Source organism: Microvirga pakistanensis (assembly GCF_004458765.1).
GTDB classification, from domain to species: Bacteria; Pseudomonadota; Alphaproteobacteria; order Rhizobiales; family Beijerinckiaceae; genus Microvirga; species Microvirga pakistanensis.
Map to the genome: position 1 here is coordinate 1 of NZ_SPJX01000108.1, position 212475 is coordinate 212475.

A 212475-nucleotide genomic window follows, 5' to 3' on the forward strand; every position below is an offset into this window, starting at 1 on the left:
GTTAAGCGCTTCTGCTTGTTCAGCGCCCGTCGAGCACAGCCTCACAACGCCGCCGGAGCGCCCTGCAGATGCGCATCGGGGCCGAAAGGCCTCGCCAAAACCGGCTTGCACAACACATCGGAACCGTCGGCACCCAGGCTCCAAATCCCTGCGCCGACACCCCACCTCAGGCCGATATCATAGCCGCTGTGATCAGCACGTATCGGGCCGAGCCATCGGGGCGCTTGACCGGGCTTATCCTCAAACCGCAGCAATCATGCTATGATCGATCGTTCGGCAAGCATGGAGAACTCCATGGATTCGGGCATTCTCCTCATTTGGCTTGGTGCTTTGCTCATCATCGGCGGTGTGCTCTACGGTGCTGCTCAGGCTCTTTGGGGAGGGCGGCTGAGCAGTCCGAAGCCAAGTGAGACCGTGGGGACAGGCGTGAGCCTCGAGCCGCGGCAGAGCACGAAATCCTTCAGCCTCAAGAAACATTGGCCGGCTTTCGCCCTGATCCTGCTCGGCAGTATCCTGATTGGCTCTGTTGCGTATTTTCGATGAGAAGCAGGGGAGGGGCTATTCCACAGGATGGGCCGCCTCCTGCCGAGCACGCCCATTCAATGGACCGGCCTATCCTGCATGCACCCAGTCAGCCGCACTCGGAAGGTTTGGGTTCCTGCTGCTCAATGGCCTGATGCAAAGAAGGTCATCCGCGACAGAAGGGTGTAGTTCGCCTCGAGAACCATGATGCCCATGAAAACCAGCACGGCGCTCATCGGCACCAGAATGGCATAGACGAGGGCCAGACGCTCCCACGCCATGTGCATGAACACGGCGATGATGAGACCTGCCTTCAGCAGCATGAACAGGAGAATGAGGCCGTATCTCAGGATACCCTGGAGCTGGAAGTAGTCGACCAAGTAGGAACCCGCGCTCAAGATGAACAGCCATGCCCAGACAACGAGATAGAGCTTGATGGGATGCTGCTGTCCCTGCGCATGGGAGGGGGTGTGTGCGGTTGCCTGTTTCATGACCGGCCCCTTACCAGAGATAGAAGAAGGCAAAGATGAAAACCCAGACCAGATCGACGAAGTGCCAGTAGAGCCCCATGATCTCCACGGCCTCGTAATTGCCCTTACGGCTGGTGAAGAACCCTTTGCGCTCCTGATCGAAATCGCCACGCCAGACCTTCCGCGCAATGATCAGAAGGAAGATCACGCCAAATGTGACATGAGTCCCGTGGAAGCCCGTGATCATGAAGAATGTCGAGCCGAACTGGGCGGCGCCCCAGGGATTCTCCCAAGGGCGCACGCCCTCGTGAATCAGCTTGGTCCATTCGAAAGCCTGCATGCCGACGAAAGTGGCGCCGAGGAGAGCCGTCAGAAGCATCAAAGCCGCGGTTTTCCTGCGGTCGCGGCGGTAGCCGTAATTCACCGCCATCGCCATCGTTCCACTGCTGCTGATCAGCACGAAGGTCATGATGGCGATCAGGATCAGCGGCAGCGTGGTGCCTGCGATGGTCAGGGCGAAGACCTCGCTGGCGTTCGGCCACGGGACCGTGGTGGACATCCTCGCGGTCATGTAGGCGATCAGGAAGCTGCCGAAGACGAAGGTGTCGCTGAGCAGAAAGATCCACATCATCACCTTGCCCCAGGGCACGTTCTTGAACGCCTGCCTGTCGGAGGAAAAGTCGGCCGCGACGCTGCGCAGGCCCGAGGTCTCATGGGAGGCGGCCTGGAGGTTGGAAAAGGCTTGCTCGGCCATGACAGGATGTCCTCTCAAGTCAGCAGCTGCCGGCAGATCTCGACAAAGCTCCCTGCCCAACCCGCCAGGATGCTCAAAAGGATCAGCCAAACCACGAGCAGAAAGTGCCAATAGATGGCGCACAGCTCCACGCTGAGCTTCAGCCGCTCGGACAGTCGCCCGCGCCAAGCCGCCGCGGTGGTTCTGCCCAGCACCGCCAAACCGCCCAGAACATGAAGCCCGTGGATCCCGGTCAGCACATAGAAGAATGCGTTGGCTGAATTGGACGTCAGGAGATATCCGTTCCCTGTCAGCTGTCGCCAAGCCAAAAGCTGGCCGGACACGAAGGCCAGGGCCGTCACGCCTGCAGCAAGCAGCCCTATCTTCAGCGCCATGGCATCCCCGTCACGCGCCGCGTTCCGCGCTCCCTGCAAGGCGATGCTGCTGAGCAGCAGCATCCCTGAATTCAGCCACAGGATGTTCGGGAGCGGGACATCGCGCCAGTCCGGCATCTGCATCCGCACCGCATAGGCACTGATGAAGAGGGCAAAGAGCGACCCGATGACAGCCAGGAAAACGCCGAGGCCCACTTTTGCCGCAGAGGTTGGTGGCGGTCCCGGCAGCCCTTCGACAACTCCTTGTTCCAGCCATGGCTTCGACATCACGCCCTGGCGCAGGAGCCACCACATCCCGATGGGCAAAAGCGCTGACAGGAAGAGGAGGATGCTACTCATTGGACGTTCCCTGCCGGGCCTGAGCATTCGGTTGGTTCTGCGGCAGGAAATCCTCCGCAGCACCCGGTACGCTGTAGTCGTAGGCCCAGCGGTGGACCACCGGCAGTTCCCGCCCCCAGTTGCCATGCGGAGGCGGGGTTTCCGGAGTCTGCCATTCGAGGGTTGTCGCCCGCCAGGGATTACCCCCGGACGGCCTTCCATGGCGCAGGCTCCAGAACAGGTTGAACACGAAGACCAACTGGATCGCGCCGACGATCAGAGCCACGATGGTGATGAAGGCATTCAGCATATGGGCCGACGGGGGAACGAAGCTCATCTCCCCGATCTCGTAGTAGCGGCGCGGAACGCCCATGAGGCCGAGATAATGCATTGGGAAGAAGATGGCGTAGGCACCGAGAAAGGTGATCCAGAAATGGAGTTTCCCGAGCGCATCGTTCAGCATCCGCCCTGTCACTTTCGGGTACCAGTGATAGATCGCTCCGAAGATCACGAGAATGGGCGCGACGCCCATGACCATGTGAAAGTGCGCGACCACGAACATAGTGTCGGAGAGCGGGACATCCACCACCACGTTGCCGAGGAACAGGCCCGTGAGCCCTCCGTTCAGGAAAGTGACGATGAAGGCGAGCGCAAACAGCATCGGGACGGTGAGATGGATGTCCCCACGCCAGAGGGTCAGAACCCAGTTATAGACCTTGATCGCCGTTGGAATGGCAATGATGAGCGTCGTCGTGGCGAAGAAGAATCCGAAATACGGATTCATGCCGCTCACATACATGTGGTGGGCCCAGACCACGAAGCTGAGGGCGCCGATTGCGAGAAGGGCCCAGACCATCATGCGGTACCCGAAGATGTTGCGGCGCGCGTGGGTGCTGATCAGGTCGGAAACGATGCCGAAGGCGGGCAGGGCGACGATGTAGACTTCTGGATGACCGAAGAACCAGAAGAGATGCTGAAAGAGCAGGGGGCTTCCGCCGCTGCGCTCCAGAGGCTGCCCCATCTCGGCGATCGCCGGCATGAAGAAGCTGGTGCCGAGAGCCCTGTCGAACAGCATCATCACCGCTCCGACGAACAGGGCCGGAAACGCCAGCAGCGCCATGAAGCTCGCGGTGAAGATCCCCCAGACGGTCAAGGGCATGCGCATCAAGGTCATGCCGCGTGCCCGCGCCTGCAGCACCGTCACCACGTAGTTCAAACCGCCCATGGTGAAGCCGATGATGAAGACCATGAGCGAGACGAGCATCAGGATGATGCCCCAGTCCTGCCCGCCCGGCGTGCCCGACATGATCGCCTGGGGCGGATACAGGGTCCAACCGGCCCCGGTGGGGCCGCCCGGCGTGAAGAAACTCGCAACTAGGATCAGAACCGCCAGGAGGTAAATCCAAAAGCTCAGCATGTTGACATAGGGAAAGACCATGTCGCGTGCGCCGACCATCAACGGGATCAGGTAGTTGCCGAAGCCGCCGAGGAAGAGCGCCGTCAGCACATAGACCACCATCATCATCCCATGCATGGTGATGAACTGGTAATATGCGTTCGCATCAATGAACGAGAAGACGCCTGGAAAACCGAGCTGCAGGCGCATCAGCCACGACAGCACGAGGGCGATCAGTCCAACCGAGAGAGCTGTGAGCGAGTATTGGATGGCGATGATCTTCGCATCCTGGCTGAAGACATACTTCGTCAGCCAGCTATGCGGGTGATAGAGTTCGACATCGTCGACGGCTGCGGCGGGCGCCGCTCCGATGGATCCGAGTGGGACATCAACCATCAGGCTGCACTCCCTGTCCGCTTGCTCTGCCCCCTTGCGCGCCGAAAGCCGGCAACTCGTTTATTGGGCCGCAGGTGCGAGGCGCGCGAAACTGCGCGACGCCTGATCCTGCAGCCATGCTTGGTAATCGCTCTGCTCTTGGACGACGACCGTTCCCCGCATCTGTGCATGACCGACGCCGCAGAGTTCCGCACAAAGGATCTCGAACGTTCCAGTTCGGGTCGGCGTGAACCAGATGTAGGAGACTTGACCCGGCACCAGGTCCATCTTGGCCCGCATCTCCGGCACGTAGAAATCGTGAATGACGTCGACGGAGCGCAGCAGCGCCTTGATGGGCTTGCCGATAGGCAGGCGCAGTTCGCCGCCTTCGACGATCACGTCATCCTGTCCCGCCGGATCCTCCCGGCTGACGCCGAGCGGATTGTCGGGGCTGATGAGACGCGTATCGGACACACCGAGTTTGCCGTCGGGACCGGGCAGTCTGAAGCTCCATTGCCATTGCTGACCGAGGATCTCGACGTCGGTCGCATCCTGGGGGACCGTAATGAACTGCCTCCACACGAACAGCCCCGGCGCCAGCATGGCTGCGACACCAACGCCGGTGACGACGGTCAGCCACAGTTCCAGCCGTCTGCTCTCCGGCTCATAATGAGCCTGCCGGCCAGGCTGATGGCGGAAGCGATAGACGCAATAGGCCATGAAGAGAACGACCGCGACGAAGACCGCGCCGGTGATCCAGAAGGTGATGATGATCGTCGAGTCGATATACGCCCAATTGGATGCAATGGGCGTCCACCACCAAGGGCTCAAGAGATGGAAGGCCACCGAGCCAACGGTGATCAGAACCAGTATGAGCGCTACAGCCATCCCCGCTCATCCTTCGCCTCGAGAGGCCGCTGGCATGAAACAGAAGGCACGCAAATCTCATCTAAAGCAGGGTTCCACGCGAAGTCGTAACACCGCTCTAGTCGACAGAGCGCGAGTCCGCGCAATGTCCAGCCTCCAGAAAAACCCTCATCCGGAAAGCGGACGAAGGTTATCTGCCAAGGTCTGCCTAAAATTATACCTGACGGCTGAGTTGGTCAATGAGAGGCCCGGCCGTGCCTCGGGACGCATCCGAAATGAGCCATGACAACCCTGCCGGCGCGGCGCGCCGGCAGGTCTTGATCTCTTGCGGACGAAACCTGGCGGCCCTGCGTTCAGGGCTGCGCCTGCTTCGGAATCAGATGTCTTCCTCGAAGCCGAGATCGCCGCCGCCGAAGTCCTCGGCCGCAGCTTGCTGGGGTTCGGCTTGGCCGGCATCGGCCGCCTTCGGCTCATCTCCGCCCGAGAAGGCATCGGCGATCATGTTGCCCAGCAGCACGCCGCCGGCCACGCCCATGGCGGTCTGTGCCGCACCGGCCAGGAAGCCCCCGCCTCCTCGGGGAGCCATGCCGCCCATCATACCAGGCGTCATGTGAGGCGGCATGCCGTGCATCGGCTGCTGATAGGGTTGATGCGACTGGTAGGACGGCTGTTGCTGCGGCCGCGACGATCCGCCGCCGAAGAGGCCGGCCAGGAAGCCGCCTCCGCCGGCCGGGCGGCTGGCGAGCTCCTGCTCGAGCTGCTGGATGCGGCCGTGGGCAGCGCTCAGCGCCTGCTCCTGCACCACGATGGTTTGCGCCATGTAGTACGGCGCATTCGGCTGCTGGTTGATCTGCGAGCGGATGAAATCCGCCGCCTGGGTGTCCGGAGGAGCGGACTGGCGCTCCACCTGAGCGATCTTGCCGAAGAGCTGCTCAATGGCCTGACGGTCCTGATGGTCCATGAAAATCGATCCTTTCTGGCAATGGACGGAGGTTACTCTTCCCGCTGCCCGGTGAGGCTCAGCAGCAGCTGGAACAGATTGATGAAGTTCAGGTAGAGCGAGAGAGCGCCGAACACGGCCATCTTGCTGTTGGTCTCGTGCCCGAAGCCTTCGGCGTACTGCTCCTTGATGGTCTGCGTGTCGTAGGCGGTCAGTCCCGTGAACACGAGCACGCCGATGATCGAGATCGCGAATTGCAGGGCGCTGGAGGCGAGGAAGATGTTCACCAGCGATGCGATGAGAATGCCGATCAGGCCCATGATCAGGAACGAGCCGAACTTCGAGAGGTCGCGCTTGGTGGTGTAGCCGTAGAGGCTGGTCGCGCCGAACATGGCCGCGGTGATGAAGAACGTGCGGGCGATGCTGGCGCCGGTGAAGACCAGAAACACGGAGGCCAGCGACAGGCCCATCACCGCCGAGAAGGCGAAGAAAGCGGTGCGTGCGGAGGCCGCCGTCATCCGCTCCATGCGAAACGAGAAGAAGAAGATGAAAGCCAGGGGCGCCAGCATCACCACCCATTTGAGCGGGGTCTGGAAGATCGGCACGTAGAGGGCCGGTGTCGAGGCGACGAAGAAGGCCACGAGGCCCGTCACCACAAGACCGACGCCCATGGTGTTGTAGACCCGCAGCATGTGCTGGCGCAGGCCCTCGTCGAAGAGGGCGCCGCTGGGACGGGCAGTGGCGGTCTGCCAGGCATAGGGTGTGTTCATCGGTTGTGTCTCCTGAGGGGGTTACTGAAGCATATGGGATAGCCGGAGGGCCGCCCGTTCGAGGGACTTGTCGCTGCCGTTTCCGGTCAGCGCGTAAGCGAGTTGGCCGGTCTGCCAGTACACGGCCTTCACCTTGTCGAAGCGGGCCAGGGTCGGGGCGGTCACGTCGAAGGCCGGAGCCTGCGCGGCGAAGAGGGATACCCGGCCGAGCTCACCGGCATCGATCGCGATTTCGACGCTGTGGCCGTAGCGCGACGGAAAGACCTGCGCATCCCGCACCTGCCAATCCTGAGGCAGGGACGGGAGCCGGATCCCGGTCACGGCCAGGATCTCGGAGGGATCATAGGCTTCGACTTCGGGCTGCGAGACCATGCGGGCGCGCAAGAGGCCTGTCTCGTGCGAGTGCAATGCATCCTCAACGAAGGCCGGGGGCTTGGGGGATGCCTCGCTGTCGGTGACGCCCAGGCCCACCTGGCCGTGGGCGAACCAACCGAACCCGACGAGCGCCACAACGGCCGCGATCCGGCGGAGCTTCAGCCCGAACTCCTGCCATGCGAGGGCGCGCTCGAGCCGGGCGGCCGACCGGAGCATGGTTTCCGAGGGACGAGCCAACGGCGCGGCGTGAAGCAGCCGCAGGGCATCCCGATTCTTTAAGTCGGCCATGACCCGAACGGCCGCTTCCGGATCGTGCGCAAGATATTCCTCGACCTCGATCCGCCGGGCCGGAGCGAGTTGGTCGTCCACATAGGCGAGAAGGTCCGCTTCGGTGATGGGGTCAGACATCGGATCCTCCGACAATGCGCAGGCCTGAACGCTTGTTTTGCAGCACTTCGCTTCCCGTCTCGAAGCCTCGCAAGGCGGCACGGGCGCGGCCCAGGCGGGACATGAGGGTGCCGACCGGGATCTTCAGGGCGTCGGCCGCCTCCTGGTAGGGGAGGCCCTCGATGGCCACGAGATGCAGGGCGGCACGCTGCTCGTCCGGCAGGCTCATGAAGGCGGCCTGGACCTGCTGGAGACGTACCCGGCTTTCCTGCTCGGCCGGAGCTTGCGTGTTGGCGAATGAGGCAGCCTGTTCCAGGCGGCGAAGCTCCGAAACCTGACGACGTCGATGATCGATGAAGGTGTTGTGCAGGATCGAGAGCAGCCAGCCGCGCAGGTTGCCGCCGGCGCGGAAGGAGCCACGCCGCTCATAGGCACGGACAAGCGTGTCTTGCACCAGATCCTCCGCATGGATCTCGTCGCGGGTGAGGGATCGGGCATAGCGCCGCAGAGGGCCGAGCAGCCCGATGACATCTGTGCCTTTGGCGTCGTTCATGCGAGGTATACGGAGTCGGTGGAGGGCTTAATCCGCACGCTTGCGAAGATCTTTGCGTCTGATGGGATCAGGCCAGCGCAACCTCCCAGCCATGGACTTCGCCGGGAGGCTCGAAAGAAGTGGAAGCCAAGACTGGATCCTCCAGTTGTTCGCGCTTGTGGGTGCAAAAGCAAGAGAAGGCGTCCGACATCGCGAGCGGCGACCCGCTCGCCAGAGGGGCCCGGACCCTAAGGCAGAGCTGAACTAGGCATGGTTGACTCTGCCCGCAAGAGGCTCATCAGCGGAGCACCTCTTGGCTGAATGATCACTGCGCCAGGGCAGTCAGGCCGCTGCCTGGCGCCAGCATGATGAAGGCCCAAACGAATCCAGAGGCAATGTTGGCCATCTGGAACAGCAGGATCGGCATTGCGAAGATGCCGGCCGTCAATGGAACAACAGCCCGCATTGGACCGATGAAGCGCCCCAGGAAGACGCTCCATGCACCCCATCGGGAGAAGAATCGCTCGCCTCGGTCGGCCAGCGTGGGATGACGAGAGAGCGGCCAAATTCCGAACACCGCGTGCTTGAATCTGTATCCGATCGCATAGGAGACCCAATCACCGAGGATCGCCCCGAGAGCTGCTCCCAGCCAGACAGGCCAGAAATCCAGTCCCATGGCCGCGATCAGAGCTCCTATGCCGAGAAGCAGGAAGGTGGATGGAACGAGGAACGACACGATGGCGAGAGACTCGGCGAAAGCCAGGGCGCCAACGATGAAGGGAGCCCAGCCCCGGTGTGCCCGGATGACGTCGGGCAGCAGGGTCGTCAATGCATCGAGATCCATCATAGCCTCCAGCCACGTAAAGATTCGTCCATCTGAGAAGCCTTGAGCCTTGCCGGGCGCAGTGGGATTACGATCTTGACAGGAATGTATCTTCTTCGGCCGGTCTGGACGGTTCCGTTATCCTACTGACGTATACGATGCGAAGCGGCCTTTTAATCCCATCTTCGTTTGGGACGTTGACGAACGCAGTCGAACGAAGAGATGGTGCGAGGTGGCCGGGACGCGCGCACCAGATGCAGTCGTTCTTCCATGGCTGTCCGGAGCGATTTGTCGGGGTCGCGGATCTGCGGGCCGATCATCATGCCTCCATTTGGCGACGCCCATCGGTCTCATGAGACGCTCAAAGCGGAACTTCAAAGGCGCGGGCTTCAGCCTCGACGGGTCGTCATCAGGAAGTGGGCCGACCCAGCTCCTGACCTCTAGGAGACAGCCTACCGGCGGATTTAGGAATAAGGTTTCATCCTGGCCTATCGTTAGGACTTTCTGCTGGCCAAGTCTTGTCGTCTATCCGACAGACAAGGATCCGCCGCCTGTCTACATTGCCTTTACCTAGGGTAACCCACAGGGGGTATGATGACTGCGCAGACGCTTGTGCATGGCTGCTCATCTCAGATCAACAAACGATCCAGCATTTCCTCTCCAACGATCCGAACAGCTCTGATATTTAATAGCGTTCTGGTTAGTTCAGGCCTCCAAGATCTCTTGGCGGGAACGCCGTTCGTTCTCACCGAGGCAGCTTCCGCTGCTGATCCGACCCGTTTTCCGCATTTGGCTCATGAGCCTGCGTTGGTGATCATCGAAGCCAATCAGAGCACCCCTCGCACGCTTCAGATTGCCAAGCAGGTCAATGAGCGGTTCCCAGCGGCCAGAATCGTTGCTCTCGCGGATTGGTTCGACCTCAACTTTGTGGTGATGGGACGCAGTGCGGGCATCGCGGGCTTCTGCCTTGCCGCAAGCGCTCCTGATGTCCTGATGGCGTCTCTTGAACTGGTCATGCTCGGCGAGGGCATGGTGCCTTCGGCAGTCCTCGCCTCCTATATGCAAGGCGCCACTCAAGATCGGAACATGCCGCTTCAGGGCAGCGACGCTGAAGAGGCAAGCGAAGCAAGACTGCCTGATCTGAAGGCTTACAAGCTATCGGCACGAGAAACAGAGATCCTGGGCCTCTTGAGAGAGGGAAACCCTAACAAGATCATCGCCCACAAGCTGAATATTACCGAATCCACCACCAAGGTTCACGTCAAGGCGATTCTGCGCAAGATCGGGGCAACTAATCGCACCCAAGCGGCGATATGGGCCTCACAGCGCCAGCCTCACCGAGACGGAGCATCTGCCGATGTCTGAGATGCCTTACGTGAAGATCGCAGTCGGTGATAGCGTTCGCATCCACTTTCACCCTCCCGTTCCGATGGAAAGCTTCGTCGAGGGCACCGTGAGCCGGCTCGACGAAACGGTTCTTCATGGTCCCCTGATCGTCGTGGATGTGTCCCGTCAGGTTATCCTCGACCGAACGTCTCCCATCAGGGCCGGGCACCGGGACTACATCTTGTACGAACATTGGAACGATTTTCCGGGGCAGATCGAGGTGCAGTCCACGACGGACGAACAGGCCGAAGGAGAGCTCACACGTGAGCCAATCCTCCAGGAATTGGATGAATCGGCTCAGGCTGTCGGGCGCGCGCTGGAGAATGCCCCTGAACCGCTTCATGTTCAGGTCGAGCGCCAGGACGCTGCTCGACGTGGCGGCTTGATTCACACGTTGTTCAGGCGCTGAAGGAATCCACGACTCTGTTGCGTACCGTTCCTTCCCGGTTGCTCGTGTGAACCGGGCCGCTGCAGAGGTAGCTCACATTCTATCCAAGACGATGACCGGCTTCGGACGTCGCGGGAATGTCCGCCATGTGGAGACGCGTGGTTGAGCCGTGCGATCCAGCTGCGCGCCACCTTTGCTCTTGGATCGGGCGATGACGGTCTTGTAGCACGCCGTTGGGTTCTGCCCTGTGGGCCGCATCAGAGGGCCGGTTCATGACCTGTGCGCGACTGCGACGAGAGCGGCTCGGCCTTGCCCGAGGCTTCCGCAGAGCGGCGCTCGATCCGGTTCATCAGCGTGTCGGCCATATGTTGGAGGCGTCGGCGATCCGATTCCGAGAACTCGCGCGGCTGGGTGTCGATGACGCACAGGGTGCCGATGACCAGTCCCGCTGACGTCCGTAGCGGAGCCCCGGCGTAGAAGCGGATGCCCTTCTCGAGCACGAGCGGGTCGTCGGCGAAACGGGGATCCTTGCTCACATCTTCGGACACCAGCATCTCGTTGGCTGCGATCACATGCGCGTCGAGCAATTGCTCATGGCGGGTCTGGTGGGTATCCTGAGGTTCCTGTGCTGGGCCCGTCGCATCGGATGGAGGGCGATGCACCTCATCGACGAAGGAAACGAGGGCGATCGGGGTCTCAAACGCCTGCGCGACCGTCTTGCACACCTCATCGAACTGACGGTCCTTAGCCGAATCCAGGCTGAGATTGTGCAGTTCCGTGAGCTGCGCCTGCTCGGTGTCGGAATGAACAAGGGGGACTGGGCCGCCCGACGTCGGGTGCTCGACCCATGCGGACACCTGCTCGACACAGGCTGCAAGGGAGGCGAACACGGCATCCGCCGCCATCTGCTTCCTGAGATCGTCCGTGTGCTCCGTCCCGGGCGCAAGATTCCAACAGCAGACGACGAGCTTCACATGAGGCGCCCGGCGGCGGAGGCGCCGGCAGATGTAGCGTGCATAGACCTGCGGCTGGGGGTGAAGATAGGACAGGCACACCACTTCGATGCCTTGGAGATCGAGCTGTCCCAGGGCGCCTTGGCTTACGGCGATGGGTGGGAGGACCCGGGCGACGACGTCCTGCTCCTGGAGTACCTGCGCCATCATCTCGACAGCGGCGCGATCGAGTTCCGTACGCCCTGCCAGACAGAGGACGGATGCAGGCTGCGTGTCGTGGGCAGGGAGGGGCCGATCTTCGTCCGCCTCGCCGGATCTGGCCTTTTCCCGGACGTGGTCTTCGACCTCCCGCACGACGCAGATCGCCGTGTCGGCAACGAGACGCCTGTGGTTCGTGGCGGCGGTGCTGCGCTGGCGATCGTTTTCGGCGAGACGAAGGGCCGGGATGGCGACGTTGTCGTAGAACTCGCGCGAGGAGTGCTCGTCGACGTAGTCCTCGGCCACCTCCACCGCCTCTTCCAGGTTGCCGGCCAGCAAACGCTGATAGAGACGCTCCTCCGGCGCGAGCACCGGATCGCTGCCCAGGAGAACGCCGAGAAATTCGAGCTGGGGCACGTAGCGACCGATCACGACGAGGCAGACCGTCAGAGGGGTCGCGAGGAACAGCCCGACGGGGCCCCACAGGCTGGTCCAGAAGATGGCCGCCATGATGATGGCCAGGGACGACAGCCCGGTGCTCGACCCGTACAGCCAGGGCTCAATGACGTTGTTGCTGATGAGCTCGGCGGCGAGGAACAGTCCGACCACCCAGAACAGCATCGTCCAGCCCGGATCAACCGCAACCGCCAGGGCGATGGGAAAAAGAGCGGCTAGGAAAGGGCCTAGATAGGGAACGAACCGCAGCACCGCCGCCAGCAAGCCCCACAGCAGAGCATTCGGCACGCCGATGAAGTAGAGGGCGATGCCGATCGGGATGCCGTAGGTCAGGTTCACCACGAGCTGCATCAGCAGATAGCGGCTGACCCTGGAGGCCGCGTCGTTGATGGCCTGTGTGCTCTTCTGGAGATCGCCAGCCCCAGCAAGTTTGATGAACCGATCGCGCAAGTCTTCCCGCTCGAGCAGCACGAAGATCACGAAGATGATCACCAATCCTGCCGTGGCGAGCGGCGCCAGAAGCGGGCCGACGACGGTTCGGATGATCTCAAGAGGCTTGGCCTGCGGAGCCTCGAGCCTCACGGTGACCGGCTCCTGCGCGGGAGCGCTTCCGAGCCTCGACCCGGGTGTCTGCGCTGTGGCGTTGTCAGCGGGCTTTTCTTCGCCGGAAATTTCCTTGCCCAGATCCTGGATCGTCGTCGTGACCTTGTCGACGATTCCTCCGCCCGGCGCGGAGGCCTGCAGCGAGCGGATCTTTTCGGTGATGGTGGTCTGATAGCTCGGGAGATTGCCGGCGAGCTGAACGAGCTGGCGCCCGACCACGAAGGCGATGCCCGCGATCAGTATGAAGGCAAGGGTCACGGCGACGAGAACCGCCGCAATCCGCGGCAGCCGCCGTCGCCTGAGCCAGTTGACCAGCGGCGTGAGGGCGAAGCTCAGGAGAATCGCGAGGGCGAAGGGTACGAAGATATCCCGGCCGAAATAGAGGCCTGCGATCGCCAGGACGATGCCGCCGGCGGTCAGGATCGGGGATCCTGAGGGCTGTAGGGCCGGCGGGGGTGGAGCCGGGTCGACCATCTCGCTACGCTTTCGGTTCAGGTTGGATCGAAGACAACTCGGCGTCGGTGCATTTGATCCGATCAATGGTGCGGCTGCGCTACCGTAGCCGCCCAGGTCGGCCAGTTGGCCTTGCTTCTTCTCCTCAAGCCCGCCGCCAGGTGCCCGTCTGCCGTTCAGCGCTTTGCGACGGTGATGGATGTGCCCCATGGATCATGCAGCGGCAGCCGGGTCGGACCGGCTTCGGTGGCTTGCTCGGGCGTCAGGCGGGAGCGCAAGGCCTCGAACATGCCCGTGTCGGCGACGATCTCGACGTCGGCCAAGCCGGTCGTCGGTCCCATGCGCACCGGAGCGCCGCGGCTGTTCCAGATGTTGGTGCCGATGTGATGGTGATATCCACCCGAGGACAGGAAGGTCGCGCCGGGATAGCGGCACACCACATCGAACCCGAGGAGACCGGCATAGAAGCGATCGGACGGCTCCAGACCCCCGACCTGAAGATGGACGTGGCCGATATACGATTCCGCGGGCAGCCCCGACCACTCGCGGGCCTGGGCTGCGGCCGCGAGGCCGTTAAGGTCGAGCGCCAGGGTGTCCATGGCCACCATGCCGTCGCGCCAGGCCCAGGTCTCGCTCGGCCGGTCCCAATAGACCTCGATGCCATTGCCCTCCGGATCGGCGAGATAGATCGCCTCGCTGACGAGGTGATCAGACGCGCCGTGCAAGGGCACGCCCAGTTCGGCGGCGTGCAACAGCCACTGCGCGAGGTCGGTGCGGGTCGGCAGCAGGAAGGCCGTGTGGAAGAGTCCCGCGGCCCGGCGGCTGGCGAGCGGAGCGGCCGGATCATGGCGCAGTTCCAGCAGCACCGTTCCGCCCACGCCCAGGCGCACGAGACCAGGGCCGCTCTCTACTGGAGCGAGACCGATGACCTCCTGGTAGAAACGGGTGACGGTGTCGAGGTCGCGCACGGTCAAGGCCACCGTGCCGATCCGCATGGGGGCGCTGGCCGACGTCACGCCAGGGGTGGTGCCGTGGGCTTGAGCGGGGCGGTTCGCAGAACCACCCGCCAGGAAGGCTCCGGATGCGGTCATGAGCGTGCGCCTCGTGAGCATGGGTGTGTCAGGTTCAACGCGCGAGCGCGGGGCGGGTGGCAGCCGGGGTCGGACGCAGCGCGTAAGCACCATCGCCGAGCAGGGCGACAGCGATCAGACCGACGATCCACAGCGCCAGGAATTCCCAGCCGCCCTTCGGGTTGCTGAAGAAGAACCCGGCCGAACCATGCACCGTGACGATGGCACCGAGCAGGATCGGCACAAGAGCCAGCGCCACGATGCGGCTGTAAACACCCGCAATCAGGGCGATGCCGCCCATCAGCTCGGCGAGGATCACCAGATAGGCGAGGGGGCCGGGCAGGCCGAGGCTGCCGAAGAACTGAGCCGTGCCGGCAGGCGTGAAGACGAAGAGCTTCAGGCCGGCATGGGCGAGGAAAAGGACGCCGAGCGCCACGCGGAGCACGGTGGCGGCATAAGGGGCGGTGCGGGTGTCGATCATGAGAGGTCTCCGGATGGAATGATCCCTGCGATATGCCTTCTGCGGCCGGGTTTGATAATCTGGTCGACCGAGTTAACACTTCACACTCGTGGAGTGAGATCAATGCTCGACCAGATCACCGGGATGCGGGTGTTCGCCCGGGTTGCCGCACTTGGAAGTCTCTCGGGCTCTGCCCGCGCCCTGGGGATGTCGCAGACCATGGCGACCAAGCATGTCGCTGCCCTCGAGGAGAAGCTCGGAGTCAAGCTCCTGCACCGCACGACGCGCAAGATCACTCTCACCGAGGCCGGACGGCGCTATCTCGAGAGCGTTGAGCGCATCCTCACCGAACTGGCGGAGGCGGAAGCCACAGCCGCAGCGGAGCGGATCGAAGTGACCGGGATCCTGCGGGTGAACGCTCCTGTGTCCTTCGGGGTGCGCGAAATCGCTCCCCTGATGGCCGAGTTCTCCCGCCTGCATCCGGCGCTTACCGTCGATATGGGCCTGAACGACCGCATGGTGAATCTGGTCGAGGAGGGCTGGGACGTGGCGGTCCGGATCGGGCGCATCCACGATCAGACCCTGATCGCCCGCAAGCTCGCCCCGTGCCGGCTTCTGGTCGCAGGCTCGCCCGCCTATCTAGCCGAGCGGGGCAAGCCACGCACCGTAGCCGATTTGTCCTCTCACAACTGCCTCGGCTATACCTTGTCGAGTACCCTCGGGCCTCATCGGTGGTCGTTCGGCGTCGATGGATCCGTCACCGTCCCGATCAGGGGAACTTTTCAGGCCAGCAATGGTGACGCGCTGGTGGCGGCCGCCCTGGCCGGCCAGGGCTTGGTCTATGAGCCGACTTTCCTGCTCGGCAACGACATCCGTGCGCGCCGCCTCGTGGCGCTGACCTTGGACCACCCGCCGTTGGAACTGCCGGGCGTGTTCGCCGTCTATGCCAGCAACCGGCATCCCCCGGCCAAGGTGCGGGCCTTCATCGATTTCCTGGTGCAACGGCTCGGTCCCGTCCCTCCCTGGGATCGCGCGCTCGACTAGAGCATCGGACCTAAAGTGGAATCCACTTTTCTGCATGATGCGCTAGCCGGTGCGCCCCCGCTCTGAATCGACAATGCTGTGCGCATTGTTGTAGAATTAATAGAATTCGCGTTGGCTCGTTAATCGCCTCCAGTCGGCTGCGTAAAGCAAATCAAGATCATTCAAGCCAGAGTCAAACTGGCGAATGCTTCCGTTCTCCCGCCCGCCGTTGCGTCTGCGTGTCTTGCACATCGCAGGAATGGGAGCCAGACATGAAGCATCTCCTGCTTCGTTCCTTGTGCCTCGGCATCATCGTCGCCCCTGGGTGTATTCTTGCCGTCGGACATGGTTCCGCGGCAGCGGCGGACGTGCTCACGCAGCAATACGGCAACACGCGAACAGGCGCCAATCTCAACGAGACCCAATTGACCACGGCGAACGTCGCCTCGGGACGCTTCGCGAAGCTCTGGACGCTCTACACGGACGGGCAGGTGACAGCCCAGCCTCTCTATGTCTCCAACTTGGCGATCGACACGGGCGACAACCCGAATGCCCCGGCTGTGCGGGGCACGTTCAACGCGGTCATCATCGCGACGATGCACAACACGGTCTATGTCTACGATGCCGACAAGGAGAACCGGGGGCCGGACGGGCGAACCGTGCCGCTCTGGGCGACCTGGCTGGGACAGCCGAGGCCGGGCACGAAAGACATCGACATGTGGAGCACCAACGATCCCGAGTGGGGAATCCTGAGCACCCCTGTCGTGAGCGAAGACAAGACGACCCTGTTCGTCGCGGCCTGGCACGACGAGGGACCGGCAGGCCTCGTCTTCCGCCTTCACGCGCTCGACCTGCGGAACGGTAAGCATCGCATGCCGGCGGTTGCCATCGGGCCGTCCTCGACCGATCCCTCCAACCCCTGCGCGACGCAGGGGACCGTCAATCCGTGCGAGCACAAGCAGCGCGCGGCGCTGCTGCTGACAGATGGCGTGATCTATGTCGGCTTCGGCGGTGACGGGAACCGGGGTGCTCTGTTCGCCTTCGATGCCCAGACCCTGGCCCAGAAGGCCTTCTGGCATCCGACGCCGTCCGGGAACGACGGCGGCATCTGGCAGTCTGGCCAAGGCCCGGCCGCGGATGGCCAGGGCAACATCTATCTCATGACCGGGAACGGCACCTTCGATGCGGACCGCAACGGAACCAACTTCGGCAGCAGCTTCGTCAAACTGAGGTTGGGAGGACAGAATCTTGAGGTGAAGGACTACTTCACGCCGTGCAATTTCAAGTTCCTCAACGATCTCGACCTGGACCTCGGCTCGGCGGGGCCCGTCCTGCTTCCCGGCACGCCGGAGCGGATCGTCAGCGGCGGCAAGGAGGGCGTGCTCTACCTGCTCTCGCGCAACGATATGGGTAAGTTCGCGTCGAGCGGATCCGGCAATGGCTGCCAGAATCCCAAGGCGGTCCAGCACTTCAAGGCGGCCGATGCGCAGGTTCATAACGGTCAGACCCATTGGGGCAACATCCATGGCTCGCCGGTCTTCTGGGACGGGCCGGATACCGGGCGGGTCTACGTCTGGGGCGAGAACAACCCTCTCAAGGCTTACCGTTTCCAGGGAGGGAGGCTGGAGAACGTCGACGATCCCCAGCGGAGCGCCTTCGTCCCGCCCTTGGGCATGCCCGGGGGGATGATCGCCCTGTCGGCGGACGGCAAGAAAGCCGGCACAGGCATCCTGTGGGCCGTGGTCCCGCTGGACGGGGACGCCAACCGGCAGCGCGGGGTCAAGGGCATCGTGCTCGCGCTCGACGCCCAGGACGTGACCCGTACCCTGTGGACGAGCGAGCAGGTGGCGCAGCGCGACCGCCTCGGCCTGTTCGCGAAGTTCACACCTCCGCTCGTGGCCGGCGGGAAGGTGTTCGTCGCCACCTACGGAGACGACGAGCCGCGCCGCACCTACAACCCACCGAACGAGCGGCCGACAACGTTCCCGCGGAACTACTCCGTTGCGGTCTATGGCGTGCAGCCTGCTCCCCCCATTCCGCGCGTCGTGGTCAATCAGGACCGGGACGACGTGACGGTGGTCCGCGCCGCGACGGCGCCGCTGCAGCTCGACACGGCCCGCTGCAGGCCGATCGATGCCGGGATGATCGACTGCACCGAGGAACTCGCGGCACGTTCCAACACGCCCGCCTTTCACCGGGTCCTGTTCAGCGCCGGACAGAATATCTCAGGCTGCGCCCTGCTGCGTGTCACCACGGCAGGCAAGGACGCAGGCCTCGCGAACGCAACCGGCATCGGCTTTTACAGCGCCCAGGCGGCGACCGGCAGCCAGGCCAATGACGATGTCGGATTGTTCGTCCCGAAGAGCCGCCTGAAGCCGATCGGAACAGCCGCATTCCTGAACGGCGAGACGGCAACGCTGCACGAGTTCGTGGGGGTGGCGAATTGCCAAGCGGGCGGATCGGGTGCGCTGTCCCGGCTCTTCAAGCCCTACATGGAATTCATCGGCGCGAATGACGGAAGGATGTTCCGCAACTGGGATCTCGCCGCGAATTACCGCGTCGGGGGAGACGTCACGCAGTTCGACCGAAGCGGCGATGTTCTGCGTCCCTGACGGGAGCCGGGAGACCAGTGGACAGAGGGAGGATGGCTTCATGGATCTGGGCTCTCTGATGGGACGGCGCCTCATCCTGGCGGTGGCCGCGCTCGGCCTCGTCCTGGCGCCGTCGGGATACGCACAAGCCAATCCCTGGAACGGCAAGGTGGTTTTCCAGGGGTTTTGGTGGAACGCCTGGAACAACCGCTATCCGACCGACTGGTATACCTACCTCGCCAAGCTGGCTCCGCGCCTGCGGGAGATGGGCTTCGACGGCATCTGGATCCCGCCGCCGGTCAAGACCGATGCGGGAACCAGCAGCATGGGCTACTTTCCGTTCGACCATTACGACCTCGGAGACAAAAACCAGAAGGGTTCGGTTCCGACGCGCTTCGGAACCAAGGACAGCCTGCTCCGGCTCGTGGCGGTGGCCCATGCCAACGGCCTGGAGGTCTATCCCGACATCGTGCTCAACCACGTGCAGGGCGGTGAGCTCGACCGGCGGGCTCCGGGCGGCAGCGACGCCGAGAAGCACAAGAAGTTCCGTTACGTCGGCTTCGGCGGTCCCGAGGCCGGCCGCTGGCCCAAGGATCACTGGAACTTCCACCCCAATCCGGACAACATGAGCACCTCCGGCGACTGGAACGACCCGATGTTCGGTCCGGACATCTGCTACGACACCCCAAGCAATCCCGGCGGCAATTGCCGCTACATGCGCGACCAGGCGCGTCAGTGGTTCGTCTGGTTCAAGAAGCAGACCGACGTTGACGGTTTCCGCTTCGACGCGGTCAAGCACTTCCCGCCCGCCGTGGTGGAGGACCTGCTCGCCAATGCCATGGGCCGGCCCGACGGGTATTTCGCCGTGGGCGAATTCATCGGCGGCAAGGACCAGATCGACGCCTGGTCGCGCCAGACCGCCGGACGGGCCGGGACGTTCGACATCGGGTTCCGGGACGCCTTGCTCCGGCTCGTGGACGGCGGTGGCTTCTTCGACATGGGCGGCTTGCCCAATGTCCAGCAGGACGAGCGGATCAGGACATCGCCGTTCGTCAACAGCCACGACACCTGGAAAGGCACCCATTGGGATTCGGAGGAAAACTCCGACGAGCACAACGACCGTTCCGGCGATTGGCGAAAGAACGACAACGAGGCGATGCCGACCCTCGACCCCGACAATCCTCGGGCCGACGTTGCCTACGCGGCCGCCATGGCCGTCGACGGCAGTCCCGTGGTCTTCTACGAGGATCTGTTCGTGAACAACGACCCGAACACCCGGTACGCCGCGGACCCGGAGAGGCATCCGGTCCGGCCCTACGTCGTCAACCTGGTCTGGGCGCACCAGAAGCTCAACTTCAAGGACGGTGCCTACAAGGTCCGTTTCCAGAACTCCCCCGACCTCCTTCTGATCGAACGCAGCGGCAGGGCGGTCATCGGCATGAACGACCATGGCAGCCAGTGGCTCTCGGCCAGGATCCCCACGGATTTTGGGCCGAACATCCGGCTGCACGATTACAGCGGCGCCAACCAAGGCGACATCTTCACCGACGGCGCCGGTCACGTGGAGATCTGGGTGCCGCCCATGGGATATGCCGTCTGGGGCCCGGCCGGGATCACGGGCGGGTTCGGGCCCGCGAAACGCCGGACGATGCAGGAGTTCCAGCTCGACGACGATCTCGGCGATGCCAATCCCGCGTCGCCGGGCTACGGCGGGAAGATCAGGCCTGGGACATTCTCGCTGGCGGGCGCGGTATGGGCCGCCGTCGGGACCAGGATAAGCCTCGAGGTTTATACCGAGGGCGGCCGGGACATCGAGCTGCGCGTCAGCCGACCGGACGCCGCGGGAGCGAAGAGCACGACAGAGGGGGAGCGGACACGCCAGGGGCGCAGCTCGGGCCAGGATCCCCTCCGTCTGGCGTTCGACGCAGACCGGGAAGGATACCACCTGGTTTCGGCCCGATCGACGAACCCGGCACAAGCTCCGACCAGGGCCTACGTGAAGGTCGAGTACGAAGCTCCTCGGGAATCGGGAAAATTCTGATCGTGGCCGATCGCTGGAGAAGAGCTCTGGAATGCCTGCGGTGCCCGCAGCGCCGCTCTGACGTCAAGAGAGCGGGAACGAGGAGGCGATCACCTCCGGGATTTCGTGGTTCTCAGTCATCGTTGCATCGAGGAAGGCGAACATGAATGAGACGATCACCAAACCGACCTGCTTCGTCGTCATGGGCTATGGTGAGAAGACGGACTTCCACCAAAACAAGACCTTCAATCTGGACAAGTCCTATCAATACATCATCAAGCCGGCGGTCACGGACGCAGGTTTCGAATGCGTCCGCGCCGATGAAATTCAACATGCGGGAAACATCAACGTCCCAATGTACGAGCAACTGCTCAATGCAGATCTCGTCATTGCCGATCTTTCAACCGCGAACCTCAATGCCTTCTTTGAACTGGGAGTTCGCTATGCCCTCAAGCCGCGGACGACCATCGTCATCGCCGAGAAGGGCTTCAAGATCCCATTCGACATGGGGCAGGTTGTCATCCGTCATTACGAGCATCTGGGAACAGGCATCGATTTCGGTGAAGTGACCCGCATGAGAGATGCGCTGTCGCAGGCGTGCAGGGAAATCTTCAGGACGCAGAACTACGACAGCCCCGTCTATACGTTCATCAGGAATCTGACGCCCCCCGCCCTGAAGGCAGAGGCTGCGGCCCTGGAGCGAGAATCCGAGAAGCGGACTCAGGACGCGCTCGTGGAGGCCACAAGCCAGCCTGAGAGGGAAGCGCTCACGAAGCCGTTGGCCGAGTTGATGAATGCGGCCCTGAGCGCGCGCGACCGGGAAGACTTCAAGACGGCGCGGACAATCCTGTCCGGCGTGTGCGCCGTGCAGACGTGCAATGCGGATCCATTCCTGATCCAGCAACTGGCGCTGGCGACGTACAAGTCGAAAGACCTCGATCCGAAGCAGCGCTTGCTGGACGCGATCCAGATCCTGGCGCCTCTCGAGCCTGAGACATCGAGCGATCCCGAGACCCTCGGCCTGTGGGGGGCAGTTCATAAGCGGTTGGCGGAGATCGATGCAGTACCGGCGGATGAAAGGCGCCAAGCGCTGGACAAGGCCATCTGGGCCTACGAGAAGGGCTTTTATCTGAAGAACGATCACTACAACGGCATCAACTATGCGTTCCTGCTGGATGTCCGCGCCGGAACGAGCGGAAGCGAAGAGGCCGTCGCGGATCGAGTTCTGGCCCGCCGTGTACGCCAGCGCGTTCTCGCCATTGGTGAGAGCTTGTTGAAGAACGGCATACAGGCCGAGAACGAGCAGAAGCGGGGTGAGCAAGAGTACTGGGTGCGTGCGACGATCGTCGAAGCTCTCTTTGGCTTGGGACGGCAGACGGAAGGTCAGGCGAAGTTCAACGAGGCCAAACGCATGAAGCCAGCTCCCCGGACCTGGATGATCGAATCGACAGAAGAGCAATTGAAGAAGCTTGGCGCTTTGATTCTTGCTCAATCTGGACAGGCTTTCTGAGCCAACGGATCGCAAGCATGGTTTCAAGGGACCGTCGGATTGAAGCGCATGGTCAAACCGTCAGAACCTCAGCGACCTCGAACCTGTGCTCTTCGGCAAGATCCGCGAATTGCTGCGTGGCGTCGTCCCCGCCGCGCGAGTGCCCGTCCCAGACGATCACGGCAAGCGTTGCCCGGGATGGTGGCGGATTGCCGGCGAGCGTCAGGGCTTCCTCGATGATCCTCATGTTGGCCGCCGCATAGGCTCGTGATCCGGTGCCGACCTTCTCAAGGAGGGTGAGGGTGCCAGCCTCGCGCGCCTTCTTGGTCATGCGGTCGTAGATGTCGCCCCAGTCACCCGGTCGGTCCGTCACCGACGTTTCTCGAAAGCGATCAACCTCGAACGGAAGAATGATGTGACGCCGGATTGCAAGTTGCTCCGCGACTTCCAAGGCCGTCAGATCGGCTCCGCAGGCGGCGGAGCACACGAGCGCGGATATTTCGTGCTCGAGGAAAAGGCTGCGCAGCCTCTCGCGAACGAGAGGAACCGACGCAAGGGGAAACCGCGCAGGCGCGGCATCGCCCGCGTCGATCCGGCGGCCTGCAAGGGCGGCGACTCGTGACATTGGGCCTCCTGCTAAACCGCTACTGCGGGGCTGCGCTCGCCATCGTGCGGGAAGCGCGAGAAATGATCCGGCTTCACCTTGATGGCAGCCGCCCGTCCCACGCGGCGCAGATCCGGGACACCCGCCACGGAGTCGAGCTTCTGCACAGTCTCAGGCGCAATGTCCTTAAGGCCAAGAGCGTCCAGGCCGGTGCGCGTGAGCTCCGCGTTGTAGCGCAGATAAGTGAAGAGCTTCTGATCCGGCGCGAGCGGACCACGCGAACCGATCATGTCGTCCACCTCGCGATCGAGCGGATCGCCTGCGAGACAATCCCCGAACACCCTGCAGAGAAAATCCTGTTCATTGAGAGCGGCGAACATGAGCGCTGACGGAATCGACGACGCGTTGAACAACAGGTTCATCTGATCGGGGGTGAGCTGCGCATTTGCATCCGGGCTCGTCCCGGTTCCGATGGAGACCACGAGCATGTTGTCGACGCCGGTGGGCCAGCCACGCCGTTCCTTGGGCGCCATGGGCCAGAAGCGATCGACGGTGGCCATCAGGAATAGCTGGAACGCGGGGTTATTGTACATCGTCATGCCGCCGTCGACAAAAATGAACGACTGCCCGCCGACATCGATCACCTCGGGCGGGAAGTAGGTCGGGGCGGCGGTGCTCGCGCGAACCAACTGCCAGAGCGGTAGAGCGCGGTTGTTGCCGAGGTGGTGCTGATCGTTGTACTTGGCGTAGGGGTTGTTTGAGACGGGCCACGGAGAGTCGGTCGTGGCGTTGCGGAGGATGAGCAGCAGCAGCGTTTGCAGCTGATCCGAGCCGAGCGTCGTGTCGGCTCCGAATACCTCCTTGAGCTTTCTCGCCAAAGGTTCATCCTCGAACTTGAAACGAAGACGTTTGAAAACGCTTGCCTTGTCGAACATCTGGGCTCCGGCCTGTTCGTAAAAGTCCAGGATCTCCGAAACCAACATGCCTCTCGAGAGACCGGCGGCGATGATCCCGCCGGTACTCGTTCCGGCGATGTAATCGAAATAATGCGCCAGACGGAACTCGGGCCGGCCCGCGCCGAGCATGCTTTCGATCCTGGCCAAGATCTCGAGCGCCAGCACGCCGCGAATGCCGCCTCCGTCGATCGCCAGAAGTTTCTTTTGGCCGGTTCCTGCAAGTTTGTCGTCGATGGTCATGGCCTCTCCTCCTGAAGAGCGGTTGGCAGGCGAGCAGAATCCTATCGCGACGGCTGCTCATGATTGTCCCGCGAGAATGCTCGGACCCGATCAGTCCCGTCCCTAGCCCTCCCGCGCGGAGACGATCCCGTTGGATTTCACCAATGGCAGGGTCTCGAAGCCGACTCTCATGGGTAACGGGGTGCCGGTCGGCCAACGGTACCCGACCGGCCGGGCCTTCGGAAATGGCTTGATGTTCACGGCATCCGCCTGGTTGCCGCCAATGCACATAAGATTGCCGTGCTGATCACGGCCGACCACGATGGCGATATGGCCACCGCCGCGCCGGACCATCGGCACGAAGGCGCCGACCGCAGGTCCTTCGAGCTTCTGGCCCCAGTTGACGAAGTCGAGAGCCCAGAGAGTTTCCGTGCCCCGGCAGCCGGTCTTGGTCAGAACCATATTCGCGTAGAGCGCGCACCATGGAATCGAATCTTGCCGATACGACGTGGCGATTGCGCCGCCTTCGTCACGTGCCCATTCGAGAATGTGGGGATTGTTGGCGCGCCCTTGGCCTTCGCGGACGTCGAGCCATCGAAGGGCTTCGATCAGCCACAGGGGGCGGTCATCCCGTGATAGAATTTCCGGCTGCCCCTTTGCGACACTTTCGGCCAGATCATGCTGAACCCGCGCTGCCACCTCGGCGTCGATGGCCTTCGCCGTTTCGGGCCCGATGACTCCGTCGATCTCGAGCCTGCGCGTCTCCTGGAAATGCGTGACGGCAATATCGGTCGCACCGCCGAAGTACCCTGTTCCCTTCAGCTGATAGCCGAGCTTCGCTAGCGCGAGCTGGGCCACCCTCACGGCATCGCTCCAGTCGCCGATCTGCAGCATTCGGTCGCCGAGTATTTCGGTGAGACGCGGCGCCGCGGCCTCGTCGCGAGTGGTCTCCCATACGGAGGGTTCACCCGATGCGGGAGTCTCGGCGCCAGAGACCTCGGGCACCGGCTGAGATCGCCCGGTCGCCGCATCGATCGCTCCGGCTGTTTCGGGACCGACGACACCGTCGATTTCGAGGTTGTGCTTCACCTGAAAGTCTCTGACGGCCGCCTCCGTCTTAGGCCCGAAGTAGCCCGTACCGTGAAGGGGATAGGCAAGTTCCCTCAATGCGAGTTGGACGGCACGCACCGTCTCGTCCTCGTCTCCGGCCCGCAACAGGCGTCTTCCGAGACGTGCGGCGACGCCGACGCTGCTGCCGGCATGCCGCTCCTGCACGCGCTCGGGCTCACTCGGCCGGCTGCCTGAGACCACATGAAACTCGACCTCATCGATCAGCGGCAATATCTCGGCAAGCCATCTCACACGATCCTGCAGGCCGTTCGGCGTTGCCCTGGATCGAGGGCTTCCAAGATTGATTGCGCGTGAAATGGCGAGAATGTCGTTGCAGTCGGCATAAGCGTTCAACTTGCCCGCGGACCAGACGCATAAGGCAGGTCTCAGGGCATGCTCGGGGGAGACGATCAGCTCCGGTGCCGCCTCGAAATCGACGCCGCACAGCTCGCTCATGCGGCGGTAATTGGCCCGACCTGTAGTTTGGAGCAGGCCACCGCCGCGATACCGGAAGCCATCGCCGTGATGGATATTGCCGAGTTCCCGCGCCTTGTTGGGGTTGCCGAGGCCATAGACCCGCTCACCGATAGCGGGTTCGTTGCGGGCGAGACTCTGGGCTTCCTGGGGGGTGATGCATGCGGAATGCCGTCTTCGGCCGAATACCTGGCACAAGCGCTCGGCACCGTAATTCAAACTCTCGCGCTCCCAGATCAGACCGCCGGTTTCATGCAATACCTGTGCAAGGAAATGCGCCAGACGATCCGGCGTGTCGATCGAATGCTTCCGGAGCAGCTCGTCCCCCTGCTCGAAAGCGGAGACATAGTTTTTCTTCGCACTCGGCGCAACTTTGCGGATGATATCGACGGCGCGTGTCATGTTCGCTTTCTCCGTTCCTCGAAACCGATCCCTTCGCCCTTCATCCTGAACTGGGGCCGCCGCTGTCGCTTCCCTGGCCGAAGACTGCATTCCTTGCGGCGCTGTTGCGGGTATCTGCACTCTCCGCTTCGCGAGCCAGGCCGCCGGGCAGAAGGATCAAAGGCCATGAGTCCTTCGCGGATATCTCGTCGGCCGGAGTCGAGACGACGAGCACTGCGTTCCACACTTGGCGCAGGCGCTGAACATGGAGGCTCCGGCTCATCGTGCCTACAAGCGCTCGGACAGCATCGCGGTCGTCGGGCGACACCCTCCTGTCCCCGAACAGGATGGCTCCGGCAAAGTCGCACAGCTTGTCCTGCCGGATTGTCTGTTCCAGGTCGAATACGGTCCGGATGCCCAGGTCCCGGAGATCTTTGGCCCTCCCGGGACCGACAGCCGCGATCAGCTGCGCCTGCGCCACCCAGTCGATGATCTGGAGGAGACCATAGGGAGTCTCGACGAAGAGTAGGATGGGGTTGGCAGTTGCAAGATTCTGAGCATCCTCAATCTCCATCTCGCCCAGCCTGAACTTGATAAATGAGTCCATTCCATCGATCATGTCGAGCGGCAGAGCGCGGCTCACCGCCTTCGCAGCGGGATCGTTGCGTTTGAGTTCAAGAGAGGGAAACCGTTCAACGATGTAGTTCAGCCCAAGCGTCGGAAAGAAGCCCATCAGAAAGGCCACACCGAGAAACATGCCTTCGCCGAGACCCGCGGCCGTGCCGAAGCCAGCGGCATGGACGACGTGGCGAACGACTGCGACAGACAGGCACGCGAGAAGGATTTGCGCGCACGCCCGCAGGAAGGAAAGCGGCGACAGATCGTAATTGGCGACACGTCGCAGGAGATAGGTCACCGACCAGACATATGCGCCGAGGAAGGCGAAGCATACGGCCGTTGCCGTCTGAAACTGGTATGCTCGCGCGGCGGACGAACCATCGTTCCAGTCATTGAGCCCGAGCAGGAAGAGACTCTGTCCGGACCAGAGGCCGGTATCGACAGCCAGCAAGAAGGTATAGGTGAAGCCGAGGGCGGAGAGGAGAACGTAGATCAGACAGGACATCGCATAGATGCCGACGTCATACAGCCAAGTCGGGCGCTCAGCTTCTCCAGGCTTCGTCAAATCATATTTGTAGCGTGCCATCTCGAAAGATGACACGAGCCGGAGATCCCTCGGCTTGGGACCGGGCACCTTATCGTAGGTTTCCTCGAGATTGATGAGAAGGCGCTGCCTGTACTTCTTTGTATTATGACGCCCGATCAGGACTGCAATGGGGATCAGCAGTGAGAAAAGAATAACGAGAGCCAGCGGCCAAAACTGATTTGGCATAGGCGGTCTCCCTTGGGCAATGAATACTCTTCTACATAGGCATCAATTGCACTTCGACTGTCAGATGAGCATATCCGAGCATGAATAGAAAGCTATCAAAAAGAGCTCCGGTCTCATCCGCCGTCGGACCTTTGTGCGTTCGGTTACGGGAGGAGCTGGTCTGTTTCCCAGGCTGACATTCGCCAAGACCGGATCCCCACTCAAGCGACCTCTTGTGGGAAGAGGAAAGTCATGCACGATCCGGGATGCGCGCTCAATGGGACTTCTGTCCTCTCCAAGAGCTGACTCCATCTGTCATGTCCGATGCTCCAGCATGCCCGTCTCTCCTTCTCCGCCGCTCGACGCCTTAGCGCAGTCCCCCGCGCACTTGGGTCAGGGTCAGTGCCAATCCGCGCAGTTTCGCGCCACTGGCGGCATTCTGGTCGATTCCCTCCCGTGTCATGATGGTGGCGAACTGGTCCGGCTCGAGTGTCGCGAGCTCTCCGACCGTCCTGACGTTGTTTTTCGCGAGTGCCGTCTTGACCTCCGGTGTCACGTTGGTGAGATCGCTGACCGGTACGGAACTGAAGTTGCGTGTGGGATCTACGCCGAGAACCGCCCCGATCGCGGCCGTTCCGCCCTCGGTCGTCCGGATCACGGCGGCATTGCGATCGGCCACTTCGGCCACGAGTTTGTCGAGCGACTCGAATTCCGTCTCATCGGACAGGACGTTCACGGTGTCGCGAACGGTCACGCCGTTGTCCATGACGACGTCACCGAATTTTTCCACGAGCTCCACCTTCTTGACCGGACCGGTGAAGTGTTCGCGGATCTCGGCACGTTCGGAGAAGAGTTTGCCGAGCTGGCCTGCCCCTTCGGCGAACTTGCCGACGAGATCCTGCTCTTTCACCGGGTTGATGTAGGGCAGCATCATCATCTCGCCTTTGGACGTCTTCCACAGGTTGACTTTCTTATCCATGAAGGTCGTCGTGCCCAGGAAGAGCCCATTGTCGATCAACCCGCCGAAGTTCGGCTTGAGATCCGGCGTGGTTTTCTCCGCTTGCTGAAGCCTCAGGATGTCGCTGTTGATCCGGTTGATCTCGGCACGCAGCTCCTCGAAGCGGTTGTACAGGCTTTCGCGCATGGCCTCCAGCTTCGCAACTTCCCCGGCAAAGAGAGTTCCGAGTCCCGCGAGGTCCCGCTCGATGTTGTCGAAGCGACGGTTGAACCCGTCATCGGTTGCGGATGGTTCGGCCTGGACGACATCCTCCCCGTCACGCCATGGCTTATGGTGAAATTGCTGATCGAACGTGCCGAGGGGCGCCGGATCATGCGCCTCGAAGTTCTGCGTGTAGCTGAACGTCCGCAGGGTATAGCCGAGATTCTCGTAGATCCATGCACTGACGAACAGGCCCGCGTCGTGGCGTGAGATTCCCTGCTTCAGCAGACTGGAATAGACATTGTCCGCAGACCGCCCTCCGAAGTTGATGTTGAGATCGCTCATAACGGATCCTTTCCTGGCCCGGGGTTGCTTGCCGCCGCATAGCGGCCGAGGCCGCGCCGATCGCGGAAGCGACGATAGCTCCGGCCCGCAGAGCCCCGCAGCGGCTCGACTGTTCCGTCTCCATCGGCGTCGACATGGTTCTTACGGATGAAGAACGTGTTGATCTCGACGCCGATCGGAAACGCATGTTCCAATGCGTTCATCAGGAATTCGTATTGGCCAAGCGACAGGACGGCACCGTCCGGCAGATCGAGCTGAACCTCGTAGGGATCCGTCTGGTCGGTCCGCACGTATCCAAGCACCACGACCCCCATGAGCCCCGGCTGGGTCGGCGTGAGTGTCACGCGGCTGCCCAACGCGGTGATCTGCCCGTTCCCCCCGAGTGGCACGACGTACCACCGGAAGCCGGTCAGGCGCCGTTCGTTCAGGTTGATCCCGGCCTCGGGAAGGCCGATAACGCTTGCTATGAGAAGGATGTCGTCGCTTCCAAGCACCAGCGGCAGGACTGCCGCGACGCCGGCCTGCCGCAGAACGCTCAGCAAACTCGACAGCTCTGCCGGAGCCTCGCCGGCGTTGGTCATGATCCGATTGGCGAGGCCAGGCTCCAGACGGATCGTCTCGACCAACTCGGTGGGCACTTGCTTGAGCGAGACCACGGTCCGTGCAGCGCTCTGCACCACCGGCAACCCCGCGGCAGCGAGGACGAGCGCGGCAGGCTCTCCGGGCTGCAGGTCGCGAGCCTGATCCCAAAGGGCGCCCGCCTGGTCGTCGGCGATCCGGTCCAGGGCAGGTGCCCCGGTAGCCTGCCATGCGGCGTCGGCCGTGGCCATCGCGGCGAGCAGCGCCGCGTTCGATCCGGGGTCGCCCGGTGCATGATAGTGGGCCTGATGCTCGATTGGTGCGCCCACATCTGCACTCCGGGCGGTTCCGGTCACGACGAGGCCCCGTGTCGGAAGGTGGGACAGGTAAAGGCGTTCGGCGTTGGCCCGATGGACCGTCTCAAGCCCTGCGGCATGCCACAGCCAAGCGGCGTTCTCATCGCCGTTGACCACCTCCGATCGGGCCGCGAGGATCAGGGCTTCCGCCTCGGCATCGGCGCCGACCTGACGGCCGGGATCATGCAACAGCGTTGTGAGCTCGACGACAACCGCCGGAGAGGGGGGCTCGATATCGACACCGAGTCCGAGTTCATAACGGCTGCCGCCGTCCGGGTCCTGAGCGCGCAGAACACGCCAGGTCTGACCCGACCCTAGGGCTTTGACGATCCGTGCCGCGCGCGCCAGGGCGTTCGCGAGACCCGGTGCGATGGCGGCGTCATCGGGCCATTGATAGCCGTCCTGCAAGTGAGCCCGCAGCGCGGCGATCCTCGCCCGCGAGGCAGAGGGGATTTCACGCTCCGCATGCACGAGGTCTGCCGCCACCGTCGGCGCCGGCCACACCAGCCGTACACGCCTCAGATAATCCAGGAAGTTGGTTCGCGTCTCGTCTCCAGCGGAACTGAAAAGACGCATCGCGACGGCGAACTTGTTTTCGCTCTCCCTTATCGCGAAGCGTGTTCGCAGCCCGATCTCTCCCATCAAGCCGTTGTTCTGCTCCGGAGAATCCGCCAAGCCGGTTCCGTTCAGCAACTCTGCGAGCCTTCGCCGGGTCGGAACGACGAAAGGCCTGTAGATCTTGAGCCTGCGGGCAAAATCAGCGTCGCTCTCCGCTATGGGCAGCGCGTCCGCTCCAATGAGCGGCCGGCTCACGATCTCTCCGGTGGAGCTGTCCCAGGTCAGCGCATCCGACAGTCGCGGCACGCCGAGATCCGCACCGTAACGATCGAGCGCGTCGAGACGGGCCTCCTCGAGCCGTCGCATGGCCCGGATGTCGCTGGACTGGCGTCGCAGGCGGTTCTTTTCTGCCGTGAGCAGGACAATGAGCTTTCCGAGATTGCCCTCGATCAGGGTGGCTTCGAAGAACCGGCCGAGATCGGCGGCCGGCACATCCGAGACCGCTCCCCTGCTCACGTGGCGCGCGGCGAGCTGGAGAGTGAAGGGAGCGGCCCGGTCGTCCTCGCCCAGAGCGGGCACGTAGGCGGGGAGTGCGGCGCCCGGATCGGTGTAAGGGGCGAATTCCAAGTGCGGCAAGGTGAAAGCGTCCGCTCCCTCAACGACGGCAAGGTCGAGTTCAAGGCGCTCGTCCGCGAGCGGAATGCGGCACGAGATCAGCACCAGGGGAAGTCTGGCGTTCCAGTCGACCTGGATGGTCCCGCCCGGGCTGATCGGGAGCGGAGAGGGCATCGCCCCGGCGGCCAATGGGCCCGTGAGGTTGAGCGTCAGATTGCGGATGCTCGCCGACATCACGGTGTCTACGGTTGCGGCTTGGCTCATCGCGCCACCTCTACACGATCTCGAGCAACGCAGGATCGTCGACGTCGGCGAACACGGCCTGCTCCTTGAACTGCAATTCGATGTTCCGTCCACCAGCGACCACCTCGGGCGTCGCGGCAACCGGGCTGTTGAAATTCAACGAGGTGAAGCTCGCCGGATAGCGGAGCAACTGCAGATCGCGCACGTCGACGATGCCGGGCTCGTCCATGAGGGCGTAGATGACCTCGGCGGCCCGCACCGGTTCGCCCAGATGAAGCTGGTCGATGTAGCGGCGAATGCGAGCCCGCAGCCGCGCCCTGAGCTCGCGGGCCGCGACGGACGCATTGATGGTCTGGCGGGTGCCGGTCGGGAGAGGCAATCCACGCACGACGAGCTTCGCCGCAACACCGATCCCGATCTCGGTCGTGACCTCGACCACCGGAAAGATCCCCATGGGGCGCAGGTCCTCGATCACCGATTCCACGGCGACCTTCAACCCGTCCGGGCCATCCCAGATCGCAGAGGGCGTCGGAGCGACGAGAACCGTGAAGTAATACGGGCTTCCGAGGTCGCGCTCGGCGCTGAAGACCCGCTCTATGAAGTTGAAGTTGCCGAAGATGGATTGATTGATGTCCAGTCCACCGCGTCCGTCGAACACTTGGACCTGAGACACGCCCGGCACCAGAGACACGGCCGTCTTGACGGATTCCACGGTCCAGAGGGAGCGCGGTGCGTTCAGCAAAAGATCGCGATATCGCGCATCCGGCCACTGCAGCTCGCCGCCCGTGAGTTTCTGCGTATGCTCGATCGTGATCAGACGCTCGCCAACGGCAGTCTCGGTGGCGTGTAACTCGTTGAGAGCTGGGTCGGCGTCGTTCCAGCGGTCGATTTTCTCCACCTTGGTGCCGCCCATGTCCACGTTGGGGTCGAGATTGTGGCTTGGTCCCGGATAGAACGCCTCGACCTGCACCTCGATGGCCTCGTTCTTCGTGCGGAACGAAACCGTCTCCGCGAGCGCGACGTGATGTCCGCCCGGCGTGGCGAGGCGTGCACCGCGCGGGATCGTCAGCCTTTGCTGCCCGGCCGGGAGATCGGCCCCCAGGGTCAGTTTGATCCGCCCACGCGCCTCGAGGTGGGGCCTCGGCAATCCGAGTTCCCGGCCATGCCGGCTCAAAGCGTCACCGGAGGCGCTCACGATGAAGAGACTGTCGTAGAGGGCCGCTTGATTGGCCCAGAGACGCGCATCCTCGAGAGCCGTCAGCTCCAGGATCTTGCGCAGCATCGAGCCGGACCCGAGATCGATGTCGCTGCCGAAGAGCATGCGGGCGAGGGCGATCTTTTCCGCGAGCAGACGGCCGAAGGGTTTCGGGACGAAGCCGGTGTCGGTGACACCGAAGGCTTCGGCGCCGGTGGAGCGCTGCACGCTTTCGTCGATCGCGAGAACCTCACCGAAGTCGATGATGGTGGCGTTGGACGTATTATCTGGCATTGAGTTTGACCTGGTTGACGGTGAGCTGCCCTCGATCGCCCGTGTGGGTCTCGAACTCGACGGTGACGTCCAGGATCCCACGGCCCGCCATACGTTCGGCTTGATCCTGTCCCCGGGACGTCGGCGACGGGTTGCGCAGGCCGTTGTCCAGCCTGACGTCGATGATGTTCTTGATCCGAGGATCCTTCTGGAGGAGCTGGATGATGCTGATCCGGATCCTCTCCCGCATGAGCACGGGGTCGGTCTCCTCCGCGATGGCATTCAGGCCGTCGAAGCCAAAGTCGGAGTTGAAGACATCGCTGCCGAGCGCCGTGGTCAGAGCCAGAGTCAAACCCTGCTCCAGATTGTCCATATCGGTGACCTGCGCGAAGTCTAGGCCGCGGGGTCCTCGCGATAGAACGAGGTCGATTCCCAAATCAAATCCCGGAGTGACGCCGCGCGTCTGCAAGCCCCGGCCGAGGAGGTTGCGGCGAAGCCGTTCGGCACGGGTGAAGCGGAGATCCGGCATCAGCTCGCCTCCAGTTTCGTCTGGGCAGGCGGCACCGGGATGAGGAGCTTGTTCGGCACGTGCGCCGGGGCGGTCAGCCCGCCGAGACTGTCCAGCAGAACGGCTTCGCCATCGACCTCCAGTTTCTCGGCCTTCCCGGCCGACACGCTCTGGACCGAGGTGCAGACCGGCTGATTGCTGCCCGCTCCCGCGCAGGCTGTCACCTCCGCGCCCACGATGCTGCCGACCACGAGGACGGGTTGGCTATTGACCTCCAGCCTCGCGGCGCCCTTGAACTGAACCTTGCCCTGAAAGCTGCAGGTAACCGTATCGGCCTTGCTCAAGACCTTGCTCATGAGCCTCTCCTAACCATGCACCTTCATCTTGTTCTTCACTTTGACGTCCACGTCGTCGGCGACAAGACTGATCGTCTTGCCTGAGAGTGTGATGTTGCCGTCCTTGTCGATGGTGATCCGGGCCTTGCTGCTCTTGTGCTCGAGGGTGATCCCCTCGCCAGCGGCGTCGCCCATCTTCGGCCGTTGGTCCGTTGCCCCGGCCCGAGGGAGACTGCCCTTTCCGACGCGCACCACGAAGCTCGCGGTCTCGACGATGCGCTGGCCCTCGGCGTCGATGAGATCATTCACGACCTTTCCGTCGTGGTGAGCAGGCGGCGGTTTCTTGTCGGTTCCGGGCGCCGTCTTGGCGTCGACCGGCAAGGTCAGCCACCAGTCCCCCGGCTTCGCATTCGGGCGCAATGATCCGCGCCAGATCCCGCCGAGATCGAGCACATCATTGAGCTTGCCGTGTCGATAGCCCAGCGCCACGGTCGCTCCCGGATAGCGTGGCACGACTTGGCCGCAATAGCCCCAGGCGAACGAGGTCAGATAGGCGACGCCGCGGACGCGCCTGAGGGGAGGACGCGGAAGATCGAGGGTCTCGATCGCCTGCGCCCGCCCATCGTCGGGCACCAGCCCCTCCGAGACTGTGCTTGAGAGCCCGACCGTCTTTTCGGCCGTATCCGGCTGGGCCTGGAAATCCCAGATCTCGCCGGCCTCGAGCAGCCTGAGGCTGGCGATGCGGCTGTCGACCATTTCGCGCCACATGACCGCAGCCGCGATGGCGGGATCGGCACTGCGGACGGTCGTTTTCTTTTGGGTGCCCTGAGGCTTGTTGGCCTCGGGCAACGACTGCCACGGCTTCTTGGGGTCGTCGTAGACCGTGCCCTTGGCGATTGTATAAAAGCCCGAGTTTCTGCTGTGGCGGTGCAGAACGCTGGCTACGTACAGCACGGTGTCGGGCTGCTCGGCCAAGCCGCCAAGCAGCGGTGCTGCGAAGCCGCCGGCCAAAGCCTCTCCCATGCCGATCCCCAAGGCGGAGGCTCCGGAATCGTCCGGTGCCTTGAAGGTCACGAGTTCACCCGGCCTCAAGTCCGGCCGGCCCTTCAGCGTGAGCGTGAATTGCTTCGGCTTTGGTTTCGGATTGTCCTCGGCTGCGAGCTCGCCCATGTCGACCGCCTCGCGGGAGACCTCGATGAGCCCCGTTTCGGCGTCGATCACGAGAGGCTTGGTGCCGGCCGCAGTATCGGTGCGATAGGGGACGTTCCGCTGCCCGATGATCATTCGCCCGTCGCGGATCAGGACCTGGGATGGACCGGCGACATTCTGCTCCAAGTCCTTGACGATCGAGTCGATCACCTTGCTGCAGCGTTCGTTGGTCGGTGCGGGCGCATCGTCGCTGGCCTTCTGGCTAGCTTTCTCTGATGTCGTCTTCGGCTCGATGAACTCGATCGTGATTCCGCTCGCGGCCTTGACCTTGTCGATCGTCTCCTTTTTCGTATCCGTCTCAACGGATTCGATGCGGGTCGATCTGAGATTGTAAAACACCTTTTCGGTCGCGGTGATTTCGGTCTCGTAGGTGCGAGCCCCCAGGCGCCGCTGAACCGAGGTCACGATGAGATCGGAGATCTTTCCGTCCGGTTCGGCACGGCCGACAGCACCGACGGCGTCCGTAAGACCTCCGAGATTGGCGAGATACCCGCCGATCCCGCCCATATCCTGCCAGTGAATGTAAAGCTTCGCGACGAGGCGCTTCACGCCACCGAAGTTCTTCACGAGCCATCCATGGTCCGCATCGGTGAGGCCCTCGATGACCATGTGGTAACGCCCGCCGCTGAGGCCCTCCTCGAGCGCCGCTTCGATCTCGGCGTGATAGCCGCGACTGGAGAGGGTCAATGTTTCGCCGGATCCGACTCCCAGCATCGCACCCACCGCCGCAAGGGGCGCGGGAACACCGATCCCACTGCCCGCGCCGCCAGCCGCGCGAGGCTTCGGGGGATCCTCGAGCAAAAAATCGAGCTGCCAGCCGGCGTAATTGCCGATCTTGGCTTTGTGCGTCTCGGTGAGGTTAGCGAGGCTCATGTCTCTGCCATGTTTTCAGGAGGTGGCCGCGATAGCGGATCGACAGCCGCCGTTGAATGAGGGACTCGATTCGAAGCTGCACGGGCCAGCGCCGGACGACGAACTCGTTGGTGGGCGGCGGACCGAATTCGGCGATCGCCTCGTCGGCCGCTTTCCATGCGAGGCGGATGAACGAGTCGCCGGACGCGCCTTGCATGACGCCGGCGCGCAATCGCCAGGCCATCACCCTCACCTCGATGGCGGCGGCCGTTTCTCCGGGCGGGAAGCGGCGCGGCGGCGCGAGGGCCAATGCTGTCGCCCCGATCACGATCCCATCCCGGATCAGCGTGATCCGCGGCGACTGGCCCATCGGGGCTTCGGGTGCGGCAGGATCGAACGGGTCCGATTGATCGCTGCTCGTCGAGATGATCACCTGGGGATCCGCGTCGAGCCATTGGCGTGCGAGCCCGGTCGGCAGGGTCAGCTTCAGGCGGTGGCGCGGATTGAGCTCGACATAGTGCGGCAGCCCCCCGGCGACCTGGGATTCGACGAGGGTAAAGCCCTCCGGCGCCGCGTCGCCGACGGCGGGAACAAGATAGCGGGAGAGAGGGAATGTCCACATCATGATCCCACGAAGTCCCGAAGGCCGACGACCAGGGTGCTGGCGTCGAGAATCTTTCCAAGAAGGCTCGGCTTGGGCATATGGTCCAGCGTGACCGAGACATCGATCGACTCGCGTCTCTGGCTGGTGACCGTGAAGCTCAGCGACTTCACGTGCATGTCAGTTCGGATGGTCAAAGCCGTCACCAGAATAAGGCCGGAGATCTTCCCCCCTGTTGCCGCCTGCATGAAGGATCCCCGCTTGGAGGATTCCGCGATGGTCTCGAGCGCGATCTTGTTCAGGAACCGGCTCTTGCCCACCAGCATGCCGGTGAGGGTGACGGAGTCGTCGTGAGTTGCGACGATCGCCTTGTGTCCGGTTGAGCCGATGGGAGGCAGGTGATAGCTCTCCTGAAGCGTCATCTGGGTCACGGCATAGAGCGGCACGATGACCGGGCCGTCGGCAATGAGGGCGGACGGGATCGTGACCGACGTCCCGAAAGCCTCATCGCTGCTGCCGAAGATCGTAAAGCTGGTCTGGGCCATGTGCCTGCACCTATGGGACCGGGGGCTTCCAAACGCCGACCTCGAGAAGCTTCAGCCGTTCGCTCACCTCCGACACGATGCCGATCGCGCTCGTGACTTTCAGCTTCACATTGTACTTCTTCAGAATCGCGTTGAACTCGGCGGTCTTGGCCGGATCGAAGATCTCGCCCTTCTTCCAGCCGGCCGTCTTTGCCTTCAGTTCCTCGCCGCATTTCCGGTAACGCTCGACTGCATCGCGCGCCATGGTGAGACGCTGCTTCTGCACGGGATCGGTCGGCTCAGGAAACTTCTTCCACTCGACGTTGATCTGGCGCTCGAAATCGGCGACATCGGCCAGGATGTCGTCCGCGAGTTCGTGCGTGAATGCCGGCACGTCCGAGGCGGACTTGGACGAGAACCACGCCTTGTCGTCAGCGACCCAAATCTCGCCGTTGTCCTTGAACCCGACGATGTCCGTGCCGCCCGACTTCGAGTAGCCTTTCGGCGGCTTGAGAATGTTCAGATCTTCATGCCGCCCGAGCTCCCAGGTGGCTGCGCGCTCCGAGACCATCGAACGGCCTTCGTTCACGAGGTAGTTCTCTCGCCAGAACCCTGCAAAGTCGCTGCGTTGCGACTTCGTGAGAGGCTGACCCTCGGGAATTTTCCGTTTTGTCTTGAAATTGGCCCAGGCCTCCTTGAGGCGGCTCGCGCCTCCCGCCGCATCCATGGCGAACGGGCGCACGCCGCCGAACTCGTCCTTTGCCGATGGCAACAGGATGAAGTCGCTCTCGGCGATCGCTTGGGCGAGGTCCTCGTCGTGGATCCGCTCTAAGACCTCGATCTTCATTCGTCCTTCGATCGTCTCCGGATTGTTGATCAACGCCTTTCGCCGGGCAGCCCCGAGCTCCTTGACGGCTTTCTCCAGATCCGCAACTTCCGCCAGCGAAGCTCCTTTGGCGTGCATCCGCGCCTTGGCGTCGGCAATGAGAGCCCCCTGTGTTTGCTCCTCGGCCGTCAACGCCTTCTGCAGGATCGCCGCCACCTCGGGATCCGCACGGGCTGTTTCGAAGGCTTTGTGCAGTGCCGGCTTCCTCCGCGCGAGATCGTTATAGGCCTCCTTCAGGACGCCCGGCGGCTCGTAGAATCGCCCACGGGTCAGATGCGGATCCGCCTCCTTGAGGTTTTTCGCGGTGCCTTCGAGGTCCTGCTTGAGCTTGGTCGAAAGCTCGTCGGCGATTTTTGGCAATTCGCGTTGCTGCAGGTCCTTCTGCAATCCTTCCATTTCCGACTTCACCTGAGCGAAGAGGCTCTGCAGGTTCTGCGCTCCCGCGTCGCCCATGGCCTTGCCGGACAGAATGTTGTCGAGCGCCTCGCCGACCTGGGCGCGCAACGCGTTCATCGTCCTGAATCGTGCGGTCAGGCGCCCCAGTGTGAGTTCGCCCATCCCGTCGAGGGCCGCTGCCCCGAGGGCCATCATGAATTCCTGCGCTTCGCTCTTGGGAATTCGGTACTTCGTCTCAAGCTCGCGCGACATTCTCACCATGGCCGCGTCGCCTTCGACGGCGGCACGGAGGACTCCGAGGTCGGCGCGAAGAGAAAGTCGGGGTGATTGTGGAAGGGTCATGAGTGGGCCTCCTGGCGTTCTCGGGCATGCCGGGCGATGACGCTGCGGATCATCGCCTGCGCCCCTTCCGGACCTCCGGTCGAATGCACCATTTCAAGCTGCTCCATCGCGTAGCCGGCGATCGGCGAAGCAAGTCGCTGAACGACTTCCTGAATCGCCATCGCCGTGACCATGTCGCGAATGAGCACCTCGAGAATGTCTCTCGCTAGAGCCTCGGCTATCTGTGTGGCGATCTTTTTCGCGACGAATTCTCCTGCGGCTTTGGCTCCGGCCCGGGCGCCTTCCTTGAACGCGGTTTTAACACCCTGACGAGCGGCGCCGATCACAGTGCCAGCCTCGGGAATCAAACTCAGGGCGAAGCCGATCCAGGCGATGTAGAGGTCGAGCTCGACTTCGGCCTGCGTCAAGACCTTCTCAGGGTTGATGAGCGACTGATAGAGGCGCTTTTGCCGGTAGGCCTTGTCGAGTTCGTTGACGGCGACACCGACCCCGAGTGCAACGCCCGCAGGAGGGCACAGGACCGAGAGAGCCACGATGCCGGCAAACTCCACGAAATGAATCAGGCCCTGCTTGCCGAGTTCGACATCGAACGCATAGTTGAGCCCCTCGGCATAGCAGGGCTGACCGAGAAAAAACTCGCCGATCTGCTTGTGCGCCTCAAGATGGATACCGCCGAGCCGGTACTTGCTGCGAGGCACTGTGGCATTGGGAATATCCTCGTTGATCTTCGATGCCCGGAAGGCATAGAGCCAGTCCATGCGGACGAGCATCTCCTGCTCTTGGTTGTTGCGCTCCATGTCCTTGAGGAGATCCCAAAGGGCTGTTCTGATCGAGGTCGGGTTCGCCTTGAACTTCTCCATGACGTCAGGGATGTCGAAGAGCTGCTTCACGAGCGGGTCGGCTCCCTCGCCGGTGCCGCGGGCCATGAGGAGCGCGATCTCGATCTGCTCGGCTGTCCAGAGAATCCCTTGGCTGTCCCGAACCCTCGGCTCGGGCCCGTCGAAAACGACCTCACCCTCGCTGCCGGCGTGATAGATCAGAGCTTGACCGCCGCTGAGGAGCTTGACGAGGCTGGCGGATGCGGCGAGCCACGGCGAGGCGCCCTGAGCTGCCATCCCGGCGGGCGAGTCGGCGACCTGCCCGGCGATCCGCAGCTGCGATGCGTGCTTCAGCCGGTCGCGCAGGAACTCCATCTCGCCCTGACGCTGGAAGGTGCTGGCCATCAGCAGCTCGAAATAAGGTGCGTAGCTGTTGAAGTGGTTGATCCGCTTGTCGATCTCCTCCCGGGAGCTCTTGAGCATCTGCAGCATCAGGACGCGGCAGGTCATGATGAACAGATTGGCGACCGCCTCGGCGACCTGTGGCTTGTACTCCTCCAGGAACCGCAACCGCCAGGGCACCGAGTGGGTCGCATACTCACCCTCGAACATCTCCGCCTTGGCGAATTGCGCCAGATCGAGAACCTCGTGGGCGAGCTGATCGATAAGGGCGGCGGTTCCGGCGGAGTAGCGCAGCATCCGCATGGCCGGTGAAATGGTCGGGACGAACCGGATCAGTCCGAGATTCCCCTGGCGGACCGGATCCGTGAAATAGGCGCCGGCGGAATCGCGGGCCGAGTGCTGACCGATAGCGACGACGCGGCCGCTCAGGGCTGACGCGGCGTTGAGGCAGAAGTTCGCCGCATAATCGCAGGTTTCGATGTTGAGGCTATAGGCGATGCTTTCCATCATGCGGCGAAGCCGGTCGGCTTTCCGCCCGATCTGGGTCATCGTCCGTTCGCCTCTGAAGGGCTCGCAAACCAGAGCGAATTGAAAAAGGGCCTTGAGGCCGGGATAGCGCGGCCTCGCGCCACCCTTGCCGTCGCCCTTGCTGCCCTTGTCGCCGCTGCCGTCCTGGCCTTCGGTGCCTTGATCTCCGTCCTTGCCCCCAGAGCTGCCGGTGCCGGCCTCGTCGGATCCGGCGCCTGGAGTCTTCTTGCCGCCGCCGAGCCCACCCTTGCCGTAGGTGATGGGCTTGGTGCGCGGAACGGCGCCCAGATTGGGGTAGAGATAGGCCTCGCCCTCCCACCGGATCGCACCGGCGTCCGCGGGCATCCCGAGCAGAAGTCTCTTATCCCCCACCTCGATGTCCAGGAACACAGCGCTGGTCTCGACCGTCTTCCAGAGCTCCAGCAGATGAAAGCCGACCGCGGTCTGCACGACCTCTTCCAGCTGCTCGTGCGTGAGCTCCGTGAGGTCCTTGGCGAAGCGGCGAATATCGGCTTCGAGCAAGCTGCCGAAGCGATCCTGCATCAGGGTCAGACCCTCCACCTCGGAGGCGGGCTTGTCCATCCAGCGCGCGAGGCCGTTGCCCGTGCGCGGTGCAACGAGCTTGCGGGCGACCTTGGCGTCCTTTCCGAATCCCTCGACCTGGTATTCGAAGAACCCTGCGAAGTAGATCTCGAACCATTCGGTTCCGTCCTTGGTGACGAACAAGTGCCAGCGGCTTTCGGGATCGAAGTTCGTCGTCGGAGTCAGGATCCCGTATGGTCTGCCCTGCGGCGGCTTGTTGTCCTCGTTGAATCCCGCAAGAGCCAGTGTCTTGTCCCGCCATTTCTTGAGGTCGGCGGCATCGGCAGCGGCGAGGTAGGCCCAGCCCGGCATCAGTTTCTCGCCGAAGTAGATCCGCTCGTCGTAGTTGACCTGAAGCCATTCCGCGCCGCCCTCGTAGCTCGGGACCTGGTAGAGCCTCAAAAGACCGGACAGTCGGTCCCGCCGGGCGCGCTCGCGGGGTGGCTCCGCCAATGGCGGCGGCACCTTCGCGGCGAGATCAGCCAGCCGGAACAGCCCTGCGTCGTCGGCGACATCGACCAGATCGGCGGCAAGGGCGTCCTCCAGCGCCGACCTCACCATGGCAGGAATGGTGGAGGCGGCTTCTCCGGACCAGCTCACGGACGGTCGATCCAGGGACACCCCGAGATATCCGCCGACCGGCAGCAGCACCTCCTGCCGGCTGTGCTCCAACACCCGACGCGTCGCCGCGCTGATGGCCGACAGCAGAGCCTCCGGGCGATGCACCAGGGTCGCTGCATCGGTCACAATCCGGATCGGTACCTCCACGTCGATCGTCATGTCAGTCCGTGTCCACGCTGTCGGCGGCGTGCATCAGCTTGGTGAGCACCAGGTCCGTGAGCCTGTCGAGGCTGACGCCGCCACCGCCTGTGACGACTTGAACCTCGACCGGGAAACGGTATCGAACCATGGTGCGGTCGCTGGCGATGACCTGTTCCGCCTGAGCCTCGCTGCCTGCAGCCGGCAGAACGAGTTCGCCTTCGTGCACCAGTGCCAAGCCGGTTCGCGTCACCCGTGCGGCATAGCCTCCACGTGCCAATCCAGGGGTGCTGGCCATTATGGAATTTCCGCTTCAGTCTGATCGGCCGGGAAGGCCTTGGGGTCGGCCTTTGCTCTGAGGCTGAAGCCCGAGAAGGTCGCCCCCGGTGCGCCTGAAATGCCAACACTGCTCGGCCCTGCGCTGGTGATGATGCAGTCGTGCATCAGGATGCTCTTGAACGACCAGTCATCGCCGTTCTGTTCGAGCAGCGTGACGTCGAAAGGCGTTCCGTCCATGGCGAGAGCCGTGAGCTGGCCAGCTACCTCGCCGATGGCTTTGACGGTCATCGAAAAGGTCATGCTTTGCGGCTGATAGATGACGCCGATATGGGTGTCCTCGATCGAGTGGATTGGCTCGGCGTTCAGCGAGAAGGTCGGAGTGAAGGAGTCGATCGGGGAGATCGTGACCGCATTCCCTCCCTTGCTCGACTTGAAGGTCACAGCCAGGCGAGTCTTCCATTCCATGGTTCAGTCTCCCTAGAACTTGGCAACCAGGTTGACCCTCAGGCGGTGGACCGCGGGGCCGTAGGTGATCGTGACGAACATGTCGACCGCACGGTTGGCGCGGGCTTCGGTCACGAGGTTCACGTCACCGGCGGAGCGGGCCGCCTCCGGGATGGACAGAATGTCGAGCAGTGGGATCTCAACAGCGTAGCTGTCGATCACAGCGCGCCGGCGGAGCGGGTCGAGGATGCCTTCGGTTTGCAACCTCAAGAGGGTAAGGCCGAATTTCGTGATCCGCGCGTCCCCGATCTGGCCAATGAGGCCTGCCCGAAGTCTAAACTCGATATCGTCGAGCACGCGCACGATGTCGATGAACAGGAGACGCGCATCGGAGGTGAACAGCCGCCCTTCGGCAAAATGGAGGCTCTCGCCGACGATCAGGTCGGGGTCGATGATCGGAAGGATGTTCTGTTCCGACAATCCCTTGATCTCGGCCGGGCTGAATTGGAGTTCCTTGGGGATGGTGATGCCCCGGATTGGCTTCAGAACCGTGGAAATGTGCGGCTCGAAGCCCGCGATGGCGGCCATGGCGGCGCTCGCGACATCCTTTGCGTCATCGGCATTGGGAGCGCGTGCTGCCACCACGATCATACGGGACACATCGCTGCGCAGGTTCGCCTCCGCGCCCGTGAGCGCTGCCACCGTATCGGCTACATATGTGCCGCTTTTCGGCCGCGTCGGATCGACCATGGCGACGCCGATGCGCCGGTTCCCTTGGGCCGACATCGCCTCACAATGCGCCTTCAGCGCCATCAGACCTGTCGGTCCGCCGGCGCCGTCATCGTCACCGAGGTCCCATTCCCGGGCGAGGGCAACGAATGTGACGTCTTCGACAGCCTCCAGCGAGGCAAGCCCCTCCGCATAATCGTCGCTCACCTTGACCCCGTAGATCTTGCTCGGCTTCGGATCCTGGAGCATGGCGAGTTCGAGAGAATTATAGAGGTCGTTGCGCACCAGAGTGCCGTCGGCAGCGGACGCAAACGCCTGCTTTGCGTCGTCGAGAGTCTCCACGCGCACCGGTACGTTCATGGCCGCAGTGCCGTTGTCCTGCGCGGGGACCTTGCCGACGATGGCGATGACGCCCGGGGACCGCTGCGCAACGGGCGCCGCGGGAGGTGTGATCTTCACTTCGATGAATGGATAGGCAGCTGCGACACTCGCCATGGGGACCTCACTGTCTCTCGAGGGTTGATGTTCATACCGCCACCAAGCCGATGCCCTCGGCGGCCAACCAGCGGCCCGCCGCCTTGCGCCGGGCCACGCGCGCTTGATCGTCCGGAAGGTTGTTCGCTGCTCCGGGCCAGGCGGCATCGTCGAAAAGCTCAGCCGGCACGATCCAGATCACCGTGATGGGCTGCCGCCGCGTGAAGCCGGGCACCGCAGGCATGTCGAGGCCGGAAGTCTCGAGCCGAGATCGGACATGGTGGGTGGTCACCATGAGTTCGCCGATGGAAACCGGCATGGGCCTGACGAGGATGGCCGCGGCAAGCGGCAGGATCTTGGGTGCCGGCGGGACGCCCTGCGCGAGCGGCGTAAAGGCGACCGTCACGCCGGCAACCGACCGGTCACCCCCCAGGAAGCGTATCATCTCGCCTGCCGATCTGGCGCCCTGACGGGTCAGCCAAGCGTCGAAGCGGGCATCGTCGACGAGTTCGGATTGGCCAACCAATCCCTGCAACTTTGCCTTGAGCCGGGTGCGACGTTCCGCTTCGAGCGCATCGGGGTCCGCCGGCAGGCCACCGAGCGCGGTTATGATCTCGTCATCAATGCTGCCGCTCACGCGTGCAGTCGAGACCTTGTCGATCGAAGCAAGATCAGTGACCGTCCGGGCAATGATCGCGCCGCGCCACACGGCCTCAGCATGGAGACCACCCCCGGCGAGGCCGTCGACCTGCAGACTGATGCGGGTCTGCTGCGGCATTCCGACTGGCGACCACATGCCTTCTACGGTGACGCTTGTGGGCAGGCCGTAGCCAAGTCGCAGTTCATCGAACCGGGATCCGAATGGCCCCTCGATGGGCTGGTTCGACAAGTCGAAGGCTGCCTGCAGCACCTGCTCAAGCGCGTCGTCGTCGAACAGATTCTCCCGCGTGGCCGGATCGGCGAGGCGGATCAGGATGCTATCGACAAATTCCATGAACGTCCTCCGCCGAACGGATGGCAGCCATTAAGCTAGCGGTGGAGAGCTCGCCGAGCGCTATGCAGTTGGGCCGCAACTCGTAGAGCAATCCCCGTCGGCCATTCTCCAGAATCCGCAGCACCTTCGCTGGTCTGACGGCGAACAACAACCGCACCGGATCGAGACCCGCAGTGCCATCACCGGGTCCGGTGATGATGATGTCCGGATCCGCCTCGTGCACGGCCTCCACCAACGCCGAGGCCTCGAACACACCTTTCACTCGCCCGACGATCAGCAGATCCGCGTCCGATGCGACGATGCCCGAGATGATGTCAGCCAGCATGTCAGGCAGGTTTGTGAGGAGGACTCGGATCTTAGCCATGTCTGTTCCACGTCGCCCCACCTTGCGCCGCTCAAGCGTTGGGGTAAATGAAGCCGAGGATCTAGACGTGGATCCAAACGAGGATGCAGATCGACATCCGCTGCCGAGTGGATGATTGCCTGATCCCACGAGACAGGACGCTCGGCGGCGCGATGGATATGTGGCACAGCGGCATGAACCATTGGATCTAGCGAGATCCATTCTTCCAATGGCCCCGTGGCATGCCTCCCGCTGGAGCGGGTCTCACGCGCGGCGGCTGCGCATCATGACGGCGTGGCGATCGACGTTACTCACGCAGGTCTGATGGATCTCCACCTCTGCTGAGAAAGCCCTATAGCCCGGGAGGAGCCTGCGTCGAGAAGATCGGTGAGGGCGTGATGCTCGGATCGCGCCGAATCCGGGCGGCGACTTCGCCTCGCCGCCGCAACTGCAGCTTCTCAAGGATGTTGTGGATGTGGTTCTTGACAGTCGCAACCCTGATCCGGAGCTGACAGGCGATCTCCTTGTTGGACAGACCGGTCTCTATGAGGGAGATGATTTCATGTTCCCGCTTAGTCAGCGGAGTTGCCGGACTGGGCGAGCCGAGGCCCGCCGAGAGTGTCGCCAGCCGGCCGATCAGGAGAGCCGCCAACCGGGGAGAACAGACGAACTCGCCTCGCATGGTCTGATGGATGGCCATGATGAGATCGCTGGTCGATGCCTCACGGGCTACGAACGCCGCTGCGCCGGCTTCCGCCCACGCGATGATGTCACGGTCCGCTTCCGAAATAGCCACCGCGATCACCTTCAGCTGCGGGTACTGCGTCATCAGACGCCGCGGCAGCCCAATACCCTCCTGAAGCGAAGTGTCGAGAAGAACCACGTCCGGAGAGAGGGTCCGGCATTCGTCCAGCGCGGTCTGCGGCGTTGCCGCACCCACGACATTCAGGCTCGCGTCACCCGAGAGAATGAGCGCCAAGCCCTCGCGGTAGAGGCGCACGTCGCTCATGATGATGACACGTGGCCGGGACAGGGCCAATGACATCGCAGGCTCCCGTTCGGAGCCCGTCATCCCGCACCATGGGTCGGATCGAGACATTCTGCAGACCTCACAACGGCGCCTCTGACCCGCCTCTGCTCGGCTGGTCATTGGGTTGCGGACGCAATCATTGCAACGTCGATCCTACGCGTTCGACCATCGTCACTTTGACTTGAGGACACCACTCAAACTGGGTCGAAAATGATCTATCGATGAAAGATAACCTATGATGGAACGCTTCGCTAGAGCATCGTGGCCTTGAACGCCGGGTGTTCGACTGGATCGCACCCGCCTCGAATGGATACCCAAGATCGGCGCGCTGCTACTCTGTTCCGTTAGTGCATGAGCGAAGCGCAGTTCTCAGGGAGCCGCCTGGACGTTGCCGGGCCGCACATCTTTGGTTCTGTCAGAACCCAAGAGGGGTAAGCAGATCGATGACGTGGGGCTGGTTCGGTTGGGCGCAGACGACCTGCTGACCTGCCGCTGGCATGTCCCGCTTCGCAAACAACGCAGCCAAACTATCACGCTCCGGCACCCAATTTCTTCTCTTGGAGCGCTCTGCGTCGATCTCCTCGATCGGATACGTGAAATGAAGCGTGAAAGGCCGGTTGCCGCAGACAGAGAACAGCATCTCCAAGGTTTCACGCTCCGGATTGCCGTGCTCCCCGTTCCCGGAAAAAACATAGTGATCCGCGGTAACACGCTCGAAGAAGCTCGGCTCCATGTTGTTGGCGCTGCCGTGATGCGGAACTTTCAGGATGTCGACATGCAAAGACCCACCTTGCGGAACCAAACCCGTCAGCTCCAGACCTTCCAGGATCTTGTCGCCACGGGCATCCCCGGTCAGCAGCATCCGCTTTCCTGCCAGTTCGGCGAGAGCGACAATGCTCGACAGATTCGGCACTGACTCGTCAGTGAACGCCGCGAGCGCTGCCTCGGGAGAGGAGCGCTTCAGGTCTCTCTTCTTCAGCCACTCGTCATGCTTCGTCTGGAGCGCCTCGAGCTCTGCCTGCATCGGACCAACGACTGTCAAGCTGAGATCCCGGCCGAGGTCGACCGGTTTCGCCCCGGTTCGCGCCATGATGAGCTTGCCCCCGAACTCACCGTTGATCGCGACATCGAGGCGGCGCAGATCGTCGCGCAGGCGATGCCCCTGGCCGAGGCTCGCCAACACCTTGATTGCATCCGCGTCAAGGCCCTCGATATTCTCTGGATCACCTCCGACCGCGGCGGCGCCGAACTGGGCCGTGATGGACGCCCGCATCTCCTCGGGCGTATTCCCAATGATGTCGTCGAAGGTATTGTGCCAGCAACCCAGGAGGTCGAGGAGGGCAGGCCGACGTTCGTCGCTCTGTGCGACCAGCTCGCCCGTGAGATCCAAGATACCGTGAATGTGGTCATCGTCCACATGGCTGACCATCAGGACGTCAACGGGAAGTGCCTGTGCCGAGCCGATTTGCCGCGCTGCTCGAATCTCGCCGAGCCGTGACCGCAGATGTTTGCGATAAACCTTCGCCGGGCCGCCATCGATGAGCATCAGGCCAGGATCGTCCTTGCATCCCCAATGGACCAGCAGGCAATCGCCTTTCCGGGCGGGCCTCACATCAAGACTGAAGATCATGCCAGCTCTCCCGTCAAATACTCTGGAGGGCGCGGAGGACGTCGAGCATTCCATGGCCCTGGAAAGTGCGTTCACGGTTAAGCCCAGTTGCGCTGTCGCAGATGATCTGTTTGATGCGTTTGGGCTGCCCGATGAGCTCCGAGTAGCGGGCCATCAGCATTGCCGCGGCGCCACTCACATGTGGCGCCGCCATACTGGTCCCGTCCTGCTGACCCCAGCCATTGTCCGGCAGCGGCCCGTGAATGCGTTCGCCCGGCGCCACGAGGTCAGGTTTCAGACGCCCGTCTCCGGTTGGACCGCGGCTGGAGAAAAAGCTCACTCCGTAAGTATGAGGCCAGTACCTGTGCGTCGAGCCGACGGTGATCACGCTGTCGGCGTTCCCAGGATCCGTGATGCTGAAAGCAGCATAACTCTCGAAGGATCCTTCACGTGTCTCGAAGCTGTGATAGCCGCGATTTCCGGCTGCCGCCACGACCACTACGCCGCTCTCGATGAGACGCTCGCATTCGTTGCAAACGGGCGTCCGGCCGCAGGCGAAGTTGCGGACGTCGTGCGGGATTGAAAGGCTGAGGTTGACGCCGTGCACGTTCATGAACCCGGCGCGCTCGTTGATGTGTCGGAGATACTGCAATGCGGCTATCACGGCGAACTCGGTGTCCGATGCCGATCGAGCCAGGACCCTAATGTCGAGAAGCTTGATGTCCGGGCACATGCCGTGGGCAAAATCGTTTTCTTCCTCCTTACCAGGCTCCTTATCTGGCTTGCGAGCGCCGATGATGCCAGCCACATGGGTCCCATGGCTGCCGTTGGGTGGTGTATCCGGTAAGATCTCAACGAATCTCTCCACGAGCTCCCATTGCATGGACCTGCCGCGCCGCGCGTCCTGCGCAAGGGTGGCAAGGTATTCCCGCGCCTTTGCCGGCTCCGGCGGATGGAGGAGAGGCCTCTTAAGGAGCATGTCCGCACGTACGTTGAGCGTTTCGGCGCGAAGATTGTCCAGGCTGATGATCTGTCTAATGGTGCTGAAGTCGAGGCTGCGCGTGACGCGACAGGATTTGCCGTTCCTGTCCTTGAAAACCGGGTGTTTGGCATCGATCCCAGAGTCGAGCACGGCCCAGGTGATGTCCTCGCAGTTAATGGAGAACAGCGTGCGGGCGGCATCAGCCTTTACGGCTGGAACCGAGCGCTCGAGCGCCGCGGTCGCGCGTCGGTTGAGCGAGACCTGCCAGACCAGGGATGTGCGCTCGGGTGTCTCCGGATCGATGCTCCCGAAGAGAGTGGTCAGACGTTCCGCTACCTCCCGACCCTTGATCCACTGAAGCAGTGCCGTGAGGTCTCGTGGCTGCGCGAGGCGCTTCGCGCCGGAAGGGCGAGTTGGACCAAGGGAAGCCCAATGAATGATCCCGGTCAGGGCCACGTAGCGGTCGAGCGGAGTGAGTTCGATTCCGGGCAATGGTTCTGCCCGAGGGGGCTGGCCGGAACTCCGCTCCCAGGCTTGTGCCGTCGTGATGAGTGTGTCGACGATTTTTTCGATACGGTCGCGCGAGTATGGGCTGAGCTTCGTCCTGACGTTACCGACCGACCACCAGTACGTCATCGGTACGAGGTGCCGAATGACGGCCTCGAATGTTAGCCGGGCCGCGACAATCCCTTGCACGTACGCGACGTTGCGATCCTCCTCGCCTTGTGCGGGAGGGCCGCTGTCGACGATTGCGGCGGCTACCCGGCCGGACGGCACCGTGCGGTATGGCTCGATGAGCAGGTCCTGCGGTTTATCCGGATCATTCGCGAAAGCGATCCAAACATCTGCAAGGATTGGCGATTCCTGCAACTGGCGGCGATCGTCCATAGGCCCGAGCAGGATGAACTCGACGAAGCGTCTCGGGATCGGGACAGCCATGCCTCAGACTCCGCCCGGACAAGGAAATTCGCCCCTCGGCAGGTCTGGTGTCACATGCTTCCGCAATGCGGCGTCACAGACGGCATATCCCCAATTGATAAGCCGCTCCTGATGGTGGGCGGACATGCGCTTCAGCCGTGTCGGGATCTCAGCGAGGGCCAGGGTACGTTCATGGGGGCAGGGCAGGGCGCTTGCGAGCCCATAATCGGCAATATTCGTGCGGATGCCCCAATAAGCCCCCTTCCGGGAGCCTGCCTTGTACGAGTCGATGACCTGCCTCTTGCGCAGCGAGCGGACCTGATTGTCCACTAGGTCCATGATCCTATAGGCATGCCGCGCCCAATCGGTCTTGGGCTCCTCCTCTGGCGCGAGCTTGCCGCCCCCGTCGCTGACGAGGATCGTCTTGTAGCGTTTCCAGGCTGTTTCAAGCCCGAGATTGTCATAGACACCCCCATCGGTAAGCATGACCTTCGAGGTGAAGGGTTCACGTTGGAGATCGTGACCGGAACCGGGAGTGAAGCCATCGGGGTCGAGCCTCAACTCGAAAGGTGAGAGGACAGGCGGAAAGGCCGACGAGGCAGCAACTGCGCGAGACAGTGGGATCGGCGGTCTACGATATTCGCCAACGCGATAATCACGCATATAGGGCTTCATGAAACGCCAGAGGGCACCCGATTGGACATTGGTCGCATTGATGACGAACCGTGGCGCGTCGGGCAGGTCCTGCAGGGTTGCGCCATGATAGAGATAGCGATCATAGGCGCCGGAGACCTGGTCGCTGATACGACCCGGCAGGGCGATGCCCCAGAAGATCGCGTCGGCATCGATTGTCTCTCCTGCCAGCGCACGGATCGGCTCGACTACCCGTGGGACAAAGTCGGTGAGCACGCGTACGGGGTCGAAGCTGAGATGGGGCCACGCCATAGCCAGCACGCCGGCCGTGATCGATCCGCCTGAAACGCTGGAGATGCGAGCGATGTCATTGAGCTGCCCGGCTTCGTAGAGCCGCCAGAGGGTTCCCACGTGAAACAGCATCGCTCGATAGCCCCCGCCGGACAGACAGAGGGCAACACCTTCTTCCGGCCCACGGGGGCTCTCTTCGCTCTCGATGGTCTGAACAGGATCCTCCGGCATGTGTTCCTCCGGTCATCCGAGTCGTTACCGGACCGGCTGCGATCACACGCCCTGCGCCTAGTCCTTGGAACACTATAGGGAGGCCTGTTCGACATCGGAACAGCTCAGTCACTCTTGGTGATGGCGCGAAAGGATATCGGGCCCGACCGGATTGCCTCGCAATCCCCGGGGTATCGTCACATTGCGCAAGGAAGAACGGCTACGGGCTTTTCCGGATCGAGGTAAACTGGACGGCGATCTTCCTGCTTTACCGCAAGTGTGATAACTATTTCGCACAGTGTGATGCGGAGAACGGGTGATCGGGCGGACGCGTCAGTCAATGCAGTTGTATGGCTCCGGTTCGAGCGTCAGGCGATGGTGAGTTGCTGTTCGTGCGCGCTTCTGGCCGACACGATCTGTCTTGTAGAATGCCGGCTGCGAGGCGCCACATGAGCCATTGGGAGATCTTTCGCTGGAAACCGATCCGTTGCCATGTGCCCGAGCGCACCGACAGGGTTCGTTTCATGGTTGATGGTGAGCCCGGCAACAGAATGCCTGTCATGATGAGGAGAGTGCTATGCCTGGATTGCCCTTCGCACCTCTTGCGTTCGGTGTTCTGATCTTGAGTTCGAGTCTAGCAATGGCTCAGTCCGCAAGGACGAGCCCAGGCGGCCCGGTTCAGTACTACGAGGGCGTGACGCCGCGCGGCATCGTCACCCAGCGGCCAGATCCGTCCTGTGGCCTTGTGCAAGTCGGCTCGCGTCGTCTCTGGGCCTGTCCCGTGCAAACAACCGGCTCGGTCAGAGCGCCGGGAGCCGGCATATTTGAGTCGGGTTATTACCGCAGCGGTGATAACAATCGTACGGGCGTAAGCGCCAGAGGCGGCAGTAACGCCGCCAGCAACAGCGGCAACACGACGAGCAGTACTACTGGCAGTACCACTGGCAGTACCACCGGTAAGAGTGGTGGCACCATGAGCGGCAGCACCGGCAACTCCGGCACCATGAGTGGTACGACTGGTAAGAGCGGCAATGGCACGATGAGCGGCAGCAATGGCAATACCACCGGTAAGAGTGGTGGCACCATGAGCGGCAGCTCCGGCAATACGAGCGGCAGCAGTGGTAGTCGCGGCGGCAGCAGCGGCGGTGGCAGCGGTGGCGGTGGCAGCGGTGGCGGTGGCGGCTCGCGTGGCGGGATGTGACGATTGACGCCCATCCGTCGCACGAGCATCCTTCGGCCCAATGATCGCCAGCCAGGGACGTTGCCGATTGCTCTGCCCCTAGCTGGCACCTTGAGGCTGTTGCCTCCATCCGTCAGGCCAAGGTTCGGTCAGCCATCCACGGACGGTCAAGTCACTCGCATCCTGGTGGTGCAGCTCACTGGTCGTCCATCATTCATCCGGCAACTCGCATACGATTCTTAAGCCTACGCGGCCCTGCCATCCTGCCGTATCCCAGATCATAACATCGCGGTAAGCGGACCGACAGATCGCTGGATGATGTGACCATGAGCCACCGCGCAGAACACGTAAATCCTGTCGGCCGTCCAAATAGGCCCTTCCGTCGGCCAGAACATCCCCGTAGTGCTCACGCCACGTATCGAGGCAATGCTCCCAGACATTGCCATGCATATCGTAAAGCCCGAAGCTGTTGGGCGGAAAGGAACCTACGGGCGTGGTCGTGTTGCGGAATACTCCGATCGGTCCTTCCGCATACGAGCCTGCTTCATAGGTTGTGTCGTCATACTGGATGCTGGAGATGTCTTGGCCGCTATTCATCCCACGGACGGCGCCACCGGTCCCGCAGTAATTCGCCAACTCTCCGGTAATGGTTGGGCCAAAATGAAAAGGGGACATCGTGCCAGCACGGCAGGCATATTCCCATTCGGCTTCCGTCGGCAGTCGGTAACGAAGACCAGTCAATTTCGAAAGCCGATCGCAAAACTCCACCGCCTGCAACCAGCTGATCGACTCCACGGGTAAGGTCACACCTTGAAAAAATGATGGAGCATACGGCAGGTCGCGTTTGATTTTTTCCGGAGCGCTCCGAAGCAGAGCCGCCCATTGGGCTTGTGTTATAGAGGTGCGGCTCATCGCAAACCGCGGCACCGTCACCAGGTGCTGTGGCCCCTCATTTGGGCGCCGCTTAGGTTCGTCGAAGGGCGAGCCCATAATGAAGTCCCCAGCTGGGATTAGCGCCATTTGCAGAGAAGAATCGGCTCCAATCGGCTGAATGAAGAACTCGATAGTTTGCTGATCCGGTTTATTGCGCTTGCCCAGGCTGTTTACCGTAATCAGCTCTATCGCCGTTCGCTGCCGGGTGGGCATGCGCGGCCGGTAAATCGGCGCTACGGCTGCCACAATGCCTGCGGACGCAAGACCGATGCCGCCAAGCCCAGCCCAAAGGATTGTTCGACGGGAAAGCCATGTCGGATTCTCGGCTGTTGAACTTGCTTGGACCTGTGCCGATCCTCTCTGTGCCGGCGCTTCGCTCGAGAAAATTCCAGACGGAGGCTCTTTCTTGTTTTGGCTCTGGCCGGGAAAGGCGGAAGCCACATTGCCTCCCAGGCTCGCAGTTGCGCTGGTCCCGCATAGATCATTGAGGTCTCGGATCAGGCGATCCATATGAGGGTGGAAGTCGCGGCCGCTGTCCACCGGTGCAGCATTGCGGAACGCAAGAGGCCGCAACGACTCGGGGAGATTTTCCGGCTCTGGCATCGCTGTTTCATCGACCAGGATCGGTATGACCGGAATATTCCGCTGAAGAGCCGTTTCGATCTCGATCCGAACGAGGTCCGTTTCAGCATTGATCCGCGCGTGCTTGCGGTCCCCTGCCCAGTGTGGTCCGATGATGGCGAGAAGAACGTCGCATTTGTCCAGTTCTTTTCGGATGTGCTCACGAAAGTCGACGCCGAACGGAATGCTGTCGATATCCATGAAGACATTCGTTTCACCGTAATGCTTGGCCAACTTGTCGAAAATTCGACCTGCGATGGCTCCCGCATCCAAGCGGCGATAGGAAAGAACAATTCTCATCTGGAGAGCACGTTCTTCTCGAATTCCCTTGATAATAGCATGATTCAACCGACTAGACTGCGGCGATGCAAGAGAATTTCTTGGCACTGCCGAGCAACAGAGCGCCTCTGCAAAGTGACGGAATGCGGCTTGTCAGGTTATCGATCGGAGCTCCCAGCACCAGAAATTCAGCTCCACCACCGCGCCCAACCAGCATGAATAGAAACTCTTACTCCGGAAGCCCTGCCTTGATCAAACCTTCCAGGTAGCGATCAGCCCCAGGTGACGGCCGGTATAGGTTCCTGATCTTTTCTATGTGATAGTCGGGATCATGGAACAACAACTGCTCTACTGCTCGATGAGCCTCATCAATGCGCCCGAGCTGAGCGAGACTTGCTATGAGAGGTCTGTAGCTTGCAGTCCAAGTATCCTGTTCACTGATGGCCCGCTGAGCCCACTTGATGCTCTCGTCATACTGGCCTTCCATGCAAAGCGCGACGGCGAGGCCAGACAGCATCGCGACCATGGTTCGATCGAAGGGGCTCAGTCGCATTGCACAGTGAAAGTGAGGAATCGCTTCCTGCTGCAGGCCTGCCCAACAGCGGACCCACCCGCTCATCGTATAGGCGGGAGCACAACTCGGGTTGAGAACAAGCGCTCGGTCAAGAAGAAACATGGCCATATCGAGGTTGTGACCAAGATACCCGATCGCCTGCGCCGACATCCAAAGAACGGTCGGATCATCCCGCTCCCGGTCTATTGCCAGCCGGGCGGCTGCAATGCCTTCCTGGCTATCCTTGGCGGTATTCCGGCTCCAGCCCTGCGCAATGTAGTAGACGTAACACCAAGCCTTCAACGCATGAGGCTGCGCATAGCCGGGATCGTTGATCGTAATTTCTTCTAGAAGGCGTAAGGCCTCCTCGACGCCGTCTCGTGTGCCCTCATAGAATTTTCCAAGAGCGCGAAGAAACTGATCATAGGAGCTTAGATTTTCAGGAGGCGTGCGTCGGACTCGTTCGATCTCGGCACGGCGAAGATGAGGTTCGATGGCCGCGGCAACACTGTCCGTAATCCTATCCTGGAGTTCGAAGACATCCTCCACATCGCCATCGTAGCGGCCAGCCCAGATCTGTGTCTCAGTTTCCGCTTCAAGCAAGCGCCCCGTCATGCGCATACGATGTCCCGAGCGTCTCACGCTGCCATCAAGAAGGTAGCGCACACCAAGATCGGCTCCTATGCGCTTCGGGCTGGCCGCTCCTCCCTTGTAGATGAAAGTAGAGTCTCGAGCGCTGACGAAAAGCCACCTCAATCGACCGAGCGCCGTCAGGATATCCTCAACAATGCCGTCTGCCAGATAATCGGTTTCCCGGTCATCGCTTAGATTTCTGAACGGCAAAACGGCAATGGACGGCTTCTTGGGCATTGTCAGGAGCGGGAAGGGGCGGCTCCCATGGGACGAGGCACGCGCTGCGACAGCTGTGCCTCGTGAGGCGTAGACCTGGATCGGACGAGTGATGTTCTTCAGGACCTGCTCACCACGTTGCTCAAATCTGAGGTTCAACCTGCCGTGCAATTCGTCGTAGACCTTGGCCGAGATGCATATGCTCCCCGGTTCGGCGATCTCCTGCAGGCGGACGGCGACATTCACGCCATCGCCGTACAAGTCCCCATCGGGCCCACAGATGATGTCACCCAGATTGATTCCGATCCGCAGGGAAATTTGCCTCTCGACGGCCTCGGAGCTGGCCCGATCCGCCAGCTGGCGCTGAACCTCGAACGCGCAGATGACAGCTTCTACAGGGCTGCCGAATTCAATGATCGCGCCGTCACCCGTCGTTTTGATAAACCGCCCGTGATGTTTCTTGACCGCGGGTTCTGCAACTTCCGTCATGACTTTCTGCATGGCGGCAAGTGTGCCGACCTCATCCCGTTCCATCATCGCGGTCGAACCGACAACGTCAGCGACCAAAATCGCCGCGAGGTGGCGTGGTCCTGTTGCAGTGCTGACCACGGGAGACTTTACCCGGCTTTCCAACATAGCTGTACCATCACACTCGTCCGTTATGCAGGCGAAGAACAAGGTCAGTAACACTCCCCTACTATTAGGGGCTACTCAGTTGTAAAGATGCTCGTTCATTGGTGACAATACAGCATCGCTCAAGCATTCTTACTCTCAGTATATCAGGTTTATGCTTCCCAGGTTAGATGAACATTTTCTCCTCACCCCCAGCTTTTCGGGAGGGAGCATGCGTAACAAAGTTTTGTCGAGAGCTGCATCTGTATTGACGATATTGCTCAGCATCGGCGCCGGATGGGCCCGGCCAAGCTCGGCGGAGCCTTTTACCCAGCCGGCTTTTCTGGATCAAGGCTGGAGCGAGGACGACAGGACGTGGTTCTACACTGCTTCCCAGGGCTCGCAGTTGATGCCTTATAGCTGGTTCATCGCCTTGGAGAGGCCAGACAGCGAAGCGATGTTCCTGGATGATAAGCTCGCCCGCTTTGGATACATCCCTCCTTATCGATCAAAGCTGTTGAACGACCGCAATCCGGATGGATTGCCGATTGGTTTCGTCCGAGACGATGACGAGAAGCGTGGGGCCTGGATCGGTATGACATGCGCCGCTTGTCACACGAACCAAGTGGAGTTCAAGCGGAAGCGGTTGCAGATCGACGGCGGCCCAGCCAACGCCGATATGTTCGCGTTCATTGAGAGCCTGGCGGCAGCACTTGAGAGCACTGCGGCAAGCGATGAGAAGTTCAAGCGATTTTCTGCGCGCCTCCAGGCTTTGAAACCGCCCGTCACGGATGAGCAGAGCGTCCGGTCATACCTTCGTGAACTCCGCCAGAAAGTAGGATCGCGCCTGCAGGTCAGAGATCTGATTGCCCCGGCCGGAACCACCCCGGTAAACGAAGAGCAACTTCGCCGTAACCTCGTAGAGTTCTCAGAACAGTTCAAGCGCTTCGTCAGTCATAGTCGATCAGACGTCGCCTGGGGCCCCGCTCGCCTGGATGCCTTCGGGATGATCTTCAATCGCTCTACCGCGATCAATCTCAATCAACCCGAAAACAATCATCCGCCGAATGCTCCGGTCAGCTATCCCTTCCTTTGGGACACATCTCACCACGACCGTGTGCAATGGAATGGATCCGCGCCCAACGTGCTTGCTTTCGAGCGCTTGGCTCGGAATGTCGGGGAGGTGCTCGGGGTTTTCGGCCGTGTGGAGATACCGGCGGAAAGATTGGTGGTGCCGCCGCTTTTTTACGAGAGCAGTGTGGATCGGCTCAATCTGATGCTCATCGAACAACGATTGCGGAAGCTGACTTCGCCCGTCTGGCCGCGGGATCTGGAGCCAATTGATGCCCGGATGGCCTCCGCAGGCAAGCGTCTCTACGACCGCTATTGTGTGAGTTGCCATGCCATTGCGAAACGAACAGGCCCTGACCGTTTCACCAAAGTTGTCATGACGCCTCTCGCGGCGATCAAGACCGATCCGGTCATGGCCACGAACGCACGAGAACTGAGGTCGAAAAGTGGTGTCCTTGAAGGTGTTCGGATGCCGCCACTTCCTCCATTGGAAGGTGATCCCCTCGAGCCTGAGTCCGCCAGCATCGACATCGTGCGCAATCTTGTCATCGGAACGATCTTGGCGCCGCCCGACTGGATAACGCCGCCGCAATCGTTGGATGAAGCCAATCGAAGTTTGGTTCGAGGAATCACGGCGAAGCGAACCCTCAGGACCGACGTGGTGGAAGATTTGGGCGTCGCCGTGGAAAACCAGGTAAACCTGCTTGCACGTGCCAAGCAGTTGGCAGATGAGAGAAGAAAAGGCCTGAGGCTCGAATACAAGGCTCGACCGCTCAACGGAATATGGGCAACGGGGCCCTATCTTCATAACGGCTCAGTACCGAATCTCTATCAGCTTCTTCTGCCATCCGATCAGCGAGCTGCGAGCTTCATGGTGGGGAGCCGAGAATTCGACCCTAAACATGTCGGCTTCCGTTCAGATGTCGGATCGTTTCAGTTCGATACATCGCGGCTCGGAAACTCGAACAAGGGTCACGAAGGCAGACCTTACGGCACGGACAGCCTGACGGAAGAAGAGCGCTGGCAGCTCGTCGAGTACCTGAAAACCCTTTGATCTCGGGAAAGCTCGATCTGGAGCGGACGGGTCGTACAGCTCCAAGACCTGACCCTTGTATTATGCCGGTACCAGCATCGTTCTGGCCTCCTGCACGACGGTACGAGTCATACGGCCCAGCACAGGTGCCACGATGCGACTCTGCTGCCAGAACAACGGGACATCCAGAGGCTGATCCGGCCTCAGCGCAACCAGCCGTCCGGCGCGAAGGTGTTCCATCACGAGCGGCTCCGGGTTCATGCCCCAGCCGATCCCGGCCAGAGCCGCATCCACGAAGGCCTGGGACGAAGGGAGCCAGTGAAGCGGGGGCTGCAGGTCGGTTCCGAAGGCCTGCCGTAGCCAATCTGCCTGAAGCCGATCCTTCTGATTGAAGATGAGGCACGGAGCACGTGCCGCCGCAGACTTGCCGAAGCCGTCGGCAAACCACTGGGCGCAATATTCCGGGCTTGCTGTTGCGACATAGCGCAGGGCGCCAAGGGCGTGGCAGTCGCAGCCCTGAATCGGCGTGGCGTGCGCCGTCACGGCTGCCACCACCTCGCCGCGCCGGAGCCATTCCGCGCTGTGGTCCTGATCATCCAGCACAAGATCGAACAGGTATCCTTCCGTCCTTGCCATGGCTTTGATGAACCAGGTCGCGAGACTGTCGGCATTCACGGCGATCCGCAGCGTCACGGGTTGATTTCCAGCCTGAAGCCCCGGAAGGTCCTCGTGCAGGGAGCTTTCGAGCAGCGCCACCTGCTCGACGTGCTGGCACAGGCGCTGACCCACCTGGGTCGCCGTGCAGGGCTGACCTCGGACCACAAGCACCACCCCGAGCCGTTCCTCCAGCAGTTTGATCCTCTGTGAAACGGCTGAAGGCGTGATGTTGAGGTGCTGAGCAGCCCGTTCGAAGCTGCCGGTTCGGATCACAGCCGTAAGTGCGGACAGGTGGGCATAGTCGAGCATGGATTAGAAATTCTAACGTGGCTTCAGGTAATTTAACTATCCTAATTTGGGAGCTCGGGCTAGCTCAATCGACCCTTGATTTTCGCGGAGTCGATATGACGATCCCTTTCTTCGCAGGCTTCATGCTTGGCTTGAGCCTGATCCTCGTCATCGGAGCACAGAACGCGTTTGTCCTACGCCTTGGCCTGAAGGGCGAGCACGTCCTGCCGGTCGTCTTGACCTGCGCTCTCTCCGATGCTGCGCTGATCCTGGTCGGCGTTATAGGGTTTGCGCAGGTGAGCACCGTCATGCCCTGGGTGGAGCCCGTCATGCGGTATGCAGGCGCGGCCTTTCTTGTCGCGTACGGGGCTCGCAGCTTCCGATCGGCTTTCTCAAACGCGGCCAGTCTCCAAGTATCCGGGACAGCCAAGACCACACTGCAGGGTGCCTTGCTCACCTGCTTGGCGCTCACCTGGCTCAATCCTCACGTGTACCTTGATACTGTCGTGCTGATCGGGTCGATCTCGACCCAATTCGACGAAGGGCGAGGAATGTTCGCACTCGGAGCCATGCTTGCTTCGTTCACCTTTTTCTTTTCGTTGGGCTATGGCGCCCGCCTGCTGCGCCCCTTCTTCGCCCGCCCGAGAACGTGGCGGATTCTCGATAGCGGCGTCGGTCTGGTCATGTGGGTCACGGCCGCACGAGTGCTGCTCGCTTCCGGGCCTGCGTAAGACGCCAAGCCGAGACTGCCGCCCGTACTGGTCGGCTCGATCCTGTCTTCGACGTGACCGGCTCCAAGGAAGCGGCTCAGGGGCAAGGCTGAGGGAAAAGAACGTCGCACCCAGTCGGCGGAAAATATCGCCGACGATTTGGGCTTGAGCGATGAACCGAGGGGCAGCATTTCCGTTCTCGAAGGATATGGACTGACCGCGGAAATCCCCATGGCAGGAACAAGGCCGCTCAGCAGGGCTGCAGACTTCCGGAATGCGAGCGTCACCGGCATCCGCTGGATTGCGCGCGATGATCCTTTTCAGCTTTAATGTGAGGCGTTGATGGCAAACTTCCTGCGTGTTCTCCTTGCGCTCCTTTTGCCGCCTGTTGGCGTGTTTCTTACCGTCGGCATCGGTGGGCAATTCTGGCTCAATATTCTCCTGACGATTTTTGGCTACATTCCCGGCATCGTTCACGCGGTATGGGTCATCGCACGGCGCTCTCAGTAAATCCTAGCGCGGTCATCTGGCCGGGTCGCTTCGGCATGATCAGCGGATCACCGATGGCATAATGTTCGGCGCTGCTCGGGCATTTATGCGGTTCTCTCGCACGGACCTGGTGCTCCAGCGCCGGGTTTCCTGCGCCGTTACCATGGCAGTATGCCGCGAATGCCGCGCTTTAGGCAAAAATTCAGGCCCGACATGAAACAATGACCGGAGTGTGCCGGCGAACACATCAAGCCCGAGCCTGGCGCCGTATTCTTGCGACAGGTTTTGATCAGATGCCTCGAGTCCTTGGCAGCAACAAGGACACGCGAGGCGAGGGGGTGCCATGATCGCAGGCAACAACTCATCGGTGTCGGGATCGGGCAGGCTGAAAGCATCCGAGTGGGCTGCCATTGTCAGCTGTCTGGCCTTTCTCACGTTTTGGCTCGGTATGTCATTCGTCTAATACGCTTATGGCGTGGCGGAGAATACTCCGCCTGAAACCTCAGTCTCGGCGTAGCTTTTGCCCATGATCCGGCCTGTGGCCTCAATCTTGGGCGGCCTCGGTCCAAAATTGCAAGCTGCGGGCATTGGCCGGAGCTCCGCCCGCCTCGTGCAGGCTCAGGATGGCCCGGTGGAAGCGTTGCGCCGCGTCCGGTCCCACGAGGAGCTTCAGGCTGCGGATGATGCGGGTAATCCGTAAATGGTTGTGGTCGTGTCCGGTGAGCCACCCATTCGTCTGACGATAAAACCGCAGCATCCGCTCCTCCGCCTGCTTGAGTGTCGCCGCCGCTCGCGGATCGGCCCTGATCGCGTCGATCTCGGCCTCCGTGAGGACAGGCGCGTCCGGCTGAGCGGCGCTGCGGGCGGGCAAGGGAAACAGCCATTGGATATAGTCATGGATCTGTTCCAGCTGCTCATCCGGCAGGAGGAGCACATCACCCGCAAGACGCCCACGGTTGTCGCCTCCAAGGCCAGCCAAGTAGGCATGAAGAGGACCTGAAGCCGAGACCGACATACGTTCCTCCCTTCTCTCATCTTCTTGGATAAGGAGCCGGTGTAAGAGGTGTTCCCGTTGAAACGGCAAGCGATCGAGGTGCAGGAGCATTGAATACCAAGCCGACCCACACAATGGCTCACGAGCCGAACTCAGTACGGTTTCGAGTTCGAGCTCTCATCGGGCCCAGAGCAAGCGATGGAGAAGAGGTGCACCCGGCCACTGCAATCCTCTCGAAGGCTGCTCTATGCAACATTGTTAACTGAATGTAGCCGCCTTCATCAGGCGCTTGCGCAGGCGAGTACGTGATCTTCCACACGCCGCCCTCGTCCCCTGCATGGTACTCAGTTCCGTGTGTTCCTGACTAGGCTCCCATCCTGATGGAGAAATGGGCCATGATAGCCTCAATGAACATATCCGTAGAGACGGATCAGTTTAAACCACGGACCACTCTCCTGAGGAGCCCCACATCCTCGAAACCGAACCGATCGGCGACTGTTCAGAATGCCCTGGTCCAAACGGCTGGCGTTGACGATCACCTCCATGAGCCACACTGGTACCTGCCATTGATCGGCGTCGATCCTGCCCGGCAGCGGAAGGGCTATGGCTCGATGCTGTTAGCTCATGCCCTGAGAGCCTGCGGCGCGACCGGAACTCCCGCCTATCTTGAATCGTCCAACCCGGAAAACATCCCGCTCTACCAACGACATGGCTTCAAGGTGCTTGAGACCATCCAGGTGGGGACCTCTCCTCCGGTGATTCCCATGCTCCGCCACCCTCATGGAAAAGTGGCCAGGAAACATCGCTCTTGAAGGCAGCGTCATCGCGCTTCACGAGCCAGCATAGGTCAGACCCAGGAGAGATAGGATGCAAGTCGCCTCCAACCGTGTGCGCGCTGCGGCGGACAGCTTCGAGCCGATCCGGCAGTTTTATTTTCAGTCCCGGTACGCCGACAGGCGGGGCGATCCCGGCATCTGTGATTTCACCTTCGGCAATCCCCATGAAATGCCCCTGCCGGGGCTGGTCGAGGCCATCCGGCACCATGCCGTGCCGTGCAATAAGGACTGGTTCGCCTATAAGACCAGTGAGTCAGGACCCCAGGCGCTCCTGGCCGAGCGCCTGGGGCAGGAGCTGTCGTTGCCCTTTGAGCCTGCCGATATTGCGCTGACGAATGGGGCCATGGCAGCCATCGCGGTGGCGTTCCGTCTGCTGCTCGATGCGGGTAGCGAGGCAATCTTCTCGACGCCGGCATGGTTCTGTTACGAGCCAATGCTCCTGGCGGCGGATGCCGTGCCCCGGAAGGTCCGGCTCCAAGGTGAGCGGTTTGACCTGGATCTCTCCGCCATCAATGCGGTGATCTCGTCGCGAACACGTGTGGTGATTATCAACACGCCGCATAACCCGACAGGGCGCATCTACAGCCGCGACCAGCTAACCGCGTTGGCGGAGCTGCTGAACCGCGCCTCTGAGCGGATTGGAAGACGCATCTTCATTCTTTCCGACGAGCCTTACCGCCGCATCCGCTTTGACGGGCACGATTTCATCAGCCCAGCGGCGGTCTATCCATGGACGCTGATCTCCTACAGCTACGGCAAAGTTCTGTTGGCTCCAGGGCAGCGGCTGGGCTACCTGGCTCTGTCGCCGTTGATGCCAAGCGAGGATAAGCAGGCGATCCAGGATAGCTTGTTTGCCGCCCAAATGGCCTTGGGATGGTGCTTCCCCAACGCGGTGATGCAGTATGCCGTGCCGGACCTGGAAGGCCTCAGCATCGACATGCACGCTCTCACGGCCAAGCGGGCCCGCATGACTGCGGCTTTGGAGCAGGCAGGCTACGACGTGCTGGAGCCTGAAGGTACCTTCTATTTGTTCTGCAAGTATCCCGGTGGAAGCGGGGAGCAGTGCTGGGACGCCCTGGCGAAACGTGATGTGTTCGTCATGCCGGGTCGCGTCATGGACGTCCCTGATTACTTTCGCATCAGCCTCACGGCCTCGCAGCCGATGATCGAGCGCAGCCTTCCGGTCTTTGCAGAGGTTGCGAACGCCATCCGGAGTGAACGCCAGGCGGCCGAGTGAGACGGCACCACCGGATCCGGACGAGCCCGGCCTGCGACAAGCTGGCGTAGGCGAAGAAAAGTGCATGTTGTGTCGTCTTCCAGACAGACCCGACAGGCGCGAATCAGTAGTTACCAACACATAAACAAAACAGACGCCTGGGGCACACACGCAACTAACGAGAATGGTCGAGCCTGCGCACAGAGCATGGCAACGGCTGTCTTCGTGAACTTGGGGGCCCCAATGAATGGCAAAAAGCGCAAACCCGTGCCTTCTGTGCGTCGGTACGCCCGCCAGCTTGAGCGACAGCTTAGAGCCGTAGAAGCGCAAATTGCGTGCTTGGAGCAAGCCCGCAGCCTCGAACTGGCACAGCAGGATCACTTCGTCCTATGGAGGCGGCCGAGCCTTTTCGCTCCATGGCCCATGTGCCTGCAATAGCTGACCAGCCAGCCTGTTAGATTGTACCTTCCCGTATCTGGACACCACTCATGAACAGCCACACTTTCAGTTCTCCCGTCTATATCAGGCTCGAAACCGCACTTGGTCAGAGGCAGCGATATCCGATCAACAGCCCTTCGAAGGCCGTTGCCGCAATGCAGTGGTACAAGCTGGATCCACTCAAGGACGTGCTTTCCGTTCATCCTGGAATCTGGTTGGTTGCGAGCTCGGCCTTGGCACAGGCGCAAAACTATCCGGCTCCTGAGACCGTCGAGCACGCCCGAGCAATGTTTGAAGTGCTCGCACGGAGAGCTGGCATTCTCGCAAGCGCCTGAAGTGCGAAGCGCAACCGCGTTCGGTAGCGTGAGGTGTTCTGCATGCGCGATAGCACATCAACCATATAAGCCATGATCGTGCAGCAGAGATCCTTTCATGGAGAAACGTCCGCATCTTGCACGCACGCTTGCTCGTCTCTGGTCTGAAATCATGTTCTCCTCAGCATCCAATTGGGAAGGTCACCCTATCCGATCCAAACTGACATCGGCCTGTCCTTCTACAGCCTGATCCGGGACTGCGCGGCCACGACCTGGGTTAAAGGACGCTAGAGTTTTCCGGGAACGATCACCTTTTCGGCGAAAGATTAACTTGGTTAATGGCACAGCGTCGGTAAAGCCCGCAGGATGGATGGGTTCCGCTATGCCACACTCCTTCTTTCACCATTTCATCGACAACCGGATGATTTGGGATCGACCGGGCTGTGAGCTGCCGGTTCGGTGGTTGGTGCCTGACCCGAGCGGCGCGAGAGCCCTTTGGACGGACATTCTTTCCGACCGGGTTTTGCCAGACCGGATCACAATCATCACTGACGAGCTCGGTAAGGTGCTGTTCACGACGATGAGATGATCCTTCGCCGTCCCTGACAGGAGAGCCGCGATGCTGAAGTTCCCGGTTTTCGGGTTTTCACGCCGGGTTGAAGATACGGTAGCCCGGGCCATGGCCATTCTCAAAACACGACCGGACTATACGGCAGGACCGCGACTGACCCAGGCACCCACGCAAGGGGCCGGCGCCCGAAAAGCACGAGCTTAGGGCAGGGGTTATTGGAACCCGCCCCTCTCGGGGCGTGACATGAATCCAACAGATCCCCTTTCTCTCGCTTGAGGCGGAACGATCCTGCTTGTTTCAATCCGGCCCTCCTGTCAGCTTGGCTGAAAGCAAAGGCCAAGCGGGTGGGATATGACACATTGGGTATCTCGGGATTTCTGTGCCCGGTGGTCAGGTGCGTTCACAAGAGGCATGCAGGCCGTCGTTCTGGCCATGGCCACCGTGCTCTTCATGGTGGGGGCTGAGCCTGCGCTTGCAGGATCTCCATCGATCACGGCGGCCATCCGTGAGGCTCTTCATCCCATGGATCGGGCGGGACCGACCCGGGCTTGGATCGAGTTCTGCGAACAACTGCCCCAAGAATGCGAGGTGGATACGTCAGAACCAGAGTTCATCCCGCTGTCTCACGACACCTGGGCCATCCTCAGAGATGTCAACGAGCAGGTGAACCACACGATCTTGGCAGTGACGGATAAGGATCATTGGGGGGTCGCGGATCGTTGGGACTATCCAGACGATGGCCTCGGCGACTGCGAGGACATCCAACTTCTCAAACGCAAGTTACTGATCGAGATAGGGTTGCCTCGCCGAGCCCTGCGGATGACGGTGGCCATTGATGAGGACGGCGCTGGACATGCTGTGCTCATGGTGCGCACGGATCACGGCGATTTTATCCTCGACAACAAGCGGGATGACGTTCTCTCGTGGCAGGAAACAGGCTACCAATATGTGAAGCGTGAGGGCGCGCACAGCCTGGAATGGGTCTGGCTCGGAAACCGTGGTGCGCCCGTCATGACAGCCAATCGGTAATTGCCCTGGGGCGTACGAGACTTATAGGCAATTGGTCTCGGACGGGCTGCTCTCATCCGCCGTTAGCGAAGAGGGGCTGAATTGGGCTCCTCTGGGATGTGCTCTGCAAAGCCATCGATTGCCGATGGCAGGGTCTCGCGAATAATCCCGAACACAAATTCAGGCGTTACATTGTCTCGGGTAGAGGAGAAAGGCGTATCGCTGGACTGATGGAGCCGATCAACAACAACCGCTGCTGATTGCATCAGATCATTACCCATGATCTCTGCTTGACTTTCCGGTTCTTCCTAGCCCGCGGATGATCGAGGAAATGTTACTCGACCGCGGCACCGCCGCATCTCGCGAGCCACTCCGGTGCTAGGCACCGAATCCGGAGTGGAGTACGCTCGGCACATGACGTGCAAGAGCCCGAACCGCCACAGGAGAATAAGCTCCAGGGACGTTCTTGTCTTCGTGCGGTATGATCTAAGAATCGAGGCCTCTCGCGGCAGAGCATCGTGGGGCGCTGGAGGATTGAACCATGGCACATCGCGAACAGCATGGGAACCGGGAAGCGAAGAAGCCGAAGAAAGAAAAACCTAAGGGCGGCGCGACAGCCCAGCCTCGCAAGTGGGCTGTCAGTGAGATCGTGGAGGCGCGCGCCGATTCCAAGCACTAGGCATCGGTCAAGCCTCGGTTCCGCTCACCGTCTGAGTTGGAGCGGGTTACGGCAAAACGAGGGATCGCCGCTGCCGACCCGTCAACCGGAACCATTTTGCTTGAGGCTCCATTGCCCTGAGCAGGAAATGGAGGTTCCTATGCCTGACGAGAAGATCGACCAGAAGCGCCCGATCGATGCGGATCATGAGCCCAAACCTCTTCAGCAGCGGCATGTGGACGACACCGTCGACGACAGCTTCCCGGCCAGTGACCCGCCCGCCTGGACCACGTCCGCATCGAAGAGCGTGGCCGCAGAATGCGAACCGGATGCGCTGAACGAGGCCCCCACGCCTCCGGGCCAGGGGCTAGAGGGCAAATCTGCCAACACCGGCCTGCCCGGAACCGAACAGGTCTATGGTCTTGCCCGCGACCTTTACGAGCGCGGGCAGAGCTACCTGGAAGAGGGCAGACGGTATCTGCCCGAGGCCACCCGGTACTATCGGCAGGGGAAAGAGGTTGTGAGCCGACCCATGCAGGAGCACCCGCTCGCTACCGTGCTCGCTATTGGAGCGCTGGGCTGCGCTCTGGGGTGGATGCTGGGCCGCCGGACGACGAGCTCCACCCCAACACGGCAGTGGTATCCGGAATTCGATCCGCACTCCACACGGCCGCAACACTGGCGGCCGTCAGCTCGGCCGCCACTTCGCAGAGACCATCTGCCTTCAAGCTATGAGGCCGAGGCGGCAAGCCACACGAATAACAGCTTCTGATCAACTCATCACTGATCTGCGTCGCGGACCCCTCGGGCCACACCAGAGTAGCCCGAGCGGTTGCGTGAACGATACGCCGCCTGACAGGGTGGCATCGGATAGATCTCAAGAGTGGATCCCACTTCTTCACGCCCGCAATCATAGCAGATGCTGCCAGTGCAGATGGCAGCGCGTCTGTGGTATCCTACTGATGGCCGCAGTCGCGCTGCTTCAGAGATTCATGACTGCATACCAACCCGTAGACTTCACAAGTTGCTGCGGCGGTGGCGCAACTGTTAAGCTGCCGTGAAAGAAGTGATTCCGCGTTATGATGTCACCTTAAAGCTGGAGCGCCCTCCATGACTGAACCTCTGCCGCGCCGAGATGGTCCCTTCGAGGCGGGTAGAACTGCGCTCCTTCTGGTCGACATGCAACGCATCTGGCTCGAGCCCGGGCTTGATCCGGACCATGCGGACTGGACGGAAGACCATTACTTTTATCGTGAGCTCAGAGAGCGCGTTATTCCAAATCAGAAGCGACTCCTGCGAAGCGCGAGAGCTGCCGGAGTAGAGGTTCTGCATACGATCATTCAGAGCCTGACTGAGGATGGCCGCGACCGTTCCCTCGATCACAAGCTGACCCCAATCCACATACCTCCGAGCTTGAAAGAGGGGTTGCCTCCGCCGGAGCTTGCGCCGGTCGGAGACGAAATCCTGCTGCCGAAGACGTCGTCCGGCGTTTTCAATTCGACTAATATCGACTACCTGCTCAAGAATCTTGGGATCCGCCATCTGGTTGTGGCCGGTATCCTGACCGACCAATGCGTGGACATGACCGTTCGCGATGGGGCTGACCGGGGATATCTTGTCGCCTGCGTATCCGATGCCTGCGCAGCGCCTACGCCGGAAAGACATGAACACGCTCTGAAGGCATTCGGCGGCTATTGCTGGGTATCGAACACAGACACCATCGTGTCCCGCTTCGACGCTCTGTCACAAAGCTAGGGGGCAGGCAATGAATGCAGGCTCAATCACGCCGCTCGTCAGCGTTGTCACGACCGATCTCGCCGCCATCACGCGGGGGCGCCCTATCCCGGTCGAGCATCTTGATAAGGCGACTACCGGCGTCGGCTGGGTCCCGGCCAATCTGTGTCTAACGGCCTTCAATACCATTTCCGACCCGAATCCCTGGGGCTCGGCAGGCGACCTTCGCATTCTGCCCGATCGAAGCGCCCGCTACACGACCGCGAAGACCGGCGCCGCGACTCCTTTCGACATGGTAATGGGGGACATCGTTGAGCTCGACGGGACGCCTTGGCAGGGGTGCCCGCGAACCTACCTGAAGGCCGCTCTTGCTGCGTTGAAAGAGGTGAGTGGGCTGACGCTGCTCGTCGCTTTCGAGCAGGAGTTCCAGCTGGTGAGCGACGCACCGGCCGCGCACGCCTTCTCGTACGAAGCGCTGCGGCGAGCAGACCCATTCGCACCCATGCTCTACGCCGCTTTGGACGAAGCTGGCGTCGAACCCGAGATGGTTCTCGCGGAGTATGGTGCGCACCAGTTCGAAGTCACCCACGCGCCTGCAGAGGCGATGACCGCCGCAGACCGTGCAGTCGCAATCCGCGAGATCACCCGGGAGGTTGCGCGGATGCTCGGCTCCCGGGCCAGCTTCGCCCCAAAACCGGATCCGAACGGCGTTGGAAATGGCGTTCATATCCATTTCAGCTTCATCGACGCCGAGGGGCGTCCCGTCACTTATGCACCCGATGGGCCTGGCGGTCTCTCCCCTGTCGCAAGCGCCTTCTGCGCCGGTATCCTGCGCCATCTTCCGGCCATGACGGTTCTCACGGCTGCAAGTGTGCCGTCGTATCTGCGCTTGAAGCCGCACAGCTGGAGTTCGTCTTATACATGGCTCGCCGAGCAGGATCGTGAGGCGACGCTGCGCATCTGTCCAGTCGTGTCCATGGGCGGGCGCGACCGTGCAAAGCAGTTCAACCTCGAATTCCGCGCCGTGGACGCTACGGCCAATCCCTATCTGGCACTTGCGGCGATCGTGCGCGCCGGACTCAGCGGCATAGAGAGCAATCTTCCGGCTCCGCCGCTTATCACCGGGGACCCATCTACAATGAGCGAGAGTGAACGAGCCGAGAAAGGACTCGTCCGACTGCCGGAGACGCTCGAGGCTGCGCTCGATGCCTTCACGGCCAACCCGGCTGTGCAGAGCTGGTTCGCACCCGCATTTGTCGAGAGTTATATCGGTGTACGGCAATCCGAAATGGCGTTTCTGGCCGGTCGCGACATGGCCGAAGTCTGTGCCATTTATAGAACGCTCTACTGATGAATGGACGTCGATCGGGCCTATCCAGGTCGGCCTCGGAAGACTGGCCGCCGCCGGTTGAGATCCTTAACGAAGCCGGAGCCTCGGAGATCGTGTTGGTCTGCGAGCATGCCTCCAATCACATACCCTCAGAGTACAACAATCTTGGTGTATCACCGGAGGATCTGACACGGCACATCGCTTGGGACATTGGTGCGGCAGAGGTCACACGAGGCTTGGCCGAGGCTCTGGATGCGCCGGCCTTCCTTGGTACGTACTCGCGCCTGCTTGTCGATTTGAACCGGCCATTCGGCTGCCAATCGAGCATGCCCGTGCGCTCAGAAGCGACGGATATTCCGGGCAATATTGGTCTTGGCACTGAGGAGTGCGAGCGCCGCAGGCAGGCCATTTTCGATCCCTTTCACGCTGTCATTGCGGCGCATCTCGACCGTCGGACAACACAGGGGCGCCACACCCGACTTGTGACGATCCACAGCTTCACGCCTGTCTTTCTCGGCGTTACGCGTCCTTGGCACGGAGGAATTCTGTTCGATCGCTCGCGGCGTTTCGCCGAGGCAGTGATCTCAGGGCTGTCGCATGATTCGATGCTCAACATCGCAGCGAACCAGCCTTATGGCATTCACAGAGACGAAGATTATGCGGTGCCGATCTATGGCACTGACCGCGGACTGCCTGCAATTCTGGTCGAGATTCGGAATGACCTGATTTCCAATGTCCGAGGTGTAGAGCAGTGGGTGGTGCGGCTCGCGGATGTGCTTCGAGCACTCCCGCCACTCGATGAGGCAGGCTTTGTCTCGGAATGATGGAACGTTTCGTGCGCAGCGGCGAGATAACTGCTCATGGCGACACAACATCAGGATTGCGCAGTTTCTGAAAAAATCCTTTGATAGATATGCCGTTTTTCGACAACGCGTTCGCTCAATCAAGGAGCCAACATTCTCCTGAGCGGCCGCGTTGGCGATGATGATCGATATTGGATCCGCGTTGCCAAGTGATCCAATGGCGCAGACAAGAAGAGGGAACTAGAATGAACACTCACCTGACGAGATTGATTGGGACAGCCGCGGCGGCGGTTCTCCTGACGACGGCCGCCGCACAGGCAGCCGACAAGATCGTGATCGGCGGCGCCCTGTCGCTGACCGGGGTACAGGCGCCTCTCGACACGCCCGGCTTCAAAGGAGCGCAGGTTGCGGTCAAGTACCTCAATGACAATGGCGGCGTGCTTGGCAAGCAGATCGAGTTCGTGAACATCGACGGCAAGTCGGATCCGGTCACGGTCGGCAATGTGGCGGTCGAACTCATCGACAAGGGGGCTGAGATGATCCTCGCTCCTTGCGACTTCGATTTCGGCAGTCCGGCGGGGCGAGAGGCCCAACAGGCGAACGTCGTTGGCCTATCGACCTGTGCGTCGGATCCTCTCTACAGCGCGTGGACGCTCGGCGACAAGCAGTTCACACTCTCGATGTGGAACACCACGATGGGTGCGGTTGCGGCCGATCTCGCCAAGGAAAAAGGCTGGAAGACGGCCTATGTAGTCACGGACCAGTTCATCGCCTACACCAAGTCTCTGTCCAAGTATTTCGTTGCTCAATTCAAGGCCAATGGCGGCGAGATCCTCCTCGAGGATACTTACACCAACGGCGACAACAATTTCTCCGCCCAGCTCGCGCGCCTGAAGGCGCTCGGCAAGAAGCCGGATGTTATTTTCGTCTCGTCTTACGGAACAGATATCGGGATGATCATCCGTGCGCTCCGTGAGGTCGGTTACGATGCACCGGTTCTGGGCGGAGATGCCTATGACGACCCGGCCCTACATACGGCTCTGGGCGAGAAGATGGGCAACAACGTCTTCTTCGTCACGCATACCTGGATGGGGCCGGAGGCGCATCCGGACATGCCGAAATTCATCGGGCTTTATAAGGAAATGTTCAAGGAAGATCCTGACACGTCCTTCGTGGCAACAGGCTGGGACTCGATCATGCTGCTTGCTGAAGCCGTCAAGGCGGCAGGATCCACAGACGGTGATGCGGTTGCGAAGGCTCTCGAGGATGGCAGCTTCAAGCTCCTCACCGGAGAGCTCGACTATGGAACGGCAGCGGAAGGACATGTACCGAACAAGGCCGCGGTGGTTCTCGAGCTCAAGGGCGGCAAGCCCCAGTTTGTCGGCTGGCGCCGCCCCGAGCGCGTTCCCGCACCCTGATCTCCACGTTTCCCCCGGAGACAGCTCCGGGGGAAACAGCTAAGGCCCAGCTTTTGCGAGGCTCTTTTTCCGGAAAGTTTATGCCGAATCCCTCCCTTAAAGTTGTCGACGTCGCAGTCGAGTTCTCCGGTCTGCGCGCACTGAACGGTGTATCCCTGACCCTATCACCAGGCGAGATCGTCGGATTGATTGGCCCGAATGGGTCGGGCAAGACCACCATGATCAACGCGATGACCGGCCAGGTGCCGCTCGCAGGCGGGCAGGTCATGTTGGGCGACAAACAGATTTCTGGTCTCACGCCACGGAAAATCGCACTTGAGGGCCTTTCGCGATCATTCCAGATCGTTCGTTTGTTCAACAACATGACAGTGCTCGACAATGTCGAGTCCGCAGCGCTCGCGCATGGCTGCAGCCTGCGCGTCGCACGCGAGAAGGCGCAGACGCTGCTCGGCGAGTTTGGCCTTTCTCCTCGTGCGGATGATCTTGGGGCGAGCCTCAGTTACGGCGACAAGCGGCGCGTCGAGATCGCGCGCGCTCTGGCCGCCGATCCTGCCTTTCTGTTGCTGGACGAGCCTGCCGCAGGCATGAACGAGGCAGAGACGGAAGCTCTTCTTCACATCCTCGCGGGGCTCCCGAAAAGCCGCGGCCTTGGATTGCTCATCATCGATCATGACATGAGTCTGATCATGCGGCTCTGCGACCGGCTTCATGTTCTTGCATTCGGCAAGACGATCGCGGAAGGGAAAGCCGACGAAGTGCGTCGAAACCCGGCGGTGATCGAAGCCTATCTCGGATCGGAGGCTGCACGTGCTTGAAGTCGCCGATCTCGAAGTACGCTATGGCGCAATCAGGGCTGTGCGCGGCATTTCCCTGGCGGCGAAGCGCGGGGAGCTGATAACGTTGCTCGGCGCCAATGGCGCCGGGAAATCTACGACCATGATGTGCATCGCCGGAGCGCTCAAGGCATCGGCAGGCTCCATTCGGCTGGCGGGCGAAGACGTGACGTCGGCGGGCCCCGAGACGATGGTGCGAAAAGGGCTTGCGACCGTCACCGAAACGCGGGACGTATTTCCGGACCTCACCGTGTCGGAGAACCTGATGCTCGGCAGCTATATCCGGCGCCATGACCGGGTAGGGGTGGCTGAGGATCGGGAAAGGATGCTGGCCCTCTTTCCGCGCCTTGCCGAGCGCTCGGCCCAGCCGGCCGGAACCCTGTCGGGAGGCGAGCAGCAGATGCTCGTGATCGCAAGAGCGATGATGTCCCGTCCGAAGGTTCTGTTGCTCGATGAGCCGTCACTTGGTCTTGCGCCAGCCATTGTCGACCAGATCTTCGAGATGATCGGTGTTCTCAAGCGGTCGGGTCTCACCATCGTGCTGGTCGAGCAGAACATTGCCAAGGCGCTCGACGTCGCCGACCGAGCCTATGTGATGCGCCTCGGACGGATTGCGGCCTCCGGAACGGCGGACGAAATCAGTGCGGCCACTGATTTCAATGCGGTCTATCTCGGGGGGTGAAGACGTGACGTTTGCTCTGCAATTCCTGATCGACGTATTAAGTCTTGGCGGCGCATACGCGCTGATGGCGCTCGGCCTCGTCATCGTCTACGGCATTTTGAAGCTCGTGAACTTCGCCTATGGCGAGCTTATCATGGTGGCGGGCTACACGCTGTTTCTGGTGGGTGGATCCGGCTTGCCTTGGCTGGTGATGGCAGCGGTCGCAGTGCTGATGGCGATCGTCACCGGCATTTTCACCGACTATGTCGCGTTTCGCCCCGTGCGTGCCAAATCAGTCACAGCCGTGCTGATCACCTCCTTCGCGTTCTCGACCCTCCTTCAGAATGCGGCGCTCCTCTTCATTTCGCCGCGGCCTCGCAATGTTCCTTTGCCGGCGGCCTTCTCCCAGACTGTCGAGATTGCGGGCGTGATCACGCCTGTGCGAAACCTGATCACGATCGCGGCAGCCGTCGTGCTGCTCGGCGTGTTCGCCTTTCTGATGCGCCGCACAGTGCTCGGCATCGCCATGCGGGCGGCGGCAACAAATTTCACCATGGCGCGAATGCTGGGAGTGCCCGCCAACTTGATCATCTCGTCGGCCTTCGCGATCAGTGGCCTCCTGGCCGGGATCGTCGGCATTCTTTGGATCGGCAGGATCGGAACCGTCGTGCCGGGGATCGGCAACGAGCCTCTCCTCGTCGCATTCATCGCTACCGTGATCGGCGGCATGCGGAGCCTGGGCGGCGCGGTGCTCGGCGGGTTCCTGCTCGCGTTCATCGATACGACACTCAATTACACGCTGAGTCAGGAACTCCTGAAGTTCCGGGACGCATTCACCTTCAGCCTTGTCATCCTGATCCTGTTGTGGCGACCCGAGGGCCTTCTCAAAGGTCCGGCGACCGGTCAACGCACCTGAGGCCGCTATGTCCCGTCATCTGCTTACCATCGCAATCCTCGCTGGCCTGGTTCTCCTGCTCGTCGCAGGTGTAGAGGCCCTCGGCATTCGTGTCTTCAATCGTATTGCAACAAACCTTTGCATTTCTCTGGTCCTTGTTCTCGGACTGCAGATCTTCATGGGAAACTCGGGGATTCTGTCGTTCGCACATATCGGTTTCATGGGCGTCGGTGCGTATACCTCCGCTGTCCTCACGATCCCGGCGCAAATGAAGGGAATGGCCCTTCCGGACCTTTATGGCGTGCTGCAGGGCATCCAATTGTCGCCTTATATTGCAATAATTATCGGCGGTCTCGTGGCGGCGGCGGTCGCGGCGGTGCTGTCCTATCCGTTGATGAGGCTCTCCGATGCCGCAGCCGTCATCACGTCCTTCGCGCTTCTGGTCGTGCTGCATACGGTCATGACGAACTGGAGCAACGTCACCAACGGACCACGGACATTGTTCGGCGTGCCCCGCGCGACGGATCTCCCGCTCGCAGCCGCCGTTGCGGTCCTGGCAGTCGTCGCGGCGCTCGCATTCAAGGAATCACGCACAGGACGATTGCTCCGGGCAAGCCGCGACGACGAGGTCGCGGCAGGTGCGTTGGGCGTCCACATTTCCCACCTGCGGTGGCGGGCCTTTGTGCTTGCAGCTTTCGTCGCTGGAATCGGTGGCGCCCTCTGGGGTCACTTCATCACGTCGTTTTCGCCGAATGCCTTTTATCTGCGTGAAACCTTCGTGATCCTTGGAATGCTTGTCATCGGCGGCGCCAATACGGTGACCGGCGCCGTGATCGGCACGTTTCTCGTGACGGGTGCCTTCGAAAGCCTCAGAGCGATCGAGGGGGCTCTCAACAGCGCGAGGATCTTCAGAGAGCAGGTGATCGGCGTCACGGAAGTTGTTCTTGCTCTCGCAATGATCGCCATTCTTATTTTCAGGCCGGGCGGCTTGTTCCCGACCCGTGAGATCGGTGCTCTCCTGGCCCGCAAGTTTACAAAACGGAAACACGCGTCATGAACTGGAAAACTGCTTACCGCTCCTTCTATTACGCCAACGCCGAGGAGCCCGCTGATATCCGTCTCAACCCGTTGACCACGGCTCTCCTGGTCATCGACATTCAGAACACATATCTCGAGGACAAGGATACCCCGGAGGAGACGGAGCGCTGGCGCCCCTTCTACGAGCGGATGCGGAATACCGTGATCCCGAATACCGCGCGGCTGATCGAAGAGTGCCGTCAACGGGGCGTCGAGGTCATCTTCGCGCGTATCGCCTGCCTCAAGCCGGATGGCCGTGACCGTTCGCTCAGTCAGAAAAAGCCCGGTTTCAACTATCTCCTACTCCCGAAGGACCGCCCTGACGCACAGGTCGTGCCGGAACTGGAGCCGCGGGCCGACGAGATCGTGGTCCTGAAGACGACGGACAGCGCCCTGACGGGTACGAACCTGCGGTTGGTTCTGCACAATATGGGCATCAAGGACGTGATCGTCACAGGCATCTTCACCGATCAATGCGTATCGTCGACAGTCAGAAGCCTCGCGGACGAAAGCTATGGCGTCGTCGTTGTCGATGATTGCTGTGCAGCCGCCACGATGGAACTGCACCATCGCGAACTGGAGATCATTAACATGATCTACTGTCATGTCGTGCAGTATGACGAACTGCTCGGGTTCTTCGAGTAAATCCTGTCTACGGGAAGGACGGCTTGCGATGAGCCTTTATGAGCGCGATCAACAAGCCCTTTCGAGCATGTCGTTCCTGCGCTTCTTCCCTCAGGCAGCCGTCGGCGGCGAGGGCGCGTATCTCATCGACGATCAGGACAGAAGGCTTCTCGACCTCTCGGCGTCCTGGGGCGCAGCCAGCCTCGGGCACTCCCATCCTGCGGTGCGCGCAGCAGTGGATCGAGCCCTCGCGAGCCAGGCAGGCGCGAGCCATCTATCCGGGGCGAACCTCCCGGCAGTCGCATTGGCTGAGCGTTTGCTGTCGATCGTTCCCCAACGGGCTGCCGGACGAGTCTGGCTTGGCCATTCCGGGTCTGATGCCAACGAGACTGTGGCCCGGGCGGTCGTGGCGGCCACGGGCCGGGCCAGGATCATCGCGTTCCAGGGCGCCTATCACGGCGGCACCGTAGGGTCCATGGCCGTTTCCGGCCATCCGACGCAAGCCAGTGCCCAGAGATCGGCCGGCCTGACATTGATCCCCTATCCGAATCCCTACCGCGATGGAGGAGAGAATCACGCGATGGCTGCTGCGCTCAGCGATCTTGAGGATCTGCTGGCAGGGCCGGTACCGCCGGGAGAGGTTGCGGCGCTTTTCCTGGAGCCGATCCAGTCCGACGGCGGGATGGTGGTTCCGCCCCAGGAATTCTTTAGGCAGGTCGAAGCCCTATGCCGCCACCACGGCATCCTTATCGTAGCCGACGAGGTCAAGGTCGGGCTCGGGCGGACGGGCCGCCTGCATGCCTTCCAGCATTTCGGCATCGAACCCGATATCATTGTGTTCGGGAAGGGACTGGGCGGCGGCCTTCCGATTTCAGCCGCAGTCGGGCCGACCCCGATCATGAACCACAGCGCTGCGTTCTCGTTTCAGACTGTCCACGGCAATCCGGTCTGTGCATCTGCCGCCTTGGCTGTGCTCGATACGATTGAAGAGCAAGGACTCGCATTGCACGCCGCCGATGTCGGGGAGCATCTGAAGAACCTGCTCACCGGTCTTCAAAACCGGCACTCTCTCATTGGAGATGTGAGAGGAAAAGGATTGGCACTCGGGGTCGAACTGGTCAGCGACCGGGAGACGAAGTCACCTGCCAAGCAGCAGGCGGCGAAGGTGGCATACCGCGCCTTCGAACTTGGGCTCGTTCTCTACTATGTCGGGATCAATTCCAATGTGCTTGAAATGACGCCATCGCTCCTCCTCACCCATGAAGAAGCGACCAGGGCCGTGGAGATCCTGGACCACGCTCTCATGGATGTTGCCGAAGGCAGAGTTGACGACGCGTTAGTAGCCCGCTTCGCCGGCTGGTAGGATGAAGTGCTCATCCGCATCCGAGCCAAGGTGGCGGTGGCAACACGGGTCGTGATCCTCAAGAGCAGGCCGCAAGGTTGCCGAGGAGCTCACGGGTGGCCTCGATGCGACATGCTGGCCCATATGGTGATGACAGGGCGAAAGCCATAGAGCATTTTCGGCGAAGTGGCTCCGGTTCGCCGTCAAAAATGCGGCACATCCCAGAAGAGATATGACTCCACGCAACTGGAAACAGCGCTAACCGGCGTAAAGATCGGCCGCACCGGGCGAGCGAGACTCACGATGCTTGCAACCAGGAACGCGGGCTGGCTTGACCCGACGGCGCGCCGGACAATGTCCGGCAGAGGTCCTCCATCGAGGCCAAGTTGTGAATGGGCCGGAACTCGTCGACATGGGGCAGCATCGCGCGGATGCCCGAAGCACGGGCCTCGAACGCGTCGAACCGGAGGAGCGGGTTAAGCCATATGAGGCGGCGGCTGGAGCGCTTGAGCCGATCCATCTCGAAAGTCAGTTCTCCAGTCACCTCCCGCTCGAGGCCATCGGTAAACAGCAGCACGACGGCGCCTTGCCCGAGCACCCGACGAGACCAATGGCGGTTGAAGGCATGCAGCGCATGAGCGATCCGCGTTCCGCCCTCCCAGTCCTGCACGCGTCGCGATGCGCGCGCGAGGGCCTCGTCGGGATCTCGGCTCGTCAGCTCACGGCTGATATTGGTCAGGCGGGTAGCGAAGACGAAGGAGTGAACACGCCGCCTCTTCTCGGCTACGGCATGCAGAAAATGCAGGAAGAGCCGGGAATACTCCGCCATCGATCCGGAGATGTCCATGAGCGCCACGACAGGGGCATGCCGAACGGTGGGAGAACAATAGGCCAGATCGATTCCGGCGCCTCCTCCGCGCAATGACCGCCGGAGAGTTCTGCGCAGATCAATCCGTCGTCCTCTCGGGTCCAACCGGAAGCGGCGGGTGGTCATCTCGTCGTCCGGCAGAGACATCTCGGCAATGAGACGCTTGGCCTGCGCAATTTCGGCAGCCGACATCTGCGCGAAATCCTTCGCATTCAGGACCTCCCGCTCTGAGACCGTGAGACGGGCGGAGAATTCGGTTCTCTCGACCGTCTCCGACTTCTCCTGCCGGGGTGTAGCCAGCGCCTCGGCAATACGCAGGGCGCCCGCCTGGGGCTTCTTCTCCTCCTGTCCTCCGGGGGCAATCGGCGACATCTGGGCCATGAGCTTCTCGATCAGCGCGCGCCGTCTCCAGAAGATCCTGAACGCCTGGTCGAAAAGGATGCTGTGCTCATGCCGTTTCACGAAGACGGCATGAAGCGTCCAGTAGAAGTCCTCGCGTGTTCCGATCCGGGCGGCTTCGACCGCTGCGATCGCATCGAGAACCGCGCCAGGGCCTACAGGCACGCCGGCATTGCGCAAAGCCCGCCCGAAATAAACGATATTGTCCGCAAGGCGCCCCTCGCCACGTGCAGCCGAGGGGCCGCTCACGCCGAAGTCCTCAGCGCGTCTTGAATGCGGTCGAGCATTTCCTTCGCCCGGCTGCCCTGCATCCTCTGGATATCGTCCTGGTACTTCAGGAGCACGCCGAGCGTGTCCGAGACGAGCGCCGGATCGAGCGCCACCGCGTCAAGTTCCACGAGGGCCGAGGCCCAGTCGAGCGTTTCCGCCACGCCCGGCGCCTTGAACAGGTCCTCCTTGCGGATCGCCTGCACGAACCCGACGATCTCCCGCGACAGCCGCTCCGGCACCTCCGGAACCCGGCTCCGCAGGATGGCGAGCTCCCGCTCCGCATCCGGATAATCGACCCAGTGGTACAGGCAGCGGCGCTTCAGCGCATCGTGGATTTCCCGCGTGCGATTCGATGTGATGATCACGATGGGCGGATATTCCGCCTTGATGGTGCCGAGCTCCGGAATCGTGACCTGGAAATCGGACAGCACCTCAAGCAGAAAGGCCTCGAAGGCCTCGTCGGTGCGGTCGAGTTCGTCGATGAGCAGAACCGGTGCCCCGGCGCTCTGAGGCTCGAGAGCTTGCAGGAGCGGCCGCTTCACCAGGTACCGTTCCGAGAACAGGTCGCTCTCGAGCACATCGCGGTCGACCGTTCCTCCGGCTTCGGCAAGCCGAATCGCCATCATCTGCCCGGCATAGTTCCACTCGTAGACGGCCGAGGCGACGTCGAGGCCTTCGTAGCATTGTAGGCGGATGAGATGCCGTCCGAGACCTCGTGACAGCACCTTCGCGATCTCCGTCTTGCCGACACCTGCTTCCCCTTCGAGGAAGAGTGGGCGTCCGAGCCTCAATGCCAGAAAGAGAACTGTCGCGAGGGGACGGCCGGCGACATAGCCTTCGTTTTCCAGCAGGATCAATGTGTCGTCGATGGAACCGGGGTGGTCGGCCACGGGCTTTGCTGCTCCTCATGGGCATGATGCCCGGGCAGCGCCCGGGCATCGGCTTCGATGTGGCTCGGATCGGGTGCGCCTAAGATCGCGCGGCAGCCGCCTGTACCGCCCGGCGCGCCATGACTCCGACGAGGTGAGCCCGGTAGGCGGCATCCGCATGGATGTCGCTGTTCATTTCGTCCTCCGGCACGGCGATGCCGTCGAGGGCCTCGGCGGCGAAGTTCCGGCTCAAGGCCTCTTCCATCTCCGGGAGCCGGAACACGCCGTTGGACCCGGCTCCGGTCACGGCGACCCGCACGCCATCGGCGTGCCGGGCCACGAAGACGCCAACCAGGGCATAGCGGGAGGCCGGGTTGCGGAACTTGGCATAGGCAGCCTGCGCGGGAACGGGGAACGAGATCCGGGTGATGATCTCGCCTTCGTCCAAGGCCGTCGTGAAGATGCCCTGGAAGAAGTCGTCAGCCGTGATCTTCCGCTTGTCCGTGACGATCGTGGCGTTCAAGGCGAGGCACGCTGCCGGGTAATCCGCAGAAGGATCGTTGTTGGCAATCGAGCCCCCGATGGTGCCACGGTTGCGCACATGAGGATCGCCGATGAGTTCGGCCAGTTCGGCGAGAGCCGGAATGGCTGCACGAACATCGGCCGAACTTGCCACCTCGGCATGCTTCATCATGGCGCCGATCGTGATCGCATCGCCGGATCGCTGGATACCGCGAAGTTCCGCGATCTGGCCGAGATCGATCAGGTTGGCTGGCGCTGCGAGCCGCAGCTTCATAGTCGGCAGAAGCGTGTGCCCACCAGCCAGGAACTTGGCGTCCTCGGACCGGGTCGCGAGGTCCGCAGCCTGCTCGACGCTCGTGGGGTGGTGGTATTCGAACGCGTACATGCCTGTCCTCCCTTATTCCGCCGCCACGGGCATGCGGGCTTTCTGAGCCGCCCGCCAAACAGCCTGGGGCGTTGCCGGCATTGCGATGTCCTCATGGCCGAGGGCATCCGTGATGGCGTTGATGACCGCGGGCGGGGCCGCGATGGCGCCGGCCTCGCCGCAGCCCTTGATCCCAAGCGGGTTCGAGGGGCAGGGTGTCACGGTCATGCCGACCTGGAAGGACGGCAGGTCGATGGCGCGCGGCATGCAATAATCGTTGAAGCTGGCGGTCACGAGCTGGCCGCTCTGGTCATACACGGCCCCTTCGAGAAGCGCCTGCCCGACCCCCTGCGCGATGCCGCCATGGACCTGGCCTTCGACGATCATCGGGTTGATGATCACCCCGAAATCGTCAACCGCCGTCCAGCGCTCGATCTTGGTTACGCCCGTGTCGGGATCGATCTCCAGCTCGCAGATATGAACGCCCGCCGGAAACGTGAAATTGGTGGGGTCGTAGAATGCCCCCTCCTTCAAGCCGGGCTCCAGATCCTGGCCGGAGAACTTGTGGGCGATGTAAGCCTGGAGGGCGACCTCGCCGAAGCCGAGCGCCCGATCCGTGCCGGCAACGCCGAACTTGCCGTCCTTGAACTCGATGTCCCCCTCGGAGGCCTCGAGAACATGGGCCGCGACTTTCCTGCCCTTGGCGATGACCTTGTCGAGAGCCTTCGCGATGGCCGACATGCCCACAGCACCGGACCGCGATCCGTAGGTTCCCATGCCGAACTGCACTTTGTCGGTGTCGCCATGCACGATGCTGACCTGATCGATGGGAATTCCGAGCCGGTCCGAAACGAGCTGGGCGAAGGTGGTCTCATGACCCTGGCCGTGGCTGTGAGAACCTGTGAGCACCTCGACGGATCCCGTCGGATTCACGCGCACTTCGGCGGATTCCCACAATCCCACACCGGCACCCAGCGAACCGACCGCCTGGGAGGGAGCGATGCCGCAGGCCTCGATATAGCTCGAGAACCCAATGCCCCGCAGCTTGCCGCGGCGGGCGCTCTCCTGCTTGCGCTGCTGAAAGTTCTTGTAGTCGGCAATCTCCAGCGCCTTGTCGAGCGAGGCGGCGTAATCGCCCGTGTCGTAGGTCATGATGACCGGTGTCGCATGCGGGAACTGTGTGATGTAGTTCTTGCGGCGGAACTCGGCCGGATCCTGACCGAGCTCGCGGGCGGTCTTCTCGACGAGCCGCTCGACCACGTAGGTGGCTTCAGGCCGCCCCGCGCCGCGATAGGCATCGACCGGCGCGGTGTTCGTATAGACCGCATCCACCTCGCAATAAATGGCTGGAATATCGTACTGGCCCGACAGGAGCGGCGCATAAAGATAGGTCGGCACCGAGGACGAGAAGGTGGAGAGATAGGCGCCGAGATTGGCGGTGGTGTGAACCCGAAGACCCAGGATCTTGCCGTTTTCGTCGGTCGCCATCTCCGCATGGGTCACGTGATCGCGGCCATGGGCGTCGGACAGGAAGGCCTCCGTGCGGTCGGAGGTCCATTTCACCGGCCGTTTCACCTTCTTCGCCGCCCAGACGCAGACCGTCTCCTCGGCATAGATGAAGATCTTCGACCCGAACCCGCCGCCCACATCCGGAGCGATGACGCGCAGCTTGTGTTCGGGCGCAACCCCGATGAAAGCCGACAGAACGAGGCGCGCCACGTGGGGGTTCTGGCTCGTCGTGTAGAGAGTGTAATTGTCGGTGCCGGGATCGTACTCGCCAACGGCCGCACGGGGTTCGATGGGATTCGGCACGAGCCGGTTGTTGACGAGGTCGATCTTCGTCACGTGCTTGGCTCGCGCGAAGGCCGCTTCGGTCTCGTCCTTATTGCCGAGATGCCAGTTGAACACCGTGTTGTCGGGCGAGACGTCGTGCACCTGGACCGGCGCCTTCGCGGCCTCGGCGGTGTCGACGACGGCTGGCAGCACCTCGTAATCGACCACGATGGCTTCTGCGGCATCCTTGGCCTGAGCGAGGGTTTCGGCAATCACCACCGCCACATGGTCGCCCACGTAGCGCACCTTGCCCTGTGCGAGCGCCGGGTGCGGTCCCGCCTTCATCGGCGAACCGTCCTTGGAATGAATCATCCAGCCGCAGATGAGGCCTCCGATCTTGTCGGCCGCGAGATCGTCGCCAGTGAAGACGGCGACGACACCCGGCATGATCGTGGCAGGACCCGTGTCGATCGAGCGGATCCTCGCGTGAGCATACGGCGAGCGGAGGAAATACGCGTAGGCCTGGCCAGGTCGGTTGAAGTCGTCGACGTAGCGTCCCTGGCCGGTGACGAAACGCTGATCCTCTTTCCGGCGTACGGGAGCGCCGATGCCTGTTGCGGTCATGAAATCCTCCCTTGTCTTCGTTGACTCTCAGGTAGGCGGGGAGTGAAGCGGCACCTCGGACAACGCCTTGGAGAAAGGCGCCCGTCCAGAGGCTCGCCTGCACCGTGCGCCTGCTCGTGAGAGCGCCCTGCCTTGTACGAGCGTATCGCGCAGCCTTACTCGGCTGCCTGCCGAAGAGGCGCCTGAGCCATCGCCTGCGCTCCGGCGGCAACGGCCTTGACGATGTTGTGATAACCCGTGCACCGGCACAGATTGCCTTCCAGTTCGGCCCGGATGGTCTGCTCGTCGAGACCGTTTCCCTTGCGGGCGACGATGTCGATGGCCGACATGATCATGCCCGGCGTGCAGTACCCGCATTGAAGGCCGTGATGCTCACGGAAGGCCGCCTGCATCGGGTGCAGTTCGCCGCCCTGGGCGATCCCCTCGATGGTGGTGACGACGCTTGCGTTCGCCTGGACGACAAGAGTCGTGCAGGCCTTCACGGCCTGGCCGTTCAAGTGGACGACGCAGGCGCCGCACTGGCTGGTGTCGCAGCCCACATGGGTTCCGGTGAGCCGTAGATTGTCGCGGAGAAACTGAACGAGCAGGGTGCGGGGATCGACGTCTGCGGTGACGGATTGACCGTTCACCGTCAGTGAGACGGTGGTCATGCGTGATTTCCTCCTCAGGAGCCGGCAACCCGGCCAACCTTAAGGTGGTCTCAGGCACCGACAGGCATTTTTGTTGGACGACCGCACGGATGCGTTCCGTCGGTATCGAGTGTGTACCGCCCTCTTCGAGCGGTCAAGTATATCGGAGACAGGTGCCGAATGAATCGGACCCGACTAGGCCGGCGTCTCCGCCGGAGACAGGATCCTGGCGAAATTGGCGAAGAATTCGTCGGCGTATTTCTTGGCGACGCCGTTGATCAGACGCCCGCCGAGCTGAGCGATCTTGCCGCCCACATTCGCCTCCACGTCGTAGACCAGCCTGGTCCCGCCGTCGACATCTTCGAGACGTACCTTCGCGCCGCCCTTGGCCCATCCGGCGACGCCGCCCTGGCCTTCGCCGCTGATGGTATACCCGTTCGGGGGGTCGAGATCGCCGAGGGTGACGCCGCCCTTGAACGTCGCCTTCACGGGTCCGACCGAGACCTTGGCCGTCGCCTGGAATTCCGTATCGCTGATCTTCTCCAGCTCCTGGCAGCCGGGAATGGCGGCCTTCAGAACCTCGGGATCGTTGAGGGCCGCCCACACCGTCGCCCGATCGGCGGGAAGCGTGACTTCGCCCTGCATCGTCATGGCCATGCTGATTCCTCCTTCGGTCAGCCCCGGTGCCAGAGTAAGGGCAAATCCGGCGGCTCGTCACCTGCCAAGCATTGCTGCCATGCCTGATGAACGGGGTAGCGCTGACGGATTACGGATCGCTGGCCGCGCCGCTGGTCTCGGCAGACTCCGCCTTGGCGAGCGCTTCGGCAACGGCGTCGAAGGTGAGAAGGATCGAGGCGTGACGGGCCTTGAGATCCCGTGCCGGCTCCAGGAGGGCGAGATCCGCCCATTTGCCGGACGGTGGCGTCCCGCCGGCCTTCAACATCCGGTGCATCTCCTCTCGAACGGCCTTGAGATCCTCGACCGTGGAGCCGATCACATGGCGTGCCATGATCGACGAGGAGGCTTGGCCGAGGGCACAGGCCTTCACCTCGTGAGCGAAGGCGCTGACGACGTCCCGGTCGAGTTTCACATAGACCGTGACGGTCGATCCGCACAGTTTCGAATGCGCCTTCGCGCTGGCATCCGCATCCGACAGGGTTCCCAGAAGCGGGATGTCGGCCGCGAATTCCAAGATGCGCCGGCTGTAGATATCGTTCAGCATCCTGCCCGCGAGCCATCCGACGGTGGTGCTTGTTCGACGTGGATCAGACGCCTCATCGCAGCGCCTGTCAATGCTCGGGTCGTTGTCCGTATGCATGAGCCGTCGCATGCCGGTTGCGCTTCGCGGGCCGGTGGTGGCAGTATCGATCACCGAGCATTGCTCGCAGGCTCCTCATCCCGCGTGGAAATCTTATGCTTTCGACCGAAACGGATATCCTGAAGACGGCAGAAGCCTGGAGGCGCGAGGGCCGGGGGGTCGCGATCGCGACCGTGGTCGAGACCTGGGGATCGGCGCCTCGCCCGGTCGGGAGCCATCTGGTGATCGACGAAGACACGAGCTTCCTCGGTTCCGTATCCGGGGGCTGCGTCGAGGGCGCGGTCATCACCGAGGCGCTGGATGTCATCGCCGATGGAAAGCCGCGGATGCTCGAGTTCGGAGTCGCCGACGAGACCGCCTGGCAGGTCGGACTGTCCTGCGGAGGGCGGATCAAGGTGTATGTGGAGCGGGTGGATTAGGATGTTCGGCTGTTCTCAATGCTGCCGTACATCGCCGCTTCGTCGCAGAGGCGAGGGCACGGCATGCGCCTGAGCCTCCTGTCCGACCTCAATGCCGAGCGCGCGGCGCGACGTGCCGCCGTCCTCGTGACCGAGCTCATCTCCGGCGAGCAGCGCCTCGTTCGGGAGGCCGAGATCGGAAGCGACCCGCTGGCCGAGGCATTGCGGGAAAGGCTGCGCCAAGGCAAGAGCGGTCTCGTCGATCAGGGCGGCCGCCAGTTCTTCCTGACCGTGCAGGCCCCGCCCGTGAGAGTGATCGTGATCGGCGCCGTGCATATCAGTCAGGCGCTGGCGCCCATGGCCAGGGGCGTGGATTTCGACGTCACCATCATCGATCCCCGCACGGCCTTCGCGACTCCCGAGCGCTTTCCGGATGTGCCGGTGCTGGCCGAATGGCCCGACGCCGTGCTGCCGGAGATGCGCATCGACCGTTATACGGCCGTGGTGGCGCTGACCCATGATCCGAAGATCGACGATCCCGCGCTCCTCGCGGCCCTCCGCTCGGAATGCTTCTATATCGGCGCGCTCGGCTCGCGCAAAACCCATGCGCGCCGCGTTCAGCGCCTGACCGATGCCGGCTTTGCCGAAGCGGACCTCGCCCGCATCCATGCTCCGATCGGCCTCGATATCGGGGCCGTTTCTCCTGCGGAGATCGCCGTCTCGGTGCTGGCCGAGATCGTCGCGACCCTGCGCCAAGATCGGAGGCGCCCGGCGTGAAGTTCGGCCCTGTTCCGGTGGAGGAGGCCGTCGGCGCCCTTGCAGCTCATGGGGTGCGTGCCGGCGAAACGGTGGTGAAGAAGGGAACCCTCGTCTCGCCCGACATCGCGCAACGGCTGAAGCAGGCCGGTGTCGAGACGATCATCGCAGCCCGGTTCGAACCCGGTGACGTCCCCGAGAACGAGGCGGCCGTCCGGCTCGCCCGCGCTCTTGCCGGGGATAACGTCATGGTCGAAGCACCCTTCACGGGGCGCTCCAATCTCCATGCCGAGACTGCGGGCGTTCTCCTGATCGACGTCGCAGCCATCGGCGGGCTCAATTCCGTCGACGAGGCCATGACGGCCGCCACCTTGCAGGCCTACAAGCCGGTCGTCGCGGGCGAGATGATCGGCACCGTCAAGATCATCCCCTATGCGGTTCCGGAGGTTCTGCTGCAGAAGGGGATTGCCCAGGCGGGCAAGAGCGCCTTGCGTGTCGCGCCCTATCTGCGCCGTTCGGTCGGCGTTGTTTCAACACTTCTTCCGGGGCTCAAGCCGAGCATGGTCGACAAGACCCTCACCGTGCTGTCGAGACGGCTGGAGCCGGCACAGGCAACGATCGTGCTCGATCGTCGCGTGCCTCACGAGGCGGCCGCCTTGGCGCAGGAGCTCGCCGACCAAGCGCGCGGCGAACCGCAGCTCATCGTCATCTTCGGCGCTTCGGCCATCGCGGACCGCCGTGACGTCATCCCATCCGCCATCGAGATGGCCGGCGGGCGGGTGGAGCATTTCGGCATGCCGGTCGACCCCGGAAACCTGCTCCTCATCGGATTCATCGCCGGCAAGCCCGTCATCGGCGCCCCGGGTTGTGCCCGGTCTCCGAAGGAAAACGGGTTCGATTGGATTCTGCACCGCCTTCTGGCGGACGTGCCCGTGACGCGTGCCGACATCATGTCCCTTGGCGTCGGAGGGCTTCTCATGGAGATCGTCTCGCGTCCACAACCGCGCGAGGGTGGCGAAAGCGAGGGTGAGGAATGAGCCGGACAACGGGCGATGTGGCGGCCATTCTTCTGGCGGCTGGCCGCGGCACGCGCTTCGGCGACGAGCCGAAGCTGCTGGCGCAGATCGACGGCAAGGCCCTGGTTCGCCATGCGGCCGAGGCCGCAATCCGCTCCACGGCCGATCCGGTCATCGTGGTGACCGGCCATCGCGGCGAGGATGTCCGGGCGGCGCTCGCCGAGCTTCCGGTTCGGATCGCCCACAACGGCCTGTTCGCTCAAGGACTCTCCACATCCCTGAAGGCCGGGTTCTCCGCGCTCCCGCGGTCGGCCCGCGCGGCCGTGATCCTCCTTGCAGACATGCCGTTCGTGAAAACCGATCTCATCGACGGTCTCGTGGCCGGCTGGCACGAGAAACGAGAGCCGGCAGCTCTGGTCCCGACATGGAACGGCCGGCGTGGGAACCCCGTCTTGATCTCGCGCGAGCTCGAAGTTCTGATCCAGGGCCTTTCCGGAGATGTCGGGGCAGGTCCGATCCTGCGTGGAAGGACGGATGTCGTGGAATGGCCGACCACGGATCCGGCGGTCGTTCAGGACATCGACACGAGGGAGGAACTCGCCAGACATCGGTTCTGACCCGCCGGGAATGCGAATGGGATGACCTCCGCCGACCCCACGATTCTAAGATCAGACACCCCAAGGCACCGTCAAGTTGACCCGCAGGTGGCCGGATCCGGGCATCCGTGAGGGATGATGCCGCTTCGCCATTCCCGCTATGGTCGCTACCGCTTCCCGGCTGACGTGATCAGCTACGCCGTCTGGTTGTACTTCCGGTTTCCACTGAGCCTGCGCATGGTGGCGGAGATGCTGGCCGCCCGAGGGATCCTGGTCAGTCATGAGACGGTGCGGCAGCGGGCGCTGAAGTTTGGCCAGGGCTTTGCCAATCAGATCCGCCTCCGTCTGCCCGCATCCGGAAACAAATGGCACCTGGATGAGGTTGCCATGAACAATCATCAGCCGACCCGGCGACGCGAGCGGATCATGAAGCGCTTCAGGTCAGCCGGGCACGCACAACGCTTCCTTTCAGTCCACGATCAAGTGGCCAGCCTCTTCCGCCGCTCCGCCAAAAGCAACGCCTCTGATCGGCGCCAGTCCCGCGCCCGAGCCTTCACGGTTTGGGCCGAGGTGACAAACATTGCGGCGGGCTTCTGATCTGCCAATCCAGGGAGGCGCGTTGCCCCCAGCTCGTTAAATCGGCGGTGCCTGGCGCCGCGCCAACGCGCAGCAATGTCCTGAGGCATGAAGCGGGCTCGCTCTGTGCAAGCTATGGGTTCGCGATCCTCAGCTCGTCCAAGTGCACGACCTGTCGGCGCACGGGCTCACCATTCCCGCTCCGCAAGGAGAGGGTGACCGTTCGTTCCCACCAATCCACATCGATTGTGCCGAAGTTCGGGGCGCCATAGATCGCGCCGAGCCGGTTCGGACCCTCCTCCCTGTTGCCGGGGAAGACCTGGTTGATACCGCTAGAGGTGATCTCGATGAGAGAATAGGGCGTCGCCGTGGTCTCGCGGTACAGGCCGCCGACGTGGCGATCGCCCGATAGCAGGATCACACCACTTGCGGCGGTTGAGCGAATGAGGTCGTAGAGGCGCTGACGCTCGCGCGGGAGGTTACCCCAGCGCTCCCAGCCATGCCCCTCGGCCACCACCTGAATCGACGACACGATGAGGCGCACATCGGCGGGCTCGCGAAGGCGCTCGGCCAGCCACGACCACTGTGCCTCACCCAGCATCGTCTTGGCCGGGTCCTCGTCCGGCAGATAGCGCTCGCGACCGGCGGCATTGCGCTGGTCCGTGGGCTTGAGGGAGGAGCGGAAGAAGCGGGTGTCGAGCAGAATCACCTGCACCCGCTGCCCGTCGGGCCCAAAGGTCTGGCTGTGGTAGATCCCCTCCCGCTGGTGGCGCACATCCGACGGCGGCACGTTCCAGAACTGCAGGAAGAGCCGCTGGGCGTCGTGGCGGCCGGCGAACTCGGCGCCCGCATCATTCTTGCCATAGTCATGATCATCCCACGTGGCGAGATGCGGGATGGCGCTCCTAAGCCGCGCCATTCCTGATATCTGAGCCGCCTGGGCATACGACTCTTGCAGGCTCTGGATCAGCTCCCCATCCGGCACAACACGCTCTTGACGAACGTCGCCATAGACGTTGTCGCCGACGAACAGGAACAGTTGGGGCTGGTAAGCCAGGACCGCATCCCAGATTGGCTGAGGCTTCTCCTCGTCGGCGCAGGAGCCGAAGGCGATCCGCGTGAGAGGGGAGGGCACATCCTGAGCATGAAGAGGGTCAGGCAGCAACCATACGAACAGGATCGCGAGAATGAGAAGCGGCATATCGGCTCCCTCCGCAGGAGAGTTTCTCCGGGTTGCATGGCCAGTTTGTGACAGGCGACCATCTGTTGAGCTGGATGTTGACATCACTCTTGATGACCTCACGACCCCTTGGGCTGCCACTTGACCGACACGGATCCCGCTGACGGGGCTCCAGCGCCCTGGACCAGGAGGCACAGGATCGGGTCCGAAGCCCGAGCCAAGTGCCCCTGGCGCCGCATCCGACACCGGATTAGCATCCCACTCATGCCCCTTCAGGAGCAGCCACCCTGCGGTAAGCTCGTTCTTGCAAGACTCCTCAGAAAGCGAGGCCCATGACGATTTCACCCGCTGTTGCGCTTACCCAGGCACTGATCCGCCAGAACACCATCAATCCTCCTGGCAACGAGGCTCGATGCGCAGTCCTCGTGGCCAAGCGGCTGGAGGAGAATGGCTTTACTGTCACGGCAGTCCCGTTCGGAAAGGAGCGTACGAATCTGATCGCACGCATCGGTGGCCGGGATGCCCTGCCGCTTGCCTTTACCGGCCACCTGGACACGGTGCCTCTTGGCTCGCAGCCGTGGTCGGTCGACCCGTTCGGTGGCGACGTCGAGGGCGACCGAGTGTATGGCCGCGGCTCCAGCGACATGAAGGGCGGCGTTGCTGCTTTTGTCGAAGCCTGCATCGCCCACCGGACTACGCTGGAAAGGGGTCCTGGCACCGTGCTGATCATCACCGCCGGTGAGGAGACTGGTTCAGAAGGGGCCTATCATCTGTGCCAGCAGGAAGGGCTTCTGGGCGCCGCCGGTGCCCTGATTGTCGCCGAGCCTACATCCAATACACCGCTTGTCGGTCACAAGGGAGCCTTGTGGCTGAAGGCAGTCGCACGGGGCGTGACCGCGCACGGCTCTATGCCGGAGAAAGGGGAGAACGCGGTCGTCAAAGCAGCGCATGCGGTCATGAAGCTGACTGACTTTGACTTCAACGTGCAGCGACACGGGGTGTTGGGCGGTCCGACGCTGAACATCGGTACCTTCCACGGCGGATTGAACACCAACTCGGTTCCCGACTATGCCGAAGTGAGCCTCGATATCCGCACTGTGCCGGGCCAGGCGCATGTTTCCGTGCGCGAGATGGTCGGGAGCTTTCTGGGCGATGCGATGGAAATATCGCCGATCATCGACGTGCCGGCCGTGTGGACCGATCCCGGCGACCCGTGGATCCGGCGGGTCTTCGAGATCATGGCCCCGCTCTTGGGAGCGATGCCCGCGCCGCAGGGTGCAACCTACTTCACGGACGCGTCGGCGCTAACCCCGGCCATGGGCAGGCCGCCAACCGTCATTCTCGGCCCTGGGGAGGCGGCCATGGCGCACCAGACGGATGAGTACTGCCTCATCTCGCGCATCGATCAGGCCGTGGAGGCCTATGGCCGGTTGATTGAGGATTGGTCCAAATGACTGGGCTTCCGACCGCCCCTGAAGCCGCGCAACGGATCGCTGGTGGCAACCTCACCAGCGAGGCTCTGGTCCGCGCCTGCCCGGACCGCATTGGTGAGCGCGAGCCTCGGGTGCAGGCATGGCGGATAGCTGAGGATGAAGAAGTTCGCGTCTGCGGCCGGACTGGGTATTCTATGCCCCTGGCTGGGAGGGCCAACATCTCACGAGGTTGCGCGATGCCAAAGTTGACCGTGAGCTGGGACGAGGACGGACCTCTGCTGCAGACGGCCGAGGTCGAGAACCCGATGTCTGACCGACGCTGGAGTGCTCCAGTTGGACAATTGACGAACGACGAGCGGCAGGAGCTGCTCTCCGCCGCGCAAGCACTGGCGCAGCTGATTGCGGATCTGGCGGCCGAGGACACCTTCTTCAGCAATCCCCGCTAGGTCCTAGCCTCCGATGAAAGCGGCGCGTTGGTGGGATCCTTCGGCTACCAAGAGAGGCTCTGACTTTCAATCGGAGGGTCCTGGGTTCGAGTCCCAGCGCGCTCACCACTTCAAACCCTTATCCGGCGAGGGTTTAGTGACATTTCTGTCCCTGCAGATCAGCGCCTCGTTTCTTTTCGGGTAACGCCGCGGGTAACAGCGGACGAACTTCGATCGGCCCTAGAGTGGATCGACTCACTTTGCGTGGGGCAGGCGAATGTCTGCAACTACGCGATGAGCGGACCTTCATACGGCCACGCTTAAAGGTGGCTCCTGACCCGGGGCAGACGTTTCCTGGCGCGCTCGCCTGCCCACGCAGCGGGGTCGTCCACACAGGCTATGTACCGTGATTTCCGTCATCGAGGGTTGATCAGGCGCATTCGCGGGGGAACGGACGTGCCTTTAACCAGAGAAACAGCGGGACACGCGCCCATTGCTCGAGATGCTCTTGGCGCCCGCTGTGATCTGGGATCGGCTCGCGGAGGGAGGTGATTGCAAACCCAGCCTCTTCCAGGGCCGCCGCGTAGGCCTCCAAAGGTTGAGACCACGCGATCTGGCTGTATCACTGCTTCAGCCTGAGCCTGCGTGACGTTGAGCTGATTTTCGCAGCGCGAGGAGTTGTGGTCAGCTACGAGACTATTCGTGAGTGGAGCCTGTGCTTCGGGCGGGTGTATGCCAAGACGCTCAAGCGGCGGCCGCAGCCCGGCGGCAAATGGTTTCTGGATGAGGTCTTCGTTCGCATCCGAGGCAACCTGCACTACCTCTGGCGAGCGGTTGATCAGCACGGGAACGTGCTCGATGTGCTGGTGCAGAGCCGCCGCAACACGAGGGCGGCCAAGCGCTTCTTTCGCAAGCTGCTCAAGAGCTTGTGCTATGTGCCCAGGGTGATCGTAACCGATGAACTCGGATCCTACGGTGCCGCGAAGCGCGAGATTGTCGGCGTCCTCAGTTCACTCTGGCCGACCACACCCCGATGAACGGCAAAACGGCTTCGGCAGCCATCGGCCTTCCAAAGAAGTATCCCTGGCCTAGATCGCACCCGTGGTCCCGCAGAAAGGCAGCTTGTGCCGACGTCTCGATGCCCTCGGCAACCACCGTGATGTCCAGGCTCTGGCCAAGATCCACGACGGCTTTGACAATCGCCGCATTGCTGGATTCCTCCTCAAGGCTGCCAACGAATGACTGATCGAGTTTCAGGACGTCGACAGGAAACTTCTTCAGGTGCGTCAGAGACGCATAGCCCGTGCCAAAATCGTCAAGAGCGATCTTGATTCCCGCAGCACTCAAGGTCTGCAAGGCGTGCTCCACGTTTGCCGCCTCGCGCCCAACAAACACCGTCTCGGTTACCTCGATCTCAAGGCGACTTGCCGGCAACCCGGCCGACCGAAGTTGATTGAGCACCCGCTCGGCATAGTCGCCACTGAGGAACTCACTGGCTGAGGCGTTGATGGCGATCGTTCCGACATCGAGACCGGCGTCGAGCCAAGAGCGCAAGTCCTTCAGGACAGAGGCAAGCATCCGCTCACCGATGGCGACGCCAAGCTTCGGATCATCGAACGCAGAGGCAAGCGCGCTGGGAGGCTGCGGCCCCAGGCGGGGGTGGCGCCATCGCAACAACGCTTCGAAGCCCGCGATAGCACCGGTGCCGAGCGTGACTTTCGGTTGGTAGAACGGAACGATCCAGTCGAGTTCGATCGCCTTTTGGGCCAGCCGCAGAGCCGAAGCGGCTTGCTGGATTCTTTCCCGGATGGCGGGTTCGAACATCCTGAACAGGCCCGGTCCGGCAGCCTTGCCGCTATAAAGCGCGAGATCCGCCTGTTTCAGAAGCTCATCAGGCTCCGCGCCGGGTCCGGCGGTGATGGCCCCGCCGACACTCGCGCGGTAGTCCCGTCCGATATTGCTTCCGCTCAACGGCTTGCGGACTTGGGCAATGACGTCGCTCGCAACGCGGGCGACGTCCGCCTCATTCGTCACATCAGGCAGTATAATGGCAAACTCGTCCCCGCCGAGGCGGGCTACATCGTCGGGATCTGACGCTGTGGTCTGGAGCCGCTGGGCAAACGCCCTTAGGACAGCGTCCCCCGCATCGTGGCCGAACCGGTCATTGATCTGCTTGAAGTCGTCCAGATCGACGATCAGCAAGCCGACCCTTCGGTGCGATGCAGCAGCCCGGTCGAGCGCTTGCCGGAGCCGCTCCTGGAAAAGTCTCCGGTTGGGCAGACCGGTCAGTGGATCATGATACGCAGCCCAACGGAGGTGCTCCTCCGCAAGCTTCCTGTCATGGATGTCCTCCTCCGTCCCGTACCATCGAACGATAGCGCCGGTCTCGTCACGTCGGGCTGTCGCCCGTGCGCGAAACCAGCGATAGCTCCCGTCAGCCGCGCGCAGGCGGAACTCATCATCAAGCGGCTCGCCCGTGGCGACGGAATGGGCCCACTTCCGCGTTGCCGATTCCAGATCATCGGGATGCACGGCTTTGGCCCAGCCGCCCTCAGCGAGCACCTCCTCGCGGGACAGTCCTGTCAGGGCGAGCCAGCGGGAGCTGATCTCAATGGTTCGCCCGTCTGGGTCCGCAATCCACGGGATCTGCGGGTTCAACTCCACCAGGTAGCGGAAGTTCTCCTGGCTTTCTCGGGACTGCTCTTCGGCCCGTTTCCGTTCTTCGATATCCTGCGCCACGGTGATGGTGGAGATCAGCTTGCCGCTTTCATCGTAAACAAACGAGACATGAACCGTACACCAGGTCGCTGTACCATCCGGCCGGACATATCGTTTCTCGATCTGAAACGGCGTGCCATGCTTCCGGTGTTCCTCCCACACGGCCAGGTTCCGCGGGAAGTCCTCCGGATGAGTAAAATCCTTCATTGGGAGACCATCGAGCTCTTCCCGGGTACGCCCGACAAGATCGCAGAAGCGCTGGTTGACCATCAGCACCTCATTGTTCAAACCCCGATGCAGGATGCCGACCACGGTCTGGCCGAACACGGTCGCAAGTTGGCGTTCCCGCTCCCGAAGCGCTTGCGTGGCCAGCCTGCTCTCGTGGATGTCCTCCAGCGTGCCGTACCAGCGAAGGATGGTGCCATCTTCGCTGTGCCGTGCTGTGGCGCGAGCCCGGAACCAACGGTAGCTACCGTTGGATAGACGCAGTCGGTACTCTGTATCGAACGGATTGCCCGTCGCAACCGACTGCAGCCAGTTCTGCTGCGTCGGCGGTAGATCGTCCGGGTGCAGGGCGGCGATCCACCCGCGGCCGAGCCCTTCCTCCACGGGCATCCCCGTGAGCTCGTGCCAGCGGGACGAGGCACTGATGATGTTCCCGTGCGGATCGGCGATCCAGGGAATCTGGGGATTCAGCTCGACGGAGTGGCGATAGTGCTCTTCGCTTTCGCGCAGCACCGCTTCGGACCGCCGGAGCTCCGTAATGTCGGAAATGACCGCGACGATGAAGAGTTCCTCCCCAGCCGTCCCCGGGAGAGCAACGAGACGCTTGTGGGTGCTAAGGATACGGATGGTACCATCTGCCGCGGTGATGTGCTCTTCAACCTGGCGGTCCTCACCGGTCGAAAATACCTCGTCGTCAAGCGCCCAAAAGGTGTCAGCTTGCTCCTTTGGGACGAAGTCGTGATCCACGCGACCGATCAGTTCCTCAGGGGAGCGTCCGATTAGGACGCATGCCGCGTCGTTCAGAAATACAAAACGATGGGCACGGTCCTTGACGATGACCGGTTGCACAATGCCGTTTAGGATAGCTTCCAAAGTTCCCGCCGCGCTACGGGATTGGATAGAGGCGGGGCTAGTCTTCAACTGCATCTTGTAAAACCTAGATCCGCCGCGGGGCATCACTTCTCCACCGCATCGGTTCAGATCCTTTTCGTCCATTTACCCATTGCTGTAGAGTATACATCTGGAGGCTTGCGGAACAGTTTAATGGTCGACAGACAGCTTGCTAGTGCGCCTGAGGTAAGGTAAGTCGAGTGCTTCGATATAATATTGTTGATCGAATTGCTTCACTATGAATGCAGCAGGTTCGCCAGGACGTTAGCAACTTTTATCCTAGCGCTCTAGGTTAGGGACCCGCCAACGTGAACACTGCTGGATGTGGCTCAACGGTGATCGCCATCAGGTTGCGAAGGTCCGCCGAGAGCCGATACCCATTGAGCAGCGGGATCCTGAAAGTTGACCCGAAGCTCCAACGCGACGGTGGCGGCGCGAATATCTGCGTCGGGTGCGGGAAGGTCGTTCGGTACCTGGACATAGTTCAGAACACCGCCTTCGCCAAATGCCTCACACATCGAATTGAGAAATTTGATGTCACTTGAAGCGACATCAATTGACAGCGGTCGATTTTGATGACACTAACAGTGTCGCGAAATTTTGAGCGAGCCGTATGTCCAGCGTCCGTGCCTACAACAGCCCACTGCGCGAGGAAAAAGCGCATGAGACGCGCGAGGCGATCCTCGCCGCGTTGTTCGAGCTGATGGACTCGGCGAGCACCCCGGACGAAATCAGCACCGAAGCCATCGCCCGGAAAGCCGGGGTACAGCGGCGGACCCTATTCCGCCACTTCGCGACCAAGGACGATCTGCTGGCCGCATTCTGGCCTTGGCTGAACGCCCGGATCGGCGTCTCCGCGACGCCGGAGAGCCTGAATGACGTCGTCGACGGCCCGCGACAGGCCTTCCCGCAGTTCGATAGGCACGAAGCGGCGATCCGCGCCTCCCTGCATTCGCGGACCGGCCGCGAGATGCGGATGGGCATGGTGGCGAACCGGCGCGCCAATTTCGCTCGTGCACTCGCTCCCGCCATCGCTTCCCTCCCGCCCGCCGAGGCCGAGAAGATCGAGGCGCTGGCGCATCTGCTCTACTCGGCCTCGGCATGGGAGGTACTGAAGGACTACGGCGGTCTTACCGGCGCCCAGGCCGGCGAGACCGCGTCCTGGGCGCTCGAGTTGATCCTGTCCGCGATCACCTTGGGCAACTCTCCCGCGGACGCCGCATCGCATATGAAGGAGACCGGCGATGAAGATTGACGTCACCACCCCCGGAGACGGCGAGACCCTCTGGGTTGTCGCCGACCGCATCCGCTTCCTGGGCGGCCTTGCGGGCTCGAACCTCGAACTTATTGAGGTCGAGGTTCCACCAGGCTCCGGTACTCCGCCGCACAGCCATGCTTCGCCCGAACTCATTTACGTGATCGAGGGTGAGCTCACTGTTCGCCATTTTGCCACGGGCGTCCCGCCCGAGGTGACGGTTGCGGGCCCCGGCACCTCAGTGCGCGTCGACCCGAGGGCGCCGCACAACTACTCGAACGACGGCGTCGACCCGGTGCGGATGCTCGTGCTCATTGAGCCTTCCATGATCGCATTCTTCCGCGACATCGGCACGGCCGAGCCGCCGGCGCAGCCCGACTTCGCCCGAATTGGCGCGGCCATGCAGCGTCATGGTATCAAAACGCCGACGATGCCGATCTGAGCTACAGCGCAGCTTCGAGGATTTCAGCAGCTTGAGCGTCGCTGCATTCAGAGACGAGTGGCTCGCAATCATTGGCTGACTGCGGGACCAAGTTCCGTATCCACGCTTCGGCAATGGGGATGCTAGCTCAAGCGCGTCGGGTCAAGTCACATCAAGGCCTCAACGCGACTGTCGAGCGTGACCTAGCGGATTGGGAGAGCGGCCACTGCTTTGGACGATTCAATTGTCTGCGAAGGGTCGACAGTGGACGAGCCATGGAGCAAACCTAAATGGCTGCTCCTGGCGCGCGCCGGTCGTTTGTCCTGTGGCTGCTTAAGCCTCAGGTCCAGACCTTCCCCATAGCAGGCAGTAGCCTCTGAGCGGTCAGATCTCAACCTGCTCCGTAGTCAGGAGGGCATCGTCCGCGTCGATGCCGAGATACCGCACGGTACTCTCGATCTTGGTGTGGCCCTCAATGGACGGGCCGGCCGGTCTTCCTCGGCATGATTGTGGCGCGGGAGCGCACCCGCCCATTGAGGGCCACATCGTCGACCCGGAGCCTGACCAGGTCACAGGCGCGCAGCTTGCTGTCGAGCGCCAGGTTGAACAAGGCCAAGTCCCGGATGCGATGAGAGACTTGGAGCCTGACCCGAATGGACCAGATCTCCTTCGCCTTGAGAGGCGGCTTGGGTCCAATCAGCTTGCCCCGGTTCGAGGGCGAGCTGCGGCGCGCTCAGGGCGCTACGCCGGACGAGGTCGAGGCATATCTGCAAGCCGCGCTCAACATTGCACGTAGCCAGGGGCGAAGTCCTTCGAACTGCGTGCTGCTGTGAATCGGGCGCGGCTTTGGCGAGACCACGGCAAGATGGCCGAAGCGCGATGTCTTCTCGCCCCCATGTACGGGTGGTTTACGGAGGGTCGCGACATGCTGGACCTCTGCGCCGCCAAGGCACTTATGAAAGAGTTGGCTGAGCCTTAGTGTTCATCGTCCTTCATACTTCGTCCTGACTTGCTTGCCTGCAAGATCCGGATCTAGAGCTGGCGCTATGGTCCGCTTCTGGCACGGGGTGAAACTTATCCGGATTTCCGCTTTAGCAGCGTGTGCGAACCTTCATAGGCGACGGCTCAATGGCTTGGGTCGACCTTCTTGAGATTCTCGCAGGCTGGAAGATGCTGACATTGTACTGACTGATGAAATCCGGTGCTGACATCGCCATCAGATCGTCTTCATCCGAATTGCTGCCGCGCGGCGGTGGCCTTCCAAGCCCTCGCTCTGACTTTGCCTGGTCGCCGGTGGCGCAACGGCTGCAACTCCACGCTCGTCCAGCCACTGGTGGGTGCAGATCTTGACATAGGATCCGACCCAGAGCCCGCCCGTATATCGACCCGCTCCCATGGTCGGTAGCGTGTGATTGGTCCCGCAGCACTTGTCGGAGTACACGACACTGGCGAGGGGGCCGATGAAGAGTGAGCCGTAGTTCCGCAGTTTCCGAGCGGTTTCATGAGGATCGGCTGTGTGAACCTGAAGATGCTCGGCGGCAATGAAGTCTGAATAGGCCATCATCGCTTCCTCGTCCTCGCAGAGCACCACCTCGCCGTGATCGCGCCATGCCGGACCGGCGACAGGAGCCGTAGGCAGATCCTGCAATTGCCGCTCGATCTCTGCAAGGGTCGTCTCCGCCAATTTCCGGCTCGTGGTGATGAGGCCCACCCGTGTCCTCACATCGTGCTCGGCCTGCGCGAGAAGATCCACGGCGATCAGCTCTGGATCTCCGGTCTCGTCGGCGACTACGAAGATCTCACTCGGTCCTGCAAGCTGATCGATGCCGACACGCCCGAAGACCTGCCGCTTGGCCTCGTTCACATAGGCATTGCCGGGGCCGACGATCTTATCGACCGCAGGAATGCTATCCGTTCCGAAGGCCATGGCAGCAATCGCCTGCGCGCCGCCCACGCGGAAGATGCGATCAGCGCCGGACAGGTGACAACCGGCGATCATGGCCGGATGCGCCTTTGGGGGCAGGCAGGCGATGACCTCTTCGCATCCGGCGACTTTCGCGGGCACGAGCGTCATGATGGGAGCCGATAGGAGAGGGTAGCGCCCGCCCGGAACATAGGCTCCGATGGTCCGGATAGGAATGACCCGGTGACCCAGATGGAGACCGGGCAGGGCCTCGATGTCGAGAGGAAGGATCGTGCCCAGTTGAGCCTGCGCGAAGGCGCGGACGCGCTCGATAGCGAATTCGGTGTCATGGCGCGTTTGCGGGTCGAGGTTCTCGACAGCCGCGACCCGCTCCTTGTCGCTCACCTCGAAGACCGTGACGTCAGCTTGATCGAACGCCATCGAGTAATCGCGGAGGGCTGCATCCCCCCTGTCGCGGACGGCCGCGAGGATGTCCCTGACGGTTGACTCGATCTCTCCGGTGTCGATTGCGGCATCACGCTTCGGGGCTTTGAGAAAAGTGATTTTGGCGCGGATGCTCGCGGACAGGTTCGACATCGCTTCCTCCCATTGCGTTGGGTCCAGGTTCCTGGATCACGGCATCGGTCTCAAGACAGCTTGGCCGGGTTGTTCAGGATTCTCACCAGGGATAGGATCTGCCAAGGGGCTAGGGCGGGTTCCCCGCAATGGCGAGCAGGACAACTTCATTACGCAGGATTGCTATGCCGAAGATTGGAACACAGTTGCGGGAATTGCGTCGCCGACGCGGACTGGGAGTGCGGGAACTCGCGTTGCGGTCGGGCATCTCGCACTCGTCAATTTCGCTGATCGAGCGTGATCGCATGAGTCCGTCCGTCGACACCTTGAGTGCCATTCTGGACGCGCTGGGAACGACGCTGACGGGGTTCTTCGCCGAGATGAGCGCGGCCGTTCCGTATTCGCCGTTCTACCCGGCTGGTGAGTGGGTGGAGATCGGAAAGGCCCAGACGATCTCCTATCGTGTGCTCGGGATGAACCACCCCAATCGCCAGATCCTGATGCTGCACGAGACCTATGCGACCGGCGCGGATTCCGGCGCCCCCTATGCCCACTCGGCCGAGGAGGCCGGGATCGTCGTCCGTGGCGCGGTCGAGGTGACGGTCGGGGATCAGAGCAGAGTCCTGGGGGAGGGCGACGGCTACTACTTCGATAGCAGATTACCCCATCGTTTCCGTAATGTTTCGGGTGGGCCCAGCACAATCATCAGCGCGGTCACTCCACCCACCTACTGAAGCGTCTCATATGAACGCCGCGGTTTCACAGAATAATAATGGTGACAATTCTCACCAAGGATCGGCCTTGGCAGTCGTCAAATCGCCACGTTATGCTCGGCTTCCCCAGAGGAAAATAACCAACAGAGGGATAGACCATGAATACCGCGAAGATGCTTTCTGTCGCCGGCTGTGTATCCGCCTTGCTCATCGGTTGGAGCGTGCAAGCCGTTCAGGCCCGTGATCTCACGGTGGTTTCCTGGGGCGGAAACTACCAGGATGCCCAGCGCAAAATTTACTTCGAACCTTTCTCGAGAAAAGCGGGCAAGCCTGTACTTGAGGAGAGTTGGGATGGCGGCATCGGCGTACTGGCTGCCAAGGTTAAAGCCGGCACGCCCAATTGGGATGTGGTCCAGGTCGAGGCAGAGGAGCTGGCACTTGGTTGCGCTGACGGCTTCTACGAGAAGATCGACTGGAGCAAGCTGGGTGGCAAGGACAAGTTCCTCCCGGCTGCCGTGGACGACTGCGGAGTCGGTGCCATCGTGTGGTCCACGGCGCTGAGTTACGACGCCAACCGCCTCAAGGAGGCGCCGAAGTCATGGGCGGATTTCTGGGACGTCAACAAGTTCCCGGGCAAGCGCGGCTTTCGGCGTGGACCCAAATATGCCCTCGAGTTCGCCCTGATGGCCGACGGCGTCCCACCCGCCGACGTCTACAAGATGCTGGCAACGCCGGAAGGCATTGATCGCGCATTCAAGAAGCTCGATCAGCTGAAGCCGCACATCGTCTGGTGGGAATCCGGCGCCCAGCCTCTGCAGCTCCTCGCCTCCGGCGAGGTGGTGATGACGACGGCGTATAACGGGCGTATCTCGGGCATCAACAAGACCGAGGGCAAGAACTTCAAAGTCGTCTGGCCTGGCAGCTTGTATGCCATCGACAGCTGGGTGATTCTCAAGGACAGCCCCAACAAGGAGCAGGCGATGGATTTCATCGCCTTCGTGAGCCAGCCTGAGAACCAGGTGAAGCTGCCAGAGTATATTGCCTACGGCCTGCCGAACAAGGATGCCGCGGCGAAGGTGCCGGCCGATCTGCAGAAGGACCTGCCGACAGCGCCGGAAAACCTCTCGGGTGCCGTTGCGCTCGATGCCGATTTCTGGATCGACAACATCGAGGAGCTGAACAAGCGCTTCAATGCTTGGCTGGCTCAGTAACGGCAGCGTGATCTCTTGAAACGGAGACAGCGGTGTGGGCCTCCTCGCGCTGTCTCCAGACCGGAAGCGTTCAAACCGTACCGGCTTCGACCCAATGAGGCGTGCCACGCGGCGGCCTTGCCTGGAACAGCCGGAGCCGGAGAGAGCAGAGAGATATGCAGCCGTTCATTCAGTTCGAGTCCGTTTCGAAGAGCTTCGGCTCGATGACCGTGATCGACTCACTCGATCTGACCATTCACAAAGGCGAGTTCCTCAGCCTTCTGGGTCCCTCCGGCTCGGGCAAGACGACGATCCTGATGATGCTCGCAGGTTTCGAGCGGCCGACCCGGGGAACGATCACGCTCGACGGCATGCGTATTGACCAGCTGCCGCCCCACCGCCGCGAGATGGGCGTGGTGTTTCAGAACTATGCCCTTTTCCCTCACATGACTGTGGCCGAGAACGTCGCTTTTCCCCTGGAGATGAAGAGACTGCCCCGGCATGAGATCGCACGGAAGGTCGCGCGTGCCCTCGACATGGTTCGTCTGGGCTCTCTGAAGAACCGCCGGCCCTCTCAGCTATCGGGCGGGCAGCAACAGCGTGTCGCGCTGACGAGGGCCCTCGTGTTCGAGCCTAGGGTGATCCTGATGGACGAGCCCCTTGGTGCGCTCGACAAGCAACTGCGGGAGCATATGCAGCTGGAAATCCGTGAACTCCATAAGCGACTTGGCCTGACAATCGTGTTCGTGACCCACGATCAGTCCGAGGCCCTGACCATGTCCGACCGGATCGCCGTATTCAACGCGGGCAAGATCGAGCAAATCGACAGCCCCCATGCGATTTACGATACACCCCGCACGCGTTTCGTCGCGCAATTCATCGGCGAGACCAATCTGATCGAAGCCGATGTCGTGAACGTCCAGAACGGGCACGCAACCATCGCCCTGGGCGCAGACCTCGCCGCCAAGGTGCGAAGCGGACCTGAACTGCAGGCGGGGCAGAAGGCCCTGTTTTCATTGCGCCCGGAGCGGATGCGGCTCGGAGCAGAGCCCGCCGGTGACAATTCGCTCGGCATGACGATTACCGATTGTATTTACCATGGCGATCACATGCGGGTGCAGTTGGCGAGGGGAAACTTCACCTTCACGGCACGATGTGAGCGTCTTGCGGGCGATTGGACCGTTGGAACCCAGGTGGTCGTGTCGTTCGACCCTCGGGATTGTACGGTGCTTACCTCATGAGCAGAGCATCCGCACGCGAGCGAATGGGCGCATTGCTGCTGATCGTGCCGCTTCTGGCTTTCCTTGCGGTGTTTTTCCTCTGGCCTCTCTGGACGATGGTGAGGGCTTCTGTCGTCGACAACACGGTCAGCCGGGTCCTGCCGCGTACGGCTGCGGCCATCGTCTCCTGGGACGGGCAAGGGCTCCCTCCCGCGCAGGTCCACAAGGCGTTGATTGAGGACCTCCGACAAGCCGAGGACCAGCAGGCATTGGGGGAGACGGTCCGGCGGCTCAACAGCGCCGTATCGGGCTTTCGAACCCTTCTGACCCGCACGACGAACGCCGTCCGGGATGAGACGAACTCAGGAGCAATCGATCTGGGGGATCTCGATCGACGCTGGAAGGAGCCCCGCTTCTGGCTGGCGCTCAGGGAGGCGGTCCCTCCTTATACGGACCGCAATCTCCTTGCCGCCGTCGACATGAAGCGAGATGCGGGCGGGGCCATCGTCAGCGAGGATCCCGGTGCATCGGCCAACCGCCTGATCATGTTCCGCACGTTCCTGGTGGCTGCGATCGTGACTCTGGCATGCGCGACGATCGGATTGCCGTATGCAATGCTGGCTGCCGCTGTTACCGGCTGGAAGCGCACGGTGCTCCTGCTGGCAGTCCTCGTCCCGTTATGGACATCGTTGCTGGTGCGTACCACAGCCTGGTTCGTCCTCCTGCAGAACGAAGGGCTGATCAATGGAGCCTTGCAGGTCTTGGGAATCACCGACGGACCATTGCCGCTGATCTTCAACCGGGTCGGCGTCGTGATCGCCATGACGCATGTGCTGCTGCCGTTCATGGTGCTGCCGATCTACAGCGTCCTCCTGTCCGTTCCGCGCAACCTGATGCAGGCGGCGGCATCAATGGGGGCAGGGCCTTTGCGGGCCTTCTGGCGCGTGCTGCTTCCACTCAGCCTACCCGGCCTGATGTCGGGCTCGCTCCTGGTCTACATGGTGGCCATCGGTTACTACATCACGCCGGCCCTCGTGGGCGGGGCCAACGACCAAATGATTAGTTCCGTCATTGCGTTCTACGCCCTGGGGACGGCCAATTGGGGACTCGCCGGAGCGCTGGGGGTGATCCTGCTCCTGGTGACGATGATCCTCTACTTCATCTATGGGCGGCTCTCGAAGTCTCCCCAATTGCTGGGGGCATGAGCCAATGTTCCGGACAGCTCAAACCTTTTTCGGCCTCCTGGTTGTCACGTTTCTGCTCATGCCAATCGTCGCGATCCTGCCACTGGCCTTCACGTCCAGTGTCTTTCTCACATATCCCATCGAGGAATATTCCCTCCGGTGGTTCGTGGAGCTGACGACAGCGGATGCGTGGCGCTTGTCGATCATGAACAGCCTCATCATCGGCCTGGGAGCGACGCTCCTCTCGACGGTCCTGGGAACGTTGGCTGCATTGGGCCTGCGGACGAAGGCTCTGCCTTTCGCGAACCTGCTGAGAACGATGTTCCTCCTTCCCATGGTTGTGCCCGCTGTGGTGCTGGGCGTGGGCATGCAGATGCTCTTCGTGAATCTTGGTGTTGCCAGCACCTATCCGGGCGTCATCATCGCCCATGCGGTTCTGTGCGTTCCCTTCGTGATCGTGAGCGTCTCCGCATCGCTTCAGGGGATCGACCCCTCGGTCGAGAAGGCGGCCAGCAGCCTCGGCGCCTCGCCCGTCAAGGTCTTTCGCCGGGTGACGCTTCCGCTGGCGCTCCCAGGCATTATCTCCGGTGCCGTCTTTGCGTTTGCGACCTCGCTTGACGAAGTCGTCATCACCCTCTTCGTGGCTGGCCCCAATCAGAGAACCCTGGCCCGGCAGATGTTTTCGAGCATTCGGGAGAACATCAGTCCGACCGTCGTCGCGGCGGCCTTGCTGCTCATCATAGGAACGCTTTGTCTCGGAGGGCTGGCCGCTCTGCTGCGGTGGCGCCAGGAGCGGATTGCCCTCCGGGCCGCCCCATGAGCTACTTCCCGAATGCCGCGACACCTCTTGCATGACAGGAAAGCCAGTCCAAACCCTCTCAGACCAACACGATCTCAGAACATTAGAAGGATAGAGAAGATCATGCGTGGATATCCGAACTCGATCTCCGCCCGCGATATGGAGTACGTGCTCCATCCCGTCACCAATGCCCGCAAGCACGAGGAGATCGGGCCGATCGTGATCGATCGCGGTGAAGGAGTTTACGTCTACGACGACCAAGGCAACCGGTATATCGAGGCACTGGCTGGACTGTGGAGCGTGGCGGTCGGCTTTGGAGAAAGGCGTCTTGTCGAGGCTGCCAGCCGTCAGATGGCGAAGCTGCCCTATTACCACACCTTCTCCCACAAGACGAATGAGCCTTCCGTTCTGCTGGCCGAGAGGCTGGTGAAGATGACGCCAGACCGTCTCAAACGTGCCTTCTTTACGAACTCGGGCTCCGAAGCGAATGACAGCGTCATCAAGATGGTGTGGTACTACAACAACGCACGAGGGCTGCGGCAGAAGAAAAAATTCATCGCCCGCACCAATGCCTATCATGGAATTACACTTGCCTCAGGCAGTCTGACGGGGCTGCCGGCGAACCAGCGCGATTTCGACCTTCCGTTCGTGCCGGTGCGGCATGTCACATGCCCGCACTACTATCGGTATGCGGAGCCGGATGAGAGCGAGGAGGCCTTCGCCAGCCGTCTCGCAGCGGAACTCGAGGCGGCAATCCTGGAGGAGGGGCCTGATACGGTGGCGGCGTTCATCGGCGAGCCGCTGATGGGGGCCGGCGGGGTCCTGCCGCCGCCTGCGACTTACTGGGAGAAAATCCAGGAGGTTTGCCGGCGGTATGACGTCTTGATCGTCGCTGACGAGGTAATCAATGGCTTCGGCCGCCTGGGGACGATGTTCGCCTGCGACTACTACGGAATCGATCCGGACATTCTGGTGCTCTCAAAGCAGATCACTTCGTCCTACCAGCCCCTTGCGGCGGTGATGATCAGCCAGGAGCTTTACGACGGCATCGCTGACAACTCCGCCAGAATCGGCACGTTCGGCCATGGCTTCACCACGTCCGGCCATCCGGTGCCGGCGGCGGTGGCGCTCGAAAACCTCGACATCATCGAGGAGAAGAACCTCGTCGAGAATGCGCGGCGTGTTGGAGAGGTGATGCAGGCGGAGCTCCGCACTCTGGCGGATCACCCGCTGGTGGGCGAAGTTCGCGGTGTCGGGCTGATCGCAGCCGTGGAGTTGGTCGCCGACAAGGAAACAAAGGCGAAGTTCGACCCTGTCGGAAAAGTTGGAGCCCAGGTATTCTCGCGTGCTCATGAAAACGGATTGATCATCCGGGCCATCGGCGATGTTATCGCATTCTGCCCGCCTCTGATCATCACAGCAGACCAAGTCCGCGATATGGTGCAGCGCTTTAAGGCCACTCTTGACGATACGGCTGTATTGCTCCGGGAGGAGGATGTGACTGCCTTGTGATCACAAGACGAGCCATTCGCTGCGCTGCCAGTTCCCGGATGATGGAGGAGAAACGTACTTCTCCTCCATTTCTGCGCTCTGGTCGATCATAGGAATTCGGATATTGCCGTTTTTCACATCCATGACCGGCAGCGCTCGCTTTGCTTTGATTGTGACGCCATATCCATTGTCGACACGGAACTGAAGTCGAGAGAACTTCAGGAATTCGGCAGTGAGCAGACCTACATAACCCTTAGCTCAGTGGCTAAGGTTGACCCGAGGCGGCCATCCGACCATAGGCATGCGGTGGATCCGCCTATAGCGCGCCATCTCCGCGCGTCCTCTCGCCCTTGTCCCCGGTGCGGAGGGGCTTGGGACCTGCTATAGTCAAACCCAATGCCCCGCGGAGGCTGCTATGGATGCGGCTGCGCGTATCGAGCGCCGATCCCACAGCGGCCTCCTTCGCCGACGGCATGACCGATGAGATTACCTCCAAGCTGACCCGCTTTCGCAATCTCCACGTGATCGCGCGCAAGACGATGTCTCGCTACAAGGACAAGCCTGTGGATGCCCGTGACCTGGCGGGCGACCTCGGCCTTACTTACGTGCTCGAGGGAACGGTGCGGCTGTCACCGGATGCGGTGAGGATTACGGTGGAGCTGGTGAACGCCAAGGGCGCCCGCCAGATCTGGTCCGACAGCTATGACCGACCACTGACGGCAGAGGCTGTCATCGCGGTCCAGGACGACGTCGCTGCCAGGATCGTCAGTGCCATTGGCACGACCCATGGCGGAGCAATCATCCAGGAGCAGTGGAAAGCGTCGCTGGGCAAGCCACCGAAGGAGCTCTCATCCTAGCAATGCGTCGTCGCGGCGCATGCGTTCTTCAACAGCGACCAGGGTTATGAATTGGCGCGCACCTGCTTGCGCGGGGCCACACAACGGGAGCCGGATTATGCGGAGGCCTGGGCCTTGCTGGCGCAGATCTATATCGAACAATGGTATGGGTACGCGGAGCCGTACCCGAACGAAGCCTATGATCCTCTGGAGCGCGCATCGGAGGCGGCACGGCGAGCGGTGAGCTTGTCACCGGACAACCCGCGCGCGCGCCTTAGCATCGCCAAGGTCTACCTCATGTCGGCCGATCTGGAAAACGTCTATGCCGAAGCCCAGCAAGCCCTCCGCCTCAATCCCAATGATCCCGATTACCTGTGCAGGCTCGGAAGCTGGATCGCCTATCCTGGACGCTGGGATGAGGGCCTCGCCCTGATCCAGAAGGCGCGCAAGCTCCATCCCGCAACCGCAACCCGCTGTTGGGACTTTGCCACGGCGATCAATCACTATCGTGTGGGCGAGTATGACAAGGCGCTCACCGTCTTCAACACCTCGTTCACCGGCTGGTAGGTGAACTACATGCACCGGGCCTATACCTACGGCATGCGCGGTGATCGGGAGAACGCCGCGCGCGCGGTTGCCAAGCTCAACGAGCTTGTGCCCGGCTTCACCATGGCGCATGCCATCGAGTTTCATCGGAAATACCAGTTCGAGCCCGCCCTTCTCGACAAGATTGTCGAAGGGCTGCGCCGAGCCGGTGTTTCGGAACCCGTAGTATCTCCGATTCGGCGGTCAGAGCTGACGAGCGACGCGCTGCAACACCGGAGGACCGAGATCTTGAAGTCTGCGGAGTAAAAACGTCCGCTCGTGGCACATCTGAGATCTAAGCTCGAAGGCAGCAATCCTCATCGAAGCGGACGTTCCCAAAGCAAAGAGGATCTCGGTTCCTGACCCAGAAGAGACGTTCCCAATAAGGCCCAAGACTGTCGGTTATAGACGCTGGTCCCCATAAAACCGGCAATCTTGGGCCTTGGGAAAGGATGATAATGCTTCTGCTCCGGACTCTGATGGCCGCTGACTAGCTTCTTGTCCCGAGTGCTGGTCGCGCAAACGGCGGCGGGCTCTCTGATGACCAGAAGACAAATAGGGCGCAGCGAGGATTTCTTGCTGCGCCCTATTTGTCGCTTTGGTGGAGCGTTTCAGTCTTAGCGGCTCCAGCGCAGCACGACCGGATCGACGCGGCGGGCGAACTCGATGAGACCCTTGCTTGACGTTTTCCCAGACCGACTTGCCGTTGGCGGTGGGCGCATCCTTGTGCAGCAGCCCGCGCTTGTCCAGGGTTCGCAGCACCACCGGCAGGCCACCGGCATATTAGAAGTCCTCCATGAGGAAGCGGCCGGACGGCATGAGATCGACGAGGCAGTGGATCCCGCGGCCGAGCTGGCCGAAAGATTCTGTCGCAAATCTGGATTAGAGACGAGAGGGGATCCGGTGCTTGTGGACAGCTCATGCGGCGATCAGATCGAATTGCCCTGCGAGTGACAGCTGCAGATTGTAGGCATCCTTCGCCAGTCCTTTGCGCATCATGTGAACCAGTTCAATCCCGCCCAGGATCGCACGAGCGCTGTTCGAAGTCTTGAACCCGCGCATCGGCCGGATCCGCCGCTTGATCGCCCGACGATTCCGGAGATGCCTCGCTCAATCATCATTTCCTCGAGATCCCGCAGGCTCAGGCTGTGAGCGAGATACCATGGGACGCACAGCAGGATCACTGAGCGCTCGAAATGGCGGCCTTTGAACATCATGCACCTCCAGAGATGCGGGAGACCTATGCCGAACTGAGTTACCAGGTGGTTTGCAACGCACCCCCTGAAGAGTGGACCTGTTTCAAGTATTCAAATTCACGATGCCCCGTAAGCGATGATTAGACTTAGGAATCGATGGCGCTTGTAGCTGAGAGGCCGAGACATTCTCCACCTCCTAGGCTATTAGCAGCTGACCGAAAGTCTCCATGACATCCCCATCTCAGGAACCCTACTTCATTGGGGCTGCTGGATGCCGGGTAGAGGCTCCGTGGTGACTTCATCGACACGCACAGACGGTATGGGCTCACAGTAGGTGATGAGTCTTAGGGTTGCGCCAGTTGGCTGAGTTCCAACTCAGAGCTGAAGCTTGGCATGCGCTCACCCGGCTCGCCGTTCAGCCCCTTACCGTTCAAGGTAGAGGGCAAGCCTGGCGGCCGCGTTCCGAAGATGTGTTTCCGCTGCTGCGCGCGCGGCGGCCGCATCCTTCCGGACGATGGCATCGAAGATGGCCTGGTGCTCTGCCTGGACGGAATGGGTCATGCCGCCCATGCGAGCTGTGTTGGCGCGGGCAGCACGGATGAAATTGCGTACGCGTCGGTCGAGGAAGTCTGATAAGTCCCGAAAGAAGGGATTGCCCATGGCCTCGACGATAGCCCTGTGAAAGGCAAGGTCTTCCTCAACACCGGGCTCCCCGCGGTCGACCGCAGCTTGCATGGCGTTAAGGTGGGCTTGGATCTTCTTCAAGTCTTTATTGGAACGTCGTGTGGCGGCGTGCTCAGTGGCAGTTGCTTCAACAGCCATGAGAAGCTCGACGATGTTCCTGATCTCCTCTTTGTTCGAAAAGTCGGCGACGTCGAGGCGGAAGACCGAGACGGCGCCCGGATCCGCGACGAATGCGCCTGCGCCTTGGCGCGTAACGACAAGACCGTCATGCTTCAGCCGCCCTATTGCTTCCCGCACGGTTGGACGGCTCACCCCATAGGTTTCGGAAATCTGCTGCTCAGTTGCAAGCTTCTCACCGGGGAGCAGATGACCTGAAACAATTTCTTCTTTCAGGCGCAGGGCCAGAGTGTCGGCAAGTGAGGGGCCGCGCCCAATGATATCCCGCATTGCGGAGGCTGAGCGACGGTCCGTGGGTTTGGCTACTCTGCTCATCGACCTAGCTTCCTATGTAAAGTCCGCCATTGACGTGTACGGACTCTCCGGTGATGAAGCTCGCCCAATCCGAACAGAGGAAGGCGACAAGGCGCGCAACCTCCGCAGGTTGACCGAGGCGTTTGAGAGGAGTTTGCTCAATCAGTTGCGGTCCACGCAGTCGCAGAAGGGGCTGCACCATCGGGCCATCGATGAGCCCTGGGGAAACTGCGTTGACCCGCACGCGTGGTGCAAGCTCCAAGGCTAGCGACCGCGAGAATGTCAACACGCCTCCCTTGGCAGCGGCATAATGCGAATGCATGTAGCTGCCCTTGTGACCTGCCATGGAGGCGATGTTCACGATAGAGGCCCCATCGCTCAGATAGGGAATGGCAGCCCGACAGGTGTAGAACACGCCTGAGAGATTGATGTCGAGCGATTGCTGCCACTGCTGGTCCGTCATGTCATGGACCATCTGATCCCGGTACAGGCCTGCACTCGTGACAACGAAGTCTATGGTTTCGAATCTCCCCTTGGCGGCCGCAAGGGCGCGATCCGCATCTGCCGAACTGGCAGCATCCTGGCTGAGGACCAGTGTGCGCTCAGCCTGGGGGTCGAGTTCACGTGCAAAGGCCTGCAAAGCAGCTTCATCAATGTCCGTGAGAGCGCAGGATGCGCCGAGATCGAAGAAGAGCTTTGCGATCGCACGGCTGATGCTACCGTTGGCGCCTGTCAGGAGCAAGGTCTTGCCAGCAAAGTTGAACATGGGATGGGCCATTGTCAGGTCATCAGCCAGCCGCCGGCCACGTCACAGACCTGTCCTGTTACGAAAGCAGCGCTGTCCGATGTGAGGAATAGGCAGGTGTTCGCTACGTCCTCGGGGCTGCCGAGGCGGCGCAGCGGCGTAGCGAGACGCGCAGCCTCATTCGCTTCAGGCGCAGTTCCCCGGACTAGGGGAGTGTCGATCCGCCCAGGAGCCACGGCGTTGACCGTGATTCCGTAAGGGCCAAGCTCTCCTGCGAGATGCTTGGTGAAGCCGATGATGGCTGCCTTCGACGCTGCGTAATGAACGCCGACGATATCGCAATAGGTCTTGCCTGCCACCGACGAGAGGCTGACGATCCGGCCTCTCCCAATATCACGCATTCCGGGCACAACCGCGCGCATGCCGTTGAACGCGCCAGTCAGATTGACATCGAGAACGCGGCGCCATTCGTCGGGGCTCATCTCCCAGGCGAGCGAACGCTTTCCATCGGCTCCGGTCTTCGGAGAAATGCCAGCGTTATTAACAAGAATGTCGATCGTTCCCAGAGTGTGGGCAACGTGACGGCACGCTTCAGTGACGGCCGTGTCGTCTGCAACGTCGGCAGAAAGGGCAATCGCCTCATAGCCCCGCTTGCGGGCGGCGGAGGCAGCTTCCTCCGCGAGGGCGAGGTCGTAATCGAGATATGCGACGCGGGCTCCTGCAGCCGCATGGGCATCCGCAATGGCGCGCCCGATCCCGCGCCCGGCGCCTGTGATCAATGCGACGCGACCGGAATGGGAACTCATCGACGGATCTCCAACATGATCTTGCCCGAGTGTGCGCTCGATTCCATCAATTCATGGGCCTCGCGGGCTTGCTCAAGCGGGAAGGTAGCATGCACGACAGGCCTGACAGCTCCCTTTTCGAGGAGTGGCCATACGTTCTGACGCAGGGCATCGGCAATCTTGGCCTTGAGAGCGACCGAACGTGGGCGGAGAGTCGATCCCGTAATCGACAGGCGGCGAAGCATGACGGGCATTAGGTCAATGTCGACCTTGCTTGATTGAAGGAAAGCGATCTGAACAAGACGCCCTTCCATGGCGAGAAGCGAGATGTTGCGCGCGATGTACGGACCGCCGACCATGTCCAGAATGACGTCCACGCCTTTGCCCTCAGTAAGGCGCTTCACTTCCTCGTCGAAGCTTTGCGAGCGGTAATCAATTGCCGCATCGGCGCCGAGCGATCGGCAGAAGTCGCATTTTTCAGGTGAGCCGGCTGTGGCGTAAACAATTGCCCCGGCGTGCTTGGCGAGTTGGATCGCCGTGGAACCGATGCCGCTCGAGCCCCCATGCACCAGGAGCGTTTCTCCCGCGACGAGGCCCCCTCGTGTGAAGATATTATCGTAGACAGTGAAATAGTTCTCGGGGAGACCACCTGCCTCCAACAACGATAAAGGCCCAGGAACGGGAAGGCAGAGGGCCGAATCGGCCACGCAGTACTCGGCATAGCCGCCGCTCGCCACCAGGGCGCAGACCTCGTCGCCTACACTGAGTTCACTCACGCCATCTCCGAGAGCCACGATGCGGCCGGAAACCTCAAGGCCAGGGATCGCGGTTGCGCCAGGGGGAGGGGGATACCCGCCCGCGCGCTGAAGGCAATCCGGACGGTTCACCCCAGCGGCCACAACCTCAATCAGAACCTGTCCAGAGCCAGGCTGCGGTACAGCCGCGGTTTCAAGTTTTATGACTTCCGGCCCACCTGCGCCGTCGAAGCGGACCTGTCGCATTGTATCGGGAAGAGGCATCTCTAAGCGTTTCCTCATGTTCTAGTGAGTGTGTTGTGACCGGTTGAACCCGCTTCTTGCTACACGACCTAAGGATTAGCAATTTCCTACTTGTCAGGCAACTTGGTTATCTGCACTATTCGCGCGTCGGCTGAACATGCCGGACGGATGCGTCGTATGGCGCTGCTCGGAAAGAGGTCGCTGGACCCGGAGGCCTCACGGAGGAAACGATGAAGGTAGTAATTAAGGCGGCGCTTGCTGCCGGTTTGGTGCTGGGCGCGTCTCAAGCGTTCGCTCAGGAAGCTGTCAGGATTGGCGCGCTTTATCCGTTCTCTGGAGGCCTCGCCCTTCTCGGAGACGAGAGCTTCCGCGGCTTGGAAATCGCCGTTGAGGAGCGCAACGCTGCGGGCGGCCTGAATGGGAAGAAGATCGATCTAATTAAGGGCGACGCCGTCGACCCCAACCAAGCTGTCGGCGAGGCGCGTCGCCTCACGTCTGTAGACAGGGTTTCGGTGATCTTCGGAACGTATTCATCCTCGCTTGCCCTTGCCGCAACGCAGGTTGCTCAACTTGCCGGCATTCCATATTTCGAGTTGGGCGCGATCTCTGATCCCATCACAGAGCGCGGCCTGAAATACGTCTTCCGCACAAACCCGACCTCGAAGAACTTCGCCAATCGCATGGTCGATTCAGTGGCTGAGGCCGTGGCTCCTGCCCTCAACGTCGATCCGAAGAGCCTAAAGATCGGGATCATCCATGAGGATTCCCTCTATGGTCAGACGGTCTCCAGTTTCCAGGTGGCGCGTGCCAAGGAGAAGGGTCTGAACGTCGTCGAGACGCTGCCTTACTCTGCAAAGTCGGTCGATCTGACGCCGGTGATCTTGCGCCTGAAGTCGGCAGGCGTCGATGTGGTTCTGCAGACCTCCTATCAGAACGATACGGTTCTGTTCTTCCGTCAGATGAAGGACCAGGGCTTCAAGCCGAAGGCTGTCATCGGCGCCGGCGGCGGCTACTCGACTCGTGATACGGCTCAGGCCGTCGGCAACGAAAACATCGAGGGTGCTCTCAACGTCGATTTCCCCCAGTACCGCACCAACCCGCAGGCTGCTCCAGGCATTGACGAGTTCGTGAAGAAGTACCAGGCGAAGTATGGCATCCCTCCGCGTTCTGGTCACAGCCTCACCAACTACATGGGCGCCAACGTCTTCCTCGACGCCATGGCCTCTTCCAAGGACCTGAAGGCCGAGTCGATCCGCGAGACCCTCTTGAAGGTCGATATTCCGGAAGGAAAGACGCCGACCGGCTGGGGTGTGAAGTTCGACGAAAAAGGCCAGAATACCCGTGTCAGCCCGTTTCTCATGCAGTGGCAGGGCGGCGAACTCGTGACCGTGTTCCCGCCTGAAGCCGCCGTGACCAAGATGAAGGCCGGGGTCGGTACGAACTGATCCTGTCAATATCGTCAATCTCCGGGGGCGGCACCTCCGGAGATTGTCTGTCTCATGTCCCATTTTCCTGCTTGCGTCCCGGAGTGCCTGGATGGACGTTCTTGTACAGTTACTACTCAATGGCATTCTGCTCGGCAGCATGTATGCCATCATCAGCGTCGGCCTTACCCTGATCTTCGGGATCGTGAGAGTCGTCAATTTCGCCCATGGCGAGTTCCTGATGGTCGGCATGTACGCCACTTACCTGTTGGGAGCTCATCTGGGCCTGAACCCATATGTTTCAGCCGTTCCCGTCATCGTGCTGCTCTTTGTGCTGGGCGCTATGGTGCAGCGCTTCATCATTCAGCCCCTTCTCGGGGCGGATGAACACATCCAGATTTTCGCCACAGTTGGCTTGTCGACGGCGCTGATCAATCTGGCTCTGCTGGTTTTCGGGGCAGACCTCTACTCCCTGACTGTGCCGAGCGCGCGTCAGGCTGTCTCAGCAGGTGGCTACACCATGCTTGTTGGGCAGCTTGTCATGCTTGCATGCGCGATCGCTCTCGTTGGCGGTCTGCACTTCTTCATGCAAACGACGGCCCTCGGACGCGCAATCCGGGCAACCGCACAGAACCGCAATGCAGCTCTTCTCATGGGTGTCAAGGTCGACCGGGTCTATGTGATCACTTTCGGTCTGGGCGCAGCCTGCGTAGGCTTGGCGAGCGCGCTCGTGATCCCGCTCTATCCCGTTACACCCACTATCGGTACCTACTTCGTTTTGACCGCCTTCGTCGTCGTGGTGCTGGGCGGTATGCGCAGCATCTATGGTGCATTCGTGGGCGCGATGATCATCGGAATCGTGGATTCCCTCTCTGGCTACTACATTGCCCCTGACCTCAAAGAGGTGGTCTATTTCGCGATCTTCATTCTCATCCTTATCTTCAAGCCGACGGGCCTCTTCGGGTTCGGCCGCGGTACGGAGTGATTTCATGACCGCAAAAACCATCGTGCCTGCGGTGCCGAACCAGCGCCATGCCGGCTTCCTGGCACGCCTGACCAACCCTCGGGTCTACTGTTCCCTGATTGCACTTTCACTGATCCTCATCGTGCCGGGGGTTATTGACTCGCCCTTCGTCATGCACGTCTTTGTGACAATCTGCATCTTTGCCGCCTTGTCTACGGCATGGAACATCGTCGGAGGATATGCAGGCCAGCTCTCACTGGGGCACATGGTATTCTACGGGGTAGGAGGATATACGACCGCTCTCCTGATCCAGCACTTCAGCCTGAGCCCTTGGATCGGCATGTGGGGTGGTGTCGCGCTCTCCGTGATCCTCAGCGTCGCCATCGGCTACCCGTGCTTCCGATTGCGCGGTCCATTCTTCTCGCTTGCGACGATCGCGTTTCTCGAGGTCGTACGCCTTCTGTCCATCCACTTCACCGGCGTGACCGGCGGAGCTGCGGGTCTCATCGTTCCGCTCAACCTCGGCTGGGCATGGATGATCTTCGAGAATAAGTTCAACTACCTGTATATCGCCTTCGGATTGCTCTTGCTGACGCTGCTAGTCTCCTGGGGCATCCGCAACTCGCGGCTCGGCTACTACCTGACGGCAGTGCGCGAGCGCGAGGATGCTGCCTTGGCGGCTGGCGTCAACAACACCGGGGTGAAGCTCAAGGCGGTCGTGATCTCGGCGGCATTGACGTCGCTCGTCGGCTCCTTCCACGCTATGTACATGACCTTCCTTGAGCCCGCGACGATGTTCTCGCTCGCAACCTCCATTGAGATCGCCATGTTCGCCCTGATCGGCGGATTGGGAACAGTGATGGGACCGTTGCTCGGCACTGTACTTGTCGTGCCTCTTGCGGAGTTGGCGCGAGGCTGGTTGGGCGCCTCCGCTAACGGCCTGCATGGGTTTGTCTACGGCACCGTCCTGGTCATCATCACGTTGACGTTGCCGGGTGGGCTTGTGGGAACCTTCGGTCCTCGCTTCACGAAGTGGATCGACCGTCTTCCCGGCGGTGGACGCCTTCATGATACGGGTCAGGCTCCGGCACAGCGCGCGATTGTCGGCGAAGTTGGCAAACCGATCCTCGAAGCGAAGAACTTGGTGATGAAGTTTGGTGGCTTGACCGCAACCGACAACGTGTCGATCACGCTGAACCGTGGCGAGATCCTGGGCATCATCGGCCCCAACGGAGCTGGTAAGACAACCCTGTTCAGCCAGATTTCGGGTTTCCTTACGCCGACATCTGGCACTGTCGGTCTCGTAGGGCCCGATGGCGCTATGACAAGCCCGAGTTCTGCCGACGAGTTTGCGCGGCTTGGTGTCGGACGCACGTTCCAGATCGTGCAGCCCTTCGGTAAGCTCACCGTGCTCGAGAACATCATGATCGGTGCTTTTATGCGCCATCCGAAGGTCGAAGACGCCCGCGCTGCTGCCTTGCGCGCCGCTCGGCTGGTCGATCTCGAGGACATCAAGGATGTGGAGGCCCGCAACCTTCCCATCGGTGGTCTCAAGCGCTTGGAGGTAGCACGGACCCTTGCCACTGAGCCCTCGATCCTTCTCCTTGACGAAGTGATGGCGGGGCAGAGCCAGTCCGATACCCAGCGGATGGTCAATCTCATCCGGGCAATTCGCGACACGGGCGTCACCATCATCGCAATCGAACACAACATGCAGGCGATCATGAGCCTTTCGGACAGGATCGTGGTGATCGACTCCGGGCGGGTGATCGCTGAAGGAAACCCGCAAGAGGTCGTCAAGAGCCGGCGGGTGATCGAGGCCTACTTGGGAGAGGATTTCGTCGATGCTCAAGGTCTCTAACGTTACTGCGGGCTACGGCCGCACCGTTATCCTGCAGGACCTCTCGATTGAGGTTGGGCGGGGAGAGGTCGTCACCATCATCGGCTCGAACGGTGCAGGCAAGACGACGCTGCTGCGCACGATTTCGGGTCTTGTGAAGCCCTCCAGCGGCGAGATCACGTTCGATGGGGAGCGGATTGACAGGCGTGATCCTTCCGACATCGTCGGGCGTGGTCTCATCATGGTTCCGGAGGCACGCCAGCTCTTCCCGGTTATGACTGTGCGCGACAATGTTATGATGGGTTGCTACCATCCCAATGTCCGCGAAGGCGCGGCCCGCCGGTTTGACGAAGTTCTCGATATTTTTCCAAGGGTCAGGGAACGTCTCGATCAGCTCGCCGGCTCACTGTCTGGCGGCGAGCAACAGATGGTGGCCATTGCGCGCGGTCTCATGGCCTCTCCCAGGCTCCTGATGCTGGACGAGCCCTCCCTGGGGCTTGCGCCTCTCATCGTTCAGCAGATGTTCGATGTGGTTGACCGCATCTGTCAGATGGGAACGACCGTGCTCCTCGTGGAGCAGAAGGCCTTCCATGCGCTCAAGATCGCCGGTCGAGCCTATGTCATCGAAAATGGCCGCATCGCCATGGAAAACACCGGAGCCGGTCTCTTGGCCGATCCGCACATTAAGACTGCCTATCTCGGAATTTGATGGATAGATCGGACATGCTGCACCGGAACTACATTGGCGGGGAGTGGATCGAAGGCGTCACTGCAAACCGCAACATCAATCCATCCAATCTGGATGATGTTGTCGGCGAATATGCTTCTGCGGACGCCGCACAGACCGAGGCGGCCATCGCCGCCGCCCAAACCGCATTCCCGGCCTGGGCGGCGGCGAGTCCGGAGGTGCGCTCCGACATTCTCGACCGCGTCGGCACCGAGCTTCTCGCCCGCAAGGACGAACTTGGGTATCTGCTCTCGCGGGAAGAGGGCAAAACTCTGCCGGAAGGCATCGGCGAGGTCGTGCGAGCAGGCCGTGTGTTCAAGTTCTTCGCTGGCGAAGCCCTGCGGCTGACTGGCGACCGCATGGCATCGGTTCGGGCTGGGGTGGATGTGGAGATCGTCCGCGAGCCCGAGGGTGTGGTTGGCCTCATCACTCCCTGGAACTTCCCGATCGCCATTCCCGCCTGGAAGATTGCTCCGGCGCTCGCCTTCGGCAACTGCGTGGTCTTCAAGCCTGCGGATCTCGTTCCGGGTTCGGCATGGGCGCTCTCGGAAATCATCTCGCGGGCAGGCGTGCCTGCCGGTGTGTTCAATCTGGTGATGGGGCCAGGCTCGCAAGTCGGCAATGCCATTGTGAAGTCCCCGCTGGTGCGTGCCGTGAGCTTCACAGGCTCGGTGCCGGTCGGACGTCGTCTCGCGGGCGATCTGGTGGCGCGCGGGGCCAAGATCCAGCTTGAAATGGGCGGGAAGAATCCTCTTATCGTGCTCGACGACGCAGACTTGAAGGTCGCCGTCGAGTGCGCCGTCAACGGAGCCTTCTTCTCCAGCGGACAACGTTGTACGGCCTCGTCCCGCCTGATCGTGCAGGAAGGCATCCACGACCGATTCGTGGCAGCCCTTGCTGACCGGATGGCAGGGCTGAAGGTGGACGACGCCCTGAAGGCAGGCACCGATATCGGCCCTGTCGTCAGCCGCTCGCAGTTGGAGCAGGATCTCGGCTACGTGGATATCGGCCGCAAGGAAGGCGCGAACGTGGTCATCGGCGGCGAGAGCCTTACCCGGGACACGCCGGGCTATTACATGTCTCCGGCCCTACTGACCGAGACCGCCAACGATATGCGGGTGAACCGTGAGGAGATCTTCGGCCCCATCGCGACTGTCATTCGGGTGCGCGATTACGAGGAAGCGGTGGCTGTCGCAAACGACACGGAATTCGGCCTGTCGTCCGGCATCTGCACTACGTCGCTCAAGCATGCGAGCGATTTCAAGAAGCGTTCCACCTCCGGGATGGTGATGGTGAACCTGCCCACGGCGGGTGTCGACTACCACACCCCGTTCGGCGGCCGGAAGGGCTCCTCCTATGGTCCGCGCGAGCAGGGTGCCTATGCGCGCGAATTCTACACGGCGGTGAAGATCGCCTACACGCTCGGGTGATGCGATGACGGAGATTACGGGAAACACGAAGGTCTGGGCCATCCTGGCTGACCCCATCCACCACGTTAAGACACCTCAGGCTCTTAACGCGCTCATGCGCGGGCGGAATGTCGATGGGGTTCTTATTCCAGCCCACGTCGGCGCGGAAGACCTTCCCGGTTTTGTGGCCGGCCTCAAGTCCATGCGCAATCTCGGAGGCTTCATCGTCACGGTCCCGCACAAGACTGCCATCGTCGATCTCTGCGACGAGGTCAGCGAGCAGGCAAGGGCGATCGGCGCCGTTAACACCGTGCGCCGGAAGGCGGACGGTCGCCTCGTGGGCGAGATGCTCGACGGGGCAGGCTTCGTCGCAGGGCTGCGGCAGGGCAGCATCGAGCCGCGCGGAAAGACGGTCTATCTCGCAGGAGCGGGCGGAGCGGCCAATGCCATCGCGTTTGCCCTCGCAGAGGCCGGCGTGTCGCGCCTCACTGTCGCGAACCGAACCCGCAGCAAGGGTGAGGATCTCAAGCAGCGCCTCGAGCGGCATCACCCGTCGGTTCCTGTCGAGATCGGAACTCCTGATCCATCAGGACACGAGATCGTCGTGAACGCCACGTCCCTGGGTCTCCGCGAAGACGATCCCCTGCCGCTCGACGCAGCCCGCCTTTCACCCGATCAGATTGTGGCCGAAATCATCATGCAGCCGGAAATGACTGCGCTTCTGGCCGCCGCCAGGGAACGCGGTTGCCGAACCCATCCAGGCCGGCCCATGCTCTCCTGTCAGCTTGAGCTCATGGCCGACTTCATGGGGATGCGCCCGTGACGGAGCCTCGGTCCCTGAACAGCCTTGAGGGACGCTGCGCCCTGATCACAGGAGGAGCCTCGGGAATCGGACTTGAGATGACACGGACCTTCGCCTCCCGCGGGGCAAGCGTTTTGGTGTTTGATCTCAACCCAGAGGCTGCCGAGGCTGTCCAGGAGCTTGAGCAATGTGCGGTCTTTACCGGCAGCGTTGCAGAAGCCACCGATGTGAATGCTGCCTTTAGTGCAGCGGAGAAGTATTTCGGCCCCGTCGATATCGTAGTGGCGAACGCGGGCGTCTCCCAGAATTGCCCGACGCTCGATCTCGACCTTGAAGGATGGCGCAGGGTGATGAGCGTGAACCTCGACGGAGCCTTCCTGACGGCTCAGGAGGCAGGTCGCCGCATGATCCCGCGCAAGCAGGGGCGCATCATTTTCACGTCGTCGATCTACGGTGTCGTCGCTGCACCCGAGCGGCTGGGCTATGTAGTTTCGAAGAGCGGCGTGTCTGCTATGACCAAGGCGCTGGCGGTGGAGTGGGCGCATCATGGCATCCGTGTGAACGCCATCGCTCCTGGCTATGTCCGTACGCCATTCGTCGATGATCTTCAGGCGAGGGGGCGGCTGGATATTGGGGCGCTGGAGAAGCGCACGCCCATCGGGCGTCTTATCGAGACGAGCGAAGTAGCCGAGGTCGCTGCCTTCTTGGCCTCCGACGCATCCGGCCCCATGACCGGACAGATCGTCGGCGTGGACGGCGGCTGGACCGCTTACGGGTACGTTTAGGAGAGTGTCGTGCCGGAACGGATGAGGCTTACCGCTGCAGCTCCCTGGATCGAGCTGCGCACAACTCAGGCGGACTGGGATGCCGCCGACCCCGTGTTGCTCGGAGAGATACTGACGCAGCTGCATCTAATCCGGGCTTTCGAGGAAACCGTTCTGAACCTTGCAGGCGAGGGGTTGGTGCATGGTCCCGCTCACTCCTCCGTCGGTCAGGAGGGGGGCGCGGTTGGGTCAATCGTCGGTCTTCGCGTAAGCGATCAGATCAACGGCTCGCATCGCGGGCATCACCAATTTCTGGCGAAGGCCCTGGCATATGTTGCGCCGCGGCTCGATCCCAAGGCGGAATTTTCTGAGCAGGTCGAGCAGGTTCTGCACCAGTCTCTTGCCGAGATTCTAGGCCTTGAGCCTGGCTTCGGGCACGGACGCGGCGGTTCCATGCATTTGCGCTGGGCCGAAGCGGGAGCGCTTGGCACCAATGCCATCGTCGGGGGCGGCGTGCCCCTCGCAGCGGGCGCAGCCATGGCCCACAAGATGGCGGGCACAGGCGACGTGGCCGTTACCTATTTCGGAGATGGAGCCATCAATATTGGGTCGACCTTGGAAACCATGAACCTTGCGGCAGCCTGGTCGCTGCCCATGCTGTTCTTCGTCGAGAACAATCTTTATGCGGTGGCGACCAAGATCGACGAGGTCACGCGCGAGGCGCGCCTCTCCGGACGCGGGGGCGGCTTCGGCATTCAGTCATGGCGAGTTGACGGCATGGATCCCCTGGCGGTCCATCTTGCCACCCAGGAAGCTCTTGCGCTGTGCCGCGAAGGCAGGGGGCCTGCGCTGATCGAAGCCGAGGTTTATCGCTTCTTCCATCAGAATGGGCCGCTGCCCGGCTCCGCCTTCGGCTATCGCAGCAAGGAGGAGGAGGCCGCGTGGCGCGCCCGTGATCCGCTGACCCTAACGGGTGCCGAGATGGTGCGGCGCAATCTTCTCGACGAGGCGGATGTGTCCGATCTGCGCGAGCGGTGCAGGTCTATCATGGCTGAGGTGGCTGGGCGGCTTGTGGAGCCGCATGGCAACTCACGCCGCATCCGCCCCGAGCTGTGGCCCGATACGGCCTTCGTGGACGTAGGCATCAGGGGCGAGCTTCCGGATTGGCAGTCTGCTAGGATCCTGGAGGCGAGCGCTTACCAAGGCGAGACCCGCGAGCGGAAGTTCGTCGATACGATAGCCGATGTCCTGTACCGGCGCTTCGAGACCGATCCGTCCCTCGTGGTCATGGGCGAGGATATTCACCGATTGAAGGGAGGCACGAACGGCGCCACCCGCGGCCTTGCCGATGCTTTTCCGGGGCGGGTGCTTGGAACGCCGATCAGCGAGGCGGCCTTCACGGGACTGGCGGGCGGCTTGGCGATGGACGGCCGTTACCGGCCCATCATCGAATTCATGTATCCGGACTTCATGTGGGTGGCTGCGGACCAGGTCTTCAACCAGATCGGAAAAGCCCGCCACATGTTCGGAGGCGACACGGATGTACCGCTCGTGCTTCGCACGAAGATCGCGATTGGCACAGGCTACGGCTCACAGCACTCGCTCGATCCCACCGGGGTCTTCGCGACCTCGCCCGGTTGGCGCATCGTGGCTCCTTCAACCCCGCACGACTATGTCGGCCTCATGAACGCAGCCCTTCGCTGCCGTGATCCGATTCTGGTGATCGAGCATGTCGATCTCTACCAGACCACGGGCAGCATTCCCGCAGATGACCTCGACTATATCATTCCTCTGGGCAAGGCCTGCATCGTCCGGCCCGGCCGGGAACTGACGGTGCTGACCTATTCGGCCATGGTGGCGCGAAGCATTGAAGCGGTTGAGCAGCTCGGGGTCGATGCCGAGGTTATCGACCTGCGCACCCTGGATCGCGCGTCCCTCGACTGGGAAACCATCGGGGACAGTATCTGCCGCACCAACAATGTCGTCATCGTCGAGCAGGGATCTCTCGGCACCTCCTACGGTGCGATGCTCGCTGACGAGATCCAGCGACGATATCTGGACTGGCTTGATCAGCCGGTGCAGCGGGTTCATGGGCGTGAGGCCTCTCCAACGATCTCGAAGGTTCTGGAGCGTGCAGCCTTTGCAGGAAGCAACGAGGTCGCGCACGGTTTAGCCGTCGCCATGGCGGGCAAGGGCACGCCGATCGATGGCGCACGGTTTAATGAGACGTTCAGATGAACAATACGACCGATCTTCTGGAGCACCTGGCCAATCTTCTCGGACGGAACGGCGTTATCACCGACGCCCCGGATATTGAGCCGTATGCCGTCGATTGGCGCAAGCTCTTCCCCGGTCGGCCCGTCTGCGTCGTGCGCCCATCCTCGAGTGCGCAGGTTGCTCAGGTCGTGCAGGCGTGTCGAGATGCAGGTGTTCCTCTTGTGCCGCAGGGCGGCAATACGGGTTTGGCGGGAGGCGCGGTTCCCGATGTCTCCGGGACTCAGGTTGTCCTGTCGCTCAACCGCATGGCGGCCGTTAGAAATGTCGACGCGGTCGGCATGACGATCGAGGCGGAGGCCGGCTGTATTCTCAAGGTGGCGCAGGATGCGGCTGCGGCAGCGGGACGGCTGCTGCCGATCAGTCTCGCGGCTGAAGGCTCAGCCACTATCGGCGGGGTGGTGGCTGCCAATGCCGGTGGCGTGAACGTGCTGCGCTACGGCATGACGCGAAGCCTCGTGCTCGGCCTTGAGGTAGTTCTGCCGGATGGGACGATTGCCAACGGTCTGCGCAAGCTGCGCAAGGACAACGCGGGATATGACTGGAAGCAGCTGTTCATCGGCAGCGAAGGCACCCTCGGGGTTGTGACGGCGGCGGTTTTGCGGCTCCTGCCGCGGCCCAAGCACTCCGTGACAGCCTTGTTGTCGGTCACCGACCCCGATGCCGCGCTCCAGCTCCTGGAACTGGCTCAGGATGAATTGGGCGATCAAATCTCGGCTTTCGAGCTAATCTCGCGAACCTCCCTGCAGCTGGTCGAAAAGCATGCAGCCCTGAAGCCGCCGATAGCCGAGGGTGAATGGTTTGTGCTGATTGAAGCGGCCTCCAGCCTTGCCGGGATGCGCGAGGCTGCCGAGGCCATGCTCGGCTCCGCATTCGAGCGCGAGATCGCTCTTGACGGAGTGATCGCTGAATCAGGAGCGCAAGCCGCTCAACTCTGGGCTCTGCGCGAGCATGTCACGGAATCCGAGGCTCGCGAGGGCAAGAGCGTCAAGCATGACGTCTCCGTCCCGCTGACCGCAATTCCAAGATTTCTCGTCGAGGCTGGACAAGCGCTGGCTGCGGGAGCGCCCGGAACGCTGGTGAACGTCTTTGGCCATCTGGGTGACGGCAATCTTCATTACAACGTGCTTGTCGGGGCCCGTCACGACGCGGACGCCATCAATCGCATCGTGCACGATGTGGTGGCCGCCTATGGGGGCAGCATTTCCGCGGAGCACGGTATCGGCCAGTACCGTGTTGGCGAACTGGCTCGGTACCGCTCACCGGTCGAGATGGAGATGGCCCGCAGGATCAAGCGGGCCTTGGACCCTCACGGCTTGCTCAATCCCGGCAAAGTGCTCCTGCCCTGACAAGCTGGCGCGAACATTGCGGGCACATTTCTCTGAGAGAATGACGTTATGGATAGTTTCGATTATGTGATTGTCGGCGGAGGCACAGCGGGCTGCGTGCTGGCGAACCGTCTAACGGCTTCCTCCGAGAGCAAGGTTCTCGTACTGGAGGCAGGTGGACCGGACAGAGGTTTCTGGATTCCCATTCCAGCCGGCTTCAGCAAACTGCTGACGAATGCCAAGTACAACTGGCGCTTCCAGACGGAGCCGGAGGAAAACGTCCACAACCGCACCATCGTGGTGCCGCGCGGCAAGGGCTTAGGCGGATCCACGCTGATCAACGGCATGATCTTCGTGCGCGGCCAACCTCAGGATTACGACACCTGGGCTCAACTCGGAGCCAAGGGTTGGAGCTTCGAGGACGTTCTTCCATACTTCAAGAAGCTCGAAAGTTTCGAGGATGGCGAGAGCACCTATCGGGGAGGGAGCGGGCCTCTCAATGTGGTGCGTGTCTCAGAGCGCCCGGAAATCTCCGAAGCCTTTATTGCAGCAGCACAGCAGGCCGGTTTTCCTCTCAATCCCGACTACAACGGAGCCGACCAGGAGGGCTTTGGCTATTATCAGGTCAACCAGCGCAATGGCCGGCGCTGGAGTGCGGCGGACGCTTATCTGCGCCCTGCCATGTCGCGCCCAAATCTCAAAGTGCAGACTAATGCTCATGTCACCCGCATCGATTTCGAGGGGCGACGGGCTGTTGGCGTGACGTACCGGGTCGGAAACGAAGAGAGGCAGGTGAGGGCGCGGGCCGAAGTTATCCTTACGGCAGGATCAATCCAGACCCCGCATCTTTTGGAGCTGTCGGGCGTTGGCGATCCGCAGACACTCTCCTCCGTTGGGATTCCCGTCCTCCACGCTTTGCCCGGAGTTGGCAGCAACTACATCGATCACTTCGCGACACGCATGAACTGGCGGGTGAAACTACCGGTCACGCTCAACGAATTGACGCGAGGGTGGCGTCTTGGCGCTGCGGTCGCTCAGTACTTCCTGACCCGAAAAGGCATCCTAACTTTCGGAACTGGCCTCGCACATGGTTTTGTCAAAACGCGGCCCGAACTCGAAACTCCGGACGTGCAGTACTTCTTCATGCACGCAAGCTATGCGAATGCTGGCGAGCGCAAGCTCGATCGTGAGCCCGGCATGACCATCGGCGTTACCCAGCTGCGTCCGGAGTCGAGGGGAACAATCCATATCAAGTCTCCCGATCCCCTGGTCCCGCCTGCGATCCGCCCGAACTTCCTGTCAACCCGGACCGACCAGGAAGCCATGATCGAGGGGATGCGTATTGCCCGGCGCGTCATCGAGCAGCCGGCTATGGATCGATACCGGGCCTATGAGATGAACCCGGGTCCGAATGTGAACACCGACGATGAATGGCTCGATTTCGCTCGGCAAAACGGCCAAACGATCTATCACGCCATTGGCACCTGCAGCATGGGGCAGGGACCCCGCGCGGTCGTCGATGAGCGCCTCAGGGTCTATGGTTTTGAGGGCCTGCGCATCGTTGATGCGTCGATCATGCCGTCCATGGTCTCAGCCAACACGGCGGCTGCGGTCATGATGATCGCCGAGAAGGGAGCCGACCTCATCAAAGCCGATGCCCGTAAGAGTGTCTGAATCTGGCATGGCATGCTCATGAGTTGACCCCGGCTCACGATAAAGCGGCCCAGGCATAAGGGCATCAAAGGGAGGATATGGACATGGCAAACTTCACTTTTCAAAGCACGCCGCGCCTGATCTGTGAGATTGGCGGGCTGAACCGGATCGGCGAGCTGATGACCGGTCTTGGCGTCAGCCGGGCCATTGTCGTCTGCGACCCCGGCATTGCCGCCTGCGGTTTCGCGGAGCGGGCCATTGCCATCCTGAAAGCAGCAGGCATATCCGCGACGGCATTCGACCAGGTTCAGGCAGATCCGCCGGCAAGGGTAGTGCGCGCGGCCGTAGAAGCCGCTCGGGCCTTCGACGCTGATGGGGTTGTCGGGCTTGGCGGCGGCAGTTCGCTAGACACAGCAAAGCTTGTTGCCCTGCTGGAACGCTCCGATCAGGAACTGCAGGATTTGTATGGAGTCGATCTGGCGCGTGGTGGTCGTCTGCCACTGATTCAGGTGCCGACGACGGCAGGCACAGGCTCGGAAGTGACTTGGGTTTCGGTTGTTACAAGTGAGGCCAACGAAAAGAAGGCTATCTACTCGCCCCAACTTCTGCCGGATGTGGCGCTACTGGATGCTGAGCTCACCTTAGGGATGCCGTCACGTGTCTCCGCTGCAACGGCGCTCGACGCCATGGTTCATGCTATTGAGGCTTACACCAGCCGCACCCGCAAGAATGTCGTCTCGGATGCTTTGGCCGTGAAGGGGCTGGAGCTACTGGGGGCCAATATCCGCCGGGTCGTGGACGACGGCTCCGACGTCGAGGCTCGTTCTGCCATGCTGCAAGGTTCCATGCTGGCAGGCATGGCCTTCGTCAACGCAACAGTCGCTGCCGTACATGCCTTGTCCTACCCCTTGGGAGCGCGGTTCCATGTTCCGCATGGACACAGCAACGCCCTGGTGATGGGGCCTGTATTTCGCTTCAACATGCCCGTCGCGCAAAAAGCCTATGCAGAACTGGCCACACACCTGCTGCCGGGACGCACCTTTGCGAGCGATGCCGAGGCCGCCGAAGCTTTCGTTTCCGAGCTGGAGAACTTGGTCGCCTCAGTGGGCTTGGAAACCCGCCTTAGCCAATTGGGTGTAACGGAAGGGGATCTCCATGGCATGGCGGAGGAGGTTACGGTCGGAATTCAGAGGCTTTTGGCCAACAATCCCCGCGATATGAGCTTCGATGACGTCGTAGACATCTACCGCACCGTATTGTAGCGCCACCGCAGGGAACGAATCCCGTCCCATGGATCACTCAGGCTGCAAGGCTAAAGAGGCGGTTCACCGGACCGATTTCACTTGCTGGATCAGGTTGTTGTAAGATGCAGGGGCGACGATGGATCATCTTCATAACATCGAAGCCTTCAATGGTAGCGGAGGCTGTATCGTCAGTTTAAGGTTTTGAGATAGATCCACTCCTGCAGAAGCCTCTAGCGACATCCGAAGTTCCGTTGCAACCCCTAACGTAGGTCAAGCGAAGGCCAGACGAGCGCTCGGGTTAGGCAGCAACACGGAAGAGGGCCGCGATGACATCACTCTGAGCCTTCATGTCTTTCGCTGATGCGATCGCCACCTGGCCCTTGCCGATCATCGCCATGATCTCGTAGCCCACCATCGTCCGTGAGGCCGTCGTGAAGCTCTTGAAGCCCAGCCCAGGACAGACCAGCCGTTTGATGCGCCGGTGATCCTGCTCGACGATGTTATTCAGAAATTTCACCTGCCGAAGTTTGGCAAACCACCAGAGCCCTCCTGCACGTTTCATAGCCTCCGTCGCAGCCGGATAGGCGGCGTTCTTGTCGACCGTGATGGTCCGCGGATTGACCGTGTGTGGCTGCCCTAAAGCCTTGCGGAAGAACCGCCGAGCGGCAGCCGCATTCCGCTTGGGTGAGAGCAGAAAGTCGATTGTTTGCCCGGTCGCGTCGACAGCGCGGTAGAGATAGACCCATTCATCCTTCACCCGAATGTATGTTTCATCCACTCGCCAAGAGCCGTTGGTCATGCGCAGATGCGGACGACTGCGCTTGTCCAGTTCGGGAGCGTAAGCCTGGATCCACCGAAAGAGGGTCGTAGGGTCCATCTGAATGCCTCGGTCCGCAAACATCCGCTCGAGATCACGATAGCTGATGGGGAACTGCAGGTATCAGCGCACCGCCCATAGGATGATCTCCGCCGTGAACTGCCGACCCTTAAACGGGTTCTTCTTACCTGCTGTCACCATGAGCCCCTCTCACCTCGATCCCGTCATAACCTGAGTGGTGGGATGCTTCAAAGCTGCAACAGAGCCGCAAGAAGCCAGATCCGGAGGATGAGGAAGCTTACCCGCCCTATGCCAATGATCCTGATCCATGGAAGGCGCACCTTGCCGAGATCGATGCCCTGCTCGAGCGCACCAGCAAGGCACTCGCCGGCGAGACCCCGCTGCCCAGGAGCCGCTCGCACCTGGTCTACGATCCCGATCAGGATGGGCTGAGGACCTGTGGCTCGATGTGGTCCAGCGCACCAGCGGCTGGCCGCCATCGCCGCGGCAATGGCAGCCTGGACCGCGTGGCTGGATCTCAACCTCTACACCCGCCTGCCCTGGCTCGGGCTAATCATGGCAGCCTCCATCCTGCGGGCGAGGGGGCTCACCCACCATCTCCTGCCGCTGGCCGCCGGCTTCAAGCAATCCAAGTTCCGGCCGCAGGGCCGGGAAGGGGCGGCCGAGAAGCTGGAGGGCCTTTGCCAGGTGCTCGAGGAGGCGCTAGCGATCGCCGACAAGGATCTCGACCGGCTCATCCTCGCCCGTGAGCTGATGAGCCGGGTGACAGCCCGGACCCGCTCCAACTCCAAGCTGCCGAAGCTCGTCAATCTGTTTCTCGCCCGCCCGCGCGTGACCGTGCCGCTCGGGGCCAAGCTCCTGAAGGTGACACCTAAGGCCGTCGACCTGATGCTGGCCCAGCTCGGAGGCGCCCTGCCGCGCGAACTCACCGGCCGAACCCGCTACCGCGCCTGGGGCATCGTCTGAGGCGCTGGCAAATTTAGAGGGCCCGGGTCACTGACCAGTCTCTCTCATCGCCGGTGAGCACTCCATGAAACACCAAGTCGATATGAGCCGCGAGGAAATCTTCGCTGCTGATCGATGCATGGCGATCAAACGTCATGCGCCAGATCGCAGCCATGAGAGCGGGGGCGATAAGCACGAGAGGGAGGCGGGCCGCTGCGCCCTCCCGTATCTCGCCACGAGCAATTCCCCGCTCCACAACCCGCTCCAGGAGTGCGCGGCCCTTTGAGATCGTCTCGGCGTAGTAGAGCTCGGTCAGAGCCGGAAAGCGTTCGCCTTCCGCAATGATGATCCGGATCAGCACCCGCAGGTCCGAGTTCACAAGCTGCCGGTGAACGGTCTCGATGATCAGCTTCAACAGATCGCGCGTTGTGCCTGGATAAGTATCGATGAAGCCGGTGATCTGGCTGAGCACCGGCGCAACCTCCAGGCGCACCGCTGCCAGGAAGAGCGCCTCCTTGTCTGTAAAGTATCGATAGATCGTTCCCTTCACCACACCGGCCCGGCGGGCCACGTCCTCCAGACGCGTGCCTGCAAACCCGTGCAAGGCAAATTCCTCAAGTCCAGCCCTAATCAGTTCGGCTGGTCGGGCCTCCTTGCGCCGGCGCCGGGGCGGCCGCCCTGACGCAGTGCTCACCTCGTCCATAAAAATTCTGCCTCCTGTAAATGACCAATGAGTCATTATCGATTGCTTGCGAGCGAATGGGTGCTATAATGACCATTAAGTCATTAACCGTCCAGCGCCGTGACAGCAGAATGGGCAGGCCCATGCTCACCGCCCCCCGTGATCAACTCCATGCCGCTAGCGTGGCTGATGCAGCTATTGGCCCGTCCAATGGTGAGCGACTGCCCCTCCTGGCTGTTGAGCGAGCGCTAGATGGCACACCCGCGCCGTCGCGTTTGCGAAGGTGGGTACGCTTTGCCGGGGTCATTCCGCTCATCCTGGGGCTGGTGGGGCTTGGCGGCTTTGTCGGTCTCTACTTCCAGCCACCAGGGCTTCAGAAGCTCATGGCGGTGCTTGACCTGCAACCTGGCGCCGGCACCTCCTCACCGATCGCTGTCCCGGTGGCGCAGCGGGATCCTGGTCAATCTGGAGCGGCGGCCCTCAAGGCTGCTCGGCCCGCGGTTGTCGGCCTTGGCCGACTGCTGCCTGAGGGTGAGGTGGTGACCGTTGCCCCACCTTTCGGTGCCGGTGATGCACGTGTCGCGAGCTTGAAGGCCGACGAGGGGAACCAGGTGGAGCAGGGAGATGTCTTGGCGGTCCTGGATAGTGAACCCACCCTGCTCGCGGCTGTTACGACCGCACGGGCCCAGCTTTCCGCACGTGAAGCGACGCTTGCTCAGGTCAAAGCCTCCGTACAGGCCAGTCGCGACGAAGCACTTGCCACACTCGCTCGAGCCGAGACCACCTTCCAGAATGCCATCCGTGAGTTCGAGCGCGTGGAAACCTTACGCCAGCGCGGCTTTGCGGCCGAGCAAAACTACGACCAGCGCCGTGCCGCACGTGACGAGGCGGCGCATGAGGTGCAGAGGGCTCGAGCCCAGCTCTCCCGCTATGGCTCCGGCCGTCTCGAAGACCAAGTGGATGTGCTCGTCGCCGAGCGCAACGTCGACACAGCTAAAGCCGATCTGGCGCGGGCCCTGGCCGACCTCGACAAAGCCTATGTCCGCGCGCCCGTCACCGGAACGGTGCTCACCGTCCATGTCAGACCTGGGGAGAAGGCAGGCACCCAGGGGCTGATGAATCTGGGCAACCTCGAGCAGATGACTGTCGAGGTAGAGGTCTACCAGACCCAGATCGGCCGCGTTGCCCTGGGCAACCCCGTCGAGGTCATGGCTGAAGCCCTGCCGCAGCCGCTCAAGGGCCGGGTAACACGCATCGGGCTCGAGGTTGGCCGTCAGACCGCTGTCGATGCTGATCCGGCGGCCAATACCGATGCTCGGGTGGTGAGGGTCACAGCCGCTCTTGAGCCTGAGGCGTCCCGGCTGGCCCGGCGATTGACCAATCTGCAGGTCACGGCCCGGATCAGTACAGGAGATGGATCATGACCGCCCTTCTGGGCCATCTTCTCGGACGGTTGCCTATCGGGTGGCTGCAGCTGGTCCACAACAAGACCCGGCTTGCCGCCGCCCTTGCCGGTGTCGCCTTCGCGAGCGTTCTTGTTCTCATGCAGCTGGGCTTCCTCGGAGCGCTCGTTGCCAGCATCAGGCTTCCCTACGACCAGATGAACGCCGACCTTCTGATCTCGGCCTCCGACATGAACACGCTGGCCGACGGCAGCCCGCTTCCACGTCAGCGCATGTTCGAGGCTCTCACTGTCGAGGGCGTCCAGAACGCCACCCCCCTGTACTACGGCAAGATCGAGTGGAAGCAGCCGGATGGCACCATCCGCAACCTGGATGTGTTTGGCATTGATCCCTCAGTGGAATCCCTCCGCAACCCAGCCATCAACGCACGGCTGAGCGATATCAGCCTCTCGGACGTGGCGCTGATCGATGCCAAGGTCAGAAACGTGCCGAAGGGCCTGTTTGCTGCAATCACAGCCGGAGAACCATACCGCTTCGAAGTGAAGGGCCGCACCCTCACGGTGGTGGGCACCTTCGAGATCGGCGGCGGCTTCTCGGCCGACGGCTATCTCGTGGTCTCTGACCAGACCTTTCTGCGGCTGTTCCCAAACCGAGTGGCAGGGGCGCCGAACCACATTCTCGTGACGCTTGCACCCGGTGCTGATGCAGCGCTGACCTTAGACCGCCTGCGTGCAACCCTGCCTGCTGACGACAGCATCGTGAGGACAGTGGAGGAGGCCTTTGACAGGGACCAAGCTTTCCAGACGACGCAGCGCCCGGTTGGGCTTGTCTTCGGCTTCGGGGTGGTGATCGGAATTCTGGTCGGCATCATCATCGTCTACCAGGTGCTCTCCACCGATGTTGCCGAGCACCTCAAGGAATACGCCACCTTCAAAGCCATTGGCTACTCGCAGCGGTTCTTCCTGGGCATCGTGTTCGAGGAGGCCCTGATCCTCGCGATCCTGGGCTTCGTTCCAGGCTTTCTGGTGTCCCTACTGCTCTACACTGTCGTCGTCGCCGTGACAGGGCTACCCCTTGCCATGACTGGGGCACGCGCGGTGTTCGTCCTGGTGGGGACACTCGGCATGTGCGCACTCTCTGGAGCGATTGCCACCCGCAAGCTCGCCCGCGCTAATCCGGCGGACCTGTTCTGAGGGGGCTGCCATGGATCTGACAGCTCGGCGTGAGCGCTATACGGACGGCGACCTGAACCGACCGGACGCACCAGTGGTGGTGCGGGGGCTCAATCATTGGTTTGGAGAAGGCGAAGCGCGAAAGCAGGCATTGTTCGACGTGAACCTCGCGCTTGAGCGCGGCAAGCTCACGGTCCTGCTCGGGGCCTCAGGGTCGGGAAAGACAACCCTGTTAACGCTCATGGGATGTCTCCGCCGCGTTCAGGACGGCAGCCTGACCCTTTTGGGCACGGAACTGGCTGGTGCGGATGAGCAGGTGCTCGTTCGATGCCGCCGTCGGCTCGGGTTCATCTTCCAGGCCCACAACCTTCATGAGAGCCTCACCGCGATGGAGAACGTGCGCATGGGGCTGGAGGTGCATGGCAAAGCCGCCATGGCAGGTTGGGAGAGAGCCTCCGCCCATCTGCTCGAGATGCTCGGGCTTGGTGAGCGCTTGCACTACCTGCCGGGTAACCTGTCCGGCGGGCAGAAGCAGAGGGTTGCGGTGGCACGGGCCCTCGTGGGCAACCCGGACATTGTCTTTGCCGACGAGCCCACTGCTGCTCTGGACAAGAACAGTGCACTCAACACGGTCACCCTCCTGAAGCGCCTCGGCACCGAGCGCGGCACGACGACACTTATGGTGACGCACGATACGAAGATCATGAGCTTGGCTGATCGTATCATCACCCTGGAGGATGGGCGAATTGTTGAGGACAGCGGCACAACCTGAGGACTTATCGCACTGGGCTATGGCGGCACCTTCGTGACCTTCACGTTCCTGGCCTCGATCCTGGTCCTCTACGGTGCAGCCATCGCGGTTGGCAATCTGGCAGGCGGGCGCATCGCCGACCGGAACCCGGTCCGGGCGCTGATCGGCCTCTTCGCGCTCCAAGCCTTGATCCTCTTCATCTTCACCTTCACTGTGGCATCTCCCGTCTGGACGCTCATCACCCTGGCGGCGCTCGGGTTCCTCTCCTTTGCCAACGTGCCCGGGTTGCAGATCTACGTCGTCGAATTCGCCAAGCAGCATCGTCCAGGCGCGGTCGACGTCGCCTCGGCCCTCAACATCGCAGCCTTCAATCTTGGGATCGCCTTTGGCGCATGGGTCGGTGGCCTGGTGGTTTCGTCGCCGCTCGGACTTGGGGCCACCCCCTGGGTCGGCGCCGTCCTGGTCGCCGTCGCACTCGTGCTGACGATCTGGAGCGGCACCCTCGACCGTCGCCCGGAGCCGGTCGGCCAGCATGCATGACCGCTCGAAGTCGCCCGCGAGCTTCAACCCTATCAACCATGAGAATCGGCCGGGCGATGAGTGCCAGGCCCAGCACACAGGAGAATGCGATGAAGACTGTCACAGCCAATGGAACGGCCTAGGGTCACCGCCCATCCATTGCCTCCCTGCATGACGCTCACGAGCGACACGACGGACGCTCGCGGGAAGTGAGCCTGCGGATAGGATCGCCTCGGATTCCAGCGCCTTGCGAGCATCCTCCACAGTATGAAACCCCAACATGGTGATCGCGTTGGGGCTCCCTCCGTCAGATGTGCGATAGGCATGAAGGACAACGCACCCGACCAGCGTCAGGCCCTCGGGCTTGGTCACGCCCACCGGCGCATGATTCAGGATGGTATGGAAGCGTCGCGCCTGGTTGAACTCACTGCGGCGGTGAACCGGTGGCAGCGGCCGAGACAGCGGATGATCCGATGGATGGGCCAGATAAGCCCGGATGGGCGCATCAAGGTTTTTCACGAGCTGCGTCCCAAGGTCGTCGAAGGCCAGCGGCAGCACCCTGGACACGTAGTCATACGCCGTTCCTGGGAGGCAGACCCATCCCGGCTGTGCCAGCTTCTCCATGCGGGCGGCAATGTTCACCCGATCACCAAACATGTCGCAGTTTCGAACTATGACTTCTCCAACATGGACACCGATCCTAAATGTCACCCGGCGTCCCTTTGGGGTTTCCTCATTGGCCGCAGCAATCCTTTCCTGAATGCCAACCGCACATTGGACAGCATCAACGACGCTCGGGAACTCGGCGAGAATACTGTCGCCTGCGGTGTTGGCCGTGCGACCGCCATACTGGGTAATTTGCCGATCCATGATCTCCCGACGGAAGTAGAGCAGGGCTAGAGTTCCAGCCTCATCCGCATTCGTTAGGCGCACGTAGCCTGCCAGGTCCGCGTAGAGGATCGCGGCGAGGCGGCGGTGCATGACTGAGGCGCGCTTGTTCATGGTTGGATACCGCCCTTGATGGGCCAACCTAGACCCATGTCGCGTCGGTAGAGCCTCGCGGTCTACAGGATAATTGGCCAGTGCTGATTCTCGTTCCTAACCGACCGGCAACGCCAGCGAGATTGCAAGGACTCACGTTCCAGCTCAGGGTTCTCTCACGAAGGTCAGCTCATGGCACTTCCTGGGCCTAACAGGCTGGTCGGCTTTAGCAGGAAGGAGCTGACGTTCATTGAGAACTCGGAAGGTGAAGGTTTGACCCGCTCCGGATCTTTACAACAGGATCGACCTGGCCTCTGTGCTGCCGCAGCATCAAGGATGCTCTCGACGGTGAACGCGAGCGTGGCACCGCAGCCCGGGGGTCCGGACCTGAAGCCGCGAGAGCGATCTGCCTCTCACGTTGGCTTTTCTAGCGGCTTCGGAAGAGTGAGGCCCTCCAGATGGCCGCGTATGTACTGTTGATCGTGTTTCTGTTCCAGAAGGGCTCGGCCGAGTTCAAGAGCTTAATGCAGGCCGCCGCGGTCAACCTGACATAGACAGCGTAACTCAGCCTTCGATGCTTCAGTAGGACAGAACAGCTGTGCAAAGCGCGAAGCCTAGCTCGGGCAAAGTCATGGCCGCCCCTGCCGTTCGCATGCTTCTGGAGACGCAAGCCGTTGCGGAAGGCAAGAAAGTGCGGCATTCGGCAGCAAATGCCACCAAACTTGATCCAGCCCGTCAGGGTGTGATTGAAGTGTTTCCTCGCTATCCGGCTGCGCCCCAAGGCGGAAGAAGGGATGGCGGGTTCTTCGTAACCTGGATCAACCTCTCCGCCCCACGTCCCGGCACCCGATACGGTCCCACCATCATGAATCCCTCTGAACACATCAACCAGATGATTGCGGACCTTCCCGACTGGCGCGGGCCCATGCTCGCTGACCTGCGTCAGACCATCCTTGCCACGGACCCTGGCATCATCGAGGAATGGAAGTGGATGGGCAGCCCAACCTGGTCGCTCGATGGGCTCATTGCGGTCGGCAATCCCCACAAGAACAAGGTCAAACTGACCTTCGCCTACGGTGCCGCACTGCCTGATCCGGACAACCTCTTCAATGGAAACGATAAGGGCAACACACGGCGCTCCATTGATATCTTCGAGGGAAGACCAGTGGACAAGTGTGCCCTTCAGGACCTTGTTCGGGCCGCCGTAGCCTACAACCGGACCCATCTGAAGAAGAACGCCCCGGCCGCCAAGCGCGCCAAAGCCTGCAAGACCTGACTTGTGCCGCATGGGAAGTGCCTAGGATCAAGCCACGTTCGGAGCCAGAAATGGCTCGCCGGGAGTGAACGCATCACGGAGTGGGATGCACAAGCCGGGGCAGTTCCGAGTGAGACCCCCGTTACCCCAGGGACATATGAAATCGTTCCAGGCAAAGCCATTTGCGTTCGGTGAGCTACTGGCCATTGGTGGTCTTTGCTACCGAATGCCGAGAAAGAGCATGGCAAGCAACTTGGCGGGGCCGTTTACAGGCCGCTGATCCCTGGGGAGGCAAAGCCACTCAGATTGAGAAGATAGGCCTGCGTCTGCTGGTAGGTACCGGAGCGGTTCAGTATAATGACGCGTGTGGGCTCTGCTACATCCGTGGGCCTGAAGGGCTTCTCATCCGCCTCGCTCAGGAACCCAATTAAGCGCGATAACGGCAAAGAGCGAAAACTGACCAATGTCGGCGATCGCGCCCTAAGCAATCTTGTCGCGAGCAGGCGCGGCAAACAAAAGCCTCCGCCGATAGACGAAGAACTCTCAGCCAGGGCCGGCTCCAAGCCTTGGATGTCATGGAGATTGTTCGGGCAGATACGCAACGCGCCCGGTACCTGCATATTCCAACGGTCACGTTTACCAGTTGAGGCACGGGCCAGGTGTCTGGCCCGTGCCTTGGCATATCAGGAGAGATGCTGAGCGAAGTGCTTGTTCATCTCGAACATGCTGACCTTGTCCTTACCACCAAATATGGCCCGCAGCTTGTCGTCCGCCACGATCTCGCGCTTGTTGGCTGGGTTCTGCAGATTGTTGGCCTTGATGTACTCCCAGACCTTGCTCACCACCTCTGTCCGCGGGAGCGGCGCCGATCCGACTACGGCCGCCAGTTCGTTCGACGGCTGCAGCGGCTTGGCTAGGGCAGAGTTTGGCTTCTTGGCTGCTTTGGCTTCGGTCATTGTAAAATTCCTCAACTTCGCCTCACTGCCATCCGCATGGGCAGAGGGGGCGGGACCATGGCAAGCAAGGGCTGAACAGTTCCTTAATCACGCTCAGATCGTCTAAATGTCAGTAGAAATATTGTTTCTATCAGGCCTAAGTCATCACCAACCACGGCGTTTCGTCTGTGGCTTGGACATCATCTGCCGCATCGCTTCCTCAGCGCGAGCTCTGGCCTCTTCATCGTTGCTGAGGTTTCGGACATCCGACGGCTCCTTCTGTTGATCAATGCCATTCTTCCGGGCCCGCCACTGTTTTGCCTGCACAGCCGTGGCAGCCGCGTTGGCCAGCCTTTCCAATCGATCCAATTGAGGCGTGCTGGTTTTCCCATTGGTTTCAGGTTGATCGTCCTCTCGCGCGGGGTGCTCTGTCATCAACTGACTTCCTTAAGTTCGGTAACGATAGTTATGCTACGCAGTTACGCGCTTCATTTCGTGGGGAATAAGTTAACTCAGTTTTAACTATAAAGGTCCGACGTAACCAGATGCGAAAGATCCATCACGGCTTCATAGCAATCGTCGTTCTCGCGGGCCCCGCCAGTCTCATTCTCGTCCATGAGAAGCTGACCCGAACACCGGCCCAGGAAGTGTTTGAATTGTTCAACCCTCCGCCGATCTTACGGCAGGCATACACGCAATGCGCTGAGGCTCCGAAGCAGCAGCGGTCTACCCAATGTGACCAGTATGTTAGTTTCTTCGAAGATTGCGCCACTCGTAAGAACGAGTGTGGCCCACAATCGGTCTATGAGGTGCTCACCAGGCTCATCCTCTCAGCGCCGCCGAAGAGGCCGAAGGCAGACAAGATAGTTACACCTACTGACGTCTAACTTGGCACAGAGCCAGGACGAAGTCGCAATGCTCTCTGCCCGCGCACAAGGCTCCGCCTGTTGAGCACACGATGCCTTCATTTGGTGAAAGCGGCGTCGATATAGATTCTTCTGGAACTCCTTGCATCGCATTATGAAAGCGACAGAGATTGCTCGACCTTGATGGTCCGATGAATTGGCCATGCAAGGTTCAGCCCCGTGAAGAATGCCAGTCAGTCGCAGCTGAACCTTCCGCTGCTCGATACCGTCGAAGAGAGGTGAGCCCTCACATTCTGCGCGACCGAGGTGTCGATTGCAGCTGACCTGACTGATACTCTGGCTGCAAGTTGGGTGAAGGATCCCGTTGGGGATGTCACATTCACGGAGTATAGTCATTGAGCTGTCCGATAAGGTCAGTTTTTGCACAGCTCAAGCCGTTGATTTCGCTTAGCGAGAAATTCCTCCTTGACGAGTACAGGCTAGTATTCGCCGTTAATGTGACATCCCCGCAGGATGAACAGGCAGAGGAGCGCCAGAGCATCGGCAGACTGCTAGGGGGGCGGATTGCCCCTATGGTGGAAGCATTCCTTGATGGCACTGCTACTTTTGGCCGCCATATCGGCTGCCGTTTACATGGCCAGACCCGTCGCCCGGATGCCAATTCTCCTGAGGCGCACGGTATGAGCTCGGAGATTGGGCTTTGTCTCGACGACGGCCCGAGCTTCGTATGTCCGAGAGCGAGCCAATACTCCTCGGCTCGCCCCCACGATCACTGCGTCTGAGATCTAAAGCCCTACAAGGGCCGCAAGGCCGCGGACATCCGGAATTTCCGCGTATTCATAGAACGGGTTGGCCGGCTCGTGCCCACGATTGACCCAAGCCTTGGCCTTGATGCCAAGATCATAAGCCGTCATCAAATCATAGCGGAACGAGGACGACACATGCAGAATATCATCGGGGCCGCAGCCGAGTGTATCCAGCATGTATTCGAAGGCACGGTATCGAGGCTTGTAGGCTTGAGCATCCTGAGCCGTCAGAACAGCGTGGAATGGAACGCCATGCGCCGCTACATTGTGATGGATCTGGTCGTTGGACGCATTCGATAGGATCACCAGCGGAATTTTGTTCGCGATCTTCGCCAGCCCCTCATGGACGTCAGGGTGCGACTTCCAGCCCGGAACCATCTGATAAATGCGCTGGCCGTCTGCGAGATCGAACGGCACGCCATGCTTCTTGCAGCTGCGCTCAACGGCATTGCAAATCACGTCCTCGAAAGGCTTCCAGGCGCCAAGTACCTCGTCCAAGCGGTAACCGCGAAAGCTCTCGACAAACGCATCCATCGTAGCCGGGTCAAGCCGGGAGCCATAAACCTCTCGAGCGCCTTCGGCCATCTGGAAGTTCGTGAGCGTGCCATAGCAGTCGAATGTGATATACTTGGGCGAGAAGCGCGGCATAAATGTATCCCCTTACAGCGTGAAGCTGCACATCAAACTATCAGTTGCGAAGCCCATAGGGTGCGGACAGGTAGACCGATGGCAAAATATCGTTTCGAATTCACAGGGTAATTCAGCAGCCTGCTGTGCGCGTGCCACAGGCGAGACACTGAGCGCACCCGACCGTAGCATCGAGAGCCATTGCTCGAAGAGGATTGTCGCGAAAACGATCGCATGCGTGGCTGCACATTCTGACCCGATCGACAGGGACATGTTGGTACAGCTGCAGCAGAACGGCCACGGCACTCACGTACAGCTTGCCGATACTTCGTTCGACAGCAAGGCAGGGCGTTCTCAAAGGAATTCGCGGATGCACTGCAGGAAGGGCCGGAAGAAGCGGGATACGGGCCGCGCACTATTGGTTGAAATCGCCACGTTCATCATAACGGCGGGGGAAAAGGGGCGGGCCACCAGTCCCTGGAAGCCGCTCCATCTCACGAGTCCGTCGACGAGCGCGATCCCAAGGCCGCCGCTGACCAGTGGAACCGCCCCAACCGAGGACGAAATCTCGATGGACACGTCCCTCACCAATCCGAAGCGATCAAATGCCTCATCGAGCATCGGGCTCACGTCGGCACGATTGCCATAGGAAATCAATGGCCTCCCGACGAGGTCATGCGGAGTGACCTCGGCCTTATCAGCCAGTGGGTCCGTGTCGCGCATCACCGCCATGACTCGGACGCCCGCCAACACCTCGCTGCGAACTGTCGGCGCTTGGATCGTTGAGAGCGTCACCGTGAGATCGATGTCCCCGATCAGCAGTTGCTCGGTGATCTCTTTCTTGGGCAGTGCATGAAGATGCACCTTCACCGTCGGGTGAGCTTGGCGGAACTTCAGCAGAGCCTGGGGCAGGACCGAATAAGTGATCGGCGGGCTTGCCCCGATCCGCAAGAGGCCAATCTTACGCTCGCCGATCGTACGGGCGAGGTTCTTCAGCACTTCGATCTCGCGGAAGACCCGATCGGCATCCTCATAAAGCAGATGCGCTTCCATGGTTGGCACCAGGCGACCGCCGATCCGCTCGAAGAGCTTGTAGCCAAGCTGGCTTTCCAGGTGGTGAAGCACCTTGCTCACTGCAGGCTGCGACACGGCGAGCGAATTGGCAGCGGCCGTTACAGAGCCGTCGCGCATGATGGCGCGGAAGATTTCCAGTTGGCGAGCATTCATAACGACTACGAGCAATTGGCCGAAGTGAGGGCACTGTTCCATAACCCCAGGTTAACATCAAGGCATCATTTGCGATTGGTGTTTTACCGCAGCCGCTGAGATCTTCGCGCTAGGCGGCCCTTCCCGCCGAGTAGGAGGATCCAGCTCCATGCAGGCCAGATTCGTGCGGCTCGCTGAACAGGAGCGAAGGCCGATCGTGCTGTCGGTCGACGGAGTGGCTGTCGACGCAATGGAAGGCGACGTTCTGCTGACCGTGTTGATGTTGCATCGAGGCTTCGCCCGCATCTCGGAGTTCGGAGACGGACCGCGCGCGGGTTTCTGCATGATGGGCGCCTGTCAGGACTGTTGGGTCTGGACGGGCAGCGGCGATCGCCTGCGCGCCTGCTCCACCGCGGCTGCCGAGGGCATGGATATTCACACGAGCGCGCCGGAGGGGTTATGGCCGATCCCCGCATAGTCATCGTGGGAGCAGGGCCTGCCGGTACACGGGCAGCCGAACTCCTCGTCGCGGCCGGCCTGCGTCCGGTCGTCATCGACGAGTCCCCGCGCAGCGGTGGGCAGATTTACCGTCGACCTCCGCCGAACTTCACCCGCAGCCATGAGCAGCTCTACGGAACCGAGGCAGGCAGGGCACGTGCAATCCATGCGACCTTCGACGCCTTCGCCAACAAAGTCGATTATCGTGCCGAAACCCTCGCGTGGGCGGTTAAGGACGACCGGGTTTTCGTCCAGAAGGCTATGACAGTCGAACAGATTCCCTACGACGCGCTTCTGCTGGCTCCTGGGGCGACGGACCGTCTGATACCTCTGGAAGGCTGGACGCGGCCGGGCTGCTACTCGCTCGGCGCTGCGCAAATCACCCTGAAGGCGCAGGGCTGCGCTATCGGACAGGAGGTGGTCTTCGTCGGGACGGGCCCCCTCCTTTACCTCGTGGCTTATCAATACATGAAGGCGGGAATCGCTCCGGTGGCGGTGCTCGATACGTCCTCGCTCGCGCAGCAACTGCGGGGATTGCCATTGATGGTTGCGCGGCCAGAGCAGTTGATCAAAGGCGCGCAGATTGTCTCCGCGCTCAGGCAGGGTGGCGTACGGGTCCTGCGCGGCGTAAGGCCCCTCGAGGTCCTGGGAGACGACAGGAGCGTGACCGGCATGCGCTTCTGTGACGCGGCAGGTCACGAGCAGGAGCTACGATGCACCGCAGTCGGCATGGGCTACCATCTGCGCGCCGAAAGCCAGCTGGCTGATCTGGCCGGCTGCTCCTTCGAATTCCATCCAACCGTGCGCCAATGGCTGCCGGTCATCGATGAGATGGGGCGCAGCTCCATCAGGAACGTCTATTTGGCAGGCGACGGCGTGCGCATCCTTGGAGCCGACGGCGCAGAAGTTGCGGGCAGGCTTGCCGCGATCGCTCTCCTGTCCGATCTGGGTTGGCCCATTGACCAGGCGAAGGTGCGGTCTCTTCAAGCCGAGATGCGGCGCCATGTGCGCTTTGCCAGCGGCATCGCGAAAGCGTTCCCCTGGCCGCATGAGCAGGTTGCTGCAATCCCCGACAGAACCTTGATCTGTCGCTGCGAGGCGATAACGGCCGGGGAGCTGCGTGCTTCGGTCAAGGATCTGTTCTCGCCCGAGGTAAACCGTGCCAAGGCGTTCTCCCGCGTCGGCATGGGACGCTGCCAGGGCCGATTCTGCGGTCCCGCAAGCCAAGAGGTCGTGGCGGCCGCCAATGGCGCGCCGATCCAGAGTGCCGGCCGGATACGTGGGCAAGCCCCTGTGAAACCGCTACCGATCGGCATAACTGAGGAGACGAGCCGTGGTTGAAGCGTCGGGCCAAGCCGATGTGATCATCGTAGGAGGGGGGATCGTGGGTGCCTCCACCGCCTTTTTCTTGCGCGGACGGGGAGTGAAGGTAATTCTGCTGGAGCGCTTCCTTATCGGTCAGCAGGCCAGTGGCACCAATTTCGGTAATGTGCGCCGGCAGGGTCGCTATCTCCGCCAGCTGCCGCTAGCCAATCGTTCGCGGGATATCTGGGGAAGAATCCATGAGCTGACTGGTTCAAATGTCGAATTCATGCCGGTTGGTCACATCCGTTTCCTTTGGAAGGAGGAGCAACTCGCGGTTGTCGAGAAATATCAGCGCGATGCCGCCGAATACGGGCTTGAGCTGCACATCCTTGGGAAGGAGGCAATCCGCGAGAGGTTTCCCTTCATCGGCCCCGAGGCCGTGGCCGGATCTTGGTCGCCGCACGATGGCCACGCGAACCCGCGTCTGGTCGCGCCGGCCTTCGCACAAGCTGCGATGCGCAATGGAGCGACGATCATTGAGAACTGCGAGGTCCTATCAATCGAGAAGAGCGGCGAGGACTTCACCGTAGAGACACCCAGAGGCAACTACCGCGCTCCTGTCGTGGTGATCTCCAGCGGTGCTTGGGGTGCGGATCACGCCGCCGCGATGGGAGAGGCGGTGCCACTGGTCGTCGACGGTCCGCAAATGGGTGTGACTGAACCGTTGCCCTATTTCGTGCATCCGGTGGTCGGAGTCTCGACACAGGTTCCCGGCGAGGTGGCCTATTTGCGCCAGATCCCACGCGGCAACATTATCTTCGGCGGCGTCCGGCGACGTCCGGCCGCATTGGACGAACGCCGTGCGAAATACGATCCCGCCGGGCTGATGGAACAATTGCGGCAGATCCAGCGGTTGGCTCCCGCCCTGCGGCATGCGCGCGTGATCCGCACATGGTCGGGAGTCGAAGGGTATCTGGCCGACGATATCCCGGTGATGGGCGACAGTGACAAGATCGCCGGGCTGTTCTACGCGTTCGGATTTTGCGGCCACGGCTTTCAGATCGGCCCCGGCGTCGGAGACGTGATGGCCGAATTGATCGCCACTGGCACCACAACGACTCCGATCGACGACTTCCACATCCGACGCTTCAAGGATCCGGCGCGCTGGCAGAGGACCGCTGCCCATTGAGAACCATCTGAACGAAGCCGGTAGGCGATCACCCGGAACCGACGTCTGATCCAGCCTTTTCTCAAGATGGTGCAGGCCTTGCGGACTGAATCAAGTCCTCATCTGAGGACGTGTCGGGAGAGTCCTTCGGTCTGACGGCGTGATATCTGAATTGCCAGCGCGGCGTGTTTTCCGACCGGCGCGGGTCCGGGTCGCCGCATAAAGGCTGCAGAGAATAAGGTATGCTGGTTCCGTTCGACGGCTCCTACCCTAGAGCATCTCTCGGCGAAGTGGATCCGGGCAGCGTCCAAAGGCGCGGCACATCCACGAAGAGAGCTGATTCCACCTAAGTGGAAACAGCTCTCATCCTTTGCGAGAGGAGGGTGGGATCAGTTGGGGCGGCACAGGTTTTTTATCATAGCGAATAGGCAGTTCGTATATCGGCAAAAATCGTGGCCATCTGATCCGCCATTGGGATGGTTTGATCCAGGGCGGCCACTGCATCGAAGATCTTATGCTTGAGGAAAAATCTCCACCTTACAGGAACGGTTGCCAAGAATTCGGTCAGCAGGGTGTAGCGTTCGACGGTCCAGACCAACTCGAAAGCGGTACGCTCCGAACCGTACGTGAAGATGGATGCAACATGCGCGCGCACGGGACGCGCAGCACGCAGCCGTGACGTTGCCTCTTCGTCCAACCTCCCATCCATGATGACGACGCCGTAATCGCGCGCCGCGCTGTCGCTCGAAACATAGCCCTGCCGCACATCGCGCTCGACGAGAGCTGGGTTGCGTTCGAAAGGATTTCCCCAGCCGCCGGCTCCAGGGCCGACCACGCGGATCACGTCGCCCGGCCCGCAATGGACCAGATCCGTGTTGCGCAATTGAGTCTCGCCTGGGCCGGGGTTCAAAACGAATTGCGAGACAACTCCCGCTTTGGCACCTCTGACACCCCATCCCGGCATTATCGAGCGGTTGCGGTTTCTTGCCGTCACAATGGTCTCCGGAGCCGAGATGCGGAATTCCATGACGGCCGAAAGGCCACCGCGGAACTTCCCTGGGGCACCCGTATCAGGCTCAAGGCCATAACGCAGGAACCGGATTGGGACCTCGGCTTCCGTGATCTCGATAGGTGTGTTGCGGAGAAAGCCCGTCGCGCCGCCTGCGCCGTCGCAGCCGTCACCATAGGGCGTTCCGCCACCGCCGCCACCGACGGGCCCGATCGAAGCCATGATCGGTTTGCCATTCCGCGAACTTGTTTTCACGTTCATGATGGCGTTTCCGCCGGGCGAGGCGGCCGGCATCAGGTCCGGCAATGCTTGGCAGAAGGCTCCGACAGTGACGATCTGCGTCATCGCGCAGGTCAAAGAGCGCATTCCAACCGCCGCCGACGGCTGACAATTGACGATGGTGCCTTCGGGCAGGATTGCCCGTGCAGGACGCAGGGTGCCTGCGTTGAGAAATAACCCATTGTCCAGGGTGTAAAGCACATAGGTCAGCCCCACCATGACCAACGGGTGCCGTTCGCGTCCACCTGTCGGCATGTTCAGGGAGGAGCCGAGCTGAGGGTCGGATCCCGTATAGTCGAGTTCGACTTCGTCTCCCTTGATCCGGAGCGTTAGCGCGATCCGGCAGGGCTTCCCGCCAACGGAATCCTCGTCAGCATAATCGGCGAAGAAATATTCGCCATCCGGTACCTTCCGCAGGATCGCGCGAGCTTGCGCTTCTGCATAGTCGAGGATCTGTTCCACCCCCTCCATGAAGGCATCGAAGCCGAAACGGCGAATGATCTCGTGCATCTTTCGCTCGCCCACGTTGATCGACGCGAGTTGAGCGTTGAGATCGCCCCAGTTCTGATCGGGCAAGCGGACATTGGTACGCAGAACACGGGCGACAAACTCATTCATCTCTCCGTCTTCGACGAGCTTGACTGGAGGAATCCGGATGCCCTCTTGCTCGATCTCAGTGAGACTTCGTGAGAGCGAGGCCGGCACGGCGCCTCCCACATCGGTATTATGGATATGGCCGACAACGAAGCAGGCGATCTTCCCGTCGTGGAACACCGGTTTCCAGATGTGGATGTCGGGCGAATGGGTGGCAACGTAGCCCGAATAGGGATCATTGGTGATGCAGACATCGCCCTCGCGGTAGTGGTCGAACATCCGCAGGAGCGGGCCGTAGTCGATGCCGGAATACCAAGGAGCGCCGAATTGCCGGGGACTGGCGAAAGCCAAGCCATCCTTGGTGACGATCTGGCAGGAGAAATCCTCGGTTTCCTTAACAAAGGCCGAATGCGCAGTCCGCATCAGGGTGAACGCCATGGCATCGGCGGCAGCGGAGCAGAAATTGGCAAGGACAGACAGATTACGCTGGTCGATGGCCATGGCTCAGGCCTCCGGCTGAGAGGTGATGACAAGGTTGCCGAAGCGGTCGACGGTAATCACATAGCCTGGTGGCACGACAGTGGTCGTATCATCCTGTCCGATGATCGCAGGGCCTTCAATCCGATGTCCTGCGCGAAGGTCAGCGCGGGCGTAGACGGATACCTGATACGGGGCGCCGTCAAAGAAGGCGGCTGCGGTTGTCGCCGGCCCTGCCGGTGCAAGGGCGGGTTCGAGCTCGCGAATGCGCGGCTTTGGCGTTGCACCCGAAACGACAAGGCGCAGGTTCACCAGCTGCACCGACGCCGATTCGTCGGCATGACCATAGATCCGGGCATGTTCCTTATGAAAGGCGGCGGCAATGGCACTCGGCGTCAGCGCTTCCGGGTCAAGTGACGTTTCGATCTCATAGGACTGACCGAGATAGCGCATATCTGCTGAAAGGCTGAGCTTTGCCTCGCCTTCGTAGCCTTGTTTGGCGTAGAGCCAATCCAGCGCGGCGGACTTGAGCTCAGCGGCCACGGACTCCAACCCGGCAATACCCTCATCGGTCACGTCGATGTAGAGGGTGCGAATGAAATCATTCTTCAGATCCGCAATCAGCCCGCCAAGTGCCGAGACGACGCCCGGCGTCAAGGGCACGACGACACCCTTCATGTTGAGTTCGCGCGCGAGAAAGCAGGCCAGCATCGCCCCTGCTCCGCCGAATGCGAAGAGATGAAACTCGCGCGGGTCAATGCCGTACCGCGAGGTCAGACCTGAAACCTCAGCGTACATCGACGAGACCGAAATCTCGATGATATTGGCTGCTGTCTCCTCAATGCTGATACCGAGCCGTTTCGCCAGCGGCTCAATGGAGGCGCGCGCGGCGGCGTGGTCGACTTTGACAGCACCATAGCCGAGCGGAGTATGGCCGATGAGGTTCGAGGCGGCGACCGCGTCGGTGATGGTAGGGCGTCGTCCGCCCCGGCCATAGCAAACAGGACCAGGAGTCGATCCGGCGCTGTCCGGTCCGACCTTCAGCACACCCAGGTCGTCTACCCAGGCGATCGAGCCGCCTCCTTGTCCCACCGACGAAACCGAGACCGAAGGCACATGGATCTGGAAGTCGCCGATAAGCTCGCCCACGCCGTACTGCGCTTGTCCGTCAATAATCACGGCCACATCCGCCGAGGTGCCGCCGATATCGAGGCTAAGGATTTTCGGGAAGCCGCACTCCTTGGCAAGGTAGCCCGCTCCGATCACGCCTGAAGCGGTTCCCGACAGGATCATCTGCACGCATTCTGCTTTCGCCTGGTCGATGCTCATGACACCGCCGTTGGTCTTCGTGATATGCAGCGCACATTGAACGCCCTTTTCGCGCAGGATCGCCTCAAACCTGTCGAGATAATGCGCGACCTTGGGTTGCACATAGCCCGAGATAACAGCTGTGATCGTGCGCTCATACTCGCGAATAATGGGCCACGTCTCTGCCGAGGAAAACACCGGCAGATCAGGAGCGATGGTCGCGATCATCGCCTTGACCGTCTTTTCGTTCGCGGGGTTGCGGTAGGAGTGCAGAAAGGACAATACGATGCCTGCGCAGCCCGCCGCACGTGCTGCAGCAACCGCGGCTGCCACATCCTCGAGTCGCGGCTCAGCCACAACTGTGCCTGTCGCATCCATCCGTTCGTCGATGCCGAAGACACGGTCGCGTGGGATCAGAGGGGCAGGGCGCGCTGAATAGAGATTATGGATCTGCGGGATCTTGAGGCGTGCGACCTGGAGTACATCCTCGAAGTTCTTGGTCGTGAATAGCGCAATATCGTGACCGTTGCGTTGGATGACAGTGTTCACGCCGACGGTCGTGCCATGCGTAAAGTAAATCACCTCTTCTGCAGCTATGCCGTATCGCTTCCGCAACGCGTCAAGGCCTGTGACGATCTCGGCACCGGGCGCATCAGGGCGCGACAGCACCTTCAACGTGGATATCATTGCATCCGCTTCGTTCAACACTGCGAAATCGGTGAAGGATCCACCCACGTCGACGCCAACCCGGTAGCCCATAAGGTCCCTCCTTGTGCCCGTTTAGGATTGGCAGCGCCCTGTTCAGTGAGCCAATTCCTTATGGAGCGTAGGATAGAACGTAAGGTTATGACCACGGAGAGGGATTATTTTGAATGCAAATGAATGATCGGTGGAGAGGCTAACCGGATTATTCCCTGGGGATTGTCATGTACCATTCCGGATGCGGAGCTCTCCGGAAACCTGCGCGCTCGTATACCCCGTGGGCGTCGCGTGTAGCGAGCATCCAGGTGGTGACGTCGGTCAATTCCGGATGTTCGCGGATGACCGTCGCGATCCATGTGGCAAGCCCTCTTCCCCTATGCTCGGGCAAAACGAAGACGTCGCGCAGATAGGCGAAGACTGCATAATCGGTGACCACGCGACCGAAGCCCGCCAGTGAACCACTCGGTGCGTAGACTCCGATCGGGATCGAATTCTCGATCGCTCGAGATAGTCGGGGAAGTGTCATCGACTTGCCCCAGTAGCTCTCCGTATTGAGAAAGCGCAGGATCGCTTCCAGGTCGAGCTGGGATGGATCTGTCGATATCGTGTAACCGTCGCGACGCCATTGTTGGGGAGCACACTTCATCGGCCGAACTTCTCTTTGACTTTGTAGTAGACGTCGACCAGCGGCAGGAACCAAGGCGTGCCGAAATGCCCTGGGATCGGCGGCCAGCTCAACGTACGATAGGGGTTCGCTTCCTTCTCGCCGTCGATCATGCGTGCGAGGATCGTTCCCATGTGAGTCGCCTCCTGCACACCGCTGCCGCTGTACCCGAGCGAGAAATACATTCCCTTGTATTCGCCGGCACGGGCGAAGCGATCGCGGGTGACCTCGATCATTCCTCCCCAGCAATAGTCAATCTTCACGTCGCGCAGCTGCGGGTGGATCTCGCGCATCGATCTTAAGAGAATGGCGCCGCCCTTCACGTCTACCTTAGGCGAGGAGACGGCGAACTGCGCACGCCCGCCGAAGATGATCCGATTGTCAGGCGAGATGCGGTAGTAATGGCCGAGCCCGCGCGCGACGCTCACCGTGCGGTGCTTGGGGATGACGCTGTCGACTGTCGCCTGATCGAGGCGTCCGGTCGCGATCACGAAGCTGCCGACCGGCACGATCCTGCGGCGGAAATAGGCGAATGGGCCCTTGGCAGAGATCCCCGTGGCGATCACGACCTGATTGGCCTCGACGCTACCCTTCTGGGTTTCGACCCTGTAACGGCGAGCGTCCAACCGGGTTAATCCTACGACTGGGGTGTGCTCATGGATCCGCGCTCCGTAACGCGCCGCAGCTTCAGCCATACCTACAGTGAAACGGCCGACATGCAACATCGCGCTTTTGGGATATATCATGCCACCGTGGAAGAGGTCAGAGCCGATCTCCTCATGGATCTGCGAACCTGGAACCGTGTAAACATCGGGATCAACCTCACGGTTGATCAACTCAGCGGATGACTTGAACTTCTCGAATGCGGCGGGCGAGACAGCGAGCTTCAGCTTGCCCACCCGGCGAAACGAGCAGTCGATTCCCTCTTCACGAACGATGCGCTCTACGGTGTCAACAGCATCATTATAGCTTTGGTAGATTTGACGTGCAGCGTCGCGGCCCAGACGCTTCATGGCGTGCGCATAGTCATGAAAGAACCCGGTGTTGCACTGACCGCCATTACGGCCCGAGGCAGCGCCGCCGACGACATCAGCTTCGAGCAGCACGACATCGCCACCCTTTTTCGCTACAGCGAGTGCACAGGACAGCCCTGTGAAGCCACCGCCGATCACGACGACATCGGCCTTGCCCGCTATGGGCTCCTTCGCGCCCGACGTGAAGGCTGGTCGCGTGTCCAGCCAGTAAGGGACAGTCTTCATGCTGGGTGAACCTTTCCTTTCGGGTCATGCTGGCCGGGCCAGCACGGGAGAGTATACGGGCTTGGCTGTGAAAACCTTGCGGATCTCCATTCCGGATGCGCAGGGAATTCCATAATGAAGGCGGAATTCGAAACACTCTGCGACAACGGACGGTTAGCCCGACCAATCATGCCGTACGTGGCTTCAGATGGAACCCAGAGCCCGGTTCACTCCAGCCGCTTTGCGGGACCGAACGCCCGTTCATCGGTGAGCTGCTGCACCGAGGCTGAACTGTTATGGCGCGCCGGGGTAACTGCCATCACCTGCGACTCCGGGGCGAGTGCCCGATTTGGCGTATGATATCGTTGCATGGAGCTTCACCAGGCATGTGTGTGTGTTGAGGCAGTCAGTACCAACGTTCGTCATGGCGGCGTCCTGCTGATCCTTTCGGATCATGAAACGACATGCCATGCCTCTGCGCAAAGGTTGCATGCTAGAGCATTTGTGGCTGCTCTTGCGGTACTACGAAGCGGAAGCGGTTCGGATGATAGTGGCCGAGAGCTTGATCAAGCCTCACTTTATAATATTCAGTTAACCTGACGGACTGAATTGGCATCAGGAGTGATGATTCCTTAGGCAAATTGCGAAACCGAGGGAACGTTCAGAACCCGAAGTTATAAGGCGCTGAGTTTTTTTTATTGGCGCGCCATCCTGTGCGGCGGCAGTCTTTACCGGATAAACAACAAAAGAGGGATCCAACATGAGAACGCTAACCAGAGCGGTTTCGGTTATGAGCATTGCTCTCGCCGCGACTCTGTCAACCGCAGCTCTTGCTCAAGAGGCTGTCACGTATGCGACAGATGGGGGCGCCATCCTCGATGCCATGTCTCCTGCGCTGATCAAGCCCGCCGAAAAAAGCCTTGGCATTCGGGTCATTACGGATACGAACGCTGATCGCTACCCACCGCTGAAGGCTCAGGTCGCTTCCGGCAAGCCGATTTGGGATGTTGTTGATTTCTCGGCAGGATACTGCGCTCGCGGTGTAAGCGAGGGCTTGCTCGAGCCGCTCGACTACAGCAAGATCCCGAACGCTGCCAGCGTCCCGGCGGCGTTCAAGGATACGCACTCCGTTGGATTGTCCGCTTACGCCACCGTGCTTGCCTACAACACAGAAACCTTTGGCGACAATGGCCCGAAATCCTGGGCTGACTTCTGGGATGTCAAAAAGTTCCCTGGACGCCGTGCATTACGCAACTATGCTCGCCCGATGCTGGAGATTGCGCTGCTCGCCGATGGAGTTGCACCGGCCAATCTTTACCCGCTGGACGTCGACCGCGCCTATGCCAAACTGAAGGAGATCAAGCCTCACATTGCAGTCTGGTGGACATCAGGCGCTGAAACCACCCAGCTTTTGGTCGATGGCGAAGTCGACATGCTTCCGCTTTGGGACGGTCGCGTCTCTGCCGCTCTGAGAGAAGGTGCCCCCGCGAAGTTCACCCGCAACCAGGCGATCATGGAAAACACCTGCTTGGCAGTGCCGAAAGGTACTCAGCACAAGGACAGTGCGTTGAAGCTGATCAACAGTCTGCTTGATCCGAAGGGCCAAGCTGCATGGGTCAAGGAGTACACCACTGGCCCCTTGAATACCGAATTCGCCAAATACGTGGACCCCAACCGCCTGAAGGACCTCACGACGTCCCCTGAAAACCTGGCCATGCAGGTTCCGCTGAGTGCCACTTGGTGGGCGTCGCCCGCAGGCGCCGATGCCGAAAAGCGCTGGCTCGGATTCATGCAAAACTGAGATCTCGAAGTCCCGGGCCGTAATGCCGCAGGGGCTCTGCCATAGGCTTCAACGGGGGTACTCGAGAAACGGCGTACCACCCGTTGCTGCGTCTTTTCGAAGCCCGAACAGATCTTCACGAATGTAAGGCACCGCAACGATGTCGGACCTTCCCCTCGAACAGCAAATTGCCTCAACCCCTTCCATGGAGGAGGCCATAGCCAGGGCCGAGCGGGCCGAGCAGAGGATGTATTTGCTCCTCTTCGCCCCCGCCTTGCTGCTGGTGCTGCTGTTCCTTGGCATTCCGCTGGCCATCCTCGCCTTCCAGTCGTTTCGCGAGGGCGACAGCTTTACGCTGATGCACTACGCCCGAATCTTCCAAGAGCCGATCTATTGGCGCACATATTATGATACGCTGGAAATCAGCGTGATTGTGACATTGCTCTCCGTCATTCTGGGCTTTCCTCTCGCATATGCCGCTGCGGTCGCATCGCGACGCTGGTCGGCCCTGATTCTGGCGCTGGTGATGCTGCCCTTCTGGACCAGTGTCCTGGTCCGAACCTACGCATGGCTGGTCGTCTTGCAGCGGAGGGGCATCATCAACACCACGCTGCTGAACCTTGGGATCATTGACCAACCTCTGTCTTTGTCTCACAATTTTGTCGCGGTTCTCATTGGCATGCTGCACGTCATGCTGCCCTTCATGGTCTTCCCGCTTTACGCCGCGATCTCGAAAATCCCAGCTGAGTTGCTGCAGGCAGGCCATAGCCTTGGCGGGAGCCCCGCTTATGTCTTTCGACGGGTAATACTACCTCTGTCCGCTCCGGGGATCATCGCAGGATCGATCCTTGTCTTCATCCTGAGTCTCGGCTTCTACCTCACCCCAGAGCTCCTCGGAGGCGGCAAGACGATCATGGTATCCTCGTTGGTGCAGCGGAATGTGGAACTCTATTTGCAGTTCGGCGCAGCAAGCGCTGTTGCCATGATTCTTCTCGTGACAGTGTGCATCATCTTCTGGGCGGTGGATCGCGTGCTGCCGGTCGAGAAAATCGTCGGAATGAGGTGAGGAGATGGCAATGAACTCATGGCCTCGTCTGCTTCTCTGGATCACCACCACCATCGTGCTGATCTTCATGGTCCTGCCGATCGTGATCGTCGTGATCATGTCCTTCTCGAACTCGCGGTTCCTGACGTTTCCGCCGCCTGCCGTCTCACTGCGCTGGTACGAGGCATATTTTGGTAGCCCGGACTGGATGGATGCAACCTGGAACAGCTTTCTCCTCGCCGTGATTGCTACTGTGGTGACCGTGCCGATCGGAACGGCTGCCGCCTACGCGGCCAACATCTCGCAATCGAAGATGGTACGCCGGCTTCAGCTGCTTTTGCTGACCCCGGTGATGGTGCCTGTCATCATCCTCGCAGCAGGGATCTACATGGTTTACGCCCAAGTCGGCTTAGTTGCGACCAAGACAGGACTTGTTTGCGCCTATGCCATGATGAACCTGCCGTATGTATTCATCTCGGTACTCGCGGGGCTGCGTTCGTTCGACATGAACCAAGAGGACGTCGCGCGGAGTCTCGGCGTCAACCGGTTTACAGCCTTTATGAAGGTTACATTACCGCAGATTCGTCCCTCCGTTATCACCGGTGCATTGTTCGCCTTCATCGGAGCACTGGACGAGACCGTGGTTTCGCTGTTCATTGCGGGGGGCGAGAACCAGACCTTGCCCCGTCGCATGTTCATGAGCTTACGGAACGAGATCGACCCGACCATTGCATCGATCAGTTCAGTCCTCATCACGATTTCCTTCGCGCTGATGATTATGTCGAGTCTGCGCGGAAAGAGGGCTCATGCCGTCTAGTCCGGCGAAGTTCCCTACCCGAACAAACTGGAGCCTTTCCATGCCCTCGACCAACTTTGTCTCCGTGCGAGTCCAGAACCTCGTCAAGAGCTATGCCAGCTTCCGAGCGTTGAGCGATGTATCGTTGAACATTCGCGCAGGCGAGTTCGTATCGATCCTGGGGCCCTCAGGTTCCGGTAAGACAACTCTTCTGCAGATCATCGGAGGCTTTGTTCGCCCGACGTCAGGTCATGTGTTCTTCGGCGAGAACGACGTAACGCTGCTGCCTCCGCAAAAGCGCGACATCGGCGTGGTGTTTCAGAACTACGCACTTTTCCCTCACTTGACGGTTGCCGAGAACATCGCGTTCCCCTTAAGGGCCCGCAAGGTTTCGATGGCTGACTGCCAGAAGCGGGTGGAGAGAGCGCTGGAAATCGTCGAGCTCAAGGGATATGGCGATCGTGCAATATCCAAACTGTCAGGCGGGCAAAAACAGCGTGTCGCTCTGGCCCGCGCCATCGTCTTCGAACCTCGGCTCATCTTGATGGACGAGCCATTGTCGGCCCTTGATAAGAACCTGCGCGAGACGATGCAGCTGGAACTGCGCAACCTTCACGCACAGTTGGGAGCGACGATCATTTACGTCACCCATGACCAGCGCGAGGCACTAACCATGTCCGACCGCGTGGCTGTTATGAACGCTGGAAGGATCGTCCAGATCGACACCCCACGCAAGCTATATACCGCACCAGCGGATCATTTCGTTGCCGGCTTCGTTGGAGAGTCGACCTTGGTACCGGTCAAGCGATCGGATCCCCGTCACGTCAGCATGGGAGACATCAAACTTCGGACTCCTCGTGACGTCGTGGATGGAGAGCTGTTCATCGCACTCCAAGCAGATTCGATCTTGCTCTGCGATGGATCCGAGACCGAGTCGGACAGCAATTATCTGGAGGGGAAGGTCCGTGACGTGGTCTTCCAAGGTGAAAGCCTGAAGGTTCCCGTGATCCTGCCAGAAGGAACGGAGATCGGGTTCCGAATTCCGAGCCACCACTACAGCAATCGCACGCTGCCAAAGCCGGGCGAGACGGTTCGTCTCAAGCTGCATGTCGAAGACACCGTCGTCGTGGCGCGGAATCCAAGCGCAGCCTGATCGACCTGACTTCGGACCTGCCTGCGGGAGATGAACCTACGGGTTGACCCGGAGCGACATTCGTCACGGGACACTGCACTGCCCGAGAAGCGAGCCTCAACTCCTTCGTCGGTGCTCCGATGGCCGAGTACCTCGGGCGTCGTGCGGTCCCGAACGGCCACGTCAGTGACTCGAAGGGCGGAATCGGTGAAAGGTGCACCAGGTTTTCGCTTGCGCGGACCTCCGATTCCACGTCGAACGATCCGCCCTCGCAAGAGTGGAGCGGCGAAGTGGATTCCAAAAGCGGACCCACTTCTGGATGCGATTCTCTAGGCATCGCGTCGGCAGATCAGCTAAGCTCTCGTGGCGTCGCGCGTCTGGCTGAGGCGTCTTTCGGCGGCGCTCGAAAAAGGCGCGTGCCGTAGCAGCCGGCCGAGGTGGGCCGATGTTCTCTCGACGGAGGCCGGCTGGATCAGGAGCAGCCTCAAGCGCGGCATCACCGGAGAGCGTCCGTCCGTAGAGGCCGCCCACGGCGCCGGCGGAGCACGTCCTTCAAGGAACGTTGAGAATAAGCAGCGTCCGCTCGAAGTGCGATTCTTGGGACGCGACAGGGGCGGCATTCTGCCGCCCCACTTTGGTTGAAGTACCGTTGCTTAAACGCGGCGGAGTTGCGGATAGTTCAGCTGGAGACGCTCGAAGATTTCGTGAATCGACGCAGCGGTGCCGCGCTTGGCCGGAGCTAGGGCTTCAACCGCCCGGAACACTTCGTGCTTGATGAAGAAGCGCCACTCGACCGGGAGCGAGAACAGAATGTCCATCAGAGCGCTGTATGCTGCCTTGGTCCAGGTCGCTTCATATGCGTCGCGTTGGGTGCCATAGTCAAAAAAGCCAGCCTGCTTCGCATCGGCCATGCGCCTCTCGCGCTCCCGATCGGTTGCGACCACGTCGACTGCACCGTTTTTCAGGACGACGCCATAGTCGGACAATGCAAGAGCCTCTGAGACGAAGCCTTTCTGAACATCGCGCAGGACCCGTACGGGCTCACGTTCAAGTGGATTCCCGCGACCACCGCCACCCGGCGACCAGATGCGGAACACGTCGCCCGGACCAGCCACGACAAAGTCCTGATTGCCGAGCGAAACCTCCTTCTCCGTGTCGGGATTGAGAACCGACCCAGATGCCACACCAGCCTTGCCCCCGAGGGTTCCCCAAGCTGAGAAGCGTGATCGATCACGGTTTCTAATGGTGATCCGGGTGTTAGGCGAGAACACCTTGAACTCCAGAACCGTCCCGAGACCGCCACGCCAGCGCCCGGCTCCTCCCGAATTCGGTGCAAGCGAGTACCGCAGAATCTCGACGGGCACTTCGGCCTCGTTGATCTCCACCGGGGTGTTTTTCAGGTAAGCTCCGTCGGCGCCGGAGCCGTCGGTGCCGTCGCGCATCGGCATGCCGCCGCCGCCGCCAACGATCGGATCGATCGCCGCGATTACGCGGCGCCCATTCTTCGGGTCGGTTGTCATGACGTTGACGATCGAGGACGATCCTGCGGGCGCTGCGGGCATGCGCTCAGGAACGGCTTGGGCGAAGGCCCCAAAGATCAGAGAGCGCAAGCGGCCGCAGGTCAGCGACCGCATTCCCACGGCCGCTGGGAACTGCGGATTTACGACGGACCCTTCAGGCAGGATGCACGTGAACGGGCGAGTCATACCCAAGTTCACCATAATATCGGGGTTCAGCGTGTATAGCACATAATAGATGCCGACCAGCATCAGCGTGTGGCGCGGGTTGCCTCCAGTCGGCACGTTGAGAGAGGAGGTAAGCTGCGGATCGGTTCCGGTGAAGTCCAGGATTGCGTCGCTGCCCCTGATCGTCAGGGTCAGGTTTAGACGCACCGGATAGCCTCCGGCGCTGTCCTCGTCGCAGTAGTCGGTGAAGTGATAGGTGCCATCTGGCATCGAAGAGAGCAAAGCTCGCGCCTGGGTCTCGGAGTAGTCCATCACGTCATACATTGCGCGCTTGACAGTATCGACGCCGAGCTTCGCGATCATTTCGTGGATTTTTCGAGCGCCGGTATTCAGCGCACCCGTGAAGGCCTTCAGGTCGCCCCAGTTCATATCCGGCTGGCGGACATTGATCATCATCGTCCTCAGGAGCTCTTCATTGAGGACTCCAGCTTTAAATAGCTTGGACGGCGCGAAGCGAATGCCTTCCTGGTGCACTTCGGTGTTGGCACGCGAGAGCGATGCGGGCACGGCCCCGCCCATGTCGGTGTTGTGAATGTGACCGACTGTGAAGCAAATCAGCTCGCCCTCATGGAACACGGGACGCCACATGTGGATGTCTGGAGTGTGGGTGCAGAGAAAGCCGCTATATGGATCATTGGTGAAGCAGATGTCACCGTCCTCATAATGGTCGAGCATGTCGATGGCAGGACCGTAATCGAGCCCGGGGTACCATGTTGCGCCGTAATCCATCGGCACCGAGAACGTCTTCCCCTCAGGGGTGACGATCCCGATCGTGAAGTCTTCAGTCTCTTTCACGAAGGTCGATTGGGCCGTGCGGTACAGGGTATATGCCATGCTTTCCGAGGCCGCGCGAAAGTGGTTGGCGACGATTTGCAGCGTGGCGATGTCTGCCGATTGGGTCGAGTTGCGCATCTCAGGCCTCCGTAGCAGTCAGCTGAATGTTGCCCCAAGCATCGACCTGTGCCTTGAACCCGGCGGGAATGCATGAGGTGGTATCCGATTGAAGAACAATGGCCGGCCCAACGAAGGTTTGGCCGGGCTTCAGATCGTCACGCAGATAGAGACCGGCAGTCGTTGGCGTACCGTCGAACACCACCGCCGCTTCGCGAGTGGGCTGAGCACTGCCTTCAACCAGAGGGGCGATGGCCAATTCCGGCTTCGGGCCGGAGGCAGTGACGACGGTGCGGAGGTTCACAATGTGAACCTCGGCCTCAATGTCGCGATAGGCGTAGAGCCGTTCGTGCGCTGCGTGGAAAGCATCGCGGATAGCCTCCACATTGTTGTTTGCGATCCACTCAGAGTCCAGCGGCACTTCGATCTCGAACGACTGGCCGGCATAACGCATGTCGGCCGAGAGCAGGTAGTTGGCGGGGCCTTCAAACTTCTGCTCGTTGCGTAACCAGGTGTTGGCGTCTTGCTGGAGAGTCGCAAAGCCTTCGGCCATCTTGGGTAGCGTTTCCTCTGTGAGGGGGAGATAGAGGCTGGCGATGAAGTCGTTGCGGATATCTGCCACGAGGCCGCCAAGAGCCGACACGACGCCCGGGCTCAGCGGGATCATCACCCGCGGGATCCCAAGTTCACGAGCAAGCATCGGCGCCAGCATCGGGCCCGCACCGCCGAAGGCTAGCAGCGTGAAGTCGCGAATGTCGATACCGTGACGTGCAACGAGCTTGTTGATCTCGAGGTACATCCCAGACAATGCGACATCGATGATCGTCTTCGCCGTTAGCTCCACGGTCCAGCCGAGCTTATCAGCGATCTCACTTACTGCCTTTCGTGCCAGTTCGGGATTGATCGAGATTGCGCCATAGGCGATGCTTTCCTGACCAATGAGCCCGCAGACCGCGAAGGCATCCGTGATCGTCGCGCGCGTGCCGCCGCGTCCGTAGCATGCAGGACCGGGCGTGGAGCCCGCGCTTTCAGGGCCGACCTTCAGCACACCGAAATCATCAACCCACGCGATCGATCCTCCGCCTTCGCCGATCGAGCTGACCGCAACTGCTGGAACGTGCAGTGTATGCTGACCCACCTTCTCGCCGGTTGCATAATGGGGCTCACCGTGATTGATCACGGCCACGTCGGCGGACGTGCCGCCGATATCGATGGTAAGGACATGGTCTATCCCGGCGTTGCGGGCTAGAAAGGCTGCGCCCATCACGCCTGAAGCAGTGCCCGATAGGAGCATTGAGACGCAGTTCGCCTTGCCGAGCTCGGCGGTCATGACCCCGCCATTCGACTTCGTAATCAGCGGCTCACCTAGAACGCCGAGCTTTTTCAGAGCACCTTGAAGACGGGTGATGTAGTGCTCGACCTTGGGATGGACATAACCATTGATCGCAGCGGTGGTGGTGCGTTCGTATTCCCGAATCACCGGCCAGATCTCGGTTGACGTGAAGACGAACAGGTCGGGTGCAAGCTCCTGCACGATGCGCTTGACTTCGCGTTCATGTTCCGGATTGCGGTAGCTGTTGATCAGCGAGATGATAATTCCGGCAACGTCCTTCTCCCTGGCGCCCCGCACAGCCGCCTGCACGCTTGCACGATCCAGGGGACGCGCAATGCTGCCGTCCGAGCGAATGCGCTCGGAGATCGGAAAGACCGCGTCGCGACCAACCAGCGGGTCTGCGCGAAACGACATCAGGCTGTAGGTCTCCGGCATTCGAAGGCGAGCCAATTCCAGCACATCCTCGAAAGCTGCGGTGGTGAACAGCGCGAGCTTCGCTCCATTCCCCATGATGACGGTGTTCACGCCGACGGTCGTGCCGTGAATGAAGTGGGAGATGGTCTCTGGCGCGATTTCCATCCGCTCATGGGCAAGTTTCAATCCGGTCATCACCTCGGATCCGGGGTTGTCCGGCGTGGTCAGAACCTTCAGCGTCGACAGTTCTTTCGTCTTTTCGTTGAAAAAACAGAAATCGATGAAAGTCCCGCCGATATCGACACCGACACGAAAGGTCATTGCTGCTCTCCTGGCAAGGACATGGCGGGTTGCAACCGTGACGGCGGATCCGTAGGACCCACCTGAATCACGGACGACCTGCCGACATTATTCCTGGGAAGGAAGTGGATGAGCGGTGGAGAGGTGCATCAGATCCTCTGGCCTTGCGCCAGCCTGTCGCATGCCGTCTCCCTTTGTGCCCTGCCACGCCCGAACCCCGCATCCACTGCCCAACTCCATGGACCTACCTTGAGAAAACATCGGAATGGTTGCGGAGCTCAAATAGCTAGGTGTGGGTGGTCAATAACCTTTAGCTATGTAGGATGGGTGGACATGCCGGGCGTGTGATCACAACTGCTTCAAAAGCGAGGAAAGCGAAACCGGGCAGAAGAGAGCGCCTGACTCGTTCCCGCTGAGCTTGGGGCCGGGAGCAGGTGCTGTTCCGGCCCAGCTTTGGCCTCCCTGTACAAGGTGCTCGGCCAGTGCTGGCGGGCTCATTCCTCTACTGGCACGCCAGAACGATCTCGGATATCCGCTGAACAGGGCCGGCCGGGATGAGAGCACCGGCGACAGTGATGCGAAGCCCTTTCCGGCCGTCATCCCGGACTACAAAGCCAGCCTGCGTGTCGGCGCTGGGTGACCGTGGTCACTCGATCTTGAGGCTCACCACGCCACCGCTGCGAAGCCCATGAGCCGGGCCGCTCCAAGAGTCGGTATAGGTGCCGCGATATGGCGCAGAGCGGGGATCCTGAGCGAGATCGATTCCAACCTCCGGACCGAAGATCGTACCGGCCGAGCGCATGCTCGAGGTCGACAATGTCACGGTCTGGCGATGGGGCACCCTCTGCCCGCCGAGCTTCCGGAACGTCTCGACCGGCGAAAGCGGCCCATCACCGGCAGGCTATATATCGGTGGAACCTATAACAAGGATGCCCGCGACCCTTCATCTCGCGAAGAGCAGCGTGAGATCCTTGCCGCCTAGACGTCGTACGCAGTTTGGCCGCTGTCTTGGCCCTCGGCGGGATTTGCGGCGGAAGCCGGTGATCTGGCTAGCTGAGTGCGTGCGACGCCAAACCGAAAATCGATGGTTCGCCTGACGTCGCCTTGAGGAACCGGCGGCCCTTCGACATCGTCGTGACCGTGTCGAAAATCCGCAATCCGCTGTCTTGCAGGACGAGCGGGAAAGCACCTTCCCTTTGGCGTGTATCGACACGGGCAAATTGCCCAGGTATCTCCGACAGATGCTGCGAGACGAGTGCGATCCCGTCTTCATCGTTGCTCGCCACGATGGGGCCTACGACCTGTCCTCGCCCGAAGCTGCGGCGGAAGGCGTAGGCCACCAGAACTCCGTCGCGCCAGATGCCATAGCCCTTGGCGTCGCGTGCGAGAATATGCAAAAGCCTCTTCCGGTTCGTGCCGAACGCGCGCGCATCGAGCGCGGAAACGGGATCGAGGTCGGCCTCCGCGACCTCCTTGAGTTCACCTTTCACGGGTTCGAAGCTGCGCAGCCTCGGTGCGACTTCACCCTGGCATTGATAGACGGTCTCCTCCGGTACGAAACCGAGCGAAACGTAAAGATTGTATGCCGGACGCGTTGCATTGAGGAGAAGGTTGCGAGGGCCGCAACGTTCGAGAACCTGCTCCATCAGCCAGCGCCCATTGCCATGCGCCTGGAAGCGATGCGAGGTGATCACCATGCCGATTGTCGCGAAATCCGTCCCATGGGCAAACCACATGGCCGTGCCGAAAACGCGACCGATTCCATCGATCGCAGCAAGGCCCTGACCCGTGAGGCGAAGCATATCCCAGTCCTCGGGACGATGCGGCCAGCCTACGCCAAGGGACAGAGCGTGCAGCATCTTGACGTCGACAGAGGCGATATCGCTCAAGCTGAGATCGAATGAGTCTAGGCGTAAATGGTCTTGCATCGGTGCTTTGCCGCCTTTCTTGTGCCGGGTCATACCGCTGATGCTCGGTCTTGCTGGAACTCCCGCCATCGTGGCGCTCTCGGCGTTAGCGCTAAGCCGTTAACGTTTGGCCACAGCATGGCATGCGGCCGACGGTAGTTTCAGCTCGAAATGACCGGCCATTCGAAATCTTTATGCGTGGTCGACCACAATCCGGCAGGAAAAGTTTCGGTCGGGGGTCTACCGTCGTCCAAATGGCGCATGCGTGCGCAGATTTGCTGGTGCCCCCTAATGGTAGAAGACCTTTTGGCAAGACTGGTTGCCTTCCCGTCTGTCGTGGGCTCGCCCAACGGTGCGATCGTAGACTGGATCGCCAAGTATTGTAGAGCGCACGGCGCGTCGGTCACTGTTCTGCCGGGGCCCGAAGGAGATCGATGCAACCTGTTCGCGACCATCGGTCCGCGGGACAAGCCCGGCTACATTCTGTCCGGTCACATGGACGTGGTGCCGGCCGGTGAAGCGGAATGGAGTTCAGATCCTTTCACAATGCGGGCGGAGGGCGACAGGCGCTACGGTCGCGGTACGACGGACATGAAAGGTTTTCTAGCGTGTGCGCTGGCGGCTCTTCCCGGGCTTGCTGCCAGCAACCTGAGCCAGCCTGTTCATCTTGCCTTCTCGTATGACGAAGAAGCGGGATGCCGCGGAGTTCCGCATCTCATCGAGGCGCTTCCCGGTCTGTGCGAGAGGCCTCTCGGGGCTATCATAGGGGAGCCCAGTCGGATGCAGGCCGTGCGTGCGCACAAAGGCAAGGCAGCCGTGCGCCTCGAGGTGATCGGGAGATCCGGGCACTCCTCCCAGCCCCACCTCGGCCTGAATGCCGTTCACGCCATGGCGGGCGTCATCACCAAGGCTATAGCCTATGGCAGGCTCCTTGCCGAAGGCCCGTTCGACCCGAATTTCGATCCGCCGTACTCGTCGCTGCAAGTTGGTGTCATTGCGGGCGGGCAGGCGGTCAACATCATCCCGGACCGTTGCACGGCCGAGATCGAGGTGCGTGCCGTGTCCGGCACGGCACCCTTGTCGCTGCTGGAGCCCGTGAAGCAGCAGTTCGAAGCGCTGCGGTCTGAGAATTTCAAGACCGTTTGGCACGAACTCTCGGCGTATCCGGCTCTTTCCCTCGCTGTTGATAGTCCCCTTGCGGGTCTGATGACGGAGCTCACGGGCAAGGAGACCCTGTCAGCGGTCAGCTACGGCACCGAGGCCGGCCTCTACCAGCAGGCGGGCATCGAGGCGATCATCTGCGGCCCAGGCGACATCGGCCGCGCCCACCGTCCCAACGAGTACATTACCTTGAGTGAATTGCATGCCTGCCGGCAGATGATCGACGCCCTGGGCGCCCGGCTCTCCGGGTGACCTCCAAGCAACAGGCGGACGAGATGGTGTTTCTCTTCAATTCAGATGCTGAACGTGGCGCCGTGTTCCGGGCAGCCTTCGCGCGCGAGCTGCCCGATTTGGAGTTCGTCGAGGCGGGTGACGCCGTCCCGCCGGAAAGGGTGCGCTACCTTCTGACGTGGACGGCACCGGAGAATATCGACCGCTACCGCAACCTCGAGGTGCTGTTTTCCATCGGCGCAGGAGTCGACCAGTTCCGGCCCGGCAGCGTGCCAGAGCGTGTTAAGCTCGTGCGGATGGTAGAAGAGGGCATCGTTCGCATGATGCAGGAATATGTCGCGCTAGGCGTTCTTTCCCTGCATCGCGACATGGCTGCCTACCGCGAACAGCAGAAGGCACGGGTGTGGAGGGCTCGCTCCATACGCCAAGCGAACGAACGGCGGGTCGGCTTTCTTGGCCTCGGCATGCTGGCTCAGGCAGCGATCGAGAGGCTGGCGCCATTCCAGTTCCCCTTGGCAGGCTGGAGCCGGAGCGCACGCAACCTGCCGGGAGTGCGGTGCTTTCATGGCACGGAGCAGTTACGGGAATTTTTGGCGCAGACGGACATTCTCGTTTGCCTGCTGCCACTGACCGATGAAACGCGCGGGATCCTCGACGCCCGCCTGTTCGAGCAGCTGCCGCATGGTGCTGGGCTCGTGCATGTCGGTCGTGGCCCGCAACTCGACCAGCAGGCGCTCGTCGCCGCGCTCGACGCAGGAAAGCTCTCCGGGGCAGTGCTCGATGTGACCGATCCCGAACCGCTGCCGCAGAGCGACCCGCTCTGGAGCCATCCGAAGGTGATGCTGACTCCGCATATCGCCAGCGTGACCCAGCCTCACACGGCGGCCCGATCGGTCATTGAGAACATCCGGCGCCACCGCGCCGGTCAGGAGCTGATCGGCCTCGTCGATCGGACACGCGGTTACTGAAACCAAGGAGAAAAGTATGTCGCTGCTCGTCACCATTGATACCAATCCGGACTTCCCGCCCAAGGAAGGCCGACCGACGCCGGAACGACTGATTTCCGGCGACCCTTCGTTCAAGACCTGGGCGCAGGACGCCTCGCGTCAGGACAAAGTGCTGACCGGCGTTTGGGAGGCGACCCCTGGCGAAACGCACTCGATCAAGGGCACCACATACGAGTTCTGTCACCTGATCTCGGGACTTGTCGAGATCGAGGAAAAGGGCGGCGAGACCAAAACCTACCGTGCCGGAGACAGTTTCGTCATGAAGCCCGGTTTCGTTGGTATCTGGCGCACCATCGAGACGGTCCGCAAGATCTATGTCTGCGTCTACGAATGATCTCAGAAGCGGGCGGGCTATGGCGCTGCCCGCTCTCCAAACAATTCGCCGCAAGGCTGCCTTGCTGCACGATTCTGCGCCGAGCAGGGTGCAGACGTCAACGTAAAATGCGGCACGCCTGGCGCTAGCCTCTCATCGAACAGCATAGCGAGGTGCCTCATGACGTTGAGCTTCGATCCGGAAACGCTCGCGTTTCCCTTCTATCATATCATCGACGGCGAGCCGGTCGCGGCGGGTACCAGCGAGGGCCTCATCATGCACCGGCCGTCCGATGGCCGCGCCTATGGCGAATGTCCTGTGGCGGACGCAGACCTTGTCGACCGGGCGGTGCAGAGCGCCAAGAGGGCGCTGAAGACCAGCGGCTGGAGCGACGTGCGGCCGCGCGAGCGGGTCAAGGCAATGCAGCGCTGGGCGGATCTGCTGGAGCAGGAGGCGGTCACGCTCGCGCGCCTGGAGGCGGCATCTTCAACACGGCCGATCGCCCACCTGATCGAAGGCGACATCGCCATCACAGCTGAGCAGATCCGCTTCTTTGCTGAATTTGCCGATAAAGAGGGCAGCGACGTTGTCCCCACCTCGGGCTCCGCTTTCGGCATGACGCTGACCGAACCCTACGGTGTCATTGGCGCGATTACGCCCTGGAACTTCCCGATTTCGATGGCTGGCTGGAAACTCGGCCCCGCGCTTGCCGCAGGGAACGCCGTGGTGTTGAAGCCATCCGAGATGACGCCCTTCTCGACCCTCGCCATGGCGGAGTTGGCCGTGCGGGCCGGTATCCCCGCCGGTCTCATCAACATCGTTCTCGGTGACGGTCCGACGACCGGCAATGCCATCACCGGGCACCCCGACGTTTCGAAGGTCAGCTTCACCGGGTCTACGATGGCGGGCGCCGCCATCATGCAGAACATCGCCCGCACGGGCGTCAAGCCGATGACGCTCGAGCTGGGGGGCAAAAGCCCGCAAGTGGTGTTTGCCGACGCGGACTTGGACCTTGCCGCGTCGGCGGTGACCCGTGGGATTCTCGCCAATGCGGGGCAGGCCTGCGTAGCCGGTTCGCGCCTGCTCGTCTCGGAAGAGATTGCCGAGCCGCTCAGCCGGGCAATTGCCCGTCACATGGCCGACATCAGGCCGGGCGTGACCTGGGACGAACAAACGCAATACTCCCCGATCATCTCGCGGCGTCAGCTCGAACGCATCGACACGATCGTGCGCAGAAGTGTGCAGGAGGGCGCTGAATGCGTCGTCGGGGGGCGGATCATGGAGCGATCCGGCTATTTCTACGAGCCGACGCTGCTGCTCGGCGTCGAACCGTCGTCGCCGGCCGTAACTGAGGAGATCTTCGGTCCGGTTCTGACCATGCAGACGTTTCGCACCGAGGAGGAAGCGCTCGTGCTCGCTGATCATCCGACCTATGGGCTCGCAGCTGGCCTGTTCACGCGTGATCTCTCCCGCGCGCTGCGCGTCACCAGGGCTCTGCAGGCCGGAACCATCTGGGTCAATCGCTACGGCCGTTCGCGCGACCACATCCTGCCGACCGGCGGGTACAAGCGCTCGGGCATCGGCAAGGATCTCGGGCGCGAGGCCTATCTCGCCAATCGCAAATCAAAAAGCGTGCTCATCGACCTCTGAGAGGGCAATTTATGAAGACCTACTCCATAGCGCTCATCCCGGGCGACGGCATCGGCCAGGATGTCACCCAATCCGCCTGGTCCGTGCTGCAACGCGCGGCGCGCAAGCACAACTTCGGGCTCGACGAAACGACCTTTCCTTGGTCCTGCGCGTACTACAAGCAAACCGGCGCGATGATGCCGGAGGACGGGATCGAGACGCTGCGCGCATTCGACGCGATCTATCTCGGCGCCGTGGGCTGGCCGGCCGAGGTGCCTGATTCGGTTTCGCTGCACGGTCTCCTCCTGCCGATCCGCAAGGCCTTCGTCCAATACGCCAATATCCGTCCGCACCGGCTCCTGCCGGGGGTCACCGGCCCTCTGCGTGCGAAGGGCTTCGATATCCTGTGCATTCGCGAGAACACCGAGGGTGAATACTCCGGAGCTGGCGGACGGGTGCATACGAATTCCCAGGACGAGGTGGCCGTCGAAACGGCGATCTTTACGCGCAAGGGCGTGGAGCGCATCATCCGCTTCGGCTTCGAGCAGGCGAGGGCGAGGCGCGCCAAACTGGCATCGGTGACCAAATCGAACGCACAGAAATACTCGATGGTGTTCTGGGACGAGGTGACCCGCGACGTGGCGCGCGAATATCCGGACGTCGAGGTTTCCCACTATCATATCGACGCCATGGCGGCTCGAATGGTGATGGCGCCAGAGTCGCTGGATGTCGTGGTTGCGTCAAACCTCTTCGGCGACATCCTGACGGATCTCGGTGCCGCCATCCAAGGCGGCCTGGGCTTCGCCGCCTCGGCCAACATCAACCCGGACCGCACCGCGCCTTCGATGTTCGAGCCGGTGCATGGGTCTGCCCCCGACATCGCTCATCTCGGCATCGCCAATCCAATTGCTGCCATCTGGTCCGGTGCGATGATGCTCGAGCATCTGGGACAACCCGAAGCGGCAAAGGATGTGATGAACGCGATCGAAGCGTGCACGTCCAAGGGGGTCGGCACCGTACCGGGCAAGGACAGGACGGACGCCATCACAGAGGCCGTCCTGGCCGGAATTGTTTGAGAGAAGAGGAAGGCTGATATGCAGTTGAAGGATGCGGATCTGTTTCGCCAGCGCGGCCTGATCGGAGAAACGTGGCAGGATGCCAGGTCCGGCAAGACCGTTGAGGTGACCAACCCGGCCACGCAGTCGGTCCTCGGGACAATCCCCGATATGGGCGCTGCGGAAACGCGCGACGCCATCGAGGCTGCGTCACGGGCGTTCAAGAGCTGGAAGAAGAAGACGAATGCCGAGCGAGCGGCGCTGCTTGAGACATGGCACGCGCTCATGCTCGAACATGAGGAGGATCTCGCGCGCATCCTTACGCTGGAGCAGGGCAAGCCCCTGGCCGAGTCGCGCGGCGAGATCCGCTACGGTGCATCTTTCGTCAAATGGTTCGCAGAGGAGGCGCGGCGCATCGGCGGGAGCACCATTCCGTCGCCGACGCCGGACCGGCGTATCCTGGTTCTGAAGGAGGCGGTCGGCGTGTGTGGCATCATCACGCCCTGGAACTTCCCGAACGCGATGATCACACGCAAGGTGGCGCCTGCTCTCGCGGCCGGCTGTACGGTGGTGATCAAGCCGTCCGAGTTTACGCCCTACTCGGCGCTTGCACTCGGCGTGCTGGCCGAGCGGGCTGGAATTCCGGCTGGCGTGATCAACATCGTCACGGGCATGCCTGCCGAGATCGGCGGCGAACTGCTCGGAAACGAAACTGTCCGGAAGATTTCCTTCACGGGCTCGACCCGCGTCGGCGCGCTTCTGATGCGCGGCGCGGCCGACGGCATCAAGCGGCTGAGCCTCGAGCTGGGCGGGAACGCGCCCTTCATCGTGTTCGACGACGCTGATCTCGATCTCGCGGTGGATGGCGCGATCGCTTCGAAATTCCGTAACGGCGGCCAGACCTGCGTGTGCGCCAACCGCATCCTCGTCCACTCCGGCATCTACGATGCTTTTGCCGGCAGACTGGCCGAGCGCGTCGCGCAAATGAAAGTCGGTGCCGGCACCGAGGATGGCGTGGTGATCGGCCCAATGATCAACGCGGCCGCCATCGACAAGATCGAGCGGCACGTCGAGGACGCCCTGTCGAAGGGCGCGCGAGTCCTCGCGCAGAGCCACCTCGTCCCGGACGGCCGCCAATTTGCGAGGCCTCTCGTGCTGGGTGGTGCAACCACCGGGATGCTCCTTGCGTCGGAAGAGACCTTCGGACCGGTCGCCCCGCTTTTCCGCTTCGAAGCGGAAGAGGAGGCAATCGCGATCGCCAACGGCACGCCGTTCGGACTCGCGGCCTACTTCTACACGCAGGATCTGAGCCGGGCATGGCGCGTCGCCGAGGCACTGGAGTTCGGAATGGTCGGCCTGAACACCGGCGCGATCTCAACAGAGGTGGCGCCGTTCGGCGGCGTCAAGCAATCCGGCCTCGGGCGTGAGGGCTCGCAGCTCGGGATCGAAGAATATCTCGAGGTCAAAACCCTGCATGTAGGCGGGTTGAATTAGATTGGCGCTGGCCCGTCGCCGGTATCGGCGGCGGGAACGTCATCACGGGACGCACGCGAGAAAGGCGGCACAGGCCGCCTTTTCTTATTGGATCTTGTCGAGCATTTTGTAGTAGAGGCCAACCATCGGGAGGAACCATGGTTTTCCTGAGTACCCGGCGATGGTCGGCCATTCCAGACCATTGACCGGATTGCGATCGCCTCTGCCCATAATCGCGTCGGCAAGAAGGATGCCCATCTGTGTTGACATCTGAGCGCCGTGGCCGGAATAGCCCATCGCGAACCACACCCCGTCGGCGAAACCCGCGCGCGGGAAACGATCCTGTGTCATGTCAACGAGGCCGCCCCAGCAGTAATCGATCTCCACCCGGGCGAGATGCGGGAAGAGCCTCGCAAGACTGGCACGCAGGATCTCGCCGCTCTTCGCGTCGGATCTCTGGTCGGAATTGGCAGAAAAGCGCGCGCGTCCCCCGAAGATCATGCGCCGATCGGGTGCCAGGCGGAAATAGTTGCCGATGTTCATCGACGTGACGTAGGTGCGGTTCCCCGGCATGGTTGCGGCGATCTCGCTCTCGCTCAATGGCCTCGTCGCGATGATGAAGCTGCCGACGGGGATGATCCGTCGGCGAAAATACGCGAACTCTTTTGTTGTATAGGCGCCAGTCGCCAAGAGGACAGTATCGGCCGTGACGGTTCCGCGCAGAGTCTCGAGTTCGGTGCGGCCGGCGCTTCGATGGCGCTGCGTCACCAGCGCGTTCTCATGAATGGTGGCCCCATGGCGGGCAGCAGCCGCGGCAAGTCCCGTGACGTAGCGGCCCATATGCATCATGGCGCTCTTCCGCGAGAGCATGGCGCCATGAAACGCATCCGATCCAACCTCAGCGGCAAGATCCTTGCGGCTCAGCAGTGCCGTGTCCGGATCTACCTCCCGATGAAGGGCCTCGAAATTGCGGGCCAGAGCCTCCATGTGGGCAGGCTTCGAGGCCAGTTTAAGCTTGCCGGAGCGACGGAAGGCGCAATCGATCTTCTCTTCCGCGACGATGCGTTCGATCGAATCGATCGACGCGTCGAAGGCGCGATAGAGCGCCTTCGCACGGTCAGCCCCAAGATGCGCTTTGGCGGCCAGGAAGCTGTGCGCGATGCCATTGTTGACGTGGCCACCGTTTCGCCCTGACGCGCCGGAGCCTACCGTTCCGCCCTCCAGGACGACAACGCGCACACCGGCCTTGGAGAGGTGCAGAGCCGCGGAAAGACCCGTGAAGCCTGCGCCGATGACAGCGACGTCATAGTGTCCCTCCACAGGCCCCTGCGCGGCCATATTGAAAGGTGGCGTGGTATCGTGCCAGTAGGGTTTGAACTGCACTTCTGCCTCCTGCGCTCAGAGGCCGACGACGCCGGGAAGGCCGGAGATGTCCCTGATCTCGGTATAGCCGTAATAGGGGTTTGCGGGCTCATGACCGCGATTGACCCAGACCTTGTTCTTGATGCCGAGATCGTGCGCAGACATCAGGTCGTAGCGGAACGATGAGGAGACGTGGAGGATGTCCTCCGGATTGGCATTCAGCTGGTCGAGCATGTATTCGAATGCCTCGAAGCGGGGCTTGTAGGCCTGTGCCTGCTGCGCCGTGTAGACCGCATAGAACGGCGCTCCGAGCTTCCCGACATTGGACATGATCTGCTCGTTCATGGCGTTCGACAGGATGACGAGCGGGATTTCCTTGGCCACTTTGGCAAGCCCGGCCGGTACGTCCGGATGTGGGCCCCAGCTCGGCACCTGTTCGTAGATCCAACGCGCGTCTTCTTCGCGGAAGACCACGCCGTTCTTCTTGCAGGTGAGCTCGACGGCGTTGTGAATGACTTCGTCGTAGGGCTTCCAGGCACCCAGGATCTCATTGAGACGGTACGCGGCAAAGTTCTTGATGAACTGCTGCATGCGATCTTCGCTCAGTTGTTCTCCATAAAGCTCCCGTGCAGCCTCGGCCATCTGGAAATTCGTTAGCGTGCCATAGCAGTCAAAGGTGATGTATTTCGGCCGGAACTTGCTCATGAGGACAATCCTTGCGTTGTTGCCGGCACTCTTGCCGACCCGCTACGCATCATAAGGCCCGCTCATTGGACTAATCACCGCATTCGATCCGGCGAAAAGCAGAATCTTCCGTATCAGACCACAGGTGCGGCAGAGAGTTTCCCCAGAAGGCAGCCGCCGACGCGCAGGGAGCACGTTACCGGCCCGTACGATCAGCTGAACGGCATAAGATGCGGAAGTCGGTGCGCCACAAAGCGCAAAAACATTGGTGGGAGCGTGGAGTCGGGAGGAGCTGCTTTCGGGCCTGCACTATCAATAGAACGACGCGAAACCCCATGCGGAAACTGGAATGACTGCAGACCTGATCTCGCTGGAGCCTATGAAGGCGGAACATCTGGATGGTGCTGTCCTGCTATCGCGCGAGGCGGGATGGCCGCATCGCCGCGAGGATTGGGAGCTGGTGCTGTCGGTCAGCGAGGGCCTTGTGGCGCTTCAGGATGGCCGCGTCGTCGCGACGACCCTGATGACGCCATTCGGGTCCGATGCAGCCACCATCAACATGGTGATCGTTGAGGCGGCCCTGCGGGGGCGCGGCGTTGGACGGAAACTGATGGATGCTGCGCTGGAAAAGGCGGGTGCGCGCAGCTGTCGGCTCGTGGCGACCAAAGAGGGCTTGCCGCTCTATGAGAAGCTCGGCTTCGTTGCGGTCGGCGAGATCGCCCAGCACCAAGGGCAAGCGGTGAGGGCCGAGGCCCCGGCGAACGTGTTCTGGGCGCGAGACGATGAGCATGAGATGATTTCTGCCCTCGACCGCGCCGCCAGTGACTTGGATCGCAGCGCGCTCATGATAATTCTTCGTCGAACGTCCAAGTTCGCGGTAATTCGGGAAGGAGACGAGGTCGTGGCGTTTGCCGGAGTGCGCGCCTTCGGTCGCGGTCTCGTCGTCGGGCCAGTCGTAGCAAGAAGCAACGAGCAGGCCAAGGATCTCATTCTGTTCATGTTCGCGCATCATCGAGGAGCGTTCGTCCGCGTCGACACCGACCTGTCGACCGGGCTTGGACCCTGGCTCGCCGAGAATGGCCTTGCCCATGTTGGCGGCGGCGTTTCGATGCGCCGCGGCCCCAAGGCAGAGCAGGCGGAAACATCATACCACAGATTTGCGCTCATCAATCAGGCGCTCGGTTGAACTGGAGGACAATATGCTTAGTAATTCCCTGATCGAACTCGATCGCGCCCATCTCGTTCACCCCGTCGCGTCCTATCGCGGGCACGAGAAAGCGGGTGTGCGCGTGCTGAAATCTGCAAAGGGCGCGCTGGTCACGGATGCGACCGGGCATACGATGGTGGATGGCTTCGCGGGCCTCTGGTGCGTCAATGCAGGATATGGTCAAGACAGTATCGTGGAAGCTGCGACGCGCCAGCTTCGCGAGCTGCCTTACGCGACCGGCTATTTCGGGCTGGGTTCGGAACCAGCCATCCGCTTGGCGGCTGAACTTGCAGACCGTGCGCCGGGCGATCTCAACCACGTCTACTTCACGCTTGGCGGCTCCGACGCCGTCGACAGCACGATCCGGTTCATCCACTATTACTATCACGCCAAGGGCACGCCCCAGAGGGACCAGTTCATCTCGGTCGAGCAGGGCTACCATGGATCTTCGACCGCCGGCTCCGGCCTGACGGCCCTGCCAGCCTTCCATGCGGGGTTCGGGGTGCCGTATGACTGGCAACACAAAATTCCATCGCACTACGCTTATCGAAATCCGGTAGGCACGGATCCTCAGGCGATCATCGACGCCTCCGTGGCGGCCCTGCGCACGAAGGTGGAAGCGCTCGGGGCCGAGCGCGTCGCGGCCTTCTACGTTGAGCCTATCCAAGGGTCAGGCGGCGTCTTGGTGCCGCCAAAGGGCTGGATGAAGGCAATGCGAGACGTTTGCCATGAGCTCGATATTCTGTTTGTGGCGGACGAGGTGATTACCGGCTTCGGACGCACCGGTCCTCTGTTCGCATGCCTCGAAGATGACGTCGTGCCTGATTTCATAACCACCGCCAAAGGCCTGACCTCGGGCTACGTGCCGATGGGTGCCGTCTTCATGTCCGACAGGGTCTACAACACCATCGCTGACGGCGCCGGCATGGCGGCGATCGGCCATGGCTACACCTACTCGGCACACCCTGTGAGCGCAGCAGTCGGGCTGGAGTGCCTGCGCCTCTACGAAAACGGGTTGCTGGAGAATGGAATTCGGGCCGGCAAGCGCCTGATGGCCGGGCTGCAGTCCCTCGCCGATCACCCTCTGGTGGGGGACGTCCGCGGGCGCGGCATGCTGGCAGCGGTCGAGCTTGTGACCGACAAGGAGCGCAAGACGCCGCTGCCAGCCGCGGCGGAGCCCGCGCGCCGGATATTCGACAGGGCGTGGGACAACGGGCTCGTCATCCGCGCCTTCGCCAACGGCGTGCTCGGTTACGCACCGCCGCTCTGCTGCACCGATGAGGACATCGACAGAATTATCGACTGCACGCGCAAAACGCTCGATCAGACCCTGGAAGATGCGGATGTCCGTTCTGCCATGGCCAAATGAGCGGGTTCTGGCCCGCTAAGCCCGTCTCGAAAATGTCGCTCAGGCGTCATATTCGCAATTTTGTGCCGTGCGCCATCAATAAATCAGCGGAATTCGCGAGGCAGGGCCGCCAGACTAATCCTGTCGGCACTGAGACGATCGAAAGCGGAGCGAACAGACGGGCCAAAGCAGTTACCGCACCACAGGATCCACACAAAGCATACACGTTTCAGAGGAGCATCGCGCGTGGTGAAAAAGCTGGGCGATTTCAAGTACCTGACATTCGACGTAGTGGGGACGCTGATCGACTTCGAGGGCGGCCTCAAGGCGTCCCTCGCCGAGATCGGCAAGTCGGCTGGCGTCGAGGTCGACGGGGAGGAGGCGCTGGCCCTCTACCGGCAGGCGCGCTACTCGGCCGACGCCGATCTGTTCCCGGACGATCTGGTGCGAGTCTACCTTGTCATCGCGCCGAAGCTCGGATTGCCTGCGCTGCGCGCCCACGGCGAGAAGCTCCGCGATGATGCCCGGCACTGGAAGGCCTTTGCCGACAGCGCCGCGGCCCTTGCCACCCTCGGCAAGCACTACAGGCTCATCGCCATGACGAATGCCCGCCGCTGGGCCTTCAACCATTTCGCTCAAGAACTCGGCAATCCGTTCTATGCCGGCTTCACCGCAGACGATACCGGGACGGAGAAGCCTGATCCGGCGTTCTTTCACAAGGTCTTCGCCTTCGTGGAGAGCGAGGGTGGCAGCAAGGACGAAATCCTGCATGTCGCGCAGAGTCAGTACCACGATATCGGCGTCTCGCGCCGTCTTGGTTTGACCAATTGCTGGATCGAGCGCCGACATGCCCAGAAGGGCTATGGCGGCACGATCGAGCCTAGCGAGTTCACCCAGCCGGATTACCATTTCACCTCGATGGCCGCCTTGTCGGACGCTGTTCAGGGAGCCGTAGCCGCCTGAAATCTGCGATCGCACGCGGAAAACCGCGAACGCGAGACACCTCACCGTCAGCCACTCAATAAAAAAGGGAACTGCAATGAGCGACAAGATTACTAATTGGACCTCCTCCGACGATGCAATGGTCGAGATCGCCATTCGCCGCGGAGCAAGTCGCCGGGAACTTCTCCAAATGATGTTGATGGGCGGTGTCGCTGCGGCGGCCGGATCCACCATCATCGGGCGTGCTGCCGCAGCCGTTGCGGGCCAGCCGGTGAAGGGCGGGTTCGTTAAGGCCGCCGGCTTCTCTGCCTCGACCGCCGATACCCTCGATCCGGCGAAGGCGTCGAACGCAACCGACTATGTTCGCTGTTGCAACTTCTACAATCGCCTCACCTTCATCAACGGTGCCGGCGAAACGACGATGGAACTGGCGGAGAGCGTCGAAAGCAAGGATGCGAAGGTCTGGACTGTCAGATTGCGCAAGGGCGTAACATTCCATGACGGGAAGAGCCTGACGTCGGCAGACGTCGTGTATTCGATCAAGCGCCATCTGGATCCGGCTGTCGGCTCGAAAGTCAACGCGATTGCCAAGCAGATCGTTAACGTGAAGGCTATCGACCCTCAAACGGCCGAGATCACGCTCGTGGCGCCGAACGCCGATCTTCCGACAATCCTCGCGCTGCATCATTTCATGATCGTCGCCGACGGCACGACCGATTTCTCGAAGGGCAACGGCACCGGACCGTTCATCCTGAAGGAGTTCCAGCCGGGAGTGCGCTCGGTTGCGGTGCGCAACGAGAACTACTGGAAAGAACAGGGACCCTATCTCGACTCGTTCGAATTCTTTGCAATTTCGGATGAGTCTGCGCGCATGAACGCCGTTCTCTCTGGCGACATCCAACTTGGCGCCAACCTTAGCCCCCGTTCCCTGCGCGTGCTCGAGAGCAACCCGGCAGCACGTCCGTTTATCTCGAAACTCGGCACCTATACCAACCTCAACATCCGTCTCGACATGCATCCCGGGGACAAGCAAGGGATTGCTGAAGGCTTCAAGTATCTAGTCAACCGTGAGGTGATCCAGAAGTCGGTGCTGCGCGGACTGGCCGATATCGCCAACGATCATCCGGTTCCGAGCACGAGCAAGTACCATAATAGCGAACTGAAGCAGCGTGCGTACGACCCCGAACGAGCCAAGTCCCTCTTCCAGAAGGCTGGCGTGCTCGGTCAGGAAATTCGGATCACGGCAGCCGAGGCGGCATCCTCCGCGCTCGATTACGCAATGGTTGTGCAGCAGGCTGCATCAAAGATCGGGCTCAACGTCGCGATCAATCGGGTTCCATCCGACGGATACTGGTCCAATCACTGGATCAAGGATGCCGTGCACTTCGGGAACATCAACGCGCGCCCGACGCCCGACATTCTCTTCTCGCTACTCTACAAGTCCGATGCAGCCTGGAACGAGAGCGGCTTCAGATCGGAGAAGTTCGATGCCATGCTCCTCGAAGCGCGCGGATCACTGGAGGAAGCCAAACGCAAGGAGATCTACGGCGAAATGCAGGCGATGATATCCAACGGGGCCGGTACCGTCATTCCTGTGTTCATGTCAAATGTTGACGCAGTCTCTCCCAAGTTGAAGGGGCTCGTCCCGAACCCGCTTGGCGGCATGATGGGCTACACTTTCGCTGAATATGCTTGGCTTGAGGCCTGAAGCGCGACCGGCTCGCCATAGACGCGGAGGGCTCTATCCTCCGCGTCCGGGCAATCCATTGCCATGCATCGGTAAAAGGGCGCTCTATGAACTCCCCCATACTCAACCTCGTCGCCGAACGTATCGTGGTCGCTGTCGTTACGCTGCTCTTCGTCGCGTTCACGATTTTCTTCGCGACCGAGATGCTGCCGGGGGACGTTGCGGAAATTCTCCTCGGGCAGGCCGCTACACCCGAAGCCGTGGCGGGATTACGCGCCGCCATGAATCTTGATCAGCCGGCATTCCTGCGCTTTATCTATTGGATCGGCAATCTGTTCACCGGCGATCTCGGCGTTTCCTACGTCAACAAGATGCCGATCAGCGATCTCATCGGCGGACGGCTCGTCAACTCCCTGAAACTCGCGAGCGTGACGGCAGCGATTTCGGTACCCATTGCGCTCACCCTGGGCATCACGGCTGCCATCCTGCGGGGAACGTTCTACGACCGGATCGTGTCGATCTTTACGATCGCTGTGATCTCCGTGCCGGAGTTCATGGTCGCAACCCTCTCCGTCATCGTCTTTGCGGTCTATCTCGGCTGGCTTCCCGCTCTTTCCATGGCCAATGAGGTGACGTCGATCGGCGGATTGCTGAAGGTCTTCGCCATGCCGGTGATCACGTTGAGCTTCGTCATTTCTGCGCAGATGATCCGGATGACCCGCGCCGCCGTGCTCGAAACCCTCAGCACGGCTTACGTCGAAATGGCTCTTCTGAAGGGTGCGTCGCGCCGGCGCATGGTCCTCCGTCATGCTCTTCCGAATGCCCTCGGCCCCATCGTCAATGCCGTGGCTCTGTCGCTCTCTTACTTGCTGGGTGGCGTGATCATCGTCGAGACGATCTTCAATTATCCTGGCATTGCGAAGCTCATGCTCGACGCTGTTTCGACGCGGGACCTCCCGCTCATCCAGAGTTGCGCGATGATCTTCTGCCTGGGTTACCTGCTTCTCATCACGATCGCCGACCTCGTTGCCATTGTCTCCAATCCGAGGCTTCAATGACTACGTCCCTGTCCCTGTCCAACACGCAGAAGGCGCGACCGCGCCGCTTCGGGTACCGGATCAGTGTGGTTGGAGCGGTATCGTTTCTCATCATCGCTGCCTGGGCTCTGGTTGCCGTCTTCGCGCCTTACATCGCCCCGCATCCGGTGGGCGATATCGTCGACTTCGACTTTTTCGGCCCGATGAGCGCGCAGTTCCCTCTGGGAACCGATTATCTTGGCCGCGACATGCTTTCGCGCATCCTGCTGGGTGCGCGCTATACGGTCGGCATCTCGCTTGCGGCAGTTTGTCTTGCCTGTTTCTGCGGGGTCACGCTTGGCATGGCTGCCGCCGTTATCGGCGGGTGGTTCGATAGGGTACTGAGCCGAATGCTCGACGCCCTGACATCGATTCCCAGCAAGATCCTGGCGCTCGTCATCGTAGCCGCTGTCGGCACGTCGATTCCGATCCTCATCGTGACTTTGGCCGTCATCTACACCCCGGGCTGCTACCGCTTCGCGCGGGCCCTGGCCGTGAACATCAACACGATGGATTATGTCACGGTCGCCCGGGCCCGGGGAGAGGGGCTCGGCTATCTGATCCGGTCGGAAATCCTACCGGGGATCATCGGACCGGTGCTGGCCGATTTCGGATTGCGGTTCGTGTTCATCGTGCTGTTGCTTTCAAGCATGTCCTTTTTGGGCCTCGGCGTGCAGCCGCCCTTTGCGGATTGGGGCGCCTTGGTCAAGGAGAATATCGGCGGGCTGTCCTTCGCGGCGCCGGCCGTGGTCTTTCCATCGATCGCCATCGCGACCCTTACCATTAGCGTGAATCTACTGATCGACAATCTGCCCCAGAAGATTCGGGACCGGAGCGAACAATGAGCAACGTCGTCGAAGTTCGCAATCTGCGGGTCGATGCGAAGTCGGATTCGGGTCGAACGGTCGAGATCATCCGGGACGTTTCCTTCGATATCGCGGAAGGAGAGATCGTTGCTCTCATCGGTGAAAGCGGTTCGGGCAAGACGACGATCGCGCTCACGTTGATGGGGTACACGAGGCCGGGATGCCGGATCGTGGGGGGCAACGTTACCCTGACCGGGCAGGAGATTTCCAACCTTCCGGAGCGCAAGCGTGCGCGCAAGCGCGGTACCGAGGTCTCCTATGTGCCGCAGAGTGCTGCCGCATCGTTCAATCCAGCGCACAAGATCATGGATCAGGTCATCGAAGTAACGAAGATCCACCGTCTGATGCCGATCGACGAGGCCCGCAGGAAGGCGGTTGAACTTTTTAAGGCGCTCGCCTTGCCTGAGCCTGATACGATCGGTGACCGCTACCCGCACCAGGTTTCCGGGGGACAATTGCAACGCCTTTCGGCCGCGATGGCCCTGATCGGCGATCCGAAGCTCGTGATCTTCGATGAGCCGACAACCGCTCTCGACGTGACCACGCAGATCGAGGTTCTTCGGGCGTTCAAGTCCGTGATGAAAAAAGGCGCGATCGCCGGCGTCTATGTCTCGCACGACCTGGCGGTTGTTGCGCAGATCGCGGATCGCATCATCGTCTTGAGGAATGGGGAAATTCAGGAAGTCGGCCGAACCCAGGATATCCTGCAGCGCCCGCAGCATCCCTATACGCGGGAGTTGCTCGAGGCCTTCGAGCCGGCTCCGCATGCTCGCGTGGCCGATCGTCGCGACGAGCCCGAAATGCCGCTTCTTGCCGTCAAAGACATCGTGGCCGGATACGGCAAGGTGGATGAAGGCGGGAATCCGAGTGTGAAGGTGATCAACAAGGTCAGCTTCGAGCTACATCGCGGAAAGAATCTCGGCATCATCGGCGAATCCGGTTGCGGAAAGTCAACCCTGGCACGGGTGATCGCCGGCATCCTGCCCGCCGCTCAGGGCGAGGTCCTTCTCGAAGGCAAGCCGTTGGATCGGGACCTGCGGAAGCGCAGCCGCAACGATTTGCGCGCTCTGCAGATCGTTTTTCAGTCCGCCGACACCGCTCTCAATCCGGCCAAATCGATCGCCGACATTCTGGCCCGCCCGTTGACCTTCTATCATGGGATGAGCGGCCAGCGCCGGGAGGCAAGGATTGACCAGCTCCTCGACATGGTTCACCTGCCGCGCTCCTTACGTCACCGGCGGCCGACAGAGCTTTCAGGTGGGCAGAAGCAACGCATCAACCTTGCGCGCGCACTGGCGGCCGACGCCAAGCTCATTCTGTGCGATGAGATCACCTCTGCGCTGGACACCGTGGTCGCGGCAGCGATCCTTGAGCTTCTCAAGGAGCTTCAGCGTGAACTTTCCCTGTCCTATCTCTTCATCAGCCACGACCTATCGACCGTCAAGGCGATCTGCGACGAAGTCGCGGTGATGTATGCCGGCGAGAAGATCGAGCAGTTGAGCCCCGACATCATGGGCAGCGAGGCCGGTCACCCTTACTCCCGCCTTCTGTTTTCCTCCGTCCCGAAGCTCGATACGGGCTGGCTCGACAGCCTCGAGCAGGACCCTCGCGTTCTGCAAGCGTATTCGCGGCGCTGAGTAGGGCCGACGGTGCCATTTCAGGCTGCGAATATCTTGTCGAGCGGAAGATGCTTCTTGACGATCGGGGACTTCAGCACCACGAAGCTGAAGTATTTGTCGATGCCGACATCCATGTCGATCAGCCGTTCCATGATCGTTTGATACTCTGCGATTCCGGACGTGACAAATTTCATCAGATAATCGTAGCCTCCGGAAACGAGATGGCACTCCATGACCTCATCGATCTTATCGACTGTTGCGAGGAAACGCGCAAAGTCGATCTGCCGATGGTTCTTGAGCGTGATCTCGGTAAAGACGGTAAGGGTCTGACCAAGTTTGGAAACATCGATTTGAGCCGAATAGCTGGTGATATAACCTTCGGATTGAAGTTTCTTGACCCGCATCAAACAGGGGCTAGGTGAGAGATTGACGAGTTCTGCGAGTTCGACATTGGTGATGCGTCCGTTCTTCTGCAGTTCCGAGAGTATCTTCAGATCGATCCGATCGAGCTTCATTGACATCCGTACCTTTTGAAACCCCTTGCGATTATGCCGGTTTTGCGTGTGCCTGCAAACGCACCAGCGTCGATGGTTCGTTGGTTGGAGCGGACGCACGGCGACATGAACAACGCTGGTCGGCTGATCGGCGCCTGCCCCCAGACCTCTCGTTGGTCAAGGCTAAGTACTATAGGATTTCCTACACAACAATCGCCTGGCAAGCCTCGCCTGAACGGCATGAAATTCCGTCGGCTTCGGTTGTTGCGGAGGCCTGGTCTGCGGCCCTTCGCATATGATCCCACCAAAATGCGGGAGACATGCCATGCCGGCCCCACTGATCAAAATCCAAACAACGCCCCATCTTCCGCATGAGGCGGACGTCGTCGTCATCGGGGCTGGCGTCGTTGGTGTCTTCACAGCGTATTATCTGGCCCGTCGTGGTGTGAAGGTCGCGCTGATTGAGAAGGGTCTAGTCGGTGCGGAGCAGTCCAGCCGCAACTGGGGCTGGTGCCGCCAGCAGAACCGTGACGCACGCGAACTGCCCATAGCAACGAAGAGCCTCGATCTATGGGAGAAGCTGGCCGAAGAAACGGGCGAGGATACGGGCTTTCGGCGTTGCGGGCTTCTATACCTGTCCCAGGACGAGAAAGAATTGGCCGGTTGGGCGAAATGGCGCGACTTCGCCAGGACCGTCGGTGTCACAACCCATATGCTGAGCCAGCAGGAGGCGACGGAGCATGGCCGCGCCACCGGCCGGGTCTGGAAAGGCGGCGTCTTTTCTCCCAGCGACGGCACGGCCGACCCGTCCCGAGCCGTTCCCGTCATGGCACGCGCGGTCATGTCGGCCGGTGGGACCGTCCACCAGAATTGTGCGGCACGAGGCATCGAAGTAAGTGCCGGGCGCGTGAGCGCGGTCGTCACGGAAAAGGGCACCATCCGCACACGGGTGGCTGTAATGGCAGGCGGTGTCTGGGCGTCGTCCTTCTGTCACCAACTCGGTCTGCGCTTTCCACAGGCATCGGTGCGTGCCTCGATTCTGGCCATCGCACCGGGCGTGAACGATGTGCTCGATGCCCTCCATACGGCCAGGATTTCCATGACCCGGCGCGGCAATGGCGGCTACACCCTTGCGATCAGTGGCCGCGCACGCGTCGATCCGACTCCGCAGCAACTTCGTTTCAGCCGCGAGTTCCTACCGATGTTCGCGCGGCGCTGGCGCAGCCTTGCCCCGGGAGGGTTGGAAGGGTGGCGCCAAGGGCATGAGACCCTGAGGCGCTGGAGGCTGGACGCCGTGACGCCGATGGAGAAGACCCGCATCCTCGACCCGAAGCCCGATATGAAACAGATCCGTCTCACACATTCGAGAGCTTGCGATCTGATTCCGAGTTTGCGGCAGATGCCCATATCTGACGTATGGGCGGGATACATTGACAGCACGCCGGATGGAGTGCCTGCCATCGGCGAGATCGAAAACCTGCCTGGCTTCATTCTTGCTGCTGGCTTCAGTGGTCATGGTTTCGGGATCGGACCCGGAGCGGGCCATCTCATCGCCGATCTAATCACGGGCAAACCACCGATTGTGGATCCTCGCCCCTACAGGCCTGAACGCCTAAGTACCTCTTCATGGGGTAAGGTCGCGGAATTTTAAGGCCCTCCACCACCTAGGGAGAGGGCTGTTTTCGCTTGATGCGGGGCTGCTAAGCCAATGGCTCCACGGTGTTGGGGTGTATAGCGGTTTCGCTAAGTAGGCAGGTCGAGAGTATGTTCGCAGGAATATCGCAAAGAGCTCCGGTCAGAATAATCGGTTCCGACCAACACGTCGATGCTCTCGCACCAGTTGCCAGCACGATCAGCTACGAACTGCTCACCAGCTTAGCTGCCCGCTACCACCGTTTGTACATCCATTCTTGAGGGTCACACACCATGCGCGTTCTCGTCCTCGGCAGCGGAGTCGTTGGCGTCACCTCGGCCTACTATCTTGCCAAGCAGGGTCATGAAGTGACGGTAGTGGACCGCCAGCCCGCCGCCGGCATGGAGACGAGCTTCGCCAATGCGGGACAGGTCTCGCCCGGCTACTCCGCTCCGTGGGCCGCTCCCGGCATTCCGATCAAGGCGATGAAGTGGCTGATGATGAAGCACCGGCCGCTGGTGCTCTGGCCCCGTGCCGAGCTGCGCCTCTGGGGCTGGCTTGCCCACATGCTCGCCAACTGCACCGAGGAGGCGTACCGGCGCAACAAGAGCCGGATGGTCGCTCTCGCCGAATACAGCCGGGACTGCCTGCGCGACCTGCGGCAGGAGACCGGCATCACCTACGACCACCGGGAGCAGGGACTGCTCCAGCTGTTCCGCACCCAAAAGCAGCTCGACGGGATCGGCGAGGACACGGCTGTTCTCGATGCCTATGGCGTTCCCTACGAGATCCTGGATCCCGCAGGATGCGTCGCCGTCGAACCGGCGCTTGGCCTCGTCAGGGGCAAGGTTGCCGGCGGCTTGCGTCTTCTCGGCGACGAGACCGGCGATGCCCACCTGTTTACGCAGCGGCTTGCTGCCATGGCCGAGCAGCTGGGCGTCCGCTTCCGGTACAGCACCTCCGTCCAAAAGTTGCTCACCGAAGGGGAGCGGATCTCCGGCGTGCAGATCAACGGCGGCGAGGTGCTCACGGCGGATGCCTATGTGGCAGCGATGGGCAGCTATACGCCCCATCTGGTGAAGCCGCTGGGCATTCACCTGCCGGTGTATCCGGTGAAAGGCTATTCCCTGACCATGCCGGTCGCCGATGTGGATGCGGCACCGGTCTCGACAGTGATGGACGAGACCTACAAGGTCGGGATCACGCGCTTAGGCAATCGGATCCGGGTCGGCGGCACGGCGGAACTGGCGGGCTTCAGCCAGCGTCTGCGGGCGCCCCGGCGGGCGACGCTCGAGCACTCGGTCACCGACCTGTTCCCGCAAGGCGGCGACGTCAGACAGGCGAGCTTCTGGACCGGATTGCGGCCGATGACGCCTGACGGCACACCGGTGGTGGGTCCGACCCGGTTCAGGAACCTGTACACGAACACCGGCCATGGCACCCTCGGATGGACCATGGCCTGCGGCTCCGGGCGTGTCCTCGCCGATCTCATCACCGGTCGAGCGCCGGCGATTTCTCACAAGGATCTCGCCGCCGATCGTTACAGGGACGAGTGGCGCTTCCAGGCCGCATGAGCTCTGGCAAGACTGATGCCGTAGAAAGCCAGCACTTGTTGCCGGCTGCTCCGAGGCCATATCATCGGGCTATCAAGCGCAGAGTGTGGCCGATGCTCGGGTTCAAGTCGATGGTGTCTGCGCGAGTGATCCTGGGTGGGATCGAGATGATCCACATGATGCGCAAACAGCAGGCGAAGTATGCCTGCAATCGGCAGCGATCCCTCGCCGAGCAATTCGACAGACTGACTGCATGAGGGCTGCGGGCGGAATAGCAGCTTTCTGGCGACATCGAAAATTCGCGACAGAACCGATCTCTTTCGCCTTGAGGGCGGCTCCGGTCCTATCAGCTTGCCGCGGTTCCACGGCGCGGTAGTTCGGCAGGGTTGGTCGGCAATCCTGTTTTGCATTGCAGTGCTCCTGAAACGAAGCCCCAGCAATGAACCTTGGCCATCTCTGCCGATAACAAACCCGGCGGATCGCTCCTCCTCAAATTTTCGTCAGCTTACCAGGGTAAGCCAGACGTTCCTTATTTTGCGCCGATCTCCTGCTCGTGACTTGGATCAGACCTCCACCAGCCGAGCGATGTAGGGCGCTGTTTGCAGGGGACCTTCTTCAGCCCATACCTAGTGAGCTTCTATGCCTGTGCCGCCCGGAAGGCTTAAGATGCGTAAAACCTGGAGGGATTCTCCATGCTCACGGGTCAGCTTGCGCTCGTTGTCGCCGCCGTGTTCTTGGGCGCCGCCCTCTACATCAACGTGGCCGAGCAACCCGCGCGGTTGGGACTGGATGACCGTTCCCTTCTGGCCGAGTGGAAGCCGGCTTACAAGCGCGGTACGATTATGCAGGCTCCTCTGGCCGTGGTAGGCTTCCTCCTCGGGCTCGCCGCATGGTGGCAGACCGGTCACCTCGGCTGGGCCATCGGGGGGCTGCTCATGGTCGCCAACTGGCCGGTGACGTTCTTCGCCATCATGCCCATCAACAATAGGCTTATGGCGACCGATCCGGCAGCGGCTGGTCCTGAGAGCCGAGCCATGATCAGGCGGTGGGGCTCGCTGCACGCCGTGCGAACAGCACTTGGCTTTGCGGCATCCCTCGCTTTCCTGTGGGCGTCCCTTGCCTGAACAGCGCGTTCCAACGCCAATCTCCATCCCACACCGGGGCGTTTGATGATCAGCCTTCTACACAGCGGAAGTAGTGAACTGAGAAGGTCCGGTAGTGACACGGGGCCGACCTTAGCCGTATTCCCGCATTTACGTGGTAAGCGGACCTCGGCACGGTGCCGTTCTATGACCGTGCCTGACCCAATACAGACTTTCAGCCTCTCATCCGGACACAATCCAGATGCCACGTCTGAAGGGTGTGCCGCAGTTCAGCTGCAGGAGCCGGGTGGCCCAATAAGTATCCCTGAACTTCATCGCATCCATCGGTCCTGAGGTGTTCCAGCCGCTCGAGCGTTTCAATTCCTTCCGCAACCGTCGTGTTCCCGAGACTCCTTCCCAGCCCTGTGACGGCGCGAATGATAGCGGTGGAATGCTTGTTCTCGCCAAGCTCATGCACGAAGGAGCGTTCAATCTTGATCTTGTCGAACGGAAACGAACGCAGATAGCTCAACGACGAGTAGCCAGTGCCAAAATCATCCATGGCAATTCGCACGCCGAGATCTCGCAGCTGGTGAAGAGCCGCCCTAAAAGGTTCCCTACATGAACCGGTGACGAGCGAGGCCGGAGCGCAGGACGGTATCCTCATGGGCAATACGCCGAGGGAGGTGCTGGAGCGCGCTCGATGATCAAAATCAAATCGTGACACAGTTTCTCACCCTTTGGGCGATGCTTGATCCGGTAGGACATCTCCCGCTTTTCCTAGGAGCGACCGGAGATCTGGGCCCCTGGGCGAGACGCCGCGCCGCCGTCCTAGCCGTCGTCTTTGCGTTCTTCATCCTGATACTCTTCGGCATTGCCGGACAGTTTCTGCTCCATGCCATGGGCATCTCCCGTCTGTCCTTCCAGATCGCGGGCGGTATCATTCGGCCTTGAACTCGGCGTCGACTGGATTGCCCTGTCATTCGTCCAGCGGCCGTCCGACATGATCGAGGCCCGCGCGCTGATTGGCGAGCGCGCAGGTCTTCTGGCCAAGATCGAGAAGCCTTCGGCGCTTGACCATATCGAGGACATCATCCGCCTACCCGATGCAGTCATGGTGGCCCGCGGCGATCGCGGCGTCGAGATCCCGCGGAGGAGGTGCCCGGGTGTCAGAAGGAGCTGGTGCGCCTGTGCCGTCTGGCGGTGAAATCCGTGATCATCGCGACGCAGATGCTCGATTCCATGGTTGCGGCCCCGACACCGACACGGGCCGAAGCATCAGACGTCGCAACCGCGGTCTATGATGGCGCGGATGCCGTCATGCTATCAGCTGAGTCCGCCTCGGGCCAGTACCCGGTTGAGGTGGTGGCGATGATGGACCGCATCATCAGCAAAACCGAGCAGGACAAGGCTTACCGGTCGATCGTTACGGCCCTCCGGTCGGAGATCGAGGAGAGCCCGCCCCATGCGGTTGCCAGCGCGGCGACCGATCTGGCCCAGGCGATCCACGCCCCCTGCGTTGTGGCCTACACCTCGAGCGGCACCACCGCGAGCCGCATTGCCCGAACCCGTCCGGATGTGGCGATTCTCGCAGTCACGCCCGATGAGAACGTGGCGCGGCGCCTATGCCTACTCTGGGGCGCCCACAGCGTCCGCTCGGAGGACATCAACTCCTACGAGGAGATGGTGGAGCAGGCCGAAGTAAATGCACGCGCGGAGGCGCTGGCCCAGTCCCCCGAGTTCATCGTCGTTATCGCCGGTGTGCCCTTCGGAACGGCGGGTACGACCAACAACCTTCGGATCGTGCAACTGCGCCCATGAGAGATGTCGCCTAGGTAACCCGAAGATGGAGAAGGCGTACAAGACCAACAGGTGCATCCATTGTGATGACCCGTGATACGGCGCGAAGACAGGAGAGACCGATCGAGACACATTGAACGGATCCTAGCGGGAGGAATGCAGCATGAGCGAAGCTTTAACCACCGAGGCTCCGTCGGCTTTCCTCTAGGTGATCATGATCGGCGTGGTTCTGGCCGGGGACAGCGCTGGGTAGGTGGAGTTGCGGATGAATGGATCAGAAGACGGACTTCACCCTCGAACATCATGGGGTACGCACGCGATCGATACAGCCGGAGAAGCATGCCTTCAGGGATTCGATGCAAGGGTTTTCGTCGAATACGCTTCCGGCTATCGGTGCCACGTTTGGTGCTATGGCGAGGCTCCATGTCTCTTGGACGGGCGGGTTCGCGTGCAGCGCTGAAGATCCTCCAAGGCGTCGTCCTTGAACAGATTGTCTGTCGAGCGCCCGGATCAACCACATTGCCGGACCGTCAATTGATGCGGCATGCCTGAGGCAGAGGTGGTCAGTGCTTCCGGGCGAACGGTTTGCGCCCGGCACCCAGCAGGATCTTACTGCCATGCGCTTCGAGAAATGTCGGCTTGTGCTGGCCAAGTCCTGGAAGTGTCGACGGAGTACGCCGAGACTACACCACCAATCCTTGATCAAGGTTGCTTCTTGGCACTCCTCGGACTCGAGGGTTTAGGCGGCGTTGGCGGTGAAAGGCGATGTCAAACTCAGGGCAGGGTGTGGTCCAAGAGGCACTGCTGGGCGCCCTTGGCGTGTGGCAGACCTTCCACCATTCCGCGCGAGCTTGTTGCCAGCGCAACGGGTGCGGTCTCCCGGCCAAGCCACGATTCACATCCTTTGGGGCAGGATCGCTGAATGCTCGTTCGGGACAGGATTGCACCGCCTGGCTCGCAAAGCTCGCATCGGTTACAGGTGTACCCGATCAAGAATGCCCGATACCGATCTAAGTTATTGATATTGAATAGTCCGATCGGTATCGGGCATCTGCTGTAACCGATCGCGGGTGCCTTGCGTACCCAATAGGATGGGCCTTGGGAAGCACGCACAGCTCTACGGCCATGGCAGGCTACATTATTGAAGGCCTGTGGTACTTTCCTTGACCGCTCCATCAACCGAAGCTGCACGAGCAGCCCGGAGGATAGGCTTAGAGTTCACCTCTGCACTTGTGTCGAGGAGCTAGCTGCGCCGGCTCAACACCCTGCGGGATCGGTGGTCTTTTAATTCGATCATAGGTACCAGACGCGCGGCTCATCGGAAGTCTCCACGCTATGCCACGGGTTTCGTCCGGACCGGCCGAGCGAACATGATCATCTGTCTCGAAGGTGATCATCGGATCACCTTGATCACCTTCGCTGCGCTTGATCATCTTGGGGTCGGAGGGCAGCATCCATTGCCATCCGCCATCCATGGCCGATTTGCTGGACTGGATGCCGAGAGCCTTCTTGGCACGTTGCAAGGAAATCCCGCTGATCCCTGCCGTTGTGGCTGCGCCTTGAACCGCCAGAGCCGCCTTTTGTCCAGCAGCGAGAAACTCGTGCTGAAACTCCTTGGCGTATTCCAGAGTCGACCGGCTGCAGTCCTTATGCCGGTGGGACCAGCACGCCGAAGACAACGCGCCGCACGATCAGCGGCGGCGAACGGACGAGCAATCTGATCGCTGAACCCGAGCTGCGCCCGATCCAAGAAAGTTTCGATCCAGAATTAGCGCGGCGGGCTTCTCAGAAGCCACAGCATCTGGGTCGGCCCAAACCGCTCCGCCCGATCAACACACCAACCTGCTCGCTCGAAGAGCCCTTCAAGATCGGATCGGGAAAAGTCGTTGAACCAGGCGTGACTGCGCCGGGTGGCGAGATCAGGCAATTTGTTCGTGGTATTGTAGCTCATCACACAGACCCGATGCCGGCCAGCCAGGTCGATCAACAGCTGCTCCGGGTTGAGAAGATACTCCAGTACCCCCAAACAAGCGACCGCATCGGCTTCGACCTTCGGCGGCAGATTGCGGTTCAGGTCGCAAAGGATTGTACGATCGTCCCGCCGGACGACATCGCAGGGCAGGTAGCGGATGAAGTCAGGAAGGGAGCGTTCGAGGGTCATCGTTCCGCACCCGAGATCAAGAACCCTCGCGACGTTAGCTTCGGTGAGCCAATCGGCGGCTCTCTGGGCCCTGCGCCCCCATCGATTCGGTCCTTCCGCCTCGAGGGTCTGCCATCGTTCCAGCAATGTCCGGCCCTCGATGAGTGCCGATGTCGTGCGCTCGCAGCGCTCCGCAACGGCAAAATCGTAAAACGACAACATGGTCGCCTCCTACGCGAGGAGTGCGCCCCCACCGGTACTCAAGAACAGAGGATGATGCCTTGAACCCATGATCCTCTCCTCAAGGCTTGCTCATGCAGCAGCATCCAACACATGGACCATGATAGACCTCATTGTGCGGCACACAGTGTGGTGACGCACGTCCATGCCCGTGGTCTCCTGCAAGAGGCTGATCGGCATCTTGGGTCTACGTGAAGAAGCCCAAACCAAGGTTCCAAGCGGCCGCTGCCGCCTCGCGAACGAACTGGCGAAGGCGCCGCCTTGATAGTATCGAAGGCCCTGAAGAACCAAACCATAATCCCGACCTGCGCTTCGTGATTGGCTCGGACCGGCGCAACAGCGGGCTGCAAAGGATGGCAGTGGCCTGGGGCTGGTCCAGAACGCCGGAGAGCCCGCACCGGACGGGAAGCGCCGTGGATCTGTGGCCGCTCGATCGCGAGGGCCGGGTCTTCTTCGATCCGCAGACTCGGAACAGGATTGCCGCCGCGCTGAGGAAGGCCGCTGCGGACCTGGGCGTGCCGACCTGCTGGGGCGGTCGGTTCCGCGGCTTCAAGGACATGGATCGCTCGCATTTCGAGCTCGCAGCGCCATAGCCGGAATGGGTGTCTTCTCGCTGCCAGGTGTCGGCTGTCTCGCCGTTCATTCAACGCCGAAGCAGGGTCAGGTCCGTTGTGGCTCGGACGGGACCATTCACCCCGATATGGTCCGTGACCACGATGCGAAAGCGGTCCTGATTGAGGCTCGCAACCTTCATCTGGGCGGCCGTGTCGCCGTAAAGGGGTTTCGGCCATTCGATTGTCAGGTCGAAGTCGGTTCCCGCCTGTCGCCCAGCAAGGCGAGCTGTTCCGACCCGTGAGCCCGTATAGGTGCCGGTGACCCGGCCGGATCGGGGGTCCCAGGTGAGATCGGCGCTGATGGATCGTGCGATGATCAGGTAGGCCCAGCATGTCCCCTGGAGTGTCAGACCCGTTGCGCCCTGCGGCAGGATGGTGAAACGACAGCGGACTTGATGAGAGGTCGCATTCGGTCCTTCCAGGATGGTTCCAGACCCCGAAAAGGTGCCGGCGTAGCGCTCCAGTGCGGCAGCGCTGGCGCCTGCGGTTCCAGCCAAGAGGCTGAGCAGCGGGATGACTCTCCAAGGCGACCGGCGGGAACGGCGATCCATTGGTCATTCCGTTTGCGCGTCGGTCGGATGAACCGACTGGGATGACCTTGATTATGCCCGATAACCGTCACCATGAGAACGGCCCGCTCAACGCTTAAGCCATAGGAGGTAGCGGCGCTGGTCCGGGCAGGCCCGCGGCTGACCACGCCTGCGCTGCTGCTGCTCGGCAGCCTCTATTGCAGCCAGAGGATCAGGGTCTCGCCGATCTGGGTTTTGCTGATCAGGGTGCATATTCTGAATGATGTTCCGGGCGGCCGCAGCTGCGTCGTTGCTCACCCATCAGGGAGAGATGTAAGCCCGTCCAGTCGCCCGCCGATTATCTCACGCGCTAATGGCCATCCTCCGACATCCGCTGCATCTCAGGTCGTTGAGTGCACTTGCTTGGCCTAGGGGCTGACTTCTAGCCAAACTGACTTTCAATCCGAGGGTCCCGGGTTCGAGTCCCAGCGCGCTCACCAAATTCTCTTAAGCACTTAGCTGCCGATCGGGTTTGGTCCTGCTTCCCAGAAAACCGGATCGGGAGGCGTATGGGAAGCAAGCTCAACTAAGTGAGCTTTTCTCCTGCTATTGCGTTGGTTCACCCGCAGGTCGAACCCTACTGCCAGAATCAACGAACGTCGGGATTCAGCCAGAGAGCGGACCTTGTTACGGTCGCGCTGAATGGCTCAGATTGGCCCGAAGGCGACCTTGTAAGTCGTGCAAGAAGGGCTTCATATTCTTTGTCAAAAGGGTATTGACTGACCGTCCAAGGCAAAAAACTGGCCAGTGTGCGCCGTTGTCAGGGCGTCCGTAACAGCGAGCAGCCGCTCGGCCGAATACGACGGCGAAAACACCTTCCCGACCTTGCTGCCAGGCTGAAAGGGATGGCTCAGAACCGTGTCAACGGTTCCTGGGTGGAGGGCGACGCAGACGGCTTCCGGCCTTTGGCGGCCTAGTTCAATCGCGAAGGTTCGCACAAACTGGTTCAGGGCCGCCTTCGACGCCCGGTAGCCATACCACCCCCCGAGCCGGTTGTCCTCGATGCTGCCGACACGCGCAGAGAGGACAGCAAAGACGCTTTTGCCCGTCTTCGGCAAAAGCGGAAGCATATGCTTGCCGACGAGGGCCGGACCGATTGCATTGATCCGGAAGCTCCGCAGGAGATGCTCTGGATCGAGGGCGCGATAGGTCTTCTCGGGCTGGAGAGTGGCATCGTGGAGCAGGCCTGTCGCCACCAGGATGAGGCGCAGCGGAGCGCCTTCGATGAGCTCCTCGGCTGCGGCGGCAATGCTCGCCTCATTCTCGATGTCGATCCGTCCCGCCCGCACACCAGCCCGGCTCTGGTCGTCTCCCGAACGGGAGAGCGCATGAACGGTTTCGAACCCGCCCGATGCAACAAGGTCCGTGACGGCGGATCCGATGCCGCCGGATGCCCCAATGACAACTGCCCGAGCCGGTCGTTCGAGACTGTTCAAGAGCGAAGAGCTTGAGGCCCTTGGATTCATCGCGATCATCCGTTCTTTACGGCGTGAGCTTTTGGTTCAATGGCTTGCACTCTGCCAGTCGTGGCGAACCAGACCGGAAAGGCGCCGCAGTGCCAGAAGAGGAGCCCGGAGCGCCCGCCCAGCGCTCCGGGCCACAGGATCAGTTGTTCGGCGGAAGGATTACGGTATCGACTACATGGATGACGCCGTTCGAGGCCGAGATATCGGCCCGCGTGACATTAGCGTCGTTGATCATGACGCTTGAGCCTTTCGAGCTGACGTTTAGCATCTTCCCGTTCACCGTCTTTGCTGTCTGAAGCTTGGCGATGTCGGCCGCCATCACCCGTCCGGGGACAACGTGATAGGTCAGGATTGCGGTAAGCTCGAGACTCCTGACCGACCCAAGTTCGCGGTGGTCCGAAAGTCAGAACGATTGCGCTTGCCTGACCAGCCGGGGGAGGACGTACCGTCCTACTTCTTCGAAAGCCTCGACTTCTCCGTCACCGACCGCAAGTTGCAGGCGTTCTTCGCGGAATTTTCGGCCCGGTCGAAGGAATCGAAGCGGCATCAGCACAATGGCGCGGAACTGGTCTACGTGCTCAAGGGACGGCTCACCCTCAGCATTGCTGGCAGCGACTTCGTCCTCGACGAGGGCGACGCAATCCATTTCGACGCCGCGCACCGCACAGCTACCGGTGCGACGACCCGACCCCCTGCTCAGCCATCGTAGTGACGGCGCCGTGAGAACCGGACCTCCGTACTCACATTGTGAAAGGGCTCTCCGTCCGGCACGTTGAGCGACTGCTCCTGGCAGATTGCGTTGACCAAGTCGGCATCCAGACGGGCTAGGGTAGCGTTGCAGCTTGCCTGTTGAGGTTAGGACTGTGGTGAGGTGTATCCTTCAGGCCTTGTCAGGCTCCTTGGGTCATCCGGGGCCCTGGTGAAGTGACCAGTTTCGCGGGCTTTCTCAGGTTCTGAGCCGTTGCCGCCAGCAGGAACTCATCCTGAGCCCCGCATGGACCGCGCAGCCGCAGACGTCCCATCTTCAGGATCCGCTTGAGATGGGAAAACAACATCTCGATCCGCTTGCGGCCCTGACGCGACCTCTCATAGGCCGGCGTGCCGGCCAGCCCTCGGGCGACCCCTCTTGCGTGGTCATGGATGCTGCGCGGGATCTTGCGGGCCGGCGTGTTGGGACAGCACTTCTGCTTGAAGTGACAGGGAAGCGGTCGATGCGCCGCAGGAGGTGGTCGCAGGGGACATGATCTTCAAGCCGGAACTCGTAGAATAGGCTCTCCTGCATCACGAGACGCTCGCCCATCATGGCCCCATCCTCCTGCTGAGAATGCCCGCTCAGGGAATCACGATCCGCCGCCAATCACGAGGACTTTTTCAACGAAATCGGCACCGGGCGGACCTTAGCCGAAGTTCCGCATTGGCGGCGTGAGCTCACCCTCATAGGCAAGAGCTCAATGGCTCAGCTTGACCCGAAGCGGACCTTTCATGTCTTTTTGCGAAAGGCTCCGCCAGCGGCGGCATTTCAATCCCGCAGGGGCGACAGCGCTGCGGTCTTTGCGTCCGAATGTCCCGTCGGGTTTCGCAAGCGGATCGCCAAGGTCTCAGGTGCACCGACATTCATAAGCTACACTCATAGCCCTTTGCGGAATTTTCAAGCTATTCAAGACGGCGCACGGGATTAGAGTAAGAGCTCTCGAGACCGGCAGCCAGCGGAAGCGAAACTGTTCCCACAGTGGTTCGGCAGTGAGAAGGAACTCCGTGTCTTAGGATTCCCGAGGCGCCAGAGGCCCTTTGCCGGACATCCAGGATGGAACCTCCCATCTCACTTAGTAGGGACCTCGCAACTGTTGGGGGTTGCCGGAGTTCTCATAGTCACCAAACGGACAGGAACCATGAAACAGCTCCGCTTCACTGCTGCCATCGCTTCCGGCATTCTCACCACTTGGTCAGTGCTGGCGTCGCCCTGTGGTGATGCCATCCGCGCACTGGAGCCCCGGGTCGATGAAGCTGTGTCAAAAAGCGCGGCCCTGTCCTCTGGCGGGCAGGCCGTTGCGGCTTCCCGTGAGTCCCAGGCTATGCAGGCTGACAAGCAGCCGGCCCCACCTGGATCAGCGGCGCAGAAGCTGCCGGAACACGATGTCGGAGCGACCGCTGCGGCGACGCCGCTTGCCGGGGGCGACAACGCCATGAGAGCACGGTCGGCTCTCAGTCGAGCGCAGGCTCTCGATCGCGATGGTGATGCCTCGGGGTGTGCCACTGCCGTCGAGGAGGCCCGACGCGAACTCGGGCCAGCTCAGTAGGCTCGCCGAGCGTCCAGTCTGCCCTATTTTGCCTTACCAGGCCCTGCGCCGCCGGGAGCCAGTGAGCACAATCAGCGCTCCGGGGAGCGGCTTGTACATCAGGTTGTTGGTCCAATTACAGCCTGAGGCGGTCAGTGCGTCACAGTATCAATACAGTATCAATACGTTTTCTATTATGGCAGAGGAGAAGACCATGGCGACATTGGTCATAAACGGCGCCGAAAGGTCATTCGACGGCGACGAAGACATGCCGCTCCTGTGGTACCTGCGGGATGTAGCGGGCCTGACCGGTACGAAGTTCGGCTGCGGTGTCGCCCAATGCGGGGCTTGTACCGTGCATCTTGACGGCACTGCGGTTCGGTCATGCGTGACCCCGATGGCAGCCGCGCTGGGAGCCACGGTGACAACAATCGAGGGACTGTCACCTGACGGCAACCATCCCGTCCAAGTCGCCTGGAGAGACCTCAACGTATCGCAGTGCGGCTACTGTCAGCCCGGCCAGATTATGCAGGCCGCGTCGCTCCTCAAGGAAAACCCGAACCCAACCGACGAGGACATCGACAGTGCCATGAGCGGCAACATCTGTCGGTGCGGGACATACCCGCGCATTCGTGCGGCCATTAAGCAGGCCAGCATGGGAGATCGCAAATGACAGATCACAATGAACGCTCTCTTGCGGTTGCGAACGTCAGCCGCCGTGGCTTCCTGGCCGGGGCTGCTGCCGGGTCGTTGGTGCTTGCCATCGGCTTGCCGCTCGACGCGAAGGCCCAGGAGAAGAAGTTCGGTGCCGACGGCATGCCGAACGGGTGGCGTGATGATCCGAGGATCTTCGTCTCGATCAGCCCGGATGGCCTCGTCACCGTCACCTGCCATCGTCAGGAGATGGGACAAGGGGTTCGCACGTCGATTGCAATGGTGGTAGCGGACGAGCTAGACGCCGATTGGTCCAGGGTCCGTGTGGCCCAAGCGCCGGGCGATGAGGCCCGGTATGGCAACCAGGACACGGACGGCTCACGCTCGCTGCGCCATTTCTTCCAGCCAATGCGCCGAGTTGGTGCCGCTGCCCGTGCCATGCTGGAGCAAGCAGCCGCCGCGCAATGGGGTGTACCGGTCCAGGAGGTCCGCGCCCGGGAGCATGCTGTGCTGCATGAGCGTAGCGGCCGTAGGCTCGACTACGGTGCGCTCGCGACCACTGCCGCATCGCAGCCGGTTCCGGCACGTGAGGCGCTCAAGCTGAAGGACCCTTCTGCCTTCAGGTACATCGGCAAAGATGGGTTAGGCCTGATCGATAACCAGGACATTACAACCGGCAAGGCAGTGTACGGGATCGACGCTCGTGCCGAGGGAATGCTGTACGCGGTTATGGCACGCCCGCCTGTCTTCGGCGGGCGCGTCAAGAGCGTCGACGATGCTGATACTTTGAAGGTCCCTGGTGTTGTCAGAGTGGTGCAGATTGCGCCACCCGACATCCCGTCCGAGTTCCAGCCGCTGGGCGGGGTCGCGGTTGTGGCACGCAACACGTGGGCTGCTATGCGGGGGCGTGACATGCTGAAGATCGTCTGGGACGACGGTCCACATGCGAGCTATAGCTCGGACACCTACCGTGCCGAGCTGGAGGCCGCGGCCCGCAAACCAGCCAAGGTGGTCCGCAGGCAGGGCGATGTCGACGCCGCTATGGCCAAGGCTGCGAAGCGGGTCGAGGCTGAGTACTACATTCCTCATCTGACCCAGGCACCGATGGAGCCACCGGCCGCGCTTGTCCAGATCAAGGACGGCAAGTGCGAGGCATGGGCCTGCGTTCAAGCTCCGCAAGCCACCCGCACTCGCCTGTCTGAGCGTCTTAAGATTCCCGAGGAGAACGTGACCGTCAACGTCACGCTGCTGGGGGGCGGCTTCGGCCGAAAGTCCAAGCCGGATTTCGTGCTCGAAGCCGGTCTGATCAGCCAGGCCATGGGCGGCGCTCCCGTAAAGGTGACATGGACACGAGAGGACGACTTGCACCACGGCTACTACCACACGGTCTCCGTCGAGAGGCTCGAGGCCGGGCTCGATGAACGAGGGATGCCTTTGGCTTGGTTGCAGCGCAGTGCAGCACCGACGATCGGCTCCATCTTCGCTCCCGATCCCAAACACGAACTGCCGTTCGAGCTCGGAATGGGCTTGGTGAATGCGCCCTTTGATGTGCCAAACGTGCGCATGGAGAACCCAGAGGCGACGGCGCATACCCGGATCGGTTGGTTCCGATCGGTCTCGAATGTGCCGCATGCGTTCGCGATCCAGTCGTTTGTCGCCGAGCTGGCGCATGCTGCCGGACGTGACCCGAAGGACTACCTTCTCGACCTGATTGGTCCTGCCCGCATCATCGATCCGACAGAGATCGGGGATGCCTGGAACCATGGCGAGGATCCGAAGCTCTATCCGATAGACACGGGTCGGCTACGGCAGGTCATCGAGACGGCCGCGGCCGGCATCGGCTGGGGGCGGAACTTGCCGCAGGGCCATGGGCTTGGGATCTCGGGCCACTACAGCTTTGTGAGCTACGTGGCCGTTGCGGCCGAGGTCCGGGTCGACGGGGACAGGCTTGTCATTCCGAGGGTCGATATCGCGATCGACTGCGGCCCCCGGGTCAATCCCGACCGCATCCGCTCCCAGATGGAAGGTGCCGTCATCATGGGGGTGGGGCTTGCGACGACCTCGGAGATCTCGTTCAAGAACGGCCGTGTCGAGCAGAACAACTTCGACAGCTATGAGGTGACCCGGATTGACACAGCGCCTCGCGAGATCCACGTGCACCTCGTTGCGTCGCATGATTACGGACACCCGCTCGGAGGTGTGGGCGAACCGGGTTTGCCGCCTGTTGCTCCAGCCCTTGCCAATGCGGTGTTCGCCGCAACAGGCAAGCGGATCCGGCGTCTGCCCATTCGGGATCAGTTTCTCGCCTGAACGATGCTGGACGAGTGCGCCGGACTATGCCGGCGCACTCGTCTCCCGTTCCTATCTGGGCTGACGCTCAATAGGCTTTTCTGATGAAGGTGTGTTGCCTAACCGATCGGGCGTGTGTCGGCGCTCTGCTTATGGTGAGCCCCCACTACAGTCGATCCGGTGAGCTGGTGGCGCCCCTTCAATCATGACCTGCGCCAAGTAAAGGCTACGATGATGACGCCGATCGGCCGCTCATGACACGAGGCTGAAGTATTACTGGCTTCTGCAATGAGGCGGTGAGCCGACATTCAACGGGTTACCCTTAACGATCATCTTTGACCCAAAGTGGACATTTGGAGGTTAATCTTCGGAGTTCTCGATGTTCTTTGAAACATGAGCCGAATAGCCTAACGATCGAACAGTCTAATCATCCCCAGGCATGAAAAAGCCCGCAGCCAGATGCGGGCTTCCGGGAATCATCCTTCAAGGCATGTACTGGCCGCCGTTCAATTCGATGGTCTGGCCGTTGATGTAGCCGCTCATGGCGTTGCTTGCGAGGAACAGGAATACGCCAACCGCGTCTTCGGGGGTGCCGATCCTTGCCATAGGGATTGTCTTGCGCTGTGCCTCGATCCATTCCGGGCTCGAGAAGCGCTCATGAAACGGGGTCATGATCACGCCCGGCGAGACGCCGTTCACGCGAATGTTGCTGGGCGCGAGTTCCTTGGCCATGTTGCGTGTGATGTTGAGCACGAAGGCTTTCGCGCCCGCATAGAGACCCGCTCCGGGTCCGCCGCCGTTGCGCGCCGCAATGGAGCTCATGTTAATGATCACGCCGCCGCCTTCTGCCTGACGAAGATAGGGCAAGGCGGCTTTCGACGTCATCACCACCGAGCGGATGTTGGTATCGAGAACCTGGTCGTAAAGCTCGTCATCGATGTCCTGCAGGGGCGACCGCTTGATCATCGCACCTGCATTGTTGATCAGGATGTCGAGTCCGCCGAGTTTGCCGACCGTATCCTCCACCAGCTGTGCCGCCGCAGCGGAGCGCGACACATCTGCCTGCAGGGCGTAAGCCTCGCCGCCCGCATTCTTGATCTCCCGCACGACGGTCTCGGCTTCGCCCGCACTCGCGTTGTAGTGCACGATGACGCGCGCGCCGTGCGCCGCGAATTTCTTGGCGACGGCCGCTCCCATGCCCGTGCTCGATCCGGTGACAAGAACGCGCTTGCCTTTCAAATCTTCAAGCATTTTTCAGAACTCCTTATTGATGCGTGTCCTCGAAGGCGGCGTAATCGCTCGGGAAGGAATGCCCGGCCGCCACCAGTTCGATGTTGCCCGCAATGCCCGGGGCTTCGCTCCAAGGCTTGGCGAGGGATACGGTCAGTGCATTGATCTCGTTCATGTAGCGGGCCGCCTCGTCATCGAGTTGCCGCTCCATAGCGGCGATGTCGGGGTAGCATCCGAAGGACGGCCACCAGATCGCGCGGCCGGCCAGATAGCCGTTCGCGCCAGCCCTATAAGCGAAGGTCAGAACGCGCCGGAAGACTTCCATACTTGCGCCGGCGCTCAGCATTACCCAGGGCTTGTCGATAATCTGAGAGATCTGGTTGAACAGCGCCTGCGCCTCGCGGGTTTCCGGGCTGTCCATGTCCGGATCGGGAAGTGCCGAGGCGACGACCGGGCTTTCGAGCTTGTAGATGTCGACGCCGAATTCCGGGCTCGCGAAATCTTTCAGACTCTGTAAGACGAGTTCCGGATATTTCTCCTTGTCCTCGGTGTAGTCCGTGGTGTGCCCCTGCGATCCTTTGAACGGGTAGACGAGAAGTTCGAGCAGGAAGGGAATGTCGTACTTGCGGCAAGCTTCGCCAACCTCGCGCACGAGCCTCTTCTGATGAGCGACCACATCGTGCGTGGCATCCGGTCGGTACCAGAGCAGAAGCTTCACGCCATCGGCGCCCATGCGCTTGATCTTGCCGACGCCCCAGTTCTTCATGAGGCTGGTCTTGCGGCCCTCGGACGTCTCCGCGAAGTTGAAATCCTCCAGCGTAATCAGAAGGCCCTTGCCGGGCTGGATGACGGCCTCCGCCTGGCTGAACCCGTAATCCGGGTCGATCAGCAGCGCCGAGCCGAGCGGCAGAAGCTTCTTGGCGAGCGTTGCCTTTGCTTTCGCAAGATCCTCGTATCCAGGCTCCCGCGGCGCCAGTTTCGGAGCGAGCGCTTTGAGCATCGGCGGACGCTGGTCGACGGCGACCATCTTGAAGCGTCCATCAATGTCGGCGAGCCTCCGCATGCCGCGGAGCTTCCCTGCTGAGATCTTCATAACTCTTCCTTCATGCAGGCGGCAGTCGCCTGTCGTGGTTGGCAAGTGCCGCAGATAATTCAAGCGTTTCGACCTCAGCCTTTGACGGCCTTCATGGCCTCGCTGGCGCGCTGGCATCCCTGGTTGAGGAACATCACGTCGTTACCGAGGATGATCATGTCGACACCCTTTTCAGCGAGCTTGACCGCGTTCTCAGGTGTTGGGGGAATGCAGGGCGCCATCACCTTGATGCCGCGGGCGTGGCACTTCTCGATGAGCTCGTCGAGCTTCTCGTTCACCTCCGGGTTCGACATGGAGTAGTCGATTGGGATGAGCCTGGAGAGCGAATAATCCGCGGGTCCGAAATTGATGACGTCGATGCCCTCAACATCGAGAATGGCGTCGATGTTGTCGAAGAATTCGAAGCTCTCCGCCATCGGGATCACGAGGGTCTCATCGTTGGCGTTCTGAGTGTAGGTCGACCATTTGAAGTTCGGTCCTGCGAAGCCTGCCGCGCGCACGGAGGCATCGCCGCCCCGCCGGCCGACAGGCGGGAACTTTGCGGCGCGCACGATGGCCTTGGCCTGTTCGGCGGTATTGACCTGTGGAATGATGACGCCCGCCGCGCCGAGTTCGAGTGATTTGCGAATATCCCATTCGATGGTCCCGCGCGTGCGGATCAGCGGCGCGATGCCGGAGAGTTTCGCTGCGAGGATGAGCTTCTCCAAATGGGTGTCGACATTCACCGCCGTGTGCTCGGCGTCGATGAAGGCGAAGTCGAGACCCCAGTTTCCGGCAATCTCGACGGCAGCGTTCGAGCCGCTGTACATGGTCATGCCAAAGGTCGGCTTCCCGGAGCGGAGTTTCTGCGTGAGCGTTTCCTTCTCAGTCATTCTCTTTCTCGTCTTGAAGTGTTGGAGAAATCTGGTCGAGCGCCTGAACGTCAGGCCCTCTCGGTCATGAACCCGTCGAGTTCCTCGCGGGTCGGGATGCCGGCCCGGCCGCCCCAGCGCGTGCATTTCAAGGCGGCCGCTGCTCCAGCGAAGCGACCCGCACCTTCGGTGGAGTGTCCCTCTGCCAGAGCGAGCGCGAAGGCGCCATGGAAGACGTCACCCGCCGCGAGCGTGTCCACGGCTTCGATCGGGAAGGCGCGTACGCGGCGGACTTCGCCATTTTCCAGCCATGCGAAGCCGTCCGCTCCAAGGGTGACGGAGACGGTGCCTTTCGTCCGGCTCTGAGCGGCGCGCAAGCCGCCTTCGATGTCGTCCGTTCCCGCAAGCCGCCGAAGGGCCGGAGCGGAGAAGACTGCATGAGAAGCAAGACCGATGAGCCGCTCGACCGCATCGTCATTGGTCAGGTCCGCATCGAGGACGCTCGGGATGCCGCTTTCGAGCGCCATGCGCAAAACCTTTTCCGAGGCGGCCGGCCAGCGCACGTCGCACAGTACCGTATCGGTATTTCCAGGCAGCTCACCGGGAAGCCACGACGGATCGGTGTCCAGATCTCGATCTGCGAAGGCGATGATGAAACGCTCGCCCTTACCGTCCACCATGACGGCAGAGACGCCCGTGCGACGGCCTGGGACGCGGCGGATCGTGGACGTGTCCACGTTGTACTCGGACAGCTCCGCGATGACACCGGCCCCGATCCCGTCGTCGCCGACCCTGGCCCAAAGGGAAACGTCCCCTCCGAGGCGGGCGATGGTCACGGCCGCATTGGCGGCGGGGCCACCGCCCACCTGCCGGAAATCCTGCGCGAAAACTTTGGTGGGCTCGGCAGGGAAATGATTGATGGCAAACATGTTGTCGAGAACGGCCACGCCCACGCAAAGCACACGGCCAGGATCAGTCGGTTTTCTCATTGGCGGACCTTAATTCCGTATTTCGGAATTCATGAGTAATTGGTCCGTATTGCGGTTGTCAATCCCGGAATTATGTTTCCGTTCGGGATGTAGCGCGTTATAGGAGCGTGTCATAAGTCTGCGACACGGCGTGTCCGCACGAGGAACAATGACTAAGACGATCCAAAAGAAGAGTTCTGCGGTCCCTGACGTTCAGGTGAACGACCGGGGATCCCTGAAGTCGATGCACAAACTCATGGCGGTGCTGGACTGCTTCTCCCGTTACGACCGCTCCCTGACGCTCAGCGAGATTTCGGCCCGCTGCGGCATGCCGAAGACCACCGTTCACCGGCTTGTCAGCAGCCTGAGGGAGGCAAAGCTCCTCGAACAGGACAAGGAGCGCGACCGGTACCGGATGGGCATCCGCCTGTTCGAGTTGGGCAGCATCGTTCTTGGCAACATCGACGTGTACCGCGAGGCGCGGCACTTCGTTGAGCGGCTGATGGGCGCCACCGGCGAGAATTCGCATCTGTGCGTGTTCGACGGAACGAACATGGTCAGCATCGAGCACCTGGAGCCGGGCGGCAACAGCGTTAACTGGACCACGACCCTGTCCATTTCGCCTTCCTACTGCACCGGAGTCGGGAAGGCGGCTTTGGCCTATCAGGATCCATTCGCGGTGGAGAGGGTCATTCGCAGTGGACTGGTGCCGTATACTCCCACTACGATCACGGACCCCGACCATCTCCGCGAGGAACTCGCGCGCACCCGCGAGCGCGGCTATTCCATCGACGAAGGGGAGCACCAGCCGGGGATACGCTGCGTGGCAGCGCCGATCTACAATGCGGCGGGCCGTGTCTTTGCGGCGATCAGCGTGTCCGGTCCCAAGGAGCGCGTGACGCACGACAAGCTGCCTGCCCTGGCGGCGCTCGTAGTAGCGACGGCTGATCAGATTTCCCGTCAGCTTGGCTTCGATAAGAAGGCCTGAAGGTTCAGTTTCCGGAGTTGTTCATGTCTGCCTCGCAGCTTCCCCGTGGTGTGCTGGCGCCTGTCACGACGCCTTTCGATGCGCAAGGAAACATCAATGAGGGAGCCTATATCGCGCAGCTCGAATGGATGGAGCAGCAGGGCGTACACGGCGTCGTAGTAGGCGGCAGCACGGGGGAGGGCTATACCCTCACTGAAGATGAGCTCGCCCGTCTCATTCAACTGACGACGGAAACTCTGAACGGGCGCTTGCCCGTCCTGGCCAGCATCATCGCCGACAGCACCCGGGCCGCGGTCGAAAGGGCAGGAATCGTTGACAGGTTTCCCATTGCGGGAATTCAGGTCGCCCCGCCTCACTACATCTTCCGGCCGTCGGACGATGGCATCGTGGCGTTCTACGACGCCATCGCACAGGCCACGAATCTGCCTCTCGTCATCTACAACGTCATTCCCTGGACCAACGTGACGCCTGCCTTGGCGGCGAGGATCATGGAGGCCGTGCCGCAGGTGCAGGCCGTCAAGCAGAGCGACAAGGATTTCGGCACCTATGTGGACCTCGTGCGCCAAGTCAGGGCCGAGCGCGTGTTCGCGGCCATCGATGGGGGCCTGATGAGCTGCTACGACGTGGGAGCCATCGGGTCCATCGCGGCCATCGCCAGCGCCGCCCCACGCGCCAGCGTGGCTTTATGGAACGCAGTTCGAAAGGGCGACCGGGAGCAAGCCCTTCTGCTGCACAGGCAGCTGCTCGATGTCTGGATGGCGGTCTCGGCTCCTAATCTGCCGGCTCAGGTCAAGACCGCTCAGGCACTCCAAGGCGTTCCCGTCAGCTTACCCCGGGCTCCCATGACGGCATCGAGCCAAACCCAGCAGGCTGCCATCGCTCGTGCGCTCTCGCCCTTCCTCTGAGCGTCCAGCCATCCCGGAATGCTGAGTCCGCCCCTGCGATGGCGGGCTATGACGCGGACGAACACGTGCCGGTTCGTCTCATTCAAAAGAGAGTATCCCGACGGATGGCTTGCAGTTTCTGCATGCCAGAGGAGACTTTTGCCGTCTCCCGCTCAGATCCTCACGGCTGGGCCTCATTCATCTTCCTAAGCGGAATTGACATCTGAAATGTGGGATGCATTATCTTGCCATTCCGCATTCCGGTCTGGAGTTCTTTATTTCGGGCCTTGGTTGTCAAAGAAACATCATGGGAGGAAATCGTGGACCTATTTTCGAAGCTTCGCGGCGTCACGCTGGCCACGGCCTTTGCGGCCGCCGCTGCAACGGTTGCAGTCGCACCGGCGAAGGCCCAGACCCTGGGCGAGATTGCCCAGAAGGGTACCGTGACAATCGGTGTGCTCACGGGCATCCCGCCCTACGACACGGTGGATGCGAGCGGAAAGACTGCGGGCTTCCTAGTCGATCTAGCCAATGACGTAGCCAAGAACCTTGGCGTAAAGGCTGAGATCGTGCCCGTGAACAATGCTTCGCGCGCGGCGGCTCTCGAATCCGGCCGCGTCGATATGCTGATCGCTCACATGACCGCGACGCCGGAACGCGCCAAGACGTTCCTCATGACCAATCCCTACGGTGCGTACGAAATGCGCTTCGTTGCCCGCAAAGATATGCCGCTGAAGAAGCTCGACGATCTCGCTGGAAAGCGCGTTTCGGTTCCCAAGGGCAGCACGCAGGATGCGGCGGTGAGCGGCTTCGGCATCAAAGGGCTTGAGGTCGTGCGCTTCGACGACGACGCGCTTGCGATGCAGGCGCTCATCTCCGGCCAAGTCGACGCCACGGCGGCTGTGGCGGCCGTTGCCAACGACGTGATCAAGAAGAACAACCTGACCGATCTCGAAGTGAAGTCGGACGTTCCGATCTTCACTCTCTACTGGTCCATGGCCGTGCGCAAGAACGCCAGCGAACTGCACCGGTGGCTCAATAACTACATCTACTACAGCGAAGTCAGCGGCTCTCTGGGGGCTCTGCACCAGAAGTGGGTCGGCATCCCGATTCCCGGCGGCAAGCTGCCCACGTTCTGATCGGTTCGCGTCACGGGAGGCATCCCGTGACGCGTCAGCTCCTCGCACAAGCAGCTTGCAGGAGCATTCTCACGGTTGCCAACCGTTCTCTGTCTGGCGTCGCATGCGCCCAACGTGAGCCGATGTGAATGGCATATCAGATGAATTTCGCGCCTGTGATGGCGCTGGCGCCCCAACTGGTGGAAGGGGCGCTCAATACTTTGATCCTTTCGGGTCAAGCCATCGTGGCTGGTCTCGCCATCGGTATCGTGGGAGCTGTCTCCCGCACGGAAGGACCGCGCTGGCTCGACCGCGCAGTCGGCGTCTACGTCGAACTCTTCCGCAATACGCCGCTGCTGGTACAGCTCTTCCTGATCTTCTTTGGGCTTCCCTATATCGGCATACGGTTGTCCGCGAACATGGCGGCGATCATCGCTATTGCGCTCAATCTCGGTGCGTACTCGACGGAAATCCTGCGCGCTGGTTTGCAGGCGATCCCGCGAACTCAGGTCGAGGCCGGCCTGGCACTCGGCCTGTCGCGCCTTCAGGTGGTGCGCTATGTAGTAATCATTCCTGCCTTGCGGATCATCTATCCTGCCCTGACAGGACAGCTCACGCTCACCCTGCTGGGCAGCTCCATCGCCTCCGCAATCTCTGCCACCGAGCTCACGGCTGCGGGAGCCAGGATCGAGTCAACGACATTCCGCAGTCTTGAAACCTTCCTGTGCATCGCTGTGATCTACATCACGATGACCTTCGCGTTCAGGTTTGTCTACTGGCTCGTCGGCCTGTGGCTGTTTAGGCGCAAGGCGCCGCCCAAGCCGTCGCTCATTGCCGATGTAACCGAAGTTTCGAGGGCTGGCGCATGATCAGATCATTCGGTTGGGAGAGCGTTGAATTCCTGATCCGTGGGGCGGGCTGGACCTTGCTTCTCTCGCTCATGACGTTCGTCGTCGGCGGCTTCTTCGCACTGATCTTCGCGCTGCTGCGGACATTGGGGCCCAAGCCGGTGCGTCTTGCGATCGCCGGCTTCATCCAGCTCGTGCAGGCGACGCCGTTGCTGATCGTCGTGTTCCTGGCCTTCTATGGTCTGAGCTTCATGGGGCTTCATTTCCCTCCCATGGTGGCAGCGGGCGTCTCGCTGGCAGTCTATACTACGGCCTTTCTGGCCGATATCTGGCGCGGCTGCATCGAGGCCATTCCGAAACAGCAATGGGAAGCGGCCGATGCTCTTGCGCTGACGCGAATCCAGCAGCTGCGCTATGTCATTCTTCCGCAGGCGTTCAAGATCTCGCTTGGCCCAACCGTCGGCTTCATGGTGCAGATCGTCAAGAACACATCCGTCGTCGCACTGATCGGCTTCGTGGAACTCACCCGTGCGGGGCAACTGCTCAACAACATGACGTTCCAGCCTTTCCACGTCTTCCTGACGGTTGCCGCGATCTACTTCGCGATCTGTTATCCGCTGTCCTTCCTGAGCGAACGTTTGAAGGGGAACCGTCATGTCCGCCCTGCACATTAACGAAATCAAGAAATACTTCGGCGCGCTTCTGGTTCTCGACGGGGTATCGCTTGACATCGAACCGAGCGAAGTGGTTGCGGTGATCGGGCGCAGCGGATCGGGCAAGAGCACCATGCTCCGCTGTATCAATGGTCTGGAGAAAATTCAGGCCGGCTCGATCGAAGTGGCTGGACACCGGATCGGCCCGCAGGGCGGCGACCTGCGCAGCCTGCGCAAGGAGGTTGGAATGGTGTTCCAAAGCTACAATCTCTTTCCGCACCTCACCGTCATGGAAAACGTGACCCTTGCGCCGAAGGTGGTCAAAGGAGTCGATCGCCAGGAGGCTGAGGCGATCGCGCATGACGTGCTGCGTCGCGTCGGCCTAGCGGAGAAGAGCGGCGCCTATGCGGACGAACTCTCGGGAGGGCAGCAGCAGCGCGTCGCGATCGCCCGTTCTCTGGCCATGCAGCCCAAAGTCATGCTCTTTGACGAGGTCACGTCGGCACTCGACCCCGAACTGACCGGTGAGGTTCTGAAGACAATGGAAGAACTCGCGGACGCCGGCATGACCATGGTGCTGGTCACTCATGAAATGGGCTTTGCCCGCCAGGTCGCGGACCGCACCGTTTTCATGCACAAGGGAAAGATTTGGGAGCAGGGGCCTTCGGAGGAGTTGTTCGCCAACCCGCAAACCCCCGAATTGAGAAACTTCATTGCCCCGAACCTGAAGTGATCTCATCCAAAAGTCATGGCTGTGTTGCTCGCAGGACTGACGCAGCGGAATTGACAACACCGTGCCGTGACTATTTACTTTGTTGGTCCGAAATACGGAACGGCGGTCCGAATGGAAGGTGCCAACGTGTTACCGGGCGGGCCGGTGCCGTAACGCTATGCACTGGGCCACAGAAAACTAAAGAGGTCGCTTCCCACCAAAGGTGGCAAGGCGAACGACGTCACTGGAGGATTCCATGAAGCTAACCCGCCGCCTCATTCTTGCAGCTGCCGCGACGCTCACCCTCAGCACTCCGGTGCTGGCGCAGTACCCCGAACGGCCCATCACGTTGATCGTGCCCTGGGCGGCGGGCGGCGGAACTGACGCGACGGCTCGCACGGTGGCGTCGCTCCTCGAACAGGAACTTGGAAAGCCGATTAATGTGGTCAATCGCACGGGTGGGGGCGGCATCGTCGGACATACCGAAATCGCCAATGCAAAGCCCGATGGGTACACCCTAGGCGTGATCACGACCGAGCTCTCCCTCTATCACTGGCTGGGAACATCGCCGCTCGATTACAAGAACTACACGCCGATCGCTCTCTACAACACGGATGCGCAGAGCATCAACGTGCGTCCCGACGGGCCCAAGGACCTGAAGGAGCTGCTCTCCAGGGCAAAGGACAAGCCCGGTTCCCTGAAGGCTTCCGGCGCCAATCGCGGCGGAGCGCCTCATCTGGCGATGGCGGGCCTTCTCAATGCCTCGCAGATGCCTGTCGATACTGTTCCATGGGTTCCGACGGACGGCATTACGCCTGCGCTGCAGCTTCTTACATCGAATGCGATCGCCGTGGTGGGAACCACGATTCCCGAAGTGCAGGCGATGGTCGAGGCAGGAGAAGTGAAGACGCTTGCGATCATGCGTGCGGAGCGCGATCCCTCCTTCCCGAATGTACCGACCGTTAAGGAGGCCGTCGGAATCGACTGGTATCTGTCGTCCTGGCGCGGCATCGCGGGCCCGAAGGATCTGCCGGCCGACGTGGCGAAGCGGCTCTCGGACGCCATGGCGAAAGTCGTTGAGAAACCTGAGTTCAAGTCCTTCATGTCGGCCCGAAAGTTCGGCATGGACTATGCGGACGCACAGAAATTCGCGACGTTTCTTGCGGACGCGGACGAGCGATTCGGTACGGCCATCAAGGCCGCCGGTCTTGCGAAGTAAACCGCGAACGGAAGCTGTCCGACATGAGCAAAGCTCCGTTCCTCGCCGGCGCGATCCTGTCTCTCGCGGGGGCGGGCGTCATCGCGGAAGCGATGCGCCTTCCTGTGATCCCCGGCCAGACCTATGGACCGGGTTTCTTCCCCACGGTGATCGGCGTCGGGCTGCTGGTTTTCGGCGCCGTCTACGCCCTGAACGCGCGGCGTCAGATGGAGCCGGCGATCGTGCTGGAAGGTGAGGGGCCTTCTCCCGACGAGGCGGAGGATAGCGCTCCGGAGCGCCCCTTCTATGGGGCGCTCGCATGGCTCATCGTCGGGCTCGTGGCGACGATCCTTCTATGGGAAACCGCGGGCTTCGTTGTGCTGATGTCGGTGGTTCTGACGGCCTTCATGATCCTGCTGGGCGTGCGGCTCTGGCTTGCAGGCATCGTCGCTGTCGCGTCCACGATCGTGGTCTACGCGATCTTCATCAGAATCCTGATGATTCCACTTCCGTCCGGCCTGCTCGCGCCGGTGGGTCTGTGAGGCAGCCATGCAAACGCTTCTCGAAGCCTTCAGACTCATAGCGGATCCTCAGGTCGTCGTTACCGTCCTGCTGGCTTCCATCTTCGGGCTTTTCGTCGGCGCCATTCCCGGGCTGACCGCCACCATGGCGACGGCGCTTCTCGTGCCGATAACCTTTTTCATGGACCCGCTGTCGTCGATCGCCGCCATCGTTGCCTGCACCGCCATGGCCATCACGGCAGGTGATATTCCCGGCTGCCTGCTGCGCATTCCCGGCACGCCCGCTTCGGCCGCCTATACGGACGAGACGTTCATGATGACGAAAAAAGGGCTCGGGGCGCAGGCGCTGGGCTCCAGTCTCGTGTCCTCCGTCATCGGCGGCCTGTTCGGAGCTGTCGTCCTAATGGTCGCTGCGCCCTCGCTGGCGCGTGTCGCCTTGAATTTCTCGAGCTTCGAATATTTCTGGCTGGCATGCATTGGCCTTTCCTGCGCGGCGCTTGTGAGTGCATCGGGCTTCGTTGCCGGATTGCTGTCCTTGTTCATCGGCCTTCTGATCGCATGCGTCGGCATGGACGTCATCAGCGGCTCGCCGCGCTTCACGTTCGGGTCCGTGCAGCTCATGGGCGGCGTGAGCTTCGTGCCGGCCATGATCGGCATGTTCGCCATCTCGGAGCTTCTTGATAGCCTCCTGAACGGAACGGCTCGGCAGCGTTTTGCGAGGCCCCAGAAGATCACCGGCATTTTCCACGGCATCCTTCCGCTCATCTCGAAATATCGCAGGAACGTGGCGCGCGGGTCCATCATCGGTACCATCATCGGAATCCTGCCGGGAGCCGGCGGCGACATCGCCGCGTGGATCACCTATGCCACGGCCCGCCGGTTCTCGAAGGAGCCGCAGAAGTTCGGCACGGGACATCCCGAAGGCGTCATTGAGGCCGGCGCAGCGAACAATGCGGGTCTGAGCGGCGCCTGGGTGCCGGCGCTGGTCTTCGGGGTTCCCGGAGACGCGGTGACTGCCATCGCCGTCGGAGTGCTGTTCATGAAGGGCATCAACCCCGGTCCGCGCCTGTTCGAGACACAGGGAGCGATGCTCTACGCAGTCTTCATGATCTTCCTCATCGCCAATATCGCACTGCTTCCGTTCGGCTGGCTTGCGATCCGCGCGGCCAGCAAGATCCTCAGCGTTCCACGGCCTCAGCTCATGGCCGTCATCCTGCTCTTCTGCATCGTCGGCTCGTTCGCCATCAACAACACGGTTTTCGACATCGGCGTCATGCTGGTCTTCGGGATTCTCGCCTTCGCCCTGTCCAAGGCCGGCATTCCCATCGCGCCCATCATCCTTGGCATCGTCCTTGGGCCGCTCCTGGAACAGAACTTCCTGACCTCGATGACGATTGCAGACGGCAGCCTGATTGCGTTTTTCGAGCGCCCGATTGCCGGCATCCTCGGCGTGTTCGTTTTGCTGCTGTGGAGCATCCCTCTCCTAGGCGTTGTCCTGCAAATGTTCCGCCACACCTCCGCAGCACGGCCCATGAAGCTGACTGGATGAGCCCTCCAATCGAGTCATTCGTGCAAGCCGAACCATGCGCATCGATCATCATGGACGGAAGATGCCGTTCTATAAGACCCCTGCGCTATGGGTTCTAACAGAAACAACAGCTTCGCCTCTTCTCAGGCTGGTGCCGGCTCAAGGCCATAATCATGGCCTTCCATGAAGAACAGCTACGGCTAATGTCGCTGCGGGCCGCAGGTCCGGTTTTGGCACACCTGAGACGTTACGCCGAGGGCAGCAATCCTTACGGAACCAGACATTCCGAAAAGTGAATGTAGTTCACTGCCTGACCCAAAGTTGACCTCGGACCGGTCTTTGATCCGGGCGCCATTGCCGCTCCTCATCACCGTGTCGGCGGGTATAAGCGCGCGTTGGCCCGCGCCATGTCGGCTGCGAGAGCCGACCAGCCCCGCAGATCCTCCAGGGCGCTCCTGTAACTCCCGACAATTCGATCCGCGAGGGGAGAGCTGACCGCAATCTCGGAGAGAAGCTCAGAAGAGGCTTTTTGAGCCGCTTCAATGACAGAGCGGGGAAAAGCCTCCAGAGTCACCGGGTACCTGCCAAGGATCTCGGTCAGGGCTGCCGCATTGGATTGGTGCGCATCGGCCAAGCCAAGGGCATGCTCGGCCCGGCAGGCTTCCGTGACCACGCTGCGAAGGTCACGGCCGAGTGTCTCCCAAGCCCTCAGCGAGATGAGGAGTTCGCTTGCGCCATTCGGCTTGTTGAAGCCGGGAGCGTAATAGAAGGAGGCATATTTGGGCAGACCGGTCTCCAGATCCGTCGCGGGTGCCAGAAATTCCGCCGCATCGATGGAGCCTTTCTCAAGGGCCGGAAGGAGATCTCCGGCAGAAACCGTCATTGGCACTGCCCCGAGCTTTGCATAGACCTCGGCTCCCAAGCCCTGAACACGCAGTCGCATGCCCCGCAGATCCTCAACACCTTCGACTTTGCGCCGGAACCATCCGCCCATAGAGGGACCCGTGTTGCCCGCGAGGAATGCGCGGACGCCATGAGGCTTGTAGAGTTCGTCCCAGAGCACCTGCCCATCCCGCAGCTCGATCCACGCCTGATGCTCAATGGGACCAAGACCAAAGGGGACACTGGTGAAGAACCCTGCCGCGGGCATTCGGCCCTGCCAATAGAGTGATGCCGTGTGACCCATCTCAACCGTGCCGTTCGAGACGGCATCGAGCACTGCGAAGGGCGGCACGATCTCGCCTGCTGCGAAGAGGTCGACCTGTAGTCGCCCGCCGCTCATCGCGCTAATGCGCTCAATAATTCGCTGGGCGGAGACACCAGGGCCAGTGCGGTTCTTCGGCCACGATGTGACCATGCGCCACCGAACCGTCTGGGCTCGGCTGACGGTCGGGGTCGCAAGAGCAGCAGCCCCGACACCGAGCGCCGTGCGGCGTGAGAGCTTAGGACCAATGGGCATGGAAGTGATGCACGGGTCCATGCCCGCGTCCAATGTGCAGTTGAGTGGAAGCACCGATTGCGGCGCTGATGAAGTCTTTGCCGGCCGCGACGGCATCCGCCAGTGGGAGGCCTTTTGCGAGCCCTGCTGCGACGGCGGACGACAGGGTGCAGCCAGTGCCATGCGTGTTGCGCGTCTGGATGCGGGGGGCCGAGAAAGACCGCACACCCTGCGCATCCATGAGAATGTCCGTGCTCTCTCGACCTGTGCCGTGGCCGCCCTTTAACAGAACGGCTCGAGGACCCAAGGCAAGGATCCGCTCGGCCTGACGGCACATGGCCCGCTCATCCTCGGCCTGCGGCTCGTCGAGAAGGGCAGCGGCTTCGGGAAGATTGGGCGTGACGAGCAGAGCTCTGGGAAGAAGCACCTGGCGCAATGCGTCTACGGCCTCTGACGCCAGAAGGCGGTCACCACTGGCCGCCACCATCACGGGATCGAGGACAACCTGCGTTTGGCTATAGCGCTGGAGTCCCTCTGCCACAGCCTCAATGATGGCGGGTTGGGACAGCATGCCGATCTTCACCGCTCTGACCTCAAGATCTGAGAAGACGCTGTCGATCTGCTGGGCAACGAAGGCAGATGGTACATCGTGAATGCCCTGTACCCCCATGGTGTTCTGCGCGGTGAGTGCCGTGATAATGCTGGCGCCATAAACGCCCAGAGCCGAGAAAGTCTTGAGGTCGGCTTGGATACCGGCTCCGCCGCCCGAGTCCGACCCTGCGATGGTGATTGCGATGGCGGTCATGGAAAACCTCCTCGGGATGTCAGCGCCTGATCGACGATGCCTCGCAATCTTCGAGCTTCGGCTTTCGGATCAGCTGCCATGAAGAGAGCCGAAATGACCGCGATACCGTCGGCTCCGGCCGCGATCACAGCTTGCGCATTCGATACATCGATCCCGGCAATGGCGCCGATGGGCCCGCGGTTTGCGAGCCTGGCGTGTGGCAGGATCTTGCGAAGCCCGTCAAGGCCAATGGCTGGAGCAGGGTTATTCTTGCTCACAGTCGCGAAGACACCGCCAATGCAGCCATAATCCACCGGGATGCTCCCCATTCGATCAGCCTGCTCCGGCGTCTTCAGCGTCAATCCGATAATCGCGCGTGGGCCGAGTAAGTCGCGTGCATCGTTGGGATGCATATCGTCTTGGCCGAGGTGAACGCCGTCGGCGCCTGCGGCCAGCGCGATATCGACGCGATCGTTGACCAGCAGCGGCACGCGGGTCCCTTCGAGCGCCGCCTTCAGGGTACGGGCCAGTTCCACAAGGTGCCGGCCTTCAGCATGCTTGTCCCTGTACTGGATGAGGGTCGCGCCGCCAGAAACAGCCTGCCGGACGAGTTCGACGGGATCCCGGCCGCCTGTTCGTTCCGGGTCGATGATGCCGTAGAGCCGGAGATCAACTGGGTTCATGAGACTCTCCCGCAGGTCACGAGGGTTTCCGAATCGAGATGAAAGAGCGCGTCGAGGAAGGCTGGCTGGAACGTGCCTGGCCCGTTTGCCTCATTCGCGGCGATCTCACCTGCCACTCCAGTGACGAGCAGAGCCGCGGCGGCAGCCTCGATGGCGCTACCGTGCAGGGCCGCGAAGGCTGCAACGAGGGAAGTTCCGGCACATCCCATGGCGGTCACTCGAGTCATAAGCGGGTGTCCGTTCTCAACGCAGAGAACGTTGTTGCTGTCTGCGATCAGGTCCACCGCACCGGTCAGAGCCACGACTGTCCCGTGACTTTTTGCGAATGCCTGAATGGAGCCTGGCGTCGCATCCTCTCCGGCGAGAGCTGCGAATTCGGCCGCATTGCAGCGCAGGACATGCGGCTCACCCGCAAGGCAGGAGCGGGCAAACTCCAAGCGGGGCGGGGAGGCTTCGACGAAGACGGGATCGAGCACCCACGGCTTAGCGTGGGTGCGTGCGGTGGCGATAGCCTCGGGAATCGCGGTGCGCCGGTCACTGTCGAGCGTGCCAAGGTTGACGAGCAGTGCATCCGAGCGGCTTGTGAAGGCCGGAACCTCCTCCGGTGCGACAGTGAGGGAGGGAATGCCGCCGGCGGCAAGCAGTAGATTGGCCGTGAAGGTCTGCGCCGCTGCGTTCGTGATTGCATGCACGCGAATGCGGTCGGCACGAAGGCGTTCGAGCAGGGAGCCCGCCAGAGCTGGAAGATGAGAAGTGTCCAGGCTGGACAATGGTGCGCTCGTCATCTCGCAATCCCTCCGCCGGCATGATCCGGATCAGGTTCGATGGGTTGATCTCAGCAAGATCTCTCAGCCCGGACGGGCACCCCAAGGAGATACAGGCCAAATAGCCCTCCCGGTTGGCTTTGGCAAGGTTCGACTTCGTGGGATTGCGCGACGGGTTGACAGCCGGAAGGGTGTCATCGACTATCCATGCTGTTCCGAGGGGAGCCCTGTGAGGGGCTGAGAGTCGGCTGATCCGCCGTGACCCTTGAACCTGATCCGGGTCATACCGGCGGAGGGACTGGAACTATCGAGCACGACAAGAATCCCTCAGCTCGCTTTGCCCGGATCTCCCTTTGTTCAAGAGGAGAGATCCAGTGACCATACAAATCGATAGGCCCAAGGACGGCACCCTGTCTGTCACCACCGGACCCATCCAGGGCTCACGCAAGGTCTATGCCACTCCGGAAGGGCGGCCTGACATCCAGGTGCCTTTCCGTGAGATCGTTCTGAAGGGGGCCAATGAGCCCCCGGTCCGCGTCTATGATCCGTCGGGCCCCTACACGGACGCCGATACAGCCATTGATCTCAGCAAGGGACTTCCGCTTGTGCGTGAGCCGTGGATTGCAAGCCGCAGGTATGACGTGACTGAAGCCCGACCGGTGAAGCCGGAAGACAACGGGCATGTCCCTGCGGACAAGCTCGTCGCTCCATGCCCGGCCGAGCGGGTGGTACGACGTGCTGCACCAGGCCAGATGGTGACTCAATACGAATTCGCGCGGGCAGGGATCATTACCGAAGAAATGATCTACGTCGCTCATCGCGAGAACCTCTGCCGTGAGGCGATGTGGGCAGGAGCCGAGGGGAAGATCGCTGATGGCGAGAGCTTCGGGGCCTCTATCCCGCCTTTCATCACACCAGAGTTCGTGCGCCAGGAGGTGGCCCGCGGGCGCGCCATCATTCCGGCCAACATCAATCACCCGGAACTGGAGCCCATGGCGATCGGGCGCAACTTCTTGGTCAAGATCAACGCCAATATCGGAAACTCGGCGGTCGTCTCGACAGCGGCAGAGGAGGTGGAAAAGCTGGTATGGGCGATCCGCTGGGGCGCCGATACGGTGATGGATCTCTCCACTGGTCGCAACATTCACAACATCCGCTCCTGGATCATGCGCAACTCACCGGTGCCCATCGGGACGGTGCCGATCTATCAGGCGCTTGAGAAGGTAGGAGGTGACCCGGTAAAGCTCGACTGGGAGGTGTTCAAGGACACGCTCGTTGAGCAGGCCGAGCAGGGAGTTGACTACTTCACCATCCATGCGGGCGTGCGTCTCCCCTATGTGCCGCTCACAGCCAACCGGGTCACTGGGATCGTCTCCCGCGGCGGCTCGATCATGGCACGCTGGTGCCTGGCACATCACAAGGAGAGCTTCCTCTACGAGCGCTTCGATGAGATCTGCGACATCATGCGGGCCTATGACGTCTCCTTCTCGTTGGGTGACGGCCTGCGGCCTGGCTCCATTGCCGACGCCAACGATGCCGCGCAGTTTGCAGAACTCGAGACGCTGGGCGAACTAACCAAGATCGCGTGGAGCAAGGGCTGCCAGGTGATGATCGAGGGCCCCGGTCACGTGCCGATGCACAAGATCAAGGTGAACATCGACAAGCAGCTCCGGGAGTGCGGAGAGGCGCCCTTCTACACGCTTGGCCCTCTCACCACAGACATTGCGCCCGGATACGATCACATCACGTCGGGTATCGGGGCCGCCATGATCGGCTGGTTCGGGACGGCGATGCTCTGCTATGTGACTCCGAAGGAGCACCTGGGACTCCCGAACCGGGACGATGTGAAGACCGGTGTCATCACCTACAAGATCGCCGCCCATGCGGCAGACCTTGCTAAGGGCCACCCGGCGGCACAGGTGCGGGACGATGCCCTGTCCCGGGCACGCTTCGACTTCCGCTGGGAAGATCAGTTTAACCTCTCCCTCGATCCGGACACGGCGCGCGCCTACCATGACGAGACCCTGCCGAAGGATGCGCACAAGGTGGCGCATTTCTGCTCAATGTGCGGGCCGAAGTTCTGCTCGATGAAGATCACGCAGGATCTACGGGCGGAGGTTGCGGCTATGAGCCCTGACGCTCAGGACCGACTGGCTGGCATGCGTGCCAAGAGCCAGGAGTTCTTGGAAAGCGGCGGCAAGCTCTACGTCGACCAACCCTGAAGTTGCGCATGTGGTGGACATGGCCGCTTGTCGAAGGGGTGCGTGTCCACCACGAAAGGATGCAGTCTCGCCTGAATGGACTGGAATTCTACGCTCGTGCGCTTCCTCCCATAGAAGCCTGAGGGCAGGAGTGCTGATCTGATGGCAGCTCTTGGCACGGAGCCGAAGTAGACGGAATGTCCCCTCAGGACAGGAATACCGGGCGTTTCTGAAGGGCAGGGGATCGTCGCTGCTGATCCGTGAAGTTTGCAAGGAAAGTAAGGGTGACTAGCTCCAGGACGGCATCAAAAGGCCCACAGTCTGCCTGGGTTCGGGGAGCTGTTAACAGATCCCTCACCATGCTGATCGGAAGGCGGCTGTGCGTGTGAACGCTTTCTTCGGCTTCCGGGTTAGCTCAGCGAACTCGCACCAGAAGGGCCACCCGTATGATGCCGATCTCATCTCTCTGGAGCCGTGTCCCACAGCCTGAGTGCCGGCTCGCGGAGG

General features: G+C 61.4%; 185 protein-coding genes, 15 pseudogenes and 2 riboswitches. Of the genes and pseudogenes, 108 read left to right on the forward strand and 92 right to left on the reverse strand.

What is annotated here, in order from left to right; translation table 11 throughout:
* Positions 1 to 294: 294 nt before the first annotated feature.
* Positions 295 to 543: a hypothetical protein gene (locus E4K09_RS03085; protein WP_134495107.1), complete on the forward strand. Its 249-nt coding sequence runs from the start codon at positions 295 to 297 to the stop codon at positions 541 to 543.
* Between the two features lie 122 nt (positions 544 to 665).
* Here E4K09_RS03085 and E4K09_RS03090 read toward each other — a convergent pair whose 3' ends face one another.
* From E4K09_RS03090 to E4K09_RS03135, 10 genes are all read right to left on the reverse strand, one after another.
* Entirely contained in the window at positions 666 to 1013 is a 348-nt protein-coding gene (locus E4K09_RS03090; protein ID WP_134495109.1) for a cytochrome C oxidase subunit IV family protein, read from the reverse strand.
* A gap of 10 nt (positions 1014 to 1023) precedes the next feature.
* A complete protein-coding gene (locus E4K09_RS03095) occupies positions 1024 to 1746 on the reverse strand; it encodes a heme-copper oxidase subunit III family protein (protein ID WP_134495111.1) in 723 nt (240 codons plus the stop codon).
* 14 nt (positions 1747 to 1760) lie between these two features.
* Positions 1761 to 2459: a cytochrome c oxidase subunit 3 gene (locus tag E4K09_RS03100; protein ID WP_134495113.1), complete on the reverse strand. Its 699-nt coding sequence runs from the start codon at positions 2457 to 2459 to the stop codon at positions 1761 to 1763.
* Positions 2452 to 4230 carry a cytochrome c oxidase subunit I gene (ctaD, locus tag E4K09_RS03105; protein ID WP_134495115.1) on the reverse strand — a complete coding sequence of 593 codons (1779 nt, stop codon included), beginning with the start codon at positions 4228 to 4230 and terminating at the stop codon, positions 2452 to 2454. The genes E4K09_RS03100 and ctaD overlap by 8 nt, the downstream gene beginning before the upstream one ends.
* Positions 4231 to 4290: 60 nt before the next feature.
* Positions 4291 to 5097: a cytochrome c oxidase subunit II gene (locus E4K09_RS03110; protein WP_134495117.1), complete on the reverse strand. Its 807-nt coding sequence runs from the start codon at positions 5095 to 5097 to the stop codon at positions 4291 to 4293.
* A gap of 355 nt (positions 5098 to 5452) precedes the next feature.
* A complete protein-coding gene (locus E4K09_RS03115; protein ID WP_134495119.1) occupies positions 5453 to 6037 on the reverse strand; it encodes a DUF2076 domain-containing protein in 585 nt (194 codons plus the stop codon).
* A 32-nt stretch (positions 6038 to 6069) separates the two neighbouring features.
* Positions 6070 to 6786, reverse strand: a complete 717-nt coding sequence (locus tag E4K09_RS03120; RefSeq protein WP_134495121.1) for a Bax inhibitor-1/YccA family protein — start codon at positions 6784 to 6786, stop codon at positions 6070 to 6072.
* Between the two features lie 21 nt (positions 6787 to 6807).
* Positions 6808 to 7569 carry an anti-sigma factor family protein gene (locus E4K09_RS03125; RefSeq protein WP_134495123.1) on the reverse strand — a complete coding sequence of 254 codons (762 nt, stop codon included), beginning with the start codon at positions 7567 to 7569 and terminating at the stop codon, positions 6808 to 6810.
* Positions 7562 to 8101 (reverse strand): sigma-70 family RNA polymerase sigma factor, encoded by a 540-nt coding sequence (locus E4K09_RS03130; RefSeq protein ID WP_134495125.1) that lies wholly within the window; start codon positions 8099 to 8101, stop codon positions 7562 to 7564. The genes E4K09_RS03125 and E4K09_RS03130 overlap by 8 nt, the downstream gene beginning before the upstream one ends.
* Positions 8102 to 8405: 304 nt before the next feature.
* Complete coding sequence (locus E4K09_RS03135) at positions 8406 to 8924, reverse strand: DedA family protein (RefSeq protein ID WP_134495127.1); 519 nt, start codon at positions 8922 to 8924, stop codon at positions 8406 to 8408.
* A 573-nt stretch (positions 8925 to 9497) separates the two neighbouring features.
* On the opposite strand from E4K09_RS03135, the gene E4K09_RS03140 reads away from it, so the two are divergent.
* Positions 9498 to 10268 carry a LuxR C-terminal-related transcriptional regulator gene (locus E4K09_RS03140; RefSeq protein WP_166802135.1) on the forward strand — a complete coding sequence of 257 codons (771 nt, stop codon included), beginning with the start codon at positions 9498 to 9500 and terminating at the stop codon, positions 10266 to 10268.
* Entirely contained in the window at positions 10261 to 10698 is a 438-nt protein-coding gene (locus tag E4K09_RS03145; RefSeq protein WP_134495131.1) for a hypothetical protein, read from the forward strand. The genes E4K09_RS03140 and E4K09_RS03145 overlap by 8 nt, the downstream gene beginning before the upstream one ends.
* A 236-nt stretch (positions 10699 to 10934) precedes the next feature.
* Here E4K09_RS03145 and E4K09_RS03150 read toward each other — a convergent pair whose 3' ends face one another.
* From E4K09_RS03150 to E4K09_RS03160, 3 genes are all read right to left on the reverse strand, one after another.
* The gene (locus tag E4K09_RS03150) at positions 10935 to 13361 is read right to left on the reverse strand and encodes an AI-2E family transporter (protein ID WP_134495133.1); all 2427 of its coding nucleotides are present in this window, start codon (positions 13359 to 13361) and stop codon (positions 10935 to 10937) included.
* Positions 13362 to 13516: 155 nt separating this feature from the next.
* The gene (locus E4K09_RS03155; RefSeq protein ID WP_425293811.1) at positions 13517 to 14335 is read right to left on the reverse strand and encodes a VOC family protein; all 819 of its coding nucleotides are present in this window, start codon (positions 14333 to 14335) and stop codon (positions 13517 to 13519) included.
* Positions 14336 to 14465: 130 nt separating this feature from the next.
* On the reverse strand, positions 14466 to 14891 hold the full coding sequence (locus E4K09_RS03160) for a DoxX family protein (protein ID WP_134495137.1): 426 nt from the start codon (positions 14889 to 14891) through the stop codon (positions 14466 to 14468).
* 102 nt (positions 14892 to 14993) lie between these two features.
* Here E4K09_RS03160 and E4K09_RS03165 point away from each other — a divergent pair, with 102 nt between their 5' ends.
* From E4K09_RS03165 to E4K09_RS03180, 4 genes are all read left to right on the forward strand, one after another.
* Positions 14994 to 15914 carry a LysR family transcriptional regulator gene (locus E4K09_RS03165; RefSeq protein ID WP_134495139.1) on the forward strand — a complete coding sequence of 307 codons (921 nt, stop codon included), beginning with the start codon at positions 14994 to 14996 and terminating at the stop codon, positions 15912 to 15914.
* Between the two features lie 251 nt (positions 15915 to 16165).
* Positions 16166 to 18505: a PQQ-binding-like beta-propeller repeat protein gene (locus E4K09_RS03170; protein ID WP_134495141.1), complete on the forward strand. Its 2340-nt coding sequence runs from the start codon at positions 16166 to 16168 to the stop codon at positions 18503 to 18505.
* Between the two features lie 40 nt (positions 18506 to 18545).
* On the forward strand, positions 18546 to 20525 hold the full coding sequence (locus E4K09_RS03175) for an alpha-amylase domain-containing protein (RefSeq protein ID WP_166802136.1): 1980 nt from the start codon (positions 18546 to 18548) through the stop codon (positions 20523 to 20525).
* Positions 20526 to 20667: 142 nt separating this feature from the next.
* A complete protein-coding gene (locus E4K09_RS03180) occupies positions 20668 to 22014 on the forward strand; it encodes a TRAFs-binding domain-containing protein (RefSeq protein WP_204985681.1) in 1347 nt (448 codons plus the stop codon).
* A 52-nt stretch (positions 22015 to 22066) separates the two neighbouring features.
* On the opposite strand, the gene E4K09_RS03185 is transcribed toward E4K09_RS03180, so the two are convergent.
* The 21 genes from E4K09_RS03185 to E4K09_RS30065 form a co-directional block, all read right to left on the reverse strand.
* The gene (locus tag E4K09_RS03185) at positions 22067 to 22618 is read right to left on the reverse strand and encodes a hypothetical protein (protein WP_134495145.1); all 552 of its coding nucleotides are present in this window, start codon (positions 22616 to 22618) and stop codon (positions 22067 to 22069) included.
* Positions 22619 to 22629: 11 nt separating this feature from the next.
* Positions 22630 to 23793 (reverse strand): patatin-like phospholipase family protein, encoded by a 1164-nt coding sequence (locus tag E4K09_RS03190; RefSeq protein ID WP_134495146.1) that lies wholly within the window; start codon positions 23791 to 23793, stop codon positions 22630 to 22632.
* Between the two features lie 102 nt (positions 23794 to 23895).
* Complete coding sequence (locus E4K09_RS03195; RefSeq protein ID WP_134495147.1) at positions 23896 to 25758, reverse strand: TIGR02594 family protein; 1863 nt, start codon at positions 25756 to 25758, stop codon at positions 23896 to 23898.
* A 40-nt stretch (positions 25759 to 25798) separates the two neighbouring features.
* The gene (locus E4K09_RS03200; protein ID WP_134495148.1) at positions 25799 to 27127 is read right to left on the reverse strand and encodes a hypothetical protein; all 1329 of its coding nucleotides are present in this window, start codon (positions 27125 to 27127) and stop codon (positions 25799 to 25801) included.
* Positions 27128 to 27473: 346 nt separating this feature from the next.
* Positions 27474 to 28610 carry a hypothetical protein gene (locus tag E4K09_RS03205; RefSeq protein ID WP_134495149.1) on the reverse strand — a complete coding sequence of 379 codons (1137 nt, stop codon included), beginning with the start codon at positions 28608 to 28610 and terminating at the stop codon, positions 27474 to 27476.
* The gene (locus E4K09_RS03210; RefSeq protein WP_134495151.1) at positions 28607 to 30982 is read right to left on the reverse strand and encodes a hypothetical protein; all 2376 of its coding nucleotides are present in this window, start codon (positions 30980 to 30982) and stop codon (positions 28607 to 28609) included. Before E4K09_RS03210 ends, E4K09_RS03205 begins: the two co-directional genes overlap by 4 nt.
* 10 nt (positions 30983 to 30992) lie before the next feature.
* The gene (locus E4K09_RS03215; RefSeq protein WP_134495153.1) at positions 30993 to 32450 is read right to left on the reverse strand and encodes a baseplate J/gp47 family protein; all 1458 of its coding nucleotides are present in this window, start codon (positions 32448 to 32450) and stop codon (positions 30993 to 30995) included.
* A complete protein-coding gene (locus E4K09_RS03220; protein WP_134495155.1) occupies positions 32440 to 32958 on the reverse strand; it encodes a GPW/gp25 family protein in 519 nt (172 codons plus the stop codon). Before E4K09_RS03220 ends, E4K09_RS03215 begins: the two co-directional genes overlap by 11 nt.
* A complete protein-coding gene (locus E4K09_RS03225) occupies positions 32958 to 33293 on the reverse strand; it encodes a hypothetical protein (protein ID WP_134495157.1) in 336 nt (111 codons plus the stop codon). Before E4K09_RS03225 ends, E4K09_RS03220 begins: the two co-directional genes overlap by 1 nt.
* Before the next feature lie 9 nt (positions 33294 to 33302).
* Positions 33303 to 35354, reverse strand: a complete 2052-nt coding sequence (locus tag E4K09_RS03230) for a hypothetical protein (RefSeq protein WP_134495159.1) — start codon at positions 35352 to 35354, stop codon at positions 33303 to 33305.
* The gene (locus E4K09_RS03235; RefSeq protein ID WP_134495161.1) at positions 35341 to 35958 is read right to left on the reverse strand and encodes a hypothetical protein; all 618 of its coding nucleotides are present in this window, start codon (positions 35956 to 35958) and stop codon (positions 35341 to 35343) included. Before E4K09_RS03235 ends, E4K09_RS03230 begins: the two co-directional genes overlap by 14 nt.
* The gene (locus E4K09_RS03240; protein WP_134495163.1) at positions 35955 to 36479 is read right to left on the reverse strand and encodes a hypothetical protein; all 525 of its coding nucleotides are present in this window, start codon (positions 36477 to 36479) and stop codon (positions 35955 to 35957) included. The genes E4K09_RS03235 and E4K09_RS03240 overlap by 4 nt, the downstream gene beginning before the upstream one ends.
* Positions 36480 to 36489: 10 nt before the next feature.
* Complete coding sequence (locus E4K09_RS03245) at positions 36490 to 38082, reverse strand: hypothetical protein (protein WP_134495165.1); 1593 nt, start codon at positions 38080 to 38082, stop codon at positions 36490 to 36492.
* Positions 38079 to 41192, reverse strand: a complete 3114-nt coding sequence (locus tag E4K09_RS03250) for a hypothetical protein (RefSeq protein WP_134495167.1) — start codon at positions 41190 to 41192, stop codon at positions 38079 to 38081. The genes E4K09_RS03245 and E4K09_RS03250 overlap by 4 nt, the downstream gene beginning before the upstream one ends.
* A 1-nt stretch (position 41193) precedes the next feature.
* A complete protein-coding gene (locus tag E4K09_RS03255) occupies positions 41194 to 41469 on the reverse strand; it encodes a hypothetical protein (protein ID WP_134495169.1) in 276 nt (91 codons plus the stop codon).
* A complete protein-coding gene (locus E4K09_RS03260) occupies positions 41469 to 41915 on the reverse strand; it encodes a hypothetical protein (protein ID WP_134495171.1) in 447 nt (148 codons plus the stop codon). The genes E4K09_RS03255 and E4K09_RS03260 overlap by 1 nt, the downstream gene beginning before the upstream one ends.
* Positions 41916 to 41927: 12 nt before the next feature.
* Positions 41928 to 43118, reverse strand: a complete 1191-nt coding sequence (locus tag E4K09_RS03265) for a hypothetical protein (RefSeq protein WP_134495173.1) — start codon at positions 43116 to 43118, stop codon at positions 41928 to 41930.
* Positions 43119 to 43149: 31 nt separating this feature from the next.
* Positions 43150 to 44091, reverse strand: coding sequence for a hypothetical protein (locus E4K09_RS03270; RefSeq protein ID WP_134495175.1), 942 nt, complete (start codon positions 44089 to 44091; stop codon positions 43150 to 43152).
* Positions 44075 to 44416 (reverse strand): hypothetical protein, encoded by a 342-nt coding sequence (locus E4K09_RS03275; RefSeq protein ID WP_134495177.1) that lies wholly within the window; start codon positions 44414 to 44416, stop codon positions 44075 to 44077. Before E4K09_RS03275 ends, E4K09_RS03270 begins: the two co-directional genes overlap by 17 nt.
* Positions 44417 to 44786: 370 nt before the next feature.
* Positions 44787 to 45479: a LuxR C-terminal-related transcriptional regulator gene (locus E4K09_RS03280; protein WP_166802137.1), complete on the reverse strand. Its 693-nt coding sequence runs from the start codon at positions 45477 to 45479 to the stop codon at positions 44787 to 44789.
* A gap of 400 nt (positions 45480 to 45879) precedes the next feature.
* Positions 45880 to 46377 (reverse strand): ComEC/Rec2 family competence protein, encoded by a 498-nt coding sequence (locus E4K09_RS30065; protein ID WP_244610337.1) that lies wholly within the window; start codon positions 46375 to 46377, stop codon positions 45880 to 45882.
* A gap of 75 nt (positions 46378 to 46452) precedes the next feature.
* Between E4K09_RS30065 and E4K09_RS30070 the strand changes: the two genes are divergently transcribed.
* Positions 46453 to 46962 (forward strand): hypothetical protein, encoded by a 510-nt coding sequence (locus E4K09_RS30070; protein ID WP_244610338.1) that lies wholly within the window; start codon positions 46453 to 46455, stop codon positions 46960 to 46962.
* Between the two features lie 145 nt (positions 46963 to 47107).
* Here E4K09_RS30070 and E4K09_RS03290 read toward each other — a convergent pair whose 3' ends face one another.
* Positions 47108 to 48943, reverse strand: coding sequence for a S8 family peptidase (locus E4K09_RS03290; protein WP_244610339.1), 1836 nt, complete (start codon positions 48941 to 48943; stop codon positions 47108 to 47110).
* A 54-nt stretch (positions 48944 to 48997) separates the two neighbouring features.
* A complete protein-coding gene (locus tag E4K09_RS03295) occupies positions 48998 to 50128 on the reverse strand; it encodes a patatin-like phospholipase family protein (protein ID WP_134495185.1) in 1131 nt (376 codons plus the stop codon).
* Between the two features lie 952 nt (positions 50129 to 51080).
* Between E4K09_RS03295 and E4K09_RS03300 the strand changes: the two genes are divergently transcribed.
* Complete coding sequence (locus E4K09_RS03300; protein WP_134495187.1) at positions 51081 to 51308, forward strand: hypothetical protein; 228 nt, start codon at positions 51081 to 51083, stop codon at positions 51306 to 51308.
* Positions 51309 to 51497: 189 nt separating this feature from the next.
* On the opposite strand, the gene E4K09_RS03305 is transcribed toward E4K09_RS03300, so the two are convergent.
* Entirely contained in the window at positions 51498 to 53189 is a 1692-nt protein-coding gene (locus tag E4K09_RS03305; RefSeq protein WP_134495189.1) for an SUMF1/EgtB/PvdO family nonheme iron enzyme, read from the reverse strand.
* A gap of 160 nt (positions 53190 to 53349) precedes the next feature.
* Entirely contained in the window at positions 53350 to 55158 is a 1809-nt protein-coding gene (locus E4K09_RS03310; RefSeq protein ID WP_134495191.1) for an adenylate/guanylate cyclase domain-containing protein, read from the reverse strand.
* Positions 55159 to 55366: 208 nt separating this feature from the next.
* Here E4K09_RS03310 and E4K09_RS03315 point away from each other — a divergent pair, with 208 nt between their 5' ends.
* Complete coding sequence (locus E4K09_RS03315) at positions 55367 to 57259, forward strand: di-heme-cytochrome C peroxidase (protein ID WP_134495193.1); 1893 nt, start codon at positions 55367 to 55369, stop codon at positions 57257 to 57259.
* Positions 57260 to 57319: 60 nt separating this feature from the next.
* Here E4K09_RS03315 and E4K09_RS03320 read toward each other — a convergent pair whose 3' ends face one another.
* Entirely contained in the window at positions 57320 to 58204 is an 885-nt protein-coding gene (locus E4K09_RS03320; RefSeq protein ID WP_134495195.1) for a LysR family transcriptional regulator ArgP, read from the reverse strand.
* Between the two features lie 95 nt (positions 58205 to 58299).
* On the opposite strand from E4K09_RS03320, the gene E4K09_RS03325 reads away from it, so the two are divergent.
* Positions 58300 to 58914 (forward strand): LysE/ArgO family amino acid transporter, encoded by a 615-nt coding sequence (locus E4K09_RS03325; protein WP_134495197.1) that lies wholly within the window; start codon positions 58300 to 58302, stop codon positions 58912 to 58914.
* A 321-nt stretch (positions 58915 to 59235) separates the two neighbouring features.
* Positions 59236 to 59403 carry a YqaE/Pmp3 family membrane protein gene (locus E4K09_RS03330; protein WP_134495199.1) on the forward strand — a complete coding sequence of 56 codons (168 nt, stop codon included), beginning with the start codon at positions 59236 to 59238 and terminating at the stop codon, positions 59401 to 59403.
* A gap of 523 nt (positions 59404 to 59926) precedes the next feature.
* Here the strand turns inward: E4K09_RS03330 and E4K09_RS03335 are convergent.
* On the reverse strand, positions 59927 to 60397 hold the full coding sequence (locus tag E4K09_RS03335; protein WP_134495201.1) for an opioid growth factor receptor-related protein: 471 nt from the start codon (positions 60395 to 60397) through the stop codon (positions 59927 to 59929).
* 386 nt (positions 60398 to 60783) lie between these two features.
* Here E4K09_RS03335 and E4K09_RS30075 point away from each other — a divergent pair, with 386 nt between their 5' ends.
* The 4 genes from E4K09_RS30075 (at position 60784) to E4K09_RS03360 (ending at position 64780) form a co-directional block, all read left to right on the forward strand.
* Positions 60784 to 61188 carry a GNAT family N-acetyltransferase gene (locus E4K09_RS30075; RefSeq protein WP_280177443.1) on the forward strand — a complete coding sequence of 135 codons (405 nt, stop codon included), beginning with the start codon at positions 60784 to 60786 and terminating at the stop codon, positions 61186 to 61188.
* A 55-nt stretch (positions 61189 to 61243) separates the two neighbouring features.
* On the forward strand, positions 61244 to 62449 hold the full coding sequence (locus E4K09_RS03345; RefSeq protein WP_134495205.1) for an aminotransferase class I/II-fold pyridoxal phosphate-dependent enzyme: 1206 nt from the start codon (positions 61244 to 61246) through the stop codon (positions 62447 to 62449).
* A 467-nt stretch (positions 62450 to 62916) separates the two neighbouring features.
* Positions 62917 to 63201: a hypothetical protein gene (locus tag E4K09_RS03355; protein WP_134495209.1), complete on the forward strand. Its 285-nt coding sequence runs from the start codon at positions 62917 to 62919 to the stop codon at positions 63199 to 63201.
* Between the two features lie 982 nt (positions 63202 to 64183).
* A complete protein-coding gene (locus tag E4K09_RS03360; RefSeq protein WP_244610340.1) occupies positions 64184 to 64780 on the forward strand; it encodes a transglutaminase-like cysteine peptidase in 597 nt (198 codons plus the stop codon).
* A gap of 62 nt (positions 64781 to 64842) precedes the next feature.
* Here E4K09_RS03360 and E4K09_RS03365 read toward each other — a convergent pair whose 3' ends face one another.
* Complete coding sequence (locus tag E4K09_RS03365; RefSeq protein WP_134495213.1) at positions 64843 to 65040, reverse strand: hypothetical protein; 198 nt, start codon at positions 65038 to 65040, stop codon at positions 64843 to 64845.
* A gap of 260 nt (positions 65041 to 65300) precedes the next feature.
* On the opposite strand from E4K09_RS03365, the gene E4K09_RS28770 reads away from it, so the two are divergent.
* From E4K09_RS28770 to E4K09_RS03420, 12 genes are all read left to right on the forward strand, one after another.
* Positions 65301 to 65438 carry a hypothetical protein gene (locus E4K09_RS28770; RefSeq protein WP_166802138.1) on the forward strand — a complete coding sequence of 46 codons (138 nt, stop codon included), beginning with the start codon at positions 65301 to 65303 and terminating at the stop codon, positions 65436 to 65438.
* A gap of 139 nt (positions 65439 to 65577) precedes the next feature.
* Positions 65578 to 66189: a hypothetical protein gene (locus E4K09_RS03370; RefSeq protein ID WP_134495215.1), complete on the forward strand. Its 612-nt coding sequence runs from the start codon at positions 65578 to 65580 to the stop codon at positions 66187 to 66189.
* 338 nt (positions 66190 to 66527) lie between these two features.
* Complete coding sequence (locus E4K09_RS03375) at positions 66528 to 67172, forward strand: cysteine hydrolase family protein (protein WP_134495217.1); 645 nt, start codon at positions 66528 to 66530, stop codon at positions 67170 to 67172.
* A gap of 10 nt (positions 67173 to 67182) precedes the next feature.
* Positions 67183 to 68502 carry a glutamine synthetase family protein gene (locus tag E4K09_RS03380; protein ID WP_134495219.1) on the forward strand — a complete coding sequence of 440 codons (1320 nt, stop codon included), beginning with the start codon at positions 67183 to 67185 and terminating at the stop codon, positions 68500 to 68502.
* A complete protein-coding gene (locus E4K09_RS03385) occupies positions 68502 to 69305 on the forward strand; it encodes an N-formylglutamate amidohydrolase (RefSeq protein WP_134495220.1) in 804 nt (267 codons plus the stop codon). The genes E4K09_RS03380 and E4K09_RS03385 overlap by 1 nt, the downstream gene beginning before the upstream one ends.
* Before the next feature lie 224 nt (positions 69306 to 69529).
* On the forward strand, positions 69530 to 70702 hold the full coding sequence (locus tag E4K09_RS03390) for an ABC transporter substrate-binding protein (protein WP_134495221.1): 1173 nt from the start codon (positions 69530 to 69532) through the stop codon (positions 70700 to 70702).
* Between the two features lie 80 nt (positions 70703 to 70782).
* Positions 70783 to 71517, forward strand: coding sequence for an ABC transporter ATP-binding protein (locus E4K09_RS03395; RefSeq protein ID WP_134495222.1), 735 nt, complete (start codon positions 70783 to 70785; stop codon positions 71515 to 71517).
* Complete coding sequence (locus E4K09_RS03400) at positions 71510 to 72217, forward strand: ABC transporter ATP-binding protein (protein WP_134495223.1); 708 nt, start codon at positions 71510 to 71512, stop codon at positions 72215 to 72217. Before E4K09_RS03395 ends, E4K09_RS03400 begins: the two co-directional genes overlap by 8 nt.
* A 4-nt stretch (positions 72218 to 72221) precedes the next feature.
* The gene (locus E4K09_RS03405) at positions 72222 to 73112 is read left to right on the forward strand and encodes a branched-chain amino acid ABC transporter permease (protein WP_134495224.1); all 891 of its coding nucleotides are present in this window, start codon (positions 72222 to 72224) and stop codon (positions 73110 to 73112) included.
* 7 nt (positions 73113 to 73119) lie between these two features.
* Positions 73120 to 74148 carry a branched-chain amino acid ABC transporter permease gene (locus E4K09_RS03410; protein ID WP_134495225.1) on the forward strand — a complete coding sequence of 343 codons (1029 nt, stop codon included), beginning with the start codon at positions 73120 to 73122 and terminating at the stop codon, positions 74146 to 74148.
* Positions 74145 to 74813 (forward strand): cysteine hydrolase family protein, encoded by a 669-nt coding sequence (locus E4K09_RS03415; protein ID WP_134495226.1) that lies wholly within the window; start codon positions 74145 to 74147, stop codon positions 74811 to 74813. The genes E4K09_RS03410 and E4K09_RS03415 overlap by 4 nt, the downstream gene beginning before the upstream one ends.
* A 28-nt stretch (positions 74814 to 74841) precedes the next feature.
* Positions 74842 to 76155, forward strand: a complete 1314-nt coding sequence (locus E4K09_RS03420; RefSeq protein ID WP_134495227.1) for an aspartate aminotransferase family protein — start codon at positions 74842 to 74844, stop codon at positions 76153 to 76155.
* A 277-nt stretch (positions 76156 to 76432) separates the two neighbouring features.
* On the opposite strand, the gene E4K09_RS03425 is transcribed toward E4K09_RS03420, so the two are convergent.
* From E4K09_RS03425 to E4K09_RS03455, 7 genes are all read right to left on the reverse strand, one after another.
* The gene (locus E4K09_RS03425; RefSeq protein WP_134495228.1) at positions 76433 to 77650 is read right to left on the reverse strand and encodes a vWA domain-containing protein; all 1218 of its coding nucleotides are present in this window, start codon (positions 77648 to 77650) and stop codon (positions 76433 to 76435) included.
* Positions 77647 to 78561 (reverse strand): AAA family ATPase, encoded by a 915-nt coding sequence (locus E4K09_RS03430; RefSeq protein WP_134495229.1) that lies wholly within the window; start codon positions 78559 to 78561, stop codon positions 77647 to 77649. Before E4K09_RS03430 ends, E4K09_RS03425 begins: the two co-directional genes overlap by 4 nt.
* Before the next feature lie 79 nt (positions 78562 to 78640).
* Complete coding sequence (locus tag E4K09_RS03435) at positions 78641 to 79447, reverse strand: FAD binding domain-containing protein (RefSeq protein ID WP_134495230.1); 807 nt, start codon at positions 79445 to 79447, stop codon at positions 78641 to 78643.
* A gap of 12 nt (positions 79448 to 79459) precedes the next feature.
* The gene (locus E4K09_RS03440; RefSeq protein WP_134495231.1) at positions 79460 to 81823 is read right to left on the reverse strand and encodes a xanthine dehydrogenase family protein molybdopterin-binding subunit; all 2364 of its coding nucleotides are present in this window, start codon (positions 81821 to 81823) and stop codon (positions 79460 to 79462) included.
* Between the two features lie 155 nt (positions 81824 to 81978).
* Positions 81979 to 82473: a (2Fe-2S)-binding protein gene (locus E4K09_RS03445; protein ID WP_134495232.1), complete on the reverse strand. Its 495-nt coding sequence runs from the start codon at positions 82471 to 82473 to the stop codon at positions 81979 to 81981.
* Positions 82474 to 82647: 174 nt separating this feature from the next.
* The gene (locus E4K09_RS03450) at positions 82648 to 83109 is read right to left on the reverse strand and encodes an SRPBCC family protein (RefSeq protein ID WP_134495233.1); all 462 of its coding nucleotides are present in this window, start codon (positions 83107 to 83109) and stop codon (positions 82648 to 82650) included.
* Positions 83110 to 83218: 109 nt separating this feature from the next.
* A complete protein-coding gene (locus E4K09_RS03455) occupies positions 83219 to 83674 on the reverse strand; it encodes an iron-sulfur cluster assembly scaffold protein (RefSeq protein ID WP_134495342.1) in 456 nt (151 codons plus the stop codon).
* A 191-nt stretch (positions 83675 to 83865) separates the two neighbouring features.
* Here E4K09_RS03455 and E4K09_RS03460 point away from each other — a divergent pair, with 191 nt between their 5' ends.
* The 5 genes from E4K09_RS03460 to E4K09_RS03475 all read left to right on the forward strand — a co-directional run bounded on the left by E4K09_RS03460 (position 83866) and on the right by E4K09_RS03475 (position 87133).
* Positions 83866 to 84189 (forward strand): XdhC family protein, encoded by a 324-nt coding sequence (locus tag E4K09_RS03460; RefSeq protein ID WP_134495234.1) that lies wholly within the window; start codon positions 83866 to 83868, stop codon positions 84187 to 84189.
* 63 nt (positions 84190 to 84252) lie between these two features.
* Complete coding sequence (locus E4K09_RS03465; protein WP_134495344.1) at positions 84253 to 84945, forward strand: XdhC family protein; 693 nt, start codon at positions 84253 to 84255, stop codon at positions 84943 to 84945.
* Positions 84942 to 85961, forward strand: coding sequence for a molybdopterin-binding protein (locus tag E4K09_RS29585; RefSeq protein WP_193557242.1), 1020 nt, complete (start codon positions 84942 to 84944; stop codon positions 85959 to 85961). Before E4K09_RS03465 ends, E4K09_RS29585 begins: the two co-directional genes overlap by 4 nt.
* Positions 85958 to 86557 carry a nucleotidyltransferase family protein gene (locus E4K09_RS29590; protein WP_193557243.1) on the forward strand — a complete coding sequence of 200 codons (600 nt, stop codon included), beginning with the start codon at positions 85958 to 85960 and terminating at the stop codon, positions 86555 to 86557. Before E4K09_RS29585 ends, E4K09_RS29590 begins: the two co-directional genes overlap by 4 nt.
* A 114-nt stretch (positions 86558 to 86671) precedes the next feature.
* Positions 86672 to 87133, forward strand: coding sequence for an IS6 family transposase (locus E4K09_RS03475; protein WP_134495235.1), 462 nt, complete (start codon positions 86672 to 86674; stop codon positions 87131 to 87133).
* Between the two features lie 112 nt (positions 87134 to 87245).
* On the opposite strand, the gene E4K09_RS03480 is transcribed toward E4K09_RS03475, so the two are convergent.
* Positions 87246 to 88313: an alkaline phosphatase D family protein gene (locus E4K09_RS03480; RefSeq protein ID WP_166802139.1), complete on the reverse strand. Its 1068-nt coding sequence runs from the start codon at positions 88311 to 88313 to the stop codon at positions 87246 to 87248.
* 311 nt (positions 88314 to 88624) lie between these two features.
* On the opposite strand from E4K09_RS03480, the gene E4K09_RS03485 reads away from it, so the two are divergent.
* The 3 genes and pseudogenes from E4K09_RS03485 to E4K09_RS03505 all read left to right on the forward strand — a co-directional run.
* A complete protein-coding gene (locus E4K09_RS03485; RefSeq protein ID WP_134495237.1) occupies positions 88625 to 89746 on the forward strand; it encodes a M20 family metallopeptidase in 1122 nt (373 codons plus the stop codon).
* Between the two features lie 215 nt (positions 89747 to 89961).
* Positions 89962 to 90171: a hypothetical protein gene (locus E4K09_RS03490; RefSeq protein ID WP_134495238.1), complete on the forward strand. Its 210-nt coding sequence runs from the start codon at positions 89962 to 89964 to the stop codon at positions 90169 to 90171.
* A gap of 584 nt (positions 90172 to 90755) precedes the next feature.
* Positions 90756 to 91148 (forward strand): annotated as a pseudogene (locus tag E4K09_RS03505) (IS6 family transposase); the annotation flags it as partial.
* Positions 91149 to 91155: 7 nt separating this feature from the next.
* On the opposite strand, the gene E4K09_RS03510 reads toward E4K09_RS03505, so the two are convergent.
* Positions 91156 to 94089 carry a PAS domain S-box protein gene (locus E4K09_RS03510; RefSeq protein ID WP_134495239.1) on the reverse strand — a complete coding sequence of 978 codons (2934 nt, stop codon included), beginning with the start codon at positions 94087 to 94089 and terminating at the stop codon, positions 91156 to 91158.
* Positions 94090 to 94597: 508 nt separating this feature from the next.
* Between E4K09_RS03510 and E4K09_RS03515 the strand changes: the two genes are divergently transcribed.
* The gene (locus E4K09_RS03515; RefSeq protein ID WP_134495240.1) at positions 94598 to 95239 is read left to right on the forward strand and encodes a TetR/AcrR family transcriptional regulator; all 642 of its coding nucleotides are present in this window, start codon (positions 94598 to 94600) and stop codon (positions 95237 to 95239) included.
* The gene (locus E4K09_RS03520; RefSeq protein WP_134495241.1) at positions 95229 to 95681 is read left to right on the forward strand and encodes a cupin domain-containing protein; all 453 of its coding nucleotides are present in this window, start codon (positions 95229 to 95231) and stop codon (positions 95679 to 95681) included. The genes E4K09_RS03515 and E4K09_RS03520 overlap by 11 nt, the downstream gene beginning before the upstream one ends.
* A 457-nt stretch (positions 95682 to 96138) precedes the next feature.
* Here E4K09_RS03520 and E4K09_RS03525 read toward each other — a convergent pair.
* Positions 96139 to 96357: pseudogene (locus E4K09_RS03525) on the reverse strand (site-specific integrase); the annotation flags it as partial.
* On the opposite strand from E4K09_RS03525, the gene E4K09_RS03530 reads away from it, so the two are divergent.
* On the forward strand, positions 96314 to 96493 hold the full coding sequence (locus E4K09_RS03530; RefSeq protein WP_134495242.1) for a hypothetical protein: 180 nt from the start codon (positions 96314 to 96316) through the stop codon (positions 96491 to 96493). The pseudogene E4K09_RS03525 and the gene E4K09_RS03530 sit on opposite strands and share 44 nt — an antisense overlap.
* Before the next feature lie 383 nt (positions 96494 to 96876).
* Here the strand turns inward: E4K09_RS03530 and hisD are convergent, their stop codons facing one another.
* The gene (hisD, locus tag E4K09_RS03535) at positions 96877 to 98160 is read right to left on the reverse strand and encodes a histidinol dehydrogenase (protein ID WP_134495243.1); all 1284 of its coding nucleotides are present in this window, start codon (positions 98158 to 98160) and stop codon (positions 96877 to 96879) included.
* A gap of 164 nt (positions 98161 to 98324) precedes the next feature.
* Between hisD and E4K09_RS03540 the strand changes: the two genes are divergently transcribed.
* From E4K09_RS03540 to E4K09_RS03580, 9 genes and pseudogenes are all read left to right on the forward strand, one after another.
* The gene (locus E4K09_RS03540; protein WP_134495244.1) at positions 98325 to 98873 is read left to right on the forward strand and encodes a cupin domain-containing protein; all 549 of its coding nucleotides are present in this window, start codon (positions 98325 to 98327) and stop codon (positions 98871 to 98873) included.
* Positions 98874 to 99025: 152 nt separating this feature from the next.
* Positions 99026 to 100063, forward strand: coding sequence for an ABC transporter substrate-binding protein (locus tag E4K09_RS03545; protein ID WP_134495346.1), 1038 nt, complete (start codon positions 99026 to 99028; stop codon positions 100061 to 100063).
* A 155-nt stretch (positions 100064 to 100218) separates the two neighbouring features.
* Positions 100219 to 101283, forward strand: a complete 1065-nt coding sequence (locus E4K09_RS03550) for an ABC transporter ATP-binding protein (protein ID WP_134495245.1) — start codon at positions 100219 to 100221, stop codon at positions 101281 to 101283.
* The gene (locus tag E4K09_RS03555; RefSeq protein WP_134495246.1) at positions 101280 to 102467 is read left to right on the forward strand and encodes an ABC transporter permease; all 1188 of its coding nucleotides are present in this window, start codon (positions 101280 to 101282) and stop codon (positions 102465 to 102467) included. Before E4K09_RS03550 ends, E4K09_RS03555 begins: the two co-directional genes overlap by 4 nt.
* A 4-nt stretch (positions 102468 to 102471) precedes the next feature.
* Positions 102472 to 103266 carry an ABC transporter permease gene (locus E4K09_RS03560; protein WP_134495247.1) on the forward strand — a complete coding sequence of 265 codons (795 nt, stop codon included), beginning with the start codon at positions 102472 to 102474 and terminating at the stop codon, positions 103264 to 103266.
* 102 nt (positions 103267 to 103368) lie between these two features.
* Complete coding sequence (locus E4K09_RS03565) at positions 103369 to 104757, forward strand: aspartate aminotransferase family protein (protein ID WP_134495248.1); 1389 nt, start codon at positions 103369 to 103371, stop codon at positions 104755 to 104757.
* Between the two features lie 398 nt (positions 104758 to 105155).
* Positions 105156 to 105593 (forward strand): hypothetical protein, encoded by a 438-nt coding sequence (locus tag E4K09_RS03570; protein WP_134495249.1) that lies wholly within the window; start codon positions 105156 to 105158, stop codon positions 105591 to 105593.
* 36 nt (positions 105594 to 105629) lie between these two features.
* Positions 105630 to 106139, forward strand: a pseudogene (locus E4K09_RS03575) (tetratricopeptide repeat protein); the annotation flags it as partial.
* Between the two features lie 9 nt (positions 106140 to 106148).
* A complete protein-coding gene (locus E4K09_RS03580) occupies positions 106149 to 106424 on the forward strand; it encodes a hypothetical protein (protein WP_134495251.1) in 276 nt (91 codons plus the stop codon).
* A gap of 411 nt (positions 106425 to 106835) precedes the next feature.
* Here E4K09_RS03580 and E4K09_RS30955 read toward each other — a convergent pair.
* From E4K09_RS30955 to E4K09_RS03610, 7 genes and pseudogenes are all read right to left on the reverse strand, one after another.
* Positions 106836 to 106985: pseudogene (locus E4K09_RS30955) on the reverse strand (dihydroxy-acid dehydratase domain-containing protein); the annotation flags it as partial.
* Between the two features lie 90 nt (positions 106986 to 107075).
* A pseudogene (locus E4K09_RS30085) lies at positions 107076 to 107264 on the reverse strand (IS6 family transposase); the annotation flags it as partial.
* A pseudogene (locus E4K09_RS30090) lies at positions 107255 to 107371 on the reverse strand (IS6 family transposase); the annotation flags it as partial. The pseudogenes E4K09_RS30090 and E4K09_RS30085, both read right to left, overlap by 10 nt.
* Before the next feature lie 405 nt (positions 107372 to 107776).
* A complete protein-coding gene (locus E4K09_RS03595) occupies positions 107777 to 108529 on the reverse strand; it encodes a FadR/GntR family transcriptional regulator (RefSeq protein ID WP_244610343.1) in 753 nt (250 codons plus the stop codon).
* A gap of 4 nt (positions 108530 to 108533) precedes the next feature.
* Positions 108534 to 109286, reverse strand: a complete 753-nt coding sequence (locus E4K09_RS03600) for an SDR family NAD(P)-dependent oxidoreductase (protein WP_204985682.1) — start codon at positions 109284 to 109286, stop codon at positions 108534 to 108536.
* 2 nt (positions 109287 to 109288) lie between these two features.
* Entirely contained in the window at positions 109289 to 110059 is a 771-nt protein-coding gene (locus E4K09_RS03605; RefSeq protein WP_134495253.1) for an SDR family oxidoreductase, read from the reverse strand.
* Positions 110056 to 111057 carry an NAD(P)H-quinone oxidoreductase gene (locus tag E4K09_RS03610; protein WP_134495254.1) on the reverse strand — a complete coding sequence of 334 codons (1002 nt, stop codon included), beginning with the start codon at positions 111055 to 111057 and terminating at the stop codon, positions 110056 to 110058. The genes E4K09_RS03605 and E4K09_RS03610 overlap by 4 nt, the downstream gene beginning before the upstream one ends.
* A 209-nt stretch (positions 111058 to 111266) precedes the next feature.
* On the opposite strand from E4K09_RS03610, the gene E4K09_RS03615 reads away from it, so the two are divergent.
* The 11 genes from E4K09_RS03615 to E4K09_RS03665 all read left to right on the forward strand — a co-directional run bounded on the left by E4K09_RS03615 (position 111267) and on the right by E4K09_RS03665 (position 125483).
* Positions 111267 to 112481 (forward strand): ABC transporter substrate-binding protein, encoded by a 1215-nt coding sequence (locus E4K09_RS03615; RefSeq protein ID WP_134495255.1) that lies wholly within the window; start codon positions 111267 to 111269, stop codon positions 112479 to 112481.
* A 91-nt stretch (positions 112482 to 112572) separates the two neighbouring features.
* Complete coding sequence (locus E4K09_RS03620) at positions 112573 to 113445, forward strand: branched-chain amino acid ABC transporter permease (protein WP_134495256.1); 873 nt, start codon at positions 112573 to 112575, stop codon at positions 113443 to 113445.
* A gap of 4 nt (positions 113446 to 113449) precedes the next feature.
* A complete protein-coding gene (locus E4K09_RS03625; RefSeq protein WP_134495257.1) occupies positions 113450 to 115285 on the forward strand; it encodes a branched-chain amino acid ABC transporter ATP-binding protein/permease in 1836 nt (611 codons plus the stop codon).
* Positions 115269 to 115973 (forward strand): ABC transporter ATP-binding protein, encoded by a 705-nt coding sequence (locus E4K09_RS03630; protein ID WP_134495258.1) that lies wholly within the window; start codon positions 115269 to 115271, stop codon positions 115971 to 115973. Before E4K09_RS03625 ends, E4K09_RS03630 begins: the two co-directional genes overlap by 17 nt.
* Before the next feature lie 14 nt (positions 115974 to 115987).
* Positions 115988 to 117421, forward strand: coding sequence for an aldehyde dehydrogenase family protein (locus E4K09_RS03635; RefSeq protein ID WP_134495259.1), 1434 nt, complete (start codon positions 115988 to 115990; stop codon positions 117419 to 117421).
* 4 nt (positions 117422 to 117425) lie between these two features.
* Entirely contained in the window at positions 117426 to 118223 is a 798-nt protein-coding gene (locus tag E4K09_RS03640) for a shikimate dehydrogenase family protein (protein WP_134495260.1), read from the forward strand.
* Positions 118220 to 118987 (forward strand): SDR family NAD(P)-dependent oxidoreductase, encoded by a 768-nt coding sequence (locus E4K09_RS03645; RefSeq protein ID WP_244610344.1) that lies wholly within the window; start codon positions 118220 to 118222, stop codon positions 118985 to 118987. The genes E4K09_RS03640 and E4K09_RS03645 overlap by 4 nt, the downstream gene beginning before the upstream one ends.
* 9 nt (positions 118988 to 118996) lie before the next feature.
* Complete coding sequence (locus tag E4K09_RS03650) at positions 118997 to 121204, forward strand: alpha-ketoacid dehydrogenase subunit alpha/beta (protein WP_425293809.1); 2208 nt, start codon at positions 118997 to 118999, stop codon at positions 121202 to 121204.
* On the forward strand, positions 121201 to 122589 hold the full coding sequence (locus E4K09_RS03655) for an FAD-binding oxidoreductase (RefSeq protein ID WP_134495261.1): 1389 nt from the start codon (positions 121201 to 121203) through the stop codon (positions 122587 to 122589). Before E4K09_RS03650 ends, E4K09_RS03655 begins: the two co-directional genes overlap by 4 nt.
* A 48-nt stretch (positions 122590 to 122637) precedes the next feature.
* Positions 122638 to 124242, forward strand: coding sequence for a GMC family oxidoreductase (locus E4K09_RS03660; RefSeq protein WP_134495262.1), 1605 nt, complete (start codon positions 122638 to 122640; stop codon positions 124240 to 124242).
* Between the two features lie 83 nt (positions 124243 to 124325).
* Complete coding sequence (locus E4K09_RS03665; protein ID WP_134495263.1) at positions 124326 to 125483, forward strand: iron-containing alcohol dehydrogenase; 1158 nt, start codon at positions 124326 to 124328, stop codon at positions 125481 to 125483.
* Between the two features lie 280 nt (positions 125484 to 125763).
* Here E4K09_RS03665 and E4K09_RS03670 read toward each other — a convergent pair.
* Positions 125764 to 126483 (reverse strand): annotated as a pseudogene (locus E4K09_RS03670) (IS6 family transposase).
* A 309-nt stretch (positions 126484 to 126792) separates the two neighbouring features.
* On the opposite strand from E4K09_RS03670, the gene E4K09_RS03675 reads away from it, so the two are divergent.
* The gene (locus tag E4K09_RS03675; RefSeq protein ID WP_244610345.1) at positions 126793 to 127269 is read left to right on the forward strand and encodes a helix-turn-helix domain-containing protein; all 477 of its coding nucleotides are present in this window, start codon (positions 126793 to 126795) and stop codon (positions 127267 to 127269) included.
* Between the two features lie 13 nt (positions 127270 to 127282).
* On the opposite strand, the gene E4K09_RS03680 is transcribed toward E4K09_RS03675, so the two are convergent.
* The gene (locus tag E4K09_RS03680) at positions 127283 to 127987 is read right to left on the reverse strand and encodes a TetR/AcrR family transcriptional regulator (RefSeq protein ID WP_425293810.1); all 705 of its coding nucleotides are present in this window, start codon (positions 127985 to 127987) and stop codon (positions 127283 to 127285) included.
* Between the two features lie 218 nt (positions 127988 to 128205).
* Here E4K09_RS03680 and E4K09_RS03685 point away from each other — a divergent pair, with 218 nt between their 5' ends.
* From E4K09_RS03685 to E4K09_RS30965, 4 genes and pseudogenes are all read left to right on the forward strand, one after another.
* Positions 128206 to 129354: an HlyD family efflux transporter periplasmic adaptor subunit gene (locus E4K09_RS03685; RefSeq protein WP_166802141.1), complete on the forward strand. Its 1149-nt coding sequence runs from the start codon at positions 128206 to 128208 to the stop codon at positions 129352 to 129354.
* The gene (gene devC, locus E4K09_RS03690) at positions 129351 to 130526 is read left to right on the forward strand and encodes an ABC transporter permease DevC (protein ID WP_134495266.1); all 1176 of its coding nucleotides are present in this window, start codon (positions 129351 to 129353) and stop codon (positions 130524 to 130526) included. The genes E4K09_RS03685 and devC overlap by 4 nt, the downstream gene beginning before the upstream one ends.
* 10 nt (positions 130527 to 130536) lie before the next feature.
* Complete coding sequence (locus E4K09_RS30960; RefSeq protein WP_134495267.1) at positions 130537 to 131277, forward strand: ATP-binding cassette domain-containing protein; 741 nt, start codon at positions 130537 to 130539, stop codon at positions 131275 to 131277.
* 3 nt (positions 131278 to 131280) lie between these two features.
* A pseudogene (locus tag E4K09_RS30965) lies at positions 131281 to 131796 on the forward strand (MFS transporter); the annotation flags it as partial.
* Positions 131797 to 131895: 99 nt separating this feature from the next.
* On the opposite strand, the gene E4K09_RS03705 reads toward E4K09_RS30965, so the two are convergent.
* On the reverse strand, positions 131896 to 132777 hold the full coding sequence (locus tag E4K09_RS03705; RefSeq protein ID WP_134495269.1) for an adenylate/guanylate cyclase domain-containing protein: 882 nt from the start codon (positions 132775 to 132777) through the stop codon (positions 131896 to 131898).
* Positions 132778 to 133208: 431 nt separating this feature from the next.
* On the opposite strand from E4K09_RS03705, the pseudogene E4K09_RS30810 reads away from it, so the two are divergent.
* The 3 genes and pseudogenes from E4K09_RS30810 to E4K09_RS30095 all read left to right on the forward strand — a co-directional run.
* A pseudogene (locus E4K09_RS30810) lies at positions 133209 to 133310 on the forward strand (DUF6766 family protein); the annotation flags it as partial.
* Positions 133311 to 133387: 77 nt separating this feature from the next.
* A complete protein-coding gene (locus tag E4K09_RS30815; protein ID WP_342211329.1) occupies positions 133388 to 134032 on the forward strand; it encodes a DUF1801 domain-containing protein in 645 nt (214 codons plus the stop codon).
* Positions 134033 to 134340: 308 nt separating this feature from the next.
* Positions 134341 to 134442 (forward strand): annotated as a pseudogene (locus tag E4K09_RS30095) (VOC family protein); the annotation flags it as partial.
* 252 nt (positions 134443 to 134694) lie between these two features.
* On the opposite strand, the gene E4K09_RS03720 reads toward E4K09_RS30095, so the two are convergent.
* The 4 genes from E4K09_RS03720 to E4K09_RS03735 form a co-directional block, all read right to left on the reverse strand.
* On the reverse strand, positions 134695 to 134967 hold the full coding sequence (locus tag E4K09_RS03720; RefSeq protein WP_244610347.1) for an SWIB/MDM2 domain-containing protein: 273 nt from the start codon (positions 134965 to 134967) through the stop codon (positions 134695 to 134697).
* Positions 134968 to 135111: 144 nt separating this feature from the next.
* On the reverse strand, positions 135112 to 135381 hold the full coding sequence (locus E4K09_RS03725; RefSeq protein ID WP_134495272.1) for a hypothetical protein: 270 nt from the start codon (positions 135379 to 135381) through the stop codon (positions 135112 to 135114).
* A gap of 1216 nt (positions 135382 to 136597) precedes the next feature.
* Complete coding sequence (locus E4K09_RS03730) at positions 136598 to 137266, reverse strand: haloacid dehalogenase type II (protein ID WP_134495273.1); 669 nt, start codon at positions 137264 to 137266, stop codon at positions 136598 to 136600.
* A 333-nt stretch (positions 137267 to 137599) separates the two neighbouring features.
* Positions 137600 to 138472 (reverse strand): LysR family transcriptional regulator, encoded by an 873-nt coding sequence (locus tag E4K09_RS03735; protein ID WP_134495274.1) that lies wholly within the window; start codon positions 138470 to 138472, stop codon positions 137600 to 137602.
* A gap of 148 nt (positions 138473 to 138620) precedes the next feature.
* Between E4K09_RS03735 and E4K09_RS03740 the strand changes: the two genes are divergently transcribed.
* The 3 genes from E4K09_RS03740 to E4K09_RS03750 are packed head-to-tail and all read left to right on the forward strand — an operon-like array spanning position 138621 to position 141443.
* Complete coding sequence (locus tag E4K09_RS03740) at positions 138621 to 138929, forward strand: (2Fe-2S)-binding protein (RefSeq protein ID WP_134495275.1); 309 nt, start codon at positions 138621 to 138623, stop codon at positions 138927 to 138929.
* Complete coding sequence (locus E4K09_RS03745; RefSeq protein WP_134495276.1) at positions 138911 to 140290, forward strand: FAD/NAD(P)-dependent oxidoreductase; 1380 nt, start codon at positions 138911 to 138913, stop codon at positions 140288 to 140290. The genes E4K09_RS03740 and E4K09_RS03745 overlap by 19 nt, the downstream gene beginning before the upstream one ends.
* Positions 140283 to 141443: an NAD(P)/FAD-dependent oxidoreductase gene (locus E4K09_RS03750; protein WP_134495277.1), complete on the forward strand. Its 1161-nt coding sequence runs from the start codon at positions 140283 to 140285 to the stop codon at positions 141441 to 141443. The genes E4K09_RS03745 and E4K09_RS03750 overlap by 8 nt, the downstream gene beginning before the upstream one ends.
* Before the next feature lie 394 nt (positions 141444 to 141837).
* Here the strand turns inward: E4K09_RS03750 and E4K09_RS03755 are convergent, their stop codons facing one another.
* The 4 genes from E4K09_RS03755 to E4K09_RS03770 form a co-directional block, all read right to left on the reverse strand.
* Entirely contained in the window at positions 141838 to 143805 is a 1968-nt protein-coding gene (locus tag E4K09_RS03755; protein WP_134495278.1) for a hydantoinase B/oxoprolinase family protein, read from the reverse strand.
* A gap of 3 nt (positions 143806 to 143808) precedes the next feature.
* Positions 143809 to 145848, reverse strand: a complete 2040-nt coding sequence (locus E4K09_RS03760) for a hydantoinase/oxoprolinase family protein (RefSeq protein WP_134495279.1) — start codon at positions 145846 to 145848, stop codon at positions 143809 to 143811.
* A 148-nt stretch (positions 145849 to 145996) separates the two neighbouring features.
* On the reverse strand, positions 145997 to 146437 hold the full coding sequence (locus E4K09_RS03765; protein WP_134495280.1) for a GNAT family N-acetyltransferase: 441 nt from the start codon (positions 146435 to 146437) through the stop codon (positions 145997 to 145999).
* The gene (locus E4K09_RS03770) at positions 146434 to 147714 is read right to left on the reverse strand and encodes an NAD(P)/FAD-dependent oxidoreductase (RefSeq protein WP_134495281.1); all 1281 of its coding nucleotides are present in this window, start codon (positions 147712 to 147714) and stop codon (positions 146434 to 146436) included. The genes E4K09_RS03765 and E4K09_RS03770 overlap by 4 nt, the downstream gene beginning before the upstream one ends.
* 769 nt (positions 147715 to 148483) lie before the next feature.
* On the opposite strand from E4K09_RS03770, the gene E4K09_RS03775 reads away from it, so the two are divergent.
* The 4 genes from E4K09_RS03775 to E4K09_RS03790 all read left to right on the forward strand — a co-directional run bounded on the left by E4K09_RS03775 (position 148484) and on the right by E4K09_RS03790 (position 152467).
* The gene (locus E4K09_RS03775; RefSeq protein ID WP_244610348.1) at positions 148484 to 149494 is read left to right on the forward strand and encodes an ABC transporter substrate-binding protein; all 1011 of its coding nucleotides are present in this window, start codon (positions 148484 to 148486) and stop codon (positions 149492 to 149494) included.
* A 139-nt stretch (positions 149495 to 149633) separates the two neighbouring features.
* Positions 149634 to 150539: an ABC transporter permease gene (locus E4K09_RS03780; protein WP_134495283.1), complete on the forward strand. Its 906-nt coding sequence runs from the start codon at positions 149634 to 149636 to the stop codon at positions 150537 to 150539.
* Between the two features lie 4 nt (positions 150540 to 150543).
* On the forward strand, positions 150544 to 151335 hold the full coding sequence (locus E4K09_RS03785; protein ID WP_134495284.1) for an ABC transporter permease: 792 nt from the start codon (positions 150544 to 150546) through the stop codon (positions 151333 to 151335).
* Positions 151336 to 151375: 40 nt separating this feature from the next.
* Positions 151376 to 152467, forward strand: a complete 1092-nt coding sequence (locus E4K09_RS03790) for an ABC transporter ATP-binding protein (protein ID WP_134495285.1) — start codon at positions 151376 to 151378, stop codon at positions 152465 to 152467.
* Positions 152468 to 153099: 632 nt separating this feature from the next.
* Here E4K09_RS03790 and E4K09_RS03795 read toward each other — a convergent pair.
* From E4K09_RS03795 to E4K09_RS03810, 4 genes are all read right to left on the reverse strand, one after another.
* The gene (locus E4K09_RS03795; protein WP_134495286.1) at positions 153100 to 155103 is read right to left on the reverse strand and encodes a hydantoinase B/oxoprolinase family protein; all 2004 of its coding nucleotides are present in this window, start codon (positions 155101 to 155103) and stop codon (positions 153100 to 153102) included.
* A 1-nt stretch (position 155104) separates the two neighbouring features.
* Positions 155105 to 157150: a hydantoinase/oxoprolinase family protein gene (locus E4K09_RS03800; RefSeq protein ID WP_134495287.1), complete on the reverse strand. Its 2046-nt coding sequence runs from the start codon at positions 157148 to 157150 to the stop codon at positions 155105 to 155107.
* A gap of 625 nt (positions 157151 to 157775) precedes the next feature.
* Positions 157776 to 157970 carry a hypothetical protein gene (locus tag E4K09_RS03805; RefSeq protein WP_134495288.1) on the reverse strand — a complete coding sequence of 65 codons (195 nt, stop codon included), beginning with the start codon at positions 157968 to 157970 and terminating at the stop codon, positions 157776 to 157778.
* A gap of 208 nt (positions 157971 to 158178) precedes the next feature.
* On the reverse strand, positions 158179 to 159057 hold the full coding sequence (locus E4K09_RS03810; RefSeq protein WP_134495289.1) for a GNAT family N-acetyltransferase: 879 nt from the start codon (positions 159055 to 159057) through the stop codon (positions 158179 to 158181).
* A gap of 270 nt (positions 159058 to 159327) precedes the next feature.
* Between E4K09_RS03810 and argE the strand changes: the two genes are divergently transcribed.
* From argE to E4K09_RS03840, 6 genes are all read left to right on the forward strand, one after another.
* Positions 159328 to 160449: an acetylornithine deacetylase gene (gene argE, locus E4K09_RS03815; protein WP_134495290.1), complete on the forward strand. Its 1122-nt coding sequence runs from the start codon at positions 159328 to 159330 to the stop codon at positions 160447 to 160449.
* A gap of 23 nt (positions 160450 to 160472) precedes the next feature.
* Positions 160473 to 161396: a 2-hydroxyacid dehydrogenase gene (locus E4K09_RS03820; RefSeq protein ID WP_134495356.1), complete on the forward strand. Its 924-nt coding sequence runs from the start codon at positions 160473 to 160475 to the stop codon at positions 161394 to 161396.
* Positions 161397 to 161412: 16 nt separating this feature from the next.
* Positions 161413 to 161769: a cupin domain-containing protein gene (locus tag E4K09_RS03825; RefSeq protein ID WP_134495291.1), complete on the forward strand. Its 357-nt coding sequence runs from the start codon at positions 161413 to 161415 to the stop codon at positions 161767 to 161769.
* 159 nt (positions 161770 to 161928) lie between these two features.
* Positions 161929 to 163398: an aldehyde dehydrogenase family protein gene (locus E4K09_RS03830; protein WP_134495292.1), complete on the forward strand. Its 1470-nt coding sequence runs from the start codon at positions 161929 to 161931 to the stop codon at positions 163396 to 163398.
* Positions 163399 to 163409: 11 nt separating this feature from the next.
* Positions 163410 to 164453, forward strand: a complete 1044-nt coding sequence (locus tag E4K09_RS03835) for a tartrate dehydrogenase (protein ID WP_134495293.1) — start codon at positions 163410 to 163412, stop codon at positions 164451 to 164453.
* An 18-nt stretch (positions 164454 to 164471) separates the two neighbouring features.
* The gene (locus E4K09_RS03840; protein WP_134495294.1) at positions 164472 to 165926 is read left to right on the forward strand and encodes an NAD-dependent succinate-semialdehyde dehydrogenase; all 1455 of its coding nucleotides are present in this window, start codon (positions 164472 to 164474) and stop codon (positions 165924 to 165926) included.
* A gap of 84 nt (positions 165927 to 166010) precedes the next feature.
* Here the strand turns inward: E4K09_RS03840 and E4K09_RS03845 are convergent, their stop codons facing one another.
* Positions 166011 to 167288, reverse strand: a complete 1278-nt coding sequence (locus E4K09_RS03845) for an NAD(P)/FAD-dependent oxidoreductase (protein ID WP_134495295.1) — start codon at positions 167286 to 167288, stop codon at positions 166011 to 166013.
* A gap of 15 nt (positions 167289 to 167303) precedes the next feature.
* A complete protein-coding gene (locus tag E4K09_RS03850) occupies positions 167304 to 167972 on the reverse strand; it encodes a haloacid dehalogenase type II (RefSeq protein ID WP_134495296.1) in 669 nt (222 codons plus the stop codon).
* A 328-nt stretch (positions 167973 to 168300) separates the two neighbouring features.
* Here E4K09_RS03850 and E4K09_RS03855 point away from each other — a divergent pair, with 328 nt between their 5' ends.
* From E4K09_RS03855 to E4K09_RS03885, 7 genes are all read left to right on the forward strand, one after another.
* Positions 168301 to 169137, forward strand: a complete 837-nt coding sequence (locus tag E4K09_RS03855) for a GNAT family N-acetyltransferase (RefSeq protein ID WP_134495297.1) — start codon at positions 168301 to 168303, stop codon at positions 169135 to 169137.
* 13 nt (positions 169138 to 169150) lie between these two features.
* The gene (locus E4K09_RS03860) at positions 169151 to 170527 is read left to right on the forward strand and encodes an aspartate aminotransferase family protein (RefSeq protein WP_134495298.1); all 1377 of its coding nucleotides are present in this window, start codon (positions 169151 to 169153) and stop codon (positions 170525 to 170527) included.
* A gap of 225 nt (positions 170528 to 170752) precedes the next feature.
* Complete coding sequence (locus E4K09_RS03865) at positions 170753 to 171469, forward strand: HAD-IA family hydrolase (protein ID WP_134495299.1); 717 nt, start codon at positions 170753 to 170755, stop codon at positions 171467 to 171469.
* Between the two features lie 76 nt (positions 171470 to 171545).
* A complete protein-coding gene (locus tag E4K09_RS03870; protein ID WP_134495300.1) occupies positions 171546 to 173156 on the forward strand; it encodes an ABC transporter substrate-binding protein in 1611 nt (536 codons plus the stop codon).
* 86 nt (positions 173157 to 173242) lie between these two features.
* Positions 173243 to 174193, forward strand: coding sequence for an ABC transporter permease (locus tag E4K09_RS03875; protein WP_134495301.1), 951 nt, complete (start codon positions 173243 to 173245; stop codon positions 174191 to 174193).
* On the forward strand, positions 174190 to 175056 hold the full coding sequence (locus E4K09_RS03880) for an ABC transporter permease (protein WP_134495302.1): 867 nt from the start codon (positions 174190 to 174192) through the stop codon (positions 175054 to 175056). The genes E4K09_RS03875 and E4K09_RS03880 overlap by 4 nt, the downstream gene beginning before the upstream one ends.
* The gene (locus E4K09_RS03885; protein ID WP_134495303.1) at positions 175053 to 176714 is read left to right on the forward strand and encodes an ABC transporter ATP-binding protein; all 1662 of its coding nucleotides are present in this window, start codon (positions 175053 to 175055) and stop codon (positions 176712 to 176714) included. The genes E4K09_RS03880 and E4K09_RS03885 overlap by 4 nt, the downstream gene beginning before the upstream one ends.
* Positions 176715 to 176734: 20 nt before the next feature.
* Here the strand turns inward: E4K09_RS03885 and E4K09_RS03890 are convergent, their stop codons facing one another.
* The gene (locus tag E4K09_RS03890) at positions 176735 to 177211 is read right to left on the reverse strand and encodes an Lrp/AsnC family transcriptional regulator (RefSeq protein ID WP_134495358.1); all 477 of its coding nucleotides are present in this window, start codon (positions 177209 to 177211) and stop codon (positions 176735 to 176737) included.
* Positions 177212 to 177515: 304 nt separating this feature from the next.
* On the opposite strand from E4K09_RS03890, the gene E4K09_RS03895 reads away from it, so the two are divergent.
* From E4K09_RS03895 to E4K09_RS03915, 4 genes and pseudogenes are all read left to right on the forward strand, one after another.
* Positions 177516 to 178841 carry an NAD(P)/FAD-dependent oxidoreductase gene (locus E4K09_RS03895; protein WP_134495304.1) on the forward strand — a complete coding sequence of 442 codons (1326 nt, stop codon included), beginning with the start codon at positions 177516 to 177518 and terminating at the stop codon, positions 178839 to 178841.
* 275 nt (positions 178842 to 179116) lie between these two features.
* Positions 179117 to 180397 (forward strand): D-amino acid dehydrogenase, encoded by a 1281-nt coding sequence (locus E4K09_RS03905; RefSeq protein WP_134495306.1) that lies wholly within the window; start codon positions 179117 to 179119, stop codon positions 180395 to 180397.
* Between the two features lie 62 nt (positions 180398 to 180459).
* A pseudogene (locus E4K09_RS29605) lies at positions 180460 to 180633 on the forward strand (IS6 family transposase); the annotation flags it as partial.
* A 435-nt stretch (positions 180634 to 181068) separates the two neighbouring features.
* On the forward strand, positions 181069 to 181500 hold the full coding sequence (locus E4K09_RS03915; protein WP_134495307.1) for an anthrone oxygenase family protein: 432 nt from the start codon (positions 181069 to 181071) through the stop codon (positions 181498 to 181500).
* A 193-nt stretch (positions 181501 to 181693) separates the two neighbouring features.
* Here the strand turns inward: E4K09_RS03915 and E4K09_RS03920 are convergent.
* Positions 181694 to 182062: pseudogene (locus E4K09_RS03920) on the reverse strand (EAL domain-containing protein); the annotation flags it as partial.
* A gap of 143 nt (positions 182063 to 182205) precedes the next feature.
* Between E4K09_RS03920 and E4K09_RS03925 the strand changes: the two are divergent.
* Both E4K09_RS03925 and E4K09_RS03930 read left to right on the forward strand, forming a co-directional pair.
* Complete coding sequence (locus tag E4K09_RS03925; protein ID WP_134495362.1) at positions 182206 to 182412, forward strand: MarC family protein; 207 nt, start codon at positions 182206 to 182208, stop codon at positions 182410 to 182412.
* Positions 182399 to 183279: pseudogene (locus E4K09_RS03930) on the forward strand (pyruvate kinase); the annotation flags it as partial. The gene E4K09_RS03925 and the pseudogene E4K09_RS03930, both read left to right, overlap by 14 nt.
* Before the next feature lie 1190 nt (positions 183280 to 184469).
* On the opposite strand, the gene E4K09_RS03935 reads toward E4K09_RS03930, so the two are convergent.
* Both E4K09_RS03935 and E4K09_RS03940 read right to left on the reverse strand, forming a co-directional pair.
* Entirely contained in the window at positions 184470 to 184781 is a 312-nt protein-coding gene (locus E4K09_RS03935; RefSeq protein WP_134495308.1) for a hypothetical protein, read from the reverse strand.
* A gap of 245 nt (positions 184782 to 185026) precedes the next feature.
* Entirely contained in the window at positions 185027 to 185620 is a 594-nt protein-coding gene (locus tag E4K09_RS03940; protein WP_134495309.1) for a class I SAM-dependent methyltransferase, read from the reverse strand.
* A 371-nt stretch (positions 185621 to 185991) separates the two neighbouring features.
* Between E4K09_RS03940 and E4K09_RS03945 the strand changes: the two genes are divergently transcribed.
* Positions 185992 to 186231, forward strand: a complete 240-nt coding sequence (locus tag E4K09_RS03945) for a M15 family metallopeptidase (RefSeq protein WP_134495310.1) — start codon at positions 185992 to 185994, stop codon at positions 186229 to 186231.
* Between the two features lie 50 nt (positions 186232 to 186281).
* On the opposite strand, the gene E4K09_RS03950 is transcribed toward E4K09_RS03945, so the two are convergent.
* The 3 genes and pseudogenes from E4K09_RS03950 to E4K09_RS03960 form a co-directional block, all read right to left on the reverse strand.
* Positions 186282 to 186803, reverse strand: a complete 522-nt coding sequence (locus E4K09_RS03950; protein ID WP_134495311.1) for a hypothetical protein — start codon at positions 186801 to 186803, stop codon at positions 186282 to 186284.
* Positions 186804 to 187525: 722 nt separating this feature from the next.
* On the reverse strand, positions 187526 to 188257 hold the full coding sequence (locus E4K09_RS03955; protein WP_244610349.1) for an SDR family NAD(P)-dependent oxidoreductase: 732 nt from the start codon (positions 188255 to 188257) through the stop codon (positions 187526 to 187528).
* 169 nt (positions 188258 to 188426) lie between these two features.
* Positions 188427 to 188651 (reverse strand): annotated as a pseudogene (locus tag E4K09_RS03960) (fasciclin domain-containing protein); the annotation flags it as partial.
* A gap of 54 nt (positions 188652 to 188705) precedes the next feature.
* Here E4K09_RS03960 and E4K09_RS03965 point away from each other — a divergent pair.
* Complete coding sequence (locus E4K09_RS03965; protein ID WP_166802143.1) at positions 188706 to 188996, forward strand: cupin domain-containing protein; 291 nt, start codon at positions 188706 to 188708, stop codon at positions 188994 to 188996.
* A gap of 181 nt (positions 188997 to 189177) precedes the next feature.
* Here the strand turns inward: E4K09_RS03965 and E4K09_RS03970 are convergent.
* Positions 189178 to 189486: pseudogene (locus E4K09_RS03970) on the reverse strand (transposase); the annotation flags it as partial.
* Between the two features lie 690 nt (positions 189487 to 190176).
* On the opposite strand from E4K09_RS03970, the gene E4K09_RS03975 reads away from it, so the two are divergent.
* The 3 genes from E4K09_RS03975 (at position 190177) to E4K09_RS03985 (ending at position 193527) form a co-directional block, all read left to right on the forward strand.
* Positions 190177 to 190584 carry a hypothetical protein gene (locus E4K09_RS03975; RefSeq protein ID WP_134495315.1) on the forward strand — a complete coding sequence of 136 codons (408 nt, stop codon included), beginning with the start codon at positions 190177 to 190179 and terminating at the stop codon, positions 190582 to 190584.
* A 193-nt stretch (positions 190585 to 190777) separates the two neighbouring features.
* Positions 190778 to 191236 carry a (2Fe-2S)-binding protein gene (locus E4K09_RS03980; RefSeq protein WP_134495316.1) on the forward strand — a complete coding sequence of 153 codons (459 nt, stop codon included), beginning with the start codon at positions 190778 to 190780 and terminating at the stop codon, positions 191234 to 191236.
* Positions 191233 to 193527, forward strand: coding sequence for a xanthine dehydrogenase family protein molybdopterin-binding subunit (locus E4K09_RS03985; RefSeq protein WP_134495317.1), 2295 nt, complete (start codon positions 191233 to 191235; stop codon positions 193525 to 193527). Before E4K09_RS03980 ends, E4K09_RS03985 begins: the two co-directional genes overlap by 4 nt.
* Positions 193528 to 193989: 462 nt before the next feature.
* On the opposite strand, the gene E4K09_RS03990 is transcribed toward E4K09_RS03985, so the two are convergent.
* From E4K09_RS03990 to E4K09_RS04005, 4 genes are all read right to left on the reverse strand, one after another.
* Positions 193990 to 194757 carry an SDR family NAD(P)-dependent oxidoreductase gene (locus tag E4K09_RS03990; RefSeq protein WP_134495318.1) on the reverse strand — a complete coding sequence of 256 codons (768 nt, stop codon included), beginning with the start codon at positions 194755 to 194757 and terminating at the stop codon, positions 193990 to 193992.
* 13 nt (positions 194758 to 194770) lie between these two features.
* Complete coding sequence (locus E4K09_RS03995) at positions 194771 to 195829, reverse strand: tagatose 1,6-diphosphate aldolase (protein ID WP_134495319.1); 1059 nt, start codon at positions 195827 to 195829, stop codon at positions 194771 to 194773.
* 74 nt (positions 195830 to 195903) lie between these two features.
* Positions 195904 to 196701: an HpcH/HpaI aldolase family protein gene (locus tag E4K09_RS04000; RefSeq protein ID WP_134495320.1), complete on the reverse strand. Its 798-nt coding sequence runs from the start codon at positions 196699 to 196701 to the stop codon at positions 195904 to 195906.
* A gap of 50 nt (positions 196702 to 196751) precedes the next feature.
* Entirely contained in the window at positions 196752 to 197669 is a 918-nt protein-coding gene (locus E4K09_RS04005; RefSeq protein WP_134495321.1) for a PfkB family carbohydrate kinase, read from the reverse strand.
* Between the two features lie 148 nt (positions 197670 to 197817).
* On the opposite strand from E4K09_RS04005, the gene E4K09_RS04010 reads away from it, so the two are divergent.
* From E4K09_RS04010 to E4K09_RS04050, 9 genes are all read left to right on the forward strand, one after another.
* Positions 197818 to 198636 (forward strand): IclR family transcriptional regulator, encoded by an 819-nt coding sequence (locus E4K09_RS04010; RefSeq protein WP_134495322.1) that lies wholly within the window; start codon positions 197818 to 197820, stop codon positions 198634 to 198636.
* 23 nt (positions 198637 to 198659) lie between these two features.
* Positions 198660 to 199541, forward strand: coding sequence for a dihydrodipicolinate synthase family protein (locus E4K09_RS04015; protein WP_134495323.1), 882 nt, complete (start codon positions 198660 to 198662; stop codon positions 199539 to 199541).
* A gap of 299 nt (positions 199542 to 199840) precedes the next feature.
* Positions 199841 to 200659, forward strand: coding sequence for a transporter substrate-binding domain-containing protein (locus tag E4K09_RS04020; RefSeq protein WP_166802144.1), 819 nt, complete (start codon positions 199841 to 199843; stop codon positions 200657 to 200659).
* A 128-nt stretch (positions 200660 to 200787) separates the two neighbouring features.
* Positions 200788 to 201507 carry an amino acid ABC transporter permease gene (locus E4K09_RS04025; RefSeq protein ID WP_134495325.1) on the forward strand — a complete coding sequence of 240 codons (720 nt, stop codon included), beginning with the start codon at positions 200788 to 200790 and terminating at the stop codon, positions 201505 to 201507.
* Complete coding sequence (locus tag E4K09_RS04030; protein WP_134495326.1) at positions 201504 to 202160, forward strand: amino acid ABC transporter permease; 657 nt, start codon at positions 201504 to 201506, stop codon at positions 202158 to 202160. Before E4K09_RS04025 ends, E4K09_RS04030 begins: the two co-directional genes overlap by 4 nt.
* The gene (locus E4K09_RS04035; protein ID WP_134495327.1) at positions 202141 to 202872 is read left to right on the forward strand and encodes an amino acid ABC transporter ATP-binding protein; all 732 of its coding nucleotides are present in this window, start codon (positions 202141 to 202143) and stop codon (positions 202870 to 202872) included. The genes E4K09_RS04030 and E4K09_RS04035 overlap by 20 nt, the downstream gene beginning before the upstream one ends.
* A 235-nt stretch (positions 202873 to 203107) precedes the next feature.
* Positions 203108 to 204070 (forward strand): Bug family tripartite tricarboxylate transporter substrate binding protein, encoded by a 963-nt coding sequence (locus E4K09_RS04040; protein ID WP_134495328.1) that lies wholly within the window; start codon positions 203108 to 203110, stop codon positions 204068 to 204070.
* A gap of 23 nt (positions 204071 to 204093) precedes the next feature.
* Positions 204094 to 204591 (forward strand): tripartite tricarboxylate transporter TctB family protein, encoded by a 498-nt coding sequence (locus tag E4K09_RS04045; RefSeq protein ID WP_134495329.1) that lies wholly within the window; start codon positions 204094 to 204096, stop codon positions 204589 to 204591.
* A 7-nt stretch (positions 204592 to 204598) separates the two neighbouring features.
* Complete coding sequence (locus tag E4K09_RS04050; protein WP_134495330.1) at positions 204599 to 206119, forward strand: tripartite tricarboxylate transporter permease; 1521 nt, start codon at positions 204599 to 204601, stop codon at positions 206117 to 206119.
* Positions 206120 to 206465: 346 nt separating this feature from the next.
* Here E4K09_RS04050 and E4K09_RS04055 read toward each other — a convergent pair whose 3' ends face one another.
* From E4K09_RS04055 to thiM, 4 genes are all read right to left on the reverse strand, one after another.
* Positions 206466 to 207557 carry a TRAP transporter substrate-binding protein gene (locus E4K09_RS04055; RefSeq protein ID WP_244610351.1) on the reverse strand — a complete coding sequence of 364 codons (1092 nt, stop codon included), beginning with the start codon at positions 207555 to 207557 and terminating at the stop codon, positions 206466 to 206468.
* Complete coding sequence (gene thiD, locus E4K09_RS04060; protein ID WP_134495332.1) at positions 207541 to 208341, reverse strand: bifunctional hydroxymethylpyrimidine kinase/phosphomethylpyrimidine kinase; 801 nt, start codon at positions 208339 to 208341, stop codon at positions 207541 to 207543. Before thiD ends, E4K09_RS04055 begins: the two co-directional genes overlap by 17 nt.
* Complete coding sequence (gene thiE / locus E4K09_RS04065; protein WP_134495333.1) at positions 208338 to 209003, reverse strand: thiamine phosphate synthase; 666 nt, start codon at positions 209001 to 209003, stop codon at positions 208338 to 208340. The genes thiD and thiE overlap by 4 nt, the downstream gene beginning before the upstream one ends.
* Positions 209000 to 209788, reverse strand: a complete 789-nt coding sequence (thiM, locus tag E4K09_RS04070) for a hydroxyethylthiazole kinase (protein WP_134495336.1) — start codon at positions 209786 to 209788, stop codon at positions 209000 to 209002. The genes thiE and thiM overlap by 4 nt, the downstream gene beginning before the upstream one ends.
* A riboswitch (TPP riboswitch) is annotated at positions 209779 to 209882 on the reverse strand. It overlaps the preceding gene by 10 nt.
* Positions 209883 to 209975: 93 nt before the next feature.
* Positions 209976 to 210083, forward strand: a riboswitch (TPP riboswitch).
* A 58-nt stretch (positions 210084 to 210141) separates the two neighbouring features.
* Here thiM and thiC point away from each other — a divergent pair.
* The gene (gene thiC, locus E4K09_RS04075) at positions 210142 to 211989 is read left to right on the forward strand and encodes a phosphomethylpyrimidine synthase ThiC (protein WP_134495338.1); all 1848 of its coding nucleotides are present in this window, start codon (positions 210142 to 210144) and stop codon (positions 211987 to 211989) included.
* The last annotated feature ends 486 nt before the right edge of the window (positions 211990 to 212475 follow it).

Excerpts from the sequence above, each read along its gene's own strand:
- E4K09_RS03085 (WP_134495107.1), top strand. The coding sequence starts at position 295 with ATGGATTCGGGCATTCTCCTCATTTGGCTTGGTGCTTTGCTCATCATC.
- E4K09_RS03090 (WP_134495109.1), bottom strand. The coding sequence starts at position 1,013 with ATGAAACAGGCAACCGCACACACCCCCTCCCATGCGCAGGGACAGCAG.
- E4K09_RS03095 (WP_134495111.1), bottom strand. The coding sequence starts at position 1,746 with ATGGCCGAGCAAGCCTTTTCCAACCTCCAGGCCGCCTCCCATGAGACC.
- E4K09_RS03100 (WP_134495113.1), bottom strand. The coding sequence starts at position 2,459 with ATGAGTAGCATCCTCCTCTTCCTGTCAGCGCTTTTGCCCATCGGGATG.
- ctaD (WP_134495115.1), bottom strand. The coding sequence starts at position 4,230 with ATGGTTGATGTCCCACTCGGATCCATCGGAGCGGCGCCCGCCGCAGCC.
- E4K09_RS03110 (WP_134495117.1), bottom strand. The coding sequence starts at position 5,097 with ATGGCTGTAGCGCTCATACTGGTTCTGATCACCGTTGGCTCGGTGGCC.
- E4K09_RS03115 (WP_134495119.1), bottom strand. The coding sequence starts at position 6,037 with ATGGACCATCAGGACCGTCAGGCCATTGAGCAGCTCTTCGGCAAGATC.
- E4K09_RS03120 (WP_134495121.1), bottom strand. The coding sequence starts at position 6,786 with ATGAACACACCCTATGCCTGGCAGACCGCCACTGCCCGTCCCAGCGGC.
- E4K09_RS03125 (WP_134495123.1), bottom strand. The coding sequence starts at position 7,569 with ATGTCTGACCCCATCACCGAAGCGGACCTTCTCGCCTATGTGGACGAC.
- E4K09_RS03130 (WP_134495125.1), bottom strand. The coding sequence starts at position 8,101 with ATGAACGACGCCAAAGGCACAGATGTCATCGGGCTGCTCGGCCCTCTG.
- E4K09_RS03135 (WP_134495127.1), bottom strand. The coding sequence starts at position 8,924 with ATGGATCTCGATGCATTGACGACCCTGCTGCCCGACGTCATCCGGGCA.
- E4K09_RS03140 (WP_166802135.1), top strand. The coding sequence starts at position 9,498 with ATGACTGCGCAGACGCTTGTGCATGGCTGCTCATCTCAGATCAACAAA.
- E4K09_RS03145 (WP_134495131.1), top strand. The coding sequence starts at position 10,261 with ATGTCTGAGATGCCTTACGTGAAGATCGCAGTCGGTGATAGCGTTCGC.
- E4K09_RS03150 (WP_134495133.1), bottom strand. The coding sequence starts at position 13,361 with ATGGTCGACCCGGCTCCACCCCCGCCGGCCCTACAGCCCTCAGGATCC.
- E4K09_RS03155 (WP_425293811.1), bottom strand. The coding sequence starts at position 14,335 with ATGCGGATCGGCACGGTGGCCTTGACCGTGCGCGACCTCGACACCGTC.
- E4K09_RS03160 (WP_134495137.1), bottom strand. The coding sequence starts at position 14,891 with ATGATCGACACCCGCACCGCCCCTTATGCCGCCACCGTGCTCCGCGTG.
- E4K09_RS03165 (WP_134495139.1), top strand. The coding sequence starts at position 14,994 with ATGCTCGACCAGATCACCGGGATGCGGGTGTTCGCCCGGGTTGCCGCA.
- E4K09_RS03170 (WP_134495141.1), top strand. The coding sequence starts at position 16,166 with ATGAAGCATCTCCTGCTTCGTTCCTTGTGCCTCGGCATCATCGTCGCC.
- E4K09_RS03175 (WP_166802136.1), top strand. The coding sequence starts at position 18,546 with ATGGATCTGGGCTCTCTGATGGGACGGCGCCTCATCCTGGCGGTGGCC.
- E4K09_RS03180 (WP_204985681.1), top strand. The coding sequence starts at position 20,668 with ATGAATGAGACGATCACCAAACCGACCTGCTTCGTCGTCATGGGCTAT.
- E4K09_RS03185 (WP_134495145.1), bottom strand. The coding sequence starts at position 22,618 with ATGTCACGAGTCGCCGCCCTTGCAGGCCGCCGGATCGACGCGGGCGAT.
- E4K09_RS03190 (WP_134495146.1), bottom strand. The coding sequence starts at position 23,793 with ATGACCATCGACGACAAACTTGCAGGAACCGGCCAAAAGAAACTTCTG.
- E4K09_RS03195 (WP_134495147.1), bottom strand. The coding sequence starts at position 25,758 with ATGACACGCGCCGTCGATATCATCCGCAAAGTTGCGCCGAGTGCGAAG.
- E4K09_RS03200 (WP_134495148.1), bottom strand. The coding sequence starts at position 27,127 with ATGCCAAATCAGTTTTGGCCGCTGGCTCTCGTTATTCTTTTCTCACTG.
- E4K09_RS03205 (WP_134495149.1), bottom strand. The coding sequence starts at position 28,610 with ATGAGCGATCTCAACATCAACTTCGGAGGGCGGTCTGCGGACAATGTC.
- E4K09_RS03210 (WP_134495151.1), bottom strand. The coding sequence starts at position 30,982 with ATGAGCCAAGCCGCAACCGTAGACACCGTGATGTCGGCGAGCATCCGC.
- E4K09_RS03215 (WP_134495153.1), bottom strand. The coding sequence starts at position 32,450 with ATGCCAGATAATACGTCCAACGCCACCATCATCGACTTCGGTGAGGTT.
- E4K09_RS03220 (WP_134495155.1), bottom strand. The coding sequence starts at position 32,958 with ATGCCGGATCTCCGCTTCACCCGTGCCGAACGGCTTCGCCGCAACCTC.
- E4K09_RS03225 (WP_134495157.1), bottom strand. The coding sequence starts at position 33,293 with ATGAGCAAGGTCTTGAGCAAGGCCGATACGGTTACCTGCAGCTTTCAG.
- E4K09_RS03230 (WP_134495159.1), bottom strand. The coding sequence starts at position 35,354 with ATGAGCCTCGCTAACCTCACCGAGACGCACAAAGCCAAGATCGGCAAT.
- E4K09_RS03235 (WP_134495161.1), bottom strand. The coding sequence starts at position 35,958 with ATGATGTGGACATTCCCTCTCTCCCGCTATCTTGTTCCCGCCGTCGGC.
- E4K09_RS03240 (WP_134495163.1), bottom strand. The coding sequence starts at position 36,479 with ATGGCCCAGACCAGCTTTACGATCTTCGGCAGCAGCGATGAGGCTTTC.
- E4K09_RS03245 (WP_134495165.1), bottom strand. The coding sequence starts at position 38,082 with ATGACCCTTCCACAATCACCCCGACTTTCTCTTCGCGCCGACCTCGGA.
- E4K09_RS03250 (WP_134495167.1), bottom strand. The coding sequence starts at position 41,192 with ATGACGATCGACGTGGAGGTACCGATCCGGATTGTGACCGATGCAGCG.
- E4K09_RS03255 (WP_134495169.1), bottom strand. The coding sequence starts at position 41,469 with ATGGCCAGCACCCCTGGATTGGCACGTGGAGGCTATGCCGCACGGGTG.
- E4K09_RS03260 (WP_134495171.1), bottom strand. The coding sequence starts at position 41,915 with ATGGAATGGAAGACTCGCCTGGCTGTGACCTTCAAGTCGAGCAAGGGA.
- E4K09_RS03265 (WP_134495173.1), bottom strand. The coding sequence starts at position 43,118 with ATGGCGAGTGTCGCAGCTGCCTATCCATTCATCGAAGTGAAGATCACA.
- E4K09_RS03270 (WP_134495175.1), bottom strand. The coding sequence starts at position 44,091 with ATGGAATTTGTCGATAGCATCCTGATCCGCCTCGCCGATCCGGCCACG.
- E4K09_RS03275 (WP_134495177.1), bottom strand. The coding sequence starts at position 44,416 with ATGCTGGCTGACATCATCTCGGGCATCGTCGCATCGGACGCGGATCTG.
- E4K09_RS03280 (WP_166802137.1), bottom strand. The coding sequence starts at position 45,479 with ATGTCATTGGCCCTGTCCCGGCCACGTGTCATCATCATGAGCGACGTG.
- E4K09_RS30070 (WP_244610338.1), top strand. The coding sequence starts at position 46,453 with ATGCTTCGTCTGGAGCGCCTCGAGCTCTGCCTGCATCGGACCAACGAC.
- E4K09_RS03290 (WP_244610339.1), bottom strand. The coding sequence starts at position 48,943 with ATGGACGATCGCCGCCAGTTGCAGGAATCGCCAATCCTTGCAGATGTT.
- E4K09_RS03295 (WP_134495185.1), bottom strand. The coding sequence starts at position 50,128 with ATGCCGGAGGATCCTGTTCAGACCATCGAGAGCGAAGAGAGCCCCCGT.
- E4K09_RS03300 (WP_134495187.1), top strand. The coding sequence starts at position 51,081 with ATGAGCGGCAGCACCGGCAACTCCGGCACCATGAGTGGTACGACTGGT.
- E4K09_RS03310 (WP_134495191.1), bottom strand. The coding sequence starts at position 55,158 with ATGTTGGAAAGCCGGGTAAAGTCTCCCGTGGTCAGCACTGCAACAGGA.
- E4K09_RS03315 (WP_134495193.1), top strand. The coding sequence starts at position 55,367 with ATGCGTAACAAAGTTTTGTCGAGAGCTGCATCTGTATTGACGATATTG.
- E4K09_RS03320 (WP_134495195.1), bottom strand. The coding sequence starts at position 58,204 with ATGCTCGACTATGCCCACCTGTCCGCACTTACGGCTGTGATCCGAACC.
- E4K09_RS03325 (WP_134495197.1), top strand. The coding sequence starts at position 58,300 with ATGACGATCCCTTTCTTCGCAGGCTTCATGCTTGGCTTGAGCCTGATC.
- E4K09_RS03330 (WP_134495199.1), top strand. The coding sequence starts at position 59,236 with ATGGCAAACTTCCTGCGTGTTCTCCTTGCGCTCCTTTTGCCGCCTGTT.
- E4K09_RS03335 (WP_134495201.1), bottom strand. The coding sequence starts at position 60,397 with ATGTCGGTCTCGGCTTCAGGTCCTCTTCATGCCTACTTGGCTGGCCTT.
- E4K09_RS30075 (WP_280177443.1), top strand. The coding sequence starts at position 60,784 with ATGAACATATCCGTAGAGACGGATCAGTTTAAACCACGGACCACTCTC.
- E4K09_RS03345 (WP_134495205.1), top strand. The coding sequence starts at position 61,244 with ATGCAAGTCGCCTCCAACCGTGTGCGCGCTGCGGCGGACAGCTTCGAG.
- E4K09_RS03355 (WP_134495209.1), top strand. The coding sequence starts at position 62,917 with ATGAACAGCCACACTTTCAGTTCTCCCGTCTATATCAGGCTCGAAACC.
- E4K09_RS03360 (WP_244610340.1), top strand. The coding sequence starts at position 64,184 with ATGGCCACCGTGCTCTTCATGGTGGGGGCTGAGCCTGCGCTTGCAGGA.
- E4K09_RS03365 (WP_134495213.1), bottom strand. The coding sequence starts at position 65,040 with ATGGGTAATGATCTGATGCAATCAGCAGCGGTTGTTGTTGATCGGCTC.
- E4K09_RS28770 (WP_166802138.1), top strand. The coding sequence starts at position 65,301 with ATGGCACATCGCGAACAGCATGGGAACCGGGAAGCGAAGAAGCCGAAG.
- E4K09_RS03370 (WP_134495215.1), top strand. The coding sequence starts at position 65,578 with ATGCCTGACGAGAAGATCGACCAGAAGCGCCCGATCGATGCGGATCAT.
- E4K09_RS03375 (WP_134495217.1), top strand. The coding sequence starts at position 66,528 with ATGACTGAACCTCTGCCGCGCCGAGATGGTCCCTTCGAGGCGGGTAGA.
- E4K09_RS03380 (WP_134495219.1), top strand. The coding sequence starts at position 67,183 with ATGAATGCAGGCTCAATCACGCCGCTCGTCAGCGTTGTCACGACCGAT.
- E4K09_RS03385 (WP_134495220.1), top strand. The coding sequence starts at position 68,502 with ATGAATGGACGTCGATCGGGCCTATCCAGGTCGGCCTCGGAAGACTGG.
- E4K09_RS03390 (WP_134495221.1), top strand. The coding sequence starts at position 69,530 with ATGAACACTCACCTGACGAGATTGATTGGGACAGCCGCGGCGGCGGTT.
- E4K09_RS03395 (WP_134495222.1), top strand. The coding sequence starts at position 70,783 with ATGCCGAATCCCTCCCTTAAAGTTGTCGACGTCGCAGTCGAGTTCTCC.
- E4K09_RS03410 (WP_134495225.1), top strand. The coding sequence starts at position 73,120 with ATGTCCCGTCATCTGCTTACCATCGCAATCCTCGCTGGCCTGGTTCTC.
- E4K09_RS03415 (WP_134495226.1), top strand. The coding sequence starts at position 74,145 with ATGAACTGGAAAACTGCTTACCGCTCCTTCTATTACGCCAACGCCGAG.
- E4K09_RS03420 (WP_134495227.1), top strand. The coding sequence starts at position 74,842 with ATGAGCCTTTATGAGCGCGATCAACAAGCCCTTTCGAGCATGTCGTTC.
- E4K09_RS03435 (WP_134495230.1), bottom strand. The coding sequence starts at position 79,447 with ATGTACGCGTTCGAATACCACCACCCCACGAGCGTCGAGCAGGCTGCG.
- E4K09_RS03440 (WP_134495231.1), bottom strand. The coding sequence starts at position 81,823 with ATGACCGCAACAGGCATCGGCGCTCCCGTACGCCGGAAAGAGGATCAG.
- E4K09_RS03445 (WP_134495232.1), bottom strand. The coding sequence starts at position 82,473 with ATGACCACCGTCTCACTGACGGTGAACGGTCAATCCGTCACCGCAGAC.
- E4K09_RS03450 (WP_134495233.1), bottom strand. The coding sequence starts at position 83,109 with ATGGCCATGACGATGCAGGGCGAAGTCACGCTTCCCGCCGATCGGGCG.
- E4K09_RS03455 (WP_134495342.1), bottom strand. The coding sequence starts at position 83,674 with ATGCTGAACGATATCTACAGCCGGCGCATCTTGGAATTCGCGGCCGAC.
- E4K09_RS03460 (WP_134495234.1), top strand. The coding sequence starts at position 83,866 with ATGCTTTCGACCGAAACGGATATCCTGAAGACGGCAGAAGCCTGGAGG.
- E4K09_RS03465 (WP_134495344.1), top strand. The coding sequence starts at position 84,253 with ATGCGCCTGAGCCTCCTGTCCGACCTCAATGCCGAGCGCGCGGCGCGA.
- E4K09_RS29590 (WP_193557243.1), top strand. The coding sequence starts at position 85,958 with ATGAGCCGGACAACGGGCGATGTGGCGGCCATTCTTCTGGCGGCTGGC.
- E4K09_RS03475 (WP_134495235.1), top strand. The coding sequence starts at position 86,672 with ATGATGCCGCTTCGCCATTCCCGCTATGGTCGCTACCGCTTCCCGGCT.
- E4K09_RS03480 (WP_166802139.1), bottom strand. The coding sequence starts at position 88,313 with ATGCCGCTTCTCATTCTCGCGATCCTGTTCGTATGGTTGCTGCCTGAC.
- E4K09_RS03485 (WP_134495237.1), top strand. The coding sequence starts at position 88,625 with ATGACGATTTCACCCGCTGTTGCGCTTACCCAGGCACTGATCCGCCAG.
- E4K09_RS03490 (WP_134495238.1), top strand. The coding sequence starts at position 89,962 with ATGCCAAAGTTGACCGTGAGCTGGGACGAGGACGGACCTCTGCTGCAG.
- E4K09_RS03510 (WP_134495239.1), bottom strand. The coding sequence starts at position 94,089 with ATGGACGAAAAGGATCTGAACCGATGCGGTGGAGAAGTGATGCCCCGC.
- E4K09_RS03515 (WP_134495240.1), top strand. The coding sequence starts at position 94,598 with ATGTCCAGCGTCCGTGCCTACAACAGCCCACTGCGCGAGGAAAAAGCG.
- E4K09_RS03520 (WP_134495241.1), top strand. The coding sequence starts at position 95,229 with ATGAAGATTGACGTCACCACCCCCGGAGACGGCGAGACCCTCTGGGTT.
- E4K09_RS03530 (WP_134495242.1), top strand. The coding sequence starts at position 96,314 with ATGGACCAGATCTCCTTCGCCTTGAGAGGCGGCTTGGGTCCAATCAGC.
- hisD (WP_134495243.1), bottom strand. The coding sequence starts at position 98,160 with ATGTCGAACCTGTCCGCGAGCATCCGCGCCAAAATCACTTTTCTCAAA.
- E4K09_RS03540 (WP_134495244.1), top strand. The coding sequence starts at position 98,325 with ATGCCGAAGATTGGAACACAGTTGCGGGAATTGCGTCGCCGACGCGGA.
- E4K09_RS03545 (WP_134495346.1), top strand. The coding sequence starts at position 99,026 with ATGCTTTCTGTCGCCGGCTGTGTATCCGCCTTGCTCATCGGTTGGAGC.
- E4K09_RS03550 (WP_134495245.1), top strand. The coding sequence starts at position 100,219 with ATGCAGCCGTTCATTCAGTTCGAGTCCGTTTCGAAGAGCTTCGGCTCG.
- E4K09_RS03555 (WP_134495246.1), top strand. The coding sequence starts at position 101,280 with ATGAGCAGAGCATCCGCACGCGAGCGAATGGGCGCATTGCTGCTGATC.
- E4K09_RS03560 (WP_134495247.1), top strand. The coding sequence starts at position 102,472 with ATGTTCCGGACAGCTCAAACCTTTTTCGGCCTCCTGGTTGTCACGTTT.
- E4K09_RS03565 (WP_134495248.1), top strand. The coding sequence starts at position 103,369 with ATGCGTGGATATCCGAACTCGATCTCCGCCCGCGATATGGAGTACGTG.
- E4K09_RS03570 (WP_134495249.1), top strand. The coding sequence starts at position 105,156 with ATGCGGCTGCGCGTATCGAGCGCCGATCCCACAGCGGCCTCCTTCGCC.
- E4K09_RS03580 (WP_134495251.1), top strand. The coding sequence starts at position 106,149 with ATGCACCGGGCCTATACCTACGGCATGCGCGGTGATCGGGAGAACGCC.
- E4K09_RS03595 (WP_244610343.1), bottom strand. The coding sequence starts at position 108,529 with ATGAGCAGAGTAGCCAAACCCACGGACCGTCGCTCAGCCTCCGCAATG.
- E4K09_RS03600 (WP_204985682.1), bottom strand. The coding sequence starts at position 109,286 with ATGGCCCATCCCATGTTCAACTTTGCTGGCAAGACCTTGCTCCTGACA.
- E4K09_RS03605 (WP_134495253.1), bottom strand. The coding sequence starts at position 110,059 with ATGAGTTCCCATTCCGGTCGCGTCGCATTGATCACAGGCGCCGGGCGC.
- E4K09_RS03610 (WP_134495254.1), bottom strand. The coding sequence starts at position 111,057 with ATGCCTCTTCCCGATACAATGCGACAGGTCCGCTTCGACGGCGCAGGT.
- E4K09_RS03615 (WP_134495255.1), top strand. The coding sequence starts at position 111,267 with ATGAAGGTAGTAATTAAGGCGGCGCTTGCTGCCGGTTTGGTGCTGGGC.
- E4K09_RS03620 (WP_134495256.1), top strand. The coding sequence starts at position 112,573 with ATGGACGTTCTTGTACAGTTACTACTCAATGGCATTCTGCTCGGCAGC.
- E4K09_RS03625 (WP_134495257.1), top strand. The coding sequence starts at position 113,450 with ATGACCGCAAAAACCATCGTGCCTGCGGTGCCGAACCAGCGCCATGCC.
- E4K09_RS03630 (WP_134495258.1), top strand. The coding sequence starts at position 115,269 with ATGCTCAAGGTCTCTAACGTTACTGCGGGCTACGGCCGCACCGTTATC.
- E4K09_RS03635 (WP_134495259.1), top strand. The coding sequence starts at position 115,988 with ATGCTGCACCGGAACTACATTGGCGGGGAGTGGATCGAAGGCGTCACT.
- E4K09_RS03640 (WP_134495260.1), top strand. The coding sequence starts at position 117,426 with ATGACGGAGATTACGGGAAACACGAAGGTCTGGGCCATCCTGGCTGAC.
- E4K09_RS03655 (WP_134495261.1), top strand. The coding sequence starts at position 121,201 with ATGAACAATACGACCGATCTTCTGGAGCACCTGGCCAATCTTCTCGGA.
- E4K09_RS03660 (WP_134495262.1), top strand. The coding sequence starts at position 122,638 with ATGGATAGTTTCGATTATGTGATTGTCGGCGGAGGCACAGCGGGCTGC.
- E4K09_RS03665 (WP_134495263.1), top strand. The coding sequence starts at position 124,326 with ATGGCAAACTTCACTTTTCAAAGCACGCCGCGCCTGATCTGTGAGATT.
- E4K09_RS03675 (WP_244610345.1), top strand. The coding sequence starts at position 126,793 with ATGGCAGCCTGGACCGCGTGGCTGGATCTCAACCTCTACACCCGCCTG.
- E4K09_RS03680 (WP_425293810.1), bottom strand. The coding sequence starts at position 127,987 with ATGACTCATTGGTCATTTACAGGAGGCAGAATTTTTATGGACGAGGTG.
- devC (WP_134495266.1), top strand. The coding sequence starts at position 129,351 with ATGACCGCCCTTCTGGGCCATCTTCTCGGACGGTTGCCTATCGGGTGG.
- E4K09_RS30960 (WP_134495267.1), top strand. The coding sequence starts at position 130,537 with ATGGATCTGACAGCTCGGCGTGAGCGCTATACGGACGGCGACCTGAAC.
- E4K09_RS03705 (WP_134495269.1), bottom strand. The coding sequence starts at position 132,777 with ATGAACAAGCGCGCCTCAGTCATGCACCGCCGCCTCGCCGCGATCCTC.
- E4K09_RS30815 (WP_342211329.1), top strand. The coding sequence starts at position 133,388 with ATGGCCGCCCCTGCCGTTCGCATGCTTCTGGAGACGCAAGCCGTTGCG.
- E4K09_RS03720 (WP_244610347.1), bottom strand. The coding sequence starts at position 134,967 with ATGACCGAAGCCAAAGCAGCCAAGAAGCCAAACTCTGCCCTAGCCAAG.
- E4K09_RS03725 (WP_134495272.1), bottom strand. The coding sequence starts at position 135,381 with ATGACAGAGCACCCCGCGCGAGAGGACGATCAACCTGAAACCAATGGG.
- E4K09_RS03730 (WP_134495273.1), bottom strand. The coding sequence starts at position 137,266 with ATGCCGCGCTTCTCGCCCAAGTATATCACATTCGACTGCTATGGCACG.
- E4K09_RS03735 (WP_134495274.1), bottom strand. The coding sequence starts at position 138,472 with ATGAATGCTCGCCAACTGGAAATCTTCCGCGCCATCATGCGCGACGGC.
- E4K09_RS03740 (WP_134495275.1), top strand. The coding sequence starts at position 138,621 with ATGCAGGCCAGATTCGTGCGGCTCGCTGAACAGGAGCGAAGGCCGATC.
- E4K09_RS03745 (WP_134495276.1), top strand. The coding sequence starts at position 138,911 with ATGGCCGATCCCCGCATAGTCATCGTGGGAGCAGGGCCTGCCGGTACA.
- E4K09_RS03755 (WP_134495278.1), bottom strand. The coding sequence starts at position 143,805 with ATGGCCATCGACCAGCGTAATCTGTCTGTCCTTGCCAATTTCTGCTCC.
- E4K09_RS03760 (WP_134495279.1), bottom strand. The coding sequence starts at position 145,848 with ATGGGCTACCGGGTTGGCGTCGACGTGGGTGGATCCTTCACCGATTTC.
- E4K09_RS03765 (WP_134495280.1), bottom strand. The coding sequence starts at position 146,437 with ATGAAGTGTGCTCCCCAACAATGGCGTCGCGACGGTTACACGATATCG.
- E4K09_RS03770 (WP_134495281.1), bottom strand. The coding sequence starts at position 147,714 with ATGAAGACTGTCCCTTACTGGCTGGACACGCGACCAGCCTTCACGTCG.
- E4K09_RS03775 (WP_244610348.1), top strand. The coding sequence starts at position 148,484 with ATGAGCATTGCTCTCGCCGCGACTCTGTCAACCGCAGCTCTTGCTCAA.
- E4K09_RS03780 (WP_134495283.1), top strand. The coding sequence starts at position 149,634 with ATGTCGGACCTTCCCCTCGAACAGCAAATTGCCTCAACCCCTTCCATG.
- E4K09_RS03785 (WP_134495284.1), top strand. The coding sequence starts at position 150,544 with ATGGCAATGAACTCATGGCCTCGTCTGCTTCTCTGGATCACCACCACC.
- E4K09_RS03790 (WP_134495285.1), top strand. The coding sequence starts at position 151,376 with ATGCCCTCGACCAACTTTGTCTCCGTGCGAGTCCAGAACCTCGTCAAG.
- E4K09_RS03795 (WP_134495286.1), bottom strand. The coding sequence starts at position 155,103 with ATGCGCAACTCGACCCAATCGGCAGACATCGCCACGCTGCAAATCGTC.
- E4K09_RS03800 (WP_134495287.1), bottom strand. The coding sequence starts at position 157,150 with ATGACCTTTCGTGTCGGTGTCGATATCGGCGGGACTTTCATCGATTTC.
- E4K09_RS03810 (WP_134495289.1), bottom strand. The coding sequence starts at position 159,057 with ATGCAAGACCATTTACGCCTAGACTCATTCGATCTCAGCTTGAGCGAT.
- argE (WP_134495290.1), top strand. The coding sequence starts at position 159,328 with ATGGTAGAAGACCTTTTGGCAAGACTGGTTGCCTTCCCGTCTGTCGTG.
- E4K09_RS03820 (WP_134495356.1), top strand. The coding sequence starts at position 160,473 with ATGGTGTTTCTCTTCAATTCAGATGCTGAACGTGGCGCCGTGTTCCGG.
- E4K09_RS03825 (WP_134495291.1), top strand. The coding sequence starts at position 161,413 with ATGTCGCTGCTCGTCACCATTGATACCAATCCGGACTTCCCGCCCAAG.
- E4K09_RS03830 (WP_134495292.1), top strand. The coding sequence starts at position 161,929 with ATGACGTTGAGCTTCGATCCGGAAACGCTCGCGTTTCCCTTCTATCAT.
- E4K09_RS03835 (WP_134495293.1), top strand. The coding sequence starts at position 163,410 with ATGAAGACCTACTCCATAGCGCTCATCCCGGGCGACGGCATCGGCCAG.
- E4K09_RS03840 (WP_134495294.1), top strand. The coding sequence starts at position 164,472 with ATGCAGTTGAAGGATGCGGATCTGTTTCGCCAGCGCGGCCTGATCGGA.
- E4K09_RS03850 (WP_134495296.1), bottom strand. The coding sequence starts at position 167,972 with ATGAGCAAGTTCCGGCCGAAATACATCACCTTTGACTGCTATGGCACG.
- E4K09_RS03855 (WP_134495297.1), top strand. The coding sequence starts at position 168,301 with ATGACTGCAGACCTGATCTCGCTGGAGCCTATGAAGGCGGAACATCTG.
- E4K09_RS03860 (WP_134495298.1), top strand. The coding sequence starts at position 169,151 with ATGCTTAGTAATTCCCTGATCGAACTCGATCGCGCCCATCTCGTTCAC.
- E4K09_RS03870 (WP_134495300.1), top strand. The coding sequence starts at position 171,546 with ATGAGCGACAAGATTACTAATTGGACCTCCTCCGACGATGCAATGGTC.
- E4K09_RS03875 (WP_134495301.1), top strand. The coding sequence starts at position 173,243 with ATGAACTCCCCCATACTCAACCTCGTCGCCGAACGTATCGTGGTCGCT.
- E4K09_RS03880 (WP_134495302.1), top strand. The coding sequence starts at position 174,190 with ATGACTACGTCCCTGTCCCTGTCCAACACGCAGAAGGCGCGACCGCGC.
- E4K09_RS03885 (WP_134495303.1), top strand. The coding sequence starts at position 175,053 with ATGAGCAACGTCGTCGAAGTTCGCAATCTGCGGGTCGATGCGAAGTCG.
- E4K09_RS03890 (WP_134495358.1), bottom strand. The coding sequence starts at position 177,211 with ATGAAGCTCGATCGGATCGATCTGAAGATACTCTCGGAACTGCAGAAG.
- E4K09_RS03895 (WP_134495304.1), top strand. The coding sequence starts at position 177,516 with ATGCCGGCCCCACTGATCAAAATCCAAACAACGCCCCATCTTCCGCAT.
- E4K09_RS03905 (WP_134495306.1), top strand. The coding sequence starts at position 179,117 with ATGCGCGTTCTCGTCCTCGGCAGCGGAGTCGTTGGCGTCACCTCGGCC.
- E4K09_RS03915 (WP_134495307.1), top strand. The coding sequence starts at position 181,069 with ATGCTCACGGGTCAGCTTGCGCTCGTTGTCGCCGCCGTGTTCTTGGGC.
- E4K09_RS03925 (WP_134495362.1), top strand. The coding sequence starts at position 182,206 with ATGCTTGATCCGGTAGGACATCTCCCGCTTTTCCTAGGAGCGACCGGA.
- E4K09_RS03940 (WP_134495309.1), bottom strand. The coding sequence starts at position 185,620 with ATGTTGTCGTTTTACGATTTTGCCGTTGCGGAGCGCTGCGAGCGCACG.
- E4K09_RS03945 (WP_134495310.1), top strand. The coding sequence starts at position 185,992 with ATGGCAGTGGCCTGGGGCTGGTCCAGAACGCCGGAGAGCCCGCACCGG.
- E4K09_RS03950 (WP_134495311.1), bottom strand. The coding sequence starts at position 186,803 with ATGGATCGCCGTTCCCGCCGGTCGCCTTGGAGAGTCATCCCGCTGCTC.
- E4K09_RS03975 (WP_134495315.1), top strand. The coding sequence starts at position 190,177 with ATGAAACAGCTCCGCTTCACTGCTGCCATCGCTTCCGGCATTCTCACC.
- E4K09_RS03980 (WP_134495316.1), top strand. The coding sequence starts at position 190,778 with ATGGCGACATTGGTCATAAACGGCGCCGAAAGGTCATTCGACGGCGAC.
- E4K09_RS03985 (WP_134495317.1), top strand. The coding sequence starts at position 191,233 with ATGACAGATCACAATGAACGCTCTCTTGCGGTTGCGAACGTCAGCCGC.
- E4K09_RS03990 (WP_134495318.1), bottom strand. The coding sequence starts at position 194,757 with ATGCTTGAAGATTTGAAAGGCAAGCGCGTTCTTGTCACCGGATCGAGC.
- E4K09_RS03995 (WP_134495319.1), bottom strand. The coding sequence starts at position 195,829 with ATGAAGATCTCAGCAGGGAAGCTCCGCGGCATGCGGAGGCTCGCCGAC.
- E4K09_RS04000 (WP_134495320.1), bottom strand. The coding sequence starts at position 196,701 with ATGACTGAGAAGGAAACGCTCACGCAGAAACTCCGCTCCGGGAAGCCG.
- E4K09_RS04005 (WP_134495321.1), bottom strand. The coding sequence starts at position 197,669 with ATGAGAAAACCGACTGATCCTGGCCGTGTGCTTTGCGTGGGCGTGGCC.
- E4K09_RS04010 (WP_134495322.1), top strand. The coding sequence starts at position 197,818 with ATGACTAAGACGATCCAAAAGAAGAGTTCTGCGGTCCCTGACGTTCAG.
- E4K09_RS04015 (WP_134495323.1), top strand. The coding sequence starts at position 198,660 with ATGTCTGCCTCGCAGCTTCCCCGTGGTGTGCTGGCGCCTGTCACGACG.
- E4K09_RS04025 (WP_134495325.1), top strand. The coding sequence starts at position 200,788 with ATGGCATATCAGATGAATTTCGCGCCTGTGATGGCGCTGGCGCCCCAA.
- E4K09_RS04030 (WP_134495326.1), top strand. The coding sequence starts at position 201,504 with ATGATCAGATCATTCGGTTGGGAGAGCGTTGAATTCCTGATCCGTGGG.
- E4K09_RS04035 (WP_134495327.1), top strand. The coding sequence starts at position 202,141 with ATGTCCGCCCTGCACATTAACGAAATCAAGAAATACTTCGGCGCGCTT.
- E4K09_RS04040 (WP_134495328.1), top strand. The coding sequence starts at position 203,108 with ATGAAGCTAACCCGCCGCCTCATTCTTGCAGCTGCCGCGACGCTCACC.
- E4K09_RS04045 (WP_134495329.1), top strand. The coding sequence starts at position 204,094 with ATGAGCAAAGCTCCGTTCCTCGCCGGCGCGATCCTGTCTCTCGCGGGG.
- E4K09_RS04050 (WP_134495330.1), top strand. The coding sequence starts at position 204,599 with ATGCAAACGCTTCTCGAAGCCTTCAGACTCATAGCGGATCCTCAGGTC.
- E4K09_RS04055 (WP_244610351.1), bottom strand. The coding sequence starts at position 207,557 with ATGCCCATTGGTCCTAAGCTCTCACGCCGCACGGCGCTCGGTGTCGGG.
- thiD (WP_134495332.1), bottom strand. The coding sequence starts at position 208,341 with ATGACCGCCATCGCAATCACCATCGCAGGGTCGGACTCGGGCGGCGGA.
- thiE (WP_134495333.1), bottom strand. The coding sequence starts at position 209,003 with ATGAACCCAGTTGATCTCCGGCTCTACGGCATCATCGACCCGGAACGA.
- thiM (WP_134495336.1), bottom strand. The coding sequence starts at position 209,788 with ATGACGAGCGCACCATTGTCCAGCCTGGACACTTCTCATCTTCCAGCT.